The organism is Stenotrophomonas sp. 01N47 (assembly GCF_056399165.1).
The window spans coordinates 1-171663 of sequence record NZ_JBFTQU010000010.1; the positions used below are offsets into that span (position 1 = coordinate 1).

The window sequence follows — 171663 nt, forward strand, 5'->3', positions numbered from 1 at the left end:
GTGCCGGCCGCTGGCCGGCAGCTTCGCAATCCTGGCGAGGTTCATGAGGTTGCCGGCCAGCGGCCGGCACTACCCAACCCCGTCGGTCAGCGCTCCTTGTCGCCGTCGCTTTCCGCGTCCGAGCCGCGCGTGCCGGGCGTCTCTTCGATGGCCAGGTTCCTGCGCGACAACGGCTGACCCCTGGGCGCGTTAGTGCCGGCCGCTGGCCGGCAGCTTCGCAATCCTGGCGGGGTCATGAGGTTGCCGGCCAGCGGCCGGCACTACCCAACCCCGTCGGTCAGCGCTCCTTGTCGCCGTCGCTTTCCGCGTCCGCTTCGAACAGGTGCATCAGGTCGTTGCGGGCGTCGCGCGAGGTCTGGATCACGGCGGCCTCGTCGTCGTAGACCAGGTATTGGTCGCGCAGCAGCTTCTCGTCGTGCTCGCGGAACTGCTGCACATGGCGCTCGGCCACGTTCGGTGCAACGCCCAGCGCGGTCAGCACGCGCCCGCTCATTTCCAGGCTGGTACCGAATACTTCGCGGAACGGTTCGGCCGACATGTCCATCAACCGCCAGGCATGCTGGCGGTTGCGCGCACGCGCCAGCACCGTCGCGTCCGGGTACAGGCGGCGCACCATGCGCACCGCCCGCAGGTTGGTTTCCGGGTCGTCCACGGTGATCACGAACACGTCGATGTGCTCGCCACCGGCGGCGCGCAGCATCTCCGGCCGGGTCGGATCGCCGTAGTACAGCTGGTTGCCGAAGCGGCGCAGGTCGGCCACCGTGTCCGGGTTCGCCTCCAGTGCCACGAACGGCACCTTCTGCGCGGTGAGCAGGCGCGCGATCACCTGGCCGAAGCGGCCCATGCCGGCAATCAGCACCTTCGGGCGATTGTCCGGCGCCACCTTGTCGGCCTCCGACGCCTGGCGGGGCGCGACCTTCTCCTCGCCAAGCAGGCGCATCAGGGCGATCATCAGTAACGGGGTGATCGCCATCGACAGGCCGACGATCGCCACCAGCCGGTCATGGTTGGCATTGCCCAGCAGATGCGCACGCTGGGCTTCGTTGAACACCACGAAGGCGAATTCGCCGCCCAGCCACAACACGCTGCCCAGCAGCAACGACTGCCGCGAGCTGAGTCTGGCGATACGGCCGATGGCGTACAGCAGGCTGAACTTCACCACCAGCAGGATCGCCACGCCCGCAGCGATCATCCACGGTTCGGCGGCGATGCGGTCCAGGTCGATGCCCATGCCCACGGCAATGAAGAACAGGCCCAGCAGCAGGCCCTTGAACGGCTCGATCTGCGATTCCAGCTCGTGCCGGAATTCCGAATCGGACAGCAGCACGCCGGCCAGGAACGCCCCCAGGCTGGGGCTCAGGCCGGCTTCCTGCATGAACCAGGCGGTGCCCAGCACCACCAGCAGCGCGGTGGCGGTGAATACTTCCGGGCTGCGGGTGCGGGCGATGATGCCGAACACCCGGCGCAGCACCGGCCGCCCGCACAGGATCACCACCGCCAGCGCGCCCAGTGCGACGGCCGCATCTTCCCAGCGCAGCGTCTCGTTCTTGACCCCGCCCAGCAGCGGAATCGCGGCCAACAGCGGAATGGCGATCAGGTCCTGGAACAGCAGGATGGCAAACCCCAGCCGGCCATGGTCGCTGTTGATCGCCTTGTGTTCGGACAGCAGCTGCAGGCCGACCGCAGTCGACGACAGCGCCAGCGCCACGCCCACCACCAGCGCGCTCTTCCACTGGAAGTGATCGAGCAGCAGCAGGCCGCCCAGCACCAGCCCGGACAACGCCACCTGCGCCGCGCCTGCACCGAACACCGAGCGCCGCATCACCTTCAGCCGGGCCGGGGACAGCTCCAGCCCGATCACGAACAGCAGCATGACCACGCCGATCTCGGCCGCGCCGAGGATGCGGTCGGCGTCCTGTACGAAGCCCAGACCGTCCGGCCCCAGCACCACGCCGGCCGCCAGGTAGCCCAGCACCGCGCCGAAGCCGAACTTCTTGAACACCGGCACCGCGATCACCGCGGCCAGCAGCAGGACCAATGCCAGTTCCAGACCACCGCTATGCATGGGAATACCTGGTCATCGGGAGGCCGGCTGTGCGTCCGTTCGGCGGGGGGAAGCGCGGCGGATGCCACTTGGGCATTATGCGCGCGCGGCTGTGTACGCACGAGAACGGCAGTGGGCCCATGGCCCGGTCACCGGTCACCGGTCGCGGGTTGACCTGCACCGACCGCAGGTCCAGACTGCCCGCCGCTGCCGGCATGTCCGTCAGTACACCCCTCCGGAGTCCCCAACCCATGTCCAGCGACAGTAGAAGTCGACCTCGGTCGACGCCAGCGATGGCCACCGCCTGACATCGGGACGGTTTGCCTGCGTTGGCGTTGCGCGATGTCGCACCCCATGAAGGCGAATCACCATGAACCAGAAGCAATTGCTGCGTCCGGTGGCCGATGCCGCAGCATTGTCGGCACCGCTGGCGAACTACAACACCGCCGACGCGGTGGAATTCCTCAACACGCTCGAACTGGAGCGCGCCGCCGAGACGCTGGCTGCGCTGTCGTTGCCGCGTGCAGTGAAGATGCTGGAGGCGCCGGAGCTGCACCGCAGTGGCGAACTGGTTGCCGCGCTGCCACCGGCACGCGCCGCCGCACTGCTGGGGTTGATGGCCGACGACCGTGCCACCGACATCGTCCACGAGCTGGATGAAGAAGAACGCGCGCGGCTGATTCCGCTGCTGGGCAACGAAGCCCGGCAGACCATCCAGAAGCTGCTGAGCTACCCGCCGAACACCGCCGGCGCGCTGATGACCACCGAGTTCGTCGCCGTGCCCGCCACCTGGACCGTGGCCCAGACCCTGCAGCACATCCGTCAGGTCGAGCGCACGCGCGAGACCGTGTATGCGATCTACGTCCTCGACCCGGCCAACCAGCGGCTGCAGCAGGTGGTGACCATGCGCCGGCTGATCACCGGCCTGCCGGAGGAATCGATCCTGGACGTGGCCCAGGTCAATCCGCCGGTGATGGTGGATGCGCAGATGGACCAGGAAGACGTGGCACGACTGATCCGCCGCCACGATCTGCTGGCGATCCCGGTGGTGGATGCGCAGCAGCACATGCTCGGCATCGTCACCGTCGATGACATCCTCGATGCACTGATCGAAGAGTCCACCGAAGACGCGCACAAGTTCGGCGGCATGGAAGCGCTGGACAAGCCGTACATGCAGATCGGCTTCTTCGAGATGCTGCGCAAGCGCGCCGGCTGGTTGAGCGTGCTGTTCGTGGGCGAGATGCTGACCGCCAGCGCGATGCAGCACTACGAGGATGAACTGGCGCGCGCAGTGGTGCTGACCCTGTTCATTCCATTGATCATGAGCTCGGGCGGCAACTCCGGTTCGCAGGCCACCTCGCTGCTGATCCGCAGCCTGGCCCTGCGCGAGCTGCGCCTGCGTGACTGGTGGAAAGTGGCCCTGCGCGAAGTGCCCACCGGCATGGTGCTCGGCGCCATCCTCGGCTGCCTGGCCATCGTGCGCATCGTGATCTGGCAGCTCGGTGGCTTCCATGACTACGGCGAGCACTGGATCCTGCTGGCGATCACCATCGGCGCCGCGTTGGTGGGCATCGTCACCTTCGGTTCGCTGTCCGGGTCGATGCTGCCCTTCATCCTCAAGCGGCTGGGCTTCGACCCGGCCAGCGCCTCGGCCCCGTTCGTCGCCACCCTGGTGGACGTGACCGGCCTGGTGATCTATTTCAGCATCGCCGCGATGATCCTGCACGGCACGCTGCTGTAAGCGGGGGTCGGATCCCCTCGCTTGGCGAAGGGCTCTGACCCCAGAACCAGCATGCTCTGGCAGGTGCCGACCTTGGTCGGCGCGCAGGGGTCAGAGCCCTTTCCCGTGGAAAGGGATCTGACCCCATCACCACGGAATTTGGGTACCGTAGGCACATGAGTACCTACCACCTGCAGTCCGTGTTCCGTCCGCAGTCGGTCGCGGTGATCGGCGGCAGCCCGCGTGAGCGCTCGGCGGGCCGCGCAGTGATGCGCAACCTGCGCGGCACCGGCTTCCCCGGCAAAGTGGCATGGATCAACCCGCGCCATGCCGAGATCGATGGCATCCGCACGGTGAAGCGGCTGAAGGACCTGGACTGGGTGCCGGAACTGGTGGTGATCACCGCACCGGCCGCCATCGTGCCGCAGGTGGTACGCACCGCTGCCGAACGTGGCGTGCAGGCCGCGATCATCCTCACCGCGCACCTGGGAGAAGGCCCGGGCTCGCCATGGGCACAGGTGGAGGCGGCCGCGCGCGCGCATGGCCTGCGCATCCTTGGCCCGCACTGCCTGGGCGTGATCGCGCCACATGCACGGCTCAATGCCAGCATCGCCGCGCATTTCCCACAGGCCGGCGACCTCGCGCTGATTTCCGAATCCTCGGCGATTGCCGCCGCCCTGGTGGAATGGGGCGTGGCGCGCTCGGTAGGGTTCTCCGCCGTGGTTTCGCTGGGCGACACCATGGACGTGGACTTCGGCGATCTGCTGGATTACTTCGCCACCGACTACCGTACCCGCGCCATCCTGCTCTATGTCGAGCAGATCAAGGACGCCCGCAAATTCATGTCGGCCGCACGTGCCGCTGCGCGTGCCAAACCCGTGGTGGTGGTGAAGTCCGGGCGCGCCGAACGGGTACAGCCGGGCAGCGCCGATACCCACGTGCAGGCACTGGCGCGCGCCGATGATGTGTACGGCGCGGCATTCAACCGTGCCGGCCTGCTGCGGGTGAGCGCGCTGGACGAACTGTTCACCGCAGCCGAGTCGCTGGGCCGGCTTGGCACCTTCCCCGGTCGTCGCTTGGCCATCCTCAGCAACGGCGGTGGCGTCGGCCACCTGGCGGTGGACCAGCTGATCGCGCTGCAGGGCACGCTGGCGCAACTGTCCGACAGCACCGTGCAGAAGCTGGATGCGGTACTGCCGCAGGGCTGGTCACGCAGCAACCCGGTCGACATCGTGGTCGATGCCGATGGTGATCGCTATGCCACGGCCATCGAGGCGCTGCTGGCCGACAACGAGAACGACGCGGTGCTGGTGGTCAACGTGCCCACGGCGTTCACCTCCTCGGCCGACGCCGCGCAGGCACTGACCCGCACGCTGGGCTTGCGCCCGCACCATCACCGTGACAAGCCGGTGTTCGCGGTGTGGCTGGGCAACGACGACCAGGCCACCGCCACCCTCAATGCGGCACGCGTGCCGACCTATCCCACCGAAGCCGAGGCCGTGCGCGGTTTCCAGCATCTGGTGCGTTACCGCGAAGCACAGAACGCGTTGATGGAAACGCCGCCCAGCCTGCCGCAGGACTTCAGCGTGGATACCGTGCGTGCACGCGCGCTGGTCGAGGCCGCGCTGGCCAACGGTCAAGGCTGGCTGGATCCGCTGGCCACCCACGAACTGCTGAAGGCCTATGGCATCCCCTCCGCGCCGGTGATGCACGCACGCGATGCACACGAGGCGATGGACCTGGCGCAACCGTTGCTGGAGCGTGGCGCGACCGTCGCGCTGAAGATCCTGTCGCCCGATATTCCGCACAAATCCGAAGTGGATGGCGTGCGCCTGAATCTGGCGACGCTGCCGGCGGTGCAGAGCGCTGCGAAGGCGATCCTTGCCCGTGCGCGACAGCTGCGACCGGACGCCCGCATCGACGGCCTGCTGGTGCAGCCGACCATCGTCCGCCCGAAGGCACGCGAGCTCATCGTCGGCATCGCCGACGACGCCACGTTCGGCCCGGTAATCGTGGTCGGCCGTGGTGGCACGGCGGTGGAAGTGATCAATGACAAGGCATTGGCGCTGCCGCCGCTGGACCTGCGCCTGGCCCACGAGCTGATCGGCCAGACCCGGGCCTCACGCATCCTCAAGGCCTACGGTGACGTGCCGGCGGCCGACGAGCGCGCGCTGGCGCTGGCGCTGGTCAAACTGGCGCAGCTTGCAGCAGATATTCCCGAAGTGCGCACGCTGGACATCAACCCGCTGCTGGTCGACAGCAAGGGCATCCTGGCGCTGGACGCGCGCGTGGCGGTTGCCCCGTCGCGCATCCTGCACAAAGGGCGTGGCCATCCGCGCTTCGCCGTGTTCCCGTACCCGAAGGAATGGGAGCGCACCATCGAGCTGTCCGACGGCGGTCGCGCGTTCGTACGCCCGGTGCGGCCGGAAGATGACGCGTTGTTCCGCGCGTTCTTCGCGCGCGTCAGCGACGAGGATCTACGCCTGCGCTTCTTCCAGTCGGTCAAGCACTTCAGCCACGAGTTCATCGCCCGCCTCACCCAGCTGGATTACGCGCGCTCGATTGCATTGGTGGCCATTGAACCGCGCAGCGGCGAAATGCTCGGCGCGGTGCGACTGCATGCCGATGCGGACTATCACCGCGGCGAGTACGGCATCCTGATCCGCTCGGACCTGAAGGGCCATGGCATCGGCTGGCGCCTGATGGCGATCATGATCGAGTACGCCAAGTGGCTGGGCCTGGACGTGGTGGAAGGCCAGGTGCTGCGCGAAAACAGCACCATGCTGGCGATGTGCCAGAGCCTGGGCTTCAAGACCAAACTGGACCCGGACGACCCGACGGTGATGATGGTGACGTTGCCGGTGCAGCAGGTGGAAGTGCCCGACGTGCCGCCGGCGGCGTGACCGTGACGGTAGCGCCGGGCCATGCCCGGCGGAACATCGGATTCAACGCAGCGGCTCGACCACCACCGCTGTGCCATAGCACAGCACTTCGGTCAGGCCGGTCATCACATCGGTGGCGTCGTAGCGCATGCCGATGACCGCGTTGGCACCCAGCTGCCGCGCATGCTTGACCATGTCGCGGTAGGTTTCCTCGCGCGCCTGCTCGCACAACTCGGTGTAGATGGTGATGTTGCCGCCGAAGATCGTCTGGATGCCGCCGAGGAAGTTGCCGACGATCGAGCGCGAGCGCACGGTGATGCCACGCACTACGCCCAGGTTGCGTGCGATGCGGTAGCCGGGCAGCTCGAAGGCGGTGGTGACCATCGAATCATCGAAGCGCGCTGCGGAGGTGGTGGGAGTGCCACTGTTGTAGGGGTCAGCCATGGTCGCGTCCGTGGAGCAGGGTAGGGTGGAGAGCCGCATCCTACCGCGCCGGTTCGCTGCCGGACTCGCGCTGCAACGCAGTAGGCCATCTGCGGCATGGCCCTGTCATGGTGCTGGCGCGACAATGCCCCATGACCGACCGCATTCCCCTGCTGCTCCTCCCCGGCCTGCTCAACGACGCCGAACTCTGGCGCGCGCAGCTGGCCGACCTGGCCGATATCGCCGACTGCATCGTGGGCGATCAGACCCGGGGCGAGACCCTGCAGGCGGTGGCCGAGGACGTGCTGGCGCAGGCGCCCGCGCGTTTCGCGCTGGCTGGGTTCTCACTGGGAGGCTTCGTCGCCCAGCAGATCCTGCGCATCGCGCCGGAGCGTGTGATGCAGCTGGCCCTGATCGATACCTCTATCCATGCCGATTCCCCGGAACGCGCCGAACAGCGCCGCAGCCAGCGTGCCAGCGTGCGCCTGCCCGGTAAATTCCACGGCTTTGGTGACGCGCTGATGCGCAGCTACATCGACGCCTCGCGGCTGGACGACTACGTGCTGGTGCAGCGCGTGCGCGACATGACGGCGCGATTGGGTGCGGAAGTGTTCCTGCGCCAGAGCGCGCTGGAGCGCCTTGATGGCCACGACGTACTGGCCGGCTACCGCGATCCGCTGCTGATCGTCTGTGGTGCGAACGACCGCATCACGCCGTTGGCGGTGAGCGAGGAAATGCATGCGCTGGTGCCGCATTCGCAGCTGGTGGTGGTGCCCGATTGCGGGCATCTGGCGCCGATGGAAAAGCCGGAAGAGGTGAGTGCGGCGATGCGCGGGTGGTTGCTTGCCGCCTGATCCGCCTGGCGCGTACGTTGCCGCGCTACCGTGGCTGCTGCGCCGGGGCCTCATTCCAGCCAAGGCGGTTGTAAGCGTGATAGCGCAGTACACCGATGCGCTCGTGCAGCATCACCTCGACCAGCAGTAGATTGAAGGTTGAGGGAAGCCAGCCGGGCATGGCACGGATCTGATCGCTGGCCACCCCCTCGGCGGTGACGCCAAAGTGCTGGAAGTAGAGCAGGCTGCGGCGCAGGTGCAGGCCCGAGGTCACCAGCAGCACGTGCGAGGCGTGCTCCTGTGCGATCAGCGCGCTGCTGTTGCGAGCGTTCTGCCAGGTGTTCGCGCTGGCATCCTCCTGCAGGATGGCAGCGACAGGGATGCCCAGGTCAATCAGTTCGCGGGCATAGACATTGGCTTCGCTGTCCAGGCCTGGAGACGGTGCACCACCACTGACCAGCACCCTGCATGTTCCGTCCAGTTGCCGGCAGCGATGGAAGCGCTGTGCTGCGGTCAGTAGCCGACTGTATCCGCCCAGCCCAGGCCGCGCTTGATGACCACTGCCCTGGATGCCCGCACCGAGCAGCACGATGAGCGTGTTCCGGCCCGTCTCCTCTGACGCCATCGTTGGCAGGCTGTGGGCGCGGTCGAGCAGCTTCTGCGTCACCGGTGAAACGCTGGTGGTCAGCGCCGCGATTGCTGGAAGGGCGAACACCGCGGCCGAGCGAGGATGCCTACGCACCAAACCGGCACCGAGCAGCAGAGAGAGGAACATCAGAATCAGCACAGCACCTCCGCTGGAAATTTGAACGTAGTCCGATGGCGCTAGCGCATCGGTGTGCGCATGCTTGATGCCATGGATCTGATGCGGTTGTCACATTGGCTGAGGGTGCTGACCATTCTGGCCGGCGTGCTGCTCGCAATTGGCTTGGGCTACGGGCTGAGCCAGTGGTTTCCAGGCGCTTTTCAGCAGATTCACGAACGAATGCGATAACCGAGCAGTCCCGAGGCCTGTCGCAAATGACTGTGTCGCGGCCCGCTCTGGACCGATGTGAGCGAGATGTAGCTATGCCATTCGCGACTTGGGAGAGACTCAATGCAGAAGACGATCCAAAGGGCAGGTCCATGTCACCGGTCATGCAGCGCTGTGACGTCTGAAATAGGTGAGCAAGCCATGTTGCGGTTGGTGGCGAGGGTTGCGCCGGATCAGTTGGGGGCGTTCATCGCGAATATTGATGAGGCAATCACCTGCTGGGTGGCCGAAACCGCTACGGGACTGGGATGTGACACCGAAGCCGCCATCATCCGGGTGCACGCGCTGAAGAGTGTCACTGCCGCGCTGGGCAGTTCCGTGATTGCCCATGCCTGCGATGAGCTGGGCGAAACACTGCGCATGGGCGCGCCGATGGAATCGGTCGCGCCTCGTTGTTGTGCCGTGGCTGGCGCCGCCCAGCGCATTCTGCGCCGCCATCATGCATCTCTGCGCCTGCAAGGAGACTGACATGCCACATTCGGCCGCTCCCTTCGCGAACGCTGAACCCGCCGCGTTGCTTCGTGCTGCCAGGTCGCTGGGAATGCATCGCCTCTGTCTGTTGCTGTCCTGCCTGCAGGAGCCGCGCGCAAGCTGGATACGAGTGCTGCTGCAGGGCCTGGTCGTGCTCTGGGTTTATCTCTGGACGAAGGGGCCACAACCTGTTCTTGTGAACGAGGCGGTGCATGTACTACCCGCGTCCATCGTGCTGTTTGCGGTCGCCTGCGCGTGGGCGCTGTGGATCAACCGCTTCCCGGATCGAGGCACGCAGTGGCGTGATGCAGCAGGCCTGGTACTCAGCCTGGTGATGATCGGCGGGCAGGTCGCACCTGCGTTCATCCTGCTGATGGCGCTGAACGCGATCCTGCCCTTCCTGGTGATCGCTGCAACGGCCGTCTACGGACGCAGAGCCATTGTGCCGGCAATCGCTGCCACGACGATCGCACTGCTGTCGGCGGCTCCGGATGGTTACTGGATCTCTCGTCCTGCCTACCTTGCCTACGCATTGTGCTTGACCATTCTGCTGCCCGCCGTGGTTGCTGCGATGGTGGCCGCGATGCGGGACATCGCGCTGCAGGCCGTTGCATCGCGCAGCGCGCAGGGACGCTTCGTCGGCGCCATGAGCCATGAACTGCGTACGCCGCTGAATGCGATCATCAACGGCATCCAGTTGATGGAGGTTGATGACATCGCGCAGGCCCAGCGCCGGGCATTGGACGTTGTTGCAAAGAACGCCCGCGCACTCCGTCACCGCATCGACGACGTACTTGATGTAGCCAGTATTGATGGCGGAACGCTCCAGCTTCGTTCGCAGGCTTGCTCAATGGCGTCCATTCTCGATGCGATGCTGGCCAGCTGCGAACCGTACGCCGCCGACAAAGGGGTCGTTCTTCGTGTCGATGGGGATACCAGCGCCATCTGGATGCTGGCCGATGCTGGCCGGATCGAGCAGGTCATCACCAATCTGGTTGGCAATGCCATCAAGTACAGCCCCATGGGAGGCCAGGCAACCGTTGCCGTGCAGGCTGTGCGCGGCTATTCAAGTTGGATTGTGCGTATCGCCGTGTCCGATTCGGGAGGCGGGATCGATGAGAAGGATCGTGATTCGATCTTTTCACCCTTCGTGCAGCTCAGTGAAGGCGACGCTCGCTGCGAGCAGGGCGTTGGGCTGGGCCTCTACATTGTGCGGTGGATATCGGACGCCATGAACGGATCGGTCGAGGTGGGCCGCAGTGCGTCGGGTGGCGGACTCTTCGTGTGGCGCTTCACCGTGCCTGTCGCCGAGGAGGCGCCAGCGGCACCTTCACTGGACCAGTTGCTGCAGGATCATTCGGCCTCTGTGAGGTCTCTGCATTGCCTGTTGTTCGAGGACGTGGAGACCAATCGACAGGTGGTCGAGAAGCTGCTGGATTGCGCCGGACATCGCATCAGTTGTCGATGTGATGGACGTGACGCGCAGGAGACAATTGAAACGCTGGCGCCTGACGTTGTGCTGCTGGATCTGCACATGCCCGGTTGCAGCGGCTGGGAGGTATTGGAGATGATCGGACGGTTGCCTGCCCCACCGCCTGTCCTGGTAATGAGTGCAGATACCCGCGTGCAGGTGATCGAACGCGCGCAGGCCTTGGGCGCAGCCGGATTTCTGTGCAAGCCGCTGGAGGTGCAGGAGGTTCTGGACAATCTGCGCGATGTAGCGTGCGGCGCGACGCCGTGCGCCGCCCTGTAGAGAGCCGAGCGTGGGCTCGGCTCTACAACATCAGATCAATCCCAGGCCGGCGCAATGCCTTCCGGATTGGCCAGGCGATGGCCGCGGTCCAGCTTGGCGATCTGCGCCATGTCGTCCTCGGTCAGGCGGATCGCTGCCGCTTCCAGGTTGCTGGCCAGGTTCTCGCGCTTGGTCGACGACGGTATGACCGCGTAATCCTGCTGCAGCGCCCATGCCAGTGCGATCTGCGCCGGGCTGGCCTGATGGCGGCCGGCGATGGCCTGGATCACCGGGTCCTTGATCACCTCGCCATAGGCCAGGCTCATGTACGCGGTGACGCGGATGCCGTTGTCCTGCAGGAACTTCACCAGCAGGCGGTTCTGCAGGTAGGGGTGGATCTCGATCTGGTTGGTGGCGATCGCATCGGCACCGAGGATCTCAATCGCTTTGCGGGTCTGGGCGATGGTGAAGTTGGAGATACCGATCTCCCGGGTCAGCCCCTGTGCCTTGGCGTCGGCCAGGGCAGGCAGATATTCCTCCATCGGCGTGTCGACCTTGTCGTTCGGTGACGGCCAGTGGATCAATGCCAGGTCGACATGGTCGGTGCGCAGCTTTTCCAGGCTGGTGCGCAGGCTGGCCAGCAGCGCATCGCGCTTGAGCTCGGTGATCCACACCTTGGTGGTCAGGTAGATCTCGTCACGCGGCACGCCCGACTCGGCGATGGCCTGGCCGACCTCGGCTTCGTTGCCGTAGATCTGCGCGGTGTCGATGGCGCGGTAGCCGACGTCCAGCGCGTTGCGCACCGAGTCGATCACGGTCTGGTCTTTCAGGCGGAAGGTGCCAAGGCCGAAAGCGGGGACAGTCATGGGGAACTCCAAAGCGGGGGAAGGAGGTGATCACAAAGGGTAGGGCAGGGGCCGTGTGCATGCCGGCAACGGTGCATTGCGCTCATCAATGTGCCGCCACCGTGATGCCGTCGGCGCGATCATCGATACCGTCGCGACGGTCCAGACGGCCACTCAGTACGGTGAGGCCATACGCGCCGACCACCACCAGTGCACCCAGCCACGGCGTGTGCATCAGGCCGATGTGTTCGACGACCAGGCCGCCCAGCGATGCACCCAGCGCGATGCCGATGTTGAAGGCGGCGATGTTCAGGCCCGAGGCCACATCGGTGGCCTGCGGTGCGTAGCGCTGTGCCTGCTTGACCACATACACCTGCAGGCCGGGCACGTTGCCGAACGCTACTGCGCCCAATGCCAGTACGGTCAGCAGCATCAGCCAGGTGTTGTGGGCGGTGAAGGTCATGACCAGCAGCACCACGGCCAGCAGCGCGAAGATGCGCTTCAGTGCGGGCACCGGCCCAATGCGGTCGGCCATGCGGCCGCCCCACAGGTTGCCGATCGCCACCGACACGCCATACACCAGCAGCACCAGGCTGACCGCGTTGGCCGAGAAGCCGGTGACGTCCTGCAGGATCGGCGTCAGGTAGGTGAAGGACAGGAAGGTGCCGCCGTAGCCGAGTGCGGTGATGGCGTAGACCATCAGCAGGCGCGGCTGCGCAAGCACGCCCAGCTGCTGGCGGAAGGTGGCCGGCGCGCTCTGCGCCAGGCCGCGCGGTACGAACAGCAGCGCGCCCAGCAGCGCGATCACGCCCAGCCCGGCCACGGCCAGGAACGTGGCGCGCCAACCCAGGTGCTGGCCGATGAAGGTGCCCAGCGGCACGCCGGTCACCAGCGCCACCGTCAGGCCGGTGAACATGATGGCGATGGCACTGGCGGCCTTCTCCTTCGGCACCACGGCGGTGGCGATGATCGAGCCGATGGAGAAGAACACCCCGTGGGCCAGGCCGGTGAGGATGCGGGCGACGATCAGCGAGGTGTAGCCCGGTGCCATCCACGCGATGACGTTGCCGAGGGTGAAAAGCACCATCAGCGCGACCAGCAGGGTCTTGCGCGGCACGCGGCCGGTGAGTGCGGTGAGCACGGGTGCGCCGACGGCCACGCCGAGCGCATACAGGGACACCAGCAGGCCGGCCGACGGCAGGCTGACCTGCAGGTCGGCGGCGATGGTCGGGATCAGGCCGACGATGACGAACTCGGTGGTGCCGATGGCGAAGGCGCCGAGGGTCAGCGCCAGCAGGGCGAGCGGAATGCCACGGATCATGACAGTGTCCAGAGGGAAGGAAGGGGCGCAGTGTGCGCGGCCGACCTTTGCCGAAAAACCGGTCTTCACGCCAATCACTCTTGCCTGGTGGTCAATAATGGCGTCATGAAAACCACCCTCGACGAAATGCAGGCCTTCCTGGCGGTGATCGACAGCGGTTCGATCAGCGCGGCTGCCGAGCAGCTGGGGCAGACGCCTTCAGGCGTGAGCCGCGCGCTGGGCCGGCTGGAGGACAAGCTGGGCACGACCCTGCTGACCCGTACCACCCGCCGCCTGCACCTGACCGCCGAGGGCGAGGCCTACCTGCGTCATGCGCGGGCGATCATCGATGCAGTGGAATCGGCCGAGGAACAGATGGCTGCGCGCCGCGAGCGCCCGGCTGGCCGGCTGCGGGTGGATGCAGCAATGCCGTTCGTGCTGCACGTGATCGCGCCGTTGGTGGCCGGCTACCGTACGCGCTATCCGGAAGTGCAGCTGGAGTTGAACAGTTCCGAGCGCTACATCGACCTGCTGGAACGGCGTACCGACCTGGCGATCCGCATCGGCCCGTTGGCTGATTCCACGCTGCATGCGCGGGCTCTGGGGCGCTGCAGGCTGCAGGTGCTGGCCAGCCCGGGCTATCTGGCTGCGCACGGGGAACCGGCCAGCGTGGCGGCGCTGGGCCAGCACACGCTGCTCAGCTTCAACGAACCGGAATCGCTGAACCGCTGGCCGCTGCCGGGCGATGCCGACGGGCAGTTGCTGGTGCGCCCGGATATCGCGGTATCCAGCGGCGAGACGCTGCGCACGCTGGCGGTGGAAGGCGTGGGCATCACCTGCCTGTCCGACTTCGTGACCGAACGCGATCGTGCGGCCGGCACGCTGGTGCCGGTGCTGGCCGCACAGACGCTGGATGTGTACCAGCCGATCCACGCGGTGTACTACCGCAACACGGCCGTATCGGCGCGGATCAGCTCGTTCCTGGATTACCTGGGTGAAGCGATGGCCGCATCGGATTACCTGCGCTGATGCATTGTGTGGGTTGCCGGCCMGCGGCCGGCACTACCGGGAATCGCACGCATGGGTAGTGCCGGCCGCTGGCCGGCAACCCCCACACTGCCCGGCGGTTCCGTCACGCCGCGCGCGCCAAGGCACCCGTTGCTGTCGCCGTGGTGGACAGATCAAACACATCCACCGCTTCGATCAGGCGATCCGCCTGCTGTTCCAGGCTGCGTGCCGCGGCGCTGGCTTCTTCCACCAGCGCGGCATTCTGCTGGGTGGTGCCATCCATCTGGATGATGGTCTGGCTGACCTGCTCGATGCCGGCCGACTGCTCCTGCGACGCAGCGGAGATCTCGGCCATGATGTCGGTCACGCGCTGCACCGACGCGACGATCTCGGCCATGGTGTCGCCGGCCTGGCGCACGCGCTGCGCACCGTGGCCAACCTGTTCCACCGACGCCTCGATCAGCGATTTGATTTCCTTGGCCGCTGCCGCCGACCGCTGTGCCAGCGTACGCACTTCACTGGCGACCACTGCGAATCCACGGCCCTGCTCGCCGGCACGCGCCGCTTCCACCGCGGCATTCAGCGCCAGGATGTTGGTCTGGAACGCGATGCCGTCAATGACGCTGATGATGTCGGCGATCTGCCGCGACGAGCCTTCGATCGCATCCATCGTCGCCACGACCTGGCCGACCACCTCACCGCCGTGCGAGGCCACGCTGTGCGCACCGATCGCCAGCTGGTTGGCCTGCCGCGCATGCTCGGCGTTCTGGCGCACGGTGGAGGTCAGTTCCTCCATCGACGCGGCGGTTTCTTCCAGGTTCGCCGCCTGCTGTTCGGTGCGGCGCGACAGGTCGTTGTTGCCGGCGGCAATCTCGGCAGCGGCGGTGTGGATGCTGCCGGAGGCGTGCTTGATGTCGCTGACGATGGTCGCCAGCTGTGCAGCGGTGGCGTTGGCATCCCCCGCAATGCGGGCGAACACGCCCTGGAAGTCGCCGTCCATACGCGCACCCAGGCGGCCATCGGCAATGGCACGCAGCATGGCCGAGACCTCCCCCAGGTTCTGTTCGGTGGTCTGCATCAAGCGGTTCAGGCCATCGACCATCGCGCGGAAATCATGCTCGAAGCGCGCACTGTCGCCGCGTTGGCTGAAATCGCCTGCTGCCGCAGCTTCGGCCAGGCGGCGGATTTCGCCGTTGATCGCGCCCAGGTTGGATTTCACCGCATCCAGCGCCTGGGTGATCACGGCCTTCTCGCCGGGCAGACGCTCCATGTCCAGGCTGAGATCGCCCACTGCATAGCGGCCCATGATCGTGATCGCGCGCATCTTCACCTGGATGTGCGCATCGACCAGGGTATTGGTGTCGGCCACCATCGTGCCGTAGGCGCCGGGGAAGGCGCTGCTGTCCATGCGGTGGCTGATCGTGCCGGCGTCGTGTGCCCTTGCCATCGCGGTCTGCGCATCAAGCACGCCACGCAGGGTGCTCTGCACGGCCTGCATCGCCTGTGCCAGGCGACCGATCTCGTCGCGGCTGCGCACCTGCACCACGTAGTCGAGGTCACCGGCGGCAACCGCACGCGCGGCCGCTTCCACCGCCAGCACCGGCTGCACCACGGCGCGCCGCAGCCACCAGCCAAGGGCGATCAGCAGCAGCACGGCGGCGCCGATGGTCAGCGCGGCGCACAGCAGCAGCGTCTGCCGTGCCTGGTGCGAACGCGCGGTCACCGCGGCTTCGGCCACCTGGGTGGCCTGCGTACCCAGCGCATCCAGCGCGGCCGCCACCGGACGGTCCTTGCCACGCACAAGGGAATCGCCAACCGCCGGGTCGTAGCTGGCGTCAGCGAAGGACTGCAGTGCAGCGTGGTAGTCCTGCTGCAACTGTGCGTGCAGACCGGAAAACGCCTGCGCCAGTTCGCGCGTGCGCGCATCGGGGCTGGCGGCCAGGCCCGTGGCCAGTTCGGCAACGACGCGGCCTTCGTTGTCGAAGGCCTGCAGGTGATGCTGGCGCAGCGCGTCATCGTGGCCGCGCAGCAGCACGTTCTTCCACTCCTGTACCTGTCCGCGGAATTCGCGTTGCAGGCGCTCGGCGTCGCGGCTGTGGGCAACCTCCGGGGGGACTTCGGTGGACAGCTTCAACCAGGCCGACGCCAGGCCCGCCAGGGCGCATACCAGGACAACAGCCAGACCAACAGAAACGGCACCGAGCAGCTTCGACTGCAGCCGCGGCGCATGGGAAGAGGCTTTCATGGGACGAGATCTCGGAAGGGGTGCGATGCGGTATCGACCGTCCTTTAGCGCTCTGAAGTGCGATGCGTGTCACATTCCCGTTCTGTTTAGTGATGTGAAGAATGTGTTTCATTGGACAAATGTGTCCATATGGAACGAAAGAAGACCCTCGACAGGCGGTTTAAATGTAACTACTGTTGTTACATGAAATCCGCGAACCCGCTTTCCGACGCCCTGCACGTGATGGCCCATCTGGTCGGCCAGCACGGGCCGCGAACCTCCGAACAGCTGGCGACCTGCCTGCCGACCCATCCGGTGGTGATCCGCCGCCTGCTGGCGCAGATGCACAAGGCCGGCCTGGTACGCAGCACGCGCGGCCACGGTGGCGGCAGCCAGCTCGCCCGCGATGCGGCGACGATCACCCTGCACGACGTCTACCAGGCCATCGGCGCGCCGCCGATGGTCCAGGTCGGTACCCGTGAAGGCAGCGGCGGCTGCCCGATCCAGCAGCTGGTCAACCAGGCCCTGCTGGACGGTGCCCGCGAAGCGCAGCGCCTGCTCGAGCAGCGGCTGCAGGCAACCACCCTCGACCAGCTTGGCGCCGACTTCGCCCGCCATCTCGCCCATCACCGTTCCCTGGAAGGTCACCATGAATCCTGATGTCCTCATCGTCGGCGGCAGCTACGCCGGCATCGCCGCCGCACTGATCCTGGCGCGTGCGCGCCGGCCGGTCACGATCATCGATGCGGGTTCGCCGCGAAACCGTTTCGCCAGCCATTCGCACGGCGTGCTGGGCCTGGACGGCGTCAGTGGCGCCGAGTTGTTGAAGAACGCGCGCCAGCAACTGCTGGACTACCCGACCGTGCGTTGGCTGAATGCCGAAGCGGTGCAGGCCACGCTCCGCACCGAAGGTGTGGAGGTGCGTACGGCAGACGGCCAGGTACTGACCGCACGCAAGCTGCTGCTGGCCACCGGTATCGCCGACCAGCTGCCCGATCTGCCCGGCCTGGCCGAGCGCTGGGGCAGCACCGTGCTGCACTGCCCGTACTGCCATGGTTATGAAGTGGGTGGCGGTTCGATCGGCCTGCTCGGCGGCCATCCGATGTCGGCCGGCAAGGCGCCGCTGTTCGCCGACTGGGGCAACGTCACCTTCTTCAGCCAGGGACTGCCGATCAGCGACGAGGAGCTGGCCGCCATGCAGCAGCGCGCTGTGCAGGTGGAAACCACGCCGGTGGTAGGTGTGCACGGCGAGCAGCCGACGTGGCTGGAAGTGGAACTTGCCGACGGTCGCCGAGTCGCCCAGCGTGCGCTGTTCGTGCCGGCCATGCAGCAGATGGCCACGCCGCTGGTACAGCAGCTGGGCTGCGCGCTGGTGGAGAGTCCGCTGGGCGTGCTGGCCGAGGTGGACACGATGAAACAGACCTCGGTGCCGAACGTGTACGCCGCCGGTGATGCGACCACGGTCGGCAACATCACCCTGGCCATGGCAGAAGGCGTGCGCGCGGGCATCGGCATGCACCATGCGCTGGTGGCCGAGGACAGCCTGCCGCGCTGACGCAAAGCATCCACGCATGGCGCGGATCCGTTGAAGGGTGCCGACGTTGGCCGGCACCCTCCGCCTTCAACCTTCCACGCTGGCCGCATCCAGCTGTGCCACGTCATGCACGCTCAACGCCACGTTCGCCGCCGCCAGCAGGTCGTGCAGCTGCTCCACGCTGGTGGCACTGACGATCGGTGCGGTGATCGACGGCCGTGCGATCTGCCAGGCCAGCGCGATCTGCGCGGCACTGGCATTGTGCTTGCTGGCCACATCATCCAGCGCCTGCAGAATGCGCAGCCCGCGCGGGTTCAGATAGCGCTTGACCACGGTGGCGCCACGCGCGCTGCTCTTGCCGGCGTCGTCCGGCGTGCGGTACTTGCCACTGAGGAAGCCGCTGGCCAGTGCGTAGTAGTTGATCACGCCGATCTGCTCGCGCTGCACCAGCGGTTCCAGTTCCTTCTCGTAGCCGGCGCGGTCGTACAGGTTGTACTCCGGCTGCAGGGTTTCATAGCGCGGCAGCCCGTAGTCGGTAGAGACCTTCAAGGCATCGGCCAGACGCGTGGCGCTGTAGTTGGACGCGCCGATCGCGCGCACCTTGCCCGCCTCGATCAGGCGACCGAACGCGGCCAGGGTCGCTTCCAGCGGCGTGGATTCATCATCCTCGTGGGCCTGGTACAGATCGATCACCTCGGTCTGCAGGCGACGCAGCGAATCCTCCACCGCCGCATTGATGTTGTCCGGGGTGAGGCCGGGCCGCTCGGCCCATTTGGCCACCTTGGTCGCCAGCACCACCTTGTCGCGCTTGCCGCTGCGCGCGAACCACTTTCCCAGCAGCGTCTCCGACTCGCCACCCTGGTTGCCCGGCACCCACGCCGAGTACACGTCGGCGGTGTCGACCAGGTTGAAGCCGGCATCCACGAAGGCATCCAGCAGGGCGAAGCTGGCCTTCTCATCGGCGCTCCAGCCGAACACGTTGCCACCGAAGGCGAGCGGAGCTACATGCAGGCCTGAACGGCCCAGTTCGCGGTTTGCCGTCATGGGCACGGACTCCTTGGGGGAAGTCCTTCAGGATAGAACGCGATGTGTGACCGCGCTGCGGCGCTGACCACAAAACTGTGTTCCGCACCGCGCACGCGGCTAACGTTTTGTGAACACCTGCGGCGCGGCGGCTGCTAGTCTCGCCGCATCTTCCGCTGGAGTCGCCCCGATGATTGCTGCCTCATCCCTGCGTGGTTGCCGCCTGCTGCTTGCTTCGGCGCTGCTGGTTGCCGTTCCCGCATTCGCCGCGCCGGCCACGGTCGCACCGGCAAAGATCCAGGTGTCGCCCGCGATCGATGCCGCGGTGAAGGCCTCGACCCGCGACCCCGCCAACGTCAAGCGCGACGGTTTCCGTCATCCTGCGCAGACCTTGGGCTTCTTTGGCGTCGCGCCGGAAAAGACCGTCATCGAGATCACCCCGGGCAATGGCTGGTACTCGGAGATCCTGGCGCCGCTGCTGCGCGACAAGGGTCATTACATCGCTGCGGTGGTCGATCCGCAGGCCGTGGCTGAAGGTCGCGGCCGCGACTACCAGCAGCGCAGCCGCGACAGCCTGGAAAAGAAGTACGCCGCCGCACCGGCACAGTTCGACAAAACCACCGTGGTTGCCTACGACCCGGCCAAGCCGGTGTTCGGTGCAGCCAACTCGGCCGATGTGGTGCTGACCTTCCGCAACGTGCACAACTGGCGCAAGGCAGGCCAGGCGCAGGGCATGTTCCAGGGCTTCTTCAACGTGCTCAAGCCGGGCGGCGTGCTCGGCGTGGTCGAGCACCGCGCCAAGGCCGACGTGGCCGACGCTGACGACACCGGTTATGTGGGCCAGCAGCAGGTGATCGCGATGGCCGAGGCCGCCGGTTTCAAGCTCGACGCGCGCACCGAGGTCAATGCCAACCCGCGCGATACCAAGGACCATCCGAATGGCGTGTGGACCCTACCGCCGACCAACCAGCATGACAAGGCGGATGACGCCAAGTACCAGGCCATCGGTGAAAGCGACCGCATGACCCTGCGTTTCGTGAAGCCGTGACCCGGTAGCGCCGGGCCATGCCCGGCGAGCACGCGGCGTGGCATGGGACAATGCCCTGCCCGCCGCCTGCCGTCCCCGCGATGCTGATTGCCTTCAACAAGCCGTTCAACGTGCTCTGCCAGTTCACCGACCGCAGCGTGCCGCCGCGGCCGACATTGGCCGGCTTCGGTTTGCCGCCGCGCGTCTACGCTGCCGGCCGCCTCGACCATGACAGCGAAGGCCTGCTGCTGCTGACCGACAACGGTACGCTGGCGCACAAGCTGACCGACCCGAAGCACAAGGCGGACAAGCTCTACTGGGTGCAGGTGGAAGGCACGCCCAGCGACGGGCAGCTGCAGCAGCTGCGCGATGGCGTGGTGCTCAATGATGGGCCGACGCTGCCGGCGAAAATCGAGCGCCTCGATCCTGCGCCTGAACTGTGGCCGCGCGATCCGCCGGTGCGCTTCCGCAAGACGGTGCCCGACAGCTGGCTGGCGATCACGATCCGCGAGGGGCGCAACCGCCAGGTGCGGCGGATGACCGCTGCGGTGAACCTGCCGACGCTGCGCCTGGTGCGCGCTGCAATGGGGCCGTACCGGCTGGATGACCTGCAGCCCGGGCAGTGGCGGCAGATCGGCTGAAAAAAAGGCCGGAGGCCTTGCGGCGTCCGACCCTCGTGCAGCGACATGGGGTCAGAGCCCTTCCTGCGGAAGGGTTCCGACTCCGGTCAATCAGGCGTCGCTGCCGATATCGCTGTGCTCGTCGACCACGGTGTCGTTGCGGCGATCGCGCGCGTTGATGCGCTGGGCCTGACCGTTGACCACATGGCCATTGGCGGCCTTCTTCTTCTGCTGCTTGCGGTACAGCGCATAGCCCAGCAGGCCTACACCCACGGCAGCTGCCGCGATGGTCACCGCCGGATTGCGGCGGGCGAACTTGGTGGCGACCTTGCCGCCGGTCTTCACCGCGCCAAGGGCGGCGCCGGTCTTGATCCAGTCGCTGGCCTGCGGGCCGAGGTGACGCAGGCTGCCGCCCGCGCTCTTCAGGCCATCGCCTGCGGTATGGGCCAGGTCGAGGGCGCGCTCCAGGGCGCGGTCGGTGATTACGGTCAGCTTGCTCATGCGGGGGTGTCCTTGCCTCGGGTCGAAGTCCAGTGTCGCCTGTTGCCCGTAAACGGTATGTCAGTCAGGCGGGCGCGTGGTGTGGCTCTACCGCAGCCATTCAGGAACGGGCGGGGTGTCGGCGCGCATTACGTCCCGCGCGGCTTGGCCCGGTGCGTTGCCGTAGCCGTCCATGGGTCGTCCGGCCACGGGTGGCGCGGGTAACGGCCCTTCATCTCCTTCTTCACCTCGGCGTAGGTGTTCTCCCAGAAATTGCGCAGATCCTGGGTCACCTGCAATGGCCGGCCGCCCGGTGACAGCAGGTGCAGGGTCAGCGGCACCCGGCCATCGGCGATACGCGGCGTGTCGGCCAGCCCGAACAACTCCTGCAGCTTCACCGCCAGCACCGGCGGCAGCGGCTCGCCGCTTTCGCCATCCAGCGCATAGGTGATCGGCCGTTCCAGCCCTGACGGTACGGTGATCCGGGTGGGCGCGTGGCGCTCGACCAGCTGCCGCTGCGACCACTCCAGTGGCGACTTCAGCGCTTCGCCGAAACTGGTCTCGTCCAGCGCATCCAGACGTGTCCTGCCAGCGAATGCCGGCTGCAGCCATTGCGCACGGTTGGCCAGCAATGCGGCGTCACTGCAGTCGGGCAGGCCCAGTTCGGGCATCCAGCGCCGCAGCGATTCAACCCGCGCCTGCCACTGGCGCAGACCCTCGGTCCATGGCAACGCCTGCAGGCCGAGCTCGGCAACGGCGTCGGTCAGCGCCTGCGCCGCCAGCTGCGGATCAACCCGGCCAGCCGAACGACTGTCCATCACGATGCGGTCGAAGCGTGTTTCGCGCAGCGCGACCAGGGCGCGGCGGGTGTCATCCCAGCGCACCGCGTCTTCGGTCACGAAGCGCTCGGGCCAGTGCCTGCGCAGATAGCCTTCATCTACCGGTGCGGCGCGCAGCAGCAGCGCGTCGCGCGCCTCGAAGCGCAGTTCGCTGGCCACCAGCCACGGTTCGCCCCGCAGGTCGCTCAGTTCATGCAGGCGGGCGCTGCGGCCGTTGGCCAGCAGGTAACGCAGCGGGTCGTTCGGATGCCGGAAGGCAATGCGGTCGGGGAAGGCATGGGCCAGCAGGTCGCCCAGCTCGTGGGCCTCGATGCTGGCGGGCGGTGCGGCGTCACAACGCAGGCGACGGCGCCACTGTTTGGCAGCGGCATCGATGGCGGCCAGGCCACTGCGATTGGCATCGGCCGGCGCACGGCCGTTGCGGAAGGCCGCCAGTGCGCGCCAGCGTGCGGCCAATGCATCACCGCCCTGGCGCAATGGGTCACGAGCTTCCAGCAATGCCGCCAGATCGGCGGCCAACGCCTGCGCGCGGGCATCAGCTGCGGCCAGCAGCATCGCGGCCATCCGCGGATGGGTGCCCAGCGCCAGTACGCGGCGGCCGAGTGCAGTGATCGCGCCGCTGCTGGACAACGCGCCCAGGCGCTGCAGCAGTTCGCGTGCGGCGGCCATCGGTCCAGTCGGTGGCGGGTCGAGGAAGCGCAGGTCACTGCTGCCCCAGGCGGCCAGTTCCAGCGCAAGGCCGGCCAGTTCAACCTGGTCGATCTCGGCGCGACGCTGCGGTTCCAGCCGCTGCGACTGCGGCCACAGCCGCCAGGCCACGCCCTCGGCCACGCGCCCGGCACGGCCGGCACGCTGGTCGGCCGAGGCCTGCGCAATGGCGACCACGTCCAAGCGGGTGAATCCACTGTTGGGGTCGTAGCGCGGCTCGCGCGCCTGGCCGCTGTCGATCACCACGCGCACGCCGGGCAGGGTCACCGAGGATTCGGCGACGTTGGTGGCCAGCACCACGCGGCGGCGGCCGTCGCTCGCGGCCTGCAGCACGCGTGCCTGCTGTTCCACCGGCAGTTCACCGTGCAGGGCCAGTACGTCCACCGCAGCGCCAGCAAGACTGTCCTGCAGGCCTGCCTGCACGCGTGCGATCTCACGTTGGCCGGGCAGGAACACCAGCAGGTCACCGGGGTGCTCGGCCAGCGCCTGCTGTACCGCGCGTCGCACCTGCAGTTCCAGCGCCTCGTCACGCCGGGCAGGGAAGTGGCTGATTGCCACCGGATAGCTGCGGCCTTCGCTGCTCACTCGTGGTGCATCGAGGAAGCGTGCCAGGCGTTCACCATCGAGCGTCGCCGACATCACCAGCAACCGCAGGTCATCGCGCAGCTGCGACTGCACGTCCAGCGCCAGCGCCAGGCCCAGGTCGCCACTGAGGTGGCGCTCGTGGAATTCATCGAACAGGATCGCGCCAACGGTTTCCAGCATTGGATCGTCCTGCAGCATCCGGGTCAGGATGCCCTCGGTGACGACCTCGATGCGCGTGCGCGCCGATACCTTGTTCTCGAAGCGGATGCGGTAGCCGACGATGCCGCCGACCTCCTCACCGAGCTGGCGCGCCATGAACATCGCGGCACTGCGCGCGGCCACCCGGCGGGGTTCCAGCAGGATGATCCTGCGGCCCTCCAGCCACGGCGCATCGAGCAGCGCCAACGGCACCTGGGTGGTCTTGCCGGCGCCGGGCGGGGCTTCCAGCACCAGCCGCGGGTGCACGGCCAGGTGCTGCTGGATCTGCGGCAGCAGCGGAGAGATGGGGAATTGCGGGGCGTTCATCTGCAAAGGATAAGGTGCCATGGCGGGCACGGGTACAATGCGCGGGTTTTCCTGCCTCTGCTGCCCCCATGCATCTGATCGATATCGGCGCCAACCTGACCCACGACTCCTTCGACCGCGACCGCGACGCCGTACTGGACCGCGCACGCCAGGCCGGTGTGGTGCAGATGATCATCACCGGTGCCAGCCGCGAGCATTCGCCACTGGCCCTGCAGCTGGCGCAGCAGCACCCGGGCTTCCTGTACGCCACCGCCGGCGTGCACCCGCACCATGCGGTGGAGTACACCGACGAGTGCGATGCGGAGATGCGCGCGCTGCACGCCCATGCCGAAGTGGTGGCGGTGGGTGAGTGCGGGCTGGACTACTTCCGTGATTTCTCGCCGCGCCCGGCGCAGCATCGCGCGTTCGAGCGCCAGCTGCAGCTGGCTGCAGACAATGGCAAGCCGTTGTTCCTGCACCAGCGCGACGCGCATGCCGATTTCATGGCACAGATGAAGAACTTCGAAGGCCGCATCGGTCCGGCCGTGGTGCACTGCTTCACCGGCGAGCGCCAGGAGCTGTTCGATTATCTCGACCAGGACTGGTACATCGGCATCACCGGCTGGCTGTGCGACGAGCGCCGTGGCGGTCACCTGCGCGAGCTGGTGAAGAACATTCCGGCCAACCGGTTGATGATCGAGACCGACGCACCGTACCTGCTGCCGCGCACCTTGAAGCCGATGCCGAAGGACCGCCGCAACGAACCGGTGTTCCTGTCGCACATCGTGGAAGAGCTGGCGCGGGACCGTGGCGAGGATGTGCAGACCACGGCGGCAAACGCCACGGCTGCCACGCGTGCGTTCTTCCGGTTGCCGGACGCCGCCTGATCGGCAAACGGTAGTGCCGGCCGCTGGCCGGCAACCTCACGATCTTCGCAGGGATGCCGCAGTTGCCGGCCAGCGGCCGGCACTACCCGTCAGCCGGGAGCGCCGGGCCATGCCCGGCGAGCGAAGCGGCAAGATCCGTCAGCCCTTCCCGATACGTTGGAAACTGCGGCGTCCAGCCCAGCGCGTCGCGCGTGCTGCGGCTGTCGATGCGCTTTCTGCTCTGGTAGAAACGCCGCAATGTCGCGCTGACTGATGGATCGTCCCAGGCCACCGCGGGCGGCAGGGTAAATCCCCCCAGCTGCGCAGCGAAGGCCAGTACATCCTGCGGTGGCGCCGGTTCGTCATCGCTCGGCAGATACAGTGCGTTGGCCATGGGGCGTTGCATCGCCGCGATCACCACCGCAGCCAGGTCGTCCACGTGCAGGCGATTGAACACCAGCCCTGGCCGCACCACGTGCCGCGCGCGGCCCTGCGCCAGCTGCAGCAGCGCGTTGCGCCCGGGTCCGTAGAGGCCCGGCAGGCGGAACATCGCCGAGGCGATACCGCGCGCATCCGCCAGCGCACGCCATTGCGTTTCGGCGAGGCGACGCTGCCTGCCTGCCGGCTCGGTGGCATCGGCCACGCTGTGCTCATTGATCCAGCCACCGTCGCGGTCGCCGTAGACCGAGGTCGACGACAGGTAACCGAGCCAACGCAGTGAACTGCTGTCGCGCAACGCGGCATACAGCAGGCGCAGCGCCGGGTCGCCCTCGGCATCGGGAGGGACGCTGCAAAGCACCGCGTCGGCATGGGCAATCGCAGCGAGCAGGCTCGGGGCAAGCGCGGCGTCGGCACGCAGCTGATGACGCAGCAGGCCATCGTCAGGTGCCGACGCCGGATCGCGCACCGTGCCTTCCACGTGTACGCCCTGGGCCTGAAGGCGCGCGGCCAACACGCGGCCACTCCAGCCCATGCCGAGGATCAGTATGCGCTTCGGCAACGGGCCGGGCATGTTCATCGGATCACACCGAGCGCTGGGCCTGGTAGGCCTGCAGGCTGCTATAGGCGACCTGCAGCAGCAACGCTTCCTGGCCCGCGGCGCGCGCACGCGCCAGCATGTCGCCGACGATCTGGGCCGCCTCCACCTGCTGGCCTGCTTCCAGATCGCGCAGCATCGACGCCTTCAACGCCGAACCGGCCTGGGTCAGGGTGCCACGCGCGGTGTCCTGCGCCGCCTGCGGCACCGGCTCACCCGCTGCTTCGGCCACCGCCAGGCATTCGTCATAGAGCCCACGCACGATGGCGTCGCCGTCGTCGGTGGCCACGATCGTGCCGATGTCCGCACGCAGCAGGCAGGTGGCCGCCGCCAGCGCGGTCAGGAAGGTGTACTTGATCCACTGTTCCTGGCCGATGTGCTCACTGGCCAGATGATCGAGATTGGCCTGCGCACACGCTGCTGCGAACGCCTGCACGCGCGCGGAGATCGCACCGCCATCGCGTTCGCCGAAGGTCAGCTTGGCCGGCTTTCCCAGGTGCAGCACCGCCCCATCAGGCGCCTTGGTCGCACTGATGAAGCACAGCCCGCCGAGCACGGCGTCGTGGCCGAAGCGCGCGTCGAGCGCGTTGTAGTGATGCAGGCCGTTGAGGATCGGCAGCACGGTGGTGCCCGCGCCCACCGCCGGGGCGATGGCATCGATCGAGCTGTCCAGGTCGTAGGCCTTGCAGCTGAGGATCACCAGATCGAACGGCTTGTCCGCAGCCAGCGCAGGCAGGGCATCTGCGATGACGTGCTGTACCGGGAACGTGGCATCGCCCACCGGGCTGCGCAGCACCAGGCCATCACGATCCAGCTGCGCGGCGCGCGCGGGGCGCACGAGGAAGGTCACGTCCACGCCAGCCTGGGCCAGGCGGCCACCGAAGTAACCGCCGGTACCGCCGGCGCCGAGGATCAGGATACGCATTGCACGCTCACTGCAGTTGGGGGATTCACTGCAGCGATTGTGCCGGAGTTTGCGGCCAACGGCTGAGCCCCTCGTGGTGGTTTGAAGCGCAAGCTGTGTTTGGGTCGGGGGGGGGGGGGGGGCCCCCGCGCCCCCCCCCCCCCCGACCCCTGACGGTTTCCGTGTGCGTCCACCACGGAAAACAAAAAAGAAAATCAAAAGCAACAGCGGGTCGCTTCGCTCGGTTCTCGTGATCATCTTTCCGATGGATCCCCATCCATCAGATCGCAAACGAAAAGAGCCGAGCATTGGCTCGGCTCCATCGGAACAGTTCCATCCACGCATGGCGTGGATCTACCGTGTCGACCAAGGTCGACACCCACCAACAGCAGCACAGACCGCCGTTCCGACAGCAGCGGGAAACGGTCGAAGGCGGGGTGGTGTCGGGTTGCGGGGTGTCCGCGCCATGGATGGCGCGGCCAAGCCTACAAGGACGTACTTGCGGCGTCCCCGCCACCCGACACCACACCGCCATCCCATGGATAGCTCGCTTTTGACGTTGACGTTGACGGCCAGCGGCCGGCCAGCGGCCGGCACTACCTACCAACGTGGGTGCAGGGCCGCAGGCCCTGCAGAACATCCTCAGCTGCGCATGCCCACGCCACGCTTCAGCAACCACAGCGCCAGCGCCGTCAGCACCACCACGAAACCGATCATCAGCGCATACGCCACCACCACCGGCACATCGCTGCTGCCCAGCAGGCCATAGCGGAACGCATTGACCATGTAGAAGATCGGATTTGCGTGCGTGGCCGCCTCTGCCCATGGCGGCAGCAGCTTCACCGAATAGAACACGCCACCCAGGTAGGTCAGCGGGGTCAGGATGAAGGTCGGCACGATCGCAACGTCATCGAACTTCTTCGCATACACCGCATTGATGAAGCCAGCCAGCGAGAAGATCGTCGCGCCCAGGATCACCGTGGTCAGCGTCACCAGCGGATGCGGAATGCGCACCGGGGTGAAGAACATCGCGATGATCAGCACGATCACGCCGACCATCAGGCCGCGCAGCACTGCGCCGGACACATAGCCCCACAGGATCACCCAGTTCGGCATCGGGCTGACCAGCAGCTCTTCCACGTGGCGGCCGAACTTGGCGCCGAAGAACGAGGAGCTGATGTTGCCGTAGCTGTTCTGGATCACGCTCATCATCACCAGGCCCGGCACGATGAACTGCATGTAGGTATAGCCGCCCATGTCGCCCACGCGCGAACCGATCAGGCCGCCGAAGATCAGGAAGTACAGGGTCATGGTGATCGCCGGCGGTACCAGGGTCTGGCCCCAGATGCGCATGATGCGGGCGACTTCGCGGCGCACGATGGTCATCAGTGCGATGCGGTTGCGCTGGCCGTCGGTCAGGACCGGGGTCGGGGTGCTGCTCATGCGGACGTCTCCTGGTTGCCGGTGAGGCGCACGAACAGTTCCTCCAGGCGGTTGCTCTTGGTACGCATCGAACGCACGCGGATGCCCGCCGCGTTCAGTGCCTCGAACACGCGGTTCAGATCCATCGCACGTGGCATGTCGATGTCCAGCGTATGGCCGTCGGTGGCGATCAGGGTTGCCCCCTCGATCACCGGCAACTGGGCGGGCAGGGTGCCGTCGATGTCCAGCAGGAAGCCTTCCACGTCAAGCTTGGCCAGCAGTTCGCGCATCGGGCCCTGGGTGACGATCTGGCCGTGGTCGATGATGGCCAGGTTGCGGCACAGGTGCTCGGCCTCTTCCAGGTAGTGGGTGGTGAGGATGATCGTGGTGCCGGCGGCGTTGATCTCCTTCAGCACCCGCCACATGTCGCGGCGGATCTCGATGTCCACGCCAGCGGTCGGTTCGTCCAGGATCAGCAGGCGCGGCCGGGTCATCATCGCGCGGGCGATCATCAGCCGGCGCTTCATGCCACCGGACAGGGTGCGGCTCATCACCTGCGCCTTCTCCCACAGGTGGGCGCGCTTGAGCTCGACTTCGGCCATCTGCTCGGCTTCGGCGCGCGGCACGCCGTAGAAGCCGGCGTAGTTCACCAGGATGTCGAAGGGCTTTTCAAACAGGTTGAAGTTGATCTCCTGCGGCACCAGCCCGATCAGGCGCATGGTAGCGCTGCGGTTGCGCACCAGGTCGCTGCCGAACACTTCCACTTGGCCCTCGCTGAGGTTGACCAGGGAACTGATGATGCCGATCAGGGTGGACTTGCCGGCACCGTTCGGGCCCAGCAGGGCGAAGAAGTCGCCCGGGGCCACTTCCAGCGAGACCCCTTTCAGGGCCTGGGTGCCGTTGTCATAGGTTTTACGCAGGTCGCGCACGCGCAGGGCGGGCGCCGTATCGTTCAGGGAAGCCAAGCTCGAAGCCTTCGCGCCCATGGGCTGGCGCTGGAGAGGGGCGGGGAAGGTCTATTATAGAAGACCCCGAGGGCTTGCCCCGGCTACACACTGTCCCGAAAAGTCGTGCCTGTCCAATTCCCCATCAAACTGGTCGACCGCCGCATGCTGGCGCCCTCCATCGGCCATTACCAGTTCGTGCGTGACGACGGCCAGCCGCTGGATTTCCAGCCCGGCCAGTTCATCCAGGTCCATTTCAGCTATGCCGATGGCACTGAAACCAAGCGCAGCTATTCGCTGGCGACCATCCACGACCACGCGCTGGGCCCGGGCGAGGCGGTGGATATCGCGGTCAGCTTCGTCCCCGGTGGCGCCGCCACGGCGCTGTTCGAGGCGCTGGACATCGGCGGCCAGGTCAGCGCGTCCGGCCCCTACGGCCGGTTCTGCCTGAACCCCGGCGACCACAACGGCCGCTACCTGCTGATCGCCACCGGTACCGGCGTCACCCCGTACCGCTCGATGTTGCCGTTGCTGGCGACGGCGATGGTCGAGCGCGGTGTGCAGGTGGTCCTGCTGCAGGGCGCACGCAGCCCGGGGGAGCTGCTGTACAGCGACGATTTCTACAGCTTCGCCGAAAAGCAGCCGAACTTCCGTTATGTGCCGTGCCTGTCGCGGGAACTGCCGTCCGAGCCGCACCCGGACGTCCACCATGGCTACGTGCAGCAGGCACTGGCGGAGTTCACGCCGGACCCGGCCACCGACATCGCCTACCTGTGCGGCAACCCGGACATGGTCGACGCCTGCGCCGAAGCGCTGAAGGCGGCGGGCCTGGGCAATCCGCAGATCCGCCGCGAGAAGTACGTCAGCAGCAAGTAGTGCCGGCCGCTGGCCGGCAATCCCACGAACCCGGGTAGTGCCGGCCGCTGGCCGGCAATCCCGCACGCCGGAGGCGGCATCACACCGCCCCGGCGCCCCGCTTCAGTACGGCACCCAGGCATCGCGCCAGGCCGAACCCACGCCCGGCCGGTACGCCTCTGCATTGATGTTGCACCAGGCGCCTTCCGGGAACGGGCGGCAGGCGTACAGCTTGCCGTCGGTGCCCTTGACCACGGTCTCGCCCGGCTTGTAGCTGCCGATACCGGCCGGATACACGAAGTCGTAGTCGTCACCCGGCGGCGGATCGACCGGACCCGGCAAGCGGGTATCGAGCTGGAACAGGTTGCCCGGCCTCAGATAGACACGGTTCTCGGTGGCCGAGACGACGGGCGTGATCACGCCATCCTTCATCACGCCCACGCGTGCCTGTTGGGCGCTGCCATTGACCTTGCGGGCCAGCGCCAGCGGCCACTGGTTCGCAGCGGTCTGTCCGGCTGCCAGGGTGATCTCCGGGCGTTCCAGGTCGTTGCCCTGGGCATTGAACACGCGCAGGGTCACGGTGGTGCCAACGTCCAGCGCACCGCGGGCGGTCACCGGACCAGCATCCTGCCACTGCGGCGGCGGGGTCACGCCACCGCCCCCCTCGAAGCGCACGTCCGCGCAGGTGTAGAACGCCTCGCCCGAATCCGAGCGCTGCCAGGTGTTGTAGATGATGTGCTGGCCGCTGCGCTCGGGCAGCGGGCAGTCCAGCTTGTAGACGTCGCCGGAAAGCGGCACGTTGCCCAGCGTGCAGAACTCCTGCAGGTCCGCCCAGCGCAGCGGGCTGCCCGGTTGCCAACCGTCGCGGGTGACGTAGAACTTCCACTCGCGTGTGGCATGCGGCGCCGGTGCCTTGAACTCGAAGGTGTAACGCCCGCGCGAATCGGCGCGGATCGGCGAGGTCGGCCAGTCACTGCGGTTCAGATCGAGGCCGCGGTACTTGCTGTTGCCGCCGCTGCACAGCTCACCATCTGGAACAACCGCTTGATGGTTGCCGTTGGCGTTGGCCTGGTTGATGCCGGCCCAGTCATAGAACGGCTGTGCGCCACCGATGGCCTTGGCGGCGGCACAGGCCGGGTTGGTCGGGTTCTCGGGGTTGCCCTGGTAACAGGAATAGACGCGGCTGGATGGCTTGGACAGAGTGCCGTGTGCGAAAGCGCCGCCAGATACGGCTACACCCGCGACAACGGATAGCGCGAGGACGGCCCGCTGGGACAAATGCATGGAGAATCTCCTGTGGGTGATGGAACCCGCGGAGTTTCGACACGCGTTCCCCTGGTCGCTATAGGAATAGTTTGAAAGGGGAAGGTGCGCTTACTTTGCTGAGATGAAGCTCACATTGTTCGGGGAACGGCGTTCTTCCGCCGTTCCCCGAATGACATCTCAGTAGGGCACCCACGCATCGCGCCAGGCGGCACCCGCACCAGGCCGATATGCCTCAGCATTGACGTTGCACCATGCACCTTCCGGGAACGGGCGGCAGGCATACAGCTTGCCATCGCTGCCCTTCACCACGGTCTGGCCCGGCACGTAACTGCCGATGCCGGCGGGGTATACGTGGTCGAAATCACCACCCGGTGACGGCGTACCCGGGTCCGGCACCTTGGTGTCGAGCTGGAAGCGGTTGCCGTTCTTCAGGTACACGCGGTTGTCGGTGGCCGAAGCGGAGGGCGTGATCGCGCCGTTGCTGAGCACGCCGACGCGCGCATGCTGGGCACTGGCATTGACCTTGCGGGCCAGCGCCAACGGCCACTGCGCCGGCGTGGTCTGGCCTGCGGCCAGCGTTGCTTCCACACGTTCCACGTCGTTGCCGTTGGCATTGAACACCCGCAATGCCAACGTGGTGCCCACGGGCAGCTCGGTACGCGCGGTGACCGGCCCGGCATCCTGCCACTGCGGCACCGGCGTGGTACCGCCGCCGCCTTCAAAGCGCACGTCCATGCAGGTGTAGAACGCTTCGGTCGAATCCGAGCGCTGCCAGGTGTTGTAGATCACATGCTGGCCGCTGCGCTGCGGCAGCGTGCACTGCAGCTTGTAGGTGCCATCGGCCGACAGCGGCGTATTGCCCAGCGAACAGAATTCCTGCAGGTCGGCCCAGCGCGGTGGGCTGCCCGGCTGCCAACCGGCGCGGGTGACGAAGAACTTCCAGTCACGCGTGGCATGCGGGGCGGTGGCCTTGAACACGAAGGTGAACCTGCCGTTCGCATCGGGCTGGATCGGCGTGGTCTGCCAGTCGCTGCGCTCCAGGTCCAGGCCGCGGAAGGTCGGGTTGTTGCCGCTGCACAGCTTGCCGTCGGGCACCACGGCCTGGTGGTTGCCGTTGGCGTTGGCCTGGTTGATGCCGTTCCAGTCGTAGAACGCCTGCGAGCCGGCCACTGCCTTGGCTGCCGCACACGCCGGGTTGGTGGGGTTCTCCGGGTTGCCCTGGAAGCAGGCATAGACGCGGCTGACCGGGGTGATCATCGTGCCGTGTGCGGCCGCGTTGCCGGCAACGCCAACACCGGCGCCAACGAAGACGGTGGCCAACAGCAATGGGGTGTATCGCAGAGACATGGCGCATCCTTGTGGTCGTCGAAGGGAGCGGTGACCGCAGCACCCACGCCGTATCGCGCGACGGACGGTGAGCGGTACCGCCGCGAGTATCGAGCTGCAATACGCAGTGGGAAACCACGTCAATGCCGATCCGTGACTACGTGTGTGAAGCCCTTCCCGCAGGCTTCACGCCACACTGAACGAACACGCTGGCGGTCACGCCTGCGGCGCGGCGACGATCACGTTCCTGTGCAACGTCATTGCCGCGGGTGGCCGACCCGATCCACCTGGCACGAAAAGCATCCATGTCCTGCGTTGTGCAGCTGCACGAAGGCCACCGTCGCATCGGCGAACAGCCGGTCCAGGTGCGTGGCAACCTCGGTGCCCTGGCAGACCAGGCCGCTCAGCATGAAGTCCGCGCAGTCATAGGCGCGCACCGAGATCAGCCGACGCTGCACGTAGGCAGGTACCACGCCCGCTGGCAGCACGCAGCGGGTTGCACCGCGCTGCACGAAAATCGGGCCCGAGGCGCGGTAAGGCGACTGCGTGGCCAGGTGGGTGTAAGGCAGCAGAAGCAGTTCTGCACCGGCAGGTGCGTCTGTCAGGCTGACCCTGCAGGGGTAGCCGCCGCTGTCGCCCGCGCGTCGGCGCACGATTCCCCGCGCGGCCAGCGCATCGTCGCTGGATTCGAAAAGCGCCTCGAACGGCTGGTGGTCGATGCCACTGAGTTGCCACGGATGCATGGAGTGTCTCCCGGTTCTGCGCGCATTCTGCCGGCGCTACGGGCCGCCTGCTCGCCATTTTCCGCCACCTGATCGCGCTGGCCGATACCGCCCTGTACCGGGCAAAGGCCGAGGGTCGCAACCGTCTGGTGGCCGTGCCGACGCCGGCCCAGGACATCCGCCTGTCGCCGCCAGCGTCCGGCGCGTGTAAGTTGGGTCACATTCGATTGGTCACATCTGCCGCGGCACACCGTCGTGGTGGACAGGAACATCCCCAGGGGAATCACGCACGATGCAAAGACACCATTTCGCGCGGGCCGGGTTGCTGGCCAGCATGCTGATTGCCGGCTGCAGTGCACCGCCGCAGGCAGGGTCCGACGGCGCGGGCGATACACCCAGCCGCCGCTACGGCCAGATCGATTTCCGCCCCTGCACGCTGGCCACCGAAGGCGCCAATGCCAACGTCGAGGCGCAGTGCGCGACGTTCCAGGTGCCCGAAGACCGGAGCAGGCCGGATGGCCGCAGGATCGATCTGCGCGTGGCCTGGCTGGAGTCGGGCAACAGCGGTTCGGGCCTGCCGGACCCGGTGTTCTTCCTGGCCGGCGGACCTGGCCAGGCGGCCAGCGAGGTGGCCGTCATCGTCGATACGGCACTGCGCCAGGTGCGCAAGCAGCGCGACATTTTCCTGATCGACCAGCGCGGCACCGGCGGCTCCAATCCGCTCAGCTGCCTGGGCGCGGACGGCAAGGAGCTGCCGATGGATGAAGACGCTGCGCCCAGCGAGGCGCTGCTGCGCGAGTACGCGGAGCGCTGCGCCGCGTCGCTGAAGGGCCGTGCCGACCCGCGCTTCTATACCACCGCCGAAGCCATCGCCGATCTGGACGCGGTACGCCAGGCGCTGGGCGCCAACACGCTGAACCTGGTCGGTGGCTCGTACGGCACCCGCGTTGCCCAGCGCTACGCGGCCGCGTACCCGCAGCACACCCGCAGCATCGTGATCGATGGCGTGGTACCGAACGAGCTGGTGGTCGGCGGCGATTTCGCCACGACCTTCGACAACGCGATCACCCTGCAGTCCGAGCAGTGCCGCAAGGACGCTGTCTGCAGCAAGCGCTTTCCGGTCGACACCCGTGCGCAGTTGCGCAGCGTGGTGGAAACCCTGCGCCGCGCGCCGGTCACGGTCGACTACCGCGACCCCGGCACCAATGCACCGCGGCAGGATGTGCTGACCCCGGACAGCGTGGTCGGCCTGGCGTTCGCCTTCTCCTACGTACCGCAGTACTCCTCGCTGTTGCCGCTGGTGCTGGATGAAGCGGCACAGGGTCGTTATGCACCACTGGCGTCGCTGGCGCGCGGTGCGACCCGCAGCATGGATTTCCAGATCAACCGTGGCATGCAGTGGTCGGTGATCTGCAGCGAAGATGCTCCGCGCTACCAGGCGCCGGTCGAAAGCAGCGACAGCCTGGTCGGCCCGGAAGTGGCGCGCGCGTTCTTCGCCGCCTGTCCGGTGTGGCCGCACCAACCGGCTGCGGCGGCTGCGGCAGTGCCGCTGCACAGCGACCTGCCAGTGCTGCTGCTGTCCGGCGAACTGGACCCGGTGACGCCGCCGCGTTACGCCGAGCAGGTGCTCAAGGGCCTGCCGAAGGGACGCGCGCTGGTTGCCCGCGGCCAAGGCCACGGCACCCTCACCGCCGGCTGCATGCCACGCCTGCTCGGCCAGTTCATCGACACCACCGATGCCAAGGCGCTGGATGCCAGCTGCCTGGACACGCTGAGCTACGTGCCGGCGTTCACCTCGTTCAACGGATGGGCCCCATGATCGTCGCCGACAACCTGCACAAGGCCTTCAATACCCGCACCGGTCGCATCCAGGCGGTGGCCGATGTCGGCTTCCGCGCCGAGGATGGCCGCATCACCGGCCTGCTTGGACCGAACGGCGCTGGCAAGACCACCACCATGCGCATGCTGTACACGCTGATGACGCCCGATGAAGGCAGCATCACCGTCGATGGCATCGACGCAGCCCGCGATCCGGTGGAAGTGCGTCGCCACCTCGGCGTGCTGCCGGATGCACGTGGCGTCTACAAGCGGCTGACCGCACGCGAGAACATCGCCTACTTCGGCGAGCTGCATGGCCTGTCCGCGTCGCGCATCCGCGAACGTATCGAAGTGCTGTCGCATGCGCTGGACATGGCCGACATCCTCGATCGGCAGACCGATGGCTTCTCGCAGGGCCAGCGCACCAAGACCGCCATTGCCCGCGCGCTGGTGCACGACCCGCGCAACGTGATCCTTGATGAACCCACCAACGGCCTGGACGTGATGACCACCCGCGCGCTGCGCCGCTTCCTGCTGGGCCTGCGCGAGGAAGGGCGCTGCGTGATCCTGTCCAGCCACATCATGCAGGAGGTCGGTGCGCTGTGTGACCACATCGTGATCATCGCCAAGGGTACGGTGATGGCCGCCGGCAGTGCCGATGAACTGCGCGCGCAGTCCGGCGAGCCCAACCTGGAAGATGCGTTCGTGAAACTGATCGGCAGCGAAGAGGGCCTGCACGCATGAGCATGATGTCGACCCTGATGACGGTGATGCGCAAGGAACTGCGCGACCTCTCGCGTGACCGCCGCACACTGCTGCTGACCCTGCTGTTCGGCCCCGTGCTGTACCCGCTGCTGATCCTGGGCATGGGCAAGCTGGCGGAAAGCCGCGTGCGGATCCAGATCGAACAGCCGCTGCAGATTCCGACCATCGGTGCGGAGAATGCGCCGAACCTGGTGCGCTTCCTGGCGGCGCAGGGATTGAACGCCGCGCCGGCACCGAAGGATCTGGCCGAAGCGATCCGCTCGCAGGAGATCGACGTGGCCCTGCGCATCAGCCCTGAGTTCGGCAAGGACTGGGCCGATGGCAAGCCTGCGCTGGTGGAAGTGATCCGTGACAGCACCCGTCGTGCCGCCGAAGTGCCCAGTGCGCGGCTGCAGGCGGCCCTGGCAACCTACAACGGCCAGGTTGGTGCGCTGCGGCTGATGGCGCGTGGCGTCGACGCACAGGTTGCACGACCGCTGGATGTGGCCACCCAGGACATGGCCAGTGCCGAGGCCAAGCGCGGCATGATGCTGTCGATGCTGCTGCCGGTGCTGCTGACGCTGACCTCGTTCATCGGCGGCGCCTACCTGGTGATGGATGCCACCGCCGGTGAGCGCGAGCGGCAATCGCTGGAGCCGTTGCTGGCGACCCCGGGGTCGCGCAGCGCCATCGTCAGCGGCAAGATCGCCGCCGCCTGCGTGGTCGGCTTCGCCTCGTTGCTGCTGACCTTGATCGCATTCAAGGCCAGCGCGCAGATCGCGCCCGGCAACGTCGGCCGGCAGCTCAACATGAACATCGGCTCGATGCTGCAGATGCTGCTGGTGATGGTGCCGATGCTGCTGATCGGCACCTCGTTGCTGACCTTCCTCTCGGCCGCCGCCAAGAGCATGAAGGAAGCGCAGAGCCACATGACCTGGCTGGTGCTGCTGCCGATGCTGCCCGGCTACGCGTTGATGGCTTACCCGGTGAAGAGCGAGCTGTGGCAGTACGCGGTGCCGTTCCTGTCGCAGAACCAGATGCTGCTGAAGGTGATCCGCCACGAGGACATCAGCCCGACCATCTGGGCGGTCTACCTCGGTGCCAGCCTGGCGCTGGCCGCCGTGCTGTGGTTCGCCGCCGTGCGCCGCTACCACAACGAGCGGCTGGCGATTTCCGGCTGAGTGGAACCGGTAGCGCCGGGCGATGCCCGGCGGATGTGGCACGAGGCCCGGTCATGCCGGGCCTCGTGCATTTCAGCGCTGTGAAGCGTTTCCGTCTGCATACCGCGCCGGCGTCACTCCCATCTCGCGCTTGAATACCGCGATGAAGGCGCTGGGCGTGTCGTAGCCCAATGACAGCGCCACCGTGGTGACGGATTCACCGGCCAGCAATCGCGGCAGCGCCAGCAGCACGCGCAGGCGCTGCCGCCAGCGGGTCAGGGTCATGTTCGTTTCGGCCTGCCAGCGGCGGGCGAGGCTGCGACTGGACAGGCCGCTGGCGGCTGCCCAGTCTTCGACGGTACGGGTGTCATGTGGCGCTCGTGCCAGGGCGGCGGCGATGCGGCGCAGGCGGCGGTCACCGGGTTGCTGCAGCGCAAGTGGCAACGGCGTGCCTGCAGCGATCTCATCGGCGATCACCCCGGCCAAGCGCTGTTGCCCCGCATCCAACGCCTGCCCGGACCAGTGCAGCGCCCGCGGCACTGCCACCTGCAGCAGGTCGCTGGGCTGGAAGATGCGCGGTGCGGTGGGCAGGCCCGCGCAGGCCTCCTTGCTGAAGTACAGGCTCCAGCCATCGAAGCTGCCGATGCTGGAAAGCGCATGCGGGTGCTGCGGCGGAAGCCACGCCACGTGCCCGGCCGGAAGCAGCCAGTGAGTGTCGCCCACCTCGATCCGCAACAGGCCGGTGTGGGCGCCCAGCAGTTGCCCGCGCGCGTGCTGGTGGCGGGCGGTGCGCCGTGAACCCGGCATCGCCAGCTGCGTGCCGAGCAGGGCCGGCCCGCCGTTGGCCTCAGCCAACGCAGGGTCGATCATTGGTGTCTGGAATGTCTGTTCTGCCATATCCTTTGGCAGTTATACGGCAGAACGGTCGATGGCGAGCGTCGACACTGGGCGCCCACCTCCCAGGAGCACGCCATGCAACCGCAGGACATCCTTCCCGATCACCAGAACGACGTGCAGGTGAACGGTCTCACCGTCCGCAAGGGCAGTGTCGGTGCCTTCCTCGCCAGCGTCCGCGACTGGCAGGCCCCAGCCAGTGACGATGCCACCCGTGCCACCGCCGAAGCCGATCTGCGCAGCCTGCTGCCCGGGCTGCACGCGCTGGGCCTGTTCCAGGTGCTGAGCGCACGTGATCCAGCACTGCAACGGCTGATCGACAGCGCAGCCTGAAACGCACAAGGCCCGGACATGCCGGGCCTTGTGCGTCATTACAGGCAGAAGCGACTTAATCCCCTCCGTCCCTTTTCTGCGATCAGCCGCCCGGTGCGAACACCAGCGTGCGGCGGGTGGTGACAGGCGCCGTGACCGGCTCGAAGCGCCAGCGCTTGACCGCGTTGAGGGCTTCGCGATCGAAGACACGCGATGGCGTGGCGCGCAGTACGCGCGCATTGGTCACCGAGCCGTCGGTGCCGACGGTGATCTCCACCAGGACTTCGCCGGAGGTACCCGAACGCAGTGCTTCGGCCGGGTAACGCGGGGCTGGCGTGCTCACCGGGCGCAGGCTTGGTGCAGCGGCGGTCGCGGCCTGGCGGGCGGCATTGGCCTGCTGCGCAGCGGCCTGCTGCTGCTTCTGCTCGGCATCACGGCGCGCAGCAGCCTGGCGTTCGGCTTCCTGGCGCTCGCTGTCACGGCGGGCAACGTCCTGCTGTGCGGCAATCTGCTTGGCCGCCTCGGCTTCCTTGGCACGCTGTTCGGTCAGGCGCTGCTGCTCGGCCAGCTGCTTGGTGCGGTCTTCAGCGTCCTTCTTGACCTTCTCGGTCTCGTCTTCGGTGCGCTTGGCGGCAACCTGCACGCCCTTGGTCAGGCCTTCCTTCAGGCGCGGCAGAGCCGGGGCCGAGGCATCAACCTTTTCGATCAGGGCGACCAGCCGCTGCGCTTCAGTGAAATCCTCGCGGCCCAGATGCTGCTCGGCGGCGATCAGGGTGTACGGCAGAAGATCGGTCAGCGCGCTCTTCACCGAGGCATCGTCCGGCGTCTTGTCGCGCAGTGCCAGGTAGTACTCGATGGCGTTGTCGCCAGCCGGGGCGTACATGCGGTTCTCGCGCAGTGCCTGGCTGGCCGATTCGCGCAGCTGCTCGGTACCCATCGACTGCACCTTGGCGGCCACTGCCGGTGCGGCTGGTGCTGCAGCGGTGGGGGCAGCGGCGCCCGGCGCGGCCGGAGCCGGTGTTTCTTCCTTGCCCGAGCATGCAGCCAGGGCCAAAGCCAGAGCGACCGGCAACCACCGGCGCGCGGCAGCGATCATTGCGACGTGCGACATCCTGCTCCCCTCTAAGAAGACGACGTTACGAAAAACGTAGATACGCATGGCCGGGATGCAAGGTCCGGGCGTGGCGGGGGACGTTTCCCAGCGTCACCGTCGCCTGTAGCGAGGGTGCAATCTAGCATCCCGGCCACCCTTGCGCACAAGGGCCGGGAGCGGAGCCGGCAACGGCAGTCGTGCCGCCGCCGGCGTTGATGTCAGTGCGCGACAGCCTTGCTGTGGCTGTTGGACATCAGCTTGTCGGTCCAGGCGATGCCGATGGCCGAGAGGATGAACACGCAGTGGATGATGGTCTGCCACAGCACGCCATCGGGGGTCAGGGTGGTGCAGGTATCGGCGCCGGCGTTGTAGAAGCTTGCCGATGCCGACGAAGCCGCCGCAGCCCATTGCTCCGGCTTGCACAGCGGCAGGCCGTTCAGCGGGCTGGCTGCGATGAACGTCTTCAACAGATGGATCGAGGAGATGCCGATGATCGCCATCGCCAGCTTCACCTTCAGCACGCTGGCGTTGACGTGGCTCAGCCATTCCGGCTGGTCCGGGTGGCCTTCCAGGCGCAGGCGCGAGACGAAGGTTTCATAGCCGCCGACGATCACCATCACCAGCAGGTTGGAGATCATCACCACGTCGATCAGGCCCAGCACGATCAGCATGATCTGCTGCTCGCCCATCGACACCGAGTGCGAGATCAGGTGCCACAGTTCCTTGCCGAACAGGAACACGTAAACGCACTGGGCAACGATCAAACCCAGGTACAGCGGCAGCTGCAGCCAGCGGGTAGCGAAGATCAGGCTGGACAGCGGGGACAGTAGCGGTCGGTTTGCACTCATGCGGAGGATGCTGCGTTTCGGGGGAGAGGCGAGGTTACCGGCCCGCCATGACGGTGCCAAGCCAACGCACGCACTAGACTTCAGGTTCCTTTCCGTACCCCAGAGCCGCCGCCATGATCGACCTGTATTACTGGCCTACCCCGAACGGCCACAAAGTGACCCTGCTGCTGGAAGAAGCCGGCCTGGAGTACCGCATCCACCCGGTCAACATCGGTTCGGGCGACCAGTTCAAGCCGGAATTCCTGGCCATTTCCCCCAACAACAAGATGCCGGCCATCGTCGACCACGCCCCGGCCGACGGCGGTGCCCCGCAGAGCGTGTTCGAGTCCGGCGCGATCCTGCTGTACCTGGCCGAGAAGACCGGCCGCTTCCTGCCGGCCGACCCACGTGGCCGCGTCACCACCCTGGAATGGCTGTTCTGGCAGATGGCCGGGCTGGGCCCGATGAGCGGGCAGATGGGCCACTTCAATGTATACGCGCCGGAGAAGATCCCGTACGCGATCGAGCGCTACGACAATGAAGTGCGCCGCCTGCACGGGGTGATGGACAAGCGCCTGGCCGAGCACGCCTTCCTGGCTGGCGAGGAGTACACCATCGCCGACATGGCCAGCTACCCATGGGTTGGCGCCTACGACAAGCTGCCGGCGGACTTCGACGCGTTCCCGAACCTCAAGCGCTGGCACCAGGCCATCGCCGCCCGCCCGGCGACCCAGCGCGCCTACGCCCTGCGCCAGCAGGTCAACCCGGACGCGGGCAAGCCGCTCAGCGACGAAGAGCGCAGGCACCTGTTCGGCAAGCGCTGACCCGGGACGGTGGGTGCCGACCGTTGGTCGGCACTCATTATGGGAAGACCTCATGGGCAGAAGGTCATGCTGTCTTCCTGCACCGGCTTGGTTAGGATGGACGCTGACCGTCCCGCGCCTGTCGCGGTGGCGGACCTGCCGTTTGCCGGGATCCTCCATGCGCCATCTGTTCGCCTCGCTCGCCCTCATGCTTGCCACCAGTACCGTCGCCCACGCTGAAAAACTCACCCTGGAAGCCATCACCGGCCCGCTGCCGTTGTCCGGCCCGACCCTGATGAAGCCGAAGGTGGCGCCGGATGGTTCGCGCGTGACCTTCCTGCGCGGCAAGGACAGCGACCGCAACCAGCTGGACCTGTGGAGCTATGACATCGGCAGCGGCCAGACCCGCCTGCTGGTGGATTCGAAGGTGGTGCTGCCCGGCACCGAAACCCTCAGCGACGAGGAAAAGGCCCGCCGCGAGCGCCAGCGCATCGCTGCCATGACCGGCATCGTCGACTACCAGTGGTCGCCGGACGCGCAGCGCCTGCTGTTCCCGCTGGGCGGCGAGCTGTACCTGTACGACCTCAGGCAGGAGGGCAAGGCCGCGGTGCGCCAGCTGACACACGGCGAAGGCTTTGCCACCGACGCCAAGCTGTCGCCCAAGGGCGGCTTCGTCAGCTTCATCCGCGGCCGCAACCTGTGGGTGATCGACCTGGCCAGCGGAAAGCAGATGCAGCTGACCGGTGATGGCAGCACGACCATCGGCAACGGCATCGCCGAATTCGTCGCCGACGAGGAGATGGACCGCCATACCGGTTACTGGTGGGCGCCGGACGATTCGGCCATCGCCTACGCCCGCATCGATGAAAGCCCGGTGCCGGTGCAGAAGCGTTACGAAGTCTATGCCGACCGCACCGATGTGATCGAACAGCGCTACCCGGCCGCCGGCGATGCCAACGTGCAGGTGAAGCTGGGTGTGATCTCGCCGGCCGAACATGCGCAGACGCAGTGGATCGACCTCGGCAAGGAACAGGACATCTACCTGGCCCGCGTCGATTGGCGCGATCCGCAGCACCTGAGCTTCCAGCGCCAGTCGCGCGACCAGAAGAAGCTCGACCTGGTGGAAGTCACCCTGGCCTCGAACCAGCAGCGCGTGCTCGCCCATGAGACCAGCCCGACCTGGGTGCCGCTGCACAACAGCCTGCGTTTCCTCGATGACGGCAGCGTGCTGTGGTCGTCCGAGCGCACCGGTTTCCAGCATCTGTACCGCATCGACAGCAAGGGCACGGCCACCGCGCTGACCCACGGCAACTGGTCGGTGGATGAACTGCTGGCGGTGGATGAAAAGGCCGGCCTGGCGTACTTCCGTGCCGGCATCGAATCGGCGCGCGAAAGCCAGATCTACGCCGTCCCGCTGCAGGGTGGCCAGCCGCAGCGCCTGTCGAAGGCGCCAGGCATGCACAGCGCCAGCTTCGCGCGAAACGCCAGCGTGTACGTGGACAGCTGGTCCAACAGCAGCACGCCGCCGCAGATCGAACTGTTCCGCGCCAATGGCGAGAAGATCGCCACCCTGGTCGAGAACGATCTGGCCGATCCCAAGCATCCGTATGCGCGCTACCGCGACGCGCAGCGCCCGGTCGAATTCGGCACGCTCACCGCCGCCGACGGCAAGACCCCGCTGAACTACAGCGTGATCAAGCCGGCAGGCTTTGATCCGGCCAAGCGCTACCCGGTGGCGGTGTACGTGTATGGCGGCCCGGCCAGCCAGACCGTCACCGACAGCTGGCCCGGCCGTGGCGACCATCTGTTCAACCAGTACCTGGCCCAGCAGGGCTATGTGGTGTTCTCGCTGGACAACCGCGGCACCCCGCGCCGCGGCCGTGACTTCGGCGGCGCGCTGTATGGCAAGCAGGGCACGGTGGAAGTGGCCGACCAGCTGCGCGGCGTGGCGTGGCTGAAGCAGCAGCCGTGGGTGGACCCGGCGCGCATCGGCGTGCAGGGCTGGTCCAACGGCGGCTACATGACCCTGATGCTGCTGGCCAAGGCGTCGGACAGCTACGCCTGTGGCGTGGCCGGCGCACCGGTCACCGATTGGGGCCTGTACGACAGCCACTACACCGAGCGCTACATGGACCTGCCGTCGCGCAACGACGCCGGTTACCGCGAAGCACGCGTGCTGACCCACATCGAGGGCCTGCGCTCGCCGCTGCTGCTGATCCACGGCATGGCCGACGACAACGTGCTGTTCACCAATTCGACCAGCCTGATGAGCGCGCTGCAGAAGCGCGGCCAGCCGTTTGAACTGATGACCTACCCCGGTGCCAAGCACGGCCTGTCCGGTGCCGACGCACTGCATCGCTACCGCGTTGCCGAAGCTTTCCTGGGGCGTTGCCTGAAACCTTGATCATCGTCCGGGAAGGAGCCCGCCCATGACCCTGCCGCCGCCGATTCCTGCTCCCTCCACCCTGGCTTCCGGCTGGTGGTGCCGGCATTGGCGCTGGGCGATGCCGTTGGCGGTGCTGCTGTTCCTGGCCGCACTGGGCGGCGCCATCGCCTGGAGCGTGCTGCGCTGGACCGAGGCCGCGCACGACAGTGCGCCGATGCGCGAGGCCATGCGCCGCGCCGGCTGCAGCGTCGAACTGGTTCAGGTATTCGGGGAACCGCTGCAGGCCGGCACGCTGCCGCTGGGCAGCATGCAGACCGCCATCAACGGCGAGCGCGATGTTGGCCTGACCGTGGCGCTGGAAGGGCCGCATGCGCAAGGCCGCCTGTTCGTGAAGGGCACCCGCAGCGACGACGTGTGGGATTACCCGGTGATGTATGTGCTGGCCGAAGACAAGCAGACCTTCGACCTGAGCGCGCTGGATGATGCCGAGGCGGCGGGCGAATGCGAACTGCAGGCCTGTCGCGATCGTGGCGAATGCCCGCTTACGCTGGCGCTGTGACTGTACGACGGCCGCGGAATCAGAGACTGTCGCGATCCGCCACAGTTGAATTTACTCTTCCCGATCAAGCCTCGGCTCGGCTCAGTACGTCTCATGGGAGACCGCTCAATTCCGACACCGCACGACGCTGGTGAGCCGGTTTTCTATTGGCGCAGCCTTCAATCTTCACTGCTTCGATAGCGTGGATTGATAGTGCGAACGACGTCCAGGAATGCTGGTGCAGGCTCACTCCAATGATTGATCCGTTGCAGCGCAGATCTGGCTGCAACGCTTCACTTCATCCTGGAAGGAGCGTGCAATGCGAACGTATGCAATCAGGAGCGTGGTAGGGCTGACGGTCTTTGCGCTGCTTTTGGTCACACCCGGCATGGCTGCTGAACCATTCGTGGAGGTGCTCTCGGACGCGCCATTGGCTGTGGCAGAGCAGCAACTGCGCAGAGCAGGAGATGATGTTGACTGGGTGCGCCGGGTTCGCGTGAATGAGGCCGCCTTGGCTGCTGATGAGATCACCGTGGATCTCCACGACAGGGTTCTTCACCTTGTCCGCGATCCTTCCGAACCCCTGTTCGAGAGCGTCCAGAGTGTGATCTACCGGCCTGCGGGTGACGAAGGTGCCCAACGAGAGGTACGCTCGATCTCAGGCCTGCAGTGGGTGGGCAAGGTGAAGTCCGTAGCGCCGGATGTTGAAAGGAAGCTTGGGCAGCCCACGTACGTGAGAATCTGGTCGGACGCTTCAGGAACACATGCGAGATTCAGCCATGGGTTCTGGCATTACACGCTGGACGGTGATCGACTGGTAAAGCGCGATGTGCGCCGCGCTCTACGGGACGAGCGTGACGATGTGAGGGACCGGCGACCAGATCGGCCTGCTCCAGACCTTCCTCCAGGAATCGCCGGCGGAGGGAGCGGCGAAGGGCGCGATGTGATTCGGGTTGCGTACGGCTTTGCGGCAGGCGCGCTGGTGGACGGGCTTGATCCGGCAATCGAGCAGGTCAGGGCTGCGGTGATCGAGGCCAATGCAGGATTTGCAGCGAGCGGTATTGAACTGGAGTTGCAGACGGCGGCCAACGCGCTTCCGGGATACCGCGAAACCACGCTTGATCAGACTCTCGATGACGTCGCAAAGGGTAGGCACGGACCACTCTGGCTACTGCACGTGGCGCGGGAGGGTGAGCGGGCCGACGTGATGGTGATGATCATCGATACACATTCGGGCGCTCCCGCATGCGGTTTGGCCCAGCAGGTGTTGGCGACCCGCGAAACGGCCTTTCTCGCTGTTGAGCGCAGATGCCTGGACCAGCACACCCTTGCGCATGAGATCGGCCATTTGCTGGGAGCAGATCATGATCCCGAGAACGCGGCACTTGATCCGCCCAGATTCGCATACGGGCACGGCTATCGTTTCAACGGGCAGGCGTTGCCTGGCTGGCGTACCGCCATGGCCTTGGAGTGCACTGACCGGGCCTGCCCGCGGGTGAATCCATGGTCATCCCCGGTGATCCAACATGAGGGCCTGCCAACCGGATCGGCTGATCTTCATGACAACGCAAGAGTCCTGCGCGAGACGAAAGGCGTCGTTGCCGACTTCTACCCGGATCCGCTATCGCAGAACCCCGATGTCTCATATCCGCACCCCGTGACCTCCGGCCGATTGTCGCCACCGCCATGAGCGCGTAGGGTGCGGGCAACCCTGTCCTGGAGTTCTCCATGAAGCCGATCGCGCTTGCCATCGCCCTGGCCCTGACCGCCGCCCCGCTGCTGTCGGTCCCACCGGCCCTGGCCGCACCGGCCGCCAAGGCCTCCACGCCGGCCAGCCCGGCCTGGGTCGCGCGCAGCAATGCACTGGCGCAGATCCTGCTTGATGCGCAGGGGCCATTCCAGCCCGAGGAGACCGGCTTCTTCGGCGTGCCCGGCTACGACGACAAGGTCGCCGACCTCGGCCCGGACAACGACCAGCGCTACCGCGCCGCGATGGCCAAGGCCCGCGACGAACTGAAGGCCAAGCTGGCCAGCGAGAAGGATCCCAACGTCCGCCAGGACCTGGAGATCATGATCGCCGCCGCCAACCAGAGCATCGAGGGCAGCGAGCTCAACCAGAAGTACCTGCTGCCGTGGCGTGATGCGCCGCAGAGCGTGTTCAGCGGCCTCAACCTGCTGCTGTCCGACCAGGTGCCGGCCGAGCGCCGGGCCAAGGCGGTTGATCGCCTCAAGGCGTATGCGGGCCTGCAGCCGGGCGGCACCGCGTTCACCACACTGGCCCGCCAGCGTTACGAAGAGCGGTTGAAGGACAGCACGCTGCTGCAGCCGACGAAGATCGAAGTGCAGCAGTCGCTGGACAACGTCGAGACCTACATCACCGGTATCGAGTCGTTGCTGAAGAAGTACCAGGTCGCTGGTGCCGACGAGGCGATGAAGGCGCTTGCGGCACAGATGAAGGACTACGCCGCATGGACCCGCAAGGAGGTGCTGCCGAAGGCACGTGCCGATGCGCGCCTGCCGGCTCCGTTGTACGCCTATCAGCTCAAGCAGGTCGGCATTGATATCGACCCGAAGCTGCTGATGCAGCGCGCGCAGCTGGAGTTCATGGAAACCCGCTCGGCGATGCGCCAGCTGGCGCCGCTGGTGGTGAAAGAGAAGGGCTTGAAGGTCAGTGATCCGAGCGACCCGGTGGCGGTGATCCGCGCGCTGAAGGGCGAGAAGATTGCCGATGACCAGCTTGAAGGCCACTACCGCAAGGTGATCGATGCCATCGATCCGTTGATCCGCGAATACCGCATCGTCGACGTGCCGCAGCGCGCGATGCAGATGCGCCTGGGCTCGGCCGCCGAAAGCGCTGCCAGCCCGGCACCGCACTTCCTGCCTGCGCCGCTGGTCAACAACACCGGGCAGCAGGGCACCTTCGTGCTGCCGCTGGGCAACCCGGCTGCCGGTGCGGGTGCGCAGTACGACGACTTCAACTTCGGTTCGGCGGCCTGGACGCTGAGCGCGCATGAAGGCCGCCCGGGCCACGAGCTGCAGTTCACCGCGATGGTCGAGCGTGGCGTGTCGCTGGCGCGCACCATGTTCGCGTTCAATTCGGTGAACGTGGAAGGCTGGGCGCTGTATGCCGAGGCGGAGATGGTGCCGTACGAGCCGCTGGACGGGCAGATGATCGCGCTGCAGTTCCGCCTGTTGCGTGCCGCCCGCGCGATGCTGGACCCGATGCTCAACCTCGGCCTGACCGACCGTGCCAACGGCGAGCGCGTGCTGATCGAGCAGGTGGGTCTGTCCAAGGCGATGGCCACCCAGGAGCTGGACCGTTACATGGTGCGCATGCCGGGCCAGGCGGGCAGCTACTTCTACGGCTACACCCGCATCCTCGAACTGCGCATGCAGACCGAGCTGGCACTGGGCGCGAAGTTCGACCGTCTGGCCTTCAACAACTTCCTGCTCGACCAGGGCCTGTTGCCGCCGGACCAGCTGGCCGAAGCGGTGCAGCAGCAGTTCGTCCCGAAATACAGGAAGAACTGACCGGTAGTGCCGGCCGCTCAGCGCTGCGGGGTGATCGTCTGCGTCGGCAGGCGTGCCGGCGGCGCCGGATTCGGTACCCAGATCGCCACGCCGGCGGCGCGCTTCTGCGTCGTTGGTATGCCGATGCCCACGCCGCCGCCCACGTGCGAACCGTAACTGCCGGCACCCACCGACATGCCGACCGGTGAGCCGCTGCTGCCCACGCCCATCAGGATCACGCCGTTGGCACCCAGTGCAGCCGCTTCGCGCTTCAGGCGAGCCACCGCGGCATCGGTCTGGCCCTGCGTGCCGAAGCCCACCGCCGAAGACGATTCCAGCTGGGCGATTTCCTGCGAACCGGCGGGCGGCGTCGAATAGATCTGCACCTGGGACGGATCGATCGGCGCGCGGGCGCGGCCCAGCATGACCTTGGAGGTACTGGCGCAACCGGCAACGGTCAGCAGCATGGCCGCCAAGGCGACCCAACGGATGTTCATGGCGTATACCCCTGTAGGACTGGTTCGGATCATCAGCCGGGCACTCTGAATCGGCGCCAACATCGGGGCTCGACCCATGGCCGCACGCTAGCACGGGGCCGGTGAGGCTGACGGCAACGGCGGTAGGCGGCGCTGCCGGGAACGGCTATGGTTGGCGCATGAACAACCACCGGAGGGCGCTATGGGTGTGATCAGTCTGTTGTGGGGCGTGCTGGCGCTGCTGTGGATGATCCTGGCGTTGATACCGCTGCTGGGCTGGGGCAACTGGTTCCTGATCCCGTTCGCCGCGGTCGGCGCGATCATCGCCGCGCTCGGCATCCTGTTCACCCACCCCAGCAAGCGCGGCCGGGCGTGGACCGGGCTGATCCTGAACGGCATCGTGGTGGTGGTCGGCATCCTGCGCCTGGGGCTGGGCGGCGGCGTGATCTGAGCCGGTCGGGCCGGTGCGACCGGGCGTCGCAGGGACACGGCCGCCGGCCGGGCAGGGAGTAGAATGGGCGGCTGCGCGAGCCCCCCGCGTGCCTGTCGAACCGCGCCCTGCGCGGCTGCTCCCATGATCATTCGTTCCCGTCCCCACGGCTGGCAACTGCTGTACATCCTGCGTGGCTCCATCGTTCCGGCGATCGCGCCGAAGGTGCTGGCCATCCTCATCCTGTCCATCGCGGTCGCCGCGGTGGTGGAACTGGCGCCGCCAATCGGCATCGAGCGCGTTTCGGTCACCCCGTTCACCCTGCTCGGCCTGGTCCTGTCGATCTTCCTCAGCTTCCGCAACAGCGCCTGCTACGACCGCTGGTGGGAGGGCCGCAAGCTGTGGGGCCAACTGGTGTTCGAATCGCGCTCGCTGGCGCGGCAGGTACAGGTGCTGCTGGCCGATGACGCACCGCGCCGCCAGCGCATCGGCTACCTGACCACCGCCTTCGCCCATGCACTGGCCGCGCGCCTGCGCGCCCGCGACGTCGCGCTGGCGGCGGTGCCATGGCTGGACGAAGAACAGCGCGGGCAGCTCGCCCAGCGCGAGAACGTGCCCGATGCGTTGCTGGCGATGATCGCCGCCGAACTGGCCCAGGCCCGTCGCGCCGGCACGCTCGATTCCATTCTTTACGTCCAGCTGGAAGAGCGCCTGCACGCGATGTCCTCGATCCAGGCTGGCTGCGAACGCATCCTGACCACCCCGCTGCCGTTCGCCTACACGCTGCTGCTGCACCGCTGCGCGTGGATGTTCTGCGTGCTGCTGCCGTTCGGCCTGGCCAGCTCGCTGGGCTGGGCCACGCCGGTGCTGTCGGCGGTGCTGGCCTATGCCTTCTTCGGCCTGGACCAGCTGGGTGAAGAGATGGAAGACCCGTTCGGCCTGGAGCCGAACGACCTGCCGCTGGACGCGCTGGTGCGCACCATCGAGATCGACCAGCTCGACGCCCTCGGCGAACGCCCGTTGCCCGCACCCCTGCTGCCGCAGGGCTACCTGTTGCAATAGCCACTCCCCGGAGCCTGCCATGCCTCATCCCCATTACCGCCCGCGGCGCATGCGCCATGACGAATTCTCGCGCCGCCTGATGCGCGAGAACACGCTGACCACCGACGACCTGATCTATCCGGTGTTCGTGCACGAACCGGCCGGTCGCGTTGCGGTGCCGTCGATGCCGGGCGTGGAACGGCTGTCGATCGAAGAGCTGCTGAAGGTGGCCGAGGAAGCGCTGGAACTGGGCATCCCGGTGATCGACCTGTTCCCGGTGCTGGATGCCTCGCAGAAGTCGCTGGACGCCTCGGCGGCGTGGGCCGAGGACGGCCTGGCGCAGCGTGCGATCCGCGCGCTGAAGTCGCGCTTCCCGGAGCTGGGGGTGATGACCGACGTGGCCCTGGATCCGTACACCACGCACGGCCAGGACGGCATCATCGATGACAAGGGCTACGTGCTCAACGACATCACCGTCGAAGCGCTGGTCAAGCAGTCGCTGTCGCATGCCGAGGCAGGCGCGGACATCATTTCGCCGTCGGACATGATGGATGGCCGCATCGGTGCGATCCGTCGTGCGCTGGACGCCGACCACCACCTCAACGTGCGCATCATGGCCTACTCGGCCAAGTACGCGTCGGCGTTCTACGGTCCGTTCCGCGATGCGGTGGGCAGTGCGGCCAGCCTCGGCAAGGCCGACAAGAAGACCTACCAGATGGACCCGGCCAATGGTGACGAGGCGATGCGCGAGATCGCCCTGGACCTGGAGGAGGGCGCGGACATGGTGATGGTCAAGCCGGGCATGCCGTACCTGGACCTGGTGCGGCGGGTGAAGGAAACCTTCGGGGTTCCGACCTTCGCTTACCAGGTCAGTGGCGAGTACGCGATGATGAAGGCGGCGTTCGCCAACGGCTGGCTGGACGAGCGCGCCTGCGTGCTGGAATCGCTGCTGGGCTTCAAGCGTGCCGGCGCCGATGGCGTGCTGACCTATTTCGCGCCGCAGGTGGCGCGTTGGCTGCGCGAGCGCTGACAATAGCGCCCACGACGGACGGAGGAACACGCGATGGGACCTGAAATGGGTTGGATGCAATGGCTGATCTGGGGCACCGGTACGCTGGTGTTCGGGGCCATCATCGTCGGCGTGTTCGTTGCTGCCTGGCGCGCCGCGCGGCGCCCGCCCGAGCAGCTCTCCGCTGCCGCCCGGGTCGCCCGCGAGCAGGCCGTGCCGGAAAGCGTGCAGGCCGAACTGGCTGCACTGAACCGGCGCAAGGACAACGGCCAGCTCAGCGAAGCGGAGTACGAGCAGCAGCGCGCGAAGGTGCTGTCGCGCTGAGCGCCGTGGCCCGGGACCCGGGCCATCCACGCATGTCGTGGATCTACTGGTAGCCGCCAACCCTGGTTGGCGGTTTTGTTTCTGTGCCGACCAAGGTCGGCACCTACCGGAGGGGGGCGGTACCGGAGGAGGGCGGTCGGCCTCCTCCGAACGCTCATCCACGCATGGCGTGGATCTACTGCATGCACCCGGGCACTGCCGCCACCTTCGGCACGGCCAGCCGGTATACATCCACGCCACCGGCGCGGGGCGACTTCGCCGCGTTGCTGGCCACCATCATTTCGCCCGGCTTGGCGTTGTCGACCACCGGCGCGCCGGTCCAGCCGCTGGCCTGGTTGAACGACAGTCCGATCGGCTGCAGCGCAGCGCCCGTCCATGCACAACCGCTGGTCCAGACCTGCGCGGTGTCACCGCTGCCACGGCTGAAGGCCACCGCGCCAGCGCTGCCCAGCCAGTCGCCATCGGTTTCATCGGCGGGGCTGTTCAATGCCTGCAATGCCGTCGCCGGGCCTCGCACGCCCTGCGCGTCCAACGAGGCCACGAACAAGTCCCAGCCGGCACCACGGCCCTGCTGGCGGGCAAACAGCAGCTGTCGCCCGTCCGCGCTCAATGCCGGCCCGCGCTCTTCATGGCGGCCACCATCGCCTGCCAGCGCTTGCGGCGCCCCCACGCTGCCATCGGCGGCGATGGCCGCCCGGTACAGCCCCGACCGGCCCTCGCGGCCTGCGGCGAACAGCAGCCAGCGGCCGTCGCGGCTGAAATACGGATCGCGCACCTCGCCGGACACCGCCAGCGGCAACGCCTGCGCCTGCTGCCAGCGGCCGTCGACCACGCGCGCCTGCCACAGCCCCCAGCCGGCCTCGCCACGGCGGGCGAAGACGATGCGCTGGCCATCGGCGCTGATCGTGGCCCGGCCTTCATCGGCACGGCTGGAGACCACGCCCATGCCTTCGATGCCGTACTCGTTCAACGCCATCGCCACCGGGGCAGAGAGTAGACTGGCGGCGAGCACCAGCAGGGTCGGGGCGATACGCATCATCCAGGTCCATGCACGAAAGAGCACCAGTCTAGCCAGCTTGAGGATTCCATGACCGATCGTTACGCCGTCTTCGGACACCCCGTCGCCCACTCGAAGTCGCCGCAGATCCATGCTGCGTTCGGTCGCCAGGAAGGCATCTCCCTCGACTACCGCAGCATCGATCTCGCCCCGGACGCATTCCTGGCCGGGCTGGAGGCGTTCGCCTCCGAAGGCGGTGTCGGTGCCAACGTCACCTCACCGCACAAGGAAGCGGCGTTCTCGGTGTGCACTACGCTGACCGCACGCGCGCGCCGCGCCGGCTCGGTCAATACCCTGCTGCGCAAGGGCGACCGCTGGCACGGTGACACCACCGATGGCATCGGTCTGGTGCGCGACCTCACCGACCGCCACAGCCTGGACCTGCGCGGCCGCCGCGTGCTGCTGCTGGGCGCCGGTGGTTCGGCGCGCAGCGTCGCTCCGGCGCTGCTGGATGCCGGCATCACCGAACTGGTGGTGGTCAACCGCACGCCGGAACGTGCCGATGAACTGATCGATGCCATGGGCGAGCCGGGCCGCGCGCTCAGCCGCTACTGGGATGATCTGCGCGACCTCGGTGATTTCGAACTGATCCTCAACGCCACCTCGGCCGGCCGTGATCGCGACGCCGAGTTCAAGCTGCCGCTGTCGCTGGTCAATTCGATGACCACGGCCGTCGACCTGAACTACGGCGAGGCCGCCATCGCCTTCCTGGCCTGGGCGCGCGCCGCGCAGTGCCGCAACACGGTCGATGGCCTGGGCATGCTGGTCGAGCAGGCGGCGGAGAGCTTCCTGCAGTGGCATGCCGTACGCCCGCAGACCGACGAGGTCTACCAGCAGCTGCGCGCCGGTGCCGGCGCCTTCGCCGGGCAGGACTGATCGATGGATACCCAGGCTCTGATGGTCTCCCTGCTGACCATGGTCGGCGTGCGCCTGCCGGTGCTGATTGCCCTGTGCGTCGGCCTGGTCTGGGTAATGGGCGCGCCGCGCGATCCGGCACGCACCGGCGCGCTGACCGGCCTGCTGCTGTTGCTGGCGTCCAGCATGGGCAGCCTGCTGGCCAACCTGGTGCCGATGTGGATGGTCAGCAACGGTGACTTCAGTGCGATCTCGCAGCTGAGTACCGTGCTGGGTGTGGTCCACTTCGGCCTGGCGATGCTCGATGCCGTTGGCACGGTACTGCTGGTCTGGGCATTGGTACGGCTGCTGCGGCTGCGCGCTGCGGCGCCCTGACCCCGATGGCGGCCTTGGCCGCGTCGGGGTGTTGCGGGGCGCGCATCCAGCCATCGCGCGACGCGGCTGACCCTGTTCAGCGCCCACGCCTCGGAGGCCGTGGCCGGCCATGCGACAATGGCCGGCCTGACCCCGCTACGGTAGTTCTGGCGTGACCGAAACCGTCGCCGCTCCACGCAAGCTCGATGACACCTTGAAGGACGCGATCCGCAAGGCGTACACGACGCTGCAGGCCAATACCCCCGGCTTCTCCACCCGCCGCTCGCAGAGCCAGATGATCGGCGTGGTGTCGCGTGCGCTGTCCACCAGCGGTGGCGTGGGCGTGGTCGAGGCGCCGACCGGCGTTGGCAAGAGCCTGGGCTACCTGACCGCCGGGGTGCCGATTGCCCTGGCCAGCAAGAAGAAGCTGGTGATCAGCACCGGTACCGTGGCGCTGCAGTCGCAGCTGGTCGAGCGCGATATTCCGAACTTCCTCAAGGCCACCGGCCTGGAGGCGACCGTTGCCCTGGCCAAGGGCCGCACCCGCTACCTGTGCACGCGCAACGCCGCCGAGGCGCACGGCGAGGGCGCGCAGAACGGCATGTTCGAGGACGAGCAGCCGCTGTTCGACCGCCCGCTGGCGCCGATCGAGATGGACATCGCCAAGCGCCTCACCGTGGCCTTCACCAGCGGCAGCTGGGACGGCGACATCGACAACGCACCGGAAACCATCAGTCCTGGCCTGCGTAGCCGTATCACCACCCCGGCCTCAGGCTGCGCGGGGCGACGCTGCGCGTACTCGGCGCAATGCGCGGTGCTGCGCTCGCGCAACACCGTGCGCGATGCGCAGATCGTGGTCACCAACCACGCGCTGCTGCTGTCGGCGCTGTCCATTGGTGACAGCGACAACGGCCAGCCGATGATCGCCGCGCCGTCGGACATGCTGCTGGTACTCGACGAAGGCCACCACGTGGGCAACGTGGCCATCGACCAGGGCGCGGCCAGCCTGGCATTGGATGAAATGGCCAAGCGCACCGGCCGCCTGCAGATCCTGATCGCCGGTGCCTACCGCGCGGTCGACAAGGATCGCCTCGGCAACCTGCTGCCGAACGAAGCCATCGACGCGGCCAGCAACGTGGCCAAGGGCCTGCGCATGTTCCGCGACCACGTCGAGGCGGTATGGATGCCGGCGCCGGCCGACGAGGAGCCGATGTGGCGCGCCGCCAACGGACGCCTGCCGGAGGCCTGGCGCGAGCCGATCGCGGCGCTGGCCGACGATACCCGCAGCCTCTACAACTGGGCGCACGCGGCCACCGCGCAGGTCGCCAAGGGCAAGCCGGACGATCCGGCGCGCGAGCGCCTGCAGCGCAACCTCGGCATGGCCCTGGAGATGATCGAGCAGCAGTACAACCTGTGGCAGGTCTGGCGCCGCGAGGACAAGGAAGGCGCGCCACCGATGGCGCGCTGGGTGACCGCCACCCGCGATGGCGACCTGGTGCTGCATGGCTCGCCGGTGTCGGCCGCGCACGTGCTGCGCAAGCTGTTGTGGGATGAAGTGGATTCGGTGGTGATGACCTCGGCGACGCTGACCGGTGGCGGCGACTTCCAGGCGCTGGCGATCGACAACGGCATCCCCGAAACCGCTGAGATGGTCTCGCTGTCCTCGCCGTTCGACCTGCCCAACCAGGCCGAGCTGATCGTGCCGCCGTTCCCGGTCACGCCCGATGACCGCGAAGGCCATCCGCGCGAAGTGGCGCGCTACATCGGCAAGGAACTGGACTGGACGAAGGGCTCGATGGTGCTGTTCACCTCGCGCTGGAAGATGGAGAAGGTGGCGGGCCTGATGCCGGCCGCCAAGCGCAAGCAGGTGCTGGTGCAGGGCGAGATGTCGAAGACGCGCATGATCGACGAACACCTGCGCCGTGTCGCCGCCGGCGAAGGTTCGGTGCTGTTCGGGCTGAACTCGTTCGGCGAAGGCCTGGATCTTCCCGGTGAGGCCTGCACCACGGTGGTGATCACCCAGGTGCCGTTCGCGGTGCCGACCGATCCGCAGACCGCCACCCTGAGCGAATGGGTGGAAGCGCGTGGGCTCAATGCGTTCAACCTGATCGCGATCCCGCATGCGCTGCGCACGCTGACCCAGTTCGCCGGCCGCCTGATCCGCACCTCCACCGACACCGGGCGGGTGATCATCCTCGACTCGCGCCTGCTGACCCGCCGTTACGGCAAGCGCATCATCGACGCGCTGCCGCCGTTCAAGCGCACCATCGGCTGAGCAGCGGGGTCAGATCCCTTCCGCAGGAAGGGCTCTGACCCGGCCGTGCGAGCAGGGTCGTTTCGCCCTTCAGTCCTGCGACTGCGGGCACGACTCGGATGCCAGTGCGTAGGGCTGGTACATGCAGCGGATCAGGTCATCCACGGTCTGCAGCCGCGGCGGCCATGCGACGCGCTGCGGGCCTTGCCTGGTCTGCATTCCGGCCATGCCGTCGCTGAGCGTGGCGCCCGGCGGCAGCGGCAGCGCCGCCAACCGCGCGCGGGCACGTCGCAGTGCCGGCAGGTCGTCGTCGAGAAAGGCGATGGTCGCATCCACATAAAGGTTCCATCCTTCCGGATCGGCGCCCGCCGGCTTGTACGTCAAGCGCATCAGCGCGCTGGCCGGATCGCGTTGCCCCGCGTAGGCGCGCAGTTGCGCCTCGTGCCAGGCCAACGCTGGGTGGCCGCTTGCCTTGGCCTGGCGCCGGTATGCGGCGAACAGGTCAGCCAGTTCCAACTGGCAGCCGGCGCGCCGGACCAGCGCGTCCCAACCCTCGCCGGGGCCGTGGTCGAATGCTGCCGGAGACATCGCCAGCAGTTGGGCACGATTGTCGAAGCGGCATTCGTCGGCGAACGCCGGCGTGGACGCAGTGGCCAGTGCCAGCGATATCAGGCTGAGGAAATGGCGCATCAGGAGGTCCATGTGTGGGGGTCGCACATGATGCACCCCCGGGGTGGACGGCACGACAGGCAACGTGCGCTGCAGCTGCCGGCCAGCGGCCGGCACTACCCGTCTTCAGTCGCCAAGCAGGGCGGTGTTGCGTACGGCGCCCTTGTCGGCGCTGGTGGCCAGCAGGGCATAGGCCTTCAGCGCGCTGGTGACCTTGCGTGGGCGCGGTGCGCGCGGCTTCCAGCCCCGTGCATCGGCGTCGGCGCGGCGCTGGGCCAGCGTCGCCTCCTCCACCAGCAGGTCGATGCGGCGGGCCGGGATGTCGATGCGGATGCGGTCGCCATCCTCCACCAGTCCGATCACACCGCCGCTGGCCGCTTCCGGCGAAACGTGGCCGATCGACAGGCCCGAGGTGCCACCGGAGAATCGGCCGTCGGTCAGCAGTGCGCACTGCTTGCCCAGGCCTTTCGACTTCAGGTAGCTGGTCGGGTACAGCATCTCCTGCATGCCCGGGCCGCCCTTCGGGCCTTCGTAGCGGATCACCACCACGTCGCCTGGCTTCACTTCATCGGCAAGAATGCCGGCCACGGCGGCGTCCTGGCTTTCGAACACGCGCGCATTGCCTTCGAACACGTGGATCGATTCGTCCACGCCTGCCGTCTTCACCACGCAGCCGTCGACGGCGAGGTTGCCGCGCAGCACGGCCAGCCCGCCTTCCTGCGAATAGGCATGTTCCAGCGCACGGATGCAGCCTTCGGCGCGATCCTGGTCCAGCGACGGCCAGCGCGTGGCCTGGCTGAAGGCTTCCTGGGTGGGAATGCCGGCGGGACCCGCCTTGAAGAAGGTGTGCAGGGTGTCGTTGTCGCTGCGCATCACGTCCCAGCGATCCAGTGCCTCACCGAGCGTGGCGCTGTGCACGGTCGGTACCGAAGTATCCAGCAGGCCGGCGCGATCCAGTTCACCGAGGATGCCGAACACACCACCGGCGCGGTGCACATCTTCGACGTGGTACTTGGGCGAGTTCGGCGCCACCTTGCACAGCTGTGGCACGCGCCGCGACAGTGCGTCGATGTGGGACAGGTCGAAGTCGACCTCTGCTTCCTGAGCAGCGGCCAGCAGGTGCAGGATGGTATTGGTCGAGCCGCCCATGGCGATGTCCAGGGTCATGGCGTTGGCGAACGCGGCCTGGGTGGCGATGCCGCGCGGCAGCGCACGCGGGTCTTCGCCGCCATACCAGCGGTGGCAGAGTTCGACGATCAGGCGGCCGGCGCGACGGAACAGCGCTTCGCGGTCGGCATGCGTGGCCAGGGTGGTGCCATTGCCCGGCAGCGACAGGCCCAGTGCTTCGGTCAGGCAGTTCATCGAGTTGGCGGTGAACATGCCCGAGCACGAGCCACAGGTGGGGCAGGCGCTGCGCTCGTACTCGGCTACTTTCTCGTCGCTGGCGCTTTCATCGGCGGCGATCACCATCGCATCAACCAGATCCAGCTTGTGCTCGGACAGCTTGGTCTTGCCGGCTTCCATCGGTCCGCCGGAGACGAACACCACCGGGATGTCCAGGCGCAGCGCCGCCATCAGCATGCCGGGGGTGATCTTGTCGCAGTTGCTGATGCACACCAGCGCATCGGCGCAGTGGGCGTTGACCATGTATTCGACGGCGTCGGCGATGATCTCGCGGCTGGGCAGCGAGTACAGCATGCCGTCGTGGCCCATGGCGATGCCGTCGTCCACGGCGATGGTGTTGAATTCCTTGGCGACGCCGCCGACCTGTTCGATCTCGCGCGCGACCAGCTGGCCGAGGTCCTTCAGGTGCACGTGGCCGGGCACGAACTGGGTGAAGGAGTTGGCGATGGCGATGATCGGCTTGTGGAAGTCGCCATCCTTCATGCCGGTGGCACGCCACAAGGCGCGGGCACCGGCCATGTTGCGGCCGGCGGTGGAGGTGCGGGAGCGGTATTCGGGCATGGCTGGCGGAACGGGCGGGCCGTACGACGTGGGGGTCGGTTGATCATGGCGGAGTTTTTCGGTTGCTGCTGCAACCACCGGAGGTGGTCCGGCAGGGCTGCGCCCTGCACCTGCCGAATCAACGGCAACGGCAATGGCAACGGCAACGTCAACGTCAAAAACTGGCTATCCCTGGGATGGCGGGGTGGGTCCGGTGGCGGGGGACGCCGTAAATACGTCCATGTAGGCTCGGTCGCGCCATCCATGGCGCTCACGCCCCCGCAACCGGACCCACCCCGCCTCCGACAGTTGGCCGTGGGCCAGTAGATCCACGCCATGCATGGATGGATCGAGGGAGAGGACGACGAAAATGAAATTCCGTTCATCTTTCCTACTTTGCCGATTCCGGTTGTTGGCCCGGATTTGGCATGATGGGGCATTGTTCCGACTTGAAGGCATGAGGCCATGAAACGTTCCCGCACCACCGCGTTGCTGCTGATGAGCGCTGCGCCGCTGCTGTTCACTGCCTGCCAGAAGGAAGAACAGGTGCAGGTGCAGGAAGGCCTGTATACCTCGGTGGAGGCCTGCACCACGGCTACTGCTGATCCTTCGGCGTGCCGCAATGCGTTTGCCGACGCGCAGAAGAAGTCTGCCGACGCAGCGCCGAAGTACGCGACCAAGGAAGCCTGCGAACAGGATTACAAGCCTGAGCAGTGCGTGCAGCAGCACACCTCGGCCGGCACCTCGTTCATCGGTCCGATGATGATGGGCTTCTTCATGTCGCAGATGCTGAGCAACCGCGGTGGCCTGGCCCCGCAGGCGCCGGCTTCGGCGCCTGCCTACCAGGACAAGAGCGCCGGTTGGGCGCGTCCTGCCCCGGGTGGCAGCGGCGGCCTGAACACCGCCAGCGGCATCGGTGCGGGCAAGGCCGGGCTGGCCCCGGTCAGCAGCGAACCGAACCGTGCGGTGACCGCCAGCCGCAGCGGCTTCGGCAGCACCAGTGCGCGCCGCAGCGGCAGCAGCGTCGGCGGCTGATCGACCCATGCAACGTATCCGTATTGCCGAGCGTGCCCAGTGGCGGGCGCGCGCGGAGGAAGCCGGTTTCCGCTTCCACACCATCGACGGCCAGCCGTACTGGGATGAAAGGGCGTATTACGCCTTCACCCTGCGCCAGATCGAACAGGACATCGAAGACCCCAGCGCCGAACTGCACCAGATGGCGATGGACCTGGTCGGCGATGTCATCGCCAGCGAGCGCCTGATGAACCAGCTGGCGATCCCCGCGCATTACCGCGACTGGATCGCCGACAGCTGGCGCCAGCGCCAGCCGCACCTGTACGGGCGCCTGGACCTGGCCTACGACGGCACCGGCCCGGCCAAGCTGTACGAACTGAACTACGACACGCCGACCTCGCTGTTCGAAGCCAGCTTCTTCCAGTGGCAGTGGCTGGAGGACCAGCGCAACGCCGGCCGCCTGCCGCAGCACGCCGACCAGTTCAACGCGATCCATGAAGCCCTGGTCGAACGCTTCGGCGAACTGGCCACGCAGCTGCCGCCGCCGCTGTATTTCAGTGCGGTGGGCAGCTCGGACGAAGACCGCGGTACGGTCGAGTATCTGCGCGACTGCGCTTCGCAGACGGGCCTGCACGGGCAGGCGATCGCCATCGAGGACATCGGCCTGTCCGAAGACGGGCGCTTCACCGCGCTGGACGATACGGTGATCGGCACGCTGTTCAAGCTGTACCCGCTGGAAGACCTGATGGCCGAGGAATTCGGTCGCGCGCTGCCGGGCTCGGGCGTGCAGCTGCTGGAACCGGCGTGGAAGGCGGTGCTGAGCAACAAGGGCATCCTGCCGCTGCTGTGGCAGCGCAACGTCGGTCATCCGAACCTGCTGGAAGCACACTTCGATGACGGCAGCGCGCTGGCCTCGGGCTGGGTGCGCAAGCCGCTGTTCTCGCGCGAAGGTGCCAACATCGAGATGCACCTGGCCGACGGCAGCACGCAGCGCAGCGACGGTCCGTACGACGGTCCGGCGATCCTCCAGCGTGCGCATCCGCTCACCCGCTTCGAAGGCGGTTACCCGCTGATCGGCAGCTGGGTGATCGGCGACCACGCCTGCGGCATCGGCATCCGCGAGGACGACAGCGCGATCACCCGCGACAGTGCGCGCTTCGTGCCGCACGCGATCATCGACGAAGCGCCGACGCGGATCTACGTCTGATGGCGGTGCGGCGCCCGCCCGGTCGGCGTGGGCGTCCTGCTCCCGTGCCGGGCCGTCATTTCGACGATGGTCGCGGCCTGAATGCGTTCGCCGACCGCATCGCGGTGCGCTGCCACCGCTGCGATACGCCGGGCTGGGTGCTGGCGAGCTGGCAGCCCTACCGTTGGACGGTGCGTTTCCGCTGCACCGGCTGCAGCGTTGCGCTGGACAGTGGCGACTGGGTGGGTGCGGTGTGCATGTCGGGGCGTCGGCCGTGCGGGTACTGCGGGCACCAATGGCTGTACGTGCATCGCCGGATCGCGTCGGGCGTTCGTTCGCCGGCCACCTTTCCCGCGCGATGTGGACAATGTGGGCGCAGCAGCGATGTCGACGTGTCGGCCGCCCCGCTGCGCGATGCCGAGCCGGCTGATCCGCACTTCGGCCTACCGCTGCATCTGGTTGAACCCGCCCGTGTCGGTTTGCTGTGGGCCTACAACGCCGAGCATCTGCAGGCGCTTCATGAGTACGCTGTCGCGACACTGCGTGAAACCAAAGGGCATCATCGCTCGATGTTCTCGCGGCTGCCGCAGTGGATGAAGCTGGCGCGGAATCGCGTGCTGCTGCAGCGCGCGGTGGAGCGGTTGCAGAAGCGCTTGCTGCAGGGGTAGTGCCGGCCGCTGGCCGGCAACCGCTGTTGGTAGAGGCCGACCTTGGTCGGCGCCGTTGATGGTGTGCCAACCAAGGTTGGCATCTACCAAGGCGGAGCGTCGGTAGCGCCGGGCCATGCCCGGCGGTTGTGGTGTTCCGCCGGCCAGCGGCCGGCATTACCGGTTACAGCAGCCCTTCGCGCTTCACCGCCAGATAGCGCTCCACCAGCGCGGCGGGCAGGGCATCGGCAGTGACGTCCAGCACCATCACCCGTTCGGCACGCAGCGCGTCATGCGCCTGCGCGCGCTGTTGCAGGTACAGCGCGGCGGCACCGGCCTGCGCGGCATCTTCCACCGTGTGCACCTCACCCTCCAGCGCAGCATCCAGCTCGCGCTCGCGCAGGCTGGCTACGCACACCAGATGGCGGCGCTGCAGCAGGCGCACCGCCGCAAGCAGGTCTTCGATGTCCTCGTCGCGCACGTTGCTGACCAGCATCACCAGCGCGCGCCGGGGCTGGCGCAGTGAGACTTCGGTGGCGGCAGCCAGGTAATCGGTGGCCACGGCCTGCGGCTGCAGGTCATAGCTGGCGCGCAACAGGTGCTGCACCGTGTCCATGCCGCGCTGCGGCGCCACCCAGCGACGCTCGCCGCCTACCGCGAACAGGCCGGCAGCATCGCCCTGGCGCAATGCCAGGTAGGCCACCACCAGCGAGGCGTTCAAGGCATGGTCGAAATGCGAGAGCCCGCCTTCGCTGGCCAGCATGCGCCGGCCGCTGTCGAGCATCAGCAGCAGCTGCTGGTTCTTCTCGTCCTGGTACTCGCGCGAGATCAGCTTGCGCGCGCGGGCGGTGGCCTTCCAGTCGAGCTGGCGCAGGCTGTCGCCGATGCGGTACTCGCGCATCTGGTGGAAGTCGGTGCCTTCGCCACGGCGGCGCTTCACATGTGCACCGACCAGTCGCGAGGCCTGGTCGGCACTGAACAGCGCAAATCGGGTGAGTGGCACGAAGTTGGGATAGACCCGCACCTCCAGCGCCGGTGGCAGCGTGCGTTGCTGCCACCACAACCGCCATGGCGAGCGGATGCGCAGCTGCACGCCTTCGAAGGCAAAGCGGCCGCGCTGCTGCGGCTGCACGTGGTAATGCAGCGAACTGGCATGGCCCGCCCGCAACTGCACGCGTTGCGGCAGTGATTCCAGTGGCCAACCGCCTGGCACCAGATCGAATACCTGTACCTGCATGGCCTGCCCGGACTGCAGGCGCAGGCCGATCTCGCGGCGCACGCCCAGTGCCAGGGCTTCGGGCACGTCGCGCTCGACGCTGGGCGATGGTCGTCGCCGCTGCCGCCACAGATCAACCAGTGCCAGCACCGCAACCAGTGCACCGGCCAGCGCCCAGCTCCAGCGTGGCAGCAGCCCGGCCAGCACCACGCCGCCCAGCGCAGCCCAGGCCAACAACAACGCCAGCAGCAGCGGCGCAGGCCTCATCGGCGCGGCGCTTCCACCTTGGCCAGCAGCGCACCCAGCACGTCGTCGGCACCCTGGCCTTCGATCTGCAGCTCCGGTGCCAATGCGATGCGGTGGCGCAGGGCAGGGCGGGCGATGTCGCGCACATCATCGGGCGTGACGAAGTCGCGACCGGCCAGCACCGCCTGCGCGCGCGAGGCACGCACCAGGGCAATGCTGCCGCGCGGGCCGGCACCGACGGCGATGCCCGGCCACTGCCGGGTGGCAGCGACGATGCGTACCGCGTAGTCGATCACTTCGTCATCCACGGTGATTGCCGCGGTGGCCTGCTGCAGCGCCAGCAGTTCGCCGGCACCAAGCACGCGCGGCACCTGGCTCAGGTCGAAATCGCTGGCGGCACGGCCGCTGGTGATCGCCGCGACCATGCGCTTCTCGTCCTCCAGCTGCGGATAGTCGATCAGCACCTTCAGCAGGAAACGGTCCAGCTGCGCTTCCGGCAGCGGATAGGTGCCTTCCTGTTCCAGTGGGTTCTGCGTGGCCAGCGCCATGAACGGCGGTGCCAGGGTGAAGGCCTTGCCTTCGATGGTGACCTGGCCTTCCTGCATCACTTCCAGCAGCGCGGACTGGGTCTTGGCCGGGGCCCGGTTGATCTCGTCGGCCAGCAGCAGGTTGGTGAACACCGGGCCGCGACGGATCTTGAAGCTCTCGCTCTTCGGGTCGTACACCGCATGGCCGCTGACGTCGCTGGGCATCAGGTCGGGGGTGAACTGCACGCGGCCATAGTCCAGTTCCAGTGCCTGTGCCAGCGCGCGCACCAGCAGGGTCTTGCCGAGGCCGGGCACGCCTTCGATCAGCACGTGGCCACCGGCCAGCAGGGCGACCAGGATCTGGTCGAGCACATCGGCCTGGCCGATGAAGGCATGGCCGACGGCCTGGCGGATGGCGTCGACGCGTTCGATCAGGCGGGCGGTGGCAGCCGCCGGAAGTTCAGGGGCATCGGTCATAGCAGGGATCTCATCTGGAGCAGCAAGCGGATGCGCTCGCGCAGGGCGGAGGAATCATGCGGCGAAGGCGGAGTGAGTGCACTGGCGACTCGACTGACGGGCCATTGCAGCACCGCGGCGATGGCCTGGTCACGCGCAGCACCGTCGAGTGCCGCAGCGACGGGCGCGCGCAGGCGCAAGCGGTGCAGGAACAGTGCCTGCACGGCCAGGTACAGGCGCGTGCCATGGCCGAAGCGCAGCAGCAGTTCGCCACTGGCGCGGACGTGTTCCAGCAACGAACGGCGTTCGATCACCGGCGCGGGGAGGGCACTGCCGAAGCGTTGCGCGCGTGACCACAGCCAGCCGAGGATCGCCAGCAGCAGCGGCACCCACAGCGGCCAGCCCTGGTAGAAGATGCGCGCGCCCAGCGAGGGCGGGCGGCTGCCGTACACCAGCCACATCGTGCCGCGCCCGTAGTTGGGATCGAGCAGGTAGCGCGTCAGGTCGCGGTGCGAGAGGTCATGCAGGCCATCGCGGGCAACGGCATCGGCGTCGACACTGCGGCGGCGTGTTGATGCGGACGGGCCTTCACCGCGCATGACGTCCATGTCCGCCAGCACGTCGATGCGGCCCTTGCCGTGCGGCAGGCGCGCGAACACCAGTCCTTCCTGGCCACCCCAGCGGCGCTCGGCCGTGGCGTTGGCCTGGAAGCCCAGGCTGAAGCGCCGGCCGCCGCAGAACTCGACGTGGCTGGGATCATCCACCACGTGGAAGGGTTGGCAGTCGCTGCCATGGAACAGGCTGTCCACGCCGATCCTGTCCAGCAGGGGACCCTGCGTGCTGCTGGCATCGTCCTCGGCCGGTGGCTGCGTGCGCAGCAGCAGATGGCCACCCGTGCCGACCCAGTCCAGCAGGGCCTGCGCAGTGCGCGGCGGCATGTCGGCGGTATCCTGCAGCAGCACCACCGTATCGGTGGCGGCCAGTGGCATCTGTGCCAGGTCCAGCCGCTGCCGGGACTGCACCTCGATGCCGTCGGCGCGCAGCGCCTGGCCCAGCACATACAGCGGGTTGTAGCTGGCTTCGCCCTGCGGCGGCAGCACGACGGTCTCGGTCACCTTTTCATGCGTGCGCAGGAACAGGATGGTCAGCGGCACCCCGAGCAGGACCAGCGCACCAAGCAGCAACGACCAGAACAGGCGCGGGCTCATGCCTGCCACCCGTACTGCTGGCGCAGCGTGCTGGCCAACGCGTCGAAATCACTGCGGGTGGGCAGGCGCCCGCCGTAGGCGGCGTACTGCCACATGCGCACGATGCGCGCGAACAGTTCACGGTCGGTGCTGTCGGACATGCGCCGCGAGGCACGCAGGCACTGTGCTTCGGTGGCACCGGGCGGCAACGCGATGCCGGTGCGCTCCACCAGCGTGCGCACGCTGGCACGATAGAGCAGCGCCAGCGCCTGCCGTGGCTGTCCCTGGTCCCACAGCAACCCAGCCTGGGTCGCCACATCCGGCGGCAGCACCACCGGCATTTCCACCTGCTCTTCGGTGATCTGCGGTGCCTGCTTTTCCTTGCGGCGGCCGGAACCGCGCAACCACGGCAGCCACAGCCGCGCGGTCAACAGCAGCACCAGCAGCAGAACCCCCAGCAGCCCCCACAGGCCCCATTCGGCGAGCCGAGCCAGCCACAACTGGCCGCTCTTGCGCGACGTGCGGTCCGCGTTGCTGCTGCTGTCCTTCTGCAGCTCTTTCTTGTCTTTCTGCTTCTCGGCGGCGTCTTCGATCGGCTTCCATCGGCTGACCTGCCGCGTCGGCCGCTGCAGCGGATCTTCGTAGGCGCGGTTCACGGCCTGGCGGAAGCCAGCGGTATCCACCGGCGTGTCGCCGAAGATCACCGCCGGTGTATTGGCCGGATCGTTTTCCGCAGTGGCCGCTTCTTCGGCTTCTTCAGCGTCTTCCGCTTCTGCGTCTTCATCGGCGTTGGCCGTGGCGGTCTGCGCGGCGTCCGGCGTGTCGGCGTCCTGTGCGTGCACGGGCGCCAACGGCAGCGCCAGGCACAACAGCAGCACCAACGAAGAGGCGACCGGCAGCAGGCGTTCGCGCAGGCGGCGCAGGGCGATTTCCACGTCCCAGGCTTCCATCTGCGTGCGTCGGTTCAAGTACAGGCCGAAGCCGGCGCCCACGTAGAACGGCCCGATCAGCGCCGCCGCCAGCCAGCACAACAGGTTGAGGCCAAGCTTGGCCCACGCAGGCGCCTCCACGCTGACCATCGCCCACGCTGCGCGCCAGGATTCGGGCAGCAGTTCCAGCGGGATGAAGATGAAGAGGGTGGCGATCGCGCCCACCACCAGCACCAGCTCGAATGCCAGGCAGATCAGCGCCAGCACCAGTGCGGGTCCCGCGGCGCCGGCAGCGACTGCACGCCGGCGAGCGCCGCGGTGTGTGGGCGCGTTGCCCTCCAGCAGATTGACCGGCAGGCACAGGCTGCGCAGGCCGCTGAAACGACGCCAGCCCAGGTAGCCCCAGAAGCCGCTGCCACCCCACTGCCGCTGCGCGCTCAGCGCAGCGCGCGGGCCGACCCGTTCGCCGAAGATGCCGCGCGAGAGCACGTACAGCGGTGCGCGTTCGAACAGCGGTTTGCACCACCACATCGCCAGCCACGCCCAGCCGAAGGCATCCAGCCACCAGGCCAGTGCATTGAACAGCACGAACAACGGCGCACTGGCCAGCAGCCAGCTGCCCCACACACCACGTGCGTGGCGGCGGGCCAGCGCGCTGCCCAGCTCCATCGCTTCCCAGCTGCTGCGCGCGCGCAGCACCACGTCCAGATGGTCAATCCGCATGGCCACCTCCGCGTCCACCGCGCCACAGCCACAGCAGCACGCCGGCCCACAGCACCCCGGCCACGCTGAACTTCACTGCAGCCGGAATGTCGGCGATGGAGGACCAGAACGCTTCCACGAACGCGGCCAGCAGCAGCATGAAGGCCACGCCCAGGCACAGCCGCGCGCCGATGCGCCCGCCTTCGACCAGCGCATCCACTCGGCGCCGCCGCCCGGGAGCCAGCAGTTTCATGCCCAGCTGCAGGCCGGCGCCGCCGGCAATCACGATCGCGGTCAGTTCGAACGCACCGTGGCCGGCCACAAAGCGCCAGAACGGGCCGCCATGGCCGATGTGCTGCAGGTGGCCGGCGACCGCGCCGATGGTGATGCCGTTGAACAACAGCACCAGCAACGTGCCCAACCCCGCCAGCAGGCCGCTGGCGAAGGTGCGCAGGGCGATGCTGATGTTGTTCATGATGTAGTAGCCGAACATCATCCAGTCGGTGCCGCTGTCGCGGCCCAGGCGCTCGGCGGATGGATCGTACATGCGCTCCATCTCGGCAATCTGGCCGTTGTCCATCAGCAGGTGGATGCTGTCCGGGTACACCTGCACCAGCACGAAGCAGGCCAGCGCCGGCACTGCGAACATCGCCAGCGCTGCCCACATGCTGCGCGCCTGGCTGCGCACCAGCAGCGGAAAATCAGCAACCAGGAATTCCAGCGCGCGCCGCCAGCGGGTCGGCGGCGTGCGGTACAGCACGCCATGGCCGTGCTGCATCAACTGCTGCAGGCGTTGCACCAGCTGCGGGCTGTAGCCGCGTTCGCGGGCCAGAGCCAACTGCTGGCACAGCCGTCGGTAACGCTGCGGGAAGCTGACATCGCCGGCTTCTTCCGCGCCCGGCCTGCGCCGGCGCCGCCGCGAGGCACCGGCGCGATGCTGCAGCCACTGCTCCAGGTCATGCCATTCCTGTTGATGGCGGGCGACGAACTGCTCCTGCTTCATCGTCGTCCCAGCAACCAGTTGGCCATTGCATACAGGCGCAGCACGCCGACCTGGCCGGACGCGCTGGTCAACGGCTCGGCGATGCCGGCCAGTTCCTGCTGGCGTGCGGGTGACAGGCGTGGCGCGCGCTCGGCGAAGGCCATCACCGCCGCCTGTTCCTCCGGCCGCAGCGGTTGCGGCGGCGCCAGCGCGCTGTCGATGGTGGCCGGCGGCGGCAGGTAATGCGGCGGTGCATGCACCACCATCGTGCCGGCAACCAGATCGCCCAGGCGGCGGCCATGCGGATCGAACAGGCTGCTGATCAGGCCCAGTGCGTAGCCGAAAGGCAGCATGTCCACGGTGCGCAGCAGGTTGCGGGTGATCGAGGCCATCCAGCCCACCGGCGCGCCATCCTGCGCGAGCACCCGCAGGCCCAGCACGCGCTTGCCGAGGGTACGGCCCCACAGCGCTTCGCAGACGATGGGGTAGGCCCACATCAGCAGGAACATCAGCGCCATGTACAGGCCGCGGCCGAACTCATCGAGCAGGGCCAGCGGAATGGACAGCGCGGTGAGCGCGCCGAAGCGGACGGCCAGGTCGATCAGCCAGGCCAGCGCACGCGGCATCGGGCCGGCCGCAGGCAACTGCAGCGGCACGCCTTCCGGCGTTACCACCTCGCGGTAGGTATCGAGCATCGGCGCGGCCATCAGCGCGATGGCCGCCGAAGTGGGCGCTGGAGTCCTCTCCGGCGTGCAGCCACGGGCATGGGGGTCTCGACGGTTCCTGGTCGGGCCCAGACTTTAGCAGAGCCCGGCCATTGGCGAGGCGGCCTCAGCCCAGGTATTCGTCCTTCAGCCGCACGTAGTGGTCGGCCGAATAGTGCAGCGACTCGATCTCCTTGTCGCTGAGCGTGCGCGCTGGACGGGCAGGGTTGCCCACCCACAGTTCGCCTTCGCCCACCACCTTGCCGGGGCCGACCACCGCACCGGCACCGACGAAGCCATGGCGCTCGACCCGGGCACCGTCGAGGATGCATGCGCCCATGCCGATAAGGCTGTAATCGCCGATGCTGCAGGCGTGGATGATGCAGCCATGGCCGACGGTGACGCCTTCGCCGATCAGGGTCGGGTAGCCGGCCTTGTTGTACGGGCTGTGGTGGCTGACGTGGATGATGGTGCCGTCCTGCACATTGGTGCGTGCACCGATCCGCACGAAATTGACGTCGCCACGGATGACCGTGCCCGGCCAGATCGATACGTCATCGGCCAGTTCGACATCGCCGATGATCGTGCAGGCCGGATCGACATACACGCGCTGGCCGAGCACCGGCATCTTGTCGCGGAAGGGGCGCAGCGGGGTCATCGGCATCTCCGGAAGAACAGGGCAATCGCGATGATGATACCGCGTGCAGGAAGCAGCCCCGCCGGTAGTGCCGGCCGCTGGCCGGCACCCGCAGAGGTTCTGCCGAAGGTGTATCGGGTTACCGGCCAGCGGCCGGCACTACCGTTTTTTCATGCCACGCGTCCGCGCCGTGCGCGCTCCAGGTGCACCAGCAGCAGAGAGATCGCCGCCGGGGTCATGCCCGGAATGCGCTGGGCCTGGCCGATGGTCTGCGGACGCACGCGCTCGAGCTTCTGCAGCGCTTCGGCCGACAGCCCGCGCACGATGGCGTAGTCGAAATCGCCGGCAATCGGCGTTGCTTCATGGCGCTGCTGGCGCTCGATCTCCTCGCGCTGGCGATCCAGGTAACCGGCGTACTTCACCCCGATCTCCACCTGTTCGGCCACTTTGCCATCGGCCACGGCCGGGCCGAGCGAGGGCACCCGCATCAGCTGCGCGTAATCCAGTTCCGGGCGCTTGATCAGGTCCAGCACGTTGGTTTCGCGGCTGACCGCCACGCCCAGCGTTTCCTGCACTTCGCGGCCCAGCGCATTGGCCGGCGTGGCCCACAGCGCGCCCAGGCGCGTGCGCTCGGCGGCCACGGCAGCCTGCTTGGTTTCGAAGGCACGCCAGCGACGATCATCGACCAGGCCCATGTCGCGGCCGGCCGGGGTCAGGCGCTGGTCGGCGTTGTCTTCGCGCAGCTGCAGGCGGTACTCGGCGCGGCTGGTGAACATGCGGTACGGCTCGTTGGTGCCGTGGGTGATCAGGTCATCCACCAGCACGCCGAGGTAGGCTTCGTCGCGACGCGGGCACCAGCCCTCGAGGCCACGCACCTGGCGAGCGGCGTTGAGGCCGGCCAGCAGGCCCTGTGCGGCAGCTTCTTCATAACCGGTGGTGCCGTTGATCTGGCCGGCGAAGAACAGGCCGTTGACCAGCTTGGTTTCCAGCGAGGCCTTCAGCCCGCGTGGATCGAAGAAGTCGTACTCGATGGCATAGCCGGGGCGGGTGATGTGCGCGTTCTGGAAACCACGGATGCTGCGCACCATCTCCAGCTGCACGTCGAACGGCAGCGAGGTGGAAATGCCGTTGGGATAGATCTCGACGATACCCAGGCCTTCGGGCTCGACGAAGATCTGGTGGCTGGCCTTCTCGGCGAAGCGCACCACCTTGTCCTCGATGGAGGGGCAGTAGCGCGGGCCGATGCCTTCGATCTGGCCGCTGTACAGCGGCGAGCGGTGCAGGGCGTCGCGGATGATCTGGTGGGTCTGCTCGCTGGTGTGGGTGATCCAGCAGCTGACCTGCTGCGGATGCTCATCCACCGAGCCGAGGAAGGACATCACCGGGCGCGGCGTGTCGCCGGGCTGCTCGTCCATCACGCTGTAGTCCAGCGAACGGCCGTCGATGCGCGGTGGCGTGCCGGTCTTCAGGCGGTCCACCTGGAAAGGCCGCTCGCGCAGTCGTGCGGCCAGCGTGGTGGCGGGCGGATCGCCCATGCGGCCGGCTGCGTACTGGGTCGGGCCGACGTGGATCTTGCCGGCCAGGAAGGTGCCGGCGGTCAGCACCACGGCCTCGGCATCGAAACGCAGGCCGGTCTGGGTGATGACCCCGCGCACGTGGTCGCCCTCGATGACCAGGTCATCCACCGCCGCCTGGAACACGGTCAGGTTGGCCTGTCCCTCGACGATGGCGCGGATCGCCATGCGGTACAGGTTGCGGTCGGCCTGGCAGCGGGTGGCGCGCACGGCCGGGCCCTTGGAGGCGTTGAGGGTGCGCCACTGGATGCCGGCGCGGTCGGCGGCATGCGCCATCGCACCGCCGAGGGCGTCGATTTCCTTGACCAGATGGCCCTTGCCGATGCCACCGATGGCCGGGTTGCAGCTCATCGCTCCCACCGTTTCGATGTTGTGGGTCAGCAACAGGGTGCGCACGCCGGTACGGGCCGCAGCCAGCGCGGCCTCGGTGCCGGCGTGGCCACCGCCGATGACGATGACGTCGTAACGATGGAAGGAATCGATCATGGGGGCTGTTCAGCAAGGGGCAGGCGCAGCCGGAGGCGGCGCCGGGGTGGCGATTTTAGCGCCAATCGAGGCAGGGACGTTGGCGCCGGCCGGCCGGCGTCGAAATCAACCCTAAAGTTGGCAGGATTTTTGCAGATAACCCAATAGCACCCACCGTGGCTGGCGCCGCAGGCGCTGGTGACCGGAATTGGAACAGGGGCCGGTACAGGCGCACGGTGGGGAAGCAGAGGGGCCGGCAGTCGGGGGACTGTCCGGCCCTGTTTTTTGGGGCGGCTGGGAAAGCGTCATCCACGCATGGCGTGGATCTACTGCCCGCGCGCCCTGGTGTCCCAAACAACAAACGGCCCCGCAGTGCGGGGCCGTTCGTCTTTAAAGGTGCCGACATCCGACAGGGCCGGAACAGGGGGGATCCAGATGTTCCTGTCGGATATCGACGCAGAGCTGTTTGGGACGGGCCCTTAACGCTTTTGTCACTTTGTGACGCTGGCCGTCACCACCTGCGTAGATTGAGGCTTGGACCGTGTGAAATGCAAGATGGAACAAGCGTCAACTGTGCGCTATCTCTCACGATTCATGGCACGCCAGGGGGAACTGTTCATCCTCGGCGCACGCGGAGCCGGAGCCGGACGCGCCTGCGGCGGCGGCGAGGGGCGCTCGACCCGCTGTGCAGGCTGCGGCGGTCGACGCATCGAATCCATGTTGCGCCAGGGCGAGCCGCCATTGTTCTGGCGCGGCGGCGGTGGCGGGCGGTTTTCGCCGCCGTTGCCGGGACGCGGTGGCGGGCGGTGGTTGTGGTGCGGCGGGCGGTAGATCGGCCGCTGGTAGTACGGGCCGCCATAGCCGTAATAGCCACCACCGCCGTAATACGGATAGCCGTAGTCGGCCGGGTAGCCATAGGGGTAGCGGTACTCCACCGACGGCGCACCGTGGTAGTAGCCACCGCTGCGGCCACCGACATAGTCATAAGTGGTGCAACCGGTCAGGGCCAGCAGCAGGCCACCGGCAAGCATCAGGCGCGTTTTCATGATGGGTCCCCCCAGAGGACGGGTATGCAGGCAGCTTCAGCCGCCGGCGTTGAATCAGCCCTTAATTCCGCCGGCCAGGATGAATGGCGGTGTAGGACTGCATGCTGGCATGACCGATGGCGCCCTCGCCAGCGCGGAGCCATACGTTAATCTTGCGTCATGAGCGATTCACTGTTGCCCCGCGCTGATGACGTCCTCGCCGCCGCCGCGCGGATCGCGCCCCATGCCAGCGTGACCCCGGTGCTGCGCTCGCGCACGCTGGACGCGTTGGCCGGTGCGCAACTGGCGTTCAAGGCCGAGCACCTGCAGCGTGGCGGCGCGTTCAAGTTCCGCGGTGCGTGCAATGCGGTGTGGTCGCTGGATGCCGATCACGCCAGTGCCGGCGTGGTAACCCATTCCTCCGGCAATCACGGCGCCGCCTTGGCGCTGGCTGCCCGCACACGGGGCATTCCCTGCCATGTGGTGGTGCCCGAAGGGGCGGTGGCCGCCAAGCTGGCCAACATTGCCCGGCATGGCGCCACCCTCTGGCGCTGCCCGGCCACCATTGCCGACCGCGAGGCCACCTGCGCCAGGGTGCAGGCCGATACCGGCGCCACTCTGGTTCATCCGTACACCAACCCCGCGGTGATCGCCGGGCAGGGCACGGCCGCGCTGGAGCTGCTGCACAGCGAGGGTCCGTTCGACGTGCTGGTGGTGCCGGTGGGCGGTGGTGGCCTGGCCAGTGGCACCGCGTTGGCCCTGCAGCACGCCAGCCCGGACACCCGGCTGGTGCTGGCCGAGCCGGCGGGCGCCGACGACACCGCCCGTTCGTTGGCGACCGGCAGGCGGCAGGAGGCATTTACCCCGGACACGATCTGCGACGGACTGCGCACGCTGATCGGCGCCCCCAACTTCGCGCTGCTGCAGGCCGCGGGTGCCGAGGTCATCGTGGTTGACGATGCCGCCACCGTGGCGGCGATGCGCCTGCTGTGGGACGTGCTCAAGCAGGTGGTCGAGCCGTCCTCGGCGATCGTGCTGGCGGCGGTGCTTGCGCAGCCTGCGCGCTTCGCCGGCCTGCGCGTTGGACTGGTGCTGTCCGGCGGCAATGTCGATCTGCCTGCCCTGCGTTGGGGAGCGCCATGAGCCGCGGCCGCCATCGCGAACGTACCGGCCTGCTCGGTTGGTTGTGGCGGTTGTTCGTACTGCTGGTGATCTGGCTGCTGGGCGTGACCGCCTGGATCGTCTGGGTCGGCGAACGTGACCAGGCGGCCAAGGCGGACGCGATCATCGTGCTGGGCGCGGCGGCCTACGATGCCAAGCCCTCGCCGGTGTTTGAAGAGCGCATCCGCCACGGCCTGGATCTGTACGACGCCGGCTACGCGCCACTGCTGATCTTTACCGGTGGCTACGGCGGCACCGGCGCGCGCTTCTCGGAATCGCAGGTGGCCCGGCGCTATGCGCTCAAGCACGGCATTCCCGATGAGGCGATCCTCATCGAGACCGCCTCGCGCAATACCGTGCAGAACCTGGTCGAGGCCAAGCGGCTGATGGACCAGCGCAAGCTGCATTCGGTGATCATCGTCAGCGACCCGCTGCACATGGCGCGCGCGCTGCGCCTGAGCAAGGCGCTGGGCATCCAGGCGTTGGCCTCGTCCACGCCGAGCACGCGCTTCCGTAGCTTCCATACCAGCTGGCGCTTCCTGGTGCAGGAGATCTACTTCTTCCACCGCGACCTGGTGCGGCCGCCGTTGAGTTCACCGGCCAATACCTGAGCGCAGGCGTGCAATGGGGCCGGCCGGGACCTGCTTTTGGTAGTTGCCGACCTTGGTCGGCACGGGAAGCACAGCGCCGACCAAGGTCGGCATCTACCAGTGCGGATCGCGTGCCGACATCAGGTCTGCTTGCGCCGGATCGGGATCGCCGACACCGGCACGGAAGCAATGTCATGCCCACCTTCGCGGATCGGCGCGCCTGGGTCGGGTGCCCAGGCATGGGCGTAGATCACCTCCCAGCTGCTGGGCAGCTTGCCATCGGCACGGCGCATCGGTTCGTACGCCGCCGCTGCCGCCGCGAACCGCCCCCGGCCGGTCAACGTATGGCGGCGATCGACCCGTGCGTTGGTCGCGCCCATCGCGCGCAGCTCGCGCATCAACGAGGGCAGGTCGTCGTAGGTCAGGGTGAACAGGTCGCGGTCCAGAACCGGATCACGGAAGCCGGCCATCATCAGCGCATCGCCGAACTGGGCGATCTGCGCGAAGCGGCTCACGTGCGGGCGGTCGTCGGCGGCGGCGAAGGCCTCGTTGAGCTCGACCAGCGTTTCCGGCCCGAACGTCGAACACACCAGCAGCCCACCGGGCTTGAGCACGCGGCGGAAACCGGCGAACACCGCTGGCAGGTCGTCCACCCACTGCAGGCACAGGTTGCTGAAGATCACATCGACGCTGTTGTCGGCCAACGGCAGCGCCGTGGCATCGGCGGCCAGGCGCTGGAACGGCTTCCACCAGCCGGCCTGGCGCTTGGCCTGGTCGAGCATCGGCAGTGCCACGTCCAGCGCGATCACCTGTGCCTTCGGCCAGCGCTTCTTCATCAGCGCACTGGCATGGCCGGTGCCGGCGCCGATATCCAGCACCACCTCCGGCTTGCGTGCCTCCAGGTAGTCCAGCGATTCCAGCAGCCGCGACTGCACCTCGCGCTGCAGGGCGGCGGCAGCGTCGTAGCTGGTGGCGGCGCGGGCGAAGGCGCGGCGGACATGGCGGGCATCGAAGTGGGACGGCATTGCAGAAGTCTCTTAGAACGTACCGGGGTAGGCGCCGCCGTCGATCAGCAGGTTCTGCCCGGTGAGGTAACCGGCCTGTGCACTGCACAGGAAGGCGCAGGCGGCGCCGAATTCGTCCGGCGTGCCGAAGCGGCCGGCGGGAATCTGCTGGCGGCGGCGTTCGGCCACCGCGTGCACGTCCCCGTCCTGGCCGGCGGCGTGGGCGAAGTTGGCGCGCAGGCGGTCGGTATCGAACTGGCCGGGCAGCAGATTGTTGATCGTGACGTTGTGGACGACGGTGCGCCGCGCCAGCCCGGCGACGAAGCCGGTCAGGCCGCTGCGCGCGCCGTTGGACAGCGCCAGCGCGTCGATGGGTGCCTTCACCGATGACGAGGTGATGTTGACGATGCGGCCGAAGCCGCGCTCGATCATCGCGTCCACGGTGGCGCGGATCAGCGCGATCGGCGCCAGCATGTTGGCGTCCAGCGCGGCGATCCAGTCGTCGCGCTCGAACGTGCGGAAGTCGCCCGGCGGCGGGCCGCCGGCGTTGGTCACCAGGATGTCGACCTGCGGGCAGGCGGCCAGCGCCTGGGCGCGGCCCGCCTCGGTGGTGACGTCGGCGGCGATCGCACGCACTTCAGCGGCACCGGGCAGCGCACGCAGTTCTTCAGCCGCGGCCTGCAGCGCAGCGTCACCGCGGGCGACGATGACCACGTTCACGCCTTCGCGCACCAATGCGCGCGCGCAGCCAAGGCCAAGCCCCTTGCTGGCGCCGCAGACCAGTGCCCAGCGGCCGGAAATGCCCAGATCCATGCGTCAGTCCTGCACAAGCTTAGGAAGGCTCATTGTCCGCCATCGGCCGGTGACAGGCCGGCAACGAAGTGTTGCAGGGCCGCTGCAACGTCATCGGCGTGGCCGAGGAAGGGGGCGTGGCCGCCATGGCCGACGGTCAGCGACTGCCCACCGGGCGCCAGCGCAGCAGCGGCCTGCATCGCCGCCGGCGAGACCAGACGGTCACGCTCGCCGGCAATCCACAGGCTGGGCTTGCCCAGTGCGGGCAGGGCGCCACGCAGATCGGTGTTCTCCAGCAGCTGCAGGCCCTCGTGCAGTGCGCGTTCGGTGGGCGCTCCGTGTTCGACCAGGCGCTGCCGCAGCGTGCGCAGTTCCTCGCGGGCATGCGCCGAACCCATCACGTCCAGGGCCAGGAAACGTTCCAGGGTGCCACTGAAGTCCTGCGCGAGGTCACGACCGAACTGCTCGAATACCGATGGCTCCACCGCATGCGGCCAGTCATCACCGCGCACGAAGCGCGGCGTGGCGGCGATCATCGCCAGCCCGCGCACCTTCGGCAGCGTGGCCGCCGCATGCAGGGCAAACAGACCACCCAGTGACCAGCCGCACCACACCGCCGGCGGCGTGGCCGCGGCAATGGCGTTGACCACGAACGGCAGGCGCAGCGGGGTGCTGTCGTCGCGGCTGTGGCCATGGCCGGGCAGGTCGACCAGATGCAGCGTGAATCGATCGGCCAGGCGCTGCACCAGCGGCGCAAACACGCCGCCCTGCAGGGCCCAGCCGTGGATCAGTACCAGGTCCGGCCCATGGCCGGTCACTTCAATATGCATGGGGAACTACACGATCACTCAGGCCAGCGCCGGCAACGACGGCGGCAGCACTTCACGCGCGGCAAAGGCCACGCGGTCGCGTGCAACGGCGATGGCTTCGACCAGGCCGCGTACCTGCTCGGTGGTGTGCAGCGCGGACAAGGTGACGCGCAGGCGCGCCTTGCCCTCCGGCACGGTCGGAGGGCGGATCGCACCGACCAGCCAGCCGGCCTGTTCCAGCGCCTGTGACATCGCCACGGCGGTGTGGTCGTCGCCACAGAGCAACGGCTGTATCGGCGTTTCCGATGCCATCAGATCCAGCCCGTGACGGCGCGCTTCGCCGCGGAACAGTGCAATCAGATCGGCCAGCTTCGCGCGCCGCCAATGATCGCGTCGGGCCAGCCGCACCGCTTCCAGCGCGGATGCCGCCAATGCCGGCGCCATGGCGGTGGTGTAGATGTAGGGGCGTGCGGTTTCGGCCAGATGCTCGATCAGGTCTTCGCGGCCGAGCACCAGCGCGCCGAAACCGCCGAGCGCCTTGCCCAGTGTGACCAGCTGCAGCGGCACATCGTCCACGCCCAGGCCGGCGGTGGCGACCGCGCCACGGCCATCGCCAAGCACGCCCACGCCATGCGCATCGTCCACGTAGAACAACGCCTGCTGCAGGCGCGCGACCAGCGACAGCGCACGCAGCGGCGCGATATCGCCATCCATGCTGAAGACACCATCGGTGGCCAGCATCGCCGCGCCATCGGGCGCATGCTTGAGCTGGCGCATCGCACCTTCCGCATCCAGGTGCGGGTAGCGGCGCAGGCGCGCGCCGGCCAGCCGCGTGGCATCGAGCAGACTGGCGTGGTTGAGCTTGTCCTGCACGCAGACATCGTTCTCTTCGCCCAGCAGCGCCTGCTGCACGGCCAGGTTGGCGGTGAAGCCACTGCCGAACAGCAAGGCACGCGGGTAACCGAGCCACTCGGCCACTTCGCGTTCCAATGCGCCGTGCAGCGCGTGGTGGCCGCAGACCAGATGCGAGGCACCGGCACCGGCGCCTTCGCGCGCAGCGGCATCCTGCAGTGCGTTGACCACGCTGAACTGCTGGGCCAGGCCCAGGTAATCATTGCTGCAGAAGCCTGTCAGCCAGCGCCCATCGACTTCCAGGCGCACGCCATCGCGACGGGTGACCGTGCGCCGCGGGCGGCGACGGCCTTGTGCATCGCGCAACGCGCGCTGGGCTTGGAGGCGGGCGGTCAGGTCGGGGCGTGCCATGGCGGCTGGATGCGGCGACGGGGCGGCTAGGGTAGCGCGTTGCCGCGACGCCTGCTTGGCCGCCGGCTCAGGCCGCGTGGGCGCAGCCGCAGCCGGGGGCATCGGCGCTGATATCGGCATGCACGGTGCCGCCATGGTCATGACCGTCGGCGTCCACCTGCACCGCCATCGGCTGCAGGCCCAGGCGTGCGAACAAGGCCATGTCGCGCTCGCTCTCCGGGTTGCCGGTGGTCAGCAGCTTGTCGCCATAGAAGATGGAGTTGGCGCCGGCCAGGAAGCACAGCACCTGCAGCTCGTCACTCATCGACTCGCGGCCGGCCGACAGGCGCACCATCGAACGCGGCATGGCGATGCGGGCTACGGCGATCATGCGCACGAACTCGAACGGGTCCAGCTCGGCACTGCCATGTAGCGGCGTGCCGGCCACCTGCACCAGCTTGTTGATCGGCACCGAATCGGGATGCGCCGGCAAGGTGGCCAGCGCCAGCAGCAGGCCGACCCGCTGCGCGCGTGTTTCGCCCATGCCGACGATGCCGCCGCAGCAGGTCTTCAGTCCCGCATCGCGCACATGGCCCAGCGTATCCAGGCGATCCTGGTACTGTCGGGTGTGGATGATCGAATCGTAGTAGTCCGGCGCGGTATCGAGGTTGTGGTTGTAGTAGTCCAGGCCGGCGTCCTTCAACGCGCGCGCCTGCTCGCCACTGAGCATGCCCAGCGTGGCGCAGGTTTCCAGGCCCAGCGCTTTCACCCCGGCGATCATTGCCGCCACCTTGGGGATGTCGCGGTCCTTCGGCGAACGCCACGCTGCACCCATGCAGAAACGCGAGGCACCGGCCGCCTTGGCCTGGCGTGCCTTGGCCAGCACCGCGTCGGTGTCCATCAGTTTCTGTGCGTTGACCCCGGTGCTGTAGCGCTGCGCCTGCGGGCAGTACGCGCAGTCTTCCGGGCAGCCACCAGTCTTCACCGACAACAGCGTGGATACCTGCACCTGGGCCGGGTCGAAGTGCTCGCGGTGGACGGCGGCGGCGCGGAACAGCAGTTCCGGGAAGGGCAGGTCGAACAGCGCCTGCAGTTCGTCGTGGTGCCAGTCGTGGCGGATGGCGGTTGCCATGGCGGGACCTTGGAAGGGCTGGAGCGAGGGCGCAGTCTGGGTGGGTCGTAGTGCACTGTCAACTGTTTTAATTTCATATAAGTTTACAGTGCGAGCGAGGGTTAGACTGGGCGCTCACGCAAAGGATTGCCATGAACAACCCATTGATTGCGGTACTGAAGGCCGTGGCGGCGAACGCGCTGCAGGCGACGGCGATTGCCACAGCCCTGATGCTGACCACCGTTCCCGTCGTTACCATTGCGGCGACGCAGTGCGTGCTGCCGGTCGCCGACGGCGGTGACATCGCTCCCTCGCCGCCCTCGGTGACGGGAACGATCGTGAAGGTCCGCGATCGCCAGCTGACGGTCCAGACCCGCGCAGGCGCGGTTCACCGCACCATCGTCAACGACGGCACCGGCTTGTGGACCGTCTATGGCGGCGGCATCGATGAAACCGATCTGAAGGTGGGGCAGCACGCATTGATCTGGTTGCAGGATTGCGGGCACGCGGGAAAGACACCGCAGGTCGCAGCTGTCGTGCAGATCTGCTCGCTTGCCGCCGAAGCATGTGCAGAGCGATAAGACGTCTTGAGGAGATGAGCATGTCCAGAAGTCGCACATCGCTGGTCGTCCTGCTGGCCATGGCCGGCGCAGGACTGGCCCTTTGCTCAGTGACGCAGGTGCAGGCGATGCAGGCAAGCGCCCCGGATGCCACGGATGCTGCAAGTTCCATTGGTCCGACTGCCGCACAGGTCGCAGAAAACGCGCGAATCCGCGAGGCGATCTTCAATGGTGAAGGCGGCAATCCCAGGTTCGCTGACTACCCCGTAACAAAGATCCATAGCGGGCCGGCCGCATCGCTGGACCTCAGCGATCCGCGCGCCCGCATGTTCAGGACACGCCTGTCAGCAGCCCTGAAGGACGGAGAGGTCGGCTTTGCCGGCGAGTACACGCTGGTGGGATGGGGATGCGGAACCAGTTGTGTTTCGATGACCTTCGTCAGCAAGCGCACCGGCAAGCTGGCCACCCCATCGCTGGGCGGAGAGCTTGGCCCGATGGTGGTCAAGGTCGATCCGCACAGCGCGCTGGTAGTGGCCGAGGGCGGGGAGTTCGACGACAACTATGCTAGGACCGGCAACTTCGCCTTCTTCTACGTGCTGGAAGGACGCGCGCTCAAGTTGATCCGCAAGGTGCCGCTGCCGGTGGCCCTGGGCGAGGAGTGAGCGGCTGGATGGAGTTGCAGGCCACGGCCGTCGCTACGATGCGATAGAGCTGCCTGCACCGCCCGACCTGGAAATGTACGCGTTGGTGCCACGGCGATCGTCCGCTCCGTGCGCCGAGCACCCACGGGTCAGCTCTGCTTGAAGACGGTTCTCTGCCCGATCGCGCTGGACTTTCGAACGTCGGACCGGCCCAGCCCGGGAATCAGGAAATCGGCAGGGCTGCGGCCATGCTTGGTCTTCTCGGCAAGCCAGCGCGGCATCCGGCCGCGGCCCGACCACGTATTGCGCTTGTTGTCCGGGTCGCGGTACTTGGCCGCTACCTTGCCTGCCTTGCGCCGTGTGGCAGGTTTGCGGACCGGTGCAGCGGCCTCGGCGGGCGCGCCCCCGATCAGCTCTTCAATCGTGTAGCCGCACTGCGCGGCGAAGGCGATCAGCTTGCGACGGACAACGGCCACGGGGCGGCGGCTGGCAACCAGCGCCCTCCGCTGCTCGGCAGCAGTCACAAGGGCGTTCAGTTCGCGCAGGCTCAGGTGTTCGACGTCGATTGTCATGCCGCGAAGGGTCCGGACATCCCGGCAGCCTGTCAAGCAGCCGGTGCCAGGATGCATCAAGCTGGATCGGCTCCCCGGGCCCTGTGATCGATCGCTTGACGCACCAACGCGCGCGCCATGAAGATCTACCCCTTCACTCCAGCCGTCAGGGATCGTCCATGTCTGGCTTCATCGGTGATCTGTTGGAAGGGATAGCCAGCTTCGTCTCCGATATATGGCTGCTGCGTCGGCAGCGCGCCGGCAGGAACCGGCCGAAGAACGCCGTGGGAAAGGATGCAGCGGACGTCGCGCTGTTCGACATCCGGGTAATCGGATTGTCGATTCTCACACTCGCCGTCACCGCGCTCATGTTCTTCGTACTCGGCCTGCCACTCTGGACAAGCCTGCTTCCGGTGGCCGCAGGGGCCCTCTACGTAGGCTACCGATGGATCGCTCTCGCGCGTGCGTGAGTCCGCTCCCTGCGGGATCCCATCAAGGGCGCCATTCGACCGAGCGTAGTCTTGCGGGAGCACAGAACAAGGACTGTTGACAAAGGACCTACGGCGATCGAATCTGCGCCGCTATGCGCTGGACAAGCGCTTCAACGGCGAGCCATATGCAACAGGGAATGATGCAGGGGATGTGGGGGCGACGTGCACTGATCGGCTCGCTGCTGGCGGGATCGATGCTTGCAGGAATGGCGCAGGCGCAGACCTTTGACCCTCGCGCCCACAAAGGGCCGCAGCACGGGGTGCCAAACGAAGTGATGGTGCTCGGCAGCGCGCATCTGGCGGTACTGCCGAAGACCTTCGATCCCTCATCGCTGGGCACCCTGATCGACCGGCTCGCAGCGTGGCAGCCGAAGGCCATCGCGATCGAGGCGGTGTCGGGCCAGCAGTGCGACCTGCTGCGTCGATACCCTTCCCGCTACCGATATACGGTGAAGGACTACTGCCCCGATGTTTCGGCGGCGGAGAAGGCAACCGGACTTGATGTGCCGGCGGCGAACGCGGCGGCAGAGACGATGCTGGCGACCTGGCCCGTACAACCCACGGCCGCGCAACGGCGCAGGCTTGCCGCTACCTTCCTGGCCGCCGGCGAACGCGATTCGGCATTGGTGCAATGGCTGCGCCTCCCCGAAGCGGATCGGCAGGCAGGCGACGGCCTGGACCAGGACCTGGTTGCGGCCCTGGAAGCACTGCGTGTCAGCCGCAATGAAAACACGCTCATCGCCGCAGCCCTCGCTGTCCGTCTTGGCCACGAGCGGTTGTGGCCGATGGATGACCACAGCTCCGATCAGTATGGTCCCGATCCCAAGGCCTATGCAGCTGCGGTCAGGAAGGCCTGGGACAACCCGGCGTCCAAACAGCGGAGGACAATGTTCGGCGACTTGGAAGCGCAGGTTGATGCGCCGGAGAAGGCACGGGCACTGTATCGCCGCTACAACGCACCGGATGTGGCATCGGTCGCCTTCGAAAGCGACTACGGTGCCGCGTTGGAGGAGCCGTCTCCGCAGGGCTACGGGCGCCTTTACGTCACCTCGTGGGAGACGCGCAACCTGCGCATGGCGGCGAACATCCGCGACCTGATGGGACCGACCCCGGGAATGCGTACGCTGGTGATTGTCGGCGCCTCACACAAGGCGTATCTGGATGCGTATCTCGAGCAGATGCACGACGTGCGGATTGTCGATGTTCAGCCGTTCCTGAAATAGCCCGCCAAGGACCGGCGGCTGCATGAGGCGAGCTGTTCCCGATCAGCGCCCGATTCCTCGAAATGAAGGATCACAACATGAAACGCAACGTCATTGCCGGCACCAGACTGTACGTCGCGGTCGCCGGGATAGTGTTGTTGGCTGGGTGCACCGAGCCAACACTGTCCGAGCCGAATGTGCAGGCATCAGCGGGCCAGGGAGCCCACGCACCTGGCGCTGCAGACGCGATGCCGGCGGGCCCCATCCAGGTAGCGCCCGTGATCGTGCATTCCGATGCGGACACACAGCCCTTCCCGTTCGACGCTCCGGTGACGGTGGATACGCCGCCGAGCACTTGCCGGATCGACGGCCTGGTGCTCCCGGCCGATGCGAAGGTCTACGCGGCGGGGGCCTACGGCGGTAAGAAAGCCGATTTCCAGATCGACCAGAGCGGCCACCAGGCCACGACCATCCAGGTGGCCGTGCACGAACCCAATGCGCCTGTGGTGCTGTTGCTGGGCGCTTACGAACCCACCGTGTGGAGTGTCGGTTGGACGCGCGGTACGCAGATTGCGGCGGTGCTGGTGACCGGCTACCACCGGCAGCGGCTGACCGGCCTGCCTGCCGGCCTGCCGGTGCTGATCAGCTCCTACGAGGATCGTGGCCCCTGCAGTTATGCCTATGTGGGAGGAGAGGGCTCGAACAAGCTCAACCCGTTGGCCCGCGAGGTGTTCGGTCGCCCGGTTGACGTGGCCTACGCGGCACGCGACGGCCGCGCGGTCATCGGCGCGTTGCCGCCCGGGGCGCAATTGGTGACTGATGCCACGGCCAAGCCAGTGGTCGAATTCCAGATGAAGGGCGCACCGCCGGCGGGCCAGGCCGGTATTGATGCAGCGGTGCGCAGCGGGGTCCTGCGCCCAGCGACGGTGGCCGACCTGCGTGCCTGGGAGGCTGCCGGCCGACGCAACGGGGGTGCAGCGGACATCCCGCGCATCGAAGGCGCCAATGCCGAGCGGGAGCAGGGCATGCCCTTCCGTAGCTATACCGTGCTGAAAGCCTTCGCCATCCCCGCAGGGTTGTATGGTGCGCACGCGGCCACGTTCTTCGTGGCGCCCGGGGTGCCGGCCCCTACCGGGGAACCGGGACACTCGCAGGTGCGGTTCATGGAGAACGGGCAATGTGTCGGCGCGACCTGCGGGATGCGCTAAGGGGCGAAGGTCGGCATTCTGGTCGAATGCGAGGCAAGGCGGACGCTTGCAGGGGCGAATCGCATGCACCGCCGATCGTGCTGGCGCGCCTGTTCGTCATTTCGACCTGATCAGGAACAAGCGGAAGTCTGTTCCTTCTGACCCGGTTGGGACGCTGCATGCCATGCCCATCTTTGCAAGATTCCGCTCCCAGAATGCATGCGCCGCATGATCCTTGCGGAATGTGGCCAGCAACCATTCCCCCGTTGTTGGCCGCACAAGGTCTGCAACCACCGCAGATGCGATGCCTTTGCCGCGATGCTTTGGAAGGATGAACAGATCCGCCAACTCTGGCAGTCGCCTTCCCTGGAACTCGACGTCATCCACCTGGACGAATCCACACAAAAGGCCATCGAGCCAGAGCAGACGGGTCCACTCCGGTTCTTCGTGCAGGCGGGCCTGGACATCGGCAAGTGCGCAGTCGTAAAGACCATCGGCAAGGATATCTTCACCGCTCCAGGCCGAGGCTTCGAAGTAGTACAGCTGCATCAATCTGAAGACCACATCTGCGTCCTGCGCAGTTGCTTTGACCAGCGTCAGTCCGTCCATGCGGTAGAGATCCATCCAGGGCAACTGTGCCTATCCTGATGATAGCTGGCGCAGGATCGGCCAGTGATGGTTCTGCAGTCGCGGCCGTATGTGGATGGAAGCGCGCGGTAGCGGCTGCGATGCAGGCTTGCGGTAAGGTGCAGCCCCCATCGGCCAACGCTCCCTGTACTGACATGCATGCAGCCCCTTCACCGATGGGCAGGCTGCGCTTGCAGGGCGATGCTACGGCATGCGCTTCCCACTGCCTTCTGTCCTTGGTGAATCATTACAGGCTGCCTTTCGCCTGCTGCTGCCCCTGCGCTGCCTGGTCTGCAGCGAGCGCGGCCATGACGCCCTCGATCTCTGTCCCGCCTGCCTTGCCGAGCTGCCGTGGGCGGGTCGCGCCTGCCTTCGCTGCGCGCTGCCGCTACCGGATGCAGCCCTGCCCATCTGTGGAACCTGCCGCGACGAGCCGCCACCGCAGACCGCGACCCATGCGAGCCTGTTATACCTGCCGCCGGTCGATCAGCTGCTGGTCCGCTACAAATTCCACCAGGACCTGGCTGCCGGACGCCTGCTTGCGCAGTTGATGCTGCGCAACCCGCCACCGTGGTCGTGCGCGCCGCTGGTACCCGTGCCACTGCACCGCAAGCGACTGCGTCAGCGTGGCTATGACCAGGCCGCCGAACTGTGTCGCCTGCTGCAGTTGCCGACGTGGCGCGGGCTGTACCGCCGCCGCCACACCGCGCCGCAGTCCGAACGCAGCGCCGAGCAGCGCCGCGACAACCTGTTCGACGCCTTCGATGTGCGCGGTGCTGTACCGGCGCGGCTGACCGTCGTCGACGACGTGATGACCACCGGCAGTACCGTGCTGGAAATTGCAGAGACGTTGCGGTTGGTGGGGTCTGAAGACGTGCGGGCGTGGGTCTGCGCTCGCGTTCCGTGATCGCCCCTTTCATCCGCAAGGGCTAGGATGGCCACGAACCCGGATCGAAGGAGTGGTCATGAATTCCCCCTTGTCTCCCCTGTTGTCGGCCGTTGGACGCAGCTGGTGGATCCTGCTGCTGTACGGTCTGGTCGCGCTGGGCTTCGGCATCATCGCGATCGGCTGGCCGATGTCGGCGGCCATCGCGCTGGCCTGGACGCTGGGTGTAATGGCCATCGTCGAGGGCGTCATCAGCCTGCTGGCGCTGATCACCGGTGCCAGCGGCGCCTCGCGCGGCTGGTTGCTGCTGTACGTGGTCGCCTCGCTGGGCTTTGGCATCCTGGCCGTGATCAATCCGCTGGCCACCGCCAGCGTGCTGGTGCTGTTCCTGGCGGCATGGCTGCTGGTGGCGGGCATCTACCGCATCGTCTTCGCCATCCGCTTGCGCAGGCAGATCCAGGGGGAGTGGCTGCTGATCCTCAGTGGCGTGCTGGCCATCGTGCTGGGCCTGCTGTTCGCGGCCAACCCCTATGCAGGCGTGGCGGTGACCACGTTGTGGATCGGCATCGGCAGCCTGCTCTACGGCGTGCTGCAGGTGCTGGTGGCGTTCAAGCTGAGGAAGCTGCGCTGATGCGGGGCTGGAGCAGATGGGCGCTGCTCGGTGGCGGCCTCGCGGTGTTGCTGCTGGCGGGCTGCAACCGGGTGCTTCCGGCGGAGACACGGCATCCGCCGCGGGAGGGGGTGCAGGTGCAGATGCGTGAGGTCGATCCCGATGGCCGCGCTACCCTGCAGTGGCAAGGGCGCAGCATCGCCGTGAAAGCACCGCCGATGCTCACCAGTACCGATATCGTCGACGTGCGAGCGGAGTTGGACGCCGCGCACCAGCCCGTACTGGAACTGACGTTCCGCAAGGAGTCCGCCGGCCGGTTGCTGCACGCGACCGAGGCCCTGGTGGGCAAGCAGGTGGCGCTTACCGTCGATGACCACGTGCTGTCCGTGGCCACCATAGCGGGCCCTTTTGGCGAGTCCATGCAGGTGGCCGGTACCAACATGAGCGTGGCCGAAGTGCACGACATGGCGCGCTACATCGTGCACGGCGGTCCTGCGCCGCCACAGCAGCGCTGAATCAGCGCTGCTTTCCCGCAAACCCGGCTTCGATCTCTTCCAGCGAGCGCCCCTTGGTCTCCGGCAGCCAGAAAGCGGCCACCAGGAAGAACACGAACGTGCAGCCCGCCCAGAACAGGAACATGCTGGCGTAGCCGTAGTGTCCCACCGTCGGCAGGAAGATGGCGGCAATGGTGGTGGACACGAACTGGTTGATCAGCAGCGCGATGCTCATGCCGTTGGAGCGGATGCGGTTGGGCATCAGTTCGGACAGCGCCAGCCACACGCACACGCCCGGGCCAACCGCGAAGAACGCCACGAATACCAGGATGCAGGCAGCGACGGCCCAGCCATGCGCGGGCGGCGGAATCGGGCCGATACGGGCCTGTTCGATGCGCAGCGGTGCCTGCGCGGCACTGGCCGGGTCGGCGAACGGATTGAGGTGCAACGTGCGGAAGAACGCGCCGATGACGCTGTCCGGTTGCACGGTGCCGGCATGCTCGATGCGCAGCTCACGGTCGCTCAGGTTGTCGCTGCGCAGCGCGCGCACGTTGGTGAAGTCGCCATAGGCGTAGGACACGGTCAGCTGCAGCGGCCGGCCTTCGCGGTCGATGCCGCCGGCAAGACGCTGCCACTGCGCCTCATCCAGTACCAGTTGCAGGCCATCGCCACTTACTGCGGCCTGCAGGTGCGGCTGCACGTCGGCGCGGCCACGTTCGGCCTGGAAGAACAGCGTTGCTGCGGCCAGCAGGGCCACGCAGATGCCACCGCTGCCCAGCATCAGCAGGAACTTGCGACCCTTGCGGTCGACCAGCAGCAGCGCGGCGACGGTCATCACCGCGTTGAGCAGTTTGATCGCCACGTCGGCGCCGTTGGCGACCGAGCCGGACAGGCCTGCCTGGTTGAGGATGTTCACCGCATAGGCCAGCACCGAGTTGATGCCGGTGGCCTGGGTGCAGGCCAGCACCACGCAGGCCAACACGAACGGCACCACGTAGCGGCGGCTGAGCAGCGGGTCACGCTTGCCGCTGCTCCTGCTCGATTCCGGAGCCTGGATCTGCGTCAGGGTGGGCTCGACGTCGGCAGCGGGCAGCACGCGCTGCAGGCTGCGGCGCGCATCATCGATGCGGCCACGACGCACCAGCCAGCGCGGCGATTCGGACAGCCAGAAGATGCCGGCGCAGAACAGCAGGCCCGGTGCCAGGCAGGTCCAGAAGATGGTGCGCCAGGCGTGGTCCTTCACCGTGAACAGCTCCTGCGCCTGCTGCGCGAGCGGCAGCGAGCGCACCGACTCTGCGGCAGCGTCCACGGCATGGGCGTGGTACAGGCCGATCAACGCGGCCAGCACCAGGCCGACGGTCAGCAGCAGCTGGAACATCGCCGCGCCGCGGCCGCGTCGTTCCGGGCTGAGCACTTCGGCCAGGTACAGGGGAATGACCACGCCGATCAGGCCGCCGCTGACACCCTGCAGCAGGCGCCCCAGCAGCAGCGGGGTGTAACCCGACGCCAGCGCCATGATCGGGATGCTGGCGGTGAACAGCACGCCGGCCAGCAGCATCGCGCCACGGCGGCCGATGAGGTCGGCGATCATGCCGGCGAACAGCGAGGACAGCACGCTGCCCAGCAGCACCGCGGCGACGACGAAACCGAGCTGCTGGCTGCTGAGCTGCCAGGCGTGGCTGGCGGTGGCCTCAAGGTAGGGCAGGGCGCCGGCGATGATGCCGATATCGATGCCGTACAGCAGGCCACCGAGGCCGCCGATGAAGAGCAGGTAACGTACGGGCCAGCGCGGGGCGGTGGAAGCGGGTACGGCAGGTGCAGTGGCTGCGGTCATCGGCTCGTTCCTGGACTAACGGGATGGTGCGTGGCTGATGCAATGCGCTTGCGCGCCTTGTGTGCGGCATCCGGGCCGCATGGCGTGTGTCAGTCCAGATCGATCAATCGACCGCCCACCACCACTTTCTGCAGGCGCAGTTCCGCATCCAGCACCACCAGGTCGGCGCGGGCGTCGGGCGCAATGCGGCCGCGATCGCTCAAGCCCAGGTAATCGGCCGGGAAAGTGGACACGCGTTGCGACGCGTCAGCCAGTTCCAATCGCACCTGCACCAGATTGCGCAGCGCCTGGTCCATGGTCAGTGCACTGCCGGCCAGTGAGCCGGTGGCCAGGCGCACGCAGCCGCCGCACTTGTGCACGCGTTGCTCGCCCAGCGCGTACTCGCCATCGGGCATGCCGGTGGCGGCGGTCGCATCGGTCACTGCATACAGCCGCGGAATCGCGCGTGCGGCCAGACGGATCACGCCCGGGTGGATGTGCTGCAGGTCGGGAATGATCTCAGCGTACTGCGCGTGCGCCAAGGCAGCCGCGGCGATGCCAGGCCGGTAGTGGTCGACGCCGGTCATGCCGTTGAACAGATGGGTGAAGCCGGAAGCACCCGCCTGCAATGCAGCCACGCCTTCCTCGTAGGTGCCGGCGCTATGGCCGAGTTGTACGCGAATGCCGAGTGCGGCCAGCGCGGGAATCAGCGCGGTGTGCTCGCCGATCTCAGGCGCCAGCGTCATCACCCGGATCGGTGCCAGCGCATGCAGCTGCTGCACCAGTGCCAGCGTCGCCTCGATCGTGCGGTTGGGCTGCGCGCCCAGCCGCTGCGGGCTGATGAAGGGGCCTTCCAGGTGCACGCCGACGATGCTGGCGGCGTCTGCATCCGGCGCGGCCATGGTGGCGGCCACGCCGTGCAGCGCGTGCTCGATCTCATCCAGGCCGGCGGTCATGGTGGTCGCCAGCAGCGTGGTGGTGCCAAAGCGAGCATGGGTGCGGGCGATGGTGCGGGCCACATCGCCGCCCTGCATCAGGTCGACGCCAGCCGCGCCATGCACGTGCAGGTCGATGAAGCCGGGCAGGATCACCGGCAGCTGCGGGTCATCGCCGCCGCTGTGGTCGTCCACCTGCAGCTGGCGCACGTGCGAATCGAACTGGACCTGGCCGCGACGCCAGCCCAGTGGGGTGAGGATGCGGCCGTGCAGGGAGCGGGTGTCGGTCATGCGGGTGGCTCGGCGATGATCACTTCGATGCCCAGCCGCTGCAGCCCTTCGCGGGTTGCCTCGTCGATGCCGGCGTCGGTGATGATGGCGTGGATCTGATCGAGGCGGGCGATGCGGTGCAGGCTGACGCGACCGAACTTGGAGGCGTCGGTGAGCACCACGATGCGCCGCGCGCGTTCGACCATGCGGTGGTTGAGGCGTGCTTCGGCTTCGTCGTGGGTGGTCAGGCCAAACTGCAGGTCCAGGCCATCCACGCCCAGGAACAGCGTGTCGAAGCTGTAGGAGTTGAGGCTGGCTTCGGCCTGGCTGCCCTGCAGCGACAGCGATTGCTGGCGCAACAGGCCACCGGTCAGCAGCACGGTGATGCCGGCGGCGTTGGCCAGTTCCCAGGCGATGTTCAGGCCATTGGTCATCACCGTCACATCGCGGTGTTCGCGCAGGTGGCGGGCCAACGTCATCGTGGTGGAGCCGGAGTCGATGATGATGTTGTCACCGGCCTGCACCAGGCGCGCGGCCGCCGTGCCGATGGAGTCCTTCAGCGGCAGGTTCAGCGCATCCTTTTCATGGATGTCCTGTTCCTGCGGCGGTGTTCGCACCAGGGTGGCACCACCGTGGGTACGCGTGGCCAGCCCCTGCGCTTCGAAGTGGGTCAGGTCGGCACGGATCGTCACCGCCGACACGCCGAAGCGCTCGACCAGATCGGCCACCTGCACCGAGCCGTGCTCGATCAGCAGCTGCAGGATCTGTTGCCGGCGGGAGCGGGTGTTGCGCATGGCCATTCTCGGTTTCGCAGGGAAAGGTAGAGATTAGCCGTTCGCAAGTACGGCGGCAGCCGAAGTTGCGTTGTGCTTGCGGGATCCGGCCTGGTTGGCGCTGCAGGCGCGGGCGTATTCGCCCAGGCACAGGCCGATGCGATGCTGCACCAGGGCGGTAGGCGTATTGGCCAGGGTGCCCTCGCGCACGGCGCGGTACTGCTCGGGCAGGTACTGGCTGAGCAGCGCCAGCGGCGGTGCGTGCTGTTCCAGGTTGGCGAACAGGGTCTGCACCGCCTGCACCAGCGCCGGCTCGCCCCAGTAGTAGCGGCAGCGGTCGCTGAAGGAATAGCTGCGCAGCAGGCGCAGGGTCGCTTCGTCGCCCTGGTAGTAGGACTGCCAGGACTTCGGCTGCGCCACCATCACCTCGTCCAGCACCTGCGGCAGGCGCGAGCACTGCGCGGCCGGCAGCAGCTCGGCTTCGATGGCAGCCAGCGCGAACAGCGCTTCGCGGTAGGCGAAGGTGGCCGCGGGGCCGACCTTGAGGATGGCGAAATGGTCGCGCACCAGGGAATGCAGTCCACTTTCGCGCTGGTAGTCGGTGGAATGCGCTTCGAACACGATGCGCGGCTGCTGTTCGAGGAAGTCGGCCAGTTCACTGGCGGCGGCAGCGTCGTACTCGTGCACGCTGCTGTGGTCGAAGTCCACGCCCGGCTGCACCACCATTGCCAGCACGCGCTGCCATGCATCGCGCAGCTGCGGGGTATCGAAGGCCTGCTGGTGGATGGCCAGAGTCTGTGCGGCTGCGGCTGGCGTGGTCACCTGCAGGCCGCCGGCCAGCGAGGCTTCGCCACCGGGAATCGGCACTTCGGTGCCGATCACGTAGACCGGCAGCGGCAGGCCGTTCTCGGCAGCGGTGCGCTCGGCGATTTCGGCCAGTTCGGCCGAACGTGCAGCGACGATGGCATCGGGCAACGGCACCGGGTCATCGGCGCAGGACATGCTGCAGTCCAGGTGGATCTTGTGGAAGCCGGCGGCGACGTAGGCCTCGATCAGCACGCGTGCGTGGGTCATTGCTTCGGCGGCCGGGCGCTTCTGCCACGCATTCGGGCCGAGGTGGTCGCCGCCGAGGATCAGGCGCCCGCGCGGGAAGCCTTCCTCATCAGCCAGTGTGCCGACGTAGTCGCGGTACTGTGGCGGGGTCATGCCGGTGTAGCCGCCGAACTGATCGACCTGGTTGGAGGTGGCCTCGACCAGCAGCACGGTATCGTGCGCCAACGCCACGTGCATGGCCGCACGCAGCACCTGTTCGTTGCTGCAGCAGACGCTGTACAGGCCGACGTTGGTACCGGCGCGGTGGGAGGCAAGCAGGGTCTGCAACGGGGACATGGTCAAGCTCCGGTCAATCAGGAAAACGAGGGTTGGCAGGCCAGCAGGGCGGCACCGCGTGCGCCACCGGCATCGCCGAAGCGCGGCGGCACGATGGGCGGCACCTGCACGCCGTTGAACAGATGCGCGGCGATGGCTGCCGGCAACAGCTGGTACAGCGGTGCGTACTGGGACAGGCCGCCACCGAGCACGATCACGTGCGGGTCCAGTGCCAGCACCAGGGCAGCAAGGCTGTGGCCGAGCAGGTCGCGATGGATGTCCAGCGCCTGCCGTGCGCGCGTATCACCGGCCTCGGCCAGGGCGACCACCACGCTGGCATCGGCAGCGCTGCCACCGAGGTGACGCTCGATCATCGCCAGGCCACTGCCGGACACGTAGCGCTCCACGCAGCCTTGCAGGCCACAGGCGCAATCGATGAGCGGCAGGCCATGACGCTGCAGCAGGTGACCCGGCACGCTCCAGTGGCCCCATTCGCCGGCCAGGCCGTTGAAGCCGGACAGCAGGCGCCCCTGCAGGCAGAAGCCGCCACCGGCACCGGTGCCGAGGATGGCGCCGAACATGCTGGGGTAGCCATCGGCGGCGCCACCATGCGCCTCGGAGAGCGCAAAACACTGCAGGTCGTTGCCGAAATGCAGCGGACGCTGCAGGCGTGCCTGCAGATCAGCCGCCACGCATTGACCGGTCAGCGCAGGCACATTGGCGCTGAGCTGGCGGCCGTTGCGACGATCACGCACGCCGGGCAGGGCGATGCCGATGGCCGCATCGCTGCGACCCAGCGCCGCATCAGCTTCAGCAACCAATGTCACCACCGCCTGCAGGAAGCCGTCGTAGTCGCCCTGCGGGGTAGCCACGCGGCGGCGCCAGGTGACCTGCATCGCTGCATCGCACACCACCAGCTCGATCTTGGTGCCGCCGATGTCGATGCCGTAGCAGGCGTTGGCGATCAGCTCAGCCATGGTGGATGGTGACACCCTTGACCACGCGGTTGACGGTGCCGTCCGGGAACGGATTGTCGGGGGTCAGGCCGAGTGCGGCCGAACGCTGCAGCGCGTACAGCTGCGCAAAGCCCAGCCACACCGGCGCCAGCCACGGGTCATCCAGGGCTGGCACGGTGAGGGTGTAGTCATCGTCGGCGCCGATATCCGAATGCGGGCCGATCGACAGCACCTGGCCGGCCACGCCGTCGCGGCGCAGTTCTTCCAGCAGGTCCTGCTCATAGCGGCGCGCCAGCGGCTGCACGCTGCGCAGCACGACCACCAGGGTGCTGCCGTCCAGCGTGGACTTCGGTCCATGGCGGAAGCCGAGCGGGGTGTTGGCCAGCGCCAGCACGCGGCCGGCGGTCAGCTCCAGCACCTTCAGCGCAGCCTCGCGCGCCAGTGCTTCCAGCGGGCCGCTGCCAAGGTAGATGACCCGGTTGAACGGGCGCTGCGCCAGCGCGGCCACAGCTGCATCCCACTGCGCCTGGCCTTCGCGGGCCAGACCGGCAATCTGCTGCAGGCGCGCGATGCGCGCATCCCACGGCGAACGGTCGAACACGGTCAATGCCGCCAGCAGCATGCAGGTCAGGCTGCTGGTCATGGCGAAGGCGCGGTCGCAGCTGGCCGACGGCATCAGCAGGGTGCAGGTGTCGGCACGGCCGGCGCCACGGCGGGCCAGCTCGCCCTCGGCATTGCAGGTGATGTCCAGGAAGCGCGCATCGTCCACGTCACTGCGCACGCGGTCGACGGCGGCAACGCTTTCGGGGCTGGAGCCGCTGCGGCCGAACGACACCAGCAGGGTCGGACGGTCGCGCTGCAGGTACAGCGCAGGATGGGTGAGCAGGCTGGTGGTATGCACCACGCGCACCTCGGCCGGCCACTGCGCGTTGATGGCATCGGCCACCATTTCAGCGATGAAGCCGGAACTGCCGGCGCCGGTGAACAGCACGCGCTGGTTCGGGTCGTTGAGGCTGTCGCCGAGGAAGGCCTGCAGGCGGTCGCGGGCACGCGACAGACCCTGTGCAAGGGCTTCCCACAGCGCCGGCTGCTGGGCGATTTCGGTAGCGGTATCGGCTCCGCCGCGGCGCTGCCAGGCGGACACATCGGAAAGCAGGGTGACGTCCATTCGGAGGTTCCAGTTGGGCCAGCGCACCATCTGCGTTTTCTTTCGAAATGTCAAATACCGAAAGTAAAAAGAAAGATATCGCGGTGATGACTTTCCTCGCGCGGCATCACTCTGGAAACGAAAGAAACCGCCGGATGCCGTATCGCACAATGCTTAACAGGCGACTGCAAGCGGTTACACAAAGTATTGCACCGCAACAACTTTCGTTTCATCTAAATATATCTTCCTTTTTCCTTTCAATTTGTTGACATCTTTCGAATCGCTGCCCTAGAGTCGGCCCAACCGCTTTCGAAACGCCCGGTGAACGGGTTGGGAGTCCGTGTGGAAATCTGCGTTCGTCGTTCGCCACTGCTGCTGGCCCTGTTGCCGGCACTGCTGTCGGCGTCCCTGTCGGCCCAGGCCGCACCGGTCGGCAACCTGCGCTCGGTCAGCGCCAGTGCCAGCACCGACGGTGTAAATGGCTGGGACCTGCAGACCGACAACGGCACGCGCATCCGCATTGAACTGCCGGCCCCCGACATCATCCGCGTACAGGCCGGCCGCAACGGCAAGCTGACCGGTGCCGGCGACAAGGCCGCGCCGATCGTGCTGCCGCAGCCCAAGGCCAACGTGCAGGCACAGCTGGAAGAAGACGCGCAGGAGATCCGCGTGCGTACCGCTGCACTCGTGCTGCATGTGCAGCGGCAGCCGTTGCGCCTGCGCCTGGAGCGCCTGGACAACGGCCAGCCCACCGCGCTGTGGCAGGAACTGCAGCCGCTGGACCTGGATGCCGCGCAGAGCGTGCAGGTGCTGTCCTCGCAGGCCGATGAAGGCTATTACGGCGGTGGCCAGCAGAACGGCCGCTACCAGTTCAAGGGCCGCGAACTGGAAGTCTCGTACTCCGGCGGCTGGGAAGAGGGTGACCGCCCGAGCCCGGCACCGATGCTGCTGAGCAGCCGGGGCTGGGGCATGCTGCGCAATACGTGGAGCGATGGCAGCTACGACCTGCGGCAGAGCGACCAGGCCACCCTGCTGCATCGTGAAGACCGCTTCGATGCGTACTACTTCGTTGGCGCCGACCTGCCGAAGCTGATCGAGCGCTACACCCAGCTGACCGGCCGCCCGAACATGGTCGCGCGCTGGGCGCTGTCCTACGGCGATGCCGATTGCTACAACGACGGCGACAACAGCAAGAAGCCCGGCACCGTGCCCGAGGGCTGGAGCGACGGCCCGACCGGCACCACGCCGGATGTGATCAACAGCGTGGCCAAGCAGTACCGGGCCAACGACATGCCCGGCGGCTGGATCCTGCCCAACGATGGCTATGGCTGCGGCTACAAGCAGTTGCCGGAGACGGTGAAGGGCCTGGCCGGGTACGGCTTCCGCACCGGCCTGTGGACCGAAAACGGCGTCGACAAGATCGCCTGGGAAGTGGGCAAGGCCGGCAGCCGCGTGCAGAAACTGGACGTGGCCTGGACCGGCAAGGGCTACCAGTTCGCGATGGATGCCAACCGCCAGGCGTTCAACGGCATCCTCGACAATTCCGATTCGCGCCCGTTCCTGTGGACGGTGATGGGCTGGGCCGGCATCCAGCGCTATGCCGTGGCCTGGACCGGCGACCAGAGCAGCAGCTGGGACTACATCCGCTGGCATGTGCCGACCCTGGTGGGTTCGGGCCTGTCCGGCATGGCCTACGCCAGCGGCGATGTGGACGCGATCTTCGGCGGCAGCGCCGAGACCTTCACCCGCGACCTGCAGTGGAAGGCGTTCACCCCGGTACTGATGGGCATGAGCGGCTGGTCGTCGAATGCGCGCAAGCACCCGTGGTGGTACGACGAGCCCTACCGCAGCATCAACCGCGATTACCTGAAGTTGAAGATGCGCCTGACCCCATACATGTATGGGCTGGTGCATGAGGCTGCGCAGACCGGTGCACCGCCGGTGCGTGGCCTGATGTGGGACAACCCGCGCGATCCGCACGCGCAGGATGAAACCTACAAGTACCAGTTCCTGCTCGGCCGCGACCTGCTGGTTGCACCGGTGTACCGCAGCCAGGCCGCCAGCCGTGGCTGGCGCCGCGACATCCACCTGCCCGCCGGCGGCTGGATCGACTACTGGGATGGCCGCCGCGTGCAGGCCGCCGCCGATGGCCGCCAGCTGGACCGCCAGGTGGACCTGGCCACGCTGCCGGTGTTCGTGCGTGCCGGTGCGATCCTGCCGATGTACCCGTCGATGCTGTTCGACGGCGAGAAACCTCTCGATGAAGTGACCTTCGACCTGTACCCGCAGGGTGATTCGCAGTACACGCTGTACGAAGATGACGGCAACACCCGCCGCTACCAGCAGGGCGAATCGAGCACGCAGCGGATCAGTGTGCAGGCGCCGGCACAGGGCAGTGGCCCGGTGCAGGTGCAGATCGATGCGGTACAGGGCCAGTACAACGGCCAGCTGGCACAGCGCCGCTATGGCCTGCGCGTGCTCAGCCGGCAGGCGCCGCGTGCGGTGCAGGCCGCTGGCCGCGCGCTGCCGGCGCTGGCCGACGCGACCGCATTCAACAGCGCCAGCGAGGGCTGGTACTTCGATGCCAAGGAGCGTCGCGGCACCCTGCATGTGCGCACCGCATCCCAGGACATCCGCCAGCCGCTGCAGCTGCAGCTGGACTTCGCCGTCGCCGCAGCGGCCGCCGACGATGCCTATCCGGCCGCACCTGTGCTGGGCCGCGAACTGCCGGCCGACAGCCTGCTGGTCGTCAACCGCCCGGCCGAAGAACCCGGCCATGCGCTGGAAAATGCCTTCGATGATGATCCGGCCACCTGGTTCCGCAGCGTGCGCAACCAGGCCGTGCGTACCGGTGCCCATGAGTGGGTGATCGGTTTCGGCGAACGGAAGATGATCGATGGCATCGACATCGCGCCGCGCAACGACAAGAACTGGAAGCACGGCCAGGTGCGCGACTACGAGGTGTACCTGGGCGACAGCAACGGCGAGTGGGGTGAACCGATTGCCCGCGGCCACCTGCAGCTGAAGGAAGGCACGCAGCGCATCGACTTCCCGGCCCACGCCGGCCGCCTGCTGCGCTTCCGCGTGTTGAGCGTGCAGAACCCCGAAGGTGATGGTGCCTCCAGCACCGATCCGATGGTGACCGCGGCACAGGGCAGTGCGCGTGCCTTCGATGCGCTGCAACCGCGCGACGTCGGCCCGATTGCGCTGTCCACCTTCCACATCCTCGAACACCAGGAACCGGAGCGACCGGCCCGGCAGCGCTATCTCTCCGAGCTGCCGGTGCCGGCCGCGCTGGCCAGCCAGGTGCACGCCGACAAGGCGTTCACCGGCGACGCCGGCATGCGCATGAACGGCCTGCAGTTCCGCCGCGGCCTGGGCGTGTCTGCCAACAGCCGCATCGACCTGCGCCTGCAGGGGGGATGGCGCCTGCTGCGTGCCGACCTCGGCATTGACGACGCCTGCCGCACGGCCGGTGGCCTGCAGTTCCAGGTCTGGGGCGACAACCGCCTGCTGTATGACAGCGGCCTGGTGAAGGCGCCCGGCGTGGTCAAGCCGGAGCTGGACATCCGTGGCCTTTCCACCCTGAGCCTGCGCACGCTGGGTGCGCAGGGCAGCCAACCCGCCCAGGTCTGTGCCAACTGGGCCAACGCCGTGCTGATCGGCCAGGAGGGCGACTCCGCCAGCATCGTCGCCCCATGACCGCCACGTAACACCGCTCCTCCCCCGCCCATTCCGACTACGGCTTCACCACGACGGTGGGAGCCGTGGCCCGGGAGCGTTTTGCCCGCCGATCCACCATTCGCGCCGCACCCCTGCCAGGAGAGAACCCCGATGTTGCCCGCCCGCCACCACCGCCCCCCCTGTCGTTCGATCGCACCGCTGTCGCTGGCCATTGCCGGCGTGCTGCTGTCGGTCGCCGTTCCTGCCTTCGCCCAGGAGAGCAAGGACAAGGCCACCGACCTGGCCCGCATCGAGGTCACCGGCTCCAACATCCGCCGCACCGACGTTGAAACCGCCTCGCCGGTGCAGGTGATCAGCAAGCAGGACATCCAGAACATGGGTGCGCGCACGCTGCTGCAGGTGCTCGACAACCTGCCGGCCGCCCGGCCAGCGCAGCAGGATTCGCGCTCGCTGTTCACCGGCTCCGACGGCGCTTCGCAGGCCAACCTGCGTGGCCTCGGCGCGCAGGGCACGCTGGTGCTGTTGAATGGCCGTCGCCTGTCGTACTACGGTGCGCCGGCGGGTTTCCAGACCCAGTTCGTCAACATCGACGCGATTCCCGCCGCCGCCATCGAACGCATGGAAGTGCTGACCGACGGTGCCTCGGCCGTGTACGGAACCGACGCGGTGGCCGGCGTGATCAACGTGATCACCAAGCGCAACTTCCAGGGCGCGGAGATCAGCTTCACCAACGACACCTCCTCGCGCATCGATTCCTACGGCGAGCGCCAGGCCAGCATCACCGCCGGCTTCGGTGACCTCACCGAGAACCGCTTCAACATCTACGGCGCGGTGAACATGTACCGCCGCGACGCGATTCCGCTGGCCGACTTCTATGACAAGCGCCCGGACCAGTACTACGTCAACAACCCCAACTACCTGAACAACCTGCGCCTGGGCGTGGGCAGCAAGCCGGGCGAGTTCAACCCGGGCAGCTATTTCGCGTTCGATCCGGTGACCGGCCGCCGCGTGCAGGAAGCCGCGCCGGGCTGCAAGAACGTGCTGACCAGTGAAGCGGCCGGCCCGCGTTGCGTCTGGGAAACCTGGATGAACAACGAGATCGACGCGGGCGCCAAATCCGAGCGCAACACCGCCTACCTCAACGGCACCTTCCTGGTGGGCGACAGCACCGAGATCTTCGCCGAGGCCACCTATACCGATATCGACCTGCGTGCCAACGGCGGTACCCCGCGCAGCTACGGCACCACCACCGGCAACCCGACCAGCTGGTTCTCGCGCGATACCGGAAACAACGTCAACCAGTTCCTGTATCCGTTCCTGGGCCCGAACAACGAGTACAACCACGCCAGCCCCGAGCTGAAGGCCATGATGGGTGGCGTGGTCGGCCTGCAGTACCTGCTGCAGGATGCAGGCGCCAACTACTTCGGCCAGCGCAACACCGACAAGAGCTACCGCGTGCTGACCGGCGCGCGCGGCAACGTAGGTGACTGGAACTGGGAAACCGCGTTCGCCACCGCCGGCACGCACTCGACCACCTACCAGACGATCAACGTCAACGTGAAGGGCTTCGAGAAGGCGTTCGGTCCTTACAGCATCGACCCGGGCACGGGCCGTGTGATCATCTCCGATCATCCGGCGTACAAGTTCGGTGAGATCAGCGAGGCCAACGCCGCACTGATCCGCGGCGCCTTCCCGACCTTCGACATTCAGTCGTGGACGCGCCTGCATACCCTGGACGGCAAGATCGAAGGCCCGCTGTTCCAGCTGCCGGCCGGCGACATGCGCGCCGCGTTCGGTTTCAACGCCAGCCGCGAAACCTTCTACACCCCCGGCAACGCCGACGCGGCCGCCGGCCTGATCACCCAGCAGGGTGGCTCGTGGTTCGATGGCGCGCGCAACACCTATGCGCTGTTTGCTGAAACGGTGGCGCCGATTACCGAGAAGCTGGAGCTGGACGCGGCCGTGCGCGTGGACAAGTACCCGAACTTCAGCGCCAACGTCGCGCCGAAGATCGGCTTCAAGTACCAGGCGTTCGACCAGCTGATGCTGCGCGGTACCTATTCCACCGGCTTCCGCGCCCCCAGCCTGGCCGAGTCCGGCAACGGCGGCGTGTACGCGCAGCTGGGCGGCTACCGTGATGAACTGCGCTGCGCCGAGACCAACGCCATCGCCAACCTGCTGCTGAAATCGCAGCGCGGCGGCGATGTTGACCTGGGCAAGAGCCTGCTCAACGTGGACTGCAGCCGCACCGTGGCCCGCATGACACAGCCGAACCAGAACCTGAAGCCGGAGAAGGCGAAGATCGCCACGCTGGGCTTCGTCTACGAGCCGGCCAGCTGGCTGTCGGTGTCGGCCGACTACTGGTTCATCTACCGCGACAACGAAATCGTTGCCCCGGACTACCGCCGCGCCGAAGACATCATCTCCTCGTCGCGCTCGCCGATCACCGACAGCGACCGCGCCAACCTGGCGCAGCTGGCGGCGATGTGCGCCGACCCGGCAAGCGGTGTGAGCTGCCCGGGAACGCTGCCGGGCTACTCGGCAGGCAACGTGGCCAGCGTGGTGGGCCAGTACAAGAACCGCGGCAAGACCCTGATCGATGGATTCGACATCGATGCGCGCAGCCGTTTCTCGCTGGGTGAGTGGGGCGGCCTGAACATCGGCCTGGCCGCCACCATCGCCAACCGCAACCGCTTCTACATGGATGAACAGAACGGCTGGTACTACGGCGACGTGGTGGGCTACTACAACAACCCGCGCCTGCGTGCGACGCTCAATGCCGACTGGACCTACAAGCAGGTCACCACCAGCATGTTCGTCAACTATGTGGGCGGCACGAAGTGGGCGACCGACCAGGTCGACGAAGTGAGCAACAACAAGGAAACCTGCACCGGCGGCTACCTGGCCCTGCAGGAGAGCAAGTGCGATGGTGCACCGTCGTGGTGGACCGCCAACATGAGCGTCACCTGGCGCCCGGATGATGCGTGGAACCTGAGCTTCACCGTCAAGAACCTGTTCAACCGCCTGCCGTTCTACGATCCCAACAGCTTCCTGGGTGACTCCAGTGACTACGCCACCATCTTCGGTCGTGGTTACAGTGTGACCATCGGCTACCGGTTCAAGTAATTCCGTTTGCGTGACCAGGCGCGCCGGCCCAGGCTGGCGCGCCTTCAAGAGGAGAGTGTTTGCCATGAAGCGTAGGGAATTCATCGCGGCCAGCGCCGCTGTCGCCGCCAGCAGCCTGCTGCCGCAGACCCCGGCATGGGCACGTGGCCGCAAGGTACGCCTGGCCGTGATCGGTACCGGCATGCGTGGCCTGGTGCTGCTGAAGGAACTGGTGCGCCGCGACGACGTGGAGGTCGTTGCCCTGTGCGATATCGAGCCGATCATGCTCGCCCGCGCCGTGGAGATGGTCAGCAAGGCGGATAAGCCCGCGCCGAAGACCTACGGCCAGGACCGCGACATCAACGCATGGAAGCGCCTGCTGGAGCAGAAGGGCATCGATGGCGTGATCATTGCCACGCCGTGGGAGTACCACGCACCGATGGCGATTGCCGCGATGCAGGCCGGCGTGGCCGTGGGCTGCGAAGTGGTGGCCGGCATCACCCTGCAGGATCACTGGGATGTGCTGAAGACCCAGCTGAGCACCGGCACCCCGTACATGCTGCTGGAGAACGTCTGTTACCGCCGTGACGTGATGGCGGCCCTGCAGATGGTGCGGCAGGGTCTGTTCGGCGAACTGGTGCACCTGCAGGCCGGTTACCAGCACGACCTGCGCGGGGTGAAGTTCAACTCCGGCGACCCGAACCAGCCCTACGACAGCGGCGTGGAATTCGGCCCCAAGGGCTGGAGCGAAGCACGCTGGCGCACCGAACACTCGGTGGAGCGCAATGGCGAGCTCTACCCCAGCCACGGCATCGGCCCGTGCGCGATGTATACCGGCATCAACCGCGGCAACCGCTTCACCCACATCAACGCGTTCGCCACCAAGGCGCGTGGCCTGCACGAATACACCGTGGCCAAGAGTGGCGGCACCACCCACCCGAGCACCAAGGTGAAGTTCAAGCTCGGCGACATCGTCACCACCACGCTGGCCTGCGAGAACGGCGAGACCATCCTGCTGCAGCACGACACCTCGCTGCCGCGCCCGTATTCGATGGGCTTCCGCGTGCAGGGCACCAAGGGCCTGTGGATGGACGTGAACCATTCGATCCACATCGAAGGCCGCAGCCCGCCGCACCAGTGGGAAGAGTTCAAGAAGTACCAGGACCAGTACGAACATCCGCTGTGGAAGCAGAATGCCGACACCGCTGCCAGCGCCGGCCATGGCGGCATGGACTGGTTCGTGATCCATGCGTTCGTGGAAGCGCTGAAGGCCAAGGCGCCGATGCCGATCGACATCTACGACGCAGTGACGTGGAGCGCGATTACCCCGTTGAGCGAGCAGTCGATCGCCAACAGTTTCCAGACGCTGGAGTTCCCGGATTTCACTGCGGGCCTGTGGCAGAAGCGCAAGCCGATTTTTGCGTTTGACGGAAAGTATTGACCTGCAATGTATGAAGTCGAGCGGCGTTCGGCTGCTTTAGCTACCAGCAACGCCGGGCCATGCCCGGCGTTGCTTTCGGCCTTTTGCACGGGGCTTTTGGAGTCGGCTCCGCAACGTCATAATTGTTGGCGAGTGTTCAATAAACCGCCTCATTGCATAACTAATTGCGTGCAGCCATTGGTGAAGTAGATCAATAGCTCATGCTGAAATTCTCTGTCGTCGACTTGATCCCTGACGGCGTACTCTTGAGCGCGCCCACATAGAGGAAGAAGCCTGGCGCAAGGTTGGATCGCTGGAAGGGAATCCAAACCGAATCCAAACCACCACCCGCGCCTCCAGGGTAGATCCAGCCTGGTGCAAAGCGTTGGGTCTGAACTTGCCAGTTCGAGTCGTACCACGTGATCTGGAACTCAGTGCCGGAAGAAATTCCATGCCCATTCACCACGAGGCCAGTGGTGGGCGAGTCCCAGAAGAAGGCGTCCGTCACCACCGGCCTATCGTGATCGGCTGCAATGGCTTCGGAAAGTGGTAGGCCGAAACGCTCGCTGCAAGTGAACAGGGGGTCGTACATGAATGAGATAACCCTGTCTGCACGGCTGGTCACGAATGTCAGCGCTCGATCCATACGTTCTTTGGTTGTTCGAGACAATGATACGAAACTGCATCCGGTGTAGTTCGGACTATCAGTGTCTTCTTCAAATGCCTCCAGATTTGCCCACAGATCAACCCTCCTTCCTCCTTGATTGAATTCTGATTTCGCAACGTTCAAGGCGCTGAAAACATCCCGTATTGAGCCTGTGTACTGACTAGAAAATGTTCTATTGGCGTCAACTCGGGGATAGTCGCCGAGAGCTGGGTCGACCGCACCAATGAACTGTGTTTCCTGCCCCGGCCAGTAGTAGGCTGCATTTCCTGTGCCCCGACCATCCTGAGGCGCAATGATGTCCACGCCAGCGTTAGCCAATCGCCTGAAGCCGTTGACGGTCTGCGCGATGGTCTGTGTATTTCCACCGCCATCTCTGAGTAGGAAGAGATAGGGCGATACAACATACTTTCCATTCGGGTTCAGGCTGCGAAAAGCGCTGGCATCCAGACCGTACTCGTTGTCGGATGCCGTGTAGGTGGTACCAAGTAGCGCTTCGTATGTCTGATATGCGCCACGAAAGCTACGGTGCCCAGCATGTCGTGCTCGCCAATCGGAATAAACTCGCCGTGCCCAGTCTCGATGTGAGGAGAGCATATCTGCATCGATCATCCATTCCTGCCCGGTCATGATCGGGAATGCGGGTGCACCGAGGTAAACCTCCATGTCGAGGTGATCCGCGACGGTGAGCATTGCAGTAGTACTCTCAACCGCATTCGTATCATATTGAACGAACAGAACGTCGAAGGTTCCACTTGAGTAGTCGCAAGATGCCTGGCCATCGTGCGGCAATACAATGCGCCAGAAGACCCTTGGCGTGCCATCCACTACGGTTTCAATTTTTCGGTCCAAGCCGCTGGGGCAAGCAATCGCGGGGCCATAGTGCTCATCGAATTCATAGCTCAGCCAGTTCCGGATACGAGCGCTGCCGATCTCCTGCATGGCCTGTTGCACGCAGGAAGCTCCAGTTGACGTTCGGCAGCCAATTGCGACAGTGGCGGGATCTGCGTGACGTTTCAGGTGCGGCGCGAAGTTCAGTACAGTTGTGCCGCCGATTCGGTGGAAATCCTGAAGCGTGGTCTGCCAGGAACAGGCCGAGCGTTGGTACATCCATGTGCCGCGTATTGGGTAGTCCGCGGTCACAGCAGTATCGTACGGAGTGCCGCAGTAGCCGATCGTCTCTGATGCCTTGGATTCAGGAGAGAAAATCGTGATTGCAGGCATCGAAATCAGCACTAGCAAAAGTCTGAAGTTCATAAGTTCCCTTTTTTAAATTACTTCCGCGATTTTCTCGCCTCAGAACATGTGCCGAAGCGTCAGTCTTCAATGCAGTGAGCGTGGTTCGTGGGAAGTGTAAGGAATGAAGCGGTGTCAATGCTTGTGTTCTCGCCGGTTTCATCCTCTCAGATTCCGAACCTCTGTACCGCACCGCACTCCGATCCTGTGCGATGAGTGCAGGCGATGCCCGATGGCGAACTGCATTAGCGAGCTGCATTAGCCTGCTGGGCAGGCACTGCGGAGCAGGCGCACCAAGCATGGCAGAAGATATGCAGTTTTCCGGAGCGGCGCTGTGTGGCGCCCACAGCATCGAGTTCTGGACGTCCGATGATTCCAATGTGTGCTGCGATGATAAGACACTGGTGCGCGTCGAACCGACACGATGGCGAGCGTTGCTTGGGTTTTTCGCGCGACGACGCGCGCATCCATTTCGTGGAAAAGAAGCTGCCGCGAGTTGATGCTTGCTCACGGCACCACCTGCAAGGGCATTGGCCGAGAGACAGGACTCAGTTGTTCAACATGTACCTGGTCGAGACTGCCCCGACGGGCGCTGCGCAGGCACCTTTGACTCGGGCGCTCTGGGTGATGGCTGACGTCAGGGGGGGAGGTGTCGAAGGCGCGCTTGATCGGGCCGCTAGATGCAGAGAACCCCGGATCGCCCCGGGGTTCGCACTTCTTGGCATCAGCCAAGCGTTCAAATTGGCGCGCCCGGAGGGATTCGAACCCCCGACCAATGGCTTCGGAAGCCACTACTCTATCCGGCTGAGCTACGAGCGCGTGGTGGAACCGCCGCGCCGTCGGCCAAGGCCGGGGCGGGCATCGCAACGCAATGAGGCGGTGCGGGATGGGCATTCTATCCAGTTTCGCCGCACAAATCTCCCCCCGCCGGCAAAGTCGGTCCGAAGGCACAGGAGTATCCTAGTGTCATGGCTGATACCCCCCTTTCCGCGCCGCATCCGGCGCCGACGCCGCGTTGGCGGCATTACTGGTCCCTGATGCGCGCCGATCGCCCGATCGGCACGCTGCTGCTGCTGTGGCCCACCTGGTGGGCGTTGTGGCTGGCCGCTGGCGGCCTGCCGCCGCTGTGGACCCTGTTCGTGTTCACCGCTGGCGTCTGGCTGACCCGCTCGGCCGGTTGCGTCATCAACGACTACGCCGACCGCTGGCTCGACCCGCACGTGGAGCGCACCAAGGCGCGACCGCTGGCGACCGGCGCAATCAGCGGCCGGGCGGCGCTGGTGCTGTTCGCGGTGCTGATGCTGGTGGCCTTCGGCCTGGTGCTGAACCTGAACGGCCTGACCATCGCGCTGAGCTTCATCGGCGTGTTCCTGGCGGCCAGCTATCCCTACCTGAAGCGCTACACCCATCTGCCGCAGGTCTACCTGGGCATGTCCTTCGGCTGGGGCATCCCGATGGCCTTCGCCGCCGTGCAGGGCGAGGTGCCGATGCTGGGCTGGCTGCTGTATGCCGGCAACATCCTGTGGTCCACCGCCTACGACACCTGGTACGCCATGGTCGACCGCGAAGACGACCTGAAGATGGGTTCGCACTCCACTGCGATCCTGTTCGGCGATCTGGACCTGGTCATCCAGGGCGTGCTGTACGCGCTGTTCCTGGCCACGATGGCGCTGGTGGGCGTGCGCGGCGGGCTGGGTGGGTACTACCTGGCCGGCGTAGCGGTGGCCACGCTGCTGGTGGTGTACGAGTTCTGGATCTGCCGCAACCGCGAGCGTGGGCCGTGCTTCAAGGCCTTCCTGCACAACAACTGGGTGGGTGCCGCGCTGTTTGCCGGTATCGCCGTGGATCTGGCGCTGCGTTGAGAAGGCCGCCGGGCATGGCCCGGCGCTACCCCGCGCCATGTGCACGGGTCGGAATCCTCGGCCGAACTGGTAGCGCCGGGCCATGCCCGGCGGCCGGCCACCTACGACCAATAGGTGGCTGACAGCCCGCACCCCACCGCCCAGAATCAGGCCATCGAACCTGGGAGGGTAGGTGATGGCCTCGACGGCAGCAGTACAGGACGGCTGGATGGCGCGCGCCGCGCTGCGCTCGGCCGCCTGGGCGGAAAAGTGGTTCCCCGATGCGTACGTATTCGCGGTGCTCGGCGTGGTCATCGTCGCGCTGGCGGCGATGGGCTTCGGCGCCACCCCGCAGGCCACCGCCAGCGCCTTCGGCGACGGCTTCTGGAGCCTGATTCCCTTCACCATGCAGATGGTCTTCGTGGTCATCGGTGGTTATGCGGTAGCCACTGCACCGGTGGTCGCGCGCTTCATCGACTACCTGGCCCGGGTGCCACGCACCGGTCGTGGTGCCGTGGTGTACGTCGGCCTGGTCAGCATGCTGGCCTCGCTGCTCAGCTGGGGCTTCTCGCTGGTGTTCGGCGGCCTGCTGGTGCGCGCGCTGGCCCGCCGCACCGAGCTGCGCATGGACTATCGGGCTGCCGGTGCCTCGGCCTACCTGGGCCTGGGCGCGGTGTGGGCGATGGGCCTGAGTTCGTCGGCGGCACAGCTGCAGGCCAACCCGGCCAGCATGCCGCCGGGGCTGGTGGAGATCACCGGCGTGCTGCCGTTCACCGAAACCATCTTCCTGTGGCAGTCGATCGCGTTGACCTCGGTGTTGATCGTGGTTTCGCTGCTGATCGCCTGGCTGACCGCGCCGGCTGCCGGCAGTGCGCGTACCGCCGAAGATTTCCCCGGCGCGGCGCAGGCCGAACCGGAGCCGCTGCAGCGCCGCACCCGTCCGGGCGAGTGGCTGGAGTACAGCCCGTTGTTGACCGTGCTGCTTTCACTGCTGGCCTTCGGCTGGCTGTTCAACGAGTTCGCCAACAAGCCGCTGGTCAGCGCGATCGCCAACCTCAACACCTACAACTTCATGTTCATCTCGCTGGGCCTGCTGCTGCACTGGCGCCCGCGCAGCTTCCTCAACGCGGTGGCCAAGGCGGTACCGAGCACCACCGGTGTGCTGATCCAGTTCCCGCTGTACGGCGGCATCGCGATGATCCTCACCCACGCTGCCGGTGGCGACGGTGAGACCCTGGCGCATCGGCTGTCGAGCCTGTTCGTGCACGTGGCCAGCACCGAAAGCTTCGCGCTGGTGATGGGCGTGTACTCGGCGGTGCTGGGCTTCTTCGTGCCGTCCGGTGGCGGCAAGTGGATCATCGAAGCGCCGTACGTGATGCAGGCCGCGAACGAACTGAAGGCGCACCTGGGCTGGGCGGTGCAGGTCTACAACGCGGCCGAAGCGCTGCCGAACCTGATCAACCCGTTCTGGATGCTGCCGCTGCTGGGCGTGCTCGGCCTGAAGGCCCGCGACATCGTTGGCTTCACCTTCATCCAGCTGCTGGTGCATATCCCGCTGGTGCTGGGGCTGTTGTGGCTGCTGGGGATGACGCTGGCGTACGTGCCGCCGGTGATGCCGTAGCGCAGACACGGGGTCATGTGGGGTCAGAGCCTCTCCGCTGGAGAGGATTCGACCCCGGGGTCAGATCCCTTCCGAAGGAAGGGCTCTGACCCCGGAGACCCTCAGCCAGCCGCCGCCTGCTTCTCGATCTCCGCCTTGCGCAGCAGGAAGCGCTGCAGCTTGCCGCTGGGTGTCTTCGGCAGCTCCGCCACGAACTCAACCTGTCGCGGATACGCATGCGCGGATAACCGGCGACGCACATGTTGCTGCAGTTCCTGCGCCAGCGTGTCGCTGCCGCTGACACCATCGCGCAGGATCACGAACGCTTTGACGATCTCGGTGCGTTCGGGATCCGGCACGCCGATCACCGCGGTCTCCACCACTGCAGGGTGCTCCATCAGCACGCTCTCCACGTCGAATGGACCGATGCGATAGCCCGACGATGTGATCAGGTCGTCCGAGCGGCCGATGAAGCTGATCGAGCCATCGTCCTCGCATTCCACCGAATCGCCGGTGAAGTAGTAACGATCACCCAGCGCCGGCGTGTCGGCACCGTAGTAGCCGGTGAACCACATGATCGGCGACTGCCGCAGGTCCACGGCGAGGATGCCCGGCGTGCGCGGCGGCAGTTCGTTGCCGGCATCGTCCAGTACCGCCACACGGTAACCGGGCATCGCAACGCCCGATGACCCCGGCCGCACGGCATGCTCCAGCGCGTGGTGGTTGTTCACCACCATGCCGGTCTCGGTCTGGCCGTAGTGGTCGAGCACCGTGGTGCCCAGATGGGCAGCGAACCAGCGGGCGATCTCCGGGTTCAGCGGTTCGCCGGCGCTGCTCACCACCCGCAGCTGTCCGTTGATGGCAGCGATGGCCTCGGGCCCGGCGGCGATGACCTGCCGGTAGGCGGTCGGCGAGCCGGCAAGGTTGGTGACACCCAGCCGCGCGACGATGTCGTTCAATACCTGCACGCTGAAACCGGCTTCGCTGAAGGTGGTGGCCTGGCCCAGCAGCAGTGGGCCGATCACGGCGTAGTACAGCCCATAGGCCCAGCCGGGATCGGCGATGTTCCAGAACACGTCGTCTGCGCGCAGGTCTACGGCCTGTTGCATGTAACCGGCAAAGGCCAGCAATGCGCGCAGCGGCACCGGCATGCCCTTGGGACTGCCGGTGGTGCCGGAGGTGGACAGCAGCGCCATCAGCTCTTCTCCGCGCAGCATCACCGGCGCGAAGTCGGGTGTGGCACCGGCGGTGCGTGCGGTCCAGTCTATGTCGCCGGCACGCAGCGTCTGTCCGGATGCCAGCACGGTGGCCACCTGCGGGCAGCCATCGACCTCGTCCAGCTTGCTGCGGTTTGCGCTGTCGGTCACCACCAGGGCGGTGCGGCCGGTTTTCAACCGTGTTTCGATGGCCTTGGGGCCGAACGCGGTGAACAACGGCTGATAGATCGCGCCCACCCGCCAGGTGCCGAGGATGGTCGCGAGCAGGTCCGGTGTACGCGGCAGCAGGCCGGCCACCACATCACCCCTGCCGATGCCCTGCGCTGCCAGCACATGGGCAACACGTGCGGAGGCATCGCGCAGGTCCTCGAAGGTGTACCGATGCAGTGCGCCGTGGACATCCACCCAGCGCAGCGCCAGCGCATTGCGGCCGCAATGGCGGTCACAGCACTCCACGCAGGCGTTGATGCCGGCCTGCAGGTCACCATGCAGCTGGCGCTGCGCAAGCTCGATGCTGAAACCGGCCAGTGCCTGTTCGTAGGTGGGGCGTGCTGCGTTGTCGCGGGCCATGCGCATCTCCGGGGTGATGTCACCCGACGATAGGCGGCGCCCCGGCATGCTGCAAATGGGACCATAGGCGTAGGCGGCTGCTGCGCACGCCACGGCGGTGCAGGCCGCTGAATGCGTTCCTTTCCGGCTGCAGCATGAGGACATGCCAAACCCGCATGAATCCTTCCGTGGCTTGTGCCGCAAGGGCTGGCGCGCGTTCATTCACGCGCGTACACACAGGTGTAGCCCGCTCACAACGCATGGTTAACCAATTGCTGCCGACGATGGCCCCGTCCACCGCATTCCGCGCGTGGCATTTGGAGATCGGACATGGCACAGCAGAACCAGAACCCGAACCAGAAGCAGCAGGGCCAGCAGAACCAGCAGGATCAGCAGCAGGAGCGCGGCCGCGACCAGCAGCAGCAACAGCAGCAGGAACAGCAGAAGCGCAACCAGAACCAGCAGCAGGGCGGGCAGGACGAGGAAGAGTGATCCTGGCAGTCGCCATTCATCACCGACGAAGCCCCGCCCCGCGCGGGGCTTCGCTTATTCGAGCACGCCGATCCGCTGCAGCACTGTCGCTGCGGCCATGTCGTTGGGATTGGTACCGGGCAGGCCCTGCGGTACATCCAGGCCCATGCCGCGATACAGGTCTACCCAGTGCTGGGAAATCTCACCGGTCTGCGGGTTGCGGAAGTTCATCGGCTGCAGTGTGAACACATGGTGTGCACGGAACGCGCGTTCGATGAAGTCCGAGCAGTAGTAACGTTCGTCGTTCAACACGTAGGCGGTGTTGTACGGTTTGCCCAGCATCGTGCGCGCGGTGGTCACTGCATCGGTGATGGCATTCTTTGGCGGCGCGCGCAGGCGATAGACCACGACCTGCCGCTGCTTGCCACGCGCATCCTCGCGGAACTGGTCCAGCGTCTGCCGGCGCGAGCCCTTCTCATCGGCATGCAGCACTTCCCAGCCCTGCGGCGACGACGCCACCAGGGCGACATGGTCGAAGCTGGGCGCACCTTGCTTTCCGGTCGCATCGTCGATGGCCGCGCTCAGGCCGGCACGGCCAGCGGTGACGAACAGCAGGTCGCCTTCACGGACCTCGATGGCCATCGCCAAGGCTGGCCACAGGGCGGGCAGCAGCAGGCCGATCAGGAGCAGGAGGCGGCGCATGGGCATCTCGAACAGGCGGGAAGGCGCGATTGTAGGCGGCAGGATAGGATGGCGCGACCAAACCGGAATCAGGACGATCCCATGAAGCTCCGCCGTCCCCTTGCGCTGCTGGCACCCGCCTTTGGCCTTGCGCTGTCCGCCTGCACGCCTGCGCCGCAGCCAGCGCCTGCTGATGTCCCGGCCCCTGCAGCGGCACCTGCCAGCACGGCCAAGGCGGTGGAGCCGGCACCCGCGGTGGCGACAGCGGCGTGCCCCCATCCCGCGTTCGATACCTTCCTCAAACACTTCGGCAATGAGATCACGCTGCAGGAAAAGGCCACGGCCGATCCGCTGCTGGACAGCTACGTTGACGCGGGTGCCGAGCCTGAGCCGCGTACTGTGGAGCGCCCGCTGGCATTGGCCGCTGTCGAATGGCCGGTGATGCCTGATCCAGCCGGGTTGGCCGGGCAGGGCCGGCAGATGCAGGTGACGGCCGTGGCCGATGGGCAGATGCAGGTGCAGATCCGCACGCCCGACAGCAGCGACCAGCAGACCTATACCTTCGTGCAGAAGCCGTGCTGGACACTGGTCAAGCGTGAAGACGAGTCGATCTGAGGCCAGATCGGGACAGGCGCAGGCCGTCGGCGGCTGCTAGGCTCCAAGCACGTTCAAGGCACGGAGACGCCGATGCAGGCCCGCAGGATGCGCACCACCACCGTTACCCTGGTCATCGCCACGCTGTGGGCGATGACCACGTCGCTCGGCGCCCACGCGCAATCGCTGCACGCTGACGATCGCGCCTACTTTCCCAGCGCCGCCGCCGAACAGACGGCACGCATTGCCCTGGGCAAGCGCGTTGAGGCGTTGCAGGGCGCCACGGCGAGCGAGCCGGCCACGCGCTTCCGCCAGGCCGAAGCGCTGCAGGCACAGTGCCTGCGCCACCATGCGTATCTGCATCTGCAGGCTGCCCGCAACGCACGCGATCGTCGCCCGGCGCAGGCGCTGGACCAGGTGATGGGTCTGTGCAGCCGTATCGCCCGCGCGGGCAGGGCCGCCCTGCGTGAGGCACCGGCGGATGCACCTTGGTTGGCGTCCTACCGGTTCCTGCGCGACCGTGCGGTGCAGGAAGGTGCGGCGCCGGCCAATGCGCAGCTGGATGATGCCGTGGATACGCTGGCCGACCCGGCGCTGGATACCTTCGCGCGCCTGCATCGGCAGATCTTCCACAGCGCCGCATTTCCGCGCGTCGAGGGGGCTGGCCGCAGCTGGGATACCGGCGCCGACAAGCAGGCGCTGGCCCAGCACTCCGACCGTACGCTGCGTGAGGCCGGCTGGAAGGGATACTGGCAGGGCCTGCAATCGCGCCGCGAGCCGATGGCTTCGGTGCTGCTGGGCCTGGTGCAGGTGAATGACGCCGCCGCGCGCCTGCAGGGAGATGGCTCGGCCACCGCGCGTGGCTACCGTCGCATGGGCATGGATACGGCGACCGTCGACGCTACGCTGGCGGCGATCGAGCGTCACGCGGCAGACCGTCGTGCCTACCAGGACATGCTGCTGCAGCATGCTGGGCGCAGCGGCATCACGTCGCCGCAGGTCTGGGATACCACCGTGCCGGATGCCGGCTATACGCCATCGGTGCTGACGCTTGAGCAGCTGCGCGATACCGCCGCCGATGCCATGCAGCACCTGGGGCCGGAGTATGTCGCCGAGCTGCGCGCGCTGCTGGACCCTGCGCACAAGCGCATGGACCTGGCCACCGTGCTGGGCAGTCGCAGCCACGACGCGTTCCAGGTGGTTGCTCCGGACATGCCGTCGCTGTTGTTCGTGGGGCTGCGCAGCGGGGATCTGGAGAGCGACGTGGAGATCGCCCATGAAGCCGGGCACGCCGTGCACGGGCAATGGATGCAACGTGGCCATGCCTCGCCGTTGCAGCGCAATGGCAGTGCGTGGCTGACCGAAGCCTTTGCCATCTACAACGAACTGCGCTTTCGTGACCAGCTGTACCAGCAGGCACAGGATCCTCGCGCCAGGGCGTACTACCTGAAATCGCTGCTGGATGACATGGTGATGCAGCTGTTCACCTCCTCCGAGGAAGCGCAGCTGGAGCAGTCGATCTACCAGGGCGTGGCTGGCAACACCCTGGGCACCGCCGACGATCTGGATGCGCTCACCGGCCAGGTGCTGGCGCGCTATGGCCAGCAGCCGCAACGCTACCCGCAGCTGCGCAGCAACTGGATCAGCAAGCGCCTGATGTACGAGGACCCGCAGTACCTGGTCAACTATCTCTACGCCGGCCTGCTGGCGGTGCAGCTGTATGTGCAGGACCAGCAGGACCCGGAGGGTTTCCGCCAGCGCTATCTGACCGTGCTGGGCGAGGGCTTTGACCGCGCACCGCAGGAGCAGGTGGCACAGTTGCTGGGACATGTACCGGACTGGCCGGCACTGGTCGACGCGGACCTGCAGGTGTTCGCGCAGAACGCTGCCCGGCTGCAGGCGTTGTATGCGCAGATCGAGGCAGGGCAGGGCACATGAGCCGGGTGCCGCAGGCGCGCGTTGCCAGGCCGTGGGCGTGGCTTGTGCTGCTGCTCTGCCTGTTGCCGTTGCTGTCGCTGGCGGCAGCCCCGATTCCTGCACTGGACGACCCGGTAGTGGACACCGCCAATGCGCTGTCCGCCAGCACCCGCGCCGCGCTGCGCGAGCAGGCATTGCAGCTGCAGGCACGCAAGGGCGCGCAACTGCAGGTGCTGGTGGTGCCCAGCGTTGGCGAGGAAGGCATCGAAGCCTATGCGCAGCGTGTCTTCGACCAATGGCAGCTGGGCCGCGCTGGCGTCGATGATGGCGTGTTGCTGCTGGTGGCGGTGCAGGATCGGCGTGTACGCATCCAGACCGGCTATGGCCTGGAAGGCACCATTCCCGATGCCTATGCCGCGCGCATCATCGACAAGGCGATCGTGCCGCGGCTGCGCGAGGGAGACCTGGACCAGGGCGTCCTGGACGGGACCAACGTGCTGGTGGCGCTGGTCGACGGCGAGCAATTGCCGCCCTGGGAAGATACGTCGGCACGCAACGTGTTGCCCGCGGACTGGCGCACGGGGGATTCAGTCGTCGCGCTGACGTTGCTGGCGGGCTTCCTGGCTGGTTTGTGGCGATCGCCACCGCGTCTGCTGGCGAAGAGGACCGAAGCTGATTTCATCGGTAACCGCCGCGAGCGGCGGCGCAAGGCACTGGCAGCCAATGCGGCGATGCCCAGATCAACGTGGCCGACATTACCTGCGTGGGGCAGACCGCTGCTGGTGACGGCGGTGATCGCCGCGGGGGGGCTTTCTGCGTCGCTGCTGCTGCCGCGCCACGTGCTGCCGGCATTGTTCTTCGTGCTGCTGCCCGCGGTACCGGTGGCAACACTGCTGGGTTGGTGCTGGCGTCGCAGCGGCGGCGTACGCATCGTGCTGTACGGCATGCTGGCCGTCAGCACCGGCTTCTTCGCGGTGATGCTGGTGCGCGGCCAGTTGCCGCCCAGCCTTGCGCTGCACACGCTGCTGAACCTGGCAGTCGGCATCGTCGCCATGCTGGTGTTCTTCCTGGTGCAGGCCGGTCGCGCGCGCTGGCGGAAGAACCGCAACAGCTTCGCCATCCGCCTGGTGGTGCTGGTGCTGCTGACCGGTGGCTATGCGCTGGGCGCGCTGCTGGCCATCGACCGTGCCGGCGACGAGAACGCCCGCGTGCTGGCGACGATCGTGTCCAGCATGGGCACGCTGTTCCTGTACTTCATCTGGGTGTTCACTCTGCTGCCCGGCGAAAAGGCCCGCGGCGGCCGGGGGTCGTCCAGAGGCTATCGTTCCTCGTCCAGCACCTCGTCGTCCAGTTCGTCCTCGAGCAGTTCCAGCGACTGGTCCGGTGGTGGCGGCCGCAGCGGTGGCGGTGGCGCCTCGGGCAGCTGGTAACTCAGGCCGCCTGCACCCGCCAGCCCAGCGCGGCATCGTCCAGTTCGCCGCTGCCGCTCACATCGGCCACCTGCAGCTGCAGGCCCTGCGCGTTGGGCAGGTCCTTCTGCTCGGGGAACCAACGGCGATCGGCAGCGACCACGATCAGCAAGCCCTCGTCATCGCCCATCGGCGCGAACTGGGGCGACGGCGGGCTGATCGGCCGCAGGCCGAAGCGTTGGCTGGATTGTTCGCGCACCGCATCGACATCATGGCTGGGCAGGCCGACCTCGCTCAGGCAGGTCAGTTCGCTGCCATGGAAGGCGCCAGTGCGGTCGCTGGCCGGCAAGCGCCTGCGGCCGATCAGCTCCAGGATCAGGCCATCGGGTCCGGTGAAATACACCGACTGCGACTGCCAGCTGCTTTCCAGTGCGAAGTAGTCCAGCCCTTCCGGATTGCATTGCAACGGCGTGCGTGCACGCAGCCAGCTCATGGCGTCGGCGAAGCGGTTGTCCGGCACATTGAAGGCCAGGTGCACGCCGCCTACCGGACGGCCATTCGCCGGTTGCAGCTGGATCGTGCTCCAGCCAATGCGGACCTGGTCGCCGGCCACGTCCAGCTGCAGCACGTCGCGGAAGTACGCGGCGACGCTGGCAACATCGGATACCGGCAGCGAGAGATGCAGCAGGCGCATGATCGATCCTCCGTGGAGCGCTAGGGGCAGTGTAGTCCCGCGCACCTTTGCGCCGCGTCATCACCTGTGCAACGAATCGTTGTTGCCAGCCCTGGCATCGAGCCGTGCTCGACTGTCTTCAGCGCAAGGCTTCCGCGAAGAAGCGCACCGCGTCTTCCACCGCCACGGCATGCGTCTGCTCCTTCGGTACCGCAGTCATGCACAGCGCCTGCAGCCGCTCATCTGCCAGCGGCGTGCAGGCAGACAGGAAATCGTAGTGGCCGACACCGGGCAGCGCGTGCAACGTTGCTTTCGGAATCAGCGCCGCCGCCACATCACCGTTGGTCGCCGGCGCCGCCACTTCATCCGCTGAACCCAGCACGATCATCACCGGCTGCCGCAACGCCTTCAGTTGCTCCGGTGCAAACGCCTGCACGATGGCGGGCGCCAGCACGAACACCGCGCGCACGCCGGCAATCGAACGATCATCCTGTGCATGCTGCACGTACGGTTGCAGTTGTGGTGACGCCGCCGCAGCAAGACGCGCCGCCATCGTATGCGCGGCCGCTTCCTGCTGTGGCCTGCACACGCCGTCGTCCGGGTGCGCCTGGCAGAACGCCAGCAGCCGCGTCATGTCCGGCCGTGCGCCGGCGCTGAGCAGTGCGGTGAAGCCACCGGCGGAATAGCCCACCACGCCCAGCCGCGATGCATCAGCATGTGGCCCCAGCTGTGGGTCGGCCTGCACGGCTGCCAGCGCCGCCTTCAGGTCGTCGGCGCGCAGCCAGGTCAGCACGCTGCCGGCCAGCGTCATCTCATCGGCGCCGTTGTTGCCGGGGTGGTCCACGGCGATCACCAGGTAGCCAGCCCGCGCCAGCGCGGTGCCCAGCCACCCCATCATGCGCGCGGTGCCGCCATTGCCATGCGACAGCAACAGGGTTGGCAGGCGCCTGCCGGCAATGGGGGCATCCTTCGCCGCGCGCCCCACCTCGAACAGCGGCGCATCCGGTGGCCCGATGGTCAGCGGCGTTTCTTCGCTGCCTGGCATTGCCGGGTACCACACGGTGAAGCGCAGCACCTCGCGCCGAGCTCCGTCGCGGATCGCCGCGCTGTTCAGCGTTGTCACGCCATGACGTTCACCGGCAATGTTGGGAGCGGCCGCCATCGCCATCGGCGCCAGAGCAGCCAACAGCAGGGTCAGGATCCATCGTGTCGCGCGCATCATCGGTTTCTCCGGGTCAGTCAGGACGGTGATCGACCGGCAGCCAGATTTCCACGCCGCCATGGCCGGTATGCTCGTCGAAGCGGGTGTCGTAGCGTTCAAGATCCGGCGCGTTGGCCAGGTGGAGGCTGCTTGCCGGCAGGTACTGGTCCAGCAGCCAGAACCAGGTCGAGCGGATGGTGGAGATATGGCCGCCATGCCAGGCCACCAGGTAACGGCGCGCAGGCACATCCACCCGCTGCCAGTGTGCAGGCACCGATGGCAGTGCGTTTACCGGCAATGCTGCGATGTAGTCGAAGCCACCCTCGTCGTCGCTGTTGCAGCACACACCGAAACTGACCGGCGCCGGTGTTGGCCATTCGCGATTGAGCTGTGCCCACTGCCCGGGAATCGCACCGCCGCTGTCGCGGCTGTGGCGCATGCCGATGCCGGCCACCTGGAAGGGCGTGCAGTCGATCAGCCTGGGCGCCTCGGTGCAGGCCTGTGGCGCGTCGTCGAGGCGGATCGCGTGCACCAGTGCCAGTTCCTGCAGGCCCCGCTCGCGCACGCGCTCCGGGGTCTGCCCGAACTGCTCGCAGAAGGCACGGGTGAACGCGGCATGCGTGCTGTAACCGGCTGCCAACGCCACCTGCAGGATGTCGCCGGCACCGTTGGCCAGCTGTTGCGCGGCGGCGGTCAGGCGGCGTCCACGCAGGTAGCGCACCACCGACGTGCCGGTGCGGGCCTGGAACAGGCGTGACAGGTGGAAGGGCGACAATCCGGCGGCTGCCGCGATGTCGGCCAGCGCCAGCGGCTTGTCGGCATGGCTTTCGATGTACCACAACGCTTTGCCGGCTGCGCTCATCGCGCTGTCCCTCGTTCGAATGCCGGGCAGCGTACCGGATCGACGGGGTGGGGCGCTTAGCAGTTCTTGCGCCGGCGGGGCTTTGCGTTTGCCGTTGCACCGGCAACAATGCGATCTTCATGGACACGATCGAGGCCAGGGACATGCCGGAAGTCACCGCTATCAACCAGACCGCGCAGATCGCCGCATGGTGATGATCATTGCGATTGCCCTGCTGCCGGCGCTGCTGCCACTGGCGCTGCTGGTGCTCATGTGGCGGCGGGCACCACGCTGGCGCGGGGACCCCTGGCTGTACCGTGTGATGTTCTCATTGCTGGCAGCACTGCTGGCGCCCACGTTGTTGATGGCAGGCCATGGCGGCCTGCCGTGCCCCACTATCGGTGGCCTTGTGCTGGTGCTCATGGACCTTGAGTGGATCGGCCAACTGCAGGTGAACCTGATTGCCTTCGGAACCGAGGACACTGCCATCCTCTCCGCGCCTTTCCTGTTCGTTTTCGCGATCGCGCTGTTCATCCCGCTGCGGACGGCGCGGCCCGCCGTCTTCGGCTTCGACGACGACACTGCCGGATAGCACAGAGCCCGGCATGGGCGGCGGCTGCACCTCCAGCGGTCGCAACTGTCGTCTCCACGTCATCGCTGCTTCACATCCCGCCCCGAGACTGCGCGCCTTGTCCAGGTCCCACCTGGCCCTGTCGTGCCTTCCCGGAGTCCTGCCGTGCATCGTTCGAAGCTGTCGCGTTCCATCCTCCTCGCCCTTGGTCTGGTCAGCGCAGGAGGCGCGATCGCTGCAGATGCCGGAACGGCAGACACCAGCAGCAGTGGCAACGCCGCTGCGCCCACCCAGCTTGATGCGATGCTGGTCACCGGTACCCGTGCCTCCAACCGCACCCAGTTTGAAACCCTGGCGCCGGTGGACGTGTTCACCAAGCAGGACATCCAGTCGGTCGACTCCACCGACCTGAAGGACGTGCTGGCGCAGCTGGTGCCTTCGTTCGTGGTGCAGCGCCTGCCGATGGCCGATGGCCAGGTGTTCGTGCGCCCGGCCACGCTGCGTGGCCTGTCGCCGGACCAGACGCTGGTGCTGGTCAACGGCCGCCGCTTCCATCGCAGTGCGTTGCTTGGCAACCGCGGCGCACAGGCCGCCGACCTGGCCCAGATTCCGACCAGCGCCATCAAGCGCATCGAAGTGCTGCGCGATGGGGCGTCGGCGCAGTACGGCTCGGATGCCATCGCCGGTGTCATCAACATCATCCTGGAGGACAGCCCGGGCACCGAGATCACTGCGGGCTATTCGCAGTACGCGCAGGGCGATGGCGGCTCGCGCGACTTCAGTGCGCGCACCGGCTGGGCGCTGGGTGACTACGGCAGCCTCGCCCTGTTCGCCGAATCGTCCAACTCCGATGCGACCTCACGCACGCGCCAGCGTCCCGACGCCATCGCCTTCCAGGCCGCGCATCCCGAACTGGACGTGCCCAACCCGGTTCAGCGCTGGGGCCAGCCGGAGCTGGAAAGCCGCCGCATGGGCTTCAACCTGAAGGCCAATGCCAGCGACACCCTGGAGCTGTATGCCTTTGGCCTGTACAGCCACAGCGAAGGCGTCAGTGATTTCAACTGGCGCAACCCCGATACCACCACCGGTGCGTACCGCACGACCAGCATCTTCCCGGCCTGGAACCTGCGCTCGCTGTATCCGGTGGGCTTCAGCCCGCAGTACGGCAACACCCAGAACGACCTGCAGCTGGTCGCGGGCCTGCGTGGTGAGATCACGCCCAAGCTGCGCTGGGACCTGAGCGCCTCGTATGGCCGCAATGCCATCGACTACAGCCTGGACAACTCCATCAACGCCTCGCTGGGCCCGGACAGCCCGACCTCCTTCGACCTCGGCCGGCTGACCCAGACCGAGAAGAACGCCAATGCGGACTTCAACTACGAATGGGACGTGGCTGCGCTGTCGAAGCCGGTCAACGTCGCCTTCGGTGCCGAGTTCCGCCAGGAGACCTACCAGGTGCGCGCCGGCGACCCGGCCTCGTATGCGGTGGGCCGTGGCGCTGCGGCGGGCCTGGAAGCCAATTCCAACGGCGCGCCGGGCTTCTCGGCCAGCCAGGCCGGGCAGTGGAGCCAGCGCAGCAAGGCCGCCTACGTGGACATGGAAGTGCCGCTGGGCGAGCGCTGGAGCATCGGCGCGGCCGGTCGCTATGAAGACTTCTCCAGCTTCGGCAGCACGGTGGATGGCAAGCTGTCGGCACGTTTTGCGATCACCCCGGACGTGGCGCTGCGCGGCACGCTCTCCACCGGCTTCCGCGCGCCCACGCCGGCCCAGCTCAACACCACCAGCACCACCCAGGGCCTGGACACGCGCACGCTGCAGATCTTCACCAGCGGCCGCCTGTCGCCCAGCGATCCGTTGGCGCAGCTGCTGGGTGCCAAGCCGTTGACCCCGGAAGAATCGCGCACGGCCTCGCTGGGCCTGACCTGGCGCACCGACCTGGGCCTGTCGGGGTCGGTCGATGTCTACCGGATCACGCTCAGCGACCGCTTCAGCCAGTCGGCCAGCTTCGCCATTCCGGCCGGCACGCCGAATCCGCTGGGCTATACCTCGGTGAACTACTTCACCAACGATTTCGACACCACCACCACCGGCGTGGATGTGGTCGGCAACTACCTGCGCGACCTCGGCGCAGGGCGGATGACGCTGACCCTGGCATACAACTACAACCAGACCCGCGTCGACAACGGCAGCACCTCGGTGGCCACCAACGAAACCCAGCGCGTGCTGTTCGAAGACCGCCTGCCCGAGCACAAGGGCAGCTTCACCGGCAGCTGGGACATCGGCGCGTGGTCGTTGATGGCACGCGTGCGCTATTACGGCAAGTGGACCGACTCTACGGGCAATGCCACCGGCGATATCTACCAGCAGTTCGGTGCGATGACCTTCCTCGACCTGGCCGTGGGCTATCGCATCAACGAACACCACAGCCTGCGCGTGGGCGCCGACAACGTGTTCGACCGCTACCCGGACGAAGCCACGTTCCAGGCCAGCCGTGGCCTGATCTATTCACGCAACGCGCCGTACGACACCGACGGTGCCAACGTGTACGCGCATTACCGGCTGAGCTTCTGATGGACAGCCGCCGCCGTTCCCTGCTGCGTGCCGGCGCGCTGCTGCCGGCCGCTGCGGCGCTGTCTTCACTGCCTGCCATGGCCGCCGCGCGCTACGCTGTGCCGATGGACATTCCTGCACCTTCCACGACGCCGGATGTGCTGGCCCGTGACGAGTCGTACTGGTCCGCCGTCGCCAGCCACTTCGACATCACCGATGAAGTGAACCACCTGGAGAACGGCTACTGGGGCGCGATGGGCAAGCAGACCCTGGCCAGCTACCAGCGGCATACCGCCGAAGTGAACCGGGGCAATGCCTGGTACGGTCGCCACGCGTTCCCGGCGCAGTACATGGCCGTGCATCGGCAGGTGGCCGACATGCTTGGCGTCGGCGCCGACGAGATCGCGCTGACCCGTGGCGCCACCGAAGCGATGCTCGCGCTGATCGGCGGCTACAACCGGTTGGCTGCGGGCGACCAGGTGCTGTACGCCGACGTCGACTACGACAGCATGATCAACGCGATGCGCTGGTTGCAGCAGCGTCGTGGCGTGCAGGTAGAGCGCATCGCACTGCCGGTGGTGCCCACCCATGAGCAGATCCTGCAGGCCTACGATGAGGCGTTCGCGCGCCTGCCGCGCCTGAAACTGGTGCTGCTGACCCAGGTCAGCCATCGCCATGGGCTGGTGCTGCCGGTGGCAGAGATCGCCGAGCGCGCGCGGGCACGCGGCATCGATGTGATTGTCGACGCCGCACATGGCTTTGGCCAGATCGACTACGCGGTGCCGGACCTGAAGGCCGATTTCGTTGGCATCAACCTGCACAAGTGGATCGGCGCACCGGTGGGCGTGGGCGCGATGTACGTGCGCAAAGGACGCGTGGCCGACCTGGATCCGTACATGGGCGAGACCGACGACGGCCGCGTGGGCAGTCGCGTGCACACCGGCACGGTCAACTTCGCCGCCTATCTGGCGCTGCCGGAGGCCATCGCGCTGCATCAGGGCATCGGCGCAGCGAACAAGCAGGCGCGGCTGCGCTACCTGCGTGAGCGTTGGACGGTGGCGGCGCGGCACATGGCGCATATCGAGGTGCTGTCGTCACCGGATCCGGCGTTGGCCAGTGCATTGGCCAGCTTCCGCCTGCGTGGCCATGCCTCGGTGGAAGACAACCTGGCGCTGCAGAAACGGCTGCTGGATGAACATCGGATATTCACCACCCATCGCGATGGCCTGGACTCCGGCGCCTGCGTGCGGGTGACACCATCGGTGTTCACCCGCCCCGCGCAGATGGATGCGCTGGTGCAGGCGTTGGCCGCGCTGGGGTAGGCGCAACACCCATCCACGCATGGCGTGGATCTACTGAAATGGGGTGGCAACGATTGCAAATGTACCCACGCATGGCGTGAACGGGCGTTGCCAACCAAGGTTGGCATCTACCGGAACAGGCCCAGTAGATCCACGCCATGCGTGGATGCCCTTCCACTAGCGGTCAATCGCCGGCAACGCATCGGACAACAACAACCGATCGATCCGCCGCAGCGCGTTCTCCAGTTGCCGCCGGTCCGCAGCCAATCCCAACGACAGCCGCACGCCGCTCGCGAACGGCGCGCCCGGCGGACAGAACGCCGATGAAGGCGCGATCGCCAGGCCCTGCAGCTGCGCCGTACGCACCAGCGTGGCGTCGGTCCACGGCGCTGGCACCCGGCACCACGCATGCAGCCCATCGGCGCGCTCCAGCAACGAGGGCGCCAGCAGATACCGCGCCATCCGCGTGCGCTCGCGCGCTTCCTCGCGCACCTGCGCCAGCAGCGCCTGCGCCGAGCCATCCAGCAGCAGCTGGCTGGCCAGTGCGGATACCAGCGGGTGACCCATCAGCCGCGTGGCACGCAGTGCGGTGGCCATCGCCTCGGCATGGGCGGCGCCCGGGCATTGCACGAACGCGGTACGCAGGCCAGGGCTGATCACCTTCGAAAGCGTGGCCACATGGAACACGTGTCGCGGTGCCAGCGTCGCCAGCGCAATGGGCGCGGTGACGGCCAGATGCCAGTACGGATCGTCCTCGATCGCCAGCAGGCCTTCGCGCTCCAGCACCCGCGCCAACGCTTCGCGCCGCGTGGTGGGCACCGTCAGTGCCGTCGGGTTCTGGCAGGTGGGGTTGAGGTAGACCAGGCGCGCGCCACATTCCCGCGCCCGGCGGGCCAGCGCCTCCGGGCACATGCCGTGTTCGTCGCCCTCCACCGTGACCAGCCGCCGTCCCAGTGCGGCGGCGGCCTGCAGCAGACCCGGATACACCAACCGGTCGCAGAGGATCGCATCACCCTCGCGCCCTTGGCTGAGCAGGATCGCCGCCAGTGCCACCTGCGCGCCTTCGGTCAGCAGCAGGCGAGCATCGTCCACCGTGCCCAGCATCGGCTGCAGCCAGCGCGCCGCCGCGTGACGGTCGGTCGGGTTGCCACCGCCCAGGTGATAGGTCATCAGGTTCGGCGCATTGCTGCGTGCGAGCACCGCCGCCGCGCCCCGACGCAGCATTTCCGCCAGTGCATCGGCGTCGGGTACCGGTGGCACGTTCATGCTGAGATCGACGGCCTGGTCAAAGCCCGCCTTGGGCGGCGCGATGAAGCTGCCCTGTGGCCCGCGTGCTTCGATCAGTCCACGCTTGCGTGCCTCATCGAAGGCGCGGGTCACCGTGGTCAGATCCACGCCGAGCTGCTGCGCCAGTGCGCGCTGCGAGGGCAGCCGTTGCCCGGGCGCCAGGCCGCCGCGATTGATGGTGCGTTCCAGCGTGTTGACGATGCGCAGGTAGATCGGGCCGCTGTGCACGTGCACGTCCTGCACCCAGCCCAGTCCTGCAATGCCAGGCCCTGCGACATCGGGTCGCGGCATGTACGGAGGATGTCGGGGCGTATCGTTGCTTCCAACGGCGGGAGCCTGTCCATAACCATCGGTCGGTTCGGACAGGTGACCGCCGTTGTTGTTTGTGGCGGCTGCGCCAGCCAGCGTCGGTGATGTCATCGCGCGTCCTCAGCGCTGGGCCTGCCAGGGGCAGTAGCAGCCCACGGCAAGCAGTCCTTTCGGGCGCACGGTTTCCCCGCGCACCAGTTTGTCCAGCAACGGTTCGACGAAGCTGTTGGCCGAATTGCAGACCATGCCGATGCTGTACGGGCCGGCATAGGCCAGGTGGCCCTGGCGGTCCCAGATCGCTACCGCCGGGCTGGCCGGAATGTTCCCGATGCCATCGATGGTCGGCAGGGTGATCACCTTGCTGCGCAGCGGCTCGGGCAGTTCACCCTGGGTGCCGGGGCGGCGGATGGCATAGAAGTCGATGCCGGCGCGGCGATACATGCTGATCAGGTAGCTCAGGTGGGCACCGGTTTCGCGGTTGCACACGCCGCAGGCCGGGTCCCAGAAATGCACCACGCGGATGCGGCCGGTGTCGCCGGCCAGTTCCGCCGGCAATCGCAGCTGCGAGTCATCGAAGACGATGGCCTGTTCGGCAAACGTGGACTGCTCGCCATAGCCGAAGTACTGCCACAGTGCCGCCGCCACGCCGGCCATGAACAGGCAGGCGAGGGCGATCATCACCGGCAGCATCGAACGGCGTGGGCGCGGCGCGGCTGCGCCCATCAGGAGCCGTCCGCGCCGAACTTGTGCACGTACTGCTTGCGCATCTCGCGGCAGGAGTCGGCCTGGGCGCGGCGCTGGATCTCGCTGCGCGCCGCGTCCTCGCTGCGTTGCAGGCACTGTTCAATGGCGTGGCGCTCGGCGGCCTGCACATCCACGGTCTGCGGTTGCAGGCAGACCCAGGCCAGGGCGGCCAGCATCAGCACGACGAACCCGCCGCAGCCGGCCATCACCAGGTGGAACTTCAGTTTGTCGGCGGCCATCTGCGGCGCATCCTCCGTCCATACATTGCATACAAGATATCATCTTGTATGGGCATGGCCCACGGATGGCTCAGACGATCGCCGAATGCCGCGCGTCGGGCGCCTCGGACAGGATCTCGTTCAGCTTGGCCAGCGCACCGGCCAGTGCGTCCTGATCCACCGCACCGCCCAGCGACAGGCGGATGGCGTTGCCCGGTGGCGGTTCTTCCACGCTGAAGGCGTCGGAGCTGGCAATGCCAAGGCCCTGTTCCTGTGCCGCCTGGATCAGCCGGTACTGGTCCAACCGCGGCGGCAACGGCAGCCACACATGCAGGCCGGCCGGGTGGGCCTGGCGGCGGGCGGGCAGGTAGCGGGCAGCAATGGCCTGGCGCTCGCGCAGTTCCTGCTGGAAGCGCTGCACCATCGCCTGCGCCTGGCCGGTGCGGATCCAATGCGAGGCCACGGCCACCATCGACTGGGTGGGCATCAGCGCGATCGCACGCAGAGCGTCCAGCACCGGTTCCATCGGCTCGCCGCCCGGTACCACCAGGTAGGCCGTGCGCAGGCCGGGGGCCAGGCACTTGGACAGGGTGGAGATGTAGTAGACCGGGCAGCCACCGTCGGCCAGCGCGGCCAGCGGCGGGGCGGCATCGCCGGCCAGCAGCCAGTAGGGATCGTCCTCGACCACGGTCAGTTCGTGCCGCCGTGCCACCGCCAGCAGGGCCTGCCGGCGCTGCGCCGACATCGTCGCCGTGGTCGGGTTCTGGATGGTTGGCACCAGGTACAGCAGGCGCGGCCGGCGCTGCTGGCAGGCTTCGTCCAGGGCATCGGGCAGCATGCCCTCGGCGTCCATCGCCACCGGCACCACGCCCCGCTGCAGCACGCGCGCAGCGGCCAGCAGGCCCGGATAGGTCAGTTGCTCGGCAGCGATCAGTTCGCCCGGCTGGGTGCGGGCCAGGATCAGTGCGCACAGCGCAGTCTGCGCGCCGGGGCAGATCACCACCCGCTCGGCGCCCACCGGGCCGAGCACCGGCGCCAGCCATTGCACGGCCGCAGCGCGGTCGTCGCGGCTGCCGGCACCGACGTGGTAGCTCATCAGCTCGCCCTGGCCCAGCTGCTGGCCCAGGTGCTGGAAACCGGCCTCCATGCCCTGTGCGAACGGCGCGCTGCCGAGCAGCGGGGGGATGTTCATGCTCAGGTCGACCGAGGTGCTGCGGTTGCCGGCGGACATCGCAATGAAGGTGCCGCCCGCGCCCTGCGCGTCCAGCAGGCCGGCTTGGCGCAGTTCGGCGAAGGCGCGGGTGACCGTGGTCAGATCCACCCCCACCTGCTGGGCCAGGTCGCGCTGCGGCGGCAGGCGATCGCCCGGCCGCAGCACGCCATCGTCCACCGCCTCGCGCACCTGCTGGGCGATCTGCAGGTACAGCGGTCCTGCGCCCTCACGGAACGGGCGGACCCAGGTCCGGTTGGGGTGTTTCAGGCGGCGGCCGGCAGCAGGAGGCGTCATCGGTCGGATTTTTCCATACGTGCAGATGCACAAGTCCATACAATGCTGTATCTTGTATGGGCTTGATTGGAGTGGTTCGCCTGTTTGTAGGCGACCTCGTACCCACAGTGTAGCCGCTCCACGCCCGGGCGCTGCGCGCAGGCGAGCCGGTCAAGCGCGCATCTTCAACAGGGTTGACCACCAATGAATATCTGCTGGAACCGCATCCGCCTGGCGCTGGTCGCCCTGGCCTGCATCGCCCTGACGGGCTGCGATTGGGTGCTGCTGGATTCGAAGGGCATGGTCGGGATCGCACAGCGCGACCTGATCCTGATCTGCATCGGCCTGATGCTGATCGTCGTCGTGCCGGCCATCGTGCTGACCTTCGTGTTCGCCTGGCGCTTCCGCGCCGGCAATACCAAGGCGAAGTACACGCCGGACTGGTCGCACTCCACCAAGGTGGAAGTGGTGGTCTGGGGCGTGCCGTTGCTGATCATCGCGGTGCTGGCGGTGATCGTGTGGAAGTCCACCCACGAGCTCGATCCGTACAAGCCGCTGGACGTGGCCGGCGAACCGCTGCACGTGGACGTGATCGCCACCGACTGGAAGTGGGTGTTCGTGTACCCGGACCTGGGCATCGCCACCGTCAACCAGCTCAACTTCCCGGCCAACCGCGCGCTGGCGTTCAACATCACCTCCAACTCGACGATGAACACCTTCTTCATCCCGCAGCTGGGTGGACAGATCTACGCGATGGCCGGCATGCGCACGCAGCTGCACCTGATCGCCAACGAGCCCGGCCAGTTCCGTGGCATGTCCGGCAACTACAGCGGCCATGGCTTCTCGAACATGAAGTTCATCGCCACCGCCAGCAGCAACGAAGACTTCGATCGTTGGGTGGCCGACGTGCGCAGCGCACCGGATTCGCTCAGCTTCGAGCAGTTCAAGGCGCTGGCCGCACCATCGAAGAACGCGCCGGTGCAGCACTTCTCCAGCGTCGAACCGTTGCTGTTCAAGAAGGTCATCGACCAGTTCATCGGCGTCGGTGAGAACACCGCTGCTGCAACCCCGGCGGGCGCTGCCGGCGGTGCCCAGGTTTCCCAGGAGTAACGAACATGTTGGGTAAATTGACGTGGGAGGCCGTGCCGCTGCACGAGCCGATCGTCGTGGTCACGTTGGCGGCCATGGTGCTGGGCGGCCTCGCGCTGCTCGGCGCGGTGAGCTATTTCAAGCTGTGGGGCGTGCTCTGGCGCGACTGGTTCACCACGGTGGACCACAAGAAGATCGGCATCATGTACGTGGTCGTCGCGCTGGTCATGCTGGTGCGCGGCTTCGCCGATGCACTGATGATGCGCGCACAGCTGGCGGCGGCCGGGCCGGGCAGCGATGGCTTCCTGCCACCGGAACACTACGACCAGATCTTCACCGCGCACGGCGTGATCATGATCTTCTTCGTGGCCACGCCATTCGTGGTCGGCCTGATGAACATCATCGTGCCGCTGCAGATCGGTGCGCGCGACATGGCGTTTCCGTTCCTCAACGCCTTCAGCTTCTGGATCTTCGTGGTCGGCGCTGCGCTGATGATGATCTCGCTGGGTGTTGGCGAATTCGCGATGACCGGCTGGGTCGCCTATCCGCCGCTGTCGGGCATCGAGTTCAGTCCCGGGGTCGGTGTCGATTACTACATCTGGGCGTTGCAGGCCTCCGGCATCGGTACCCTGCTGACCGGCGTCAACCTGTTCATCACCATCCTGCGCATGCGTGCGCCGGGCATGACGTTGATGAAGATGCCGGTGTTCACCTGGACCGTGCTGGTCACCAGCGTGATCATCATCGCCGCCTTCCCGATCCTGACCGTAGCCCTGGGTGCGCTCACCCTGGACCGCTACCTGGACTTCAACTTCTACACCAACACGTTGGGTGGCAACCCGATGATGTACGTGAACCTGGTGTGGGCCTGGGGCCACCCGGAGGTGTACATCCTGGTGCTGCCGGCATTCGGCATCTTCTCTGAAGTGACCGCTACGTTCTCGCGCAAGAAACTGTTCGGTTACAAGTCGATGGTCGGCGCCACCCTGGCGATCGGCATCCTGTCCTTCATCGTCTGGCTGCACCACTTCTTCACCATGGGCTCCGGTGCCAGCGTCAATGCCTTCTTCGGCATCATGACGATGATCATCGCCATTCCCACCGGCGTGAAGATCTTCACCTGGCTGTTCACCATGTACGGCGGCCGCGTGGAGTTCAGCGTGCCGATGCTGTGGACCATCGCCTTCCTGGTCACCTTCACCATCGGTGGCATGACCGGCGTGCTGCTGGCCATCCCGGGCGCGGACTTCCTGCTGCACAACAGCCTGTTCCTGGTCGCGCACTTCCACAACACCATCATCGGCGGTGCGCTGTTCGGCTACCTGGCCGGCTTCGTCTACTGGTTCCCGAAGGTGTTCGGCTTCACCCTCAACGAGCGCCTGGGCAAGTGGTCCTTCGCCTGCTGGGTGATCGGCTTCTACCTGGCCTTCATGCCGCTGTACATGCTGGGCTTCATGGGCATGACCCGGCGCATGAACCAGTACGACAACCCGGCGTGGACGCCGTACCTGATCGCCGCCTTCATCGGTGCGCTGTTCGTGTTCGCGGGCATCATCCTGATGCTGGTGCAGATCTACGTCAGCATGCGCGACCGCAAGCGCAACCTCGACCTCACCGGCGACCCGTGGAATGCACGCACGCTGGAATGGGCCACGCCGTCGCCGCCGCCGTTCTACAACTTCGCCGTGGTGCCCAAGGCCGATGAGCTGGACGCCTTCCACGAAGCGAAGAAGCGTGGCCTGCCGCCTCCACCGAAGAAGTACGCACCGATCCACATGCCGAAGAACACCGGTGTGCCGCTGATCCTCAACGTCTGGATCCTGGTGCTGTGCTTCGCCCTGGTGTGGCACATCTGGTGGATGGCCGGTGCCAGCTTCATCGCGATGATCGCCACCCTGATCGCGCGCTCCTACAACGAGGACGTGGATTACTACGTCAGCTCCGAAGAGGTGGCGCGTACCGAAGCGGCCAACCACGCCAAGCTGCAGGAGGCAGGCGCATGAACCTGTTGACCCGTCCGCAACTGGACAGCGATGCGCTGGTCCACGACGACCACCACGCGCACGACCACGCCCACGAACAGGGCGGCATGAAGGTGTTCGGCATGTGGGTGTACCTCATGTCCGACCTGGTGCTGTTCGGCTCGCTGTTCGCCTCGTACGCGGTGCTCAGCACCGCCTACGCCGGCGGCCCGACCGGCAAGGAACTGTTCTCGCTGCCGTTCGTGATGGCCGAGACCTTCATCCTGCTGGTGTCCAGCATCACCTATGGCCAGGCCGTGCTGGCCATGCACCGCCTGGACAAGGCGGCGGTGCTGCGCTGGCTGGGCGTGACCTTCGTGCTCGGTGCCTCGTTCATCGGCATGGAGCTGTACGAGTTCTCGCACCTCATCCATGAAGGGGCCGGCCCCAGCACCAGTGCCTACCTGTCGGCGTTCTTCGCCCTGGTTGCCACCCACGGCCTGCACGTGGCCAGCGGCCTGATCTGGATGGCGGTGGTGATGCACCAGGTGTATCGCCGCGGCCTCACCCCGACCAACATCACCCGCGTTTCCTGCCTGAGCCTGTTCTGGCACTTCCTGGACCTGGTGTGGATCTGCGTCTTCACCTTCGTCTACCTGATCGGAGCCTTCTGACATGGCCCACGTCGAAACCTCGCGCGCCGGCAATGCGCACGGTTCCACCAAGTCCTACCTGATCGGCTTCGTGCTGTGCGCGCTGCTGACGGTGGTGCCGTTCGCGCTGGTGATGAACCCGGTGCTGTCGCGGCCGGTCACCCTGTTCCTGCTGGTCGGCTTCGCGGTCGCGCAGATCCTGGTGCAGCTGGTGTACTTCCTGCACATGGACCGCAAATCCGAAGGTGGCTGGAACCTCGCCAGCTTCGTGTTCACCCTGGTGATCCTGTTCATCGTGGTCGCATTGTCGATCTGGATCATCTGGAGCATGCACTACCACATGATGATCAACTGACCGTGGCCGGGGCGATCGGCAAGGAGTGCGCGATAGCCCTGGCACCTCAGCCCTCTCTCCCCCCAGGGCAGGCCTGACCGAGACCGCGCCCACCTCGTGTTGGTGGTACCCGTGATGCGTGTTGCTTCCGTTGTTCGTTCCCTGCGCCTGCCGCTGCTTGCCGCAGGCCTCGCACTCGGCCTGCTGGCCGGCTGCAGCGCGCAGTCGCGCATGGATTTCTATTCCAAGGACATCGCCTGCGAGGAACTGGGCCAGCACTGGACCATGCCTGACAGCGCCGGCACCCTGCGTGGCCCGAAGGACCTGCAAGGGCAGGTGACCTACCTGTTCTTCGGCTTCACCAGCTGCCCGGACGTGTGCCCGACCACGATGGTCGAACTGAGCCAGGTCAAGCACCTGATGGGCAAGGATGCCGACCAGCTGCAGGTGGTGTTTGTCAGCGTCGATCCGGCGCGCGATACCCCCGAAGTCGCGCACACCTATGTGCACGCGTTCGACCCGAAGGCGATGGCGCTGGTCGGTGACGAGGCACAGCTCTCGGCGATGGCCAGTGACTTCAAGGCGTTCTACGAGAAAGAGCCCGGGCAGCTGCCGGACACCTACACGATGAGCCACATCGCCGGCGGCTACGTGTTCGACCGCCAGGGTCGCCTGCGCCTGTTCGCGCCCTACGGCATGCCGGTGGAGCAGCTGTTCTCGGACGTGCAGCGGTTGCTGCTGGAGCCGGAACACCCGGCCGCGGGCAGCGAAGCGCTGGCCGCGTGCAAGCTGCCACACAGCACAAGTGTCGCCGCACGCTGACCGACGCATCGCTCTGGTGGGTGATGCCTGCTCCGGTGGGTGTCGACCTTGGTCGACACGATCACCCATGCGCCAATCCCCCGGCCGGCCAGGAGAGCCAACCGGCCAGGGGCACCACTCAACGCCTTACTTGGTTTCTTCCCACTGCACCACGTCCGGCTCGGCCGCCTTGATGCCGGCGGTCGACAGCAGCTTGGTGGTCGCATCCAGCGCCGCGTTCACCGACGGGTACTCCACAATCGCGCGGCCCGCGGCCTTGGACACCTTCACCACGGTGCCGCCGGTGGCGGTGGCCGCACGCTGGGCCGAGGCCGCATCGGTGAAGAACACCTTGACCCGCGAGGTCGCCACCACCGGTGCGCCGTCGTTGGAGACGGCGGCGGCGAACTTGCTGGCACCGGCATCCGCACGTGCGGCCACACCGGTAGACGCATTCGTGGAGCGCTTGCTGCGGGTGCCGACGGCCGCCGCGCTGGCATCAGCACCGGTAGTGATCCTGAACTGGCCGCCGCTGGCCTGCTGCACGCTTGCCGACGGCGCCAGCTGGAATCGGGAGCCGCCAACATTGAACGAGCGGCCGGTGGCTTCCGTCTTCAGTTGCTGCGCGTCTACGGTCGACAGGGTCTTGGCCGCCGGCGGCTGGCCAGAGCTCTGTGCCGAGGCGGTAGTGGTCATCGCCGCGAAGGCGAGGGTACTCAACAGAATGGTCGTCTTCATCATCAGTGCCCCAGAACGCGGATCTTGAAGAATTCGAGGTTGCCACGCGATGCAGCATTCGCGGCTTGCCCCACGTCGGTTACTTCCAGCGTCCAGGTGCCTGTGGCGTTCTCATCCAGGAAGGCATTGCTGGACAGCAGATCCCAGTTGGTGAAATTGCGCTGCACCCCACCGGTGCCCGAACCGATCCCGGTAAACGCCGGCTGCACCACGCTGCGCGTGCCACTGGGCGAGATCAGCACGAACTGCAGCTGGCGGGTGTTTCTGTGGTTGACCCGGAAGCCCAGCTGCACGCTCTCGATGCTGCGCGCACCATTGGCGACCTGGAAGGTCAGGCGCGCCGCGGCGGCCGAGGTATTGCCGATGGCCACGGTGCGCGTTGTGGTGCGCCAGCCGCTATCGACCAGTGCACCCAGCGACTGGAAGTTCTCCGCGACCTGCACTGCGCGCGCAGCGTTGACCACACCGAAGCCGTACCAGTTGCTGTAGGCGCGGCCGGCGGCATTCACCGTCCAACCCGGCACCAGCACGCGGCCATCGGAGTGCGTGACCGCAGCCTGGTTCGGATCGGTGCGGGTGGCGGTGGTGGCCAGGATGTACTTCACATCGCGGTAGGACAGGTTCGGGTTGGTTTCCAGCACCAGTGCCGCCACGCCCGACACCATCGGCGTGGCCGCCGAGGTGCCGTTCATCTTGCCGGTGTAGTTGCAGGTGCTGTCGATGGCCGACTGGTCGCCGTCCAACGTGTTCCGCAGGCTCGCGTTCTTGTTGCTGCCCTGCGCGCAGCCGGTGACGTCGGTGGTGAGGATGGCCGGATCGTAACGGATCGCCAGCTGTCCCGGCACGACCTTCCGCTGCCAGCCGTTCTCGCCGCCGAAACCAGACACCCACAACGCCGAACCGGTGGACGAGTAGGACGAGCGCACGCCATCGGCGCGCACCGCACCGACGGTGATCACGTTGAACAGGTTGTTGCGCGGATCGCGGCCGGCTGGCACGCAGCCGGTGTTGCGGTTCTTGGTGTCATTCGAGCAGGTTTCGTAGCCATTGCCGAGGCTATCTTGCCAGTACCCGTTGTCGTGGTTGTTGCCAGCGGCTTTCACGTAGATGCCACCGCGCCCGCCACGGGTGCCGGACATGGCCCGCTCATAGGCGGAGATGTCGTTCTGGCTGTAGGCCAACGGCAGGCTGGGGTTGCCCGGGCTTGAGCCCCAGCTGTTGTTGAAGACCCCCACGTCGGCCACTTCGGCGCCATCCCACCATGAGTACTCGATGTTGGAATTCGAGTTGCCCTGGGCATTGGATGCCAGGAAATTGAAGCCCTTCAGGGTGGCCGCCGAGGCCACGCCGCGCACGCCCAGGTTGTTGGCGCCCACCGCACCGGCGATGCCCCCGACCATGGTGCCGTGGTTGTCGCGGTCGGGATTGGAGGGGGAGGGGTTGTTGCTCTGGTTGGCGAAGTTCTTGCCCGCGATTGCCGCCACGTTGGCCGCCAGGTCCGGATGGGCGATCTGCAGGCCGTCATCGACGATCGCGATGGTGACGCCCTGGCCGCGGATGCCATTGCGGAACAGCCCATCCACGTTGAGATCGTTGCCGGCCACCGGCAGGGTATCGCCCAGAGCCGCCTGCCCGGTGTTGAGCAGATGCCATTGTCGACCGGCAAGTGGATCAGCCTGTTGCGCGTGGGCGGTAAGGGCCAGGCTGCCCAGTACCAGGGCAGTGGCCAGGGCCAGGCGCGCAGAGCGCGGTGGCGCGGAGCGTTGCGTGTGTCGCTTCATACACGAATCCTTCTGTTGTGAATCGGCATGGCAGGACGGCGGGGCGGATCTGCCCCATCGCAACGAGCCAAACGCGACACAACGAACAACCCCCTACCTCTTCACGCAGCCAATGTGCTGATGTGCCAAATGCGTCACAAACACTTATGCCGTCTGGTAATCACGACTGCGCCCGTCAGGCCTGAGTTTCGGTAGATGCCAACCTTGGTTGGCACCGCGCATCCACGCCGGGAACCCCCCGCCATGCCACCATGCCTGCAACCCCCGGAGGACACCGGATGAAACGCCCCAATGCCCGCGCCCATGCCGATCTGGCCCCGCTCAGCGTGGCCACCATCCGCAAGGTTGTGCTGTCGCTGTATCACCGTCGTCATGACTATGGGACCGACGCGGACATCGCCGAGCTGCTGCCGGAGCTCAGCGCATTCAACATCACCACGGTGAAGCAGCTGCGCCTGCTGATGAAGCGGCACCGCCGCGCGCTGCTGCGGGAGGAGAGAGCAAAGATGCCACGGGCGCAGACGCTGGATCTGCAGACCGAGGGCGGCTGGCGTGGCATCGATATACACGCCAACACCAGCTGGTACGCCATTGGCGGCCTGGTCCGCATCAGCATGGAACACGAGTTCGGATTCGAGACCATGCTGCCGTTCCATGAGGTACGTGCAGACGAACCGGCATAGCGTGGAAACCGTGCGAACGCTGCGGCAAGAGCTGCCGAGCATGGCTCGGCACTACAGGGCGTCGTCGCGCCGCTTCCCGGGCAGCTGTGCTACTACAGCCCGTGCACCCTTCCCGTCCTGGAGCACGACCATGGTCAACCCTGTCGCCCAGGCCCACCGCGGCCTCGGCACAACACTCTTCAGCCTGTTGAATCCGATACCGTTCGGCTTCTTCGTGGCCGGCCTCATTTTCGACATCCTCTACCTCAACACCGCTGAAGTGATGTGGGGCAAGTCAGCGGCGTGGCTGATCACCTTCGGCCTGCTGATCGCCATCCTGCCGCGGCTGATCAACCTGTTCGCGGTCTGGCGCCGCAACGGCACCGCCACCGGCACCGACCGCCTCGATTTCCTGCTCAACCTGGTCGCCATCGTGCTGGCCGTCTGGAACGCCTTCGTACACAGCCGCGACGCCTATGCGGCGGCCGTGCCGGGCACCATCCTCTCTGCGCTGACGGTGGCACTGATCGCGCTCGGCTTCATCGTGCTTTCGCTGCAGCAGCCGGTGCTGCAAGGAGCCCGTCATGGCTAAGCGCATCCTGCCCGCCGTGGGCGTGCTCTCGTTGTCCCTGGCGTTGGTCGCCTGTGCCGGCAAGGCCGAATACCACCCGGCCGACCAGTCCGGCGCGCAACCGCCGTTGCCCAAGCCCGAGAACTACCTGTTGCCGCCGATGCAGGTGCCCAAGGGCGTGGGCTGGGCCGAAGGACAGGCACCGTCGGTGGCCGACGGCCTGAAGATCGAACGCATCGCCGCCAACCTGCAGCACCCGCGCCGGCTGCTGTCGCTGCCCAACGGTGACGTACTGGTAGTGGAAGGCAACGGTCCCGGCGAAGAGCCGGTCACCACGCCCAAGCAGTGGATCGCCGGCAAGGTGAAGGCGCGCTCGGGCAAGGCCGGCAAGGGCGGCAACCGGGTCACGTTGCTGCGGCGCGCGCCGGGCACCGGCACCTGGACCCAGCACGTGTACATCGAAAACCTGCACTCGCCGTTCGGCATCCAGCTGATCGGTGACACGCTGTATGTGGCCAACACCGGCAACATCATGAAATACCACTACGTGCCCGGCGAAACCCGCATGTCCGACAAGGGCAGCGAGTTCACCGACCTGCCCAGCACCATCAACCACCACTGGACCAAGGAACTGCTGGCCAGCCGCGATGGCAGCAAGCTGTACGTGGGTGTGGGCTCCAACAGCAACATCACCGAGAACGGCCTGGCCGTCGAGTACCGCCGCGCGGTGGTGCTGGAGGTGGACGTGGCCACCAGCGGCAGCCGCATCTACGCCTCGGGCCTGCGCAACCCCACCGGCCTGGACTGGGAGCCGAGCACCGGCAAGCTGTGGGCGGTGGTGAACGAGCGCGATGAGATCGGTGCCGACCTGGTGCCGGACTACCTCACCTCGGTGCAGGAGCATGGCTTCTACGGCTGGCCCTACAGCTACTACGGCCAGCACGTGGACGAGCGCGTGCAGCCGCAGCGGCCGGACCTGGTGGCCAGGGCGATCCGCCCGGACTTCGCCATCGGCTCGCACGTGGCACCGCTGGGCCTGCTGTTCTACACCGGTCAGGCACTGCCGGCGAAGTATCACGGCGGCGCTTTCATCGGCGAGCACGGCAGCTGGGACCGCTCGCCGTTGAGCGGTTACGAAGTGGTGTACGTGCCGTTCAAGGATGGCAAGCCGTCCGGCCGCCCGGAGGCGGTGGTGAGCGGGTTTGCGTCCAAGGATGAGAAGACGCTGATGGGCGCGCCGGTCGGCATGGCCATCGACGCGGAGGGTGCGTTGCTGGTCGCCGATGATGTGGGCGACGTGGTGTGGCGGGTGTCGGCGAAGTAGCCGGCCACTCGCGCATCACAGGCATTCTGTAGAGCCGAGTATGGGCTCGGCTCTACAGCGCTGATGATCCGGTGCGCAGCCCACTGAACACCGATTCGGCCGCAAACCCCACACCGCCCAGCAGTACGCCGAAATACACCACCGACGCCACCACGAAGCCGTAGCCGGCCGCCACCGCGGCGCCATCGCGCTGGATGAAGCCGATCGCAAATGACATCAGCGCCAGTGCCGGCAGCGTGTTGCTGAAGGGAATCGGTCCGGCCGGCAGCATCAGCAGGATCGTGGCGAACACCAGCGCCAGGTTGTTCAACCGCATCATCTTCTTCGAGCGCACCATCGCTGCCAGCCGCATCGGCCGTGACAGGCGTTCCATCCGGTGCACCCATTTCAGGGCGCGGCCCAGGTTGGCCTTCAGCTTGTCGGTAGCGATCTGCTTGTCGGCCAAGCGCTGCGGCACCCACAGCGGACGGTCGCGCACGCGGCTCAGGCCGATCAGCAGGATGGACGCACCGAATACCGTGCTCAGCCCGGGAATCGATACCGGAATCAGGAAGATCGCCGACAGCAGGATCACCACCAGCATCAGGCCTTCGTCGCCCAGCGCATGCAGCAGCGTGCCGACGCGGATATGGTCGCCGGGCAGGCCCTCGATCAGGTCTTCAATCTGCTGCGCAAGCGGGGCGGTGTCAGTGGCGTCGGGCGCTTGGTAGGTCATGCGTCGAAAGAGTGTCCAGGGAAGGGCGGTCGATAGGGCCGTCCTGCGGTGGGGGACGCACAGGCCCCACGAGTATCCCCGGCCAGCGCCGCGCAGAGGTGAACGATGCATGAGGCCGGCGTTGCCAGGCGGCCTGGCCTAAAATGGGCGTCCCCCGCACTGGTTGAAGATGATGGACATGGGTCGCAGGCAATCGACCATCGAACTGGTCGCCATCGATATGGATGGCACCCTGCTGGACCCCGCCCACAAGCTCACCGCGCGCGTGAAGCAGGCCATCGCCCGGGCACGCGCGCTGGGCGTGCATATCGTGCTGACCAGCGGCCGCCCGGTTCCGGGGCTGGCGCCGTTCCTGCACGAACTTGGCATCGATGGCGACGATGATTACTGCATCGCCTGTAATGGTGGCCTCGTGCAGCGCATCGGCCCGCGCGAGACGGTGGTCGAGTATCCGCTCAGCTTCGATGACTTCGTGTACTGCGAACAGGTTGCCCGCGAGATCGGCGTGCACTTCCAGGCGCTCGATGCCACGCGCATGTACACGCCCAACCAGGACATCAGCATCTACACCGTGGCCGACTCGCATCTTTCGCGCATGCCACTGTCGTACCGCCGCGTGGCCGACATGGACCCGGGTATGTCCTTCATCAAGCTGATGATGATCGACGAGCCGGACGTGCTGGATGCTGCCATCGCGCGCTTGCCAGCCGCGCTGACCGAGCGTTTCGCGGTACTGAAGAGCGCGCCGTTCTTCCTGGAAGTATTCGACCACCGCGCCGGCAAGGGGCCAAGCCTGCAGAAGCTGGCCGAGCACCTGGGCATCGACCGCGCCAACGTGATGGCCATCGGCGACCAGGAGAACGACCTCACCATGCTGCAGTACGCCGGCACCAGCGTGGCGATGGGCAATGCCATCGATGCGGTGAAGGCCGTGGCGCGCTTCGAGACCGCCACCAACGCCGATGAAGGCGTGGCCAAGGCGATCGAGCGTTTCGTTCTGCAGTAACCGCGCGTCCATCTTCCGGTAGGTGCCAACCTTGGTTGGCACACGCAGCCGGCAAGCGCCGACCAAGGTCGGCCTACCACGCAAGGGCTATACCCACGTATAGCCCATCCATACACATCGCCATCGGCGCTGTACCACGGTGCAATGGCGGATGCGGCAGTGCGATGCAAGAATTCCGCACGTCGAAATCACGCCACCGAATCCCACGGCAGATGATCGTCTTCATCCGCCACTGACCGGCGCGTACCGCGCCGTCATCACTTCAACGCAATCGCCGCCAGCCAGCGCGCCGCACACCGGCGCTGCATCGCGCTGGGCGTGCGCCTGCGCCACCTTTCCCCTGCACCCTGGATCTGGCCATGAACACTCCACCTACGCTTCTTGCCCTGGCAATCGGCATCGCACTCGTTGCACCGCTGCACGCTGCCGAGTCCACCGACGCGGCCCACGACACCCCCACCACCTTGAACGCGCTGCAGGTCATCGCCACCCCACGCGGTGCAGCCGTCGCGCCCACCCAGGTGGTCGGCCCGAACCGCTACGTCATCAACGCCACCGACTTGGATTCGATGGTGTCCGGCAACAACGGCCTGTCGATGCTGAAGAACGTGCCGGGCGCCAGCTACACCGCCACCGACGGCCTCGGCCTGGACATCTCGGCTACCAGCCTGTTCGTGCGCGGGTTCCGCATGAATGAAATGGGCATCACCTTCGAAGGCGTGCCGCTGAACGACAACGGCTTCCTCTCGCTTACCGGCACCAGCGTGGTCAACGTCGGTGTGCCCGATGGCATCGGTTCGATCACGGTCAGCCCGGGCGGTGCACCGGTGAGTGTGTTCTCCAGCAGCGTCAATGGCGGCAGCCTCGAGTACCGCCTGCGCGACCTGCAGGACACCCCCAGCCTGCGCCTCAAACAGGGCGTGGGCAGCAACAACACGCTGGTCACCACGGTCTCCGGCCAGAGCGGCCAGCTGGGCGAGCACGGCCCGAAGCTGCTGGTCGACCTGCAGCGCGTGTCGGCCGACAAGTACCAGGGCGCCGGCACCCAGAAGTTCCTGCGCGGTGACCTGAAGGCCCAGCAGGATGTGGCGTGGGGTGACTTCACCGTGTTCCTGTCCGACAGCAAGGCCGCGGTGTGGGGCTACAACAACATCTCCTTCGACATGATCCGCAAGTTGGGCTGGAAGGCCGACAGCTTCTATCCGGACTATGCGTGGGCGTACTACGTGGCCTCGCCGGAGAACGCCGACAAGTCCTGCGGCGCCTACACCTGCGGTGAGCTGTCCGAGCTGATTCCCTACGACACCGGCCAGGTGACCCGCGACCGCGTCGCTTCGATCAACCATCGCTTCCAGATCACGCCCGCGCTCAGCGGCAACGTGCAGCTGTACAACGTCAACAGCCACACCCAGGCCACCTTGACCGACCCGACCGTGCCGTCGCCCAACGGCGCGCCCTTCTCCGAGCAGGTGCAGACGCCGCACCTCAATCGCTTGGGGGGCATGTTCAACCTGCAGTTCGAGACCGGTGCGCACACCCTCACCACCGGTTTCTGGCAGGAGAAGAGCAAGGCGGCCGCGAAGACCGAGTGGTACCAGCAGCCGCTGTTGGGGGAGGGCAAGCCACTGAAGGCCACCGGGCCGTTCGATGTGTACGGTCCGGCGTTCCAGACCGACAACGCATCCAGCTGGGTGACCCGTTCACGGCAGCTCTACCTGCATGACAACTACGCCGTCACCGACACGCTGGTGCTGGGGTTGGGCTTCAAGGCCGTGGACTTCACTACCACTGGTGGTGGCATCGGCGACTCAGCGGAGCGCCCGGTGTTCGGCACGCTGCGCGCAAAGAGCAACTTCCTGCCACACGTGTCGCTGTACTGGAGCCCGACCGAGCGGACCGATGCCTTCATCGACCTGGTCAACACCATGAACGGCTATCGCGTGGCCCAGCGCGGCAACATCGGCTACACCGCGTCGGCCTGGACCATCAGTGACCAGAAAGAGTTCGACCGCGTGGCCGGCACCCTGCGTCCGGAAAAGAACTGGAACCTGACCGTGGGCGCCAGCCACCGCTTCGACCGCCTGACCGTGACCGGTGATGTGTTCTACAACGACATCCGCAACCGCCTGCTGTCGGCAGCCATCGGCACCCAGTTCGCGCAGATCAACACGGTGCGCTTGATGCCGAAGATGCACGTGATCGGCGCCGATCTCGGCATCACCGCCGACCTGACCGACCACCTGCAGTTCTACCAGGGCATCGCACTGGCGCGCTCGTACTACGACAGCGATTTCGTGGTGGGCGATACCGTGTACCCGATCAAGGGCAACGCACAGCCGGGCTATCCGCAGCTGTCGCTGGTCAGTGACCTGTCCGCGCACTTCGGCGGCTGGCGTTTCGGTGCCACCAGCACCTCGTACCTGCGCCAACCCTTCACCTATGAAAACGACATCCGCGTGCCGACGTTCTGGCAGGTCAACGCATACACGGCCTACAAGCTGGGGGCGGACAGCCTGCTGCCGGGGCTGGAGCTGCGGCTGGACGTGAGCAACCTGTTCAACCGCAACAACATCGGCACCGCCACCATCGCCGGTTCCTCGTTCTCGGGCGACTACCAGACCCTGCAGCGCAGCGCCCCACGGCAGGTGATGTTCAGCACCTCGATGTCGTTCTGAACTGCGGAACGGGCCCTGACCCCAGTAGATCCACGCCATGCGTGGATGCACTTGGCAGCTCCTCGGCGGATGCCACGACCGGGGTCGGATCCCTTTGCCACGCAAAGGGCTCCGACTCCATCCGCTGTTTGCACAATCTGCACTGATTTCGTGGCACCAACGCAAGGTTCCCACAATGTTGCTGGGTCATCCTGTAGGCATGGCACAGCACAACCCCCGTTTCCCTCCGGTCCGCAGGCGCGCCCATGGACGTGCGCGTCCGGTGCCGTTCGCAGCACCGGCGGTCGACCTGGAGGCCGAATACCAGTTCTGGCAGGTCTATGACCGCGTAGTCCGCCCCCTGCCCGGGGGCGGGTTCCGCCTGGCCTGGCTGGTGCTGCAGGCCGTGTACCGGGCGCGGGCGCGCTATCCTGCCGATACCCACAAGGCGGCGCTGTCGCGGGTACTGTTCGGTACCAACATGACCGACGCGCGCGCGGCCGAACTGGAAGAGCTCTACGCGCTGGTCAGCCGCAGGCTGGCGGCGGTGGCACTGCGCACGCTGGCACCCCGCAACACCGCCTAGCCCGCCTTGCAGGGCATGCAGATCCGTCCTACCCCACCGGCACCGGCACGCAGGTCAGGGTCGAAGAACTCTTCCTGGCTGCGGATCTGCCCGCAGCGGCTGCAGACCTTCTTTTCCTTCGACTCCAGTCCCTGCACCTGCTCGATCACCTGATCGACCGCGGCCGAGCGGATTTCCGTGCCGGCCACTTCAATCAGGCGATAGAGCCGGTCGGACAGCGTCTGCACCGGGTCGCTGCCCAGGTTGAAGCGGTTGATGCGCAGGAAGCGGTAGCCGTAGCTTTCCAGGGTCAGCTGGCGCTCGACGTCGGCCTCCACCAGATAGCGCTCGTGGTTGCCCACATGCACCGGCTTGTCGCGGCGGAAATGGAATTCGAAACCGTCGTACTCGATCACGATCTGCAGCGCGCCGCGCACGGTCTGCACGGTCACCAGGAAGTCCACGCGCCACGCCGGGTGCTGATAGGTCGGGTCAAGCTGGCGCAGGTAGTCACCCACCGGGAACTGCGGAATGATCTCGACCGCATCGCCATGGGCAAGCACGAACGGCGTCTGCTGCAGCCACTGCAGCACCTTCGATTCCATCGGGCTGCGCGCGTCTGTCTGCGCGGCGTCGGGCGCGGGGCGGTCCAGCTGGCTGGCGTAGTAACGCAGCGCATTGCCGATCGCACCGCGGAACGCATCGACCGGCATCGAATGGACGAACCAGATCGCCTCCTGCGCACGGGAGAAGCCCACATTCAGACGCTGCACCTTCAGCTTGTCTTCCACCGCATCCACCGCGCCGCTCAGGCTGACCGGGAAGATGTAGTTCAGCGCATCCTGGCCGGCAGTCGCCACCATCGAATAGAAGATCAGCCCGCGTTCCTCACCCTGGCAGGAGTCGACCGTCATCACCTTCAGGCGAAGCCGCTCTTCGAACTCGCGGCCGCGCGGATGGTTGAACAGCGTCTTGGACAACAGCGTCTGCTGCTCGCGGAACGGCGTGATGATGCCGACCGTGGGCGGCGCGTCCGTATCCAGCAGTTCCACCAGGCGCTCGGCGATGAAGGCCGCTTCGGCTTCGTTGGTGCTGCGGCTGGTGCGGTGCCCACTGGCATCGACCTGGCTGAAGCGGATCACCTCCTGCAGCGGCCGGCTGCGGATTTTCAGTGCCTGCAGCTGGTGGTTGTAGAAGGTGGAGGACGAGAACCCGATCAGTTCCGCATAGCTGCGGAAATGCTTGCGCAGCATCACCGAGTACGAGGCCGAGAGCGAGCAGAACTCGAGCACCGAGCGCTTCACATCGAACATGGCCAGCCGTTCCAGCACGTCGGCCTGCTGGCTGACGTTGGTGCGGAAGTAGTTGACCAGGTCCGAGCGGTACTTGTCGTTCAGCGCGATGCTGGCGTTGGCGGCCTTGACGTTGGAGAACTGCTTGGAATCGCCCAGTACCACCACCTTGCGCGCGCGCAGCAGCGCCGGCAGCGCCTGCGCCACCGAGACCTGCGAGCCTTCGTCGATCACCAGCACGTCGAACAGGTCCGGCGCCAGCGGCATGTACTCGCCGAACTCGCGGATGCTGGCGATCATCACCGGGAACGACTCGCGCACGCTCTCGAACTTGTCCACCGGGAATTTCTGCCGGTTGGCGATCACGCCCGCCAATGCCCGCGCATCGGCGCGGTGATGATCCATGAAGCTGATCAGGCGCCCATCCACGTGGGCATTCATCACCGAGGTATTCAGGCGTTCCAGCTTGGTCTTGGTGCCGACATAGTCGTACTGCGGCGCGTCGACGAAGGCCTTGCGCGTGGCCATCCAGCCCTGCAGGAAGCGCAGGGTCAGCGCCCACAGCGCGGGGTCGTCCTTCGGCTCGGCCAGCAGGGTCTCGACGATGGCCGGGTTGAGCCGCGCCAGCAGGGTCATCGCCTGTCGTGCAACCGCCGCACCCGGTCCCGGCGCGGCGCCGTGGGCGATCTGCCGGTAGCTGGCCGGCAGCTGCGTGCCCAGGCCTTCGGCCTCCAGCTTCATGCGCAGCGCGTTTGCGCCCTGCACGATGTCCTGCAGGGCGGCTGCATCCTGCTTGAGCAGCAGCGGCCGTGTGGTGCCAAGCTGGTTGAGCTGAAGCTCCAGCCCGCGCACGGCATTGCCGCGCAGCAGATAGCCCAGCAGCGGCATCTTCAGCTGCTGGTACTGCAGCAACAGCGTGCCCAGCAGCCGTATCTGCTCGGCATCCAACGACTCGAACAGCGCCCAGCCGTCAACCGGTCGGTTGGCAAGGAAGGCGGTGGTCACCGCATCGCGACGGATGCGCTCGTCCAGCGACGCCGGGGTGTAGTCGGTACTGCCGAACAGGTCGGCAAGATAGTCTTCCAGTGCGTCCGCCTGCGCGGTCACCGCTTCCAGCTCGGTCAGCACGTTGGCATCCATCACCGCGTGCACCTGCTGCAGCACCGCGGGGGCGCGCTCGCCCAGCTCCGCTTCCTGCTCGTGCATGGTCTTCACTGCGGCAAGCGATACACGCCCCAGCGTCTGCACGGTATTGGAGATGGCCTGCCGGAGCGTCTGTGCCGTGTCCTGGCGCTCGCTCTCAAGGGCGGGCTGGTTGGCCTTCATCGCCTTGGCGAAGGCCGAAATCTGGCTGATCGTGCCGGTGGAGGTCAGGCGCTTGAAGTTGGCCGCCTGCTGGCCGAGCCGCAGGATGGGGTTGGGGAAATCGCGATCGTGGCGAACCCGGCTCATCGCATCGGACAGCTTGTCGTACACCACGTCCAGCGCTTCGGTCTTGTCCGACAGCACCAGGCAGCTCTTCTTGTTGAACGCACAGTCGGCGGCAATGGCGGTGATGGTGTGCGACTTGCCGGTGCCGGGCGGGCCTTCGACCACCACGATCCGCCCCTGCGGCTCGCGCACCGCCAGCAGGATCTTGCGCTGTTCCTCGTTCAGCGGAATGGGCGAATCGAACACCATGCGCTCCACCAGCGGCAGCGCATCCCAGGCGGATTCCACGCGTTCCCCGATGGGCTCGGGGTTGCGCATCAGCACGCCTTCCACCATGCCGTGGAACAGATCCACCAGCTTCGACCCCCCATTGCGGGCTTGGTCGATGATCTCCTCGAAATCATTCAACAGCGCCTCGTCGGCGCGCTCGAACGCAGCCAGGTGCAGGGCAGGCGACAGCGCAACGGTGGCGGTGGATGCCTCGCTGGCAGACGAGGAAAGCGAGACGTCGCCGCCCAGATCCACCGCGTTGGCCACCTGCCGGAACAGCGACGCCGCCACTTCGAACAGGCTCTGCGCCGGGTCGAGGTACTGGATGCGCTCCTGGATCGGCGACACCCACTCGCGGGCCATGCCTACGGCCAGTTCCTGCAGCACGAAGTCGATCGCGCGGCGGTTGGCGAACAGCCGGTTGCTGAGGGTCAGGGTGTAGCCCGACCCATCTTTGGCCCGCACCACGTCCAGCGGCAGGTAGAACACCGGGTACTGCACGCCCGCGTACTTGAGCGTGCCCACGTAGAGATACAGCTGCAGGCCATCGCCGGTGGCGACATAGGTTTCCAGGTCGCGGAACTCATGGAAGGCGTCGGCCGCCACGAAGTTCTCGAAGAACGCCATCAGCGCGCTGATCGTGCCGTCGCGGGTCAGCTGGTGCTCACAGGCCAGCTGCAGCGGCAGCTCGTCGCCGGTGGCCAGCAGGCGCGCCAGCACCTCCGGCAGCGTCTGGTACAGATCGACAACGGAACGGGTGACCAGGTCCGATTCCGCCGCATGCAGCGAATCCATCACCCAGTACGCCTGGCCCTGCAGCGGGCCGGCCAGATGCGCGATCAGCGGCCGCACCACCTGCACGCACATCGCATCCACCAGGGCGCCCTGCACCGATTCCACCCAGGCTTCCGGGTCTTCCAGTGCACCGGCCATGCTGGCGCGCGCCTTGTCCAGCACGGCCACGCGCACCGTGGCGATGGCGGTCTCGGTGATGGCGTTCACTTGTTCTTCGACGATGCGGCGCAGCGTCGCGCTGATCGGCCGGGTATAGCTGCGCGGGCCGATGGTGAACGAAAGCTCCTCGCCGGAGGGCCGGCTGAGCAGCTTCCACAGCTCCTTGTCCAACGCCGGATACGGCGCGGTGCGCATGCCCGCGCGGAAGCCGGAATCGCTGGTAAGCACGATGCGGCGCCGCGGTGCCTGCGCGCGCTTGAAATCCGATTCAAGGAAATCGCGGAAGTACTGCGAGATCCGCACCGCGATTTCGCGCATCTTCGTTTCACCCAGAGGCCCGCCGCCGCCGTTTGCCGCAGGTATCAGCGGAGTGGATGCATCGGAGGTCGGCAGGTGCGGCGGCTGGGGAGTGCTCATGTATGGCTGGGCGGGCACCTGGCAAGGCAGGCACCGCTAGGGACTGGGTCCTGCATGGTCGCACGCGTCGCCCGTGGCGGGGAGGGGGCCAGTGCCCTCTGCCGTGGCGGAGACCAGATGAATCTGATTCGTTCGTGCAAGCAGCAGCGCGCTAGGCGCCCGGCTTGCCCCGGTCGAGCTGCCGGTAGCCGATGGCCTCGGCCAGGTGCGTGGTCTGGATGGTCTCGCTTTCGGCAAGATCGGCAATGGTGCGTGCCACGCGCAGGATGCGATGCATCGCCCGCGCCGACAGCTGCAGGCGCTCGATGGCCTGCTCCAGCAGGTCCTGGTCTGCTTCGCTCAAGCGCGTGCACGCACGCAGGGCAGCAGGCGGCAGGTGCGCATTGAGGCCACCACGCGACTGCTGCCGCGCATGTGCCGCTTCCACCCGCGAACGCACGCTGGCGCTGGGTTCACCCAGCGGCGTGCTCTCGCGCAACTCCACCGCATCCATGCGGCTCACGTTGATGTGCAGGTCGATGCGGTCCAGCAACGGGCCCGATACCCGCGCGCGGTAGCGGGTGATTCGCTCGTCGCTGCACAGGCACCGGTTGCTGCGGTCGCCGGCCCAGCCGCAGGGGCACGGGTTCATCGCCGCCACCAGTTGGAAGCGCGCGGGGTAGACCACGCTGCGCGCCGCGCGCGAGATGCGGATGTGGCCGGATTCCAGCGGCTCGCGCAGGGTTTCCAGCGCGCTGCGGTTCCACTCGGGCAGTTCGTCCAGAAACAGTACGCCGTGATGCGCCAGCGAGATCTCGCCGGGGCAGGGCGGATTACCGCCCCCCACCAACGCCGCCGCGCTCGCGCTGTGGTGCGGCGCGCGGAACGGCCGCTGCCGCCAGCGTTTCGGGTCCAGCCCTTCGCCGCTGACCGAAGTAATGGCCGCCAACTGCAGGGCATCGATCTCTTCGCTATCCGGCAGCAGGCTGGGCAGGCGCGAGGCCAGCAGGGTCTTGCCGCAGCCGGGGCTGCCGATCAGCAACAGATGGTGACCACCGGCCGCCGCCACTTCCAGTGCCCGGCGTGCGAGCGCCTGCCCGCGCACGTCGGCCAGATCCGGCAGTGGCAGCGGTGTAGTGTCCACGCGTTCCACCTGCGGCAGCAATCGTGGATTCCCGAGCCCGGCACAGCATTCCAACAGAGTACGCGCCACGCGCACATCCGCGTGTTGGGCCAGCGCAGCTTCGGCAGCGTTGCCGGGCGGCACGATCAGGATGCGCCCGGCTTCGGCTGCAGCAATCGCGGCGGGCAGCGCACCGGACACCGGGCGCAGCTCACCGGTCAGGCCCAGCTCGCCGAGGAACTCATACTGCAGCAGCGACTGCGGATCGACCTGACCGCTGGCGGCGAGGATGCCAAGGGCAATCGCCAAGTCGTAGCGACCGCCCTCCTTGGGCAGGTCGGCGGGGGCGAGGTTGAGGGTGATGCGCCGCTGCGGGAAGTCGAAGCGCGCGCAGAGCAGGGCAGCACGTACGCGCTCGCGTGACTCGCGCACGCTGGTCTCGGCCAGGCCGACGATCTGCGTGACGGGCAGGCCACCGGAAAGATGCACCTCGATCCGCACCAGCGGGGCGTCGACCCCGGCGCGGGCACGGCTGTGGACCAGCGCCAGGCTCATGTGTGATTTCCTGCGGAGGGCGCTTGATGGTGGGGTAGGCGCTCTCCAGGGGGTATCGGGGATTGCTGGTGCAGCGGCTAGGGGGATTCCGGCCAACGGTGGTTCGGGCGCTCCGAACAGGCAGCGCTGCTCATCAGGCACCGAGCCGCCGAAGCGCCCAGAGCGCGCCTCGACCCACGATGGCCCAGCATGCAATCACGCTGACTACCCCACAGAACAACCGCCGATTTAATCAATGAAGCCCGTTGGATACACCCAGCTGGCGGTTGCATAATCAGCGTACAAAGCCGCTATCACTTCAGCTTTAGCCTGAGTAAAGAGAATGGGAATGAAGATTGTTGCAGCACAGATGCGATCAGCTCCTGGCGACGTCGATGGCAATATCGAACGGCACGTCCACTTCATTGATCTGGCCGCCTCGTGTGGCGGTGCGGCGGTCTTCTTTCCGGAGATGTCGCTGACCGGGTATGAGCCGCGGATGGCAGAGCAGCTGGCAATGACGGCAGATGATGCTCGTCTGGGAGTATTCCAGTCTCTGAGCGATCAACATCAGATTTTGATCGCAGTCGGCGGGCCATATCGTGGTAGCGATGGGCCGGAGATCGGCATGTTCGTCTTCCGCTGCGGTCAAGCACCCGCTGTCTACACCAAGCAAATGCTCCATGCCGACGAACTGCCTTACTTCAGGGCAGGAACCACGCCCCTGTCAGTAACCGTTGGAAAGGAAATTCTGGTCCCCGCCATCTGTTTCGAATCGCTACAGATGGATAGCGCCTTGCGGGCCAAGGAGGCGGGAGCAACGGTCTACATCGCCAGCGTTGCAAAAAACATGGCCGGTATGGCACGCGCTCATCACCATTACGCAGCAGTCGCGCGGGAGCTTGGGATGATCGTAATGGTAGCCAATGGCGTGGGCCATGCCGATGGATTTGAGATGACGGGAGAGTCTGCCGCCTGGGACAACAGTGGTGCGCTGAGATGCAGCGCCGGAACTGGAGACGAGGCATTGGTGGTGTATGACCTGGCAGAACAAAGCGGTAGCACCGTGGCGCTCTAGGCAATGAGCATCGCGGGAGTGCGAGCCAATGCCTGGGAGACTTGAGATGCTCGGATGGAGCTCGCTCGAGTCCCTTGTCCGCCTCTGGCAACGGCCGCTGGGCATATGCAAGCAAACGTGGCATCAGGCAATCCGCCTCGTCTGGATCCAGGCAGGCGACTGGAACACGACCGCACGAGTAAGATCACAGGCGTGAGGCCAGCGGCGTCTTGCCGCAACCAGAAATTCCAATCAGAAGTAGATGGTGTCTACCCGCTGCGGCTAATTCCAACGCGCACCCTGCATGCGCTTGGCCGCTGACGTTTGAGCAGGAACCCTACGTTCCATGAAGTATCCATTGTCACGCTGCCCTCAGCCCATCCGCGGCCCCTGCCGGCTCTCCTCACGCTGCTGCTCCTGCGTCTGCGCTTGCGCCAGCTGCTGCGACCGCTCCTGGTCCTGAGCACCAAGGCTCCGGTTGGCCGCTGCATACTGCTGCTCCGGTGCGACGGCCAGCGCGTCCTGCGTCGGCATTTGCACCCGGTTGGCGGCGGGGTCTGATGACGCGCCCGGCCCCGAGCGCGTCACGAACAATGTGGTACCCGCAGCACGGGTTTCGGTGGCCTCATTCAATGCCATGTCCACTTTGTCGCCGGGCTTGAACCCGGCCTCTGCCGCAAGCCTGTAGGCAGAGGCCAGCAGGCGATCACTGCTCTGGTCCCACGGCTTGTTGTTCTTTTCATCCAGCATGGTTACCGACGAGCGCAACTGCTCCAGCAGCCCGCTGCCATCCGGGCGCAGGGCTGTGCTGTGGTGTCGGTCCACGTCAGCGTCGTGCTGCGTGGCAGGCCTGGAGGTGTGCGGCGGGGATGCACTCGGCGCGGGCTCGGGTGTGGTGGGTGCGCGCGGCGGGGTGCCCGCGGGTTGCTGCTCCTGACCTGCGGTAGCGCGCTGCGCGTGTGCCTGAGCAATCTCCTCTGGCGTGGTGACGGAAACGATCTGCATGCGCTCGTCATCTTTCCCAGCCAATGTGGCCAGCGAGCCATCCTTCTGTAACTGCAGCATGAAGGTGCCAAAGCTGGGCACGGTGCGTGCGTGATCCTGGGCAACCGCGGCTACAGCGTCATCAATTTCAACTGCGTTTCGCACAATGCCGGCGCTTCGGTAGGCGTCCACGACCTGGCTGCGCAGGCCGTACTCGGTTGGCGTGGGATTGGCCCGGGCAATGTCGGCCATGGACATCAGCTCCTGCACACCGGCCTGCTGGCTCTGACGCGTGCGATTGAGCTCCTCGATGATGCTGCCCTCGGCCGGGTTGGTGCCATACACCCAACCCGGGGTGTGCCATTGCCCGTTGGCGTCCTGTGTGTACTTCTCGCCGTTGGAAGCGCGCAAGGGCTGGGTCTGGGTCTGCGCGTTGGCGATCACCTCCGGTACCGGCTCGATGGTGGCGAACTCGTGCCAGTTGTACTGGTTGAACGCCACCTGGTAACGGGCGGCGAGTGCCTCCGGCGTGTTGGCGGCGTTCTGGGCAATGATGCGCTGCGATTCCAGTTCCAGATGGCCAGCCTTTTCCGGGCTGACTGACACGCTGTGGTCGAAGGGGACGCGCCCATCAATCATTGCGTGGATGGAGAGGTTCCATTCGCCGTTGTGCGGGTTGCGCACGTAGTGGCGGTTGGTTTCAAACGGTTCGCGTGGTGGCGTGTTATCGCCGCCGGCATCGAGCTTGAACGGGTTCTGCGGTTTGGGCAGGTTTGCCATGCCCAGCGAATAGGAATCGTTGGCGGCTTTGTAGTTCAGCTCATCCACCAGCCGGCCACCGGCGGCCACCGTGGTATCGCGGTAGCTTCCGTCGGGCTGCGGCGTGCGCACGCTACGGCTCCAGGTGCCCTTTGCATCTTCCGGGTCGCGGCTCCATTCGTTGCCACTGCGGTCCACCTGGGTGTAGACCGCTTTCTTGTCTTGGTACTGGGCCCAGTACTCACCGGCGAAGCCACCGGCCACGCCGCCCAGCAGCCCGGTAGCCAGCGCACCTGGTCCGGTCCACGAGCCGGTAACCACGCCGTACCCCGCGCCCAACAGGAAGCCGCCGCCAAAGCCGCCCGCGGTACGCCCCACGAAGTGCGTAGCGGCAGATCTGGCGCCAGCGTCGTTGCCCTCGCTGCGCAATTCGGCCACGCGGTGACCGGTGATGGCGAAATCCACGGCCAGTGCAGCGACACCAGCGGCCCCGAGTACGCGCGCGCCGCTAATCTGCCCGCGTGTGGCGACGGCAGCCTCGGCGGCGCCTTCCGCAGCGCCCGCTCGCCCTGCAGTGCCAGCCAGTTCCGGAGCCGCGGTTGCCGGGCCAGGGCGCACGATGGCCAGCGGCATTTCCGGGTTGAACGCTGTGCGAACGCGGACGGCAGTGTGCTCGGTCAGCGGCAGGCGGCCGCCCTCGTTGGCCTCTTGAATTGCGGTGCCCAACGATGCGCGGCCGCCCCAGCGCTCGCTCAGGGTAGAGTTGCCGGGTTCGTCGATGGCATCCAGTGCCAACTTCACGTTGGCTTCGGACTGGGTGACACCACGCCAGCGCAGCTCGGAGGGGTTGAGGGTCTTCAGTTCCGCAATCTGTGCGGCGTGGGTACGCTGGTAGCCGTCCAGATCAGAAAAGAAGGTGCGGACCTTGGCGTTGGCTTCCGCCGGGGTCATGTTCTCGGGCGTGTTGGTGACCAGGTCGCCGTTGAGGATGCCGGCGCGAAGGGTATGTTCGAGGTTCTGGATGCGGGCACCCATACGCTCGGCAGCGGCAGCCCGCACATCCGGCGGAGTCTCCTTCGACAGCAGGGCTCGGCCATCGTACGTTTCCGCGAGGTCGTCGAGAACGAACTTCAGCTGATCCGAATACGCACCCAGAGGGCCGCCTGAGTGTGGCGAAATACCCAACCTGGTTGCCAGCGCGGGGTTCGCGGGCAGGTTGAGAATGTTGTCGGGTCCGTGGAGCGCGAAATGACCACTCCTGGCAAGCGACTTCAGCAGCGGGCTCTGTTCGAACGCAATCTGTTCGATCAGATGGTGTCCCTGAAAAACCGGTGTGTCGGCCATGCGCACCACCTCATTCAAGAATCCGTTTGAAAGAGCTCGTCTTAAATATCGGCTACATCGCGCAGCCGTACGCCGGAGAAGTTGCCCGCAGTCAATGCATCAAACATCGCGCGGTCGCAGATGGGCGGTGCGCCCATGCGAACCTGGCGGAAGATATGGGCATCTCCCACAACATCCTGTTTGAACACCAGGCTCGCTCCGCCGACGAGGCTGTAAAGCTTCTCGTCCTCGCCGGTCTGATAATTGTGGTCGAGCTTGATCCTCACGCGCGAAGCGGCTTCATCCAGGGCATCGAGTCTGCGCAGCACATTGCCCAGGTAGTACCGAGGGCCGGGGCTGCCGTCAGCAAGGCTGAAGTCGCATGCCACAAATGCAAACGCCTCGGGGTCCACCTGCTCAAGCAACTGCTTCAAAGGCTCCGACACAATCCATATGCCAGCGAGCTCTTCCAGATCGCGTGGCATTCCGCCCTTCTCCGGTACATGAACCAGGTGGGGACGCTCCGGATACTGGTCTGGCGTTCCGTCAGGACGCGAGACGACATTCATCCCCGGGTCGATCAGCTTGTCTTCGTTGGCGATTTCTATGCCGGGAACCCTACCGTTGCCCAGGAAGCCGGCGTCGATCAGGAAAAATTCGCCCTTATGAGATGCGGCTTCGGCTGGAACTTCAATGGGGGTCGATTCGGTCACGGGGGCTTCCATCATGGATGCGGGGGCAGGACGGGAAAGCTGTTTAGCCGATGCTAGCGGGGCTGCAGCGCAGCCACAAGTTCCGTCGGAACGGTGCCGCGAAGGGACGCTTGAGGCGGCGGCGGCGACTGGCGGACCGCCATTTGGATCTGCGGGTGAAGCGACTGGAGAGATTCCCGCCGGCAGAATCGGGGAGCCCACGCGTCCGTGGCATGATGGCGCGAGGGGGCCGAAGCCTGGGCCTTGCGCAGGAACGTAGGCATCTACAAGGAGGAGATATGCGTCCGGCTATGCCACGCAGGCAGATCTTCAATGGCACTCTGGGAACGCTCTCCGGCTTCTGCCTGCTGATCCTGCTGGTCGCATTGCAGAGTTCATGCTCAACAGCCGCTACGCGTCCTTCTTCGGAGAGCTTCAGGGTGAAGATAATCGACAACCTCGATGAGCGACGCCTTGATATGGCGGTGACCTCCCTCGACAATCATGCGATATGTGCCTCGAAGGAGAACTGGCCGGACGAGTAAGCCCTGCTGGGAGTTGCTCGCAGATGTGCGGGAGCTATCGTCCCGGTGGAAATTTCCCCTACTGATGACTTGCATGCCTCCAATGAACACTCGCAAGCTCTTCCTGATGGTCACGCTGGCACTCGCACTTTCTGGCTGCTCGGAAGTTGCAAGCACTCAATATGCAGACCGAAACCAAGCCGTTTCGAGACAGGCAATCGGTGAATCGAAGTGGTTGCCCGGGTGGTTGCCTGAGGATGCTGTCAACATACAAGAGACGCACGACATGGACACCAATGAGTCGTGGTTGGTCTTTCGTTTAACCAGCGGGATTCTTACTTTGCCTGAAGACTGCACGCTGGCAAGCAGGCCGGAGATGCCGGACGCGCGAGTCATGCGGCGGTTTCCCCAGTTCGCCCGAAGCGCTTGGTCGCGCGCGTCAAGTTACGCCGGAAAGTTCTACCTGTGTCCGGAGGGCAATGCTGGTCGCTGGGTCATGCATGATGAAGAACTGGACCTTGTTTACAGCAGAGTAAAGTTCTGAGACCGATGTCCGGGCGCTCAAGTTCGATAACGAACGGCAACCCTCTTCGTCCGAACTTGGACTCCCTCAACGTAGTCAGGCCGACGTCTCCCCGATTTTGAGTAACAGGACGATTTGGAGTTCAAGCTCTAGTTGGACACCGCTGCCCATCAGGGACCGCCCCACTGAAGCGCCCAAGCAGCGCTTCGATCCACGATGTTCCTGCACTCTTCACCAGCAACCCGCCCTGGCTCTGGTGGTAGCCCAACCATCGCTCGAAACTGAAACGCAGGCGCTCGATATCCGGCGCCCGCGTAAGTGCATCGGCGGGCATCCGGATCAGCACGCGTGAGGGGGTATTCTCCACGTCCATCACCAGAACGCCCTTGCAGCGGATCTCGAAGGACGTCACCCCGGCATAGCGCGTGTGCAGTTCAAAACCCTCATCTGCTTTGGCGGTCACGAAGCCGAGTGCATCACTGTGCAGCAGCCGGTAGTCGACTGGCTGCAGCTTCTGGTAGGCCCACACCTGATCGCCCGCTGGCTCGGGCCACTCCGCCCATACTGCGCCGATCAACGCGATGCACACCGCCGCAGCGGCAAGGCCGTGTTTCTTCATTCATCACCCCGCACAAAAACAGAACGTCACGCCCACAAGTGCGCCCTCAGTCCTGTGGCCGCACCCGCTCGTGGATGAAGGCCGTGAGTGCGATGTCGGCCATTACCAGTCCCTCCATCACCCGATCGCCCACGTACTGGTCGGGCCCGCCGTTCTGGCGCGTGCGCTCGGCCGCCAGCAGGATCTCCTGCACGATGCGCTGGCCCGTCAGCGCGCAGTCGGCGTCGCACAACTGCATCTGCCGGCTGCGCAGGTGATGGCGCTCGGGCCACGGCTGACCATCGGCTGCAGCGCCGGCGCCGATGCTGTGCAGGATGGCGATGAGGCTGTTGGGGTCCAGAGCAGGGGCGGGCGAGGGCGCTTCCTGGATGGGGCGCGGGGGAGGGGAGTGCGGCTTGGTCATGGCAGGCTCCGTGCAAGCAGGCAGAAGCCGCCACCGATTAAGGTGGCGGACGATGCGTGGCTCGAAAACCGGGCTAGGGACAAACCGGCGGGTACAAGACCCCCACGCACCGCCCGCCATAGCCGGCAGACGGATTGCCAGCCGGCACCACGCGTGGCGGTGCCGGCTGACAAGCGTAAAAACAACATCCCTAGAACTCGGGTTTTCGACGCCCGGCCACCCGTTGTCGGTGGCTCTACCAGAGTTGCCTGATGTTGTTTGGAATGCCAAGGGGTTGGGGCCAAAACCGCCAAAACCCGAGACGTTTTTGGCATTGTCGCACACGGTTCCACGAGAGGAGAGACAGGAGAGGCAAGGCTTTCAACACTCTCGGAGCTAGTCTGCCAAACTTCGCCATGCGTGTGTTCTGGATGGGGCCGAAAACGACAGCTCTCGATCCGGGGCTGCCTTGTACTGAAGGGAGTTGAGGCGGCTGTCATCTTCTCCGCGAGAACCCATGGCTTCCATGTTTGAGAGAAGCCAAGAATCGAGTACTTTGCAAGGAGACCTTCCTCGGAGCTCTGGCTGCCGGGACAGGGCCCGACAGCCGTTTACGCTTCAAAATCTCGGAGCTCACTGCGCGGCCTGGGAATTCCGGACAAAGCGCCGGTAGCCTTCTTCCAGAAAGTATTCGCTTCTGAGGACCGCTCTCGCTAAGGCGGCTTGCCAAGAGTTGACGCCGGCAGCTCTTACTTCTCCCTTAACATACATGTTGAGCACGCTGGTCATCATATCCTCTCCGACGTTCTTCCTCATCTCGGCAATAAATTCGGCGTAAACGATCATGCGAGTTGCAGCTTGGATTCCGTATCGTCTAGCAAGGCCCAATGCGTTGAAGTGATTCGTGATCCTCGCCGCGCGTCGCTCCGGCCAATGATCAGGGGGGGTCGCCGAGTAGACGGCAAGGATCTCACCAGCCTCCAGAATTTCTGCCTGTAACCATTGTTCGGTCATCACGGCAGTATCCTCAAAATATGGATGAGATGACGCGCTCTCGTAGGTGCAGACATCATCGGCCTTGGTGGTATTGCAGTCTCTGCATGAAGGAACAAGATTGATAGGCAGAATGGAAAAACGGGAATATCTTCCCTTCGGCAGGAAGTGGTCTAAGGTCTCGACGCTCCCCACGCCACAATAGGGACAGATATTGCCCTTTGCTGACATTTTTATCGAGTCATAATGAACTCTTGCGGCCTTCGAGGCTGGGACCATTTGCTTAGAATAAAGTGATTTAAGGTCACCTCTTGTAACCCTAAGCATTTCGCAATTTTCATCCCCGCCGCGCGGATGCGATAGTGCAAGGTGGAGCTCTCTGGCATTGGCCATTCGCTCGTATTCTGTCTCCTCCTCCGCGATTAGATCGGCTATCTCAGTGCACCTAGCTTTCATTGGCATGTCACTGATTCCAGAGATGCAGTCTAGGTGTACCATCCTTTGCGGCACTTGGGGTTTCTCCATCAGGATCAATTCTCTTCTCCTGCCTTTATGGAGTCCCTTGATGCGATCATCGAGGCAAGGATGGATATTCCCTCCATGCCTATTTTTCCGCCAAAACTCTCTATGATTTCTTCGAGGCTGGAGCCGCTATCAACTTCTTCTTTGAGTAGCGCATGAAATCCGGATTTTGAAACCTCTAGTCCAAATACTTCCGATGTTAAAATTCCAACATTTTCTGCGAAGGTTTCTCTGGCGGGGCGATCCTTGCGCCACTCGAGTCCAGACCTTGAGATCTTCCATACGCAGTTTCGGGGAACTTCTTGCACCATCACTGGCGAATGTGTCGCGACGATCGCTACGCCATTTCTGTCGTGCAGTATTTCCGAAAGTGCTCGCGTGAAGGCCGATAGCAATGGCGGATGCAAATGGCTTTCAGGCTCGTCCATCAAAAGAAGAGTCTTTTCTTCGACCAGGTGCACAAGGGCAGTAATTGTAAGTAGGACAATCTTGTGGCCCGAACTCATCTTCTTGAAGCGTCTTCTTGCAATAGCAAGTGCTTCATTTCTTCCTTGCTGATCGAAAGCAGTGGCTATTTGGCTGAGTCGCATGGCTGCGAAGTTCTCGTCAGACTCCAGGCGATTGATCGCTGTCAGCCATCTCTTTCTTCTTATCTCCTGAGACATGCAGGCGAGAAGGGCCTCCTCAAAATCAGCGAGGAGCTCCTCTTCGGTCTTGAGTCCGCTATCACTTTCAACCCTTTCCAAATTCTGTCCGCTCTCGTCCCCGCTCAAATGCCGCGTCTTCATTCCAAGGTAGGCATACTTGGGCCCAGATTTTGGCTCTGGACTGTCGGGTGGAGGCACGAATGGATCGAAAACGCTGAATGAAATTGACACCAAACCATTAAGCGGTTCACCGCTCTTCCCGGCCATGCCGGGTTCGCGGGATTGCGAGCGGAATTCTCCGCTGCTATTTTTGGCGTAAGCGGGGTGTATTGCTGCCACCATTCCGTTGAGGATGGTAGTTTTTCCAATGCCGTTTCGACCGATGAGCACGTGAATATTGGTTGGAGGCTTGGAGTCGGCTTCGACGTTGAAGGAAAGCTCCACGGGAGATCTCTCGTCGTCACCTTTATTATTGTACTCAAAACGGTAGCTTGTTAGAACTGCTCCGCCTTGCATGACTCGGCGATACTGAGTCTTTATGATCTCCTCGCTCACTCCGCGCAATAGAGATGTTGTGTAAACATTTTCCTTTTGTGCGACCGCTAGGGCTTTTTCGCTATATGCAACATCACGCAATCCTTCCAGGATGAATTTCCGCTCGTTTTCGCCAAGCGCAGAAACTTTGCTGTAGAAGTCTACGTCCAGTCCTATGGAGAACCACTTTTCTGATAACTCGGAGAATGTTTTATCCATGGCGTCAATTGTCCAGCCATGGCCTTGTCCTTCATATCCGATCTTGACGTCGCCGAGGAAAGAGTGTTCCCCGGATTCCCGCACTAGGTGGACGGCGAACTGCGTCTTATAAGAGTAGTCATCCCAGTTGTTGGGAATTAGCTGAATAGTTCCCCGGGAGTTGGAGCTTGCGTATTCCCCATATTTTCTTGCTATGAATTTCATTGGTTACGGGTCCTGATAATTGTTGGCATTCCCTTAAATACTTAAGATGTGATGTATTGTTACTCCTCGCGTGTTGGGTGCGGCAATCTATCATCTCTCGCTGGTCACGTAATGTACTAATAATAATTTCAAGTTCACGCCGCTTTCAGTGATTCGATTCAGTCCTTTGCATCAGGCTCCGCCGCGTGGAGCAAGGGATCGGTGGCTGAGGTATCAAGTCGCAAGCGCGTAGGATACCTATGCGGTTGCTTTTGGCGAGGTTCCATCGTGATTGAAGCGTTATGGATGACGGGCTGGTTCAACATTTGCCAAGTTGCTGCGGAAGGGGATGCGAGCTAAGGATGCCGGCGGTGAGTGCCCACTTATGGGAGATCAGTTGATGATCTCCCCACTCCCCGACGCCACAAACGCCCTCAACTGCCGAACGAACTCCGCATCGTAGGTCTCCCACTCCGTAATCTCCCCAACAACCCGCAACGGCTCCGCACTCCGATACGACCGCGTCGGATTCCCGGGAAACTTCTTGTTGGTGACATTCGGATCGTCCTCGAACGGCCCGGTCGGCTCCACCACATACACACGCGGTCGCCCCTCACCCCGGGCCATCTCCGCAGCCAGCCCGGCGCCCTTGGCAATCGTCGTGAAATGGACGTGGTTCATCACCACGCTGTCGCGATAGTTGGAGCGGAATCCCGCGCTCAGCAGTTCGCCCACTGCGAGGTTGGCCCGGGTGCCGTGATAGAACGGCCCGGCAACCTGGTCGCAGGTGTCATGCGATACGGGTGTCCATTGGGTGTCCTGTGCCATCGGCACTGCCCCTACCTGTCCTGCCGGATCGGCAGGCCGGCGAGTCTAGGGCGCCGGGCGGGCCTTGCGGCAAGGCCCCATCAAGGAAATAATCTGTAAGTGGGAGGCGCGGTGCGCCTCCTTTTTTATTCTGCCTTGCCGCGGCCTTCAGGCTCACGCACCGCCGTTTCCAGCGCATCCAGTTTCTCGCGGGTCTTCAGTAGCACTGCACGCTGCACTTCAAATTCCTCGCGGGTCACCAGGTCCAGCTTGGCCAGGCCGGCCTGCAGTGCGCTCTTGAAGGTGGCCTGCAGCTCCTCGCGCGATTCGCGCAGGCTCGGCGGCACCCGGTGGTTTCGCGCCGGCTGCGTGCAAGCGCTATGCTCCGGGCCGGGGTACCGCAGAGCGCCGCTGTAAGGGCGTGTCGTGTACACGCTGTTTCGGGCCTCAGCCCAAGCGCGTTGAGGGTTCCGTCAAGTGCTGGGAAGCACGTCAGCAAAGGACCGCGAAGGACAGATGACCATGAAGCCAGCGTGTGCCGCGTTCGTGCTGACCCTGATGCTGCCTGCATGCGGGCATCGTGTCGCGACCACGGTGGAGGTAGACCCCCGCGACGAATTACTGTGCGCCATCGCGGGTAACCCCAGCCGACACGATGGGGAAGAGGCTGTGTTGTCCGCAACGTACATAACGGATAACCGGCACTTCGAGATGTTGCGCAATTCCCATTGCGGCGAGGGTGGACACATCCTAGTGATCGGCAGGCATGGGTCGTCCGATTCGGTCAAGCGGTTCTACGCGGAACAGAAGCGCATCTGCTTGAAGCGAGATGCTCCAGCGGTGTGCAACACCACGGCCGTCGTGGAGGTATCTGGGCGGGTACGGCTGCAGCCGGAGGGCCTCGTTGTCTTGGACATTGAGGAGGTCCGGTCGTTCCGGTTCAATGAGTAAGTCGCTGCCCCGGGCAGATACTGCGTGTAGACCATGCTGGAGTGAGCTCGTTGGGCATGACACGAAAAGGCCTGCAATCGCGGGCCTTGTTGTTCACCGCCGCAGGGGTGGTCCGCTCAGCCGGCGTCGCTGCGGCCCTGTTCCAGCTCGCGCACCGCCGTTTCCAGCGCATCCAGTTTCTCGCGGGTCTTCAGCAGCACTGCGCGCTGCACTTCAAACTCTTCGCGGGTCACCAGGTCCAGCTTGGCCAGCCCCGCCTGCAGCGCGCTCTTGAAGGTGGCCTGCAGTTCTTCGCGCGATTCGCGCAGGCCCGGCGGCACCAGGTCGCTGAGGCGACGGGCGAGGTCATCGATTTGGTTCAGGTCGATCATGGGTGCTCCGTGGGGTGGTGGGCCTGCGCATCCGGCGCGGCCACGGCGGTTCGGCCGTAAGGATACTGCCGGCCCCGGCCTGCCGGACAGGCGCTGCGGGTTTCGCACCGGCCGCGTTCAGGCGCTATCCTCCACGCCGGAATACAGGAGATAGACGATGAAGATGGTCATGGCGGTGATCAAGCCGTTCAAGCTCGACGACGTGCGCGAAGCGCTGGCCGAGCGCGGTGTTACCGGGATCACAGTGACGGAAGTGAAGGGCTTCGGTCGCCAGAAGGGCCATACCGAGCTGTACCGTGGCGCCGAGTACGTGGTCGACTTCCTGCCGAAGGTGAAGCTGGAAGTGGCGGTGACCGACGATCAGGTGGAGGTGGTGGTGGAAGCCATCGTGAAGGCGGCCGGCACCGGCAAGATCGGCGACGGCAAGGTGTTCGTGTACGACCTGGGCAGCGTGGTGCGTATTCGTACCGGTGAGCTGGACGCGGACGCGCTGTAAGCCGCCGAGAGGGACGTGACCGGCGAGGTTTTGCGTCGCCGGAATGAGGAGCGGTCGAGCAAGCTCGACCTCTACCGATAAAGCGGGCGAAGCGAAGCGCCTACCGGCGCTTGGCCCACTTGTAGAACCGCTTCCAGCCTTGGCGCACCGCCGCCACCCAACCCGGGTCGGCCACCAGCGCAGCCTGTGCAGCACTCGGCGCCTGGCCAGTCACGCGCTGGCGCATCTTCAGCAGGTTCTTCATGTCGCTGCGGCTCAGCTGCCGGCTCAGCGGGTTGCGGCGCAGCCAGCGCGGTACGCGCCAGGCCGAGGTGAAATCCAGCAGTACCGGCACGCCGGCGCTGACCACCACGTTGGTGCCATGCAGGTCGTTGTGGGTGATGCCGGCGGCATGCAGGCGGCTCAGCGCGTGCTGCAGCTGTTCGAACACTTCATTGCCCACGGCCTGCGCGGTGCTCAACGTCTGGCCGGGGATGAATTCCATGCCCAGTGCGAGGCCACCGAGGGTCCCGAGCAGGGCCGGGGCGTGCTTCCAGCCGCCCAGCCGCTCCAGCATGCGTGCCTCGCGGCGCACCATCAGCCGGGCGATCGGCGACACCGGGGTGCCACGGTAGCGGGAGTAGTCCTTCACCACCGCCGGACGGCCGTCCAGGCAGGTGCGGTAGACATCGGGGGCGAGGAAACGCTCGCCGCGCTTGAGCAGCAGCGGCGCCACGGCGTCATCACCGCAGGACGGGGAGGGAGTGATGGAAGGGATCATGTGGGGTCTCGGGCGACCCGGTGGGCGGCGCTGAAGCGTCAAGCGAACCGGTACGACGGGGGGAACTGGCTAAACTTTCGTTAAGTCAATTTTAGTACCGGCAAGTTCGCTATTCCACGATTTGTCGGAGAAATGTCGGCGTCGTGGCTGGAACAGTTCGTCGCGCTTTTTCGGACAATTCTGTCTCACTTTGCGAAAAGCAGTTTGATTTCAATGGCTTGCAAATGTGGGCGGCAGCGCTCGCGGCGCAGCGCTGCGGCCCACGCACGCTTGGCTTGACCCCGGCGCACGGCCTGCCGACCATAAGCTGTTACACGCGACATCGACGGCCGCACCCACCCGGCACGTCCCCGTCTCCTGCCGCGTTCCCCACTGATGCCGGCCCTGCGGCCGCATCGCCCTGTTTCCCTGTCCGGCGCGTGCTGGAGGAAAGTGCTTTGATCATCAAAATCGTGCTTGCGGCGCTGTTCGTGTCCTGCGTGCTGTACATCCACTTCCGTGGCAAGGTCCGTGCGCGCTGGTCGCGCCAGCTGCTGGACCACTCCAGCTTCATGGCCCCGATCAACGTGGTCATGTACATGTTCTCCAAGGTGCCGACCACGCCGTTCCTGGACCCGGGCAAGGAATTCCCGCAGCTGGAGCCGTTGCGGCAGAACTGGCAGATGATCCGCGACGAGGCACTGGCGCTGCGCGATGCGCAGGCGATCGCTGCCTCCAGCACGTTCAATGATGCCGGCTTCAATTCGTTCTTCCGCCGCGGCTGGAAGCGCTTCTACCTGAAGTGGTATGGCCCTTCGCACCCGTCGGCCAAGGCGATGTGCCCCAAGACCACCGCGCTGCTGGAATCGCTGCCGGACGTGCGCGCGGCGATGTTCGCGCAGCTGCCGTCGGGCAGCGAGCTGCGCCCGCACCGCGACCCGTTCGCCGGTTCGCTGCGCCTGCACTTGGGCCTGGCCACGCCCAACAACGATGCCTGCTACATCGAAGTGGACGGCATCAAGAAGAGCTGGCGCGACGGTGAGTGGATGATGTTCGACGAAACCTACATCCACCATGCGCACAACGAGACGCCCGATGACCGGGTGATCCTGTTCTGCGATATCGCCCGCCCGCTGCGCTTCGGCCTGCCGGGCCTGTTCAACCGCCTGGTGGCGTCCACGCTGCTGGCCGGTGGCGCCTCGCCGAACCTGCCGGGCGACCCGACCGGTGGCGTCAACAAGGCCTTCGGCAGCGTGTACAAGGTGCGGCTGAAGGCCAAGGCCCTGCGCGAGCGCAGCGTGGTGGCCTATCAGGTAATCAAGTGGGGCCTGGTGGTGGCGGTGATCGCCGGTATCTGGGCGCTCTGATGCGTTGGGTTTGATGAGGTTGCCGGCCAGCGGCCGGCACTACCCGTAAAAACAAAAACCCGCGCTGTCGCCAGCGCGGGTTCTTCTTTGGGTGGGTGCCGACCGTTGGTCGGCACGCCTTACTTCAGCGCCGCCTTCACGAACGGCGGGGTCACCAGCACGCCGGTGTGCAGCGCGGCGGTGTAGTACAGGGTATCGAAGGTCTTGGCGGCCGAATCGGCCTGGCGGAAGTCGAAGCTGCTGTCGCCCTTGCGCGCCAGGGTCACGCTCCACCAGCCGGTGGGGTAGCACGGCTGCGGGAACGGCAGGGTCTTGAACGAGCCGAAGCCGGCCTTGTCCATTTCGGTGCGCATTTCGTTGATCAGTTCCAGCTGCATCAGCGGCGACTCGGACTGCTGCACCAGGATGCCGTCGTCCTTCAGGGCCTTGAAGCAGCTCTCGTAGAACGCCTTGTTGAACAGGCCTTCACCCGGGCCGACCGGATCGGTCGAATCGACGATCACCACGTCCACGCTGCCGGCCGGGCAGTTGGCCATGTAGGCCACGCCGTCGTCGAACATCAGCTCGGCGCGCGGGTCGTCGTTGGAATCGCACAGTTCCGGGAAGTGCTTGCGCGCCATCACGGTCACCTGTTCGTCGATGTCGCACTGGGTCACGCTCTCCACGCCCTTGTGCTTGAGCACTTCGCGCAGGGTGCCGCAGTCGCCGCCGCCGATGATCACCACGCGCTTGGGCGCGGCGTGGGTGAACAGTACCGGGTGGCTGATCATCTCGTGGTAGAAGAAGTTGTCCTTGCTGGTCAGCATGATGGCCCCATCGATGGTCATCAGGTTGCCCCAGTCGGTGGTCTGGAAGATCTCGATCTTCTGGAACGGCGACTGCACTTCGTCCAGCTTGCCGGTGATGCGGTAGCCGATGGCCGAGCCGGTGCGCTCGAAGTGTTCGATGTACCAGTTGCTGTTGTCAGTCATGGGAAAGCATTCCTGTTCGGAGGGGATGGAGCCGGGCTGAAGGCGGGGTGCCACGCATCCGGACGGATCGGCCCGTTCAGGTTCAGACCTGCCACGGGCGCGGGCGCGCATGATAACGAACCTGTGGGCATATAGGCGTTATCATGCCCCCCCTTTTATTTGCCACAAGGCCGACTGCAATGACCGATTGGTCCCTCGACCAAGCCCGCAAGACCTACTCGATCCCGCACTGGGCGGATGGCTATTTCGACGTGGATCAGGCCGGGCACATGGTGGTGAGACCGACCGGGGCGGATGGCCCGGTGGTGTCGCTGCCCAAGGTGGTCGATGCCGCGCGCGCGGCCGGTGCCAAGCTGCCGCTGCTGGTGCGCTTCCCGGACATCCTCGGCCAGCGCCTGGGCAAGCTGCAGGCGGCGTTCGCCCAGGCCCAGCAGGATTGGGACTACCCGGGCGGCTACACCGCCGTGTACCCGATCAAGGTGAACCAGCACCGCGGCGTGGCCGGCACCCTGGCCAGCCACCACGGTGAAGGCTTCGGCCTGGAAGCGGGCAGCAAGCCGGAACTGATGGCCGTGCTGGCGCTGTCGCGCCCGGGCGGCCTGATCGTCTGCAACGGCTACAAGGACCGCGAGTACATCCGCCTGGCCCTGATCGGCCGCAAGCTGGGCCTGCAGACCTTCATCGTCATCGAGAAGCCGTCCGAGCTGAAGCTGGTGCTGGAAGAGTCCAAGGCACTGGACGTGAAGCCGGGCCTGGGCGTGCGCATGCGCCTGGCCTCGCTGGGCGCCGGCAAGTGGCAGAACAGCGGTGGCGACAAGGCCAAGTTCGGCCTGTCGCCGCGCCAGCTGCTGGACCTGTGGAAGTCGCTGCGCGATACCGAATACGCCGACTGCCTGAGCCTGCTGCACTTCCACATGGGCTCGCAGATCTCCAACGTGCGCGACATCGCCAACGGCATGCGCGAAGCCACCCGTTACTTCGTCGAGCTGTCACAGCTGGGTGCGAAGATCACCCACGTCGACGTGGGCGGTGGCCTGGGCGTGGACTACGAAGGCACCCGTTCGCGCAGCTTCTGCTCGATCAACTACGGCCTCAATTCGTACGCCAGCAACATCGTGCAGCCGCTGGCCAATGCCTGCGAAGAGCACGGCCTGACCCCGCCACGCATCGTCACCGAGTGCGGCCGCGCGATGACCGCGCACCACGCGGTGCTGATCGCCAACGTGTCTGAAGTGGAACAGGCGCAGGAAGGCCGCGTGCCGGACCAGCACGACGACGAGCCGGCCTCGATCCGCCACCTGCGCGAGATCCACGAAGAACTGGACGTGCGTCCGGCGGTGGAACTGTTCCAGGAAGCACAGCACTTCCACGCCGAAGGCCTGTCCAGCTATGCGCTGGGCCAGATCGACCTGCCGCAGCGTGCGCGCATCGACGATCTGTTCTATGCCATCGCCCATGGCGTGCGTGCGCGCCTGAGCTACGACGAGAAGAGCCATCGCCCGGCGCTGGATGAACTGAACGAGCGCCTGGTCGACAAGTACTTCGTCAACTTCAGCGTGTTCGAATCGATTCCCGATGCGTGGGCGATCGACCAGGTGTTCCCGATCGTGCCGATCGAGCGCTTGAACGAGGCGCCGGATCGCCGCGGCATCATCGCCGACATGACCTGCGATTCCGATGGCATGGTCAAGACCTACGTCGAGAACGAGAGCCTGGACAGCTCGCTGCCGCTGCACGCGATCAAGCACGGCGAGAGCTACCGCATCGGTTTCTTCATGGTCGGTGCCTACCAGGAAATCCTCGGCGACATCCACAACCTGTTCGGCGATACCGACGCGGTGGAAGTGCTGGCCGATGCCGATGGCTATGCCATCACCCAGCAGCGTCGCGGCGATACCACCGACGTGATGCTGGACTACGTGGGCTACAAGCTGGATGACCTGCGTGCGGCCTACGCCGAACGCGTGGCATCGGCAGACCTGTCGCCGGAACGCGCGCAGGAGCTGTCCGAAGCGCTGGAAGCGGGCCTGACCGGTTACACCTACCTGTCCGACGAACCGTTGATCTAAGGGCGACGGTAACGCCGGGCATGGCCCGGCGCTACCGGTGCTGATGAGCGCCCGCGCGATCTTTCATCTGTTCCTGCATGCCGCCGTGCCAGCCCTGCTGGCATGGCTGTTCTGGCGCAAGCGCTTCGCCTCGGCGTGGCTGTTGCTGCTGTTGGGCTGGATCATCGACCTGGACCATCTGTTGGCCGATCCGATCTACGCCCCGAACCGCTGCAGCATCGGCTTCCACCCGCTGCATACCGCACCGGCGATTGCCGTGTATGCGGGCCTGTGCGTACCGAAGAAGACCCGGCTGGTGGGGATTGGTTTGATGATCCACATCGTGCTGGATGCCATCGACTGCTGGTGGATGCATCACCGGTAGTTGCCGACCTTGGTCGGCGCTCTTGAAGCGTGTCGACCAAGGTCGACACCTACCGGGCGGCGCGTGATCCGGTAGAGCCGGCCGCTGGCCGGCTGCTGCAGCGTGTTTCCGGCAATCAGGCGGTTGCCGGCCAGCGGCCGGCACTACCACCGGCGTTGCGGCACGTCACCCCACCGGCAACCATCGACTGCTGGTGGATGCATCACCGCTGATGCAGGGCGAACACCTGCTCTGGTAGACGCCGACCTTGGTCGGCACAGGGTTCACGGTGCCTCGAGATGAAGCGTGTCGACCAAGGTCGACGCCTACCGGGCGGCGCGTGATCCGGTAGAGCCGGCCGCTGGCCGGCTGCTGCAGCGTGTTTCCGACAATCAGGCGGTTGCCGGCCAGCGGCCGGCACTACCACCGGCGTTGCGGCGCGTCACCCCACCGGCAACCACAGCGTCGCGCGCAATCCCGGTTGCGCATTCTCCAACGCCAACCGCCCGCCATAACTGGCGGCGATATCACCGACGATCGCCAACCCCAGGCCGCTGCTGCTTTCGCGCTCATCCAGCCGCACGCCGCGCTGGGTGACCTGCGCCAGCGCCTCGGCTGCCAGACCGGGGCCGTCATCGCGCACGTCGATGCGCAACTGCCCTTCTTCCGCACGCGCGGTAACAGCTACTTCCCGCTGTGCCCACTTGCCGGCGTTGTCGAGCAGATTGCCAAGCATCTCTTCCAGGTCGGCGCTGGCGCCGGCGAACTGCAGGTCGGTGGGAATACCCTCGGCCTGGAACTGCAGCGCACGGTCGCCATGCACCCGTGCCATCAATCTGCACATCGCCTGCGCCACTGCTGCCACCGGCGTGCGCTCGCGATGATCGGCGGTGAGCCCAGCGGCAAGATAGCGATCGACGCTGGCCTGCATGCGCGCGCCCTGCTCACGCAGCGTCGCGCGCCACTCGCGGCCTTCACCATCGGCTTCGGCGGCGAGCACGCTCAGCGGTGTTTTCAGCGCATGCGCCAGATCCTGTGCACTGGTACGTGCGCGCGCCACCATCCGTTGCTGGTGGTCCAGCAGCGCATTGAGCTCGTCACCCAGCGGCGCGATTTCAGCGCCCAGTCCCGCTGTATCGATGCGCTGTGCATCGCCCCGGCGCACACGCTCCAGCTGCGTACCGAGACGTTGCAGCGGGCGCAGGCCGAAATGCACCTGGCTGGCCAGTACCGCCAGCCATGCGGCGACCAGTACCGCCAGCGCCATCGCGCTGCGTTGGCGGAACGCGGCGACATCCGCGTCCAGTGCGCTGCGGTCGGTGGCGACCACGGCGACATAGGGTTCGTTCGCGCGTGGCAGGCGCACCTGCTGCACGCGCGCGCGCAGCGACTGCTGCAGCGGGCCGGGCAGGTTGCGTGCGGCCGCGCCATTGGCGGCCACGGGCAACGCCTCGTCCCACAGCGAACGCGATTGCAGCAGCACCTTGCCGCTGCCATCGGCGATCTGCCAGTAGGCACCGGAGAACACGCGTTGGAAGCGCGCGTCGTTCGGTTCCTGGCGCAGCTGCAGCTGCCCATCGGCATCGATCTCGGCCTGCGCCAGCAGGGTCAGCATGTCCTGCTGCAGTTCGTTGTCCAGGCGGTCGCGCGCGCTGCGCTTGAACAGTTCGCCCAGCAGCGCACTGGCCAGTGCCGAGACCAGCAGCAGGCCGATGCCGCCGGCCAGCAGCAGCCGGCGTCGCAGTGACGGTTGCCGGCTCACGGCGCGGCCAACCGCCAGCCCTGGCCGCGTACGGTCTGGATCAGGTCGGTGCCGAGCTTGCGGCGCACGCGCCCCAGCAGCACGTCCAGCGCATTCGAATCGGGATCGTGGCCGCCATCGAACACGTGTTCACCCAGACGGTCGCGGCCGATCACCTGACCGCTGTGGTGGATGAAGTAGCTGAGCAGGCGGAATTCCTGTGGGCTCAGTGCCAGTGCCTGGCCGTCCAGGTCGAAGCGCCCGGCATTGACGTCCAGCTGCAGCGGGCCGCACTGCAGGCGCGGGCTGGCATGGCCGTGGCTGCGGCGGATCAGCGCGCGCAGGCGCAGCACCAGTTCATCGGCCTGGAAAGGTTTGGTCAGGTAATCGTCGGCGCCGGCATCGAAGCCGGCCAGCTTGTCGTGCCAGCGTCCGCGTGCGGTCAGCACCAGCACTGGGAAGTCGCGGCCATTGCCGCGCCAGCGTTCAATCACGCTCAGGCCATCCAGCCCGGGCAGGCCCAGATCGACGATGGCGGCCTGAAGGTCTTCCACCTGGCCCATCTCCTCGGCCTGGCGACCATCGGCCACCACGTCGACCACGTAACCGGCCTGTTCCAGCAGCGGCTGCAGGCGCTCGGCCAACGCGGCATCGTCTTCGGCCAACAGGATGCGCATCAGTCGTCCAGCTCCGTCTTCAGCAGCCTGCCGTTGCGCGCATCATAGTCCAGCTCCACCACCACGCCGTCGGCGCGCAGGATCTCCACTTCGTACACGCCATCGTCCAGCTCCACTTCCAGCAGCTGGCCGGGGTGGCGTTTGAGTGCATCGCGCACCACGCTTTCCAGTGGCACGTAGCGGCCCTGTTGCACGGCCCGGCGCGCGACCTGCTGCGCCGGGTCCTGGGCAGGGCCGGCGGCGGACGGGGCGCTGGCCAGGGCCAGCAGCAGGGACAGGGAGGACAGGATAGGCACGCGGGTGGTGGGAAATGGGGAACAGGCGCGAGTGTGCCGCCGCCGACTAACGGTTGGCTAACAGCGCCGGCTAAGTGGCTGTTAACCACGCGGCGCATCGTGGCGTTGCCGGGATGGTCCGGCAACGAACAGGAGAACCCCCATGTTGAAGTCGCTCACCCTCGCCACCGTTGTCGCCCTGGCCGTGGCCCCCGCCGTACAGGCCGCACCGCTGGGCATGGCCCAGGTCGAACAGACCCTGCGCAAGGCCGGTTACACCCAGATCCATGAGATCGAGCGTGATGATGGCCTGTGGGAGGCCGATGTCAGCCGTGCCGATGGTCGCTTCAGCGAGGTGTATGTGGACCCGAAGACCGGCGAGATCTTCGACGAGCACGACAGCCGTGCACAGCTGAGTACCGAGCAGGTGCTGGCCAAGGCGCAGTCGCAGGGGCTGCGTGAGATTCATTCGCTGGAACGCGACGGTGCGACGTGGTCGCTGGAAGCCCGCAATGCCCGCAATCAGCGCGTGGAAGTGCGCCTGAGTGGTTACGACGGCCGCATCCTGCACAGCGAGCGTGATGGCTGGCTGGATTGATGCCTGCTCGGGTGGGTGTGTCGACCAAGGTCGACACCTACCGGGTAGAGCTGGCCGCTGGCCGGCTGCTGCACGGTGTTTCCGGGATCACGAGGTACCCGGCCAGCGGCCGGCCCTACCGTGCGCTTACCAGCCGTAAGGCGGCGGGTAATCCCAGTAGCCCGGGCCACCACCGTAATACCCACCACCGCCGTACGGCCCGAAGAAGCCCGGGCCCTTGCCTTCGCTCACGTGGATGTTGACGTTGACCCCACGGGTCTTGCCTTCATCGTTGGTGTAGTTCTTGCTGAGATTCAGCGTGGCGGCGTTGTAGTGGGTGTTGCCGTAATTCTTGGCATAGCCGATGCCGGTGGTGAAGCTGCCGGAAACCTTGACCTTGTCATCCTGCACGTCGGCGATCCTGCCGTCGCCGTGCACGCGCGGGCCGGTCTTGTCGCCGTAGAACGTGCCGGGCGGATCCTGTTGCAGCGTCGGATCGTTGAGATAGCGCATAGGCGTCTGCGGCACGGACAGGTCCAGGCCGGACGCCTGCGGCGCGGTGGCGCCGGCGGCGGACTGCGCCAACGCGGTCCCGGGCAGGGCGGCCAGGCACAGCAGCAGGGTCAGGGGGCGGATCATGACGGCACTCCAGCACAGAGGGGCCGCGCAGCACGCGGCGGTACAGGCCGACGCTAGCAGGCGTTGCTTGAATGATGCCTGTCGGCGCCCGTTTGCGGTAGAGCCAGGCCATGCCTGGCTTCACGCTACAACCGCCCGAACCCGAACAGGTCCTGCAGCGGGTGCCGTCGCCGCTCGATCCGCGCCCGCAGCAGCCCGGCGCCGATCATCGAATAGGTGATGCCGTTGCCACCATAGGCCATGGCGAACTGTACCCGTGGCCCCCATTGCGCATGCGGCCCGAAGAACGGCAGGCCGTCAGCGGTCTCGGCAAAGGTGCCCGCCCATGAAAACGCCGGGGTCGGCTGCAGGTGCGGGAACCATTGCAGCAGCTGCTTCATCAGTTTGCGGGCCTTGCTGTCCACCCGGCCATCGCGGCGGGCGGGAATATCGATGGCATCGTCCAGCCCGCCCACCAACAGCCTGCGGTCGCCAGTGGCACGCAGGTACAGATAGGGGCGCGCGCTCTCCCAGACCATCGTGCGCTGCAGCCAGCCCAGTTCGTCGGCGTTGATCGGGTCGGTGATGAAGGCGTAGCTGCTGCGGTTGCGGGCCACGCGCGGGTCCAGCCACTGCTGGTTGGCATAGCCCATCGCCAGCACCACGTGGCGGGCGCGGATCTGCATGCCGGATTCGGTGCGGGCGGTTACGCCGCGCGCGGTGGGGGTGAGGGTATGCAGCACGGTGCGGTCATGCACCACGCCGCCGCGTCGTTGCAACCGCCGCAACAGCCCGTAAGTGAAGCAGTAGGGATCGACCCGTGCGGCTTGGCGGGTCAGCAGGGCGCCTCCGGCATCGACGCTGAAACGTTGCTGCAGCGCATCCCGGTCCAGCCAGCGCGCATCCAGGCCGATGCCACGGCGCGCCTCGCCTTCGACCATCAGCCGCGGTACGTCACGGCGGCGGCTGGCCAGGTACAGGCTGTCCATCTGCTTGAAGTCGACGTCCTTCAGGCCGCGCGCGACCTCGCCCAATGCGGGGATCGCCTCCGCACAGGCCTGGTAGGCCAGCGCCGCAGCGTCCTGACCATACTGCGAGGCCAGCTCCAGCAGATGGGTATCGATCTCGTACTGCAGCAGCGCGGTACTGGCTGCGGTGCTGCCCCAGCCGATGTCACGCTGCTCGATCAACGCAACGTCGTGGCCATGGGCCGACAGCTCATCGGCGATCAGCGCGCCGGTGATGCCACCACCGACCACCAGCACATCGCACTGCAGATCCTGTTCCAGCGGCGGAAAGGCCTGGATCAGGCCGTTGCGCACCGCCCACCACGGGTAGCCACTCTTCAGGTCCATGCGGGTTCGTGCTCAGGCGGTGGGGTGGCCGGTATGCGGGGTCAGGATCAGTTCGGACAGATCGAAGCCCTGCAGGCGCGCGCTGGCCAGATAATGTTCCTGCACGGTGGCATCGAGCCGGGGCTCACGTGCCAGCAGCCACAGGTACTTGCGATCCGGGCTGCCGACCAGGGCAACGCTGTAGTCCGGCGCCACCTGCATCACCCAGTAGTCACCCTTGGCGAAGGGCAGCCAGCGCAGGCCCTTGGGCAGGAAGCTGACTTCCAGCCGCGCGCTGTCGTTGTCGATCGCGCAGGCCTCACCGGTGGCTTCCTCGACCTCGCCGTCCATGCGGCAGCGGTTGGTGACGCCCACGTTGCCGTTGTCGAGCAGCTGGTAATGGGCCGACACGTCGGTGCAGCCCTCCGGCTCGTGGCGCATCGGCAGGCGGGCGATCTCGTACCAGGTGCCCAGGTAGCGGGGCAGCTTGAGGTCGGTGACGGTCTTCAGGGGTGGCAGGTCGGTCATTGTCAGGCGTGGCAGGAGAGGACCCCCACGATGCCGAGGACACTGCCACGGGCGGGTGAAGCCGGGGCGAGGGTCATGTCCAGAACATTCCGTCGCCCGGGCGGAGCGCGTGCCGTCATCGGTGCAGCGGTATGCTTCCGCCAGCGCCGCGTTTTTCCGATCCAACCGAAGTGGAGGTGCCGATGTACCAGGTGATCCTGTTGAAGAGTGAAACCCAGTTCGCCCGCGAGCAGTGGCCGCAGGTCGACGATCTGGTGGACTACGAAGGCGTGGCCTACAGCCTGCGCGCCGGGCCGCGCCAGCCGTTGCCGACCGACCATGCCTGGCACCCGATCGCGGTGTACGCGCCGGATGAGATCACCGAGGAAGAATTCCAGGAGTGGTACGCGCTGCAGCAGCCGCAGGTGGAAGAGTTGCGCCTGAAGTACTGAGCCGCAACCAGCGGCCAGCGCCTGCGCATCCGCCGTTTACAGTACCTGCCGTATAGTCGCGCGCAGGCGCGGTGGTCCGCGCAAAACGGTGTGGCTGGCTTGTCTTCCTTCTTCCGAACGATCCTGGTGCGTGGCCCCTGGTTGGCCCTGCTGTTGTGCTGCACGCTGCTGCTGGCTCTGCCGGCGCTGGCCCAGGATGATGACCCCACGCCCAAGCAGCAGCTGGCGGATATCGACAATGCGTTGAAGGCGGTGGAACGCAAGCGCAACGACGCCGAAGCCATCGAAACGCTGGGCACGCTTTCGGAAAACGCGTCACAGGCCAAGCGCGATGCCGAGGCGCTGGAAAAGACCCTGCAGCCGCAGCTGGACCAGCTCAATGAGCAGCTGACGCAGCTGGGCGAGGCCCCCAAGGACACCACTGAACCACCGGAGCTGGCGGCGCAGCGGCGCACGCTGACGCGCCAGCGCGATGCCCTCGCGGCATCGATTGCCCAGGCCAAGTCCAGTGCCGTCCGCGCGCAGCAGCTGAGCGCGGACATCGACAAGCAGCGCAACGCGCAGCGCACCGAGGAACTGGGGCGCAAGGTCGCCTCGCCACTGTCGCCAACGCTGTGGCGACAGGTGGCCGACCAGTTGCCGAACGATATCGCCCGTGTCACTCCTTTGGCCCAGCAGGGCCGTGCCGCGCTGACCACGGCCATTGCCACCCATGGCTGGGGCACGTTGCTGCTGGGGCTGGCGGCGGCACTGGTGATGATGTTCCCGTTGCGCCTGTGGCTGCGCGCGCTGGGGCGCCGGTTCGCTGCGTCCGAGCGTGCCCCCGACGGCCGCCTGCGCCGCTCCGGTCTGGCCATGTGGCTGCTGCTGGTGGGCACCCTGCTGCCCGGCTACGCCGTGGTGGTGCTGGTGGCTGCACTGGATGCCATCGGCGCGATTCCACCGCGCCTGCAGAGCGTGGCCGAAGGCGTGCAGGCGGCGACGTTTGCCGCGGCCTTCATTTCCGCGCTCAGCGCCTGCCTGCTGGTGCCCAAGCGGCCTTCGTGGCGGCTGCTGAACCTGGATGACACCGCCGCGCTGAAACTGCGCAAGTACGCTTGGGGTGCTGCGGCACTGGCCTGGCTGAGCACGGTGCTGGTGGCCATCGATCGCGCCACCCGCACCAGCGATGTCACCACGGTGGCGCTGGACGGCGTGATCGCGCTGACCTACCTGGGCCTGATCATGGCCATGCTGGTGACCTTGTCGCGCCTGCATCGGCGCCAGACCGCCGAGGCCGAGGCGAAGCTGGAAGCACAGGCCGACGGTCTTGGCGCACAGCTACCGGTACGACGCAGCAGCTGGCTGGTGCTGGCCCGCGTGGCCGGCAACATCGCGGTAGTCGCCGCGATCGCCGCCACCCTGATGGGCTACGTCAACTTCGCCAAGTTCGTGAACCAGCAGCTGATCGGCGGCAGCATCGTGGTGCTGGCGGCGACGCTGCTGTTCAAGTTCGTCGATGACTTCTGCACCTGGCTGCTGAATGCCGACAGCAAGGTCGGCCAGACCATCCTGCTCAGCACCGGCCTGAGCGTGTCGAAGCTGGAACAGGCGGGCGTGCTGCTGTCGGCGATGCTGCGCACCCTGGTGGTGTTGATCGCCCTGCTGGCGCTGGCCGCACCGTTCGGCAATATCGGCACGATCGTTGAACGCATTGCCTCGCTGGCCAATGGCATTGTGATCAACAAGGACCTGACGCTGCAGCCGGGCCGCATCGTCACCGGCGTGCTGGTGCTGCTGGTGGGCATGGGTCTGACCCAGCTGCTGCAGCGTTGGTTGACCGATACCTACCTGCCCAAGACCGAACTCGACCTGGGTGCACGCAATTCGATCAGCACCATCGCCGGTTACGTCGGCATCATCCTGGTGGGCCTGTGGGCGCTGACGGCGATGGGCCTGAACCTGAAGAACCTGGCGCTGCTGGTCAGTGCGCTCTCGGTGGGTATTGGCTTCGGCCTGCAGGCAATCATCCAGAACTTCGTCTCCGGCTTGATCCTGCTGACCGAGCGCCCGGTGAAGATCGGCGACTGGGTGAAGCTGGGCGACCAGGAAGGCGACATCCGCCGCATCAACGTGCGCTCCACCGAGATCCAGGTGAGCGACAAGTCCACCTTGATCGTGCCCAATTCCGAGTTGATCACCAAGACCATCCGCAACATGACGATGGGCAACAACCAGGGCCGCGTCCAGATCCAGTTCGCGGTGCCGACCAGCACCGACGTGGCCGGCCTGCGACAGGCGCTGCTGGATGCCTACGGTGCCCACAAAACGGTGCTGCAGCAGCCGGCGCCGTCGGTCTACATCGACAGCATCGCCGGCGGCCAGATCACCATCAACAGCTTCGCCTACGTGGCCAGCCCGCGGCAGGTGTATGGCACGCGCAGCGATCTGTATTTCAGCCTGCTGCAGATCCTGGCCGAGCGGAACATCCCGCTGTCCACGCCGACCGACATCCACATCACCCGCGATCCGCCGCAGTAAGAGGGTGGGTCGGCAGGGCTGCGCCCTGCACCCGCCGAAGCGGTAGTGCCGGCCGCTGGCCGGCAACCTCAGG

152 protein-coding genes, 1 tRNA gene and 2 pseudogenes are annotated in these 171663 nt (G+C 66.4%); 76 read left to right on the forward strand and 79 right to left on the reverse strand.

The features are described 5' to 3' along the window. Positions 1 to 277: 277 nt before the first annotated feature. Entirely contained in the window at positions 278 to 2065 is a 1788-nt protein-coding gene (locus AC1DKR_RS17540; RefSeq protein WP_312786709.1) for a monovalent cation:proton antiporter-2 (CPA2) family protein, read from the reverse strand. A 349-nt stretch (positions 2066 to 2414) separates the two neighbouring features. Here AC1DKR_RS17540 and mgtE point away from each other — a divergent pair, with 349 nt between their 5' ends. After that, the gene (gene mgtE, locus AC1DKR_RS17545; RefSeq protein WP_176022321.1) at positions 2415 to 3785 is read left to right on the forward strand and encodes a magnesium transporter; all 1371 of its coding nucleotides are present in this window, start codon (positions 2415 to 2417) and stop codon (positions 3783 to 3785) included. Between the two features lie 155 nt (positions 3786 to 3940). Then, the gene (locus AC1DKR_RS17550) at positions 3941 to 6667 is read left to right on the forward strand and encodes a bifunctional acetate--CoA ligase family protein/GNAT family N-acetyltransferase (protein ID WP_478034053.1); all 2727 of its coding nucleotides are present in this window, start codon (positions 3941 to 3943) and stop codon (positions 6665 to 6667) included. 42 nt (positions 6668 to 6709) lie between these two features. Here AC1DKR_RS17550 and AC1DKR_RS17555 read toward each other — a convergent pair whose 3' ends face one another. Further along, positions 6710 to 7090 (reverse strand): YbjQ family protein, encoded by a 381-nt coding sequence (locus AC1DKR_RS17555; protein ID WP_089237720.1) that lies wholly within the window; start codon positions 7088 to 7090, stop codon positions 6710 to 6712. Between the two features lie 131 nt (positions 7091 to 7221). On the opposite strand from AC1DKR_RS17555, the gene AC1DKR_RS17560 reads away from it, so the two are divergent. Beyond that, complete coding sequence (locus AC1DKR_RS17560) at positions 7222 to 7923, forward strand: alpha/beta fold hydrolase (RefSeq protein WP_478034056.1); 702 nt, start codon at positions 7222 to 7224, stop codon at positions 7921 to 7923. A 25-nt stretch (positions 7924 to 7948) separates the two neighbouring features. Here the strand turns inward: AC1DKR_RS17560 and AC1DKR_RS17565 are convergent, their stop codons facing one another. Further along, a complete protein-coding gene (locus AC1DKR_RS17565; protein WP_478034058.1) occupies positions 7949 to 8677 on the reverse strand; it encodes a YdcF family protein in 729 nt (242 codons plus the stop codon). Between the two features lie 69 nt (positions 8678 to 8746). On the opposite strand from AC1DKR_RS17565, the gene AC1DKR_RS17570 reads away from it, so the two are divergent. The 3 genes from AC1DKR_RS17570 (at position 8747) to AC1DKR_RS17580 (ending at position 11159) form a co-directional block, all read left to right on the forward strand. After that, positions 8747 to 8896, forward strand: coding sequence for a hypothetical protein (locus AC1DKR_RS17570; protein ID WP_478034061.1), 150 nt, complete (start codon positions 8747 to 8749; stop codon positions 8894 to 8896). Positions 8897 to 9076: 180 nt separating this feature from the next. Further along, positions 9077 to 9403 carry a hypothetical protein gene (locus AC1DKR_RS17575; RefSeq protein WP_478034063.1) on the forward strand — a complete coding sequence of 109 codons (327 nt, stop codon included), beginning with the start codon at positions 9077 to 9079 and terminating at the stop codon, positions 9401 to 9403. 1 nt (position 9404) lies between these two features. After that, positions 9405 to 11159, forward strand: coding sequence for an ATP-binding response regulator (locus tag AC1DKR_RS17580; protein WP_478034067.1), 1755 nt, complete (start codon positions 9405 to 9407; stop codon positions 11157 to 11159). 35 nt (positions 11160 to 11194) lie between these two features. On the opposite strand, the gene dkgB is transcribed toward AC1DKR_RS17580, so the two are convergent. Together dkgB and AC1DKR_RS17590 are read right to left on the reverse strand one after the other, a co-directional pair. Continuing rightward, a complete protein-coding gene (gene dkgB / locus AC1DKR_RS17585; RefSeq protein ID WP_478034070.1) occupies positions 11195 to 12004 on the reverse strand; it encodes a 2,5-didehydrogluconate reductase DkgB in 810 nt (269 codons plus the stop codon). Positions 12005 to 12089: 85 nt separating this feature from the next. Further along, on the reverse strand, positions 12090 to 13304 hold the full coding sequence (locus tag AC1DKR_RS17590) for an MFS transporter (protein WP_478034072.1): 1215 nt from the start codon (positions 13302 to 13304) through the stop codon (positions 12090 to 12092). A gap of 105 nt (positions 13305 to 13409) precedes the next feature. On the opposite strand from AC1DKR_RS17590, the gene AC1DKR_RS17595 reads away from it, so the two are divergent. Next, positions 13410 to 14312, forward strand: a complete 903-nt coding sequence (locus AC1DKR_RS17595; protein ID WP_478034076.1) for a LysR substrate-binding domain-containing protein — start codon at positions 13410 to 13412, stop codon at positions 14310 to 14312. Positions 14313 to 14415: 103 nt separating this feature from the next. Here the strand turns inward: AC1DKR_RS17595 and AC1DKR_RS17600 are convergent, their stop codons facing one another. Further along, positions 14416 to 16536 carry a methyl-accepting chemotaxis protein gene (locus AC1DKR_RS17600; protein WP_478034081.1) on the reverse strand — a complete coding sequence of 707 codons (2121 nt, stop codon included), beginning with the start codon at positions 16534 to 16536 and terminating at the stop codon, positions 14416 to 14418. A gap of 183 nt (positions 16537 to 16719) precedes the next feature. On the opposite strand from AC1DKR_RS17600, the gene AC1DKR_RS17605 reads away from it, so the two are divergent. Next, complete coding sequence (locus AC1DKR_RS17605; protein WP_478034083.1) at positions 16720 to 17175, forward strand: Rrf2 family transcriptional regulator; 456 nt, start codon at positions 16720 to 16722, stop codon at positions 17173 to 17175. After that, positions 17165 to 18070, forward strand: a complete 906-nt coding sequence (locus AC1DKR_RS17610; RefSeq protein ID WP_312110302.1) for an NAD(P)/FAD-dependent oxidoreductase — start codon at positions 17165 to 17167, stop codon at positions 18068 to 18070. The genes AC1DKR_RS17605 and AC1DKR_RS17610 overlap by 11 nt, the downstream gene beginning before the upstream one ends. Positions 18071 to 18136: 66 nt before the next feature. Here the strand turns inward: AC1DKR_RS17610 and AC1DKR_RS17615 are convergent, their stop codons facing one another. After that, positions 18137 to 19093: an aldo/keto reductase gene (locus AC1DKR_RS17615; RefSeq protein ID WP_033832508.1), complete on the reverse strand. Its 957-nt coding sequence runs from the start codon at positions 19091 to 19093 to the stop codon at positions 18137 to 18139. A 169-nt stretch (positions 19094 to 19262) separates the two neighbouring features. Here AC1DKR_RS17615 and AC1DKR_RS17620 point away from each other — a divergent pair, with 169 nt between their 5' ends. Continuing rightward, complete coding sequence (locus tag AC1DKR_RS17620) at positions 19263 to 20120, forward strand: class I SAM-dependent methyltransferase (RefSeq protein WP_025877590.1); 858 nt, start codon at positions 19263 to 19265, stop codon at positions 20118 to 20120. Between the two features lie 80 nt (positions 20121 to 20200). Next, the gene (locus AC1DKR_RS17625; RefSeq protein WP_025877589.1) at positions 20201 to 20740 is read left to right on the forward strand and encodes a pseudouridine synthase; all 540 of its coding nucleotides are present in this window, start codon (positions 20201 to 20203) and stop codon (positions 20738 to 20740) included. A gap of 90 nt (positions 20741 to 20830) precedes the next feature. Here AC1DKR_RS17625 and AC1DKR_RS17630 read toward each other — a convergent pair whose 3' ends face one another. Then, entirely contained in the window at positions 20831 to 21220 is a 390-nt protein-coding gene (locus tag AC1DKR_RS17630; protein ID WP_025877588.1) for a hypothetical protein, read from the reverse strand. A gap of 128 nt (positions 21221 to 21348) precedes the next feature. After that, entirely contained in the window at positions 21349 to 23856 is a 2508-nt protein-coding gene (gene hrpB, locus AC1DKR_RS17635; RefSeq protein WP_478034088.1) for an ATP-dependent helicase HrpB, read from the reverse strand. A gap of 68 nt (positions 23857 to 23924) precedes the next feature. Between hrpB and AC1DKR_RS17640 the strand changes: the two genes are divergently transcribed. Further along, complete coding sequence (locus AC1DKR_RS17640; protein ID WP_025877584.1) at positions 23925 to 24722, forward strand: TatD family hydrolase; 798 nt, start codon at positions 23925 to 23927, stop codon at positions 24720 to 24722. An 82-nt stretch (positions 24723 to 24804) separates the two neighbouring features. Here AC1DKR_RS17640 and AC1DKR_RS17645 read toward each other — a convergent pair whose 3' ends face one another. From AC1DKR_RS17645 to AC1DKR_RS17660, 4 genes are all read right to left on the reverse strand, one after another. Next, positions 24805 to 25713 carry an NAD-dependent epimerase/dehydratase family protein gene (locus tag AC1DKR_RS17645; RefSeq protein ID WP_428701568.1) on the reverse strand — a complete coding sequence of 303 codons (909 nt, stop codon included), beginning with the start codon at positions 25711 to 25713 and terminating at the stop codon, positions 24805 to 24807. 10 nt (positions 25714 to 25723) lie between these two features. Further along, the gene (panE, locus tag AC1DKR_RS17650; RefSeq protein ID WP_478034090.1) at positions 25724 to 26662 is read right to left on the reverse strand and encodes a 2-dehydropantoate 2-reductase; all 939 of its coding nucleotides are present in this window, start codon (positions 26660 to 26662) and stop codon (positions 25724 to 25726) included. A 621-nt stretch (positions 26663 to 27283) separates the two neighbouring features. Continuing rightward, entirely contained in the window at positions 27284 to 28084 is an 801-nt protein-coding gene (locus AC1DKR_RS17655; protein ID WP_165378408.1) for an ABC transporter permease, read from the reverse strand. Further along, the gene (locus AC1DKR_RS17660) at positions 28081 to 29049 is read right to left on the reverse strand and encodes an ABC transporter ATP-binding protein (protein ID WP_312108583.1); all 969 of its coding nucleotides are present in this window, start codon (positions 29047 to 29049) and stop codon (positions 28081 to 28083) included. The genes AC1DKR_RS17655 and AC1DKR_RS17660 overlap by 4 nt, the downstream gene beginning before the upstream one ends. 84 nt (positions 29050 to 29133) lie before the next feature. Between AC1DKR_RS17660 and AC1DKR_RS17665 the strand changes: the two genes are divergently transcribed. Then, positions 29134 to 29883, forward strand: a complete 750-nt coding sequence (locus tag AC1DKR_RS17665; RefSeq protein WP_312786359.1) for a ferredoxin--NADP reductase — start codon at positions 29134 to 29136, stop codon at positions 29881 to 29883. A 102-nt stretch (positions 29884 to 29985) separates the two neighbouring features. Here the strand turns inward: AC1DKR_RS17665 and AC1DKR_RS17670 are convergent, their stop codons facing one another. From AC1DKR_RS17670 to AC1DKR_RS17680, 3 genes are all read right to left on the reverse strand, one after another. Further along, complete coding sequence (locus AC1DKR_RS17670) at positions 29986 to 31146, reverse strand: lytic polysaccharide monooxygenase (protein ID WP_312108580.1); 1161 nt, start codon at positions 31144 to 31146, stop codon at positions 29986 to 29988. Positions 31147 to 31305: 159 nt separating this feature from the next. Next, a complete protein-coding gene (locus AC1DKR_RS17675) occupies positions 31306 to 32475 on the reverse strand; it encodes a lytic polysaccharide monooxygenase (RefSeq protein WP_312786360.1) in 1170 nt (389 codons plus the stop codon). 236 nt (positions 32476 to 32711) lie between these two features. Beyond that, complete coding sequence (locus AC1DKR_RS17680) at positions 32712 to 33197, reverse strand: DUF1203 domain-containing protein (protein ID WP_478034095.1); 486 nt, start codon at positions 33195 to 33197, stop codon at positions 32712 to 32714. Positions 33198 to 33468: 271 nt separating this feature from the next. Here AC1DKR_RS17680 and AC1DKR_RS17685 point away from each other — a divergent pair, with 271 nt between their 5' ends. Genes AC1DKR_RS17685 through AC1DKR_RS17695 form a run of 3 tightly spaced genes read left to right on the forward strand, consistent with a single transcriptional unit; the run spans position 33469 to position 36919 of the window. Continuing rightward, positions 33469 to 34995, forward strand: coding sequence for an alpha/beta hydrolase (locus tag AC1DKR_RS17685; RefSeq protein ID WP_032976837.1), 1527 nt, complete (start codon positions 33469 to 33471; stop codon positions 34993 to 34995). Further along, the gene (locus AC1DKR_RS17690; protein ID WP_025877565.1) at positions 34992 to 35738 is read left to right on the forward strand and encodes an ABC transporter ATP-binding protein; all 747 of its coding nucleotides are present in this window, start codon (positions 34992 to 34994) and stop codon (positions 35736 to 35738) included. Before AC1DKR_RS17685 ends, AC1DKR_RS17690 begins: the two co-directional genes overlap by 4 nt. Then, entirely contained in the window at positions 35735 to 36919 is a 1185-nt protein-coding gene (locus AC1DKR_RS17695; RefSeq protein WP_312786362.1) for an ABC transporter permease, read from the forward strand. The genes AC1DKR_RS17690 and AC1DKR_RS17695 overlap by 4 nt, the downstream gene beginning before the upstream one ends. Before the next feature lie 72 nt (positions 36920 to 36991). On the opposite strand, the gene AC1DKR_RS17700 is transcribed toward AC1DKR_RS17695, so the two are convergent. Continuing rightward, a complete protein-coding gene (locus AC1DKR_RS17700; protein ID WP_363733803.1) occupies positions 36992 to 37795 on the reverse strand; it encodes an AraC family transcriptional regulator in 804 nt (267 codons plus the stop codon). Between the two features lie 75 nt (positions 37796 to 37870). Between AC1DKR_RS17700 and AC1DKR_RS17705 the strand changes: the two genes are divergently transcribed. Then, positions 37871 to 38125 (forward strand): hypothetical protein, encoded by a 255-nt coding sequence (locus AC1DKR_RS17705; protein ID WP_312109056.1) that lies wholly within the window; start codon positions 37871 to 37873, stop codon positions 38123 to 38125. An 82-nt stretch (positions 38126 to 38207) separates the two neighbouring features. Here the strand turns inward: AC1DKR_RS17705 and AC1DKR_RS17710 are convergent, their stop codons facing one another. Together AC1DKR_RS17710 and AC1DKR_RS17715 are read right to left on the reverse strand one after the other, a co-directional pair. Next, on the reverse strand, positions 38208 to 39215 hold the full coding sequence (locus AC1DKR_RS17710) for an energy transducer TonB (RefSeq protein ID WP_312787308.1): 1008 nt from the start codon (positions 39213 to 39215) through the stop codon (positions 38208 to 38210). A 200-nt stretch (positions 39216 to 39415) separates the two neighbouring features. Then, entirely contained in the window at positions 39416 to 40045 is a 630-nt protein-coding gene (locus AC1DKR_RS17715; protein WP_025877555.1) for a TIGR00645 family protein, read from the reverse strand. 113 nt (positions 40046 to 40158) lie between these two features. On the opposite strand from AC1DKR_RS17715, the gene AC1DKR_RS17720 reads away from it, so the two are divergent. The 5 genes from AC1DKR_RS17720 (at position 40159) to AC1DKR_RS17740 (ending at position 47282) form a co-directional block, all read left to right on the forward strand. Next, positions 40159 to 40848 (forward strand): glutathione binding-like protein, encoded by a 690-nt coding sequence (locus AC1DKR_RS17720; protein WP_033832494.1) that lies wholly within the window; start codon positions 40159 to 40161, stop codon positions 40846 to 40848. Positions 40849 to 41005: 157 nt separating this feature from the next. Continuing rightward, positions 41006 to 43231, forward strand: a complete 2226-nt coding sequence (locus tag AC1DKR_RS17725; protein WP_478034103.1) for a S9 family peptidase — start codon at positions 41006 to 41008, stop codon at positions 43229 to 43231. Between the two features lie 25 nt (positions 43232 to 43256). After that, entirely contained in the window at positions 43257 to 43772 is a 516-nt protein-coding gene (locus AC1DKR_RS17730) for a cytochrome c oxidase assembly factor Coa1 family protein (RefSeq protein ID WP_478034107.1), read from the forward strand. A gap of 298 nt (positions 43773 to 44070) precedes the next feature. Then, a complete protein-coding gene (locus AC1DKR_RS17735) occupies positions 44071 to 45441 on the forward strand; it encodes a M12 family metallo-peptidase (RefSeq protein WP_312788113.1) in 1371 nt (456 codons plus the stop codon). A gap of 38 nt (positions 45442 to 45479) precedes the next feature. After that, complete coding sequence (locus tag AC1DKR_RS17740; RefSeq protein WP_478034112.1) at positions 45480 to 47282, forward strand: DUF885 domain-containing protein; 1803 nt, start codon at positions 45480 to 45482, stop codon at positions 47280 to 47282. 17 nt (positions 47283 to 47299) lie between these two features. On the opposite strand, the gene AC1DKR_RS17745 is transcribed toward AC1DKR_RS17740, so the two are convergent. After that, entirely contained in the window at positions 47300 to 47758 is a 459-nt protein-coding gene (locus AC1DKR_RS17745; protein ID WP_049467775.1) for a hypothetical protein, read from the reverse strand. Between the two features lie 181 nt (positions 47759 to 47939). Between AC1DKR_RS17745 and AC1DKR_RS17750 the strand changes: the two genes are divergently transcribed. The 4 genes from AC1DKR_RS17750 to AC1DKR_RS17765 all read left to right on the forward strand — a co-directional run bounded on the left by AC1DKR_RS17750 (position 47940) and on the right by AC1DKR_RS17765 (position 50541). After that, positions 47940 to 48188 (forward strand): hypothetical protein, encoded by a 249-nt coding sequence (locus AC1DKR_RS17750; protein ID WP_032952021.1) that lies wholly within the window; start codon positions 47940 to 47942, stop codon positions 48186 to 48188. Between the two features lie 123 nt (positions 48189 to 48311). Next, the gene (locus AC1DKR_RS17755; protein ID WP_478034115.1) at positions 48312 to 49229 is read left to right on the forward strand and encodes a bestrophin family protein; all 918 of its coding nucleotides are present in this window, start codon (positions 48312 to 48314) and stop codon (positions 49227 to 49229) included. Positions 49230 to 49248: 19 nt separating this feature from the next. Continuing rightward, positions 49249 to 50238 (forward strand): porphobilinogen synthase, encoded by a 990-nt coding sequence (hemB, locus tag AC1DKR_RS17760; protein WP_025877543.1) that lies wholly within the window; start codon positions 49249 to 49251, stop codon positions 50236 to 50238. Positions 50239 to 50271: 33 nt separating this feature from the next. Beyond that, on the forward strand, positions 50272 to 50541 hold the full coding sequence (locus AC1DKR_RS17765) for a gas vesicle protein GvpG (protein ID WP_025877541.1): 270 nt from the start codon (positions 50272 to 50274) through the stop codon (positions 50539 to 50541). 175 nt (positions 50542 to 50716) lie between these two features. Here the strand turns inward: AC1DKR_RS17765 and AC1DKR_RS17770 are convergent, their stop codons facing one another. Then, the gene (locus AC1DKR_RS17770; protein WP_223497084.1) at positions 50717 to 51580 is read right to left on the reverse strand and encodes a TolB-like translocation protein; all 864 of its coding nucleotides are present in this window, start codon (positions 51578 to 51580) and stop codon (positions 50717 to 50719) included. Between the two features lie 48 nt (positions 51581 to 51628). Between AC1DKR_RS17770 and aroE the strand changes: the two genes are divergently transcribed. From aroE to dinG, 3 genes and pseudogenes are all read left to right on the forward strand, one after another. Next, positions 51629 to 52474: a shikimate dehydrogenase gene (gene aroE / locus AC1DKR_RS17775; RefSeq protein ID WP_033832490.1), complete on the forward strand. Its 846-nt coding sequence runs from the start codon at positions 51629 to 51631 to the stop codon at positions 52472 to 52474. Positions 52475 to 52477: 3 nt separating this feature from the next. Continuing rightward, on the forward strand, positions 52478 to 52828 hold the full coding sequence (locus AC1DKR_RS17780) for a hypothetical protein (protein ID WP_478034118.1): 351 nt from the start codon (positions 52478 to 52480) through the stop codon (positions 52826 to 52828). 196 nt (positions 52829 to 53024) lie between these two features. After that, positions 53025 to 55082 (forward strand): annotated as a pseudogene (gene dinG / locus AC1DKR_RS17785) (ATP-dependent DNA helicase DinG); the annotation flags it as partial. A gap of 69 nt (positions 55083 to 55151) precedes the next feature. Here the strand turns inward: dinG and AC1DKR_RS17790 are convergent. Then, positions 55152 to 55751, reverse strand: a complete 600-nt coding sequence (locus AC1DKR_RS17790) for a hypothetical protein (protein WP_223497080.1) — start codon at positions 55749 to 55751, stop codon at positions 55152 to 55154. Between the two features lie 105 nt (positions 55752 to 55856). Further along, positions 55857 to 57695: a dihydroxy-acid dehydratase gene (gene ilvD, locus AC1DKR_RS17795; protein ID WP_312787952.1), complete on the reverse strand. Its 1839-nt coding sequence runs from the start codon at positions 57693 to 57695 to the stop codon at positions 55857 to 55859. A 444-nt stretch (positions 57696 to 58139) separates the two neighbouring features. Here ilvD and AC1DKR_RS17800 point away from each other — a divergent pair, with 444 nt between their 5' ends. Genes AC1DKR_RS17800 through AC1DKR_RS17810 form a run of 3 tightly spaced genes read left to right on the forward strand, consistent with a single transcriptional unit; the run spans position 58140 to position 60542 of the window. Continuing rightward, positions 58140 to 58709 carry a DUF1190 domain-containing protein gene (locus tag AC1DKR_RS17800; protein WP_363733828.1) on the forward strand — a complete coding sequence of 190 codons (570 nt, stop codon included), beginning with the start codon at positions 58140 to 58142 and terminating at the stop codon, positions 58707 to 58709. A gap of 7 nt (positions 58710 to 58716) precedes the next feature. Then, a complete protein-coding gene (locus AC1DKR_RS17805; RefSeq protein WP_478034122.1) occupies positions 58717 to 59895 on the forward strand; it encodes a glutathionylspermidine synthase family protein in 1179 nt (392 codons plus the stop codon). Then, entirely contained in the window at positions 59895 to 60542 is a 648-nt protein-coding gene (locus AC1DKR_RS17810; RefSeq protein WP_478034124.1) for a hypothetical protein, read from the forward strand. Before AC1DKR_RS17805 ends, AC1DKR_RS17810 begins: the two co-directional genes overlap by 1 nt. Positions 60543 to 60705: 163 nt before the next feature. Here the strand turns inward: AC1DKR_RS17810 and AC1DKR_RS17815 are convergent, their stop codons facing one another. The 9 genes from AC1DKR_RS17815 to AC1DKR_RS17855 all read right to left on the reverse strand — a co-directional run bounded on the left by AC1DKR_RS17815 (position 60706) and on the right by AC1DKR_RS17855 (position 71192). Beyond that, positions 60706 to 62004, reverse strand: a complete 1299-nt coding sequence (locus tag AC1DKR_RS17815; RefSeq protein ID WP_059065525.1) for a DUF58 domain-containing protein — start codon at positions 62002 to 62004, stop codon at positions 60706 to 60708. After that, positions 62001 to 62987: an AAA family ATPase gene (locus AC1DKR_RS17820; RefSeq protein ID WP_025877520.1), complete on the reverse strand. Its 987-nt coding sequence runs from the start codon at positions 62985 to 62987 to the stop codon at positions 62001 to 62003. The genes AC1DKR_RS17815 and AC1DKR_RS17820 overlap by 4 nt, the downstream gene beginning before the upstream one ends. Beyond that, positions 62984 to 64174 carry a DUF4350 domain-containing protein gene (locus AC1DKR_RS17825; protein ID WP_336022422.1) on the reverse strand — a complete coding sequence of 397 codons (1191 nt, stop codon included), beginning with the start codon at positions 64172 to 64174 and terminating at the stop codon, positions 62984 to 62986. Before AC1DKR_RS17825 ends, AC1DKR_RS17820 begins: the two co-directional genes overlap by 4 nt. Continuing rightward, positions 64171 to 65805: a DUF4129 domain-containing protein gene (locus AC1DKR_RS17830; protein WP_478034127.1), complete on the reverse strand. Its 1635-nt coding sequence runs from the start codon at positions 65803 to 65805 to the stop codon at positions 64171 to 64173. The genes AC1DKR_RS17825 and AC1DKR_RS17830 overlap by 4 nt, the downstream gene beginning before the upstream one ends. Further along, on the reverse strand, positions 65795 to 66787 hold the full coding sequence (locus AC1DKR_RS17835; RefSeq protein WP_033832487.1) for a stage II sporulation protein M: 993 nt from the start codon (positions 66785 to 66787) through the stop codon (positions 65795 to 65797). The genes AC1DKR_RS17830 and AC1DKR_RS17835 overlap by 11 nt, the downstream gene beginning before the upstream one ends. After that, entirely contained in the window at positions 66784 to 67473 is a 690-nt protein-coding gene (locus tag AC1DKR_RS17840; protein ID WP_032976856.1) for an RDD family protein, read from the reverse strand. Before AC1DKR_RS17840 ends, AC1DKR_RS17835 begins: the two co-directional genes overlap by 4 nt. 124 nt (positions 67474 to 67597) lie before the next feature. Further along, positions 67598 to 68128 carry a gamma carbonic anhydrase family protein gene (locus AC1DKR_RS17845; protein WP_059065523.1) on the reverse strand — a complete coding sequence of 177 codons (531 nt, stop codon included), beginning with the start codon at positions 68126 to 68128 and terminating at the stop codon, positions 67598 to 67600. Positions 68129 to 68277: 149 nt separating this feature from the next. Next, positions 68278 to 70167, reverse strand: coding sequence for a tRNA uridine-5-carboxymethylaminomethyl(34) synthesis enzyme MnmG (gene mnmG, locus AC1DKR_RS17850; RefSeq protein ID WP_080149610.1), 1890 nt, complete (start codon positions 70165 to 70167; stop codon positions 68278 to 68280). 557 nt (positions 70168 to 70724) lie between these two features. Further along, the gene (locus AC1DKR_RS17855) at positions 70725 to 71192 is read right to left on the reverse strand and encodes a hypothetical protein (protein ID WP_478034130.1); all 468 of its coding nucleotides are present in this window, start codon (positions 71190 to 71192) and stop codon (positions 70725 to 70727) included. Between the two features lie 159 nt (positions 71193 to 71351). Between AC1DKR_RS17855 and AC1DKR_RS17860 the strand changes: the two genes are divergently transcribed. Next, a complete protein-coding gene (locus tag AC1DKR_RS17860; protein WP_478034133.1) occupies positions 71352 to 72314 on the forward strand; it encodes a pyridoxal-phosphate dependent enzyme in 963 nt (320 codons plus the stop codon). After that, positions 72311 to 72943, forward strand: a complete 633-nt coding sequence (locus AC1DKR_RS17865; protein WP_312788140.1) for a YdcF family protein — start codon at positions 72311 to 72313, stop codon at positions 72941 to 72943. The genes AC1DKR_RS17860 and AC1DKR_RS17865 overlap by 4 nt, the downstream gene beginning before the upstream one ends. Positions 72944 to 73062: 119 nt before the next feature. On the opposite strand, the gene bioC is transcribed toward AC1DKR_RS17865, so the two are convergent. From bioC to bioB, 5 genes are all read right to left on the reverse strand, one after another. Beyond that, positions 73063 to 73947, reverse strand: a complete 885-nt coding sequence (gene bioC / locus AC1DKR_RS17870) for a malonyl-ACP O-methyltransferase BioC (protein ID WP_025877501.1) — start codon at positions 73945 to 73947, stop codon at positions 73063 to 73065. A 12-nt stretch (positions 73948 to 73959) separates the two neighbouring features. Beyond that, positions 73960 to 74739, reverse strand: a complete 780-nt coding sequence (locus AC1DKR_RS17875; protein ID WP_478034137.1) for an SDR family oxidoreductase — start codon at positions 74737 to 74739, stop codon at positions 73960 to 73962. A 29-nt stretch (positions 74740 to 74768) separates the two neighbouring features. Continuing rightward, on the reverse strand, positions 74769 to 75548 hold the full coding sequence (gene bioH / locus AC1DKR_RS17880; RefSeq protein WP_478034139.1) for a pimeloyl-ACP methyl ester esterase BioH: 780 nt from the start codon (positions 75546 to 75548) through the stop codon (positions 74769 to 74771). Positions 75549 to 75566: 18 nt separating this feature from the next. Continuing rightward, the gene (gene bioF, locus AC1DKR_RS17885) at positions 75567 to 76790 is read right to left on the reverse strand and encodes an 8-amino-7-oxononanoate synthase (RefSeq protein ID WP_478034141.1); all 1224 of its coding nucleotides are present in this window, start codon (positions 76788 to 76790) and stop codon (positions 75567 to 75569) included. 67 nt (positions 76791 to 76857) lie between these two features. Next, a complete protein-coding gene (gene bioB, locus AC1DKR_RS17890) occupies positions 76858 to 77901 on the reverse strand; it encodes a biotin synthase BioB (RefSeq protein ID WP_394196711.1) in 1044 nt (347 codons plus the stop codon). Between the two features lie 131 nt (positions 77902 to 78032). On the opposite strand from bioB, the gene AC1DKR_RS17895 reads away from it, so the two are divergent. Together AC1DKR_RS17895 and AC1DKR_RS17900 are read left to right on the forward strand one after the other, a co-directional pair. Then, positions 78033 to 78461: a hypothetical protein gene (locus AC1DKR_RS17895; RefSeq protein WP_394196713.1), complete on the forward strand. Its 429-nt coding sequence runs from the start codon at positions 78033 to 78035 to the stop codon at positions 78459 to 78461. A 20-nt stretch (positions 78462 to 78481) separates the two neighbouring features. After that, positions 78482 to 79102, forward strand: coding sequence for a hypothetical protein (locus tag AC1DKR_RS17900; RefSeq protein ID WP_336022396.1), 621 nt, complete (start codon positions 78482 to 78484; stop codon positions 79100 to 79102). A gap of 128 nt (positions 79103 to 79230) precedes the next feature. Here AC1DKR_RS17900 and AC1DKR_RS17905 read toward each other — a convergent pair whose 3' ends face one another. After that, complete coding sequence (locus tag AC1DKR_RS17905; RefSeq protein WP_336022393.1) at positions 79231 to 79653, reverse strand: H-NS histone family protein; 423 nt, start codon at positions 79651 to 79653, stop codon at positions 79231 to 79233. A gap of 158 nt (positions 79654 to 79811) precedes the next feature. On the opposite strand from AC1DKR_RS17905, the gene AC1DKR_RS17910 reads away from it, so the two are divergent. From AC1DKR_RS17910 to AC1DKR_RS17920, 3 genes are all read left to right on the forward strand, one after another. After that, positions 79812 to 80102: a hypothetical protein gene (locus AC1DKR_RS17910; protein ID WP_223497051.1), complete on the forward strand. Its 291-nt coding sequence runs from the start codon at positions 79812 to 79814 to the stop codon at positions 80100 to 80102. Between the two features lie 158 nt (positions 80103 to 80260). Further along, entirely contained in the window at positions 80261 to 81346 is a 1086-nt protein-coding gene (locus AC1DKR_RS17915) for a DUF5694 domain-containing protein (RefSeq protein WP_478034146.1), read from the forward strand. A 257-nt stretch (positions 81347 to 81603) separates the two neighbouring features. Beyond that, positions 81604 to 82533, forward strand: coding sequence for a hypothetical protein (locus AC1DKR_RS17920; protein ID WP_394196717.1), 930 nt, complete (start codon positions 81604 to 81606; stop codon positions 82531 to 82533). Positions 82534 to 82629: 96 nt separating this feature from the next. On the opposite strand, the gene AC1DKR_RS17925 is transcribed toward AC1DKR_RS17920, so the two are convergent. Beyond that, the gene (locus AC1DKR_RS17925; protein WP_223497046.1) at positions 82630 to 83121 is read right to left on the reverse strand and encodes a GNAT family N-acetyltransferase; all 492 of its coding nucleotides are present in this window, start codon (positions 83119 to 83121) and stop codon (positions 82630 to 82632) included. A gap of 229 nt (positions 83122 to 83350) precedes the next feature. Here AC1DKR_RS17925 and AC1DKR_RS17930 point away from each other — a divergent pair, with 229 nt between their 5' ends. The 3 genes from AC1DKR_RS17930 to AC1DKR_RS17940 all read left to right on the forward strand — a co-directional run bounded on the left by AC1DKR_RS17930 (position 83351) and on the right by AC1DKR_RS17940 (position 85150). After that, positions 83351 to 84046 carry a ComF family protein gene (locus AC1DKR_RS17930; RefSeq protein ID WP_428703706.1) on the forward strand — a complete coding sequence of 232 codons (696 nt, stop codon included), beginning with the start codon at positions 83351 to 83353 and terminating at the stop codon, positions 84044 to 84046. 58 nt (positions 84047 to 84104) lie between these two features. After that, on the forward strand, positions 84105 to 84656 hold the full coding sequence (locus AC1DKR_RS17935; protein WP_478034149.1) for an HdeD family acid-resistance protein: 552 nt from the start codon (positions 84105 to 84107) through the stop codon (positions 84654 to 84656). Positions 84657 to 84778: 122 nt separating this feature from the next. Continuing rightward, positions 84779 to 85150 carry a SecDF P1 head subdomain-containing protein gene (locus AC1DKR_RS17940; RefSeq protein ID WP_478034151.1) on the forward strand — a complete coding sequence of 124 codons (372 nt, stop codon included), beginning with the start codon at positions 84779 to 84781 and terminating at the stop codon, positions 85148 to 85150. 1 nt (position 85151) lies between these two features. On the opposite strand, the gene AC1DKR_RS17945 is transcribed toward AC1DKR_RS17940, so the two are convergent. The 6 genes from AC1DKR_RS17945 to AC1DKR_RS17970 form a co-directional block, all read right to left on the reverse strand. Next, complete coding sequence (locus AC1DKR_RS17945) at positions 85152 to 86963, reverse strand: MFS transporter (RefSeq protein ID WP_478034154.1); 1812 nt, start codon at positions 86961 to 86963, stop codon at positions 85152 to 85154. An 89-nt stretch (positions 86964 to 87052) separates the two neighbouring features. Beyond that, on the reverse strand, positions 87053 to 88168 hold the full coding sequence (gene nagA, locus AC1DKR_RS17950; protein WP_363733851.1) for an N-acetylglucosamine-6-phosphate deacetylase: 1116 nt from the start codon (positions 88166 to 88168) through the stop codon (positions 87053 to 87055). After that, entirely contained in the window at positions 88165 to 88941 is a 777-nt protein-coding gene (locus tag AC1DKR_RS17955) for a DeoR family transcriptional regulator (RefSeq protein WP_099819958.1), read from the reverse strand. Before AC1DKR_RS17955 ends, nagA begins: the two co-directional genes overlap by 4 nt. A 33-nt stretch (positions 88942 to 88974) precedes the next feature. Next, positions 88975 to 90309: a D-tagatose-bisphosphate aldolase, class II, non-catalytic subunit gene (locus AC1DKR_RS17960; protein ID WP_478034157.1), complete on the reverse strand. Its 1335-nt coding sequence runs from the start codon at positions 90307 to 90309 to the stop codon at positions 88975 to 88977. 17 nt (positions 90310 to 90326) lie between these two features. Beyond that, on the reverse strand, positions 90327 to 91265 hold the full coding sequence (locus AC1DKR_RS17965) for an ROK family protein (RefSeq protein ID WP_428703702.1): 939 nt from the start codon (positions 91263 to 91265) through the stop codon (positions 90327 to 90329). After that, positions 91258 to 92412, reverse strand: a complete 1155-nt coding sequence (locus AC1DKR_RS17970; RefSeq protein WP_478034160.1) for an SIS domain-containing protein — start codon at positions 92410 to 92412, stop codon at positions 91258 to 91260. The genes AC1DKR_RS17965 and AC1DKR_RS17970 overlap by 8 nt, the downstream gene beginning before the upstream one ends. 321 nt (positions 92413 to 92733) lie before the next feature. Here AC1DKR_RS17970 and AC1DKR_RS17975 point away from each other — a divergent pair, with 321 nt between their 5' ends. The 3 genes from AC1DKR_RS17975 to AC1DKR_RS17985 all read left to right on the forward strand — a co-directional run bounded on the left by AC1DKR_RS17975 (position 92734) and on the right by AC1DKR_RS17985 (position 100621). After that, a complete protein-coding gene (locus tag AC1DKR_RS17975; RefSeq protein WP_478034274.1) occupies positions 92734 to 96093 on the forward strand; it encodes a TIM-barrel domain-containing protein in 3360 nt (1119 codons plus the stop codon). A gap of 132 nt (positions 96094 to 96225) precedes the next feature. Next, entirely contained in the window at positions 96226 to 99201 is a 2976-nt protein-coding gene (locus AC1DKR_RS17980) for a TonB-dependent receptor domain-containing protein (RefSeq protein ID WP_248150781.1), read from the forward strand. A 64-nt stretch (positions 99202 to 99265) separates the two neighbouring features. Next, a complete protein-coding gene (locus AC1DKR_RS17985; RefSeq protein WP_478034163.1) occupies positions 99266 to 100621 on the forward strand; it encodes a Gfo/Idh/MocA family protein in 1356 nt (451 codons plus the stop codon). A 190-nt stretch (positions 100622 to 100811) separates the two neighbouring features. Here the strand turns inward: AC1DKR_RS17985 and AC1DKR_RS17990 are convergent, their stop codons facing one another. After that, positions 100812 to 102521, reverse strand: coding sequence for a DUF4434 domain-containing protein (locus AC1DKR_RS17990; protein WP_478034165.1), 1710 nt, complete (start codon positions 102519 to 102521; stop codon positions 100812 to 100814). A 721-nt stretch (positions 102522 to 103242) separates the two neighbouring features. Beyond that, a tRNA-Arg gene (locus tag AC1DKR_RS17995) sits at positions 103243 to 103319 on the reverse strand. 149 nt (positions 103320 to 103468) lie between these two features. Between AC1DKR_RS17995 and ubiA the strand changes: the two genes are divergently transcribed. Together ubiA and AC1DKR_RS18005 are read left to right on the forward strand one after the other, a co-directional pair. Continuing rightward, positions 103469 to 104362 carry a 4-hydroxybenzoate octaprenyltransferase gene (ubiA, locus tag AC1DKR_RS18000; RefSeq protein WP_478034168.1) on the forward strand — a complete coding sequence of 298 codons (894 nt, stop codon included), beginning with the start codon at positions 103469 to 103471 and terminating at the stop codon, positions 104360 to 104362. Positions 104363 to 104537: 175 nt separating this feature from the next. Continuing rightward, positions 104538 to 105962, forward strand: coding sequence for a short-chain fatty acid transporter (locus AC1DKR_RS18005; RefSeq protein WP_478034170.1), 1425 nt, complete (start codon positions 104538 to 104540; stop codon positions 105960 to 105962). 101 nt (positions 105963 to 106063) lie between these two features. Here the strand turns inward: AC1DKR_RS18005 and AC1DKR_RS18010 are convergent, their stop codons facing one another. Then, positions 106064 to 107728: an AMP-binding protein gene (locus AC1DKR_RS18010; RefSeq protein ID WP_478034172.1), complete on the reverse strand. Its 1665-nt coding sequence runs from the start codon at positions 107726 to 107728 to the stop codon at positions 106064 to 106066. 309 nt (positions 107729 to 108037) lie between these two features. Between AC1DKR_RS18010 and AC1DKR_RS18015 the strand changes: the two genes are divergently transcribed. Next, positions 108038 to 108199, forward strand: a complete 162-nt coding sequence (locus AC1DKR_RS18015; protein ID WP_165378361.1) for a hypothetical protein — start codon at positions 108038 to 108040, stop codon at positions 108197 to 108199. A gap of 54 nt (positions 108200 to 108253) precedes the next feature. Here AC1DKR_RS18015 and AC1DKR_RS18020 read toward each other — a convergent pair whose 3' ends face one another. Beyond that, positions 108254 to 108880, reverse strand: a complete 627-nt coding sequence (locus AC1DKR_RS18020) for a YiiX/YebB-like N1pC/P60 family cysteine hydrolase (protein ID WP_230110990.1) — start codon at positions 108878 to 108880, stop codon at positions 108254 to 108256. Positions 108881 to 108961: 81 nt separating this feature from the next. On the opposite strand from AC1DKR_RS18020, the gene AC1DKR_RS18025 reads away from it, so the two are divergent. From AC1DKR_RS18025 to AC1DKR_RS18035, 3 genes are all read left to right on the forward strand, one after another. After that, complete coding sequence (locus AC1DKR_RS18025) at positions 108962 to 109474, forward strand: hypothetical protein (protein WP_478034177.1); 513 nt, start codon at positions 108962 to 108964, stop codon at positions 109472 to 109474. Between the two features lie 72 nt (positions 109475 to 109546). Then, positions 109547 to 111391, forward strand: a complete 1845-nt coding sequence (locus AC1DKR_RS18030) for a M3 family metallopeptidase (RefSeq protein WP_478034178.1) — start codon at positions 109547 to 109549, stop codon at positions 111389 to 111391. Continuing rightward, entirely contained in the window at positions 111388 to 112800 is a 1413-nt protein-coding gene (locus tag AC1DKR_RS18035) for a TPM domain-containing protein (protein ID WP_478034183.1), read from the forward strand. Before AC1DKR_RS18030 ends, AC1DKR_RS18035 begins: the two co-directional genes overlap by 4 nt. Position 112801: 1 nt before the next feature. Here AC1DKR_RS18035 and AC1DKR_RS18040 read toward each other — a convergent pair whose 3' ends face one another. The 3 genes from AC1DKR_RS18040 to AC1DKR_RS18050 all read right to left on the reverse strand — a co-directional run bounded on the left by AC1DKR_RS18040 (position 112802) and on the right by AC1DKR_RS18050 (position 115515). After that, positions 112802 to 113473 carry a VOC family protein gene (locus tag AC1DKR_RS18040; protein WP_478034186.1) on the reverse strand — a complete coding sequence of 224 codons (672 nt, stop codon included), beginning with the start codon at positions 113471 to 113473 and terminating at the stop codon, positions 112802 to 112804. A gap of 118 nt (positions 113474 to 113591) precedes the next feature. Further along, complete coding sequence (locus AC1DKR_RS18045; RefSeq protein WP_478034277.1) at positions 113592 to 114620, reverse strand: alpha/beta hydrolase family protein; 1029 nt, start codon at positions 114618 to 114620, stop codon at positions 113592 to 113594. A 67-nt stretch (positions 114621 to 114687) separates the two neighbouring features. Then, the gene (locus tag AC1DKR_RS18050; RefSeq protein ID WP_093819354.1) at positions 114688 to 115515 is read right to left on the reverse strand and encodes an AraC family transcriptional regulator; all 828 of its coding nucleotides are present in this window, start codon (positions 115513 to 115515) and stop codon (positions 114688 to 114690) included. Positions 115516 to 115702: 187 nt separating this feature from the next. Here AC1DKR_RS18050 and AC1DKR_RS18055 point away from each other — a divergent pair, with 187 nt between their 5' ends. The 3 genes from AC1DKR_RS18055 to AC1DKR_RS18065 all read left to right on the forward strand — a co-directional run bounded on the left by AC1DKR_RS18055 (position 115703) and on the right by AC1DKR_RS18065 (position 119937). Beyond that, positions 115703 to 116086 (forward strand): hypothetical protein, encoded by a 384-nt coding sequence (locus AC1DKR_RS18055; protein WP_132823774.1) that lies wholly within the window; start codon positions 115703 to 115705, stop codon positions 116084 to 116086. 144 nt (positions 116087 to 116230) lie between these two features. Beyond that, positions 116231 to 118636 (forward strand): TonB-dependent receptor plug domain-containing protein, encoded by a 2406-nt coding sequence (locus AC1DKR_RS18060; protein WP_478034190.1) that lies wholly within the window; start codon positions 116231 to 116233, stop codon positions 118634 to 118636. After that, positions 118636 to 119937, forward strand: a complete 1302-nt coding sequence (locus AC1DKR_RS18065; protein WP_312787199.1) for an aminotransferase class V-fold PLP-dependent enzyme — start codon at positions 118636 to 118638, stop codon at positions 119935 to 119937. Before AC1DKR_RS18060 ends, AC1DKR_RS18065 begins: the two co-directional genes overlap by 1 nt. A gap of 156 nt (positions 119938 to 120093) precedes the next feature. Here the strand turns inward: AC1DKR_RS18065 and AC1DKR_RS18070 are convergent, their stop codons facing one another. From AC1DKR_RS18070 to AC1DKR_RS18085, 4 genes are all read right to left on the reverse strand, one after another. Beyond that, complete coding sequence (locus AC1DKR_RS18070) at positions 120094 to 121623, reverse strand: aminotransferase-like domain-containing protein (RefSeq protein WP_442244174.1); 1530 nt, start codon at positions 121621 to 121623, stop codon at positions 120094 to 120096. A 9-nt stretch (positions 121624 to 121632) separates the two neighbouring features. Beyond that, a complete protein-coding gene (locus tag AC1DKR_RS18075) occupies positions 121633 to 122235 on the reverse strand; it encodes a DUF6436 domain-containing protein (protein WP_105164806.1) in 603 nt (200 codons plus the stop codon). Further along, positions 122235 to 122495 carry a hypothetical protein gene (locus tag AC1DKR_RS18080; RefSeq protein WP_025877432.1) on the reverse strand — a complete coding sequence of 87 codons (261 nt, stop codon included), beginning with the start codon at positions 122493 to 122495 and terminating at the stop codon, positions 122235 to 122237. Before AC1DKR_RS18080 ends, AC1DKR_RS18075 begins: the two co-directional genes overlap by 1 nt. 70 nt (positions 122496 to 122565) lie before the next feature. Beyond that, positions 122566 to 123981: an aminotransferase-like domain-containing protein gene (locus AC1DKR_RS18085; RefSeq protein ID WP_478034195.1), complete on the reverse strand. Its 1416-nt coding sequence runs from the start codon at positions 123979 to 123981 to the stop codon at positions 122566 to 122568. Positions 123982 to 124164: 183 nt separating this feature from the next. On the opposite strand from AC1DKR_RS18085, the gene cyoA reads away from it, so the two are divergent. From cyoA to AC1DKR_RS18110, 5 genes are all read left to right on the forward strand, one after another. Next, positions 124165 to 125070 (forward strand): ubiquinol oxidase subunit II, encoded by a 906-nt coding sequence (gene cyoA / locus AC1DKR_RS18090; RefSeq protein ID WP_223496997.1) that lies wholly within the window; start codon positions 124165 to 124167, stop codon positions 125068 to 125070. Between the two features lie 5 nt (positions 125071 to 125075). Further along, entirely contained in the window at positions 125076 to 127052 is a 1977-nt protein-coding gene (gene cyoB / locus AC1DKR_RS18095) for a cytochrome o ubiquinol oxidase subunit I (RefSeq protein WP_478034200.1), read from the forward strand. Continuing rightward, complete coding sequence (cyoC, locus tag AC1DKR_RS18100) at positions 127049 to 127684, forward strand: cytochrome o ubiquinol oxidase subunit III (protein ID WP_080353828.1); 636 nt, start codon at positions 127049 to 127051, stop codon at positions 127682 to 127684. The genes cyoB and cyoC overlap by 4 nt, the downstream gene beginning before the upstream one ends. A gap of 1 nt (position 127685) precedes the next feature. Further along, on the forward strand, positions 127686 to 128018 hold the full coding sequence (gene cyoD, locus AC1DKR_RS18105; RefSeq protein WP_025877422.1) for a cytochrome o ubiquinol oxidase subunit IV: 333 nt from the start codon (positions 127686 to 127688) through the stop codon (positions 128016 to 128018). A 114-nt stretch (positions 128019 to 128132) separates the two neighbouring features. Next, the gene (locus tag AC1DKR_RS18110; RefSeq protein WP_478034204.1) at positions 128133 to 128819 is read left to right on the forward strand and encodes an SCO family protein; all 687 of its coding nucleotides are present in this window, start codon (positions 128133 to 128135) and stop codon (positions 128817 to 128819) included. A gap of 126 nt (positions 128820 to 128945) precedes the next feature. Here the strand turns inward: AC1DKR_RS18110 and AC1DKR_RS18115 are convergent, their stop codons facing one another. Together AC1DKR_RS18115 and AC1DKR_RS18120 are read right to left on the reverse strand one after the other, a co-directional pair. Beyond that, the gene (locus AC1DKR_RS18115; protein ID WP_312786090.1) at positions 128946 to 129539 is read right to left on the reverse strand and encodes a S8 family serine peptidase; all 594 of its coding nucleotides are present in this window, start codon (positions 129537 to 129539) and stop codon (positions 128946 to 128948) included. Then, positions 129539 to 131317: a S8 family serine peptidase gene (locus AC1DKR_RS18120; RefSeq protein WP_478034210.1), complete on the reverse strand. Its 1779-nt coding sequence runs from the start codon at positions 131315 to 131317 to the stop codon at positions 129539 to 129541. The genes AC1DKR_RS18115 and AC1DKR_RS18120 overlap by 1 nt, the downstream gene beginning before the upstream one ends. Positions 131318 to 131595: 278 nt before the next feature. On the opposite strand from AC1DKR_RS18120, the gene AC1DKR_RS18125 reads away from it, so the two are divergent. From AC1DKR_RS18125 to AC1DKR_RS18135, 3 genes are all read left to right on the forward strand, one after another. After that, positions 131596 to 132000: a hypothetical protein gene (locus AC1DKR_RS18125; RefSeq protein ID WP_312786088.1), complete on the forward strand. Its 405-nt coding sequence runs from the start codon at positions 131596 to 131598 to the stop codon at positions 131998 to 132000. Positions 132001 to 132130: 130 nt separating this feature from the next. Beyond that, positions 132131 to 132571, forward strand: a complete 441-nt coding sequence (locus AC1DKR_RS18130) for a DUF2231 domain-containing protein (protein ID WP_025877408.1) — start codon at positions 132131 to 132133, stop codon at positions 132569 to 132571. Next, a complete protein-coding gene (locus tag AC1DKR_RS18135) occupies positions 132564 to 133874 on the forward strand; it encodes a PQQ-dependent sugar dehydrogenase (protein WP_478034213.1) in 1311 nt (436 codons plus the stop codon). The genes AC1DKR_RS18130 and AC1DKR_RS18135 overlap by 8 nt, the downstream gene beginning before the upstream one ends. Before the next feature lie 52 nt (positions 133875 to 133926). Here the strand turns inward: AC1DKR_RS18135 and AC1DKR_RS18140 are convergent, their stop codons facing one another. Then, on the reverse strand, positions 133927 to 134589 hold the full coding sequence (locus AC1DKR_RS18140) for an exopolysaccharide biosynthesis protein (protein WP_478034217.1): 663 nt from the start codon (positions 134587 to 134589) through the stop codon (positions 133927 to 133929). Positions 134590 to 134761: 172 nt separating this feature from the next. Here AC1DKR_RS18140 and yidA point away from each other — a divergent pair, with 172 nt between their 5' ends. The 3 genes from yidA (at position 134762) to AC1DKR_RS18155 (ending at position 138835) form a co-directional block, all read left to right on the forward strand. Then, on the forward strand, positions 134762 to 135595 hold the full coding sequence (yidA, locus tag AC1DKR_RS18145) for a sugar-phosphatase (RefSeq protein ID WP_394196774.1): 834 nt from the start codon (positions 134762 to 134764) through the stop codon (positions 135593 to 135595). Positions 135596 to 135954: 359 nt separating this feature from the next. Next, positions 135955 to 138270, forward strand: coding sequence for a TonB-dependent receptor (locus AC1DKR_RS18150; protein ID WP_478034222.1), 2316 nt, complete (start codon positions 135955 to 135957; stop codon positions 138268 to 138270). Between the two features lie 262 nt (positions 138271 to 138532). Then, positions 138533 to 138835, forward strand: coding sequence for a hypothetical protein (locus tag AC1DKR_RS18155; RefSeq protein ID WP_223496980.1), 303 nt, complete (start codon positions 138533 to 138535; stop codon positions 138833 to 138835). Here the strand turns inward: AC1DKR_RS18155 and AC1DKR_RS18160 are convergent. Together AC1DKR_RS18160 and AC1DKR_RS18165 are read right to left on the reverse strand one after the other, a co-directional pair. Then, the gene (locus tag AC1DKR_RS18160; RefSeq protein WP_478034225.1) at positions 138832 to 143178 is read right to left on the reverse strand and encodes an AAA domain-containing protein; all 4347 of its coding nucleotides are present in this window, start codon (positions 143176 to 143178) and stop codon (positions 138832 to 138834) included. The genes AC1DKR_RS18155 and AC1DKR_RS18160 overlap by 4 nt on opposite strands. A 151-nt stretch (positions 143179 to 143329) precedes the next feature. Beyond that, complete coding sequence (locus AC1DKR_RS18165) at positions 143330 to 144835, reverse strand: YifB family Mg chelatase-like AAA ATPase (protein ID WP_478034230.1); 1506 nt, start codon at positions 144833 to 144835, stop codon at positions 143330 to 143332. A gap of 328 nt (positions 144836 to 145163) precedes the next feature. Here AC1DKR_RS18165 and AC1DKR_RS18170 point away from each other — a divergent pair, with 328 nt between their 5' ends. Further along, positions 145164 to 145892 (forward strand): carbon-nitrogen hydrolase family protein, encoded by a 729-nt coding sequence (locus AC1DKR_RS18170; RefSeq protein ID WP_478034235.1) that lies wholly within the window; start codon positions 145164 to 145166, stop codon positions 145890 to 145892. Between the two features lie 187 nt (positions 145893 to 146079). Here AC1DKR_RS18170 and AC1DKR_RS18175 read toward each other — a convergent pair. From AC1DKR_RS18175 to AC1DKR_RS18185, 3 genes and pseudogenes are all read right to left on the reverse strand, one after another. Next, a pseudogene (locus AC1DKR_RS18175) lies at positions 146080 to 146199 on the reverse strand (ATP-binding protein); the annotation flags it as partial. A gap of 44 nt (positions 146200 to 146243) precedes the next feature. Next, a complete protein-coding gene (locus AC1DKR_RS18180; RefSeq protein WP_478034237.1) occupies positions 146244 to 148958 on the reverse strand; it encodes an XVIPCD domain-containing protein in 2715 nt (904 codons plus the stop codon). Positions 148959 to 148999: 41 nt separating this feature from the next. Continuing rightward, positions 149000 to 149662: an imm11 family protein gene (locus AC1DKR_RS18185; RefSeq protein WP_206140162.1), complete on the reverse strand. Its 663-nt coding sequence runs from the start codon at positions 149660 to 149662 to the stop codon at positions 149000 to 149002. 266 nt (positions 149663 to 149928) lie between these two features. Between AC1DKR_RS18185 and AC1DKR_RS18190 the strand changes: the two genes are divergently transcribed. Both AC1DKR_RS18190 and AC1DKR_RS18195 read left to right on the forward strand, forming a co-directional pair. Further along, entirely contained in the window at positions 149929 to 150174 is a 246-nt protein-coding gene (locus AC1DKR_RS18190; protein ID WP_363733896.1) for a hypothetical protein, read from the forward strand. Positions 150175 to 150256: 82 nt separating this feature from the next. Next, positions 150257 to 150697: a YbbD-related protein gene (locus AC1DKR_RS18195; protein ID WP_363733898.1), complete on the forward strand. Its 441-nt coding sequence runs from the start codon at positions 150257 to 150259 to the stop codon at positions 150695 to 150697. A gap of 121 nt (positions 150698 to 150818) precedes the next feature. Here AC1DKR_RS18195 and AC1DKR_RS18200 read toward each other — a convergent pair whose 3' ends face one another. The 7 genes from AC1DKR_RS18200 to ubiK form a co-directional block, all read right to left on the reverse strand. Beyond that, positions 150819 to 151295, reverse strand: coding sequence for a cold-shock protein (locus AC1DKR_RS18200; protein WP_478034244.1), 477 nt, complete (start codon positions 151293 to 151295; stop codon positions 150819 to 150821). A 46-nt stretch (positions 151296 to 151341) separates the two neighbouring features. Next, positions 151342 to 151698 carry a hypothetical protein gene (locus AC1DKR_RS18205; protein ID WP_478034247.1) on the reverse strand — a complete coding sequence of 119 codons (357 nt, stop codon included), beginning with the start codon at positions 151696 to 151698 and terminating at the stop codon, positions 151342 to 151344. 612 nt (positions 151699 to 152310) lie between these two features. Next, complete coding sequence (locus AC1DKR_RS18210) at positions 152311 to 153204, reverse strand: HNH endonuclease (RefSeq protein ID WP_478034251.1); 894 nt, start codon at positions 153202 to 153204, stop codon at positions 152311 to 152313. Further along, positions 153201 to 154796 (reverse strand): AAA family ATPase, encoded by a 1596-nt coding sequence (locus AC1DKR_RS18215; RefSeq protein ID WP_478034253.1) that lies wholly within the window; start codon positions 154794 to 154796, stop codon positions 153201 to 153203. Before AC1DKR_RS18215 ends, AC1DKR_RS18210 begins: the two co-directional genes overlap by 4 nt. 372 nt (positions 154797 to 155168) lie before the next feature. Then, entirely contained in the window at positions 155169 to 155603 is a 435-nt protein-coding gene (gene arr, locus AC1DKR_RS18220; RefSeq protein ID WP_478034256.1) for an NAD(+)--rifampin ADP-ribosyltransferase, read from the reverse strand. 125 nt (positions 155604 to 155728) lie between these two features. Then, positions 155729 to 155929, reverse strand: a complete 201-nt coding sequence (locus tag AC1DKR_RS18225; RefSeq protein WP_478034258.1) for an accessory factor UbiK family protein — start codon at positions 155927 to 155929, stop codon at positions 155729 to 155731. Between the two features lie 720 nt (positions 155930 to 156649). Next, positions 156650 to 156904, reverse strand: a complete 255-nt coding sequence (gene ubiK, locus AC1DKR_RS18230; RefSeq protein WP_080149656.1) for a ubiquinone biosynthesis accessory factor UbiK — start codon at positions 156902 to 156904, stop codon at positions 156650 to 156652. A 157-nt stretch (positions 156905 to 157061) separates the two neighbouring features. Here ubiK and AC1DKR_RS18235 point away from each other — a divergent pair, with 157 nt between their 5' ends. Then, on the forward strand, positions 157062 to 157400 hold the full coding sequence (locus AC1DKR_RS18235; RefSeq protein WP_032977217.1) for a P-II family nitrogen regulator: 339 nt from the start codon (positions 157062 to 157064) through the stop codon (positions 157398 to 157400). Positions 157401 to 157500: 100 nt separating this feature from the next. On the opposite strand, the gene AC1DKR_RS18240 is transcribed toward AC1DKR_RS18235, so the two are convergent. Further along, on the reverse strand, positions 157501 to 158160 hold the full coding sequence (locus AC1DKR_RS18240; RefSeq protein ID WP_424842623.1) for an RIO1 family regulatory kinase/ATPase domain-containing protein: 660 nt from the start codon (positions 158158 to 158160) through the stop codon (positions 157501 to 157503). Positions 158161 to 158600: 440 nt separating this feature from the next. On the opposite strand from AC1DKR_RS18240, the gene AC1DKR_RS18245 reads away from it, so the two are divergent. Beyond that, the gene (locus AC1DKR_RS18245) at positions 158601 to 159506 is read left to right on the forward strand and encodes an aspartyl/asparaginyl beta-hydroxylase domain-containing protein (RefSeq protein WP_049465655.1); all 906 of its coding nucleotides are present in this window, start codon (positions 158601 to 158603) and stop codon (positions 159504 to 159506) included. Positions 159507 to 159625: 119 nt separating this feature from the next. Here the strand turns inward: AC1DKR_RS18245 and speE are convergent, their stop codons facing one another. Next, positions 159626 to 160477 carry a polyamine aminopropyltransferase gene (speE, locus tag AC1DKR_RS18250; protein ID WP_442244194.1) on the reverse strand — a complete coding sequence of 284 codons (852 nt, stop codon included), beginning with the start codon at positions 160475 to 160477 and terminating at the stop codon, positions 159626 to 159628. Between the two features lie 179 nt (positions 160478 to 160656). Between speE and speA the strand changes: the two genes are divergently transcribed. From speA to AC1DKR_RS18265, 3 genes are read left to right on the forward strand one after another with little or no spacing between them, the layout of a single operon-like run. Beyond that, positions 160657 to 162546 carry an arginine decarboxylase gene (gene speA / locus AC1DKR_RS18255; protein WP_025874563.1) on the forward strand — a complete coding sequence of 630 codons (1890 nt, stop codon included), beginning with the start codon at positions 160657 to 160659 and terminating at the stop codon, positions 162544 to 162546. Between the two features lie 43 nt (positions 162547 to 162589). Further along, positions 162590 to 162910 carry a DUF6122 family protein gene (locus tag AC1DKR_RS18260; protein ID WP_033832425.1) on the forward strand — a complete coding sequence of 107 codons (321 nt, stop codon included), beginning with the start codon at positions 162590 to 162592 and terminating at the stop codon, positions 162908 to 162910. Between the two features lie 29 nt (positions 162911 to 162939). Continuing rightward, positions 162940 to 163122 (forward strand): hypothetical protein, encoded by a 183-nt coding sequence (locus tag AC1DKR_RS18265; protein ID WP_447945673.1) that lies wholly within the window; start codon positions 162940 to 162942, stop codon positions 163120 to 163122. Between the two features lie 209 nt (positions 163123 to 163331). Here AC1DKR_RS18265 and AC1DKR_RS18270 read toward each other — a convergent pair whose 3' ends face one another. From AC1DKR_RS18270 to AC1DKR_RS18280, 3 genes are read right to left on the reverse strand one after another with little or no spacing between them, the layout of a single operon-like run. Further along, positions 163332 to 164651 (reverse strand): ATP-binding protein, encoded by a 1320-nt coding sequence (locus tag AC1DKR_RS18270; RefSeq protein WP_478034261.1) that lies wholly within the window; start codon positions 164649 to 164651, stop codon positions 163332 to 163334. Next, positions 164648 to 165307 (reverse strand): response regulator transcription factor, encoded by a 660-nt coding sequence (locus tag AC1DKR_RS18275; RefSeq protein ID WP_447945671.1) that lies wholly within the window; start codon positions 165305 to 165307, stop codon positions 164648 to 164650. The genes AC1DKR_RS18270 and AC1DKR_RS18275 overlap by 4 nt, the downstream gene beginning before the upstream one ends. Further along, positions 165307 to 165597 carry a PepSY domain-containing protein gene (locus AC1DKR_RS18280; protein WP_478034280.1) on the reverse strand — a complete coding sequence of 97 codons (291 nt, stop codon included), beginning with the start codon at positions 165595 to 165597 and terminating at the stop codon, positions 165307 to 165309. Before AC1DKR_RS18280 ends, AC1DKR_RS18275 begins: the two co-directional genes overlap by 1 nt. A gap of 148 nt (positions 165598 to 165745) precedes the next feature. Here AC1DKR_RS18280 and AC1DKR_RS18285 point away from each other — a divergent pair, with 148 nt between their 5' ends. Next, positions 165746 to 166180: a PepSY domain-containing protein gene (locus AC1DKR_RS18285; RefSeq protein WP_478034264.1), complete on the forward strand. Its 435-nt coding sequence runs from the start codon at positions 165746 to 165748 to the stop codon at positions 166178 to 166180. Between the two features lie 126 nt (positions 166181 to 166306). Here AC1DKR_RS18285 and AC1DKR_RS18290 read toward each other — a convergent pair whose 3' ends face one another. The 3 genes from AC1DKR_RS18290 to AC1DKR_RS18300 form a co-directional block, all read right to left on the reverse strand. Further along, entirely contained in the window at positions 166307 to 166798 is a 492-nt protein-coding gene (locus tag AC1DKR_RS18290) for a hypothetical protein (RefSeq protein WP_025874569.1), read from the reverse strand. A gap of 125 nt (positions 166799 to 166923) precedes the next feature. Beyond that, on the reverse strand, positions 166924 to 168132 hold the full coding sequence (locus AC1DKR_RS18295; RefSeq protein WP_478034266.1) for an NAD(P)/FAD-dependent oxidoreductase: 1209 nt from the start codon (positions 168130 to 168132) through the stop codon (positions 166924 to 166926). Positions 168133 to 168144: 12 nt separating this feature from the next. Then, a complete protein-coding gene (locus AC1DKR_RS18300; protein WP_478034268.1) occupies positions 168145 to 168639 on the reverse strand; it encodes a lipocalin family protein in 495 nt (164 codons plus the stop codon). A gap of 182 nt (positions 168640 to 168821) precedes the next feature. Here AC1DKR_RS18300 and AC1DKR_RS18305 point away from each other — a divergent pair, with 182 nt between their 5' ends. Together AC1DKR_RS18305 and AC1DKR_RS18310 are read left to right on the forward strand one after the other, a co-directional pair. After that, entirely contained in the window at positions 168822 to 169070 is a 249-nt protein-coding gene (locus tag AC1DKR_RS18305) for a hypothetical protein (RefSeq protein WP_089237451.1), read from the forward strand. A gap of 90 nt (positions 169071 to 169160) precedes the next feature. Further along, positions 169161 to 171590, forward strand: a complete 2430-nt coding sequence (locus AC1DKR_RS18310) for a DUF3772 domain-containing protein (RefSeq protein WP_478034271.1) — start codon at positions 169161 to 169163, stop codon at positions 171588 to 171590. Positions 171591 to 171663 lie beyond the last annotated feature (73 nt).

Bases quoted from the DNA above. Each gene is read 5' to 3' on its own strand.
- AC1DKR_RS17540 (WP_312786709.1), bottom strand. From the start codon at position 2,065: ATGCATAGCGGTGGTCTGGAACTGGCATTGGTCCTGCTGCTGGCCGCG.
- mgtE (WP_176022321.1), top strand. From the start codon at position 2,415: ATGAACCAGAAGCAATTGCTGCGTCCGGTGGCCGATGCCGCAGCATTG.
- AC1DKR_RS17550 (WP_478034053.1), top strand. From the start codon at position 3,941: ATGAGTACCTACCACCTGCAGTCCGTGTTCCGTCCGCAGTCGGTCGCG.
- AC1DKR_RS17555 (WP_089237720.1), bottom strand. From the start codon at position 7,090: ATGGCTGACCCCTACAACAGTGGCACTCCCACCACCTCCGCAGCGCGC.
- AC1DKR_RS17560 (WP_478034056.1), top strand. From the start codon at position 7,222: ATGACCGACCGCATTCCCCTGCTGCTCCTCCCCGGCCTGCTCAACGAC.
- AC1DKR_RS17565 (WP_478034058.1), bottom strand. From the start codon at position 8,677: ATGTTCCTCTCTCTGCTGCTCGGTGCCGGTTTGGTGCGTAGGCATCCT.
- AC1DKR_RS17570 (WP_478034061.1), top strand. From the start codon at position 8,747: ATGCTTGATGCCATGGATCTGATGCGGTTGTCACATTGGCTGAGGGTG.
- AC1DKR_RS17575 (WP_478034063.1), top strand. From the start codon at position 9,077: ATGTTGCGGTTGGTGGCGAGGGTTGCGCCGGATCAGTTGGGGGCGTTC.
- AC1DKR_RS17580 (WP_478034067.1), top strand. From the start codon at position 9,405: ATGCCACATTCGGCCGCTCCCTTCGCGAACGCTGAACCCGCCGCGTTG.
- dkgB (WP_478034070.1), bottom strand. From the start codon at position 12,004: ATGACTGTCCCCGCTTTCGGCCTTGGCACCTTCCGCCTGAAAGACCAG.
- AC1DKR_RS17590 (WP_478034072.1), bottom strand. From the start codon at position 13,304: ATGATCCGTGGCATTCCGCTCGCCCTGCTGGCGCTGACCCTCGGCGCC.
- AC1DKR_RS17595 (WP_478034076.1), top strand. From the start codon at position 13,410: ATGAAAACCACCCTCGACGAAATGCAGGCCTTCCTGGCGGTGATCGAC.
- AC1DKR_RS17600 (WP_478034081.1), bottom strand. From the start codon at position 16,536: ATGAAAGCCTCTTCCCATGCGCCGCGGCTGCAGTCGAAGCTGCTCGGT.
- AC1DKR_RS17605 (WP_478034083.1), top strand. From the start codon at position 16,720: ATGAAATCCGCGAACCCGCTTTCCGACGCCCTGCACGTGATGGCCCAT.
- AC1DKR_RS17610 (WP_312110302.1), top strand. From the start codon at position 17,165: ATGAATCCTGATGTCCTCATCGTCGGCGGCAGCTACGCCGGCATCGCC.
- AC1DKR_RS17615 (WP_033832508.1), bottom strand. From the start codon at position 19,093: ATGACGGCAAACCGCGAACTGGGCCGTTCAGGCCTGCATGTAGCTCCG.
- AC1DKR_RS17620 (WP_025877590.1), top strand. From the start codon at position 19,263: ATGATTGCTGCCTCATCCCTGCGTGGTTGCCGCCTGCTGCTTGCTTCG.
- AC1DKR_RS17625 (WP_025877589.1), top strand. From the start codon at position 20,201: ATGCTGATTGCCTTCAACAAGCCGTTCAACGTGCTCTGCCAGTTCACC.
- AC1DKR_RS17630 (WP_025877588.1), bottom strand. From the start codon at position 21,220: ATGAGCAAGCTGACCGTAATCACCGACCGCGCCCTGGAGCGCGCCCTC.
- hrpB (WP_478034088.1), bottom strand. From the start codon at position 23,856: ATGAACGCCCCGCAATTCCCCATCTCTCCGCTGCTGCCGCAGATCCAG.
- AC1DKR_RS17640 (WP_025877584.1), top strand. From the start codon at position 23,925: ATGCATCTGATCGATATCGGCGCCAACCTGACCCACGACTCCTTCGAC.
- AC1DKR_RS17645 (WP_428701568.1), bottom strand. From the start codon at position 25,713: ATGCCCGGCCCGTTGCCGAAGCGCATACTGATCCTCGGCATGGGCTGG.
- panE (WP_478034090.1), bottom strand. From the start codon at position 26,662: ATGCGTATCCTGATCCTCGGCGCCGGCGGTACCGGCGGTTACTTCGGT.
- AC1DKR_RS17655 (WP_165378408.1), bottom strand. From the start codon at position 28,084: ATGAGCAGCACCCCGACCCCGGTCCTGACCGACGGCCAGCGCAACCGC.
- AC1DKR_RS17660 (WP_312108583.1), bottom strand. From the start codon at position 29,049: ATGGGCGCGAAGGCTTCGAGCTTGGCTTCCCTGAACGATACGGCGCCC.
- AC1DKR_RS17670 (WP_312108580.1), bottom strand. From the start codon at position 31,146: ATGCATTTGTCCCAGCGGGCCGTCCTCGCGCTATCCGTTGTCGCGGGT.
- AC1DKR_RS17675 (WP_312786360.1), bottom strand. From the start codon at position 32,475: ATGTCTCTGCGATACACCCCATTGCTGTTGGCCACCGTCTTCGTTGGC.
- AC1DKR_RS17680 (WP_478034095.1), bottom strand. From the start codon at position 33,197: ATGCATCCGTGGCAACTCAGTGGCATCGACCACCAGCCGTTCGAGGCG.
- AC1DKR_RS17685 (WP_032976837.1), top strand. From the start codon at position 33,469: ATGCAAAGACACCATTTCGCGCGGGCCGGGTTGCTGGCCAGCATGCTG.
- AC1DKR_RS17690 (WP_025877565.1), top strand. From the start codon at position 34,992: ATGATCGTCGCCGACAACCTGCACAAGGCCTTCAATACCCGCACCGGT.
- AC1DKR_RS17695 (WP_312786362.1), top strand. From the start codon at position 35,735: ATGAGCATGATGTCGACCCTGATGACGGTGATGCGCAAGGAACTGCGC.
- AC1DKR_RS17700 (WP_363733803.1), bottom strand. From the start codon at position 37,795: ATGGCAGAACAGACATTCCAGACACCAATGATCGACCCTGCGTTGGCT.
- AC1DKR_RS17705 (WP_312109056.1), top strand. From the start codon at position 37,871: ATGCAACCGCAGGACATCCTTCCCGATCACCAGAACGACGTGCAGGTG.
- AC1DKR_RS17710 (WP_312787308.1), bottom strand. From the start codon at position 39,215: ATGTCGCACGTCGCAATGATCGCTGCCGCGCGCCGGTGGTTGCCGGTC.
- AC1DKR_RS17715 (WP_025877555.1), bottom strand. From the start codon at position 40,045: ATGAGTGCAAACCGACCGCTACTGTCCCCGCTGTCCAGCCTGATCTTC.
- AC1DKR_RS17720 (WP_033832494.1), top strand. From the start codon at position 40,159: ATGATCGACCTGTATTACTGGCCTACCCCGAACGGCCACAAAGTGACC.
- AC1DKR_RS17725 (WP_478034103.1), top strand. From the start codon at position 41,006: ATGCGCCATCTGTTCGCCTCGCTCGCCCTCATGCTTGCCACCAGTACC.
- AC1DKR_RS17730 (WP_478034107.1), top strand. From the start codon at position 43,257: ATGACCCTGCCGCCGCCGATTCCTGCTCCCTCCACCCTGGCTTCCGGC.
- AC1DKR_RS17735 (WP_312788113.1), top strand. From the start codon at position 44,071: ATGCGAACGTATGCAATCAGGAGCGTGGTAGGGCTGACGGTCTTTGCG.
- AC1DKR_RS17740 (WP_478034112.1), top strand. From the start codon at position 45,480: ATGAAGCCGATCGCGCTTGCCATCGCCCTGGCCCTGACCGCCGCCCCG.
- AC1DKR_RS17745 (WP_049467775.1), bottom strand. From the start codon at position 47,758: ATGAACATCCGTTGGGTCGCCTTGGCGGCCATGCTGCTGACCGTTGCC.
- AC1DKR_RS17750 (WP_032952021.1), top strand. From the start codon at position 47,940: ATGGGTGTGATCAGTCTGTTGTGGGGCGTGCTGGCGCTGCTGTGGATG.
- AC1DKR_RS17755 (WP_478034115.1), top strand. From the start codon at position 48,312: ATGATCATTCGTTCCCGTCCCCACGGCTGGCAACTGCTGTACATCCTG.
- hemB (WP_025877543.1), top strand. From the start codon at position 49,249: ATGCCTCATCCCCATTACCGCCCGCGGCGCATGCGCCATGACGAATTC.
- AC1DKR_RS17765 (WP_025877541.1), top strand. From the start codon at position 50,272: ATGGGACCTGAAATGGGTTGGATGCAATGGCTGATCTGGGGCACCGGT.
- AC1DKR_RS17770 (WP_223497084.1), bottom strand. From the start codon at position 51,580: ATGATGCGTATCGCCCCGACCCTGCTGGTGCTCGCCGCCAGTCTACTC.
- aroE (WP_033832490.1), top strand. From the start codon at position 51,629: ATGACCGATCGTTACGCCGTCTTCGGACACCCCGTCGCCCACTCGAAG.
- AC1DKR_RS17780 (WP_478034118.1), top strand. From the start codon at position 52,478: ATGGATACCCAGGCTCTGATGGTCTCCCTGCTGACCATGGTCGGCGTG.
- AC1DKR_RS17790 (WP_223497080.1), bottom strand. From the start codon at position 55,751: ATGCGCCATTTCCTCAGCCTGATATCGCTGGCACTGGCCACTGCGTCC.
- ilvD (WP_312787952.1), bottom strand. From the start codon at position 57,695: ATGCCCGAATACCGCTCCCGCACCTCCACCGCCGGCCGCAACATGGCC.
- AC1DKR_RS17800 (WP_363733828.1), top strand. From the start codon at position 58,140: ATGAAACGTTCCCGCACCACCGCGTTGCTGCTGATGAGCGCTGCGCCG.
- AC1DKR_RS17805 (WP_478034122.1), top strand. From the start codon at position 58,717: ATGCAACGTATCCGTATTGCCGAGCGTGCCCAGTGGCGGGCGCGCGCG.
- AC1DKR_RS17810 (WP_478034124.1), top strand. From the start codon at position 59,895: ATGGCGGTGCGGCGCCCGCCCGGTCGGCGTGGGCGTCCTGCTCCCGTG.
- AC1DKR_RS17815 (WP_059065525.1), bottom strand. From the start codon at position 62,004: ATGAGGCCTGCGCCGCTGCTGCTGGCGTTGTTGTTGGCCTGGGCTGCG.
- AC1DKR_RS17820 (WP_025877520.1), bottom strand. From the start codon at position 62,987: ATGACCGATGCCCCTGAACTTCCGGCGGCTGCCACCGCCCGCCTGATC.
- AC1DKR_RS17825 (WP_336022422.1), bottom strand. From the start codon at position 64,174: ATGAGCCCGCGCCTGTTCTGGTCGTTGCTGCTTGGTGCGCTGGTCCTG.
- AC1DKR_RS17830 (WP_478034127.1), bottom strand. From the start codon at position 65,805: ATGCGGATTGACCATCTGGACGTGGTGCTGCGCGCGCGCAGCAGCTGG.
- AC1DKR_RS17835 (WP_033832487.1), bottom strand. From the start codon at position 66,787: ATGAAGCAGGAGCAGTTCGTCGCCCGCCATCAACAGGAATGGCATGAC.
- AC1DKR_RS17840 (WP_032976856.1), bottom strand. From the start codon at position 67,473: ATGGCCGCGCCGATGCTCGATACCTACCGCGAGGTGGTAACGCCGGAA.
- AC1DKR_RS17845 (WP_059065523.1), bottom strand. From the start codon at position 68,128: ATGACCCCGCTGCGCCCCTTCCGCGACAAGATGCCGGTGCTCGGCCAG.
- mnmG (WP_080149610.1), bottom strand. From the start codon at position 70,167: ATGATCGATTCCTTCCATCGTTACGACGTCATCGTCATCGGCGGTGGC.
- AC1DKR_RS17855 (WP_478034130.1), bottom strand. From the start codon at position 71,192: ATGAAAACGCGCCTGATGCTTGCCGGTGGCCTGCTGCTGGCCCTGACC.
- AC1DKR_RS17860 (WP_478034133.1), top strand. From the start codon at position 71,352: ATGAGCGATTCACTGTTGCCCCGCGCTGATGACGTCCTCGCCGCCGCC.
- AC1DKR_RS17865 (WP_312788140.1), top strand. From the start codon at position 72,311: ATGAGCCGCGGCCGCCATCGCGAACGTACCGGCCTGCTCGGTTGGTTG.
- bioC (WP_025877501.1), bottom strand. From the start codon at position 73,947: ATGCCGTCCCACTTCGATGCCCGCCATGTCCGCCGCGCCTTCGCCCGC.
- AC1DKR_RS17875 (WP_478034137.1), bottom strand. From the start codon at position 74,739: ATGGATCTGGGCATTTCCGGCCGCTGGGCACTGGTCTGCGGCGCCAGC.
- bioH (WP_478034139.1), bottom strand. From the start codon at position 75,548: ATGCATATTGAAGTGACCGGCCATGGGCCGGACCTGGTACTGATCCAC.
- bioF (WP_478034141.1), bottom strand. From the start codon at position 76,790: ATGGCACGCCCCGACCTGACCGCCCGCCTCCAAGCCCAGCGCGCGTTG.
- bioB (WP_394196711.1), bottom strand. From the start codon at position 77,901: ATGGCAACCGCCATCCGCCACGACTGGCACCACGACGAACTGCAGGCG.
- AC1DKR_RS17895 (WP_394196713.1), top strand. From the start codon at position 78,033: ATGAACAACCCATTGATTGCGGTACTGAAGGCCGTGGCGGCGAACGCG.
- AC1DKR_RS17900 (WP_336022396.1), top strand. From the start codon at position 78,482: ATGTCCAGAAGTCGCACATCGCTGGTCGTCCTGCTGGCCATGGCCGGC.
- AC1DKR_RS17905 (WP_336022393.1), bottom strand. From the start codon at position 79,653: ATGACAATCGACGTCGAACACCTGAGCCTGCGCGAACTGAACGCCCTT.
- AC1DKR_RS17910 (WP_223497051.1), top strand. From the start codon at position 79,812: ATGTCTGGCTTCATCGGTGATCTGTTGGAAGGGATAGCCAGCTTCGTC.
- AC1DKR_RS17915 (WP_478034146.1), top strand. From the start codon at position 80,261: ATGATGCAGGGGATGTGGGGGCGACGTGCACTGATCGGCTCGCTGCTG.
- AC1DKR_RS17925 (WP_223497046.1), bottom strand. From the start codon at position 83,121: ATGGACGGACTGACGCTGGTCAAAGCAACTGCGCAGGACGCAGATGTG.
- AC1DKR_RS17930 (WP_428703706.1), top strand. From the start codon at position 83,351: ATGCGCTTCCCACTGCCTTCTGTCCTTGGTGAATCATTACAGGCTGCC.
- AC1DKR_RS17935 (WP_478034149.1), top strand. From the start codon at position 84,105: ATGAATTCCCCCTTGTCTCCCCTGTTGTCGGCCGTTGGACGCAGCTGG.
- AC1DKR_RS17940 (WP_478034151.1), top strand. From the start codon at position 84,779: ATGCGTGAGGTCGATCCCGATGGCCGCGCTACCCTGCAGTGGCAAGGG.
- AC1DKR_RS17945 (WP_478034154.1), bottom strand. From the start codon at position 86,963: ATGACCGCAGCCACTGCACCTGCCGTACCCGCTTCCACCGCCCCGCGC.
- nagA (WP_363733851.1), bottom strand. From the start codon at position 88,168: ATGACCGACACCCGCTCCCTGCACGGCCGCATCCTCACCCCACTGGGC.
- AC1DKR_RS17955 (WP_099819958.1), bottom strand. From the start codon at position 88,941: ATGCGCAACACCCGCTCCCGCCGGCAACAGATCCTGCAGCTGCTGATC.
- AC1DKR_RS17960 (WP_478034157.1), bottom strand. From the start codon at position 90,309: ATGTCCCCGTTGCAGACCCTGCTTGCCTCCCACCGCGCCGGTACCAAC.
- AC1DKR_RS17965 (WP_428703702.1), bottom strand. From the start codon at position 91,265: ATGGCTGAGCTGATCGCCAACGCCTGCTACGGCATCGACATCGGCGGC.
- AC1DKR_RS17970 (WP_478034160.1), bottom strand. From the start codon at position 92,412: ATGGACGTCACCCTGCTTTCCGATGTGTCCGCCTGGCAGCGCCGCGGC.
- AC1DKR_RS17980 (WP_248150781.1), top strand. From the start codon at position 96,226: ATGTTGCCCGCCCGCCACCACCGCCCCCCCTGTCGTTCGATCGCACCG.
- AC1DKR_RS17985 (WP_478034163.1), top strand. From the start codon at position 99,266: ATGAAGCGTAGGGAATTCATCGCGGCCAGCGCCGCTGTCGCCGCCAGC.
- AC1DKR_RS17990 (WP_478034165.1), bottom strand. From the start codon at position 102,521: ATGAACTTCAGACTTTTGCTAGTGCTGATTTCGATGCCTGCAATCACG.
- ubiA (WP_478034168.1), top strand. From the start codon at position 103,469: ATGGCTGATACCCCCCTTTCCGCGCCGCATCCGGCGCCGACGCCGCGT.
- AC1DKR_RS18005 (WP_478034170.1), top strand. From the start codon at position 104,538: ATGGCCTCGACGGCAGCAGTACAGGACGGCTGGATGGCGCGCGCCGCG.
- AC1DKR_RS18010 (WP_478034172.1), bottom strand. From the start codon at position 107,728: ATGGCCCGCGACAACGCAGCACGCCCCACCTACGAACAGGCACTGGCC.
- AC1DKR_RS18015 (WP_165378361.1), top strand. From the start codon at position 108,038: ATGGCACAGCAGAACCAGAACCCGAACCAGAAGCAGCAGGGCCAGCAG.
- AC1DKR_RS18020 (WP_230110990.1), bottom strand. From the start codon at position 108,880: ATGCGCCGCCTCCTGCTCCTGATCGGCCTGCTGCTGCCCGCCCTGTGG.
- AC1DKR_RS18025 (WP_478034177.1), top strand. From the start codon at position 108,962: ATGAAGCTCCGCCGTCCCCTTGCGCTGCTGGCACCCGCCTTTGGCCTT.
- AC1DKR_RS18030 (WP_478034178.1), top strand. From the start codon at position 109,547: ATGCAGGCCCGCAGGATGCGCACCACCACCGTTACCCTGGTCATCGCC.
- AC1DKR_RS18035 (WP_478034183.1), top strand. From the start codon at position 111,388: ATGAGCCGGGTGCCGCAGGCGCGCGTTGCCAGGCCGTGGGCGTGGCTT.
- AC1DKR_RS18040 (WP_478034186.1), bottom strand. From the start codon at position 113,473: ATGCGCCTGCTGCATCTCTCGCTGCCGGTATCCGATGTTGCCAGCGTC.
- AC1DKR_RS18045 (WP_478034277.1), bottom strand. From the start codon at position 114,620: ATGGCGATGGCGGCCGCTCCCAACATTGCCGGTGAACGTCATGGCGTG.
- AC1DKR_RS18050 (WP_093819354.1), bottom strand. From the start codon at position 115,515: ATGAGCGCAGCCGGCAAAGCGTTGTGGTACATCGAAAGCCATGCCGAC.
- AC1DKR_RS18055 (WP_132823774.1), top strand. From the start codon at position 115,703: ATGGTGATGATCATTGCGATTGCCCTGCTGCCGGCGCTGCTGCCACTG.
- AC1DKR_RS18065 (WP_312787199.1), top strand. From the start codon at position 118,636: ATGGACAGCCGCCGCCGTTCCCTGCTGCGTGCCGGCGCGCTGCTGCCG.
- AC1DKR_RS18070 (WP_442244174.1), bottom strand. From the start codon at position 121,623: ATGACATCACCGACGCTGGCTGGCGCAGCCGCCACAAACAACAACGGC.
- AC1DKR_RS18075 (WP_105164806.1), bottom strand. From the start codon at position 122,235: ATGGGCGCAGCCGCGCCGCGCCCACGCCGTTCGATGCTGCCGGTGATG.
- AC1DKR_RS18080 (WP_025877432.1), bottom strand. From the start codon at position 122,495: ATGGCCGCCGACAAACTGAAGTTCCACCTGGTGATGGCCGGCTGCGGC.
- AC1DKR_RS18085 (WP_478034195.1), bottom strand. From the start codon at position 123,981: ATGACGCCTCCTGCTGCCGGCCGCCGCCTGAAACACCCCAACCGGACC.
- cyoA (WP_223496997.1), top strand. From the start codon at position 124,165: ATGAATATCTGCTGGAACCGCATCCGCCTGGCGCTGGTCGCCCTGGCC.
- cyoB (WP_478034200.1), top strand. From the start codon at position 125,076: ATGTTGGGTAAATTGACGTGGGAGGCCGTGCCGCTGCACGAGCCGATC.
- cyoC (WP_080353828.1), top strand. From the start codon at position 127,049: ATGAACCTGTTGACCCGTCCGCAACTGGACAGCGATGCGCTGGTCCAC.
- cyoD (WP_025877422.1), top strand. From the start codon at position 127,686: ATGGCCCACGTCGAAACCTCGCGCGCCGGCAATGCGCACGGTTCCACC.
- AC1DKR_RS18110 (WP_478034204.1), top strand. From the start codon at position 128,133: ATGCGTGTTGCTTCCGTTGTTCGTTCCCTGCGCCTGCCGCTGCTTGCC.
- AC1DKR_RS18115 (WP_312786090.1), bottom strand. From the start codon at position 129,539: ATGATGAAGACGACCATTCTGTTGAGTACCCTCGCCTTCGCGGCGATG.
- AC1DKR_RS18120 (WP_478034210.1), bottom strand. From the start codon at position 131,317: ATGAAGCGACACACGCAACGCTCCGCGCCACCGCGCTCTGCGCGCCTG.
- AC1DKR_RS18125 (WP_312786088.1), top strand. From the start codon at position 131,596: ATGAAACGCCCCAATGCCCGCGCCCATGCCGATCTGGCCCCGCTCAGC.
- AC1DKR_RS18130 (WP_025877408.1), top strand. From the start codon at position 132,131: ATGGTCAACCCTGTCGCCCAGGCCCACCGCGGCCTCGGCACAACACTC.
- AC1DKR_RS18135 (WP_478034213.1), top strand. From the start codon at position 132,564: ATGGCTAAGCGCATCCTGCCCGCCGTGGGCGTGCTCTCGTTGTCCCTG.
- AC1DKR_RS18140 (WP_478034217.1), bottom strand. From the start codon at position 134,589: ATGACCTACCAAGCGCCCGACGCCACTGACACCGCCCCGCTTGCGCAG.
- yidA (WP_394196774.1), top strand. From the start codon at position 134,762: ATGGACATGGGTCGCAGGCAATCGACCATCGAACTGGTCGCCATCGAT.
- AC1DKR_RS18150 (WP_478034222.1), top strand. From the start codon at position 135,955: ATGAACACTCCACCTACGCTTCTTGCCCTGGCAATCGGCATCGCACTC.
- AC1DKR_RS18160 (WP_478034225.1), bottom strand. From the start codon at position 143,178: ATGAGCACTCCCCAGCCGCCGCACCTGCCGACCTCCGATGCATCCACT.
- AC1DKR_RS18165 (WP_478034230.1), bottom strand. From the start codon at position 144,835: ATGAGCCTGGCGCTGGTCCACAGCCGTGCCCGCGCCGGGGTCGACGCC.
- AC1DKR_RS18170 (WP_478034235.1), top strand. From the start codon at position 145,164: ATGAAGATTGTTGCAGCACAGATGCGATCAGCTCCTGGCGACGTCGAT.
- AC1DKR_RS18180 (WP_478034237.1), bottom strand. From the start codon at position 148,958: ATGGCCGACACACCGGTTTTTCAGGGACACCATCTGATCGAACAGATT.
- AC1DKR_RS18185 (WP_206140162.1), bottom strand. From the start codon at position 149,662: ATGGAAGCCCCCGTGACCGAATCGACCCCCATTGAAGTTCCAGCCGAA.
- AC1DKR_RS18190 (WP_363733896.1), top strand. From the start codon at position 149,929: ATGCGTCCGGCTATGCCACGCAGGCAGATCTTCAATGGCACTCTGGGA.
- AC1DKR_RS18195 (WP_363733898.1), top strand. From the start codon at position 150,257: ATGAACACTCGCAAGCTCTTCCTGATGGTCACGCTGGCACTCGCACTT.
- AC1DKR_RS18200 (WP_478034244.1), bottom strand. From the start codon at position 151,295: ATGAAGAAACACGGCCTTGCCGCTGCGGCGGTGTGCATCGCGTTGATC.
- AC1DKR_RS18205 (WP_478034247.1), bottom strand. From the start codon at position 151,698: ATGACCAAGCCGCACTCCCCTCCCCCGCGCCCCATCCAGGAAGCGCCC.
- AC1DKR_RS18215 (WP_478034253.1), bottom strand. From the start codon at position 154,796: ATGAAATTCATAGCAAGAAAATATGGGGAATACGCAAGCTCCAACTCC.
- arr (WP_478034256.1), bottom strand. From the start codon at position 155,603: ATGGCACAGGACACCCAATGGACACCCGTATCGCATGACACCTGCGAC.
- ubiK (WP_080149656.1), bottom strand. From the start codon at position 156,904: ATGATCGACCTGAACCAAATCGATGACCTCGCCCGTCGCCTCAGCGAC.
- AC1DKR_RS18235 (WP_032977217.1), top strand. From the start codon at position 157,062: ATGAAGATGGTCATGGCGGTGATCAAGCCGTTCAAGCTCGACGACGTG.
- AC1DKR_RS18240 (WP_424842623.1), bottom strand. From the start codon at position 158,160: ATGATCCCTTCCATCACTCCCTCCCCGTCCTGCGGTGATGACGCCGTG.
- speE (WP_442244194.1), bottom strand. From the start codon at position 160,477: ATGACTGACAACAGCAACTGGTACATCGAACACTTCGAGCGCACCGGC.
- speA (WP_025874563.1), top strand. From the start codon at position 160,657: ATGACCGATTGGTCCCTCGACCAAGCCCGCAAGACCTACTCGATCCCG.
- AC1DKR_RS18260 (WP_033832425.1), top strand. From the start codon at position 162,590: ATGAGCGCCCGCGCGATCTTTCATCTGTTCCTGCATGCCGCCGTGCCA.
- AC1DKR_RS18275 (WP_447945671.1), bottom strand. From the start codon at position 165,307: ATGCGCATCCTGTTGGCCGAAGACGATGCCGCGTTGGCCGAGCGCCTG.
- AC1DKR_RS18285 (WP_478034264.1), top strand. From the start codon at position 165,746: ATGTTGAAGTCGCTCACCCTCGCCACCGTTGTCGCCCTGGCCGTGGCC.
- AC1DKR_RS18290 (WP_025874569.1), bottom strand. From the start codon at position 166,798: ATGATCCGCCCCCTGACCCTGCTGCTGTGCCTGGCCGCCCTGCCCGGG.
- AC1DKR_RS18295 (WP_478034266.1), bottom strand. From the start codon at position 168,132: ATGGACCTGAAGAGTGGCTACCCGTGGTGGGCGGTGCGCAACGGCCTG.
- AC1DKR_RS18300 (WP_478034268.1), bottom strand. From the start codon at position 168,639: ATGACCGACCTGCCACCCCTGAAGACCGTCACCGACCTCAAGCTGCCC.
- AC1DKR_RS18305 (WP_089237451.1), top strand. From the start codon at position 168,822: ATGTACCAGGTGATCCTGTTGAAGAGTGAAACCCAGTTCGCCCGCGAG.